The organism is Duganella sp. BJB476, from assembly GCF_003416895.1.
Taxonomy (GTDB): Bacteria; Pseudomonadota; Gammaproteobacteria; order Burkholderiales; family Burkholderiaceae_D; genus Rugamonas.
The window spans coordinates 1-226260 of the sequence record NZ_QVIO01000004.1 but is presented as its reverse complement, the minus strand read 5'-3'; the positions used below and the strand labels follow the sequence as shown (position 1 = coordinate 226260).

The following is a 226260-nucleotide window of genomic DNA, read 5'->3' as shown; positions in this document are numbered from 1 at the left end:
CAGCAGGCGGTCCGCGATCATATAGCCTTTTTGCAGTACGGAAACTACCGTATTGGCTTCCTGGTCGGCAGGCACCACGGCGACAGCCTGGTGCTTGTTCGGATCCAGCTTGTCGCCCTGGGCTGGCAGAATCTCCAGCAGGCGGTTTTTCTCGAAGGCCGACGACAGCTGCTTGAGCGTCATTTCCACGCCTTCCTTCAGCGATTCGATCGACGGCGTTTCAACTTTCAGGGCCATTTCCAGGCTGTCCTTGACCGGCACCATGGCCTCGGCGAAGCTTTCAACGGCAAACTTGTGGGCCTTGGCCACGTCTTCCTGGGCGCGGCGACGGATGTTTTCACCGTCGGCCTTGGCGCGCATGAAAGCGTCGTGCATCTCGGCCAGTTTCGCTTCGGTGGCCGACAGCTGCTCCTCCAGCGTAGGCTGGTCAGGAGTCGATGGCGGGGCCGACGCAGCGGCTGCTGCCGCCTCTGGATTAGGTACGGCTTGGTTTTCCTGATCTTGCATCTATAGACTCCTACTATCGTATTTGTTTGACATTACTTTTCTTACCGCACTGGCAGCAAATGGGGCGATAACCTATGTTTTCAAGGGTTATTCTGCCCGCTATTTCATCACCGCTGCCGCGCGCTGCCCCACAAGCGGCCTCATGTAACAGGCGTTACAAAACTTCGTCTGTGCAGGCTCTACTTTTTTGCACCGCAGCGGCTAAGATGTACTAATGACAACCGTCGCGGCAGTTTTTCCGGGAGCGCCTCACCATGAAGTTGCCACTGATTGCAGCATCCATCCTGGTGTACATCGTCTTGGCGACGGCATGGATCTGCTATGCCGACTTCCCCTTCAGCCGGCTATTTTAACAGGCTGGCACTCGTCACCCGCAAGTGCTGATTACGCTGTCTGAACGGAGTTGTGGCGAGATTGTCTCTTTTCAGTCAGCGGCGCCCAGTTTGAGGGCGGCGGCGCGGCCGATCTCCGCATCTTTCTTCACTTCATCATGCTGGGCCGCAACCATCTGCGTCGGCCAGCCGATCATGTGCTGTTCGGCAATTTCCGCCATGGCGGCGATCCAGGCCGGCGATTCGTTCAGGCAGGGGATGTAGTGGAATTCACGGCCGCCGGCCTGTTCGAAGTCGTGCCGCACTTCCATCGCGATTTCTTCCAGGGTTTCCAGGCAATCGCTGATGAAGCCGGGGCACAGCACGTCCACGCGCTTGACGCCGTCGCGCGCCAGCTGGGCGATGGTGGGCGCCGTGTAGGGTTGCAGCCACTCGGCCTTGCCGAAGCGCGACTGGAAGGTGACGACATATTGATCTGGCGTCAGTTTCAGCGCGGCGGCCAGCAGGCGCGCGGTCTTCAGGCATTCGCAGTGATAGGGGTCGCCCAGCATCAGCGTGCGCTTGGGCACGCCGTGGAAGCTCAGCACCAGCTTGTCCGGGCGGCCGTGGGCGTCCCAATGCGCCTGCACCGACTGGCGCAGCGCGCGGATATAGCCGTCATGGTCGTGGTAGTTGCGCACGAAACGCAGCTCGGGGATGTTGCGCACCGCGCCGTAGTGGCCGAACACGGCGTCGTAGATCGAGCCGGTGGTGGTGCCGGAATACTGCGGATAGGCGGGCAGCACGGCGATGCGTTCGACGCCGTCGGCCTTCAGCTTGGCCAGCACTTCGGGCAGCGACGGCGAGCCGTAGCGCATGGCCATGGCCACGGTCAGGTTCTGGTGGCCGCGTTCGCCCAGCGCGCCGCGCAGCAGCATGGCCTGGGCGGCGGTGTGCACCTTCAGCGGCGAGCCTTCGCGGGTCCAGATCGACGCGTACTTCTTCGCCGACTGGCCGGAACGGAACGGCAGGATGATCAGGTTGAGAATGAACCACCACACGGCGCGCGGAATCTCGACCACGCGCGGATCGGACAGGAATTCCTTCAGGTAGCGGCGCACCGCCGAGCGGGTCGGCGCGTCGGGCGTGCCCAGGTTGACCAGCACGATGGCGCTACGGCCAACCGTGCCGTGCTTGTAGGGAGGTTCTTTTAGGAAGGTCATGTAGGCCGATGGCAGCGTGTTTAGGACAGCTTGCCATTATAGTTAGCCTAGCGTAGCGATGGTTGGAAATCGGCGTCGGTCACCATGCCGAAGCCAAAGCCGTCCGCCAGCAGGCCGGCGATGATGGCGTCCAGGCTTTTCAAAGTGTTCGGATGAATTTCATGCATCAGGATGATGCCGCCGCGGCGCGCGCGGGCGGCGGCCAGCACGTGGCCGACGTAGTCGTTCATGAACTGGTGCGGCACGCCGCAGGAAATCGCTTCGCGCGCGTCGATGGCGCCGGTGCGGTCGTAGGCCCAGTCGCAGGAGTCGATGTGCCAGCCGACGATCTTGTAGCCATGCTCGCGCACCAGCTGGTTGGTCTCGCAGGTCGAATTGCCATACGGGTAGCGGAACAGCTTGGGGCCGTCCGTGCCGGTCAGGCTGTCGGTGCGCAGCACTTCGCCGGCCTGGCGGGCGACGTCGATGTCGTGGAAGTTGGGATGGCTCCACGAGTGATTGGCGACGACATCGTGGCCGGCCGCGCGCACCCTGTCCACCAGCTCGGGATACTGCTGCGCCTTCTCGCCGATCATGAAGAAGGTCGCGTGGACCTTGTACTTCTTCAGCACTTCCAGGATGTTGTCGGTGCCGGGCGCGGTGGGGCCGTCGTCGAAAGTCAGCGCGACGCGGTTCAGCGGCGGCGGCGTGGCGATGTCGGACTCATAGCGGCAGCTGCTCGCCAGCACCGCCGGCTCCACGGTCAAACGCTCGTTGAGGCGCTTTAAATGGTGGCGGCGTATCGCCGCCGATTCGTCTTGCGGCGCAGGCGCTGCGGCTGGCTGGACTTGTTCGGCGGCGAGCGCCCAGTGACTGGCCGCGAGCAGGCCGGCTACCATCAACATACGTATCATTCGATCATTCCGATTCAGGAGGCAAGCAGCTCGCGGGCGTGCTTGCGGGTGGTGGCGGTGATTTCGAGGCCGCCCAGCATGCGCGCTACTTCTTCCACGCGGGCTTTCGAATCCAGCACGTCGATGCGCGAGGCGGTCTTGCCGTTTTCCAGCGTGCCCTTGGCCACCTGGAAGTGCTGGCCGGCCTGGCTGGCCACCTGCGGCAAGTGCGTCACGCACAGCACCTGGCGCTCCTGGCCCAGGCGGCGCAACAGGCGGCCCACGACTTCGGCCACGCCGCCGCCGATGCCGCTGTCGACTTCATCGAAGATCAGCGTCGGCGTGGTGGTGGCGTTGGAGGTGATCACCGAGATCGCCAGCGAGATGCGCGCCAGTTCGCCGCCCGATGCCACCTTGGCCAGCGACCGTGGCGCCACGCCGGCATGGCCGGCCACCAGAAACTCGATCTGCTCCAGGCCATGCGCGCCAGGCTCACCGGCGTTGAGCGCGACTTCGAAACGGCCGCCCGTCATGTTCAGTTCCTGCATCGCCTGGGTGACCGCGTCGCTCAACTGGCGGGCCGCCTTGGCGCGCGTGCCGGACAGGCGCTGCGCCTGCTCCATGTACGCGGCCTTGAGTTTTTCTTCCTGTTTGCGCAAGCCTTCGATGTCGCTGGCGTCGGCGATCTGCGACAGGCGCCCGGCCAGCTTCGCGTGCTCCTCCGGCAGCTGCTCTTCGGTGACGCGGAACTTGCGCGCCGCCGAGTGGATCGCGTCCATCCGCGCCTCCACCTTGCGCAGCCGCTCCGGATCGAGGTCGACCCGGTCCAGGTAATCGTTGAGCGCATACACGGCTTCCTGCAGCTGGATGCGTGCCGGTTCGATCAGGTCGACGATGGCCTGCAAGCCGGTGTCGATGCCGGCCAGCTTGCCCAGCTTCTGGTTCAGCGACGACAGCTGCGACAGGATCGGATGCTCCTCCGCCTCCGAGATCACCGTCAGCGCTTCCTGCGCGCCCTCCAGCAGGCTGGCCGCGTGCGACAGGCGGCTCTGTTCATTGCTCACCTCCGCCCACTCGCCCGGCTTGACGGCCAGCTTTTCCAGCTCGTTGACCTGCCACTCCAGGCGCTCGCGCTCATACAACACGTTGGCGGCATTGGTCTCGAACTCCTCCAGCTGCTTGCCCAGCGCGCGCCAGGCGCGGTAGGCCAGCGTCACCGCCTTGACGTCGTTGCCGGCGCCGGCCTGGCTGTCGAGCAGCACGCGCTGCGCCTCGGTCTTCATCAGCGACTGGTGCGCGTGCTGGCCGTGGATATCGACCAGCATGTCGCCGATCTCGCGCAGCTGCGCCGCCGTCGCCGCGATGCCGTTGATGTAGGCCTTGCTGCGGCCGGCGTTGTCGATCACGCGGCGCAGCAGCGCGCCGCCCTCTTCCACCGCGAACTCGTTGGCGGCCAGCCAGTCGCGCGCCTGCTCGCTCAATGCGAAGTCCGCCGTGATGTCGGCCTTGGCCGCGCCTTCGCGCACCACGCTGGCGTCGCCGCGGCCGCCCAGCGCCAGCGTCAGCGCATCGATCAGGATCGATTTGCCGGCGCCGGTCTCGCCGGTGAAGACGGTGAAGCCTGCGGAGAATTCCAGTTCGATGGTGTCGACGATGACGAAATCGCGGATGGACAGAGTACGGAGCATGGAGGCCTGGTGAGGTTAATTGAGTTTGCCTTCAGCGGAAGGATGTTCATTCCAGTGCAGCTTTTCGCGCAGCGTGTTGTAGTAGCTCCAGCCCTCCGGGTGCAGGAAGGTGATCGAGTGCGGCGAACGCTGGATGATGATCTGGTCCTGCCCGGTCAGGCTGGCGAAGGTCTGCATGTCGAAGTTGACCGAGATGTCGCGCCCGCGCACGATCTCGATCACGATCTCGCTCGACTCGGGCAGCACGATCGGCCGGTTCGACAGCGCGTGCGGCGCGATCGGCACCAGCACGATGCCGCCCAGGCTCGGATGCAGCAGCGGCCCGCCGGCCGACAGCGCATACGCGGTGGAGCCGGTCGGGGTCGAGATGATCAAGCCGTCGGAACGCTGGTTGTACATGAAGTGGCCGTCGACGTCGACCCGCAGCTCGGCCATGCCGGCGCCGGCGCCGCGCGACACCACGACATCGTTGACGGCCAGGCCGACGTGGATGGTTTCGCCGTTGCGCACCACGCGCCCTTCGAGCAGCGTGCGGCGCTCGGCCTTGTAGCGGCCGGCCAGGATCTTGGGCAGCACGTCGAGCATGGCGTCGAGCGGGATGTCGGTCATGAAGCCCAGGCGGCCCTGGTTGATGCCGATCAGCGGCACGTCGAACGGCGCCAGCTGGCGCGCGATGCCCAGCATGGTGCCGTCGCCGCCCATGACGATGGCGGCGTCGCAGTGGGCGCCGATTTCGGTGGCGCTCATCACCCGCACGCCCGCCATCTCGAAGCCGAGATGGGCGGCGGTCTGCTCTTCAAACACCGCCGTGTAGCCGTCCTTTTGCAGGAAATCGACCACGCTGCGCACCGATTCGGCGATGCCGTCGGTGTTCTGGCGCACGACCAGTGCGATGGTTTGATAAACGGCGGGCGTGGCGGTCATAAAAATCTCGGCAAAAGGGTGAGGTCGGCGACACGCAGCAGGGTAACCCATAACGCCGGCTTCTGCCATCGCCCGCCCGCCTCACAACTGTACATTTAAACAGTATTTTGCGCAGTATAGTGTGCCGGCGGCCAGACTGCAAGGACCTCAGTGGCCGCCGACGCTCATGATCCCGCCCAGCATCGACAGCAGGATCGCCAGGCCGACCGCCATCGAATAGAAGGTCATCAGCGTGCCCCAGCGGAAGAACACGCCCCAGCGGCTGCCGCCGTACACGCGCCGCATGGCCCACGGCAGGTAGCCCAGCAGCCAGCACCACAGCACGAAGCCGACCAATCCGGACGGTATCAGCAGGATCACGCTGTAGATGAAGAAGGCGAAGGCGTTGGTGTGCAGCGCGAACAGCAGGTGCTCGCCGAAGCGCTTGCCCGAGCCCAGGTACAGCACCTTGAGGAACAGCGCGAACACCGGCATCAGGCAGAAGATCGCATACGGCGCGTAGTGGTAGAAGCCTTCCGTGAAGACCTTGCCCTTTTCGCCGCCCGGCAGGTGTTCGAACGCCTGCCATTTGTGCTTGAGCTTAGGCCAGCGGTTCAGGAAATCACCGTCCTTGTCCAACACGGTGAAGTTGAGATCATTCATGTCCTGGTCCTTGCCCTTGTCGCTCGCGGCTTCGCGTGCGGCGGCGGCGGATTCCTCCAGCTTGAAGTCTTTCTGCATGTCGTTGATCGCCGTTTCGGCGGCGGTCTTGCCGCGCTGTTCTTCCGGCGTCAGCGCCTTGAGCTTCTCGGCCGCCTTGGCCTGCGCATCGGCGACCTTGCCCACCGCGTCCGCCGTACCGGACGCCACCACCGTCTCCGGCTTGTCGTTGTCGCCCACGCCCGGATCGAAGCCGCCGGAGAATTTCATGATCGCGAAGAACAGCAAGCTCAGCGTCAGGTACAGGCGCAGCGGCTGCACGAAGCGCACGCGGCGGCCGCGGATGTATTCCAAGGTCAGCGCGCCGGGGCGGAACAGCAGGCGCATCACCGTGCCCCACAGCCGGCCCTCCAGCGCCACGTAATGGCCGACGAACTCGTGCAGGAACTCGCGCGTGCTGGCGTGGTGCAGGATGGCTTCCTGGCCACAGTTCGAGCAATAGTGGCCGCTGACCACCGCCTCGCAGTTGGGGCAGTTGGCCGACGGCGCGTGGGCGTCGTGTTCCGAGGTCACAGCAGTGCTCATGCAAACATCCTGATCGTAGAGGCGTGGAAAAAAGTGTACAAATGATAAACGACTTCAGCCGATACTTGTCAGGATTCAATGCGGCGACCGTGGCAAAAACACCTCGCCAAAACGGAATAGCGACAAAACGCATAGAATTCTGATTTACCCTCCCCCACGAAAGACCACGATGCGTATCCTGCACACCATGCTGCGAGTCGGCGACCTCCAGCGCTCGATCGATTTCTACACCAAGGTACTCGGCATGAAGCTGCTGCGCACCAGCGACAATCCCGAGTACCAGTACACGCTGGCCTTCCTCGGCTACGGTTCCAATCCGGAGCACGCCGAGCTGGAGCTGACCTACAATTACGGCCAGACCAGCTACGAGCTGGGCACCGCCTACGGCCACATCGCGATCTCGGCCGACGACATCGTCAGCGCCTGCAGCGCCGTCAAGGCCAACGGCGGCGCCGTCACGCGCGAGCCGGGTCCGGTCAAGGGCGGCTCGACGGTGATCGCCTTCGTCACCGACCCGGACGGCTACAAGATCGAATTGATCGAGCGCAGCTTCGACGGCCAGGGCGCCGGGCTTTAAGTTGTCGCGGCCGGCGTCTTGCCGCCGGCCGTATGCAGGAAGATGAAGACGCCGATGGCGCCGATCACGCCGATCAGCACCGACACCAGCGCCAGCACGGCCGGCTGCTGGTGATACAGTTGGGCGACCAGGTACACCATCCCCGCGTTGGCCAACAGCAGCAGCATGCCCAGCCACCACAAGGCGGACGAGATCTGCCGCGGATAGTCCAACCCCAGCATGCCCAACAACGGCAGCGCATGGACCGCCAGCATCAGTACGAATACTGCCCGCCAACGTGTCAGCAGGCGCGGCGCGGCCGCCTGCTCTTGCATCGACAGGGCCGGCGCGGGAGCGACGACTTGCCGCCGCTTGAAGTAGACCACGACAAAACCCAGGAACAGCACCGCGCTCAGCGCCAAGCCGCCGACCACGCTCACCATCATGGCGCGGTAGCCACAGGCGCCTTCGAACGTCGAGCCGAACCACGAACAAGGCATCGCGTCCAGCGCGGCATAGGCAATGGCGCCGGCGATGCAGACCGATGCTACCAGCGCCAGCAGCAAGGTCAGCAAAGTACCTGCGGTGCTGCGGATAGCGGGATGGTCGGTTTGCATGGCGGCGGCCTGTGTTTATTTAATAACAATTCGCCGGATGGTACAACGTTCAGGCATCGCCGTCCACGCGATACGGCTTGAGCAGATCGGCAGACGAAAAAAAACGCCGGTGCAGCCGGCGTTTTCGTGTGGGCCTCAGCGCAGCTTAGTGCGCCAGCAGGGCGTTGATCGGCGCCAGGTCGTCTTCCTTCAGCGAACCGGCGGCCGACTTCAGGCGCAGGCCGTTCATGATGGTGTCGTAACGGGCCTTGGCCAAATCCTTCTGGGTCGAGTACAGCAGCTTCTGGGCGTTCAGCACGTCGATGTTGATACGCACGCCGACCTGGTAGCCCAGCTTGTTCGAATCGAGCGACGACTTGCTCGACACTTCGGCCGCTTCCAGCGCCTTGACCTGCGCCAGGCCGCTGTTCATGCCCAGGTAGGCCGAACGCGCGTTCTGCGAGGCGGCGCGCTTGGTCGCTTCCAGGTCGTTGCGGGCCTTGTCTTCCAGCGCGATGGTTTCGCGTACCTTGCTGGTGACGGCGAAGCCGCTGAAGATCGGCACGTTCCAGCTGACGCCGATGGCGTTGTTGTTGATGCGCTGGAGGCCGGTGGTGGTCTGGTGCGTGGTGCTGGCGATCAGGTTGGCGGTCGGCATGTGGTTGGCGCGGTTGCGCTCGATTTCACGCTTGGCGATTTCCACGTTCAGCTTGGCGGCCACCACGGCGTAGTTCTGGCCCTCGGCCGAGCTGACCCACGGTTCCACCGCCGCCGGCGACGGCGCGCTGATCGTCACGCCGGTGCGCAGCGGCGCCAGTTCGCCCGGGGTCTGGCCGATGATCACCTGCAGCGCGGTGCGCTTGTTGTCCAGGTCGTTGATGGCGGCAAACTCCTGCGCCACCACCAGGTCATACGCCGCTTGCGCTTCGTGGGTGTCGGTGATGGTCTGGGTGCCGACTTCGAAGTTGCGCTTGGCCGAGGCCAGCTGTTCGGTGGTCGCCACTTTCTGCGCCTGGGTCGAGGTCAGGTTGTCCTGCGCCGTCAAGACGTCGAAATACGCCTGCGCCACGCGGGTGATCAGGTCTTGCTGGGCCTGGGCGAAGGTGGCTTCGGCGGTGGCCTGCGCCAGCTTGCTCTGCTGGTAAGTCTGCCAGTTGCCCCAGTTGAACAGCGGCTGGCTCAGTTGCACGGTGTAAGAGTTGCTGTGGTTGTCGACGTCGGTCTTCGGCAGATAGCTGTCGCCGAGGAATCCGGCCGAATCGCCGCTGTTGCGCACGTTGCTGCCGCTGGCCGAAATGCTCGGCAGCAGGCCGGAGCGCCCCTGGGTAATCCGTTCCTGACCGGCGGTCAGCGACGAGCGGGCGCTGGCGTACGTGGCGTCATTGGCCAGCGCTTGCTGATATACCTGGATCAGGTCGGCCGCCTGTGCGTTGAGCGTCAAGAAGGCGCTGGTGATCAGCACGGCGATAAGGGGTCTCTGCATTGCATTCTCCGTTGGAGTCGTCAAAAAAGTTGATCAAATCAAAAACACACTACCTTAGCGCCGCGCTCGGTTTAACTGCGCGGCACTTAATACTTGGCCATCGTGCTGTCGACTTGCAGCGCCCAGGCGTGGATGCCGCCGGTCAGGTTGACCATCTTGCCGAAGCCGTTACGCTCCAGGAAGGCGGCCACCTGCATGCTGCGCGCGCCGTGATGGCAGATGCAGACGATCGCCGCATCCTCATCCAGGTCGTCTATGCGCGCCGGTATGGTATTCATCGGGATCTGCACCGAACCGTCGATACGGCAGGTGTCGAATTCCCAGTTTTCCCGCACGTCCAGCAACATCGGGCTGGGCCGTGCATCGTCCGCCAGCCAATCGGCCAGTTCCAGAGCGGTGATCTGCTGCATGCTGGTCCGCCCGGCTTAAAACTTGAACTGCGACGGCTGCGTGGCCGAGGCCAGCGCTTTGACGTCGGTTTCAAACAGCGTGCGGGTGTCGTAGCCGGCTTCGCCGGTACGGGTGATCAGCTGCGCCTTCATCGCCGGCGACTGGCCGATGATGGCCGCCAGACGGCCGCCCACTTTCAATTGTTGCAACAGCGCTGGCGGCAGTTCCGGCAGCGAGCCGGTCACGACGATCACGTCGAACGGCGCGCCGTTGCTCCAGCCCTGGGCGCCATTGCCCAGTTCCACGGTCACATTGGTGACGCCGTTGTCGGCCAAATTCTGTTCCGCCAGCGCTTTCAGCTCCGCCGACACTTCCACCGCCGTCACATGACGGCCCTTGTGCGCCAGCAGCGCCGCCAGGTAGCCGGAGCCGACGCCGATTTCCAGCACGCTCTCATGCTTCTTGACGTTGACGTCTTGCAGCAGACGGGCTTCCACCTTCGGGTTCAGCATGGAAACGCCGCCCGGCAGCGGGATTTCGGTGTCCGCAAACGCCAGCGCCTTGTGCGCGGCCGGCACGAAATTCTCGCGTTTCACCACCATCAGCAGATCCAGCACACTCGTGTCGAGGACGTCCCAAGGGCGGATTTGCTGTTCGATCATGTTGAAGCGGGCTTGTTCGATATTCATCTTATGACTCTGGTCGGATTAAATAATCCGTCATTTTATCGTTGAACTGGCATCGAGGCACATATTAACGATATGACGGCGGGTTCGCGGGAAATTGCGACAGTCTGCAGTTTAAGGGGGTTGAACCTACCAAAATGGCAAGTTGGGCGCAAATCGCGGGCTGGGCGGCTCACGGCTGCGGCGCTTCCAGGCCGCGCAGGGTGACGTCGATCAGCGTCGCCATGAAGGCTTGCGGGTCGATCGCCGGCATCTCGCAGGTCGGCATGAAGGAGTGGGTCCACATCATCAGCATCAGCACCGGCGCCACCAGCACCGGCGTCATCACGGCCGGGTCGACCGGGCGGAACTCGCCGCGCGCGATGCCGCGCACCAGCACGCTGGCGATCAGGCCGTTGCCACGGGCCACCACGTCCTCATTGTAGAACTGCGCCAGCTCGGGGAAGTTGTTGCCTTCGGCAAGCATCAGCTTGGTGATGCCGGCCAGGTGGGTGGCGCAGATCTGGTTCCACCATTTCATCAGGATGACGCGCAGCAGCTCGGCGCTGGGGCCGTCGAACAAGGCCGCTTCCTGCTCGGCCTCGCCGATGGCGTGCACGATGTTTTCGCGCACCACGGCCTTGAACAGTTCTTCCTTGTTGGCGAAATACAGGTACAGCGTGCCCTTGGACACGCCGGCGCGCTTGGCCACGTCTTCCAGGCGCGTGCCGGCATAGCCGCGCTCGACGAACTGGTCCAGCGCCGCCGCCAGCAATTCCTGCGGCCGCGCATCCTTGCGCCGCTCCCAGCGTGGCTTCGTATCTTGAGGGGCTTGCATGGGTGTACTCGATTTTAACTTACTTATAAGTCATTAATATAAGCGCAAGGGCTGGTGGCGTCAAGCGATGACCCGATACGCGGCGGCTTGCCGGCAGTCTCTTGGGAAGCGCCAATAGCGAGCCCGTCGCCGGCGCTTGGCTAGAACCATTTTTTTTGCAGCGCCGCGAACGTGCCGTTTGCCTTGATGACTTCAAGGCCCTTGCGAAAACGCTCGACCAGCAGATCGTCGGTCTTCGGCCCGAACGCCATATAGCTGCCGCTGCTGCCCAATTCGGTCAACTGCAGCGCCCGAACCAATATCTGGGACGGGTCGCTCCCTGCGCGCCGCACAATATCCGTGGCCACCATGTCGCTCATCGCCCACAGGTCGACGCGTCCCAGCCTCAGCTTCTCGTAGTTGGTTTTTGGCTGGGCATTGCCGTGCAATTGGCGGCCCTTGACGAAGCCCTTCGACTCCAGATATTGCTCGCGCACGTCGCCGTTGATGGTGGCGATGTTGTAGCGCAGCGCGTCGCCAAGATTGTCGAGCTTGAGATTGCGTTCGCGCAGGGCGAACAAATAGGAGCCGTCCGGCGGCGAGATCACGCCCACCCACTTGAACAGATGTTCGCGCTCGGGCGTCCGCATGATCGAGAAGATCAGCACGTTTTCCCCATGCAAAGCCGTCGCGTAGGCGCGCGCCCAAGGCATGAGCTGGATATCGGCCCGCACATCGATTTCCTTGAGAACGGCTTCGACGACCTCGGTGCTAAAACCGGTGATCTTGCCGTTTTCCCAAAAATTGACGGGCCGGTTTTCCTCCGTGACGCAGGTGACCGTGGTGGCCGCGTGCATGGTGGTCGCCAAACTTATCAACCCCACCCACAGCAGCAAGCGAAGCGTCTTCATTCCCAGGGTAATCCTCTGGCATGGCGTCAAGAAATGTTCACCTGAGGCCATTATACGCACGTTTGCCCCGCTTTTTTTAGCCGGGGCGGCGCCTGTTTCACGTGTCCTCGCGGACACGTGAAGGTAGCGGATCAGGCCAGGCGCGCCGCCAGTTCGGCCACGCGCTTGCCCAACAGGCGGGCGGTTTCCAGGTCGCCGCTGCGTGGCGCTTCGTCCGGCGAGGCGTCGGACGGCGAGACCGCCAGCGCGCCGCCGAAGCCGGCGGTCCAGTTGACGTCGGCCGGGCCGTGTTCCTTTTTATTCGACGGCATCACGCCGGTACCGACCCAGATCTGGCTGTGCTGCATGGCCAGCGTCCAGAAATACTGGATCGTCGAGAACTTGTCGCCGTTGACCGAAGCCGAGTTGGTGAAGCCGGCGGCCACCTTGTTCTTCCAGTTCTGGCCAAACCACGAGGCGGACGACTTGTCGGCGAACTTCTTGAACTGCCAGGCCGGGCCGCCCATGTAAGTCGGGCTGCCGTAGATGATGGCGTCGGCCTTGCCGATGGCGGCCAACGCATCCTCGGACAGGTCGCCGTTCTGGTCGATGCGGAACACCTGCACTTCCGCGCCGGCGACGCCGGCCGCGCCTTCCTGTACGGCCTCGGCCTGTTTGACGGTGTGGCCGTAGCCGCTGAAATAGACGATCGCGATAGAGGTCATAATCTTCCTAAAGAAAGTTAAACAACGGATGCTGGCAGCGCTGGATACGCTACCCGGATAATGAATCGCATCGCCGGCAATTGCAACAAGCGGGCTTAGCGGCGCCCCTTGAGTTCCTGCACTGTCCAGCCCTCGTCGCGCGCGCGCAGGAAGGCCAGCATCGAATCGACCGTGACGGCGTTGATGCGGTCGGAGAAACGCAGCGCGTTCGGGTGGTCGTCGAACGCGATATTGGCCTTGAACACGCGGCCGCCCAGCCGCGTCAACGGACCGATATGCATCTCGGTTGGCGTGTAGCCGGCCATCTTCAGCCACGACTGCGCCTGCTCGCGCGTGCGGATGCGGAAGTCGCTGGCCTCGGCCGAGGCCAGCACCTCCAGCACCCACTGGTTGGAGTTCTGGTACTTGGTCGAGAACGGATACGCAACCATGCTGTAGTGGCTGCCGTGGAAGCCATGCAGCGCCGCCGGATCGCGCAAGGCCTCGCCCAGTTTGGCGGCCAGCTTAGGCGGCGGCACGATCATCAACGCGTCCAGCGTGTACGGGTTCTCAAGGAAGAAATTCGCCAGGCCGTCGACCCACAACGCGGAATCGGCCGTGCCGCACTCGTTGAGCAATTCGTACACGCGCCACGGCTGCCCGGGCGCACTGCGGAACGCCAGGCCGGCATGGCTGTACTTCAAGCCATACTTGGACAGGTCCTGGCCCTGGCGCGCGATCAGCGCCACGTCGCTGCCGGTCGCGTCCAGCGCCGCCTGCAAGGCCTGGCCGGTGGCCAGCGCATCGGTCAACGAAACCTGCGTCACAGGATGCTCTTCGCAGGAACGGCCGGCATGCGCCGGCGCGGCGGCCAACATGGCGATCACGCCCGCCGCCCCCAGCAGCGCCCGCGCCCGCGCGCTCATTGCGGCGGCAGGCGTTTTTGCGACAACAGCGCCTCGCCCAATGCGTTAGGAATAAAGGCCACGACCTTGCCCGATGCGACCAGCAGGGTGCCGGTGGTTTCCGACACCACCTGCACCGTGGTGCCCACCGACAGGCCGATCGCGTCGACCGTCTTGCCGGCCAGCTTGACCGACAGCTTGGCCGCCGAGCCGACCGACGTCAGCACCACCTCGACTCCGCCCGCCACGCTCTGCGCAATGCCGCTGACGACATACGCGCCGCCAGCGACCACCGCGACCGAACCGGCGGCCGGACCGGAATCGCCATGGCCCGACGCGGCCACGCTGACCACCGGCGCGGCCAGGATGGACATGGTGCCGACCGAGATTTTCTCGGAAGGCGTGAAGTTGGATATGCCGTTCTGCGCCAGCGCGGCTGCGGCGCTCAGCGCCAGCGCGGCGCCGGCGATGGTGTTACGAAGTACTGCATGTGCTGTCAATGCTATCTCCCGTTAAGTTTTTGGCATCCTGAGCATAACATTAACATATGACCAATATTTATACGAATCGCCAAGCGGCGGCGAGTGGGCTACACTGTCGATCCCCCCTTTCTGCGTCCGCTTCCATGCCCGAGAAGAACCTGCCCGAACTGATCACCCTGAAGCGCCTGATCGACGAAGGCGGACGGCATCTGGAAGTCGGCACCTCCTGCACGGTGGCGATGGACGGCCGCCAGTTCCCGGTCTACACCATCGCACTGGGCAACCCCAGCCCGGACGTGCCGGCGCTTGGCTTCTTCGGCGGCATCCACGGGCTGGAACGCATCGGCACCCAGGTCATCCTGTCGTTCATGGAAAGCCTGCTGGCGCGGCTGCGCTGGGACAGCACCCTGCACCAGCAGCTCGAATCGATGCGGCTGGTGTTCATGCCGCTGGTGAACCCGGGCGGCATGTGGCAAGCCACGCGCTGCAATCCGCAGGGCGTGGACCTGATGCGCAACGCGCCGCTGAGCGCGGTCGACAAAGTGCCGTTCATGCTCGGCGGCCAGCGCTACAGCCATCACCTGCCCTGGTACCGCGGTAAGGCCGGCGCGCCGATGGAGGCGGAAAGCCAGGCCGTGTGCGAGCTGGTCGAGCGCGAACTGCTATCGCGCCAGTTCAGCATGGCGCTCGATTGCCATTCCGGCTTTGGCCTGCGCGACCGCATCTGGTTCCCGCACGCGCACACCACGGCGCCGATTCCGCACCTGGCCGACATCGGCGCGCTGGAGCAGCTGTTCAGCCAGAGCTACCCGAACCACAATTACGTGTTCGAACCGCAGAGCCGCCAGTACCGCACCCACGGCGACCTGTGGGACTACCTGTACCTGAACGGCACCAGCTACAGCGAGCGCGTGTTCCTGCCGCTGACGCTGGAGATGGGTTCATGGCTGTGGGTGAAGAAAAATCCACGCCAGATCTTCGACCGCATCGCCATCTTTAACCCGACCGCCAAGCACCGCTTGCAGCGCGTGCTGCGGCGCCACCTGATCTGGTTCGACTTCCTGATGCGCGCGGCCAACAGCCACGGGCGCTGGATGCCGGAAGGGATGGCGCGCAAGGTCCAGCACCGGCGCGCGCTAGCGCAGTGGTACGACGCATGAGCAGCTGGGTGCTGCTGCGCGGCCTGATGCGCGAACAGCGCCACTGGGGCGGCTTCCCCGGCCAGCTGGCCGCCGCGCTGCCGGATGCCGCCATCGTTACGCCCGACCTGCCCGGCAACGGCGAACGCCACGCCATGCGCAGCGTCACGCAGGTAGCGCAGATGGTGGACTACTGCCGCCGCGACCTGCAAGCGCGCGGCATCGACCCGCCCTACTCGCTGCTGGCGCTGTCGCTGGGCGGCATGGCGGCGGTGGAGTGGTCCAGCCGCTATCCCGGCGAAGTGGCGCGCTGCGTGCTGATCAACACCAGCATGCGGCCGTACAGCCGCTTCCACCAGCGGCTGCGCTGGCAGAACTATCCGTCCATCGTCGAGCTGATGCTGCGCGGCGGCGTCGAACGCCAGGAGCGCCTGATCCTGCGCCTGACCAGCCGCACCGGCGACGCCGCCGGGCGCGAACAGCTGCTGCAACGCTGGCTGGGCTACCAGCGCGAGTTTCCCGTCACGCGCGCCAACGCGCTGCGCCAGCTGTGGTCCGCCGCCCGCTTCCGCGCGCCGGCCACGCGCCCGGCGGTGCCGCTGCTGATATTGGCCGGCGCCGGCGACCAGCTGGTCGACCACCGTTGCTCGCTGCGGCTGGCGCAGGCATGGGACGCGCCGCTGCTGGTCCACCCCGGCGCCGGCCACGACCTGCCGCTGGACGACGGCCCGTGGGTGGCGGCCCAGATCGCAAAATGGCTGGACCAAGAAAAAGGGGCGTAAAATAACGCCCCTATGAAGATTTCCTCGCCAACCCTGGACTGTCGTCCCAACTGCGGCGCCTGCTGCACGGCGCCCTCGATTACCAGCCCCATCCCCGGCATGCCCAACGGCAAACCGGCGGGCGTGCGCTGCGTCCAGCTGGCCGACGACAACCGCTGCAAGATCTTCGGCCGTCCCGAACGGCCGGCCTTCTGCGGCGGCCTGCAACCGTCGGCCGAGATGTGCGGCGCCAACCGCGAATCGGCCATGCTGTGGCTGGCCGACCTGGAACGCGCCACAGCACCCGCTTAAGGCTTGCGCTTTTAAGGCTTCACATAGCTGTAGGTCAGCGAATACGCGCCGCCGGTGCCGCTGGTGGCCACCGCATAATAGTAGCCCGCAGCGGCGTTGTAGGAGATCGACGGGCTGGCCGCCGCACCTGTTCCGGTAGCCACTTGCGCCCACCCGTTCGCACCGTACTGGTACAGATAGAGCTGGTAGTTGGTGCCCACCTTGCCGGTCAACTGCAAGCTGATGTTTCCGGCCGCCGCCTGCATCCAGCCCGGGTTCACATTGGGCACGTTGACGCTGCCGCCGGCCGGGATGGTGCCGGTCTGCGTCACGCCAGCGCCGCCACTGTACTGCGCGAACACCTTGTGCGCCACGCCCTCGTTGACCGCATGCCACGGATAGCCCAGCATGCGCATGCGCGAGTTTTCAGTCGGACGGTATTTGCCGCTGGTGCAGTACTGCGCGCCCTGGAACACGCCCACGGTGCCGTTCGGATAAACGCCGGCAGTGGTCGGCACCGGCGTGCTGGCCGAAATCAGGCTGCGCCACTTGACGCTGCGGGTGCCGTTCATCGTCACATCGGGCTCGCCCGGTTCGCCAGCCAGGCTGCAGGTGCCGTAGTCGTATTCGTCGGCCAGCGAGAAGGCGGTGTGGCCGATCTCGTGCAGCGCGATCTCGATCGACTGGGGCGCCATCGACAGCGTGGCCACCTCGCCGCCGGAACCGCCGTAGCGCGTGGAATTGGCGACCACGATGATCACGTCGCGTTCATCCGGCGCCAGCACCGAGCCGACGATATCGTGCACCTTGTCGGTGTCCACGCACAGCAAGCGGTCGATGTTGTAGCAGTTGAAGGCGGCGTCCATCGCGGTGTCGCGATAGATGCCCTTGTCCGGTTCATCCACGCCGGACTGGTTGCTGGCCACGTCCACCCGCCGCACATTCATGTTGGCGCGGTTGGCGGCAAACAGCGGGTCGGCCAGGAAGCCGTCGATGACTTTTTGCGCATCCGCGTGCCACTTGTCCATTTCGGCGGCGGTGTAGCCGTCGCCGATGAACACGTAGTCCATGCGCGCGGCGGCCGGTCCGGTGCTGAGGATGGTGGTCGCGGTGGCGGCCGGGGCCAGCGCGGCGGCGCGCGCGGCGCGCGCTGTGCGCGAGGTGCCGGCCAGCTTGGCCAGGGTGGCGCGGTCGAAGCGCGCCAGCGGCGCGACGGCGGCGACGGCGGCGCTCATGCCCTTGCCGCTGCTGGCCTGCACCGGCAATACCTCGACGCTGGCGGTGGCGCCGTCGAACGGCAGCGACACTTCAAACGAGCCGTTCGCCTGGCGCACGGTTTCGGCGATGTCGATGGCGCCGGTGCTGGGGTTGAACGCTTCGACGTGGCGCTGCTGGGCGGCGGCCACGGTCACTTCATGCAGGATGACGCCCTGCGCATCGCGCGCGACCACGCGCCATTGCGCGCCCGGCGCCTGGTTGCGCACGTCCGGCGTCAGGGCGAAGGTGCCGATTTCCGCGTGGCGGGCGCTGAATACCGGGCCGCTGCGGCCATCGGCGTAGCTCAGGCGCAGCGAGATATTGTCGGCGCTGGCGGCGCCGGCGGCCAGCAGCGCTGCCAGCGCCGCCGTGATGCGTAGGTAGGTCATGGTGTCTCCGTATTTTTTTAAGTGGAGCACCGATTGTCACGCCGTCGCCGGCGGCGCAGATGTGCAATGCAGCGCAACTTGCACAAACCTGCTGCCATCGTCGCCGGCTGTTGCGCCGCCGCTGCGCCTCATCAGCGCAACATCACCAACTGCGCCAGCATGCGCATCAATTCCGCCGAAAACTTGGGCGCCGGGCATGGGACGGCCGGTTTGCATACGCACGGCGGGGTGACGGTCTGGGTCTGGAACATGGCAACCTCCTGTTGAATGTGGCGCCGATATCGATAATTCCTTACTCATGGAGTTTTATCAGCGTATGAGGTATATTTTCCTCGCTGGTGCGCCTGTGATCAAACGAGTAATTTTCGATCGATGAATAAGAAAAACTTAGCCTAAACCCGACATGAACAAACCGCTGCGCTCCCTTTCCGGCCTGATCGACTTCGACTGCGCCGCCCGCTGGGGCAGCTTCAAGCTGGCCGCCCAGGAGCTGCACAAGACGCCGGCGGCGATCAGCCTCCAGGTCAAGCAGCTGGAAGCGGCGGTCGGCTTCGAGCTGTTCACGCGCCATCCACGCCACATCGCGCTGACCGACAAGGGGCAGGAACTGGCGGCGGCCGTGGCCCGCACGCTGGGTGAGCTGCGCGCCAAGGTCGTGGCGCTGCAGGACGGCGACGATGAAAAGATACTGCGCATCTCAACCACCCATTCGCTGGCGATCAAGTGGCTGGTGCCGCGCATCCACCGCTTCACCAAGCTATACCCGGAGCTGGACATCCGCATCGATTCCAGCGACCGCCTGGCCGACCTGGAAGACGGCAGCACCGACGCCGCGCTGCGCTTCCATCCGATCGAAGACGGCGATCCCGAACTGCTGTTCCGCGAACGGCTGGTGGCGGTCTACAGCCCGTCATTGCTGGCGCCCGGCCAGGAGGCGCTGACGCTGGCCGACCTGCAGCGCTTCCCGCTGCTGCATGAACACAGCAACGAAGAATGGATACAACTGCTGCGGCAGAACAGCGCGCTGAAAGGCACATACGATTTCTCCCGCAGCTACAGCAACTTCGCCGTGCTGGCGCAGGCGGCGCTGGCGGGACAGGGCATCAGCCTCGTTTCATACGCGATCGCCTACGAAGACCTCTGCAGCGGCGCCTTGAAGCGGATCGCCTGCTTCAGTGCCCCGTACCAGCGCGGCTACCGGCTGGTGGTCAGCCGCGGCAAGGAGGGCATGACCAAGATCGCGCGCCTGCGCGCCTGGCTGAAGGACGAGATCGACGAGATGCAACGCTCGCTGGATTGACGGCGAGGCCCGATTGATCTACCTTGAACGAACCTCGACCGGCGCGCTTATGAATTCATCCGTCAGATTCCTCGTCCTTTTCCTGCTTGCGGCGTCGGCATCGGCCGCGCAGGAGCTGCGCTATGTGCAGAAGAGCGAAGAGCGCCCCTCCCCCGACAAACGTGAACTGAGCCGCTTCCAGGAGGCGCTGGGCACCGCGCTGGCGCGGCAGATGGGCCGGCCGGTGCGCTTCCTCTCGCTGCCGCGCAAACGCATGATGGGCGCGCTGGAAAGCGGCGAAGGCGACATCCTGTGTGGCTATGTGCCGGCCTGGGTCAAGGGCGACGTGTACTGGAGCCGGCCCTTCATCCCCACCTCGGAAGTGCTGGTGTCGTCGAGCCGGGTGCCGGCGCCGCGCACGCTGGACGAGTTGAAAGGCAAGCGCATAGGCACGGTGCTGGGCTTCCGCTACCCGGAAGTCGAACAGCGCCTGGGCGCGGATTTCGTCCGCGACGACGCGCCCTCCTCCGACCTCACGCTACTCAAGTGGCAGGCCGGCCGCTACGACTATTTTCTGGCCGCCCGCAACATGATCGACAGCCAGGCGGCCAAAGGCGCGCTGCCGGCCGGCTACCATCTGCTGGTGGTCAACGAGTATCAGTCGATGTGCGCGGTGGCCAAGCAGGGCAACGCCGGCATCGACGAGGTCAACGCCGCCATCGACGCCATCGAGAAAAGTGGCGAACTGGCGCGCCTGCTGCGCCTGCGCTAGACGGCGCTGGACAACGCTAACGCACCAGGCACGGACGCTTGGCGTCGAAGCTCCAGCCGGGTATCAGGAACTGCATCGCCACCGCGTCGTTGCGCGCGCCCAGGCCCATGTTGAGGTAGCGCTGGTGCGCCGCTTCCACTTCCGCCATGTCCAGCTCCACACCCAGGCCCGCGCTGGCCGGCACGTCGACCATGCCGCCCTTGATTTGCAGCGGCGCCTTGGTCAGGCGCTGGCCGTCCTGCCAGATCCAGTGGGTGTCGATGGCGGTGATCTTGCCCGGCGCGGCGGCGGCGACGTGCGTGAACATCGCCAGCGAAACGTCGAAGTGGTTGTTCGAATGCGAGCCCCAGGTCAGGCCCCACTCATGGCACAGCTGCGCCACGCGCACCGAACCCTGCATGGTCCAGAAGTGCGGATCGGCCAGCGGGATATCCACCGATTGCAGCTGGATCGCGTGACCCAGCTCGCGCCAGTCGGTGGCGATCATGTTGGTGGCGGTCGGCAAGCCGGTGGCGCGGCGGAACTCCGCCATCACCTCGCGGCCCGAGTAGCCGTTCTCCGCGCCGCAAGGGTCTTCGGCGTAGGCCAGCACGTGGCCCTGGTCGCGGCACAGGCGGATCGCGTCCTTCAGCAGCCAGCCGCCGTTCGGATCGAGCGTGACGCGCGCATCGGGGAAGCGTTCGGCCAGCGCGGTGACGGCTTCGATTTCCTCCTCGCCGCGCAGCACGCCGCCCTTCAGCTTGAAGTCCTTGAAACCGTAGCGCTCATAGGCCGCTTCCGCCAGCGCGACCACGGCTTGCGCATCCATCGCCGGTTCATGGCGCAGGCGCGACCAGCGGTCGGCCGCACCGGGATCGCTGGCATAGGGCAGATCGGTGCGGGTGCGGTCGCCGATGAAGAACAGGTAGCCCAGCATCGGCACCTGCGCGCGCTGCTGGCCGTCGCCCAGCAGCGCGGCCAGCGGCACGTCGAGGTGCTGGCCCAGCAAATCCAGCAGCGCGCACTCGATAGCGGTAACAGCGTGGATCGCGATGCGCAGGTCGAAGGTCTGCAAGCCGCGGCCGCCGCTGTCGCGGTCCGCGAAGGCGGCGCGGGCCTGGTTGAGCACCGCGTTGTAGTGGCCCACCGGCTGGCCGACGATCAGCTCCCGCGCATCTTCCAGCGTGGCGCGTATCGCTTCACCGCCCGGCACTTCGCCCACGCCCTGGTTGCCGGCGCTGTCGGTCAGGATCAGCAGGTTGCGGGTGAAGTAAGGCGCATGTGCGCCGCTCAGGTTGAGCAGCATGCTGTCCTGCCCCGCAACCGGGATCACGCGCATGGCGGTGACGACGGGCGTGGTGCTACGTTGACGTGGGTTGTTCATGTGTCGATGTCTTCTGGTTATTTGGGTGGAAGCAGTTTGAGCGCGCCCTCAAGACGGCTATCGTCGGAGGCGCTGCCGACCATCAGTTTGAAGTCGCCGGCTTCGGCGCCCCAAACCAGCTGGCTGTTGAAGAACGACAGCAGCTCGCGATCGATGGTGAAGCTCACGCGGCGCTGCTCGCCCACCTGCAGATGGATCTTCTGGAAGCCTTTCAGCTCCTTCACCGGCCGCACCACCGAGGCGACCATGTCGCGCAGGTAGAGCTGCACGATCTCGGTGCCCTCGGCCTTGCCGGTGTTGGCCAGGTCGAACGACAGCGTGACCTGCTGCGATGGCGACATCTCCTTGCCGCTGATGGTCAGGCCGGAGTATTTGAAATCGGTGTAGCTCAGGCCATGCCCGAAGGCATAGCGCGGCGTGTTGACGGAATCGATGTAGGCCGACTTGTAGACCACGTTCTTCTCGTCGGTGACGGGACGGCCGGTGTTGTACTGCGCGTACGACAGCGGAATCTGGCCGACGCTGCGCGGGAAGGTGATCGGCAGCTTGGCGGACGGGTTGTAATCGCCGAAAAGCACGTTGGCAACCGCGTTGCCGCCTTCGCTGCCGGGGAACCATGCATAGACGATGGCGTCCGCCTGCTCGGCAATGGTGTTGAACACCAGCGGACGGCCGGCCAGCATCACCACCACGATCGGTTTGCCGGTCGCCTTCAGCGCGGCGAACAGCTGTTCCTGATGACCGGGCAGCGTGATGTCGGTGCGGGACTTGGCTTCGCCGCTCAAGTCCCAGGTCTCGCCGACGGCCAGCACGACGACGTCCGCCTTCGAGGCCGTGGCGACGGCTTCGGCAAAGCCCTCGGTGCCGCTGCAGTGGTTATCGCAGGCCGGCGCGTAGCTGACCTCCGCCTTACCGGCGTGGCTGCGGATGCCTTCAAGGATGCTGACCACGGGCGCGCGGTCGCCCTCCACCACCCAGCCGCCTTCCAGATCACGCCGCGCATCGGCCAACGGTCCGATGACGGCGATCTTCTGTGCGGCGCGCGAGAGTGGCAGCGGTTTGGCGCCGGCAGCGCCGTTCTTCAGTAGCACCAGCGATTTCTGCGCCACGTCCAGCGCGGCGGCGCGGTGCGACGGATCGGCCAGCACGGCCTTCTCCCGAGAGGCGACCGAGTAGCGGTACGGATCGTCGAACAGGCCCAGCTCGAATTTCTTGTACAGGATGCGACGCACGGCATCGTCCAGCGTCTTCATGTTCACCTTGCCGGACTTGACTGCGTCCTCAAGGTGCTTGATGTGGGCGTAGCTCTCCATGTCCATGTCGCTGCCGGCGTTGATGGCTTTGACGGAGGCGTCGGCCAGGTCGCTGGCATAACCGTGCGGCACCATCTCGCGCACCGAGCCCCAGTCGCTGACGACGAAACCCTTGAAGTTCCAGCTGTTTTTCAGGATGTCGCGTTGCAGGAAAACGTTGGCGGTTGCCGGTATGCCGTTCAGCGTGTTGAAGGAGTTCATGAACGTCGCCGCGCCCGCGTCCAGCGCCGCCTTGAACGGCGGCAGGTAGACTTCGAACAGCTGCTGGTTGCTCATGTCGACCGCGTTGTAGTCGCGGCCCGCCACCGCCGCGCCGTATGCCGCGAAGTGCTTGGCGGTGGCCATCACGGAATCGGTTGCGCCCAGCTGCTTGCCCTGGAAGCCGTGCACGCGTGCGCGCGCGATGGCCGAACCGAGGAAGGCGTCTTCACCCGCGCCCTCCATCACGCGGCCCCAGCGCGGATCGCGCGCCACGTCCACCATCGGCGCGAAGGTCCAGTGGATGCCGGCGGCGGCGGCTTCACGCGCGGCGATGTGAGCCGACTGTTCGATCGCCTCCATGTCCCACGACGCCGATTCGCCCAGCGGCACGGGGAACACTGTACGGTAGCCGTGGATCACGTCCTGGCCGAACAGCAGCGGAATATGCAGCCGCGATTGCAGCGCCAGCGCCTGGATCGCGCGCGTGTCGGCCACGCCTTTCACGTTGAGCATGGAGCCGACTTTGCCAAGGCGGATATCGGCCAGCGTGGCGGCGTAGTCGCTGCTGGTCGGGCCGGTGACCAGGCGGCCGGAGATCTGGTGCAGCTGCCCGACCTTCTCGGCCACCGTCATCTGTTTCATCAGCGCGGCGACCTTGCTTTCGATCTGCGCGTCCTGCGCGTGGGCCAACAACGGCAGCAAGGCCGCGGCCAGGGCAAGCGTGGTTTTTTTCATGGTCATTTGTACTGCTGCTGTTTCTGGTCGTAGTAAGCCTTCATCGTGTAGAAGGCCAGCTTTTTCTTGCCGGTTTCGGAGACCAGGCCCTTGCGGTTCCAGAAGTCCTGATAGTACGGGTGCGGCCGGCGCGGCGAGCGGAAGTCCGTCAGCACCCACGGCGTCATGCCCCGCAGGCCGGGAATCGCATCGAGCAGCTTGAACTGGTTCTTGTACAGCAGGTCCTGATACTCCTCGCTCCAGCGGGTGTCGTCGTCGGCGTGCAGGCCGCCCAGCGCGTCGGCGCCGAATTCGGTAATGATCACCGGCTTGTTGTAATTGACCTTGAACGAGAACTTCAGCATCTCCTTGTTGTCGGACCAGTACCAGCCGGCGTATTCGTTGAAGCTGGCGAGATCGATCTTGTCGGCTAGCGGATCTTCCACCGTCACCTCGTTGCCCTTGCGGTGCACTTCCAGCGCGGCGGCGACCAGGCGGGTATGGTCCAGCGAGCGCACGGTGTCGGCCAGCTTGCCCATGAAGACGTTGCGCGCATCGCTGACCGGCGTCTCGTTCCCGATCGACCAGATGATGACGCTGGCGCGATTGCGGTCACGCGTGACCAGGTCGGTCAGCTGCTGACTGGCGTTGGCGTAAACTTCCGGCTTCTCCCACGAGATGGTCCAGTACACTGGTACCTCGGCCCAGACCAGGATGCCCATCTCGTCGGCCAGCTTGATCATCTCCTCGCTGTGCGGGTAGTGCGCCAGGCGGACGTAGTTGCAGTTCATCTCCTTGGCCCATTGCAGCATCATGCGCATGTCGCCTTCGCCGCGCAGGCGGCCCGGTATCAATGGGTTCTCGTCGTGCAGCGAGATCCCGCGCAGGAACACCGACTTCCCATTCAACAGCAGGTCCTGGCCGCGCGTTTCGATAGTGCGGAAGCCGATGCGGTCATTCAGCTGGTCGGTCGCGCCGGCGATGGTGACGGTGTAAAGCTTGGGATCTTCCGGCGACCAGTAGCGCATCCTGCTCTTCGCCAGCGGGATGCTGACCGCTGCGCGGCCGTCTGCGCCGGTGTGCACGGTGGTTTTGACGCCCGCCTCGGGGATGGTGATCGTCACATCCTGTGAGCGCTGGGCGCCGGTCATCTGCACATAGCCTTCGATGCGACCCATGTCGCCCTTGGCCAGCTGGATCTGGTAGTCGGCGATGTAGGTGTCCGGCGTTTCGGCCAGTAGCACGTCGCGGGTGATGCCGCCGTAGTTCCACCAGTCGGTGTTCAGTGTCGGGATGTCGTCCTGGTGGCGGGTGTTGTCGGCCTTGACGATCACCGTGTTCTGGCCCTTCAGCAGGCGGCCCGTCACTTCGAACTGGAACGGCGTGAAGCCGCCTTTATGGCTTCCGACCTTCTTGCCGTTCAGGTAGACGTGCGCTTCGTAATTGACCGCGCCGAAGTAGAGGAAGTAGTGCTTACCATCCTTGGGGGCGGCCTGGAACTGCTGGCGCATCCAGACCGTGCCCTCGTAGTTTTCCAGCTTGGCGTTCTGCGAGTTCCAGTCGCCGGGAATAGCCAGTGTTGGCGAGCCGTCGAAGCTGTATTCAACCGACTCGGTTTTGTCCTTGGGCTTGCGGTCGTCGTAGAAGCCGCCGGAGCCTGTGGCGGATTGGTCGAACGGCTGGTGACGGTAGTTGTAGTAGCCCGCTTCGTAGGGATCGACGATGTAGTTCCAGCGGCCGTCCAGCAGCAGGTGGGTGCGTCCGTAGATGTTTTGCAGCGTGGGCGGCTGCTTCGTCACTGCCGACGGAGCGACGCGGGCGCCGGCGGCCGGCACCACCATCGCCTGGCCAGGGGCCTGGTCGTCCTGCGCCCATGCCGCCGCAATCGCCGACAGGCAGCCCGCTACCACCAACAGCTTCAATACACTACGCATCCAGGTCTCCAAGTTTTTTAACTACTGAATTTGCCTTCGTAGGCAGGTGGTGTCGCGTCGATATGCAGGGTGAGACGCACCGGCAGTTTGTACAGCACTGGAGCGAGGTGCGCGCGTGCGGCGGCCAGCACGGCGTCGCCGACTGCTGTCACCAGTTCTTCGCTGCGGCCCGGCGTGATGCGCATGTTCATGTAGACGAAGGCGCGCCCCTGTTCGCCGTCCGCCACTGCGTACTGCGCGGCCGGATAGGCCAGCACGCGGGTTCCCAGCAGCGGGAACACCAGCGTTCCGCCGGAGTCCTTCAACGTCACCAGCGTGTGCGACAGCGTCTTGCACAACTCGCCGATGTCGGCGAGCGCGTCGAGATTGGCGGTGTATTCGATTTTTAAGTGCGGCATGATGTCCTTAGTGGTATTTGATGGTCCACTTGATCGTCAGCGGTTCCTTCATCGTCAGCTTGCCGGTGCTGCAGGTGACGAGCGTCTTCATCGCCCCATACGGCGCCATGTAATCCTTGCTGCCGTTGGTCGGCGCGACCTGGCATTGCTGCAGGCCGGAGACGCTGTACTCGTCCACATCCCCCTTGGCGAAGGTGACGGTGCTGCCTTCAATAGCCGGCTGCTCCGAGAAGGATGCGAATTCCAGCGTGATCTTCTCCACTTCCTGCGTACCCACCGGCGTGTAGACGTCGTTGCGGGTCAGCTGTCCGTGTTCCAGCGTGTAGGTGGTTTGCAGCTTGATGCGGCCGTCCTTGACCGGGCTTTTCTTGCCCAGCCGGTCCAGCTCATCCTGGCGATAGCTGACGGTGTAGCGCTGGCCGGCCTGACTGGTCTTGATGTCCTTGATCCAGGCGGTTCCGATCAACTGCGCGCCATCGGCCATGGTGAACTTGGGCAGCAGCTGCGGATGCGCACTGCCGCTGTCGGCGATGCCGGAGACGATGCCCGGCGCGAACGGCAGCGGGTAGTACGGGCTGTTGTCATGCTGGCTGATGCCGCCGTTGATGATGTTCAGGCTGACGACGTGCTTGCCGTCGCGGAAAACGGTCAGCGCGCGGTCGTACTCGCCCTGCGCGAAAGTGGTGGTGCTGAACTGCGGACGGTTCTTGTCCAACCACGCCTGCAGGTCGGCCTTGGGCGGCGCATCCTTCATGCCGGCCTTGTTCCAGGTGTCGTTGGTGTAGATCAGCTGGTGCAGCAGCGAGAAGTTCTCGCCCAGGATGCGGTGCTTGCCGCGATAGGTGTCGGTGCGGCGGCCCTTGCCCCACATGTCCAGCGAGTGCATGGACGGGTCGTACCAGAAGTCCATGTAGCGGGCGGCGACGCGCGACGAGAAGGCATATGCGTACTGCTTCTCTTCCGCCGTCAGCACGTCCAGGTAGGCGGACACGGACAGGATCTCGACCAGCGCCGTCTCGCCATACGGCCCGAGGCTGCGGCCGAAACTGAAGCCGTCACCGGCGGCGTTGCTGACGTTGAGCGCGATGTCGGCCGCCTTGCGCAGCAGGCCTTTCAGCTCCGGGGTCGGCTCCATGCCGGTTTCCAGGAAGCGCTCGCAGATTTCCGCGATCAGCAAGATGCTGTAGCGGTCGAAGCGCCCTTCGCCATCGGTCTCGTCGGAGAAGCCGAACTTGCCCGAGTACTTTTTGTAATGGGTGAGCATTTTGTCGAGCAGGATCTTGCTGCCGCTGTCGTCCTCCCAACCCATGAGCATGCGCAGGCGCGCGATGCTGAACGCCACGCCGTAGTAATTGGTCGGCAGGTTGATCAAGTCATACTGCGGCACGGTGACAAAGGTGCGCCAGTCCAGCTGCTTGCGCAGCTTCTCCAGCGTGGCCGGGCTGACCGCCTGCTCCAGCAAGCCCGCTTCCTTCAGCTTGACCAGCGTGCCGATGTAGTAATAGATGCCCCAGGTGTGGTTGTCCATGCCGACCGTCATATCGGCGATGTCGCGATAGTCGCGCAGCTTCTGCGGCAGCGCCGGATCGTCCTTGGCGCTGTTCAGCAGTACATGGCCCAGGCCCGCCGCCACTTTACCCGGCAAGAATTTGTCGCCAGCCTTGAACGGCGCGTAGCCGTCGATGACGATGGCTTCCTTTTCCGCCACCAGCTTCTTGAAAAAATAGTCCAGCTGCTGGTAAGCGTTGTCCTGCACGATGCGGTTCATCGGCACGGTCGCCTGCGGTGGCACATAGTTGGCGGCGGTTTGCGCAGCTGCGCCGCCGGTGGCCAGCATGGCGGCCAGCGCGAGCGCGGAAAGACGGAATCGGGTCGAAATCATGGGGTGGCAGACTCTTCTTGGAAAACGTTTAACCGATGTTATGTGATTTTTCCGGGGACGTAAAGCGTCATGTGAAAAAAACGCTCTTAAACGCGGTTGGCGGTGGAGCCGCGCAGTATCAGCTGCGGCTCGATCAAGTTGAAGGTGGCGGCAGGTTTGCCTTCGATCTGGCCTATCAGCTGCTCCATCGCAGCGGCGCCCAATCGCTCGCTTTGCAGGTCGACGGTGGTCAGCGGCGGCGAGGTGTAGGCGCCGAACTGGATGTTGTCGAAGCCGGCCACCGAGATGTCCTCCGGCAGGCGGAAGCCCAGCGTCTGCGCGGCTTTCATGAAGCCCAGCGCCATCAGGTCGTTGTAGCAGATCAGCGCATCCGGATGGTCGGCGCCAAGCATGATGGCCGAGCACACGCGCGCGCCTTCCTGCGCCGACGGCGCGCCGGCGTCATGCAGCTCCAGTGGCAGGCCGTGCGTGGAGAGGCATTCGCGGATGCTGGCCAGACGTTCCTCATCGCGCCTCGACTTGGAGAAGCCCAGGTAGGCGATTTTGCGGTGCCCTTGCGCCACCAGGTGCCGCGCCAGCATGCAGGCGCCGCGACGGTCGTCGCCCGCCACCCACGGAATATCGTGCTGCGCCAGATGGCCGAAGAACACCATCGGCTTCCCCAGCTCCATCATCCAGCCCATGTCCGATTCCGCTATGCGCGAAATGACGAACATACCGTCCACGCGGCGGCTCAGCGCCTCCAGCAAGGGACGTTCGCGATCCGGGTTTTCGTCGGTATCGACCAGCAGCAGCGTGTAGCCATGCTCCTGCGCCACGCGATTCGCGCCCTTGACCACGCTGGCGAAGTGCGGATTGGCCAGGTCCAGCAACGACAGGCCGATACTCTTGGTGCGGCCGGTGATCATCGACGCCGCCAGCGGATTGGAACGGTAGCCCAGGTCGGCGATAACCTGTGTGATGGTCGCTTCCACGCCCGCCGAAAAACGCTGCGCGCCGTTGACGAACTTGGACACGGTGGCGGTCGAAACACCGGCTGCTGCGGCCACATCGCGGATGGTGGGTATCGGTTTTTTCATCAATCCAGTCAATCGATTTCTATTTTAATGGGCCATCCGCTTCGATCTTAGCACGGCAAATCCGCCACACACCATGCTCCTGCTGACACGAAAGCGATTGACCCCGAAAAAATATTCGCTATACTTGCGATTAAACGTTTAACTACAAAACCTAAAATGACCACTACTTCTAGCGCAAAACCATTCAAACGTATCCTCCTGACCGGCGCCGGCGGCGGCCTGGGCACCATCCTGCGCGAGCGCGCCAAGGCCTGGGCCGACGTGGTGCGCCTGAACGACGTCAAGGACCTGGGCCCGGCAGGCGAAGGCGAGGAGATCGTCATCGGCGACCTGGGCGACCGTGACGGCGTGCTGAAAATGATGGAAGGCGTGGACGCCGTGCTGCACTTCGGCGGCATCTCGGTCGAAGACAAGTTCGAACCCATCATGAACGCCAACATCCTCGGCCTGCACCACCTGTACGAGGCGGTGCACAAGTGCGGCGTCAAGCGCGTGATCTACGCCAGTTCCAGCCACGTGGTGGGCTTCTACGAAACCACGCAACTGATCGACGCCAGCATGCCGCTGCGTCCCGACGGTTTCTACGGCGTGTCGAAGGCCTTTGGCGAAGCGCTGTCACGCTACTACTACGACCGCTTCGGCACGGAGACCGTCTGCCTGCGCATCGGCTCCTCCTTCCCGGAACCGAAGAACAGCCGCATGATGGTCACCTACCTGGCCTACGACGACCTGGTGGAGCTGATCCGCTGCTCGCTGTTCACGCCGCGCGTCGGCCACACGATCACCTTTGGCACCTCGGACAATCCGACCAAGTGGTGGGACAACAAGCACGCCTCGCACCTGGGCTATGTGCCCAAGCACAGCTCCGGCCAGTTCGCCGGCAACTTCCCCGACAGCGCGGCCTACCCGGCCGCCGGCGATGCGCCGACCATCTACCAGGGAGGCCCGTTCGTCACCGCAGGACCCATGTACAAATAAAACTCAACGAGACGCCTACATGAAACCAACGTATCTGCACGCCGCCGTGCTGGCCGCCTTTGTGGCCGCACTGCCCGCAACACCAGTCTTCGCCGGCGAAGCGCCACCCACCGAAACGGCCGCGCCATCGGCCGCCATCAATCCGAAAGCGGTGTTGAACGCGATGGAGCGCGTGGCCGACTGGCAGCTGGCCAACCCCAGCAAGCACCGCACCGACGACTGGACGCAGGCGGTGGGCGATACCGGTTTCATGGCCCTGGTGGGCATCTCTGGCGACCGCAAATACCGCGACGCCATGCTCGCCATCGGCGACAAGAACCAATGGAAGCTGGGTCCCAACCACTACCACGCGGACGACCACATCATCGGCCAGACCTACGCCGAGCTGTATCTGCAATTGCGCGATCCGAAGATGATCGCCGCCATGCGCGCCAGCTTCGACGACATCCTCGCCAACCGCCGCAGCGGCACGCTGGACTTCACCGTTCCGGGCAACCAGGAGCGCTGGTCGTGGTGCGACGCGCTGTTCATGGGTCCTCCAACCTGGCTGCGCCTGTGGGCCGTCACCGGCGACCAGCGCTACCTGGACTTCGCCGTCAGCGAATGGTGGGCCACGTCGGACTACCTGTACGACAAGGAAGCGCACCTCTACTTCCGCGACAGCAAATACTTCGACAAGCGCGAAGCCAATGGCCAGAAGGTCTACTGGGGACGCGGCAACGGCTGGGTGATGGGTGGCCTGGTGCGCATGCTGCAGTACCTGCCGGCCAGGCACCCTGCCCGTCCGCGCTTCGAGCAGCAGTACAAGGAGATGTCGGCCAAGCTGCTAACGCTGCAGCAGCCGGACGGCCTATGGCGTGCCAGCCTGCTGGACCCGGCCAGCTATCCGCTGAAGGAATCGAGCGGCTCGGCGCTGTATGCCTATGCCTTCGCCTGGGGCGTCAACCAGGGCCTGCTGGATGCCAAGACCTACAAGCCCGCCGTGCAGAAGGTATGGAGCGCGCTGGTGGCCAACGTGCAGGCCGACGGCAAGCTGACCCACGTGCAGCCGATCGGCCAGGATCCCAAATCGTTCGACAACGACGCCACCGAAGTCTATGGCGTCGGCGGCTTCCTGCTCGCTGGCAGCGAGGTGTATCGCATGGCGGTGCTGGACAAGGCCAGGCTGCAGACGGTCAGCGTGGCCAATGGCACCGACGGCCTGCGCGGCGACGAACTGGTGGAAGTCACTCCAGGCGTCAAGACGCCGGTGGTGATGGATGCGTCCACCTCGGCGATCCTCAACTCCCAGGTGATAGGCAAACAGCTGCTGTTCTCCGTGAACGTGCCGGCCGGCGATACGCGCCGCTATCTGGTGCTGCCGGCAGAACGCCTGGCCGCCACGCCACCGGCCGACGTGAAGACGCATGCGCGCTTCGTGCCGGAACGGCTGGACGACTTCGCGTGGGAAAGCGACCGCACCGTGCACCGCGTCTACGGACCGGCCATCATCAAGGATCCGAAGGAACACCTGATCAGCAGCGGCGTGGACGTGTGGGCCAAGCGGGTGCGCTACCCGGTGGTGGACAAGTGGTACAAGACCGGCGCCTATCACAAGGATGTCGGCGAAGGCCTGGACTACTACCACGTGGGCCAGAACCGCGGCTGCGGCGGCACCACCATCTACGCCGATAACGCGCTGCATAACTCCTCCAACTACCAGGGCTGGAAAGTGCTGGCTGACGGTCCGCTGCGCTCCGTGTTCGAACTCAGTTTCGGTCAGTGGGACGCGGGCAATGGCCGCATGGTCTCCGAAGTAAAGCGTTTCTCCATCGACGCCGGCTCCAACATGACCCGCGTCGAAAGCCGCTACAACGCCGACGGCAAAGGCCCGCTGACAGTGGGCGTGGGCATCGTGCAGCGCGACGGCCAGGGAGAATACGTGACCGACGCCGCCGGCGGCTGGGCCAGTTACTGGGAACCGCAACACGGCGACGACGGCATCATCGGCTGCGGCGTGATCCTGCCGGCCGGCGCCAGCGGCTACGCCATCACCGACGGCCAGCAGCTGACGCTGGGCGCCGCGCAGGCGGGCAAGCCCTTCGTCTACTACTTCGGCGCGGGCTGGAACAAGAGCGGCGATTTCGCCGATGGCGCGGCATGGCAGGCCTACGTGCGCAACTACGCACAGAAACTGAAGGCGCCACTGAAGGTTAGTACCAAGTAAGCGCACCACCGCCGGCAGTCCATGAGATTGCCGGCGTATTTTTTGACCATAAGTGGAAGCGATTCCACAAAGCAATTAATAAACTGGAGACTTCATGAAACCTGCCATTCCTGCGCTGCGGCCCATCACGGCTGCAGTCGCGCTCGCCCTACCCCTGCTCGGCCTCGGCGCCGCCTCCGCCCAGCAGGCCACCCCGGCCGACAGCGGCAAGCTTGAATCGGTGGTCGTCACCGCCAACAAGCGCGCCCAGAACCTGCAAGACGTGCCGGCCTCGATCACCGTGCTGGGCGACGCCGTGCTGCAACGCTCCAACGTGCGCGACCTGGAAGACATCCCCTCGCTATCGCCGGCGCTGACGCTGTCCTACGGCAGCCAGCCGGGCAACTTCAGCATCAATATGCGCGGCATCGGCACCTTCTCGCTGGGCATCGGCGTCGAGGCCGACGTCTCGGTCATCGTCGACGATATCCCGCAGGGCATGCAGGCCGGCGCCTTCAAGGACCTGGCCGACGTCTACCGCATCGAGGTGCTGAAGGGGCCGCAGTCCACTCTGTTCGGCAAGAGCTCGATCGCCGGCGCGTTGAACATCACCACCAAGCCGATCGGCGGCCCGATCAAGACCACCGTCAGCACCTACCTGACCGACGACCATGAATGGCGGGCCGGCTTCAGCGTCGGCGGCGCCGTGTCGGACACGCTGCGCATGCGCCTGGCCGCCAGCAAGACCAGCTACCAGGGCACGCTCAACGACCTGTCCACCGGCGGCCACCTGAACGGCAGCAAGGGCGACAACCTCAGCGGAAAACTGGAATGGACCCCGACCGACCAGCTGACCGTCACCCTGACGCCGCACTACAACCGCACCGAGAAGTTCTGCTGCTCCAACGCCTACAGCTATATGTCGCCGGGCGGCATCTACCGCAACGCGCCGCAGCTGCCGGCCTCGCTGGTATTGAACGGCATCACCATCGGCCCCGGCAACCGCGACGTGCGCAACGATTACCCGACCGGCGGCAAGTTCCACGACGCCGGCACCGGCGTCAAGCTGGACTGGGCGTTCGATCCGAACGGTCCGCTGGCCGGCCACACGCTGAGCTCGATCTCGTCCTACAGCCGCTACCACATGGACGACTACCAGGACAACGACAACACCGACATCGACATCCTGCCCTTCCTGCTGCTGCCGAACGGCCAGCCGACCGGCATGCACGGCGGCCTGTTCCAGTACGGCTCGTTCGACGTCCACTCGACCACGCAGGAGTTGCGCCTGACCTCGCCGGACAAGGGCGCGGTGCGCTACGTCGCCGGCCTGTGGTACGGCAAGAACTGGCTGAACCGCGAGCTGACCAAGGCGCCGCTGATCCAGGCCTACGGCACCTCCTACGGCGCCGACGCCTGGAACATCAGCAAGGCCATCTACGGCCAGGGTTCGTGGGACTTCGTGCCGAACACCAGCCTGATCCTCGGCGGCCGCTACAACGACGAAGACACCGGCTACAACTTCCGCCGCTACACGGTGCCGCCGCAAGTGCACGCGCTGACCGAGTACTATCACAAGGAAGACAACGACAAGAGCTTCACCGGCAAGCTGGGCCTGGAACACCGCCTCAACAAGGACAGCATGGTCTACGCCATGGCCTCGACCGGCCACAAGGGCGTGGCCTACGACCTGACGTCCGGCTTCACGGCCGCCACCGCCAAGCTGCCGGCCGTCAAGCCGGAAACCGCGAAGAGTTATGAGATCGGCCTCAAGCAAAGCCTGCTCGACAACCGCGCGATGTTCAGCATGGCGCTGTTCCGCACCAACTTCTCGAACTTCCAGCAATCGTCGAGCTTTTTCGACGCCGACGGCACCTATCGCACCGGCTTGAACAGCATCGGCGGCCTGCGCACGCAGGGCGTGGAAGCGGAAGGCAGCATCCGCGTCACGCGCGAGCTGCAGCTGAACGGCAGCTTCGCCTACACCGAGGCCACCATCCAGTCCTTCGAGAACGGCCCGTGCTACAACGTGCTCAACGCCACCGGCACCGGCACCGTGATCGGACCTGGCTGCGTGGTCAGCCCGAAGTACAACAACAGCAATGTGCAGGACCTGGCCGGCAAGACGCTGCCGAACGCGCCCAAGATCAAGGTCAACCTGGGCGGCCAGTATGACCTGGTGCTGCCGTCGCAGAGCTTCAACGGCTTCGTCGCGGCCACCACGCGCTACCAGAGCCGCACGCAGTTCTCGCTGAACCAGGATCCGATGACGGTGCAGGGCGCCTACAGCATCACCAACCTGAGCTTCGGCGTGAAGGACAAGCAGGACCGCTACAAGTTCACCTTCCTGGTCAACAACCTGTTCGACAAGCGCTATGCGGCCGGCCTGAACAACGGCTACGCCAACAGCAACTGGAGCAGCAAGGCGCCCAATACGCCGCTGGTGGTCAACACCACCGAGTGGCTGCCGCCGCGCGACTTCCAGCGCTACTTCGGCGCCCGCCTCGACATGACGTTCTAAAGCTTGCATCTCCTCGCGACCCCGCCATCAGGTCGCTCTTTCGCCCTCCGTCCTCGCGGCCGGAGGGCTTTTTTTATTCCGCCTTGACCACCAGGCGCTTGATGGCGCGGTTCTTTCCGTAGGTGGCCGACACCAGCAGCGCCTTGCCGCAGCGGGTGCGGTACAGGTAGGTGCGCTCTTCGCCGTCGACCGTGCGTTGCAGCAGCTCCAGCGCCGGCGTGGCCTGGGCCGGGCAGGCGCGCAGCAGCGACGCTCCGTCACCGGCAGGCGCGGCCGCCGGATCGACCGCCATGTTCGCCACGGCGGCGGCCACCTGCTGCGTCACCTCCGGCTCCACGTCCTCGATCGGCTTGGGCGCTTGCGCCATCGCGCAGCCGGACGCCAGCGCGACCGGCAAGAGCAGGGAAAACAGCCTGTGCATAAGCTACCTTTCGTTGATGATTTGGGGCCCATCTTAGCGCCGCGCGCGGGCCGCCGCTATGTCTCATTTTTAACAGAATCCGGAAAACTGTCTAAAAACGCCCGATTTTACAAATGGCAAAAAGGCGTGGCTATACTCGTTTGGCACCCACAAGGCTCGCATACCGAATAAACCAATACCTATAGGAGTTCATGCAGCATGCGCCACTTCGCCCGTCCCCTGATTGCATCCCTGATCGTCCTGGCCTACGCGGGTTCCGCGCACGCCGGCAGCTACTCCGTTGACAACCTGACGCTGTTCTCCAGCACCACCGCCACCACGGCCGAAGACGCGCTGCGCCAGAACGCGGCCCAGTTCGGCCTGCCTGCGTCGCTGAACAACCTGGGACTGGTGAAGGTGCAGGAATCGCTCACCGGCAAGCACTACCACTATCAGCAAATGCTGCGCGGCCTGCCAGTGGACCGGGCCGAGATCATCGTCTCCATCAGCAAGAGCGGCCAGCTGCAAAAGATCTTCAACGAAACCCGCTACATCTCCGACAAGGTGGACGCCAACGCCGTCAACCAGCTGTACAACCAGGCCCAGATCACCGACGACCAGGCGCTGGACAAGGCCTGGACCAATATGAAGGTGCAGCACCCGCTGGTGGCCACCCCGTCCTCCGAACTGGTGTGGGTCACCACCAAGGATGGCGTGCAACTGGCGCGCAAGGTGCGCATCGAAGCGCAGATGCCGACCGGCGGCTTCGTGCAGTTCCTGAACGCGCACAGCGGCGCCGTCATCGGCTCCTATTCCACTTCGCTGCCGCGCCGCGGCAAGCGCACGCTGGACGCCCGCGCCGAACTGGCCGGCCCGGTGCTGGACCGCCACGCCGCCACCAAGGCGATCAGCGACAGCCAGGATGCGCATGGCCGCAAGTTGCAAGGCGGCACAGTGGCCGCCGCCACGCCGTCCGGCATCAACGGTTCCGGCTACGCCTTCGACCCCGATCCACGCACGGTGCTCAACACCGACGCGCTGACCGACACCTCGCCCGCCTCCGCCTTCGACGCCGCCTACTCGACCAAGACCCTGCGCGACCTGACGGTGACCGGCGGCGTCTACAAGCTGAGCGGCCCGTTCGTCAACATCAAGGACATCGAAGCACCGAACACTGCGCCCAGCACCACCAGCAACGGCGTGTGGACGGCCAAGCGCGGCAACGACGCCTTCGACGACAGCAACGTCTACTTCCACCTGGACCAGAGCCAGCGCTACATCCAGTCGCTGGGCTTCACCGGCACCAAGTCCATCATCAACCGTCCGCTGGACGTCGACACTAACGGCGTCAACGGCGACGACAATTCGCACTACAGCGGCGGCGCCGCCGGTTCGGACTACCTGGCCTTCGGCCACGGCTGCGTGAACGACAGCGAAGACGCCGACGTGATCCTGCACGAATACGGTCACGGCATCCAGGCCAACATCAACAGCAGCTGGAGCGGCGGCGACACCGGCGCCATGGGCGAAGGCTTCGGCGACTACTGGGCCGCGTCCTACTCCTACAGCACGCCGAACGGCAAGATCTACCACCCGGAATGGGCCTTCAGCTGGGACGGCCACGGCGCCTGCTGGGACGGCCGCATGCTGAACCGCACCGACGCCAAGTACAACGCCAGCAAGACCTACGCCGCGCACCAGTCGGTGACCGAGGGCGGCGTCAGCTTCCAGTCGGATGAGCTGTGGTCGGCGCCGCTGTACCAGTCGATGGTGGCGCTGATCGCCGCCGGCAAGCCGCGCGCCAATATCGACCAGATCATCCTGGAGGCGCACTTCGGCCTGGGCAGCAACGTCAAGATGCCGGCCATGGCCACCGCCATCGTCAACGCGGCCAAGACGCTGTTCCCGTCGGACCTGACCTATGCCAACACCTTCCAGGCCAAGTTCGAGGCGCAGAACATCCTGTCGTCGGTGGTCAGCGGCCCGACCATCAGCGAAGTGGAGAGCAATAACACCACCGCCACCGCGCAAGCCATCGGCACCGCCGGCACCACCGTCAACGGCACCATAAGCGCCTCGTCGGACGTCGATTACTACAAGATCGTGCTGCCGTCGGGCAAAACGCTGGCCCTGACCCTGGCCCCGAACGCCAGCTCGGACTACGACCTGGAGCTGTACAACAGCGCCGGCACCAAGGTGGCGTCCAGCACCAATGGCACCGGAGCGACCGACAGCCTGAGCTACGGCACCGCCGGCACGCTGTACGCCAAGGTGATCTACTACGGCGGCGGCACCGGCGCCACCAGCGGCAAGTACACGCTCAAGGCCAGCTGGTAAGCAGCCAGCGGTCGAAATATCTTCCTTTCAACGCCCCGTTCCGGGGCGTTTTTTCGTCTGGCCGCCGAAAACCGCATTACGCTTGAGTGAGATTCAGAATCGGAGGCGGCGAACATGGTAAGCTTCGACCCCGGCGCTGTGACAGAGCCTCCCTTCCCACCAACTAATTATTGACCTCATGGATATCGTTCTCGCACTCAAAGCCCTGATCATGGGCCTGGTTGAAGGTTTCACGGAATTCCTGCCGATCTCGTCGACCGGCCATCTGATTCTGGCGGAACACCTGCTGGGCTTCCACGGCCTGGAAGAAAAAATGAAAGTGTTCGAGATCGTCATCCAGGCGGGCGCCATCTTCGCCGTCTGCTGGGAGTACCGCGCGCGCATCGCCGCCGTGCTGACCGGCCTGGGCGACCCGAAACAGCAGCGCTTCGCGCTCAACGTGCTGATCGCCTTCATGCCGGCCGCCGTGCTGGGCGTGCTGTTCAACAAGGCCATCAAGGCCAAGCTGTTCGCGCCGGTGCCGGTGGCGCTGGCCTTCATCGTCGGCGGCTTCGTCATCCTGTGGGTGGAAAAGCGCGAGAAAGCCAATCCGGCCATGTCCCGCATTAATTCGGTGGACGACATCACGCCGGTGGACGCGCTCAAGATCGGCATCGCCCAGGCGTTCGCGCTGATCCCCGGCACCAGCCGCTCCGGCGCCACCATCATGGGCAGCATGATCTTCGGCCTGTCGCGCAAGGTGGCGACCGAGTTCTCGTTCTTCCTGGCGATCCCCACGCTGCTGGGCGCCACCGTGTATTCGCTGTACAAGGAACGCGCGCTGCTGTCGGCCTCCGACCTGCCGCTGTTCTCGATCGGCACCGTGGCGGCCTTCGTCTCGGCCTTCCTGTGCGTGCGCTGGCTGCTGCGTTATATCAGCTCGCACACCTTCACCGCGTTCGCGTGGTATCGCATCGCCTTCGGCCTGATGGTGCTGGTCACCGGTTACACCGGCGTCATCGTCTGGGCCGATTAAACCTTAGTCGTAGTTTTGTTGTCGGAATCGAGTAGTAGAAATGGATCATCAGGAAAATAACGAGCGCGCCCTTCAGCTGCTGCAAACCGTGTTCGGCTACCCGGCCTTCCGCGGCCAGCAGGCGGAGATCGTCGGCCATGTCAGCGGTGGCGGCGACGCGCTGGTCCTGATGCCCACCGGCGGCGGCAAGTCGCTGTGCTATCAGATTCCCGCGCTGGTGCGCGACGGCGTCGGTGTGGTCATCTCGCCGCTGATCGCGCTGATGCAGGACCAGGTGGACGCGCTGGCCGAAGTGGGCGTGCGCGCCGCTTTCCTCAACTCCACCCAGACCTACGAGGAAGCCAACCGCATCGAGCGGCTGGTGCGCACCGGCGAGATCGACCTGGTCTACGTGGCGCCCGAGCGCCTGATGACGGAGCGCTGCCTGAACCTGTTCCAGGCGTCGAAGATCGCGCTGTTCGCCATCGACGAGGCGCACTGCGTATCGCAATGGGGGCACGACTTCCGGCCCGAGTACATCAAGCTGTCGGTGCTGCACGAGCAGTTCCCCAACGTGCCGCGCATCGCGCTCACCGCCACCGCCGACCAGCAGACCCGCGCCGAAATCGTCCACCGCCTGCAACTGGGCGACGCGATGCAGTTCGTGTCCTCGTTCGACCGCCCCAACATCCGCTACCAGATCGTCGAGAAAGCCAACGGCCGCAAGCAGCTGTTGGACTTCATCACCACCGAGCATGGCGGCGACTGCGGCATCGTCTACTGCCTGTCGCGCAAGAAGGTCGAGGAGACCGCCGAATTCCTGAACGAGAACGGCGTGCGGGCCATGGCCTACCACGCCGGCATGGAGCACGCCAAGCGCGCGGCCAACCAGGCCAAGTTCCTGCGCGAAGAGAACATCGTCATGTGCGCCACCATCGCCTTCGGCATGGGCATCGACAAACCCAACGTGCGCTTCGTCTGCCACCTGGACCTGCCCAAGAGTATCGAAGGCTACTACCAGGAGACCGGCCGCGCCGGCCGTGACGGCGAGCCGTCCAGCGCCTGGATGGCCTACGGCCTGCAGGACGTGGTGCTGCAGCGCCGGATGATCGACGAATCGGAGGCCGACGAAACCTTCAAGCGCGTGCTGGGCACCAAGCTCGATGCCATGCTGGGCCTGTGCGAAACGCTGAGCTGCCGGCGCGTGCGCCTGCTCGACTATTTCGGCGAGCAGTCCGGCCCTTGCGGCAACTGCGACACTTGCCTGATACCGCCGGTGTCCTTCGACGGCACGGTGCCGGTGCAGAAGCTGTTGTCGGCGGTGTACCGCGTCGACCAGCGCTTCGCGGCCGGACATGTGATCGAAGTGCTACGCGGCGTCGAGACGGACCGCATCAAGACCTGGCATCACGATTCGCTGTCGGTGTTCGGCATCGGCGCCGACCGCAGCGAACAGGAATGGCGCGCCATCCTGCGCCAGGTGATCGCGCTGGGACTGGTGACGGTCGACCATGAACAATACAGTTCGCTCAAGCTGACCGACGCCGCGCGTCCGGTGCTCAAGGGCGACCAGAAGGTGCAGCTGCGCCAGTACCAGAAGCCGGTCAAGCAGAAGAGCGCCGGCCGCGCGTCCAAGGGTTATGTGGAAAGCGACCTGTCGCCGCGCGAGCAGGCCATCTTCGACAAGCTGCGCTGGTGGCGGGTGGAGACGGCGCGCGCGCACGACGTGGCGGCCTACATCATCTTCAACGACGCCACGCTGCGCGAGATCGCCAAGGCGCGTCCTACCACGCTGTCCGACCTGCGCGGCATCTCCGGCGTCGGCGAGAAGAAGCTGGCGTCGTATGGCGACGAGATCGTCGCCATGATCAGCGAGATGGACTAGGCGACGCGCGACTGGGGTAGGCACTTGCGCAAACTGTCCCAGATTCTTGTTCTTTTCTCTTGAGTTGTGAGGCTGGTCCAGAGCAGGAAGGTTGGCGCGGGAATCTCGAGCTCGATAAACTCTATCGGCTCGGTGATGCTCCAGGCGGAAGCCGACTGGCCGGCACATTCGGGACAATAAGGCGGCAGTCCCATCTCGAACGGTTCACCGTCGATATCCGGATCGCAGGCGACCACCCCAAAGATCGCTTGTAAAACCTCGGCTTGCTTTACTTCGTCCAGCCCTCTTGCCTGAACATTTGCTTTTAATTCGCTGGCGACCTCGGAATAGGCGATGCAATGTACAGCATCCAGATAGCGTAACGCGGGAGAGTTCTTCTTCCTGAGCAAAAATTCGCCGTAGGCATGAGGACTTACTTGCGGAGCTTTGAAGGAAATTCCACAGGACTCACATCGGTATTCAAAGAGTACAAGTTTCATTTTTCCACCGGAGTAACAATCTGAGGCTTTAATATCTGATTGTAGTCTTGCAGTATAGCGTGGTTACTTTTTCCGGCAGCTCTCTCTGAACGAAAATGAATGACGTTATATCCATCCCTGCGTGCGGCTGCCCCTATCGATTGAGTGACCGAGCTAATAGCGCCTCCAACATAATCATATTTCGCGGCCACATCAGGTTCCGTTAAGTCCAGCACTCTCATGGCACTCTGAGTCATCGAGAACCGGATCACGTGCGTTGCCTGGATGCCGTAGTGCTTCATTTCGGACAGCGCTGTCTCGGCGTCCTCCGAAACATAAAAGGCTTTTCCAAACCGGCTGTTGGGATTCATGTACTTAGGATCAATGCCGTTGAGGATGCTGCTGACTTGACTCTTGTCGTTGAGCGTTGCATAGAAAGCGCTTGTGGTACGAATATCAGGATTCGTCATCTCCAGCTCCTGCCGGATTTTTCATTCGCAACTACACGGTTACCCAAACTATCGCTTGAGAAGAAGACGCTGGTTTTGATTGGTCACAGGGCTTGTGTGAGCTAATATCATGCCGAACCAGAAGGATATCGACATGCACGCACCGACCATATTTAATCGATCGCTCGGCCAACTGGCCGGAATCATCAAAAAACTAGAAGCGAACCCCAAAATACTTGGCGCTCGGCTGCATGCGGAGATGCTGCCGTTTGCCTCGCAGGTGCGGGCCACGGCTAATTTTGCGTTGCGGGGATGTTGTCCGCTAGCGGGTTTGCCGCCGGTGAGTTTCGATGGCGTTGAGTTGTCCTTTGCCGCGCTGGCGAAGCAGATCGATGACACCATCGCCTACATCGCCGCTATCCCGCTGCAGCAGTTCGAAGGCCCGGCCGACCGCATGTGCCGTGACCGCGCCGGTTTTGCCGACATCGAACTGCCGGCCAATGAATATCTGAACCTGTACATCCTGCCCAACTTCTACTTCCACTTCAGCATGGCCTACGCGATCGCGCGCAGCCACGGGGCGGACATCGGCAAGCAGGACTTCGACGGCTACCACCTGTACGCGCCGGGCTTCTCGTTCGAAAAGCCTACGACGTAACGATGCTGCGGTAACGGCTGGGCGGCGCGCCGACGCTGTCGCGGAAGCGGTGGCTGAAGTGGCTCAGGTCAGCATAGCCGCAGGCGTCGGCGATCTGCTGCAAGGGTTGGTCGGTGGTCTTCAACAGCTGGCGCGCATGTTCCACGCGGCGCGCCGCGATCCACGCCGACGGCGGCATGCCGAACGAGATCCTGAACATCCGCGCCAGATGGTACTCCGACATGCACGCCAACTGCGCCAGCATGCCCAGCGAGATATTCTGCCCCAGGTTCGCTTCGATGTAATCCGCCAGCCGGCGCCGCACCACCGGAGCCAAGCCACCGCGCACGCGCTGCTGATGCTGTGGCATCGATTGCGACAGCAGCAGGTGGCTCAAGGTCTCGTGCGCGACCTCGTTGGCGCGCAGTTGACCATCCGCACCTTCCCACGACATATCCGCCAGGTCCGCGCACAGGCGGCCGATGCGTTCATCTTCAAAGTAGGTGCGGTCGGCCAGCGTGACCTCGCGCGGCTCGCGGTCCAGCTCCACCACCGCGCGCCGCGTGAAATGCTCGGGCAGGAAGTAGACGTGCAGGAAGCGCAACGGCCCGCGCACCGTCCAGCTGGACTCGTGCCAGTCCGGCAGCGTGCATAGACGCTCCGGCGCGCCGTACAGGCCGGGCAGCTCGTCGCGCTCGGTGCGGTAGCCGCCGCCCATGTAGTAGGACAGCGTATGGTGGCCCGGCTTGTTGTAGCTGGTCTCGGCCACCTCGGTGTCGCGGCGCCAGATGGCCACCGCCAGCTCGTCGCCCAGCCAGGCGAAGCGCTCCAGCACCGCATCCGTTTCGGACATGGTGCGGAACACCGCATGCGAAATCAGCCCGTCCGGCGCGCGGGCGGGGGTGGCATCGGTGGCGTTGGAAGGGCGGGCTGGCACGGCGCGAACATTCAGTAAGAGTTGACTTAAAGTCTAGCACGGAGCGCGCCCACCCCGCTGGCGGCCGGCCGATTTGCGCAATTTCAGACAAGCGCCGCCCACGCGCACCCGGCATGCTGGCAGCATGAATATCTTCCTCTACCTGCTCACCGTCCTGATCTGGGGTACCACCTGGATCGCCATCACCTTCCAGCTGGGCGTCGTGCCGGCGCCGGTATCGATCGCCTATCGATTCTGGCTGGCCGCCGCCGTGCTGATGGGATTTTTGCTCGTCACCCGCAAGCCGTGGTGGCCGCCACGCCAGGCCTGGCGCTACCTGATCGCCCAGGGCCTGGCGCTGTTTTGCCTGAACTTCCTGTGCTTCTACTACGCCAGCCAGTGGATCACCAGCGGCCTGGAAGCCGTGGTGTTCTCCACCGCGCCGATCTGGAACGCCATCAACGGCCGCATCTTCCTCGGCCGGCCGATACGCCGCCAGGTGATGATGGGCGCCCTGCTCGGCCTGACCGGCATCGTGCTGCTGCTTTCGCCGCAGATGGCCGGCCACTGGAACGACAGCAAGGTGATGATGGGCCTCGCGCTGACCTTGGGCGGCACGCTGTGCTTCTCCTGCGGGAACCTGCTGTCGAGCCGCATGCAGTCGCTGGGCCTGACGCCGTGGCTGACCAACACCTGGGCCATGCTGATCGGCTCCACCACGCTGGGCGTGGCGGCGCTGGCGCTGGGCATGCCGTTCGCGCTGGAGCCGAGCACGCGCTACGTCGGCGCCCTGCTGTACCTGGCGATTCCCGGCTCGGTGATCGGCTTCACCGCCTACCTGTTGCTAGTCGGCCGCATAGGGCCGGACCGCGCGGCCTATTCCACGGTATTATTCCCCATCGTGGCACTGACCATTTCAACGATCTATGAAGGCTACCACTGGACGCCGACGGCCCTGGCCGGACTGGCGCTGGTACTGGCGGGGAATTTGCTGGCGTTCCTGCCGCTGGCCTCGCGCACCAAAGCGATGGGAGCCGCATAAAACAGGGAAACGCATGAACCGATACGTCGCTGCACTGACATTGGCATTAGCGGCGTCCGCACAAGGCGCCGAAGCGCCGGCGGACACCATCTACCGCAACGGCTACATCTACACCGTCGACGCGAAGGACAGCGTGCAGCAGGCGTTGGCCGTACGCGCCGGCCGCATCGTCTACGTCGGCGACAACGCCGGCGCCAAGCCGCTGACCGGCAAGAAAACCAAAGTCATCGACCTGCACGGCCGCATGCTGATGCCCGGCCTGATCGACGGCCATATGCACCCGCAATCGGGCGGCAGCCGCCTGCTCAACTGCAGCCTCGATTACGCCGCGCTGACGGTAGCCCAGTTCCAGTCGCGCATCCAGGCCTGCCTGGACAAGGACAAGAAATCCGACGCCGGCCGCTGGCTGGTGGTGGTCAACTGGTTCCAGCAAGGGATGCTGCCGGACGGCGTGGAAACCACCGCCGCCACGCTCGACGCGCTGAAGACCGAACGCCCCGTCATCGTGCGCTCGTCCTTCGGCCACTCGGCACTGCTCAATTCAAAAGCCCTGCAACTGGCCGGCATCAAGCGCGACACGCCCGATCCCGCCGGCGGCAAGATCACCCGCGACGCCAAGGGCGACGCCACCGGCCTGCTGGAAGACGCCGCGCAGGACATGGCGATGAACCTGCTGCCGCAGCTGACCGTGGCCGAGAACCTGGCCGCGTCCAAAGCCGCACTGGCGGCGATGCGCAAGCAGGGCATCACCAGCTTCCTCGACGCCTACACCGATCCCGAAACCATGACCGCTTTCGCCGACCTGCACCAGCAGGGCAAGCTGACGGCGCGCGCGCACTTCGCGGTGCTGATCGACCTGGATAAAGGCGCCACGCCGCAAAGCGCGGTGGCCGAACTGCTCAAGCAGCAGAAGCAGTTCGACCAGGGGCCGACCGTCGTCGCGCCATCGATGCAGGTGCGCCACGCCAAATTGTTCATGGACGGCGTGATCTCCGCCCCGGCCTTCACCGGCGCCATGCTGGAACCCTACCTGGTCAACAAGGGCACGGCGGACAAGCCAGACTGGCAGCCCGGCGCCAGCACCGGCCCGGCCAGCTACTTCTCGCCAGAAGCGTTGAAGACCACACTGACGGAACTGGCCAACGCCCACATCGATCCGCACATCCACGTCGATGGCGACCGCGCCGTGCGCGAATCGCTGGACGCCATCGAATACCTGCGCTCCACGCCGGCCGGCAAGGACGTCCGCCCCGCGCTGGCGCACGACGAAATCGTCGCCCCGGCCGACTACCCGCGCTTCGCCAAACTGGACGTGACGCCGGTGCTGTCCTTCCAGTGGGGGAAACCGGCGCCCGACACTGTGGGCGCGTTGAAGGACTACATGGGTCCACAGCGCTACGCCATCGTCGAACCGCAGGCGCTGCTGCTGAACGCCGGCGCGCGCATCGCCTATGGCAGCGACTGGCCGGTCGATCCGCTCGACGAATGGTTCGCGCTGAAGGTCGGCGTAACCCGCACCGCAGCACCCGACGCCGGCAAGGAATACGCCGGCACGCTGGGGCCGCAGCCCGGCATGCCGCGCGCCGCCGTGCTGCGCGCCATCACGCTCAACGCCGCCTACACACTGCGCCAGGAAGCGCTGACCGGATCGCTGGAGCCGGGCAAGCTGGCCGACATGATCGTCTTGGACCGGAATTTCTTCACCATTCCGGCCGAGGACATCGCCAATATCAAGGTGCTGCAAACTATGGTGGGCGGCAAAATTGTGTATCAGGCCCAGGGCATGCGTTAAGATGTCGGCCTTTAGATAAACAGGCATAAACAGGCCCGCCATGGAACTCGTCATCTCCCTGCTGATCATTGCCGTCACCGGCCTGGTGGTCTACGCGATCATCAAGACCAATCCGGCCAAGCCGATGCCGCTTCCGGCGCGTCCCGCCACGCCCTACGAACCGAAGCTGCCGGAAGGCGCTCCGGCGCTGCACTGGTCCGACGACGGCCGCTTCCTGGTCGAAGTGGTCAACGAATCGCGCTACCAGGCCACGCTCAAGGCACTGGCCGGCGACCATGGCGACCAAGCCGCCGCAACGCCCTACCTGGCCACGCTGGTGCCGGACGACGTCAATCCCTACGAAAGCGCCGCCGTCGCGGTCTTCCTCAACGGCCGCATGACGGGCTACCTGTCGCCCAAGGCATCCGTGACCTTCCGCGCGCTGCTGAAGCACAAGGAAATCGAAGGCCAGGTCACCAGCTGCGAGGCGCAGGTGCGCGGCGGTGGCGTGTGGCAGAGCGGCCATCTGGCCTATGTCGTGGTATTGGACATGGAGCAGCTGGAGAAGTGATGAAGGTGTTTGCCCTGTCCCTGCTGATGGCGGGCGCCGCATCGGCCCAGCCGCTTGCGCTTCACTACGCGCAAAGCCCGCCACTGCAATATGCCGACACGCGCGGCGTGCTGACGGGCCACGCCGCCACACCTGCCATCACCGCGCTCACCGCGGCCGGTATCCCGTTTGTCGTGCACCAGACGCCGGCCAAGCAGCAGCTGGTGCTGATGCAGGCGGCCGAGCAGGAACCCGCCTGCATGCTGGGCTGGTTGCAAACGCCGGAGCGCGAACGCATCGGAAAATTCTCTGAAGTGGTGTATGAGGACAAGCGCCCGTTCGCGCTGACCTGGAGCGGCAATCCCGCCATGCACAACGAGGAAGCGCTGAAGGATACGCTGAGCGACAAGCAGCTGCGCGTGGTGGTGAAAAAAGGCACATCCTACGGCACCACGATCGACCGCGGACTGCTGCGCTACAAGACGCCGACCATCCCGAGCAGCGCGGACAGCCAGCAACTGCTGGACATGCTGCGCCGGCACAGCATCGATTACTTCTTCATCACGGAGGAGGAATTGGAGGAAGCGATCAAGGCTTCGGGTTATCCGGCCTCGCACTACAAGCGCATCTACTTCTCCGACCTGTACAAAGGCTACGAGCGTCGCCTGTGGTGCAGCAAGTCGGTGCCGGACGAGACGTTCAAACGCTTGAACGCCACCATCGTCCGGCTGCGCAAATAATTACTTCTTGGTGAAGACCAGGTCCCACACGCCGTGGCCCAGTTTCAGGCCGCGGTTTTCAAACTTGGTCAGCGGACGATAGGCCGGCTGCGGCGCATAGCCGTCGGCGGTGTTCTGCAGGCCCTCTTCCGCGCCCAGCACTTCCAGCATCTGCACCGCGTAGTCTTCCCAGTCGGTGGCGCAATGCAGGTAGCCGCCCACGGCCAGCTTCTGCACCAGCAGTTTGACGAACGGCGACTGGATCAGGCGGCGCTTGTTGTGGCGCGCCTTGTGCCACGGGTCCGGGAAGTAGATATGCACGCCGTGCAGCGAGCCGTCCGGGATCATCTGGTTCAGCACTTCCACCGCATCGTGCTGGATCGCCTTCAGGTTGGTCAGGCCCTGTTCCTCGATCAGCTTGAGCAGGCTGCCCACGCCCGGCGTATGCACTTCCACGCCGATGAAGTCCTTCTCCGGCATCACGCCGGCGATGTGTGCCGTGGTGCCGCCCATGCCGAAGCCGATCTCCAGCACCACCGGCGCCTTGCGGCCGAAGGCCTGCTCATAGTCGAGCGGCGTCTTGGCGTATTCGATCATGTACTTCGGGCTCAACTCCTCCAGCGCGCGCGCCTGTGCGGTCGACAGGCGGCCTGCACGCGTGACGAAGCTGCGGATGCGGTGTTCGGTCGGGTCGTAGAGCATCGGCCGCGCTGGGCCGTCTTTAGGGGTATCGGAAGACATGTGATGAAGTGAGTCGATGAATTATGAGGCAGCATTATATCAGTCACCCCGCAGCCGCCCCTGATCATCCCCAGCGCCCCGCTTCAGCAAAAGATTGACACCCCGTTTGACTTGAGGTCTAATCGAGTCAGGAGGCGTGAAATCGTTTTCAAACGTCAAAATGCCCTGTTTCGCACCCTGTTAATCCACAAAAACGACTACCCATGACCGATTTCACTCAATTTCCTCCCTCATTCATCTGGGGCGTCGCCACCAGCGCCTTCCAGATTGAAGGCGGCGCGGCCGCCGACGGCAAAGGCCCGTCGATCTGGGACACCTTCAGCCACACGCCCGGCAAAGTCATCGACGGCAGCAACGGCGACGTCGCCTGCGACCACTACCACCGCTACCCGGAAGATGTGGCCATCATGTCCGGCATGGGGGTGGACGCCTACCGCTTCTCGATGGCCTGGTCGCGCGTGCAGCCAACGGGCAAAGGCGCCTGGAACGAAGCCGGCTTCGCCTTCTACGACCGCCTGCTGTCCGAGCTGGAAGCGAAGGGCATCGACGCCCATGTCACCCTCTACCACTGGGACCTGCCGCAAGGCCTGCAGGACGACGGCGGCTGGCTCAATCGCGACACAGCCTACCGCTTTGCCGACTATGCCGGCGAAGTGGCGCGTCGCTTTGGCTCGCGCTTGAAAACGATTGCAACACACAACGAGCCGTGGTGCACGGCCAACCTGGGCTACGGCAACGCGCAGTTCGCGCCGGGCGTGGCGGACCTGAAACAATCGATCCAGGTATCGCACCACCTGCTGCTGTCGCACGGGCTGGCGATGCAGGCCATGCGCGCCGTCGGCAGCCCGGCGCAGCTGGGCATCGTGCTCAATCAGTGGACCGCCGACGCGGCCACCGACAGCGCGGCCGACAAGGCGCTGGCGGAATTCGAATACGCCCGCTCGGTGCAGTGGTTCATGGATCCCATCTTCAAGGGCAAGTACCCGGAACTGGCGCTGCAAGGCCACGGCGACAACGCCCCGGAGATCCACGAGAACGACTTCAAGGACATCCAGCACAAGATCGACTTCCTCGGCGTGAACTACTACTTCCGCGCCTACTGCTCGTCCGAGACGCCGCCGCGCCAGCCGGAAGCGAAGCTGGGCACCACCGACATGGGCTGGGAGATCTTCCCCGACGGCCTGACCGAGCTGCTGCTGAAACTGAAAGCGGAATACGACCTGCCACCGATCTACATCACCGAGAACGGCATGGCCAACCCGGACGTGATCGTCGACGGCGAGATCCCGGACGAGGCGCGCATCGATTTCGTGCTGCGTCACCTGAAGGCGCTGAACGACGCGCGTCTGCAAGGCGTGGACATCCAGGGCTACTTCCTTTGGAGCCTGCTCGATAACTTCGAATGGAACTCGGGCTATGCGAAGCGCTTCGGCATCGTCCACGTCGACTATGCAACGCAGAAGCGAACGTTGAAGCACAGCGCGCACTGGTACCGCGAGTACCTGCTGAAACAAAGGCCGCAGCGCACCGCGCACGCGGCCTAGAGCAAGCGTTTTATCCCCGCCGGCGCAGATGCCGGCGTTTTCCTTTCTACAGGCCACAGAGCCTGATGCTTTACACTCCAACGAGAATAACGAGGACGACATCATGCAAACCGCACCATCCGCTGTGCCACCGCAGGAACAGCAAGCACCGCAGGCTTCCGCCACCGCCAGCCAACCGCCATCGCTATTGCGCGCCATGTTCGCGCGCGGCACGCCGATGCTGTGGGTCCCCAGCGGCTATTTCGCGATGGCGCTGACCTACATGATGCTCACCAGCGTCACCTCCATCATGTTCAAGAACCTGGGCATGGACAACGGCCAGGCCGCGCAGTACGCCAGCTACCTGATCCTGGCCTACACCATCAAGCCGCTGTTCGCGCCCTTCGTTGAAATGTACCGCACCAAGAAGTTCTTCGTGCTGTGCGCGCAGCTGATCATCGGCCTGGGTTTCGCCGGCGTGGCGCTGGCGATGTCGCTGCCGGATTACATGGTGGTGATGGTGTTCATGTTCGGCGTGCTGTCGCTGGTCGGCGCAACGCAGGACATCGCGTCCGACGGCGTGTACGTCACCTCGCTGGACGCCAAGACGCAGTCGCTGTTCTGCGGCATCCAGAGCCTGAGCTGGAACATCGGTCCCATCGTCGCCTCGGGTGGCATGGTGTATTTGAGCGGCTGGCTGCACACGCACTACTTCCATCATCAGGCCGGCGTGTTTGGGCCGGAGTGGATCGAATCGTGGCGCATCATCTTCTTCATCGTCGCGGCCATCACCATCGTCGCGGCACTGTGGCATATGCGCGTGATGCCGGACGGCGCCAAGGCGGAGAACGCGCCGAAGTCGGTAGCCGAAGCGGCCTTTATCCTCAAGGATTCCTTCGTCACCTTCTTCCAGAAGCGCGACGTGTGGCTGATGGTGTCGTTTGCGTTCCTGTTCCGGCTCAGTATCGGGCTGCTGGAAAAGATCGGCCCCTTCTTCATGGTCGATCCGGTGGCGCAAGGCGGGTTGGGATTGTCGAACGAGATGCTGGGACTGATCTACGGCACGTATGGCCTGATCGCGGTGCTACTAGGTTCCCTGCTGGGCGGGATCTTCGTCGCGCGGCGCGGGCTGCCGGCGACCTTGTTTGTGCTGTGCTGCGCGGTCAACATCCCCAACGTCACCTTTCTCTTGATGAGCATCTACCAGCCGCACGACCTGCTGATCATCAGCGCCGGCGTGGCGATCGAGAAGTTCTTCTTTGGTTTCGGTTCGGTGGGCTTCATGATCTACCTGATGCAGCAGCTGGCGCCCGGCAAATACACCACCACCCACTACGCTTTCGGCACGGGCCTGATGGGTTTGTGCATGATGGTCACCGGTATCGTCAGCGGCCACTTGCAGCAAGCCTTAGGTTATGTGCACTACTTCTGGCTGGTGATGGCGGCCACGATCCCATCGTTCATCGTCACCTGGTACGCACCGTTCCATCATAAAGACTAAACCAGCAAGGCAGCAAACAAAAGGGCCGGCGCCAAACAAGCGCCGGCCCTTTTTGTCGTCATTCCCGCGCAGGCGGGAGCGACGCGCGGGGTGAACGCATAAAAAAACCCCTCGACCTTTTCAGGAAGAGGGGTTGGAAGACCACTACAACAACACTGGGACTACATGAAAAACTCTTTGCTTAGAACGACTTGCCGACGTTGATGCCGAAGGTGCGCGGCGGCAGGTACTGCGCTTGCCACGGGCCGTTGGCGTTCATCGCGCTGGTCTTGATCTTCGCGTCTTCCGCATTGCGGATGTAAGCGTCGAAGTACCACTTCGAATCGGCATCGAAACGCAGGCCAAGATCGGTGCGGGTGTAAGCCTTCTGCTTGTCCGGATCACCCAGATTGAACACGCTCAGCCAGCTGGCCGTTTCGTAGTGCGCGCTGATGCGCGGGATCAGCGTGCCGTTGGCCAGCGCGAAGCTGTGCTGGTACATCATCTGCGCACTGAACTTCGGCGAGTGCGGCATGGTGTTGCCGGTGACGTCCAGGCATGGATTGGTGATGCCAGGCGCCGTGCAAGCCGGCAGCACATAGTCGTTACTGCCGCCGACCAGATGCTTCAGCGTGGCGTTGGTGTATGCGGCGGTGAACTGCACGCGGTCTTCACGCGTGATCTTGGCCGCGATTTCCGTCTCGATACCCCATACCTTGGCGCCTTCCGCATTGCTGGTCGCCAGGCCGCGGGTGCCGTCCGCATACGTCACCGGTGCGCTGAACTGGAAGCCCTTGAACTTCTCGTAGTACGCCGAATTGTTCATCCGTACCGAGCCGCCCAGGAAGGTGCTCTTCGAACCGACTTCGTAGTTGGTCAGCGTCTCCGAACCATATGGCACGCCGCCATCCTGCAAACCGCCCGACTTGTAGCCGGTCGATACGCTGGCGTAGACCATGTTGTTCTTGTCGATCTCGTAGCTCACGCGTACCAGGCCGGTCAGCTTGTGGTCGTTGAACACACCATCATTATGCTGATAGGTCGTGAAGCCGGTGCCGCCGCCCAGTGGATTCATCGAAGGGCTCACCGGAATCTGCGGCGCATCCGAATTGCTCCAGCCGTTGTTGGTGCCGCCGATGTTCTTGCGTTCGTCCGAGGTGTAGCGCAGGCCGCCGGTTACGTGCAAGGCGTCGCTAGGATTCCAGGTGGTCTGGCCGAAGACGGACTTCGATTCCACGGTTTCCTTGGGCTGGATGAAGGAACCCTGCCAGCCCACGGTGCCCTGCTGGGTGCCGTTCATGATCGGGATGTCGAAGCGGATGCCGTTGTCCTCATTGGCGTAGTACAGGCCAAGCAACCAGTCCACGTCACGCTTGCCGGTCGACTGGATTTCCAGTTCGTGGCTGTAGTTCTTGTACTTGGACCAGACGGTGTTGTTGGCCTGGTAGCTGCCGTTGCTGGTGAAGCTGGTCGGGATGTTGGCGCCGCCATCCTGGTCGAAGGTCGAGGAGCCGTTGAAGCGCGAGTAGCCAGCGATGTAGGCCAGGCTGATGTCCTTGTTGATTTCGTAGTCGACGCGGCTGCGCACCGAGTGCGAATCGCGGTTGACGCTAGGCGCCGTATCGATCAACGCCGACCAGAAGTCCTGGCCCGCGCGCGGAGTCTGCATCAGGTTCATGCTCGGCGTGCCGCGGTCCATGTAGTGCTCATACGCGACGTTCCACTTCAGGCCAGGCATCGGCTGCCACAGGAAGCTCAGGCGCGCCGCGCTCTGGTCCTGTGCGCTGTACTTCTGGCCGTTGTTGACGAACAGGTTGGTGTTGATCGGTTGGAAGGCGATCGGGTTGCCCGGATGCGCGGTGTTCCATGCGGCGATCACCGGATCGGCCGCCGCGTGCTGCGAGGCGATCGACAGGTTCGGCGCGGTCTGGTAGCTGACGTAGCCGTTGTGCTGCTCGTGCACCACCGCCACGCGCATCGCCATCGTGTCGTTGATCGGGATGTTGACCGCGCCGCGCGCGCCCAGGCGGGCGTAGTTGCCGTAGCCCGCTTCGAAGTTGCCGGCGCTGCTGCCGATTTCAGGTTTCACCGTCTGCATGTTGACCGCGCCGACCGTGGAGTTACGGCCCCACAGCGTGCCTTGCGGGCCGCGCAGCACTTCGATCGCTTCCAGGTCGAACAGCAGCGCGGTCGCGCCTTCCGGACGCGGCGAGTAGATGCCGTCGACGAAGCTGGCCACTTCAGGATCGGCGTATTCGGTCTTGGCGCTGTCGTTGCCGATGCCGCGCAAGGTCATGGTGATCACGCCGTGGTCGCCCTGGCCGGTGGCGGCGAAGCCAGGCACCAGGTTGACCACGTCCTGCAAGGTCTGCACGTGGTTATCGTCCAGCACCGCGGCGTTCAGCGCGGTCACCGCGACCGGGGTCTTTTGCAGCGAAGTGGAACGCTTGGTCGCGGTGACATACACCTCGGTGATGGTCGAGGAGCTTTTATCGGCGGCGGCGGTGGCGGCGGCGGTGGACTGCTCGGCGGCCGGCGCGTCGGCCGGGGTGGCCGCATAGGCGGCGACGCTGGTGCCGGCCATCAGGGCGAGGATGGCCAACTGGATCGGGGACGGCAAGCGCTTCCCGGACTGCGGTACGTGGACGTTCATAAGTCTCCTTTTGCGTAGCGATCGCCGAGGGGGTTGGGCGGTGCCACATTTATCATCGTAGAAATCGATTTCATGTTGTTTGAAAACGTTTTCAAATTAACTGAAAACGATTTCGTTATTTGTGAAATCGATTTCATGGTACATAATTCAAATCACGGATGTCAATTTAAAAATTGTAGCGGCGTTGTTTCCCTGACATGCCAGACGGCGTTTCACGGGGCGGCACACTCTACGGACGGAGACAAAAAAATATGAAAACGATGCCAGCACCAGTCAAAAACGTCCTGATCGTCGGCGGCGGCACCGCCGGCTGGCTGACGGCAGCCTTCCTGGCCCGCACTTTGGGCGCCGGTGCAGACGAAGACAGCGTGCGCATCACGCTGGTGGAATCGAAGGAGATCGGCATCATCGGCGTCGGCGAAGGCACCTTCCCGTCGATCCGCGGCACGCTGGCCGCCATCGGCATCGACGAAGCGCGCTTCATCCGCGAGTGCCACGCCACTTTCAAGCAGGGCATCAAGTTCACCGACTGGGTGCGCCCGCCCGGCGCGCCGGGCAACGACCACTACTTCCATCCTTTCAGCCTGCCCAGCCAGCGGCCCGGCGGCCCGGAACTGCTGCCCTACTGGCTGCAAGGCGCGGCCGCGCCGGGCACGGGCTTCGCCGCCGCCGCCACCATGCAGAAGCGGGTGGCCGACGCAGCGCACGGCCCCAAGCGCTTTAACGACGCCGACTTCATGGGACCGTTGAACTACGCCTACCATTTCGACGCCGGCAAATTCGCCACTCTGCTCAGCACCCACGCGCAATCGCTGGGCGTGCACCACGTGCAGGCGACGGTGGACCGGGTGGAACTGGACGAACACGGTGCGATCGGCGCGGTGCACACCAGGGAGGCCGGCGTGCTGACGGCCGACCTGTACATCGACTGCACCGGCTTCCGCGCGGCGTTGATCGGCGACGCGCTGGGCACGCCCTTCCGCAACATCAACGACACGCTGTTCGTCGACCGCGCACTGGCGATGCAGGTGCCCTACGAGACGGCGGACACGCCCATCCCTTCATACACCATCGCCACCGCGCACGAGGCGGGATGGACCTGGGACATCGGCCTGCACCAGCGGCGCGGCATCGGCTACGTCTACTCCAGCCGCCACACCGAAGACACGCGCGCGGAGGAAGTGCTGCGCCAGTACATCGGCCCGGCCAGCGACGGCCTCAATCCGCGCCAGCTCAAGCTCAATGTGGGCTACCGCGAGCAGCACTGGGTGAAGAACTGCGTGGCGGTCGGCTTGTCGGGCGGCTTCCTGGAGCCGCTGGAATCGTCCGGCATCGGCCTGATCGAAACGGCGGCCTACCTGGTCAGCTACCTGTTCCCGCACAACGGCGACCTGGCGCCGGTGGCCAAGGTGTACAACGAGATGATGAAGGCGCGCTACGAGCGCATCGTCGATTTCGTCAAGCTGCACTACTGCCTCACGCAGCGCAGGGACAACGCCTTCTGGACCGACAACACCGACCCGGCCAGCATTCCGGAATCGCTGCGCGACAAGCTGTCCATGTGGAGCCGCCGCGCGCCGCACCGCATGGACTTCGTGGTGGACCTGGAGATGTATCCGCCGTCCAGCTGGCAGTATGTGCTGTACGGGATGGAGTATCCGACCGCGCAATACGCCAACGCCAGAACGCTGCCGCGCTTCGACGAGGCACGCAAGGAGTTCCAGATGATCGAGCAGATGTCGCACCGCGCGCTGGCCGACCTGCCCACGCACCGCGCGCTGATCGATCACTTCCTCCAGCGTGGCGAGCGCAAGATCGCCTGACCGGTATTTTGTAGTCAAAACGCGCCGAGCGTACGGGCGCTAACATACGCGCGCCGGTCCGCACCGCATGATGGTCTCCGCCACATCACTCAACACCACAGGAGAGACCATGCATACCCAACCATTACATGCCGGCGCAATGGCCAGCCACGAACTCGGAGACGGCTACGCCTCCGGGGTTTCGTGGGGCGCCGTATTCGCCGGCGCGGCCGCGGCGGCCGCGCTGTCCTTCATCCTGCTGATACTCGGCATGGGCCTCGGCCTGTCGTCGGTATCGCCCTACCAGTACAACGCCACGCCGCTGGGCGGAGCCGCCATCGCATGGATCGCCTTCGTGCAGCTGGCGGCGGCCGGCATCGGCGGCTACATGGCGGGACGGCTGCGCGTCAAATGGGCCAGCGTCCACGGCGATGAAGTGCACTTTCGCGACACCGCGCACGGCCTGCTGGCATGGGCGGTGGCGACGCTGATCACCGTGGCGGTGCTGGGCGGCGGCGTGCGCGCGGTGCTCAGCGGCGCCATCGACTCGGGCGCCGCCGTCGCCAACGCCGCCGCGCCAGCCCTGGCGCGCGGCAGCGGCAGCGGCAACACCTACTTCGCCGACATGCTGCTGCGCTCACCCAACGGCGACGCCGCGACCGATGCCCAGCGCAACGAGATCAACCGCATCCTGATCACCGATCTCGCGGCCGGCAAAATCAACGCCGACGACCGCAGTTATCTCGCACAGCTGATCGCCAAGCGCGCCGGCCTGGCGCCGGCCGATGCCGAACAGCGCGTGGACCTGGTCTACGCGCAGGCGACGCAGGCCGCCAACGACGCCAAGGCCAAAACGATGGCCGCCGCCGAGGAGGCGCGCAAGAGCGCCGCCCATTCCGCCTTGTGGATGTTCGTTGCCCTGCTGCTGGGCGCCTTCGTCGCCAGCCTGTTTGCCACGCTGGGCGGCCGCAACCGCGATCACGCCCGCGTCATCGTGCACGCCCCCATCTAACCGGAGAATATGATGCGCTCGATACTACTGCTGTTACTCGGCATTCCCCTTCCCATCGTCATCCTGATCGCGCTGTTCGTTCGTTAATACCCGTCGACGTCGATCACGGCCTGGGCGAAGGCTTGCGGCGCTTCCTGCGGCAGGTTGTGGCCCACGCCCTTGATGACGCGGTGCGTGCGCTTGCCGGAGAAGCGGGCGGCATAACCCTGGCCGTCGGTGGCCGGCGCCACGCCGTCGCTGTCGCCGTCGAGCGTGATGGTCGGCACGGCGATCACCGGAGCGGCGGCCAGCTGCCGTTCCAGCGCGTCGTACTTCGGATCGCCCTGCTCCACGCTCAGGCGCCAGCGGTAGTTGTGGATCACGATGGCGATGTAGTCCGGGTTGTCGAACGACGCCGCGCTGCGCTCAAAGGTGGCCTGGTCGAAGCGCCACTGCGGCGAGTTGGCCTGCCATATCAGCCTGGCGAACTCGCGGCGGTTGGCCTGGTAGCCCGCCTTGCCACGCTCGGTGGCGAAGTAGAACTGATACCACCAGCCGTGTTCCACCTGCGGCGACAAGGGCAGCTTGTTGCGCTCGCGGTTGTTGATCAGGTAGCCGTTCACCGACACCATCGCCTTGCAGCGCTGCGGCCACAAGGCCGCGATGATGTTGGCCGTGCGCGCGCCCCAGTCGTAGCCAGCCAGGATCGCCTGGTCGATCTTCAGCGCATCCATCAGCGCGATGATGTCCAGCGCCACCGCCGCCTGCTGGCCGTTGCGGAACGTGGCGTCCGACAGGAAGCGCGTGCTGCCGTGGCCGCGCAGATGCGGCACGATCACGCGGTAGCCCTGCGCCGCCAGCAGCGGCGCCACCTCGGCGAAACTGTGTATATCGTATGGCCAGCCGTGCAGCAGCAGCACCGGCTTGCCGTCGGCCGGACCGGCTTCGTAGTAGCCCACGTCGAGCTCGCCGGCGCGGATTTGCCTGATCGGCGCCAGCGGCTGCGGTCCCTCGGCGGCGTGTGCGATCGCGGCGAACGGCAGCTCGACGGCGGCCAGGCCGACCGCGGCCAGCGCGCCGGTCAACAGGTTGCGGCGCTGGGTATTCATGCTGCCAGCGCCAGTTCGACGTTGATATTGCCGCGCGTGAGCTTGGAGTACGGGCAGGTCTGGTGCGCCGCGTCGACCAGCGCCTGGGCCACTTCACGGTCCAGGCCAGGCAGGCTGATAGTCAGGCGCGCTTGCAACAGGTAGGCGCCGCCGGCCGTGCCCAGGTCGACCTCGGCATCCACCGCCAGGTCCGGCGGCAGCTGCACTTTCATCGCCCGCGCCGCATGCCCCATGGCGCCGATGAAGCAGGCCGACCAGCCGGCCGCGAACAGCTGTTCCGGATTGGTGCCCTGGCCGCTGCCGCCGGGCGGCGACAGCTTGAGGTCGAGGCGGCCATCGCTGCTGCGGGTGCTGCCGTCGCGGCCGCCGGTGGTGTGGGTCTTGCCGGTGTACAGCACTTGTTCGATCTTGGTCATGGCGGATTTCCTTAAAGTTGGTGGCTGGCTTATTTGTATCGCATCCGATGTAATCGGATAAGACGAATAATATCGCAACCAAAATCAAAGTCAAGCAGTTCCGATCAAATCGCATCCGATGTATAATTTGCTGCATCCAGACCAAGAAGGAAACGCCATGACCGCCCCCGCCCCAACCGAAGCCCGCAAGCTGGCCGACTTCCTGTGCTTTTCGATCTACTCCGCCAACCTGGCGTTCGGCCGCGCCTACCGCCCCATCCTGGACGAGCTGGGCCTGACCTATACGCAGTACATCGCGATCATCGCGCTGTGGGAGCAGGATGGCCAGACCGTGACCAGCCTGGGCGAGAAGCTGTTCCTGGAATCGAACACGCTGACGCCTATCCTGAAGAAGCTGGAAGTGATGGGGTACCTGCGCCGCGCGCGCGATCCGGGCGACGAACGCCAGGTGCTGGTCAGCCTGACCGACGCCGGCCGCGCGCTGCGCCAACGGGGACTGGCGATGAACCTGGTGGAGGCCTGCGGCCTGGCGCCGGATGAATTCTCGAGGGTGCAGCAAGCCGTCGCCACCCTGCGCGACAGCCTGATCAAAGCGAGCGCCGGACGGCCTGCGCGTCCCTGAAACGGCTATTCCACCGATGGCAAGGCAATGGAGTGGACTAGGGGACGGGTGGGATCGTAGAAAACCGTGACGGCGCCAGCGCAGCCTATTGTCCGGCGTAGCGCTCGATCAAGACTTGGTAACGCACATCCGACTTCAGCACGTCGAATTCGCGCGTGTCATTAAGCTGTGCAATATCGCGGAATCCGTGTTTGAAAGCGTCGTTCAGGGAACGCACTGCGCCGTCGAGGTCCCCCTGCTTCACCAGGCTGCGCGCTTGAGCGTAGTCCTGGGAGTATCCAGGCTCATTTGCCCCGGCCGCTGCCGGTTGTTCTACTGCGCTCGGCCGGAGCAGCGCGGGCGGCGCCGAAATAACAGTTGGGGTCGCTTCAGGAGGAGCCGCTTTGGCGTGCGCGGAAGTGGCCGTGGCGATCGCCAGTCCTTTCACCCGCTGGTAGTAGATCCGCCCCATTATCGGCAGTTCCAAATACATGCGGTCGGGTTCAACGAAATAAAACGTCATCCCGATCAGGGAATCGGTATCCAGGGTCACCTGGTTGCCGTGTTGCGTAATGCTGGCGATCGGTATGCTGAATTCGTCCCCCACCGCCACCTTGGTCGGCGTGATTTCAAACTCCGGGCCCAGCGGCAATTTGAGACTCATCACCTCCACCCGCTCAGCCCGCCATTTCCCGATAATGCCGCTGCCGTCCTCCTTGGCGCAGCCTGCCAGCACAAGGCCAAGCACAATCAGCAGCGCCCTGCGCGCAACGAGGAAGCACGTCATGTTAGCGGGGCGCCGTGTCGTACTGCTTGATCAGCGCGGCAAAGCGCGGGGTTTTGCGCAGCTCGTCAAGATCGCGATCCTTTTCCAGCATGTCGAAGTGCTTGAATCCGGCCATGAAACTTGCCTCGAATTCCTTGAGCGCATCGTCGGTGCGCCCTTGCCGGAGGCGCAGGATCGCCGTGTTGTAGTAGACCAGCGGCTCTTTCGGTCCACGCTCGCGCGCCTGCGCCAGGACCTTGCCGGCCTCATCGAACTTGCCCTGCGCCATATTCGCGATCGCCAGCTTGAGCAACTCATTGACCGCCGCGCGGCTGCTGGCGGCCGCAGCCTGTTCCGCATCACCTGATGCCAGCTGGGCCTCGCCCTGTTGGCGCAGCGCCTTGGTTTCCGCATCGGATGGCGCGATGCCCGCAGCAGGCTGCGCAGGCGCAGGCGCGGGTGCGGGAGCCGCGGCCGGGGCGACGGCGACGGCCGCGGCCGGGGACGTGGCCGCTACCGTCACGGCCTTGCCGCGCACGGAATAGAAATAACCGCCCCCCGCCAACAGCACCAGCGCGGCGGCGCCTATCATGATCGGCAGGCCTTTCTTGCCGCCGGTAGCGCCCGTCGACGCCGTCGACTGTGGCTCCATTGGGGTGGCGCAATTGGGGCACTTCAGGTCCTCGCCCGGGGAACGCTCGAAAATTTCGCCCGAGTTGGCCTTGTCGCAATCGCCCAGAGTAGGACATTTATACTTCGCCATAGCTTAACCTTTTTATTTGATGTGTTTTGTCTGGTGGCAGCGCCGCCCTGGCGGCGCGTCCATATCAATCCTGGCCGGCGGGGATGCCGATAATGACCTTCAGCGGCGCCTGCATGGCGCGCAGCTGCTGGTAGCCGGGATCCTGGTCGTCTTCGCCCGCCTCCTGGTAGCGTGCCATCGCCAGTTGCCGGTATGCCGACAGCAATTCATTTTTCTTGTCGATGTGCTGATAGTCGGCGTCGATGCGTTTGCTCACTTCGCGTTCGATCGCGCCCTGCAGCTCCGCGGGATGATCCGCGCCGAGCACCTCTTCCCAGTTGCGGCCATTCATCACTTTGGAGGTCGGCATACCGTCCACCAGATAGACGAACACCCATTCCGGCAGCCCGGAGACCTTGTTGGCGCGTTCCTTGACCATACCCAGCAGGCGCGCGACCAGCAACATCGGCTTGCGCCGTCCCTGCAGCGCCAGATCCGCAGCCGACTTGGCATACAGCGCCGGCAGCTTGCGGCCGTCGCCTTCGCTGTGCAGCAGGAAGGATTCGTTATGGTCCTTCAGCAGCCCGTCATAGTGCTTCTTCAGTTCGGCCAGCGACTCGACGAAACGCGCCGGCATCAGCGAAGTGATCTTCATGATCACAATCTGGTTCGGCAGGCTGCCAGCAGCCACCTGGGTATCGGAGGTCGGATGCTTCTGGTCGTCAAACAGCCGCGCCAGGCCGGTGCGGAACTCGTTCTGGTTGGCGCATTCGGGAACGAACACGCCCACTGTCTGGGTCGTGCCCTGCGAGCCGCCCAGATTATTGGCGACCGTGCGGTCGACCTCGGTCTTGTTAAACCTGAGCATGCTGCCCGCTTCGTCATACAGTTCGCTGACAAAGGCGCGCAAGCCGTTGGGGTTGGCATCGTATTTCTTTTGCAGGCGTTCGACGATATTCACATGCAGCACTGGCTGCAGATTGGCCGAAATTTCGGCATGCGCCAGTTCGACGATCTGGGCCGACTCCTGCGACAGGCGGCCGATGATGCTGCCCAGCGACAGGCTCTGCAGCAATTGGTCGAACGAATCCACGTCGGTGCCACCCAGCTCGATGATCGACTGGCGCACCCGCTGGGTGCGCGTGCGCTGGCTAGTCTCGTCCACCACCACCGCCTTCATGATGGCGGCGATCGCGTCCTGGTCGAATACGCGCTTCTGGTACGCCGCGTCGTGCGCGCCCAGGCGGGCGTCGCGCTCCTGGCCGAAACGCTTGGTGGCCTCGGCCAGGTTCTGGTGCAGTTCATCGATGCGGCCGCGCATGGCGGTCAACTGCTCCTTGACGAACGGCACCAGCTGCGACGCAAATTTGAGCCCCTCCAGATTGGTGCGCGCGATATACAAGTCCTGGTACAAGGTAGCGATATCGGAAAACAAGGCGCTGCGCTTGTCGGTCAGGTGCTTGCCGAAAAAGCCGACGTCGTTGAAACGATCGGTCTGCTCCTTGGCCCGCTGCTGGATGTCCTGCAAGGTGGCCGGCATCTTGGCGATCTTGTCCAGGTAGAGGCTTTGATGCTCGTCCAGCAGCGCCAGCAAGGCATCGGTCAGTTGACGCAGCTGCAGCAGAGATGCGCTGCCGGTCTTCCAGCGGCTGAAGAATTCCTTCTCCACCTGGCGCCCGATATGGCGCGCCATCTCAACCCGCGCATTGCCCTTGACTTCGTAGAATTTGCGGACCCCGCCCAGCATGCGGTAGGTGTCGTCGAAGACCTTGCTCAACTTGGTATTAAGGGTATCGATCCAGGTGGTTTGCTCGATACCGGCGTCGGCCTTAATTTCCGGTACCAGCCGGCTGACGATCTGCTTCCAGTATTCAGGCACCAGCTTCCAGGCCGGATTTTTGGCGTCATCCTCCAGGATGCCGGTCTCCAGCATCAGATGCGCGTCGGTCAACAACAGTCCTTGCGCGTTTTCAGCTTTGCGCGCTTCCACGCCCCAATCCTTCTCCAGCGCTTCGTCAGCGTAGCCTTCGCCTTGGCGGAAGTTGTTGAACATCAGCTGGCGCGCAGCCTGCTCGGCGAATCCGTAGGCCAGGTATTCCTTGATTTCCTGCTCCGGCACCACCACGCGCTTGATCCCAAATGACATGAACAGCTTGGCGCGCGCCTTGCCGATGTCGTCATCGCTTTCGAAATTCTTGATGTCGTTCTCGCCCTTTTCGGCGCGCCCCAGGCCTTCCCATTCCTTGTTCAGGGTTTTCTGGTAAATGAACTCGGCAACAATCTTCGGCACTTCCGACTCGATGTCGAACTGGATGCCGTTCTCGTTGACGTTGTCGACCAGATAGCAGCCGTTGAAGTACACGTCGTGCTCGAGGCGCGAGCCGTCCAGCAAATTGGTCGGCTGGTACTGGCCGACAGCCAGGGCATTGAGCTCGGACAGCGCGGCATAACCGTTGGCGTAGTAATTCGAAAAGCCGGCGACATCCTTGACCCGTTTCGAATTCTTCTCGGGCAGCAGTGCATAGATCAGGATGCGATAACGGTCCTGGTCGGGATACTTGTGGCGGATCTGCGCGACCGCATCCACCACCGAGCCGCTGCCGGTGCCGCCGGCCAGGCCGCAAACCACGTGGATGACCGCCCCCATTTTGCCCGGGCCGGCTTCCAGCTCGCGCATGCGCCCTTCCAGCGCCTTGACGAAGCTGGGCGCGTTCTGGGCAAAGACCACGCGCCCCAGCTTGCGGCGCTGTGCGGCGCCTGCGGTGCTGGCTTTGACAAAATCAAAAATATTGCGCGGCTCTATCCATTGCTTCAGCCCCGGAAACGAGTCCGGGTCGTCCAGCACCGGGCGCACGGCGCTGGCCGTGTTGATCAGGTACTCGCTGCGGTTCAGGTCGACCTCTTTGCCGAGCACCTTCCACTCCTCCTTCTTGTCCAACTCGTCGTGCGAGGTGTCGATGTACAGATAACCGAAGTGCGCAGCCGAATGGTCCTGGCTATCCTTGTTGCGTTCGATAGTCTTGCGGATGTGGCGAATGATCTTGCCGCCGGACCCGCCGAGGCCGATGATGAGGTGATTGTTGGACATGGGTGACAGATCTTATTGGTGGTTGAGCTTGAGTTTCAGGTACAGGTTCTTGTCGGTCTTGGCGGCGGTTTTTTTGACGACATAGGTGGCCACCTGCCCGCCGGACGCGGGCGCAGGGTCATCGCTGAAGACGATGCTCTTGGACGCATAGGCCGGAGCCGCTGCCGCACATGCTGGCGCCGCGTCGTCCTTGAACGCGATGCCCTTGGCGGCATAGGTGTCGCCATCGCCCATGGCCAGGCGCGTGTCGCCGGCGCGCGGCACGGCGCCGGCCAGCGCTGCCGGTGCGTCACAACGGTGGCCTTCGGCCGCGCCGCTCACCCCCGCGACCAGATCCGGTTCGGCGCTGCGCAACTTCTCATGCACATTGCCGGCCATCGGATTGGGGGACAGAAACACCAGCAACTGCTCCACGCCCGGCTTGGCGTCGAATTCGAACGCCCCCTTGGACGGCAGGAACACCGTGCCCATCGCATTGACATAGTTGTCCTGGCCGTTGACCGGGAAGATCTGGGTCAGGTTGCCCTCGGGGTCTTGATTCATCACATAGACGTAGGTCGGCCGGTTGACCTTGACGCCCAGCTGAAAGCGGTCGCCGCTGCGGAAGTTACGGCTGGCCAGCACGTCCTCGGTGCTGCCATCGGCCCGCTTGAGGCGGATGAAATAGCTGGCGCCGATCTGCTTGGGCGCGATGTTTTTCTTGGCCGCGAGTTTCGGCTCGGCCGCCGGCGCTGCCGGCTTGGCCGCAGTCGACGCGGCGACGACCCCGCCCTCCTCGCCGAAAAACAGCGATTTGGCGTTGTACGTCTGTTGGCCGCAGGCGGCGCCGGACATGATCAGCAGTGACAGGAGGGACAAGGTTTGTTTCATGGGCTTCTCGATGATGAAATGTGGGCCAGATGTATCAAAGCCGGTTGCGCTCTGCCGAGCGGGTGGAAAATTGCCGGGGCACTTGGGTCCGGGCACCGCCGGTTACTTCCTGCGCCTTACGGTTGGTGAAATCACGGGCTGCCGCAAAAGCCGGTTCGACTTGTCCGGCGTAGACATCGAGATAGGCAAAGAAGGCCTGGGTAAAGTACGACCCGCGCAAGGTGCGCCGCTGGTCGGGCAACAGGAATTCGCCGACCTGGATCGGCGGTCCCAGCGATTGCTCGCCTTCGCTGGTTGCGGTGATGATGGTGTAGGCACGTTCGCCGTCGATGGCGTCGCTCGCGGCCGCGCTGGCCTGAGGCTGGGTGCGCTTCGCCGCCTGGGTACGCGCCGGGGCATCGTCGCTGAAACGGATCGCCTTCGAGGTGTAGGCCTTGCCAGTCCAGGCCGCCATTGAAATACCGGCGCGCTCGGCCGCGCCGCCATTGGCTTGCGCGATATAGCCGCCGCTCTCGTCGGGTAGCCCCTTGAGCATCTCGCCGCTATAGCAAGTGTCGATCAGGATACGGGTATTGCGGGTCGGCTTCTTGGCCAGCTTTTGCAGCAAGGTGTCGGGCACTGCGGTCCGGTACAGATTCAGTTCGTAATCGGTCCTGTTGTTGATGGCCGCATCACCGGAATCCCAGGCGATGATGGACATCTTGCGTTCATCGTTGCCGTTCGCCGAGGGCAGCGGCTGCTCCCCATGACTGGAAACATAGATGAACAGGCTGTCGGTCGGCCGCAGATCGGCCTCGATGTTGCGCAACGCCGCTTCGATGCTGGCCTTGGTCGCCTGGCGCCCCAACAAGCTGGTCACGGTATATCCGGCCTGCGCGGCCGCGCGCTGGACCACTGCGGCATCGTCCTCTCCCTGGATTGGGAGCCAATGGCGACTGTCACGGAAAGTATTGATCCCGATGATCAAGGCTACCCGATGCTCCGGGCGCGGCGCGCTGCGCTGGGCCTGCGCAATCCGCGCCAACTGCTCGCCCGCCTCCAGCTCCCAGCGCTTGCGGCGAATATTGTCGGGATAAAAAGGCGAGGTCGATTTCAGGCCGACGATCGATTGGACGATGACGAAGGCTCGGTCGACTTCGTCTTCGGTCTGGTAACTGCCGGCCAGCTGGACCCGGCCCACACTGTCGCGCCCGACACGGGCATCGACCAGCCCCTCCTGACGCAACTTGAGCGCTATCTTGTCCAGCAAAAGCTGCGGCACATTGTACGAGTAGTAGGTGTTTTCAAAACCGTGCATCTGGCTCGCAGCACAACCGGTGAGCAGCAGCAACAGCAATATCAGGAGCGACTTATAGGTGCGTTCAATCATCGTCAGGCCTTACAGTAGGCGTTGGAGCAATGGACGGCCGCCCCGCATGGCGGCCTGCTGGATGCAGCGCTCAGATTACCGTCACGCTCTTCGACATGGTGACGGGCGTCTTGCCGCCCGCAGCGGCGCTAATTTCCACCCTGTACACGGTGCCCGGCTTGGAGTCAGGCGCAATCGGCAGCACCATCGATTCTTTGCTGCGCCCCACTTCCACGGTCCGCGATTCCGACGCTGCTACCGGGAACTGAACCAATTGTTCCGTCCCGTCTGCGACGACGAACAGCTTGCGCGAGAACACCACCGCGGTTTCGGCACCGTCCGGTGTCATCAGGTCATAGACCGTATCGATGGTGACGCGCTCACCCGGCTTGGTCTGGCTTGGCATTGCCATGTCGCGCAGCCGCAATGTGACGCCATCCTTGGCCGCGTAGCGGTTTTCCTTGACCACCTGGGTATAGGTCTTGCTTGGATCACGCACCAATTTTGACTCGGTAACCCAACTCGGGTTGAGCTTGTTGCAGGTATCGATCGCGGTGTAATACGCGGTCGCGAAACCGATGGCGCCGCCGCCAAGCGCCCCGGCCAACGCGGCCTTGCCGGCCTTGTCTTTGTTACCGGAGAATAAAGCACCACCCAAGCCCGCCAACGCGCCGACTGCAGCGCCCTTGGCGGTCAATTTAATCTGTTCGTTCTTGGTGCAGGCGTCCAAGTCTGCGTAGGCAGATTGTTGAGCAAAGGCCTGACCTGCGCAGGCTTGCAACACGGCTGCAATGGCCATGGCGTATTTGGCGACGCGGAATGTATCCATTCTTCTTCCCTATGTTTTGAATATTGTTATTTGATTATCAAAAATTGCTTGCCACTATTGCTGATCGCCGAGCCGGGGGCCACACTTACTATCAGTAAACAACCAATAGTGTCTGTTAAGTATCGCACATATTTCCACATGGAAAACTATCCGATTATCACTAGTGATGTAATTTTGTCCTGAACGAATAAAATTTGTGCAAGGAAGTAGGCGTTCGCCCAAGACACATGACCCTTTAGACAACGCAAATTACATCCACGCCATATTAGTTGCCATACAGACATATTGGCTTTGCAATTTGCGACAACTGATACCCATTTGACGACAACTCCGGAGAATGGAGACGACTACGCCGCAACGCCACTATCTGCGGCGGGGCCGGATTGTGATGCTGGCAAAGTGATTTTTGCGGAAATCGGACTTGTTTGCGGAAAAAAAATAGCGCCGGAGGCCGGCGCTAAGTCTTTGATTTGACTGGAGCGGGTGAAGGGAATCGAACCCTCGTCGTAAGCTTGGGAAGCTTCTGCTCTACCATTGAGCTACACCCGCATGCCACGCATTCTACGCGGGATTCGACAATGTTGACAACGTTGCCGCATGGCCGCTGGAGTTACTTGGCGGCGCGGCGGCGTGCGGCGAAACCGACCAGGCCCAAGCCTGCCAGCAGCATGCCATAAGTTTCCGGCTCCGGCACTGGTGTCACGTATTGCGTGAACTTGACCGACTGGTTATTCGTCAGCGCGTTGACATGCAACTGGAAGTTGCTGAAGTCGTTCAGGGTTGTGTTGGTGAAGGTCCACGTGGCAGATTCGCCATCGGTAAATCGGCCGTTGTTGTTGTTGCCAGGCTGGAACTTCACCGCAGTGGCGCTCAGGCCGTGATTCGCCAGCCCAATGGTGCTGCCGTCAAGCGGACTAAAGCTGACTGGCGCGGCATGCTTCGTATTGGAAAATTCCAGATCGAAGACGAAGGGGCTAGTCCCGTTAAGCGAATTGTTCCAGTCGGCCTTCAGGGTCCATACCGTATCGGCGCCCACTTGGTCGATTTTCAGGTGAGCCATGTCCTGGCTGGCGAAACCGGCGGTGAGGCTATGGCCCAGAACGATGGTTTCAGTGGCGCCGAAGGCGGCAGGTGCCGAACCAATTGCAGCGGCAAATGCACAGGCGGCGATTGCGATTTTAGAGAATTTCAAGATAGTCCTCTTTTGGTAGTGATTGCGCTGCAATGGGGCTTGAAGCCTAGCATCAACCCAGTGATGCAAATGTACCATAATGATTGCGCTATAGGAATTTACTTTTTAAAAAAATAATTTACTTGCCTCGAAAGAAATTTTTTGTTGTAAAAAAGTATGATGCTGTTTTGTTGGACGGCAGACAAAAATCATATCGCCTGGGAAATAGTTGACACCTGAATCTGTTAGGATGCTAGCCACCCTCGACCAACCCATGCACAGGATCACCCATGCGCAGCACACCTCCAGCGGCCGGCCGCGAAACCGTCCTTGAAGACGGCAAGCCCATCGTCACCACCACCGACCTCCAGGGCCGCCTGACCTACGCCAACTCCACCTTCATCCAGGCCAGCGGCTACGCCGACGAGGCCTTGCACGGCCGCCCGCAGACCTCGCTCTACCATGCCGACATGCCGCCCGAAGTGGACGCCGACATGTGGCGCACCGTGCTGTCGGGCCAACCGTGGCGCGGCCTGGTCAAGTACCGCTGCCAGGACGGCGGCCACTTCTGGTGCATCGCCAACGCCACGCCGGTGATTGAAAAGGGCAAGACCACCGGCTTCATGTCGGTATGTACCAAACCCAAGCGCGAACAGATCCAGGACGCCGAACAGCTCTACCGCACCGTCAAGGGTGGCAATCCGGACGGCATCCGCATCGTGCGCGGCGCCGCCGCCGCGCGCGGCTGGCGCCGCTGGACCCAGGCGCTGCGCGACATCACGCTGGCGCAGCGCCTGGCCCTGTGCTTCGGCAGCATGGCCGTGCTCGGGTTGACGATCGCCAGCCACGCTCTGTGGCCCTATGCCGAGAGCGCCCTGCACTGGCAGGCGCTGCTGATGGTGGCGCTGGCCCTGTACAGCTGGCGCAACCTGCACCTGGCGGTGGTCGCGCCGATCAAGGCCAGCATCGAAGCCGCCCGCATCCTGGCCGGCGGCGACCTGACCACCCGCATGGCGGTCGACCGCCATGACGAGCTGGGCCAGCTGCAAGCGTTCGTGCGCCAGCTGAACCTGAACCTGGCGTCCATCCTGGTCGACATCCGCAGCAACTTCACGCTGACCCGCAGCACCACCACCCAGGTGCGCGCGGCCAATGCCGACCTGTCGGCGCGCACCGAGGCGCAGGCGGCCAACCTGGAGCAGACCTCGGCGCACATGGGCCAGATCACCGGCACCGTCAGCCAGACCGCCGACAACGTCAACACCGCCAGCGGCGTGGCGAGCGAAGCGACCGCGCTGGCCGAACGCACCGGCGTGGCGGTCACGCAAGTGGTGGCCGCGATGAACGACATCCGCGCCTCGTCGAGCCAGATCGTCGACATCATCAGCCTGATCGACGGCATCGCCTTCCAGACCAACATCCTGTCGCTCAACGCGGCGGTGGAGGCGGCGCGCGCCGGCGAGAGCGGCCGCGGCTTCGCGGTGGTGGCTGGCGAGGTGCGCAACCTGGCCCAGCGCAGCGCCGCCGCCGCCAAGGAGATCAAGACCCTGATCGACGCCTCGGCCGGCAAGATCGCGGTCGGCGCCGGCATGGCCAGCGCCGCAGGAGAGGATATGGACGCGGTGATCGCCGCCATCGGCCGGGTAGCCGCCATCATGGGCGACATCAGCGGTTCCACGCGCGAGCAGAGCAGCGGCGTCAACCAGGTCAAGGACGCCATCATGCAGCTGGACGAGGTCACCCGCCAGAACGCATTGATGGTCGAGGAAGCCTCAGCCGCCACCGGCGTGCTGGACCTGCAGGCGCAGGCCGTGGCCAAGGCCTTGGAAGTGTTCAAGCTGCCGCCGCAGGGCAAGCCGGGCAAGGCCTCCGGCAACCTGGCGCTGATCGCTTCCCACCACGCGCAGCCGGAGCGCGCAGCGCCCCGGCAGGCGCGCCGTGCTTAGTTCAACAGGTTGAAATCGGCCCGGTAGTAATTGCCTTCCGGGCCGTTGCCGGCCAATTGCAGATAGACGGTCTGCTTGCCGATGTCGGCATGCTCGATTTCATACACGCCGCTGGCCAGCGACTGGCTGGCGGCCACCGCGAAGGTCAGCGAAAACTGGTCGCCGCGCGCGGCCGGGAAGCTGCGCTTGACGCTCAATAGCGTCATCCCGATCCCCCTGCCGCCCGGATACACATTGAAGCGCTCCTGCACCAGCGCCAGGTAGGCCGCGCTGCCGGCCGCCGCGACCTGGGAGACGCCGATGCCGGCCAGCGGCGCCGTCTTGGCCTTGACCAGTTCGGCCGCGCCGCACAGGCCGCCGCTACCCAGCATGCCGCCGGTGGCTATTACAAATGTTCGCCGTTCCATAGTCGTTCCTTCACGATGATTAGCCGCGCGGCGGGAAGATCCCCTGCAACGCAATAATGAAATTCAGCTCCAGGTAGGGCTGCACATTGTTGTGCGCCTGGCCGCCACCGGTCGATGCGGCAAGCACGGCGGCGCCCATCGGTTGCAGCGGCGCGGGGCCGATATACGGCGGCGACGGCGAAATCGACACCGCCAGCGTATTGCCGTTCGGGTTGGTCGTGGTGGCAGGCAGGCCGGACGCCATCACGTTATGCGCGTGGGCCGGCGTCTGCGCGGCGGTCACGGTGACGCTGGCCGCGCCGCCCGCTTCCCCTTGCAAGCGCTCGCTCAAGCCGGCGCCCTGGCCGGCGCCGATCGGCGCGCGCTGGCGCAGATTGGGCAGCGCGAAGGTGGACGTGCCGTTGCCGCCGTATTGCGTGCCCAACAGCGAGAACAGGGCGGTATTCTGCGAAATCGGCAACAGCTGGCCATCGCAGGTGGCCCAGCCAGTTGGCGCGAAATTGCCGGCAAAGAGGCGGATTTCCGCGACGAATTGATCAGCCATGGTGTCTCCTTAACCTTGAGATGGATAAACGCCGAACAACGAAATGATGAACTGGATCGCCAGGTAGGGCGCCATGTTCTCGTGCGGCTGGCTGCCGCCACCGAAGCCGATGCTGTCGGCGCCCATCGACAGGTTGGGACCCTGGGTGCCGTACAGCTTGGGTTTGGGCGAAGGCGCCGCCGGCACCCAGCTGGAGCCGTCCGTGATATTGACCGCGCTGGCGGCCGACGGCGGCACGGCCGCGCTGGCGTTGATCCGGTGGTTGTGCGACGGGATCTGGGCGGTGGTCAGCGTCACCTGCTCCAGGCCGCCCTTTTCGCCGAGCACGTAAGTCGTCGGGCTCAGCGTGCCCACATGGACCGGCACCCGCCCGCTCAGGTCGGGCAGGCCGAAGGTTTCCTGGCCGTCGCCGCCATAGGTGGTGCCGATCAGGTTATACAGCGTCTCATATTCCGAGATGGGCAGCAGCGCGCCGTTGCAGGTCGCCCATCCCACCGGGGGAAAGTTCCCCGCAAACATACGAATTTCACCGACATATGGCATAGACATAAATGGTCTCCTGGAGCGGGTTGCGCGATTAATTGCGCGAAGGGAAAATGCCGACCAGCGCGATGCCGAACAAGCTGGTCGCATAGGGCTGGCGGTTTTCATGGGCCTGGCCGCCCCCCACATTCGTCACGCTGGTCGGCGCCAGCGCCGCGCTGCCGTCGTAGCCATGGTAGACATTGACGCCGCCGGCCGGCACCGAACACAGGTAATTGCCGCTGGGGCTGGTGGAACGCAGCACGGAGGGATCGGTTTGGTTGACCGCCCGCAGCGCGTGTCCATGCTGTGGCAGCTCCGCCGCCGTCAGCGTGTGCGAGGCTTCGCCGCCCTGGGCGCCCGGCGCGGGATTGTGCATCGGCATGCGGCCGCGCAGGTCGGGCAGCGCGAAGTTGCTCACGCCGTTGCCGCCGTAGGTAGTGCCCAGCACGGCGAACAGCGCCTGGTTTTGATTGATCGACAGCAGCTGTCCGTCACAACGCGCCCAGCCCTTGGGCATGTAGTTGAAGCTGAACATACGGATTTCGGCTAAATATGGTGCAGACATGGTCGCTCCTGTAGGCAAGAGATGTCGCGCCGGCACTGCCGGGCGGCGGAGGGGAAAGACGCCGTCGGACGACGGCGTGCAGGCCGGTGGGCCGTGTCAGTCAGGTCGGCGGCGCTTGGCGCGGCCGGCCAGCAGCAGCCCGCCCAAGCCTAGCGACAGCATCAGCGCGGAGGACGGCTCCGGCACGGCGCTCAGCACCAGCGAGACGTTGTCGATCGCCGTGACGTCGTAGAAGTTACGATTGGAGAACTGCAACAGGGTCGATGCCTTGTTGGTGCTCAGGTTGCTGACGACGTAATGGGTCCACTCGCTGCTGGTGTTGGTCTGATGCCAGACGACGACGCCGTTGAACAGCACCTCGGAGTCGTTGATTGCCGGGAGAGCGCCGAACGAGGTATCGGCGCGCTGCAGATCGAATTCCAGCGTGTATCGATAACCGGGGGCGGTGGCGACCTGCTGGCCCAGCAGGCCGGCGCTGGCGTAGTTGCCGTCGCTGAACACATGGTTGAACTCATTGGTCAGCGGGATGTAGGAATAGTCGTAGCCGACATACTGCAGCAAGGGGTCGCCGCCCTGCGTCCAGGCCGCCAGCGTGGCGGCGGAGAAATCGCCATCGGTGATCAGGTTGGCGGCAAAGGCGGACGGGGCGGCGAACGCCGCAGCGCACAGCAAGGCAGAAAATAAGTTACGCATGGCTAACCTTCAAGACGATTGGAGGATTTGGCGAGCAACAATGCGGTTATTTTACTGTAAAAATTTCAACAAATTATCATTATGATAGCTATTTTTAAAAATATTGTATAAATGTTGTTTTTATAAAAGTAGCAAGATGCAAGTTTATTGACAATCACTTTTCAGCGCTGCAGCCAGCCTATGCTGCCGGCGCCGACGTTGTGGATGTACAGCCGCCCGGCCACCTCGGTCGCGCCGGTGGTCACCGGCGAAGCGCCGCCCGGATCCTGCAGGTCGGCGACGATGCGGCCGTCCTCGGTGAACGCCAGCACATGGCCGTAGGGCTTGGGCTCGGGCCACAGCGCGCGCGGCAGGCGCAGCATCAGCTTGCGCAGATAGGGCTTGTCGGCCATCTTGTCGAGATCATTGCGCGGGCCGGACCGGCCCAGCCAGATGCGGCCGCCGGCGCCGCGCACCAGGTTGTCCGGATAGCCGGGCAGGTTATCGAGCAGCACCTGCGCCTGCGGCGACGCCACCCGCACATCCACTCCGGCGGCGTCGACGGCGATTTTCCATACCCGGTACTTGCCGCTCTCGCTCACATACAGCCAGCGCTGGTCGCCGCTCAGCAGCACGCCGTTGGAAAAACTCAGGCCGCCGGCCACCACGCGCGTGGCCTTGCGGGCGGGATCGTATTCCAGCACGCGCCCGGTCGACGATTGTTCCAGCACGTCCAGCATGGCCGCTTCCATGGTGTCGCGCTGGACCGGGCCGAAGCGCTGCGAGGCGTCGCTGAAGTAGATCTTGCCGTTGGCCGCGACCGCCACGCCGTCGGCAAAGCGGATCGCCTCGCCGCCGACCTGGTCCGCCAGCACGCTGACGCTGCGGTCCGGCGCCACCGACAGCAAGCCCTTGACGGCGTCGGCCACGATCAGGTTGCCGGCGCCGTCGAAGTCCAGTCCCAGCGGCCGGCCGCCGGTGTCGGCATAGGTTTCCAGCGCGCCGCCGTCGGCGTTCATGCGCAGGATCTTGCCGCTGAAGACGCCGGTGTAGAGCTTGCCGTCGCGGCCGGCCAACACATGCTCGGGCCCCACTTCGCCGCCCAGCGCAATCTGCCGCAAACCGGCCAGGCGCTGGTTGACCGCATGGATGCCCGTGTAGCCGGGCGGGGTGGGCGCGGTCCAGCTGACCGGCACGATGGGCACCGGCCACAGGCCGAGATAGGCGGCGACGATCAATGCGGCAAACATGGACACCTTGGCGATTTTTTTCATAGTGCACCCAGTCTACGCAATCTTGATGCAGAATGGCAAAGCCTGTTTCAGCCAACCAGAGGATGTCCATGAAACCAGTTGTTGTCTTGAGTATCGCGCTGGCCGTCGCCGCGCCGCTCGCCCACGCCCAGAGCGCGGCCGCCGCCGATCCGATCGCCACCCTGGTCGGCCAGCTCGACCTGGAAAAATACAAGGCCACCATCAAGAGCCTGACGCGCTTCGGCGACCGCCGCCAGGGCACCGAGCGCAACCGCCAGGCGCTGGACTGGATCGAGGCCCAGCTCAAGTCCTACGGCTGCAGCAACACCGAACGCCTGCAATACCAGTACACCCAGCCGGCGCCGGACGCGCCCGCGGCCAAGCGCGCGCCGGGCATCCCCAGCGGCGGCGCCGGCGGTCCCGCCGGCCAGGGCGGCAGCACGCTGTTCGGCAACCGCGCGGCGATCGGCGTCAACACCGATCCACTGCGCCAGCCCGATGCAACACTGCGCGCGCTGAACGCCGAGCAGACGCCGGTCGGCACCTCGCAGCGCGAGAATGTCTATTGCACCAAGGTCGGCAGCACGCATCCGGAGGAAATGTACATCGTCAGCGCCCACATGGACGGCATGGGTTTCGGCGAGGCCGCCAACGACGACGGCTCCGGCACCGCGCTGGTGATGGAACTGGCGCGCATCTTCAGCGCGCCCGGCGTGCAGACCGAGCGCTCGATCCGCTTCGCGCTGTGGAACAACGAGGAGACCGGCTTGAACGGCGCCACCGCCTACGCCATGCAGCGCAAGGAGTTGCAGGGCATCGAATCGCCCAAGGGCTCGGGCAAATATCCCGAGCCGAAATGGCTGGGCATGATCCAGCACGACATGATGTTGTGGGACCACGGCATGCCGATCGCGAAACTGGATGCGGCCGGCAAGCCGGTGCTGGACGCCAAGGGCCAGCCGGTGTATGTGTCGCCGCCGGAGCAGCGGCGCGAGGCCGACGTCAACATCGAATACCAGTCGGTGTCGCGGCAGGCCGAAGGTTCGGCCAGGCTGGCCTGGGCCTTCCGCGCCGCCAACGACAAATACGCCAGCAACTATCCGGCCGCCGTCGGCTTCCACATGACCAACACCGACTCGACGCCGTTCATGGATCTGGTGCCCTCGATCTCGCTGCGCGAGAACGAGCGCGGCCAGCAGATCGGCGCCGGCTGGAATCCCAACTGGCACCAGCCCACCGACGTCTACGCCGCCTACTCCGACAAGGACTTCCTGCTGGGCCTGAACGCGGCGCAGACCACGCTGGCCGGCGTGGCCCAGCTGGCCGGCGCCAGCATCAGGAAGTAAGGCTGACCGCAGCACCCGCCAGCGCCGGCTGCGCGGCGATCGCCTGCAACACGATGTCGTGCAGGCGTTGGGCCGGCGCGCTCAGCTCGTCCGCACCGCGATGCAGGCGCAGGCCGATCACCGGCAGCGGCGGCAGGCCGGGCTGCTCCAGCGCGCGCAAGGCCGGCGGCAGGCCGACCTGGGTGCGCACCGTCACGCCCAGCCCGGCCGCCACCGCCGCCCACACGCCGCCCAAGCTGGGGCTGCTGAAGGCGATGCGCCATGGGATGCCGGCCCGGTCCAGCGCATGGATCGCGGCCGAGCGCATCATGCAGGGCGCGTCCATCATCACCAGCGGCAGCGGCTCGCCGTGCCCGCTCCAGGCCGGCCAGTCGCCTACGCCGGCCGCGCCTATCCAGCGCATCGGCAAGCGCGCCAGTTCCGGCGTGCGCCCCGCCGCCGGCGACGCCTGCGCCGGATCGCTCCAGGCCAGCGCCAGCTCCAGCCGCCCGGCCGCCATCTGCGCCATCAGGTCGGCATTGCGCGCCACGCAGGCTTCGATGCGCAGCTTCGGATGGACGCGGGCGAAGCGGCCCAGCACTTCAGTCAGGATGTGCTCGCCGAAATCCTCCTGCATGCCGAGCCGTACGCTGCCGGCCAGCTCGGCGCCGCGCACGGCGGTGGCCGCCTCGTCGTTCAGCTCCAGCAGCCGGCGCGCGTAGCCCAGCAGCGACTCGCCGGCCGAGGTGGTCACCATGCCGCGCCCTTCCTTGCGCAACACCGGCATGCCCAGCTGCTGCTCCAGCTTCTTCAGCTGCGCGCTGACGGCCGAGGTGGAGCGCCCCAGCCGGTCGGCCGCCTTGGCGAAGCTGCCCAGGTCGACGCCGGTGACGAAGGTGCGCAGCACATCGAGGTCAAAAGTAATTCTTCGCATAACCATCCCGATTTATCGAACTATTCATCAAAATATTCCTGATTTTCAGGATCAAAATAGCCCTGTATCGTGAAGCTGTCAATCACCCCACCGGAGCCCATCATGCCCATGAGTCGCATTTCTCTGCTGAAAGGAAAATCGCCCGAATACCTGGCCGCGTTGTCGCACAGCCTGCATCGCGCCATGGTCGAGGCCTTCAACGTGCCGGAAAAAGACCGTTTCCAGCTCATCCAGCAACACGAACCGTATGAACTGGTCTTCGACCGCGACTACGAAAGCCCGTCCGGCCCGCGCTCCGACGACTTCGTGCTGATCAACATCACCACCGGCAAGCCGCGCAGCACCGAGATGAAGCAGGCGTTTTACCGCCGCCTGGTCGAACTGCTGGCCGAGGCGCCGGGCCTGCGGCCGCAGGATGTGATGGTGGTGCTGTCGAGCTCGCAGGGCGACGACTGGTCGTTCAGCGGCGGCGCCCCGGCCGCCAGCCTGTGGAGGCCGGCATGATCGCGATGCAATACAGCTTCAGCCTGCCGGCCGACTACGACATGGCCATCGTGCGCGAGCGCATCGGCAGCAAGGGGCCGCTGCTGGACCAGCTGCCGCACCTGGCCTTCAAGGCCTATCTGTACGCCGAGCGCGGCGAGTCGCAGGAAAACCTGTACGCGCCCTTCTACCTGTGGCACAGCGAGGAGGGCATGCACGATTTCCTCAACGGTCCCGGTTTCGCCGGCGTGGCGCAGGCCTTCGGCTGGCCGTCGGTGCGCACCTGGACGCCGTGGCACGCCAGCGTCGGCGAGGCCGTACGGCAGGCGCGCCACGCCACCCACAGCGTCGAGGCGATCGCGCCCCACAGCGACCTGGCGCAGCTGCGCCTGCGGGAAGAACAGCACGCGCGCCACGCCCTCGAGTGCGGCGCGCTGGCGGTGGTGATCGGCTTCGAGCCGGGCGACTGGAGCATCGTGCGCCTGTGCCTGTGGCGCGGCGAGCCGGCGCTGCCGCCGCTGCCGCATGAGCAGCGCTACCGGGTCGGCCACGTGTCGGCGCCGGGACTAGCGCAGCAGCAGTAGCAGCGCGCCGCGCGGCTGGGCGTTGGCCTGGGCCAGCATCGAGGCGCCGGCCTGGCGCAGGATGCTGGCGCGGGTCAGTTGCGCCGTCTCGCTGGCGTAGTCGGTGTCGCGGATGCGCGAGCGCGCCGCCGCCAGGTTGTTGGCGCCGTTTTCGGCATTGCTGGCCGCCGCCGACAGCCGGTTGCTGGCCGCCCCCAGCTGGGCGCGGATGCCGGTCACCTCGTCAATCTTGCCGTCGTAATACTCCAGCGCCGCGGACGCACCGCTGGCGGTGGTCAGGTCCTGCACCGGCTCGCCGCCGCTATACACATCCTGCACCACCGCCTCCGGCGGCCCCACCACCACCGAGGCCTGCCTGCCCGCGCTCAGCCCCGCCGCCGCCGGATTGGCGCCGGCGATGGCCATCGAGTGCGCGCCGGGCCGCACCGCCTCCGTCACGGTGACCGTGCCCTTGTTCGCCCCCAGGGTCAAGCCCAGCGAGGCGGCGCTGCCGGGGTTGGATTCGGCGATGACGATATCGCGCCCGTCGGCGGTGCTCAGCGTCAGCGTGCCGCCGGCGGCGCTGGCCGTCACGCCGCTGGCGCCGGATACCGCGCTGATGGCGCCGGCGGCGTTGGCCGCGCGGATCGCGGCGGTGCCACCGGCGATGGCGCCGATGTTGACGCCGTTGATGGAAAAGCTGCCCCCCGCCAACGCGCCGGCGGCGCCCACGCCGCCGGACAAGCTGGTGGCGGCGCTGGCCGTCACATTGCGCACATTGGCGGCATTGATGGCGGCCGCCACCGCAAAGGCGCTGCCGGCGCCCTGCCCCGGCTGCGCGCCGGCCGCCGAGGCGCCCACCGCCACGCCATTGATGAGCAGGTCGCCATTGCCGATCGCCCCCAGCACCGCCGTGCCGACCGCCGTGGCCTGCTGCGGCGCGACGTTGACATTGGCCTTGTTGTTCCCGATCGGCACCAGCGCGGCCGGGATGGACAGCGCCAGCGTCTGGTTCGCCTCGGCGCCGACCTGCAACTGCTGCGAGAACGTCCCGTCCAGCAAGCCCAGGTTGTTAAAACGGGCGCCGGCGACGATGTCCACATTGGACGCGACCAGCGCGTTCACCTCGCCCTGGATGGCGGCGCGGTCGGTCTTGCTGTTGGTGTCGTTGGCGGCCTGCACCGCCAGCTCGCGCATGCGCTGGAAATTTTCCAGCAACTGGCCGGCCGCGCCATCGGCCACCTGGATCAGGGAAATGCCGTCGTTGATGTTTTGCCGCGCCTGGTGCAAGCCATTGATGCTGGCGCTCATGCGCTCGCTGATGGCCAGGCCGGCGGCATCGTCGCGCGCCGAATTGATGCGCTGGCCACTGGAGAGTTTTTGCAGGCGCACAGCCATATCCTCGCCCGCCTGCGCATAGCTGCGCTGGGCGTTCAGTGCGGATAGGTTGGTGTTGATCTGCATGCCGTCTGCTCTCGGTGCCGCCACGGAATGACGGTTGTCGATTATCTAACGGCAACATACGGCAGGACTTGAGCAGTCCCGCCCGAAAGACTTACTTCTTCTCGAATGGCGTTGCGATGCCGCGCATATCGCGGTCGTAATCGGCGCCGTTGGTGGATCCCAGCGTCTGTCCAGTTCGCTTCGAAGGGATGCGGGAGCCGGTCGGAGCAACCGCATAGGCCGGCTTGCTGTCGGCGGCGGGCGCGGCGTCAGCGAGAACGGCCGGCTGCTCCACGGTGGCGCAGGCGGTCAGCCCCATAAAGCCCAAAAGCATTGCGGCGGTCAGGAATTTTTGCATAAGACACCCTATGTTGTAGTTGGTTTTTAGATATTATCTATAAAACAAGCAAAGTGTCTACCGCTGTTACAGTTTCCCCCTAGCCAGGCAACAGCTCAAGGCGTTCCCTGGCCTGCGCCAGCTGGCCGCTGTCCATGCGGGCGGCGGCATTTTTCAGGTAGCGGCCGGCAGCCGCGTAACCGCCGCGCTCGGCCATCGCCAGCCATATCCAGGCCTGCGCGATATCGGCGCGCACGCCCTGGCCGACCATGAACATCAGCCCCAGGTTGAACTGCGCGCGCGCATGACCCTGGCCGGCGGCCTTCAGATACCAGTGGTGCGCCTGCGCATAATCCTGCGCCAGGCCCTGGCCGTTGTCGAAGCGCAGGCCCAGCGTGAACTGCGCCAGCGCGTGCCCCTGCCCGGCCGCCTTGGCGTACCAGCCGTTGGCCTGGGCGCAATCGGGCTGCGGACCGTCGTCCTTGTCGAACAGCAGGCCCAGGTTGTACTGGGCCGCCGCGTAATCCTGCTCGGCGGCGCGGCGATACCAGGCCATGGCCTTGCGGTCGTCGCGCGGCACGCCGCGTCCGGTTTCGTAGCGCAGGCCGAGGTCGAACTGCGCCCGCAGATGGCCCTGGTCGGCGGCCTTGCGGTACCAGAAGATCGCCTCCTGGTGATCCTGCACCACGCCGTGGCCGGCGTCGTACAGCATGCCCAGGTGGTATTGCGCGCCGGGGAAGCCCTGCTCGGCCGCCTTGCGGTACCAGAACTGCGCCTGCTCGTAATCCTGCGCCACGCCCTGGCCGTGATCGTAGCGCAGGCCGAGATTGTTCTGCGCCGCCGCGTGGCCCTGCTCGGCCGCCTTGCGATACCAGTCCAGCGCCTTCTGCTCGTCGCGCGGCACGCCCTGGCCGTTGTCGTAGATCAGGCCCAGGTTGAACTGCGAGCTGGCGTGATCCTGCTCGGCCGCGCGGCGATACCACAGGATGGCCTTCTGGCTGTCCTGGGCGATGCCGTCGCCCTTGTCGAAGCGCAGCGCCAGGTTGAACTGCGCCGGCGCATAGCCCTGGTCGGCCGCCTTGCGGTACCAGGACATCGCCTGGCCCACGTCCTGCGGCACGCCCTGGCCGTTGTCGTAGCGCAGGCCGAGGTTGAACTGCGCGCGCGGATAGCCCTGCTCGGCCGCCTTGCGATACCAGGCGATGGCCTGCTTGAAGTCCTGCGGCACGCCCTTGCCGGTGTCGTACATCATGCCGAGATTGTTTTGCGCGCCGGCGTCGCCCTGGTCGGCCGCCTTGCTGAACCAGTGCATGGCCTTGTTGGTGTCGGCGTCCAGGCCCTGGCCCTTGGCGTACAGCCAGCCCAGGTTGTACTGCGCGGCGGCGTAGCCCTGCTCCGCCGCCAGCTGGTACCACGCGGCCGCTTCCTGGTAATTCTGTTCGACGCCCTGGCCCTTCTGGTACATCACGCCCAGGTTGTACTGCGCGTGTTCCAGGCCCGAGTGGGCGGCCTGGCGATACCAGACCACCGCCAGCTCGTAGCTCTGCGCCACGCCCTGGCCGTTGAAGTACATGAAGCCCAGGCTGTGCTGGGCATTGGCCACGCCACGCTCGGCCAGTCCCTTGACGCGCAAGAACTCGGCGGTATAAGTGCTGCCGCTATTTGCGTCGGCTTCGTTGGGACCGTATTTCGTCATGCTGTTTTTCTATGCTGCGTCAGGCCTGGATCGCGACCATTGCCGGTTGGGTGTCTAGGTTGGGAACCACGTGCAGCACGTGCGCCGAGGGCATCGCCGTCAAGCGGCCCTGGTCCTGCAGCACGTCCATGAAGCTAGCCAGTGAAATCGGCCGGTGGTACAGATAGCCCTGCATCGTGGTGCAGCCGTTCGCTTGCAGGTAGCGCGCCTGCACCTCGGTCTCCACGCCCTCGGCCACCAGGTGCAGGCCGAGGCCGCGCGCGATGGAGATGATCGCCAAAATCACCGGGTAGTGGCCGTTCTCGTCGTGGATCTCCTTGACGAAGGACTGGTCGATCTTGATCGTGTGGATCGGGAAGCGGTGCAGGTACGACAGCGACGAATAGCCGGTGCCGAAATCGTCGATCGCCACCGACACGCCCAGCTGGCACAATTTATTCAGCTGCTCGATCGCGTACTGCGGATTGCGGATGCAGATGTTCTCGGTGATCTCGACTTCGATCTGCGCCGGCGAAATGCCGTAGCGCGTCAGCGCGCCGCGCATCTTCTCGAAGAAGTCGCCGCGGTCCAGGTATTGCGGCGACAGGTTCAGCGACAGGCGGATCGCCTCGCCGCCGGCCGCGTTCCATTGCAGCAGGTCGCGGCACAGCGCGCCCAGCATCCAGTCGGAGATCGGCAGCATCAGGCCATTCTCTTCGGCGAACGGCAGGAACTCGCCGGCCGACAGCAGCCCGCGCTGCGGATGGTTCCAGCGCATCAGGCCTTCGGCGCCGATGATGCGGCCGGTGGCCACGTCGACCTGCGGCTGGTAGTACATTTCCAGCTCGTTCAGCTCCAGCGCCTTGCGCAGGCTCTGCTCCAGCGCGATCTTCTGGTGCGATACGTCCAGCATCGAGTTGTGATAGAAGCTGTGGCCGTTCTTGCCCAGCGCCTTGACCTGGTACATGGCGATGTCGGCGTGGCGCAGCAGCTCGTCGATGGTCTCGCCGTCGCCCGGATAAATCGCGATGCCGATCGAGGCCGAGATGTGCACCTCGTGGCCATCGAGGTCGAAGGGCTTGTGCAGGCTTTCGAGGAATTTGTCGGCGATGGCCTTGGCGTCCTGGCGGTCGCGCAGCTCCGGCAGCACGATGGTGAACTCGTCGCCGCCCTGGCGCGCCAGCGTGTCGCCGCGGCGCAGGCAATCCTTGAGGCGCGTGGCCACCTGCTGCAGCAGCTCGTCGCCCTTGACGTGGCCCAGCGTGTCGTTGACCAGCTTGAAGCGGTCGAGGTCGACGAACATCACGGCCAGCTCGGTCAACTTGCGCTTGGCCTGGATCACGGCCAGGCCCAGACGGTCCTTGAACAGCATGCGGTTCGGCAGGTCGGTCAGGATGTCGTGGTAGGCCTGGTAGGAGATCACTTCCTCGGCGCGCTTGCGGTCGGTGATGTCGCGGGCCACGCCGTAGGTGCCGAAGAACTCGTGCTTCTTCACCTCGTGGTCGGGGATGTGCATGCCGATCGCGTTGAGCGAAATCGTCATCAGCGTATTGTTGAAGGTGCGCTCGATGCCGCTGCCAGCGTTGCACTTCAGGCGCAGCTCGACGTTGCGCGAGGCGCGTTCGTCGACGCGGCGCTCGTTGAAGGCGTAGCGCGCGCGCTCCTGGTCTTCGTCGTGCACCAGCACCGAGTAGTGGCGGCCGATCAGCTCTTCGCGGGTGAAGCCCAGCAGCTGCTGCACACGGTCGTTGACGAAGGTGAACTTGCCCTCGTGGTTCAGGGTGTAGATGATGTCCGGCGAGCTGTCCACCAGGTAGCGGTACATCTTCTCGGAGTTTTCCAGCTTGGAGGCGATGCGCTCGTTGTCGATGGCCAGGCGGCGCTTTTGCAGCGCGTTCTCCACCGTCTTGAGCAGCTCCTCGCGGCTGTAAGGCTTGCGCAGGTAGTCGTAGGCGCCGCGCTTGAGCGCGCCGATGGCCGCCTCGATGCCGACATCGCCGCTCATGACGATGACGTCGCCGTCGATCTCCTTGGCGTTGATGAAGTCCATGATCTCGTGGCCGCTCATGTCCGGCAGGCGCAGGTCGAGCAGGATCAGGTCGAATTTGAGCTTGGTCAGCTGGGCCAGCGCCTCGCTGCCGCAGGTCGCCGTGACCAGATGGTAGTCGCGGTCACGCAGCAGTTCGTACAGGGATGACAGCAAACGCGGCTCGTCGTCTACGAGCAGGATGCGCGGGCAGTTATCGGTGGAGAGGGCGACGGGGGCGTGGTCGTCCGCGGTGACAGCGGTTAGGCTGGCTGGGTTCAGGTTCATCATGGCCTTAAACTGAATCCATCGCCCGCGTTTGCACGCCGGCGACTTGACTGGTGCTGCCACGGGCGGGCAGCAGGATTTCGAAGGTGGTACCCGCTTTACCGGACCGGCAGGTGATCAGGCCCTGCATTTTCTTCACCAGGCTGTGGACGATGGACAGTCCCAGGCCGTGGTGTGCGCCTTCCTTGGTGCTGCGCACTGCGGAGAACAGATTGGCCAGCACCTCGGCCGACAGCCCCGGACCGGTGTCGCTGACCACCAGTTCCAGGTAAAGCTTGCGTTCGCGGTTGACGTGACCGCGGTTCGAGATTTCGATCTTGCCGCCGTCGGCCAGGGCTTCGACGGCGTTCTTGATCAGGTTGACCAGGATCTGCTTGAGCAGGTCGGCGTCGCCGTCGATTTCGGCCGGCTCCTCCTGCATGCGCACCACGATCTGCACCGAGGCCGGCACGAAGTCGGTGGCGCGGAACAGGCGCAGCACGTCGTCCACCACGCGGCCGACATCGGTCACGCGCGAGCTCTCGGTCGGCTGCAAATCGGCCAGGCCGTTGATCAGTTGTCCGACGCGGTCGATTTCCTCGTTCAGGATGGACATCTCGCCCACCACCGGCTCGCGCTTGGCCAGCTTGCCGTCCAGGACCGACAGATAGTTCTTGATGATCGACAGCGGGTTGTTCACCTCGTGTACCACGCGGCGCGAGGCTTCACGGTATTCTTCGGCCACGTGGGCGATCTGGCGCCTGGTGTGACCGCGCTCGCTGATCGCCGTTTCCAGCGCGGCGGCGGCCTGGGTGCCGAACGATTGCAGGAAGCGCTCGCGCTTCTGGAAGCTGGCCATCTGCCACGCCGGCGCGCCGCCGATCAACACACCCAGGCAGCGCTGGTTGGCCACCAGCGGCAGGCAGACCATGCCCTCGCTGCCGAGGATGCGGAACAGCTGTTCCTCGGCCACGCTCAGGGCCTGCGAATCGCGGCTGACGAAGGTCAGCTTGCGTTCCGTCGCCGCCTCGGCCACCACGCCGCCTTTGTTCAGCGGGATGACGAATTCGGCCAGCCGCTGCTGCTGCTCGCCGGTGGCGGTGCCGTGCAGCGCGTGGCCGGTCGGATTCTCCAGCAGCACCACGGCGTTTTCAAAATCGAACAGGATGCGCGCCGAGCGCGTCATCGCATCCAGCAGGCCGGCTTCGCCCTGCTGGCGCGCGAAGGTCTGGCCCATCTCGGACACCAGCACCATATTGCGCACTTCCTCGGACAGCCGCTGCTGCACCGGATCGACCATCGGCGCCGCATAGGCGGTCGGCGTTGGAATATCGTCGGCGCCGGCCAGGTCGATGCCCAGGTAGGCGGCGGACTTCTCCACCTGACGGGCGGCGCTGCTGACGATCTGCTCCAGTTTTTCGGCATCCAGGCCGCACAGGTGGCCGGCTTCCTCGATGGCCTGGTTATGGTCTTCGTGGAAGCACAGCAGGTGCGCCAGGCGCACCACGCGGATCAGCGGATGGGCCGACTCCAGACGCGAGATCGGTTCGTGGTGATACAGCACGCTGTCGGCCAGGAAGGAATCGAGGTGCCAGCGTTCGATCAGCCAGGCGCCCGCTTCCGAGTGGGTGATTTGCAGCGTGCGCTGTTCGACGGCGCACAGGTCCTCGTCGTCGCGCGCCATGAAGTTGAACGCGTATTCCTTCGGTGCGGTGGCCAGCAGCGCCAGGCGGCCGACGTTATGCAGCAGGCCGGCCAGATAGGCTTCCTCGACGTGCGGGTACTCCATCTGCTTGGCGATGTCGCGGGCGATGACGGCGGTGGTCAGGGAACCTTTCCAGAAGCCGCGCAGGTCGGTGCTGCTCGAATGCGGGAAGCTGTTAAAGGTCTGGAACACGGATTCGCTGATGACCAGCGTCTTGATCATGTCGGTGCCCAGCGACACCAGCGACTGCTCCAGGCCGACCACGCGCGCATTGCGGTGGTACGCCGAGCTGTTGGCGACGGTGAGGATCTTGCTGGTCATCGCCGCATCCTTGGCGATCAGGGCGGCCAGCTCCGGCATGCCGGCGTCGTCGGCCTGCAAGTGCTCAATCAACTTAATGAGTATCTGCGGCATTGCCGGCAGACGGGCAATCAGCAGGCGATTGCGAATATCATGGTCAGGTTGATGCATCGTATCAAGCGGGTTCTGGGCCGGGTTTGTGCAAAAATCGTGGGCAAAAAACTTCTACCAAAAAGTTATACTAACATAAAGTCTTGTAGTAACTTAACAGCAAGTAAGATTTCTTTCTAAACTAACTCAATTTCCTGCCGTAAATAATTATTGGCCCGGATGGCGTAGAAGCATGCTCCGGTAATAGCGCGACGTCAACCACAAAACGAGAGCAGAGGTACTAAATGCCATCTGTCCTGCGGCTAACCAGAGCACCGAGTGTGATAGGAAGGGTGCAATCACCCCCGCCACCAGCGCGCCCAGCAGGGTGGTAGCGAAAGATTGGCAGGATGCCACCGTTCCGCGGATGTGCGGGAACAAGTCCAATGCCAGCAAGGTCGCCGCCGGCGCGACCACCGACATGCCGAAGGTATAAAAGAACATCGGCGCCACCGACCACGGCAGCGCCGGCGGCAGCAACAGGTGGTAGCAAACGTTAAATATCGACGCCGCCATCAGGAAACAAAAGCCTATGCCTATCTGTCGCGAAAATGTCATCTTTCCGGCAATTCGGTTGGCCGCCAGCGCGCCGAGGAAAATCCCGCTCACCGATGGAATGAACAGCCAGCCGAATTGCGAGGCGCCCAGCCCCAGGTGCTGCGGCAGGAATACCGGCGCCGACGAGATGTACAGGAACAGGCCGGCGAAATTGAAGGCCACCACGCCGGACTTCATGTGGAACAGCGGCGAGCGCATGATTTCGCTGTAGTTACGCAGCAGGAAGTGCGGATTGAAGGGATGGCGCTTTTCGCGCGGCAGGGTTTCCGGCAGGCGGCGGTAGCAGTAGATGAACAGCAGCACGCTGTAGGCCAGCAGCGCCAGGAAGATCGCCCGCCAGTCGAACAGCGTGACCACCCAGCCGCCCAGTATCGGCGCGATGGCCGGCGCGATCGAGAAGATCATCGTCACCATCGACAGCAGCCGCGCGGCGGCGGCATCCTCGTACAGGTCGCGGATGATGGCCCGCCCCACCACCACGCCGGCGCCGGACGACATGCCCTGCAAAATGCGGAACACCCACAGGTAGTGCACATTGTGCGCGGCGGCGCAGCCCAGCGTGCCGATGGCGAACGTCACCAGCGACACCAGAACCACGTTGCGGCGGCCGAAGGCGTCCGACAGCGCGCCATGCCACAGCACCATGCAGGCGAAGGACAACATGTAGAAGGTCAGGCTTTGCTGGACTTCGATCGGCGTGGCATTAAGCGTGGCCTGGATATTCGGGAAGGCCGGCAGGTAGGCGTCAATGGAGAAAGGCCCCAGCATCGACAGCGCCGCCAGCGTGGCGGCCAGCGCGCCGGCGCCAAGGACTTTCATGTGCGACGGCGGCGGTTCCGGCACCTCCGCGACAGGATCTGGGGGAAGATAGTCTGGAGGTGTCGGGAACATGTGGCGTAGTTTTTAGACTTCTTTAGGTTTGGCGGCTTCGCGGCGGTTGAAACCCGCCACCATATCGAAGCGGAACAGACGGCATTCCAGCGCGCCGTTGAAGAAAGGCGTCTTGCGCGACTCCTTCAACCGCAGCAGCTTGGGCAGGCCCAGGTCGGCCGTGAACAGGAACACCGTCCAGCCGGCGAAGCGCTGCTTCAACGTGGTCGACAAGGCCGAGTAGAAACTGGTGGCCAGTTCGTCTTCCGGCATGGTGCTGTCGCCGCGCACGCCGATACGCTCGCCGTACGGAGGGTTGGTCAGCAGGATGCCCGGCTGCTCGGTCGGCGCCTTCACTTCCTGCGCCTCGATCTGCTTGAGCGGCACGTCGAACATGATGCCGGCGCACTTCAGGTTATGACGGGTCATCTCCACCATGTCGCCCGAGATGTCGGAGCCGAAGATGGTCGGCGATGCCGGCAGCGGATTGGCCTTGATCGAATTCTTCATCTCGTTCCACGGCGCCGGATCGAAGTCGTTGAAGGCTTCGAAGGCAAAGCGGCGGCGCGCGCCCGGCGGGATGCCTTGCACCATCTGCGCCGCTTCGCACAGGATGGTGCCGGAGCCGCACATCGGGTCGAACAGCGGCATGCCAGGCTTCCAGCCCGACACGCGCAGCAGGCCGGCGGCCAGGTTCTCGCGCAGCGGCGCGTCGCCGGTTTCTTCACGCCAGCCGCGCTTGAACAGCGCTTCGCCGGAGGTGTCGAGGTAGATGATGAACTGGCGCGCGTCGAGGAAGCCGACGATGCGCATGTCCGGTTCCTTGGTGTTGACCGAAGGACGCTTGTCGAACTGGTCGCGGAAGCGGTCGCAGATCGCGTCCTTGATTTTCAGCGTGGTGAACTCCAGGCTTTTCAGCGGGGACTTCACGGCGGTGACGTCGACGCGGATGGTGTGGTCGTAGGTGAACCAGTCTTCCCACTGCTGCGCCAGCACCAGGTCGTAGATGTCGTTTTCGTTCTGGTAGCCGGTGACGGCCATGCGCATCAGCACGCGCGAGGCGATGCGCGAGTGCAGGTTGATGCGGTAGGAATCGAGCAGGTCGCCGGAGCAGTGCACGCCGCCCGGTACCTGGTTGTGCACCTTCATGGTGGTGCTCAGCAGGGCGATCTCGCCCAGTTCTTCGGCCAACGCCGCTTCCATGCCGCGTGGGCATGGGCAAAAATAGGATGCCATAGGTGTACCTTTTGTCCGTTAAAAAAACTACTTACTTCTGCATTGCTCTTTCCAGGAAGTCCAGGCGGTCCTGGCCCCAGAAACTTTCACCATCCAACACATACCACGGCGAGCCGAATACGCTGGCTGCGGTTGCGTCTTCCGTATTGCGGTCGTACTCGGCCTGCACGCTGGCCGTCTCCGCCGACTTGATCAGCGCCTTGCCATCGAGGCCAAGGCTGCCGGTGATCTGCGCCAGCGTCTCTTCGTCGCCGATATTCTTGTCCTCCGCCCACAGCCCGCGCATGACGGCGAACGCCAGTTCCAGCGACACGTCGACGCCGTGCGTCAGGCGCGCGGCGATCACCATGCGGTTGGCCAGCTCCGGCGACACCGGGAAAAACTTCGGCTGCGCGTTCAGTGGAATGCCGAGGAACTCCGACCAGCGCGTCAGCTCGACCAGGCGGTAGGCCTGGCGCTGCGGCGCGCGCTTGGCCAGCGGCACGCCGCCGGACACGCCGAACACCTTGCCCAGATCGACCGGACGCACTTCCACCTGCACGCCGTGCTGGCGCGCCATGGCAACAAAGCGCTCATGGCCGAGATACGTCCACGGCGAATGGGCGGCGAAAAAATACTGGCAAACTTTACTCATGACGCTCCGATCAGAAGGGTTTGACTACAACCAGCAGCACTATCGCCAGCACCATAAACACCGGCATTTCATTGAAGACGCGATACCACTTGTGGCTGCGGGTGTTCACGCCCTTCTCGAACTTTTTCAGGATGCCGCCGCACGCGTGGTGGTAGCCGATCACCAGCACCACGAACAACAGCTTGGCGTGCAGCCAGTGCGGCAAATCCGCGCCGTACTGCATCCACGCCAGCGTCACACCGAACACCACCGCGAACACCGACAACCACATCGAAAACCGATACAGCTTGCGCGCCATGACCAGCAGGCGCGCGGTCGTGGCCTTGTCGGTTTCCATCGCCAGGTTGACGAAGATGCGCGGCAGGTAGAACACGCCCGACATCCAGGCAATCACGAAGAAAATGTGCAGTGCTTTAATCCAGAGCATACGTCCCCTTATTGACGAGTTTCGCCGTGACCGAACACGACGTACTTCAGCGAAGTCAAACCTTCCAGCCCCACCGGGCCGCGCGCGTGCAGCTTGTCGTTGGAGATGCCGATCTCCGCGCCCAGGCCGTATTCGAAACCGTCGGCAAAGCGCGTCGAGGCGTTGATCATCACCGACGCCGAATCGACTTCGCGCAGGAAGCGCATCGCGTCCGTATGGTCTTCGGTGACGATGGCTTCCGTGTGCTTGGACGAGTAATGGTTGATGTGCTCCATCGCCTCGTCGATGCCGGCGACGATCTTCACCGACAGGATCGCGGCCAGGTATTCGGTCGACCAGTCTTCCTCGACGGCGGCCACCAGGTGCGGGTAGCCCGCCGCTGCCAGGATCGCCATCGCTTCCGGATCGGCGCGCAGCTCGACCTGCTTGGTCGCGTACAGCTTGGCCAGTTCCGGCAGCACCGCCGGCGCGATCGCGCGCGCCACCAGCAGCGTTTCCATGGTGTTGCAGGTGCCGTAGCGGTGGCACTTGGCGTTGAACGCAATGTCCAGCGCCTTCTTCATGTCGGCCTTGGCGTCGATGTAGACGTGGCAGATGCCGTCCAGGTGCTTAATCATCGGCACCGTCGCCTCTTCGATCAGGCGCGCGATCAGGCCCTTGCCGCCGCGCGGCACGATCACGTCCACGTACTGCGGCATGGTGATCAGCGCGCCGACGGCGGCGCGGTCGGTGGTGTCGACCACTTGCACGCCGTCCTCCGGCAGGCCGGCGCCCAGCAGGCCTTCCTTGACCAGTTTGGCCAGCGCGCGATTGCAGTGGATCGCTTCCGAGCCGCCGCGCAGGATGGTGGCGTTGCCGCTCTTGATGCACAGGCCGGCCGCGTCCACCGTCACGTTGGGACGGGATTCGTAGATGATGCCGATCACGCCCAGCGGCACGCGCATCTGGCCGACCTGGATGCCGGTCGGACGGAATTTCAGGCCCGAGATTTCGCCGATCGGATCGGGCAGCGCGACGATCTGGCGCAGGCCTTCCACCATCGTCGCGATGGCCTTGTCGGACAGCGCCAGGCGGTCCAGCATGGCCGGCGCCAGGCCGTTGGCGGCCGCCGCGTCCATGTCGAGCTGATTGGCGGCGCGCAGCAGGTCGGCGTCGCGTTCGATCGCGTCGGCGATCAGCGTCAGCGCGCGGTTGCGGGTCGCGCTGTCGGCACGGGCCATGGCGCGCGATGCCTTGCGCGCCTGCTGGCCCAGTTGTTCCATGTAGTGCTTGATATCCATAGCTAGCTTTCCTAACCGCGTGCGACTTTCAGCGCTAACTGCAGCATCGAATCCCACGCGTCGCCGGCGTGCGCTTTGGCGCGCAAGCCCTTGATCATCTTGTCGACCTGCGCCGCGTCCCGCATCGCCGCTTCCAGTACCGGCAGCGAGATGCGGCGCAGCGCCGGCTCCATCATGCGTTCCTTCGGTCCCCAGATACGATACTCCTTGAGCAGCGCACCCAGCGGACGGCCCTGCGCCATGCCCGACTTCAGCTTGAGCAGCGTGCGGATTTCCTCCGACACGGCCCACAGCACCAGCGGCAGCGCTTCGCCCTCGCCCTTCAAGCCTTCCAGCATGCGCACCAGACGCGCCGGATCACCCGACAGCATCGCTTCACTGAGCTTGAACACGTCGTAACGCGCCACGTTCAGCACCGCATCGTGCACCTGCTCGTAGGTCAGCTTGCCCGGCTCGTGCAGCAAGGCCAACTTCTGTATCTCCTGATGGGCCGCAAGCAGATTGCCTTCAACGCGATCGGCGATGAAATCGATGCTCTGTCTATCCGCGCTTTGCCCTTGTGCGGCAAGGCGCTGGCCTATCCAATTGGGTAACTGCGCCCGTTCAATCTGGGCGATGTCGATATACACCGCCGCCTGCTGCAGACTGGCGACCCAGGCCGCCTTCTGCGTCTGCCAATCCAGCTTGGGCAGGGTGATCAGGGTCAGGTTGTCCGGACTCAGGTCTTTCACATAATTCTGCAGCGCCGCGCCGCCATCCTTGCCGGGTTTGCCGGTCGGGATGCGCAGCTCGATCAGCTTCTTGTCACCGAACAGCGACAGCGCCTGGTTGGACGCCAGCAGCTCGCCCCACTTGAAGCTGCGCTCCACGGTCAGCACGTCGCGCTCGGAATAGCCTTGCGCGCGCGCCGCCTTGCGGATCTTGTCGGCGGCTTCCAGCGCCAGCAGATGCTCGTCGCTGGTGATCACGTACAGCTGGGACAGCGACTTCGTCAAATGGCCGTCCAGCGCTTCTAACCGCAGTTGCATCGCGCGTCCTTACTGGCCGGAGGCCGGCGGCGGCAGCGACACCTGCGGCGGCTTGATGGCCGCGATGCGGCGCATCATCTGCTGCACCAGGTCGGTCTGCATGTCCTTGTACAGCAGCGCTTCTTCCTGTTCCTTCGCCAGCAACTGGGTTTCATTGAAGTCGATGGGACGGGTCAGCAGGATCTGCGTGCGTCCCAGCAGCTCCTTGCCCTGCTTGTCCAGCACGCGGAACACGATGTTGTACGACAGCAGATACTGGCTCACGCGGCCATTGCGGTTCAGCGTCAGGATGGTCTTGGTGCGGGTCTTTTCGGGGTCGGACAGCACCTCGATCACGCCGTCGGCATCCTTGGCCGCGCTGACCACGGTGGTGCCGCCGTTGGCGCGGATGTTGCGCTTCAAATCGATCGCCAGCGGCGACGCTTCCGGCAGTCCGACGTACATCGACGGGAACGGCAGCGTGTAGTGGCCGCCGTCGCCGCGCAGATGGAAGCCGCAGGCCGACACGGTCAGCGCCACGGCCAGCACGGCGGCGCCCAGGCGGCCGCGCCGGAACAACTCGGAAGTAGTAAGCATGTGCTATCCAGTTAAACCACGATGTTGATCAATTTGCCCGGCACCACGATGATCTTCTTCGGCGTGCCTTCGATGAACTTCTGCACCGCTTCGTTGGCCAATGCCGCCGCTTCGATGCTCGCCTTGTCGGCGGTCTTGGCCACGACCACGCTGCCGCGCAGCTTGCCGTTCACCTGGATCATCATTTCGATCTCGGACTGCTCCAGCGCAGCAGGGTCCACTTGCGGCCACTGCACGTTGAGGATGTCGCCGTGCGCCTTGGCGTAGCCCAGTTCTTCCCACAGCACGTGGGTGACGTGCGGGGCGACTGGGTTCAGCAGGCGCAGGAAGATCGCGTAGCCTTCGGCGACCGACGCGGCATCCGCGTCCTTGGCCGATTCCAGCGTGTTGAGCATCTTCATGCAGGCCGATACAACGGTGTTGTACTGGATGCGCTTGATGTCGTAGTCGGCCTGCTGCAATACCTTGTGCAGTTCGCGGCGCAGCGCTTTGCCGGCATCCGTGGTGGCGACCGCGGTCAGCGGCGCGCCGGCGGCGGCGATGGCCTCGCGCTGTGCGTAGCCGAACGCCCACACGCGGCGCAGGAAGCGGTTGGCGCCTTCGACGCCGCTGCCCGACCATTCCAGCGTCTGTTCTGGAGGCGATGCGAACATCGTGAACAGGCGCGCGGTGTCGGCGCCGTATTGGTCGATCTGCGCGGCAGGGTCGATGCCGTTGTTCTTCGACTTCGACATCTTCTCGGTGCCGCCGATGTTGACCGGATTGCCGTCGGCCTTCGAGGTCGCGCCTTGCGGGCGGCCCTTGTCGTCCAGCGTCAGGTCGACGTCGGCCGGGTTGAACCAGGTCTTCTTGCCGGCTGCGTCTTCGCGGTAGTAGGTCTCGTTGAGCACCATGCCTTGCGTGAGCAGGTTGACGAACGGCTCGTCGAACTTGACCAGGCCGAAGTCGCGCATGATCTTGGTCCAGAAGCGCGCGTACAGCAGGTGCATGACGGCGTGTTCGATGCCGCCGATGTACTGGTCCATCGGCATCCAGTAGTCATTGCGTTCGTCGACCATGGCCTTGTCGGCGCCCGGCGAGGTATAGCGCATGTAGTACCACGACGAATCGACGAAGGTGTCCATCGTATCGGTTTCGCGGCGCGCAGGCTTGCCGCACTGCGGGCAGTCGCACTTGAGGAAGGCTTCGTATTTGTTCAGCGGATTGCCGGTACCATCGGGTACGCAGTCTTCCGGCAGCACCACCGGCAGGTCTTTTTCCGGCACCGGCACCACGCCGCAATCGCCGCAGTGGATCATCGGGATCGGCGTGCCCCAGTAGCGCTGGCGCGAGATGCCCCAGTCGCGCAGGCGGAAGGTGATCTTCTTCTCGCCCAGGCCTTTGGCGGCCATGTCGGCGGCCACGGTTTCGACGGCTTCCGCGTAGCGCAGGCCGTCGTACTTGCCGGAGTTGGTGACGATGGAGATGTCCTTGTCGCCGTACCATTCCTGCCAGGCTTCGGTCGAGAACTCTTTACCCTCGGCGGCGATGACCTGCTTGATCGGGAGGTTGTATTTTTTGGCGAAGGCGAAATCGCGTTCGTCGTGCGCAGGCACGCCCATGACGGCGCCGTCGCCGTAGGTGATCAGCACGTAGTTGCCGACCCAGACTTCGACCTGCTCGCCGGTCAGCGGATGGGTGACGAACAAGCCGGTCGGCATGCCCTTCTTCTCCATCGTCGCCATGTCGGCTTCGATCACGGAGCCCAGCTTGCACTCGGCGTTGAAGGCGGCCAGTTCGGGATTGGTCTGCGCGGCGTGGATGGCCAGCGGATGCTCGGCGGCCACGGCGCAGAAGGTCACGCCCATCACGGTGTCCGGACGGGTGGTAAAGACGTACATCTTGCCGTCCTGGATCAGGGAGCCGTCGGCGCCCTTGATCTGGTGCGGGAAGGCGAAGCGCACGCCGGTCGATTTGCCGATCCAGTTGGTCTGCATGGTGCGCACGCGCTCAGGCCAGCCTGGCAGCTTGTCGTCGACGTAAGCCAGCAGCTCGTCGGCGTAGTCGGTGATGCGGGCGTAGTACATCGGGATTTCGCGCTTTTCGATCAGCGCGCCGGAACGCCAGCCGCGGCCGTCGACCACCTGTTCGTTGGCCAGCACGGTCTGGTCGATCGGATCCCAGTTCACGGTGCCGGTCTTCTTGTAGATGATGCCTTTTTCCAGCATCTTCAGGAACATCCACTGGTTCCACTTGTAGTATTCCGGCTTGCACGCGGTCATTTCGCGCGACCAGTCGATCGCCAGGCCCATGGACTCCATCTGCTCGCGCATGTGGGCGATGTTGGAGTAGGTCCACTGCGCCGGCGGCACGTTGTTGGCCATCGCCGCGTTTTCCGCAGGCATGCCGAACGCATCCCAACCCATCGGCATGAGGACGTTGTAGCCGTTCATGCGCAGGTAGCGGTACATCACATCATTGATCGTATAGTTGCGGACGTGGCCCATGTGCAGCTTGCCCGATGGGTAAGGCAGCATCGAACAGGCGTAATACTTCCCTTTCGGGAAACGCGGGTCGTGCTCGACGGCTTTGTAGGCGTCGATGGCTTTCCAGTGGGATTGAGCGGCTTTTTCTACGTCAGCGGGACTATATTTATCTTGCATGATGGTGTGCGGCCAATAAGTGAATATGAACCGGACATTATAACCCAGGGGGTCAAGTCTGACATTCGGACACGGCCTCTGCTGCACTGCGGAAGAGACCGTGTCCGAATGTCAGACTTGACCCCCGGGGTATACTGGACGGATGTACTATCGCGAATATCCTCCCCATCCGGCGCTGGCCGCGCATGTCGAGTGCATGTGGGCCGCCTGCGCGCCGGGCGGCGCCCATACGCACCGGGTGCTGCCGGATAATTGCGTCGATATTCTGTGGCAGGACGGTGGATGGCCCGGCTTCGCGGTCGGCATGATGAGCAGCGCCATCCTGGTGGCCAGCGGCGGGCCGCTGCGGACGGTGGCGGTGCGCTTCAAGCCCGGCGCGGCCGGCGCCTTCCTGGCCGCGCCGCTGCACGCGCTGACCGACCAGCGGGCCGATATCGACCAGCTGTGGGGCCGCAGCGATGCCGAACGGCTGGCCGATGCGCTGTGGACCTGCGAGCTGTCCGACCGCGAGCGGATCGCCCTGATCGAACATCAGCTGTTGCTGCGGCTGCGCGCGACCGGCAAGCCGGGCGATCCGGGCGATTTGCTGATCCGCCGCGCCCTGGCCGCGCTGGACGCCAGCGGCGGCGCCCTGCGCATCGAGGATCTGGCGGCGCAGCTGGGCGTATCGCGCCAGCACATGGCGGCGCTGTTCCGTGCGCGGGTCGGGCTGTCGCCCAAGCTGTATGCGCGCATCTGCCGCTTCCGCCGGGCCACGGCCGCGCTCAAGACAGCGCCGGCGCCGGACTGGGCGCAACTGGCGCTGGAATGCGGCTATTTCGACCAGTCGCACCTGATCCACGATTTCCAGGAATTCGCCGGCAGCGCGCCGGAGCGCTTCCTGCTGGCTGCCTAGCTTCCATTTTTACAATCGCCGGCGACAGCATTGTGCCAAGATGATGTTTTCAACATCTCAGTGGAGACAAGCATGATCAAGGGATTACGCACCGTGGCCTACCCGGTCACCGACCTGGCGGCCGCCAAGGCCTGGTACAGCAAGGTATTCGACACCGCCCCCTACTTCGACCAGCCGTTCTACGTCGGCTTCAACATCGGCGGCTTCGAGCTGGGCCTGATCCCGGACGGCAAGCCGGGCCAGACCGGCAGCATGGTCTACTGGGGCGTGGACGATATCGCCGCCGAAGTCGAGCGCATCGTCGCCCTGGGCGCCACCGTGCAGGGCGCCATCCAGGACGTCGGCGAGAACATCAAGACGGTCGAACTGGCCGATCCGTTCGGTAATTTGCTTTGCCTGATCGACAACCCGCACTTCGACTTGAAAGCGGTGCGCTAGCGGTTGTGGCAGAATACGCGGCTTAAAAAATGAAAGAGGTAGTCCCATGTCCCGTCGCAACGCCAACCTGATCAAGTCGCCCGAGCAAATCGTCCTGGCGCGCGTCGCCGCCCAGCTGGCGGCCGACGTGCTGACCATGATCGCGCCGCACGTCAAGGCGGGCGTCAGCACGGCCTACCTCGACCAGCTGTGCAACGACTACATCGTCAACGTGCAGCAGGTGACGCCGGCCAACGTCGGCTACGGCGGCTTCCCGGCCACCGTGTGCAGCTCGGTCAACCACGTGGTCTGCCACGGCATTCCGGCGGAAGACCACATCCTCAAGGATGGCGACATCATCAACATCGACGTCGCCGTCATCAAGGATGGCTGGCATGGCGACACCAGCCGCATGTACTACGTCGGCGAGCCGTCGAAGTCGGCGCGCAAGCTGGTCGAGACCACCTATTCGGCGATGTGGGCCGGCATCCGCGCCGTCAAGCCGCGCGCCACGCTGGGCGACGTCGGCTTCGCGATCCAGACCATCGCCGAGAAGGCCGGCTACAGCGTGGTGCTGGATTACTGCGGCCACGGCATCGGCATGGTCTACCATGAGGAACCGCAAGTGGCGCACTATGGCCGTCCAGGCCAGGGCGTGGTGCTCAAGCCGGGCATGCTGTTCACGATCGAACCGATGATCAATGCCGGCAAGGCGGCGACCAAGGAATTGAACGACGGCTGGACCGTCGAGACGCGCGACAAATCGCTGTCGGCGCAATGGGAGCACATGGTGCTGGTAACCGAGACCGGCTACGAGGTGCTGACCTTGGCCCCAGGCGAGACCGGCGCCAAGGCGCTGATCCCGAACGCCGTGCCAGCCGGTACTGCCGCTAGCGCAGCGTAAGTTTCAGGGCCGGCTTTTCGCCGTAGTCTTCGTAGCGCTCGTTGATACCGGCCACGCAGTACGTCACTTCTTCCAGGATATCCGGCACGGCGGCCTTCATGGCCTCCGCGCCCGTGATGACGATTTCCAGCACTTCGTTCGGCTTCAGGCGGAACTTGCTCATGCCGTCTTCGTCGCGCAGATAGCTCAGGCAATCGACCCAGGCGTCCATGGTGTTGCCGTAGCCGTCGGGGAAGCCCAGCGCGGCCTTGCAGGCGGCGTGGAAGGCGTCAAAGTCGGTGATCGCCGCGCCGTTCAGTTCTGCGGTTGCCATTATTTTTTCTCTTTCTTGGGGTCGGTGACGAAGCCCAATTTCGTTAATCCATTCGACTGCGCGGCCGCCATTACTTGCGCCACCACTTCGTAGCGGGTGTCCTTGTCGGCGCGCAGTTGCAGTTCCGGCTGAGGCTCCAGCTTGGCCGCTTCGACCAGGCGCGCTTCCAGCACGCTCTGCTCGACCGGGTCGTTATTCCAGAATATTTTGCCGGTGCCGTCGATCGACAGCGTGACCGTCGCGGCCTGCTGCGGGCTGGCTTGCGCCTGCGCCTTCGGCAGGTCCAGCTTGACGGCGTGGGTGAACATCGGCGCGCTGAGGATGAAGATCACCAGCAGCACCAGCATCACGTCCACCATCGGCGTGACGTTGATGTCGGCCATCGGCCCCGGATTGCGGTGGTGGTTGAATGCGCCAAAGCTCATGCTCGCTCCTTTTAAAGCGGGGGGTCAGGTCTGACATTCGGACACGGCCTCTGCCGTAGCAATGCCTACGGCAGAGGCCGTGTCCGAATGTCAGACCTGACCCCCTCCGTTATTTTGCACGCTCGCCCGTGGTCAGGTAGGCGTGCAGGTCGTGCGCGAAGGCGTCCAGCTCGGCCAGGGTCAGCCGGTTGACGCGGTTGAATCCGTTATACGCCAATACGGCGGGGATGGCCACCGTCAGGCCGATGGCGGTCATGATCAGCGCCTCGCCCACCGGGCCGGCTACTTTGTCGATCTGCACCGTGCCGCTGGCCGACACATTGGCCAGCGCGTGATAAATACCCCACACGGTGCCCAGCAGGCCGACGAACGGCGCCGTGGCGCCGATCGATGCCAGCAGGGTCAGGCCGCCTTCGAGGCGGTTGGTGGAATTCTGGATCGCCACCCGCAGCACGCGGGTGACCTGGGCCGCATGGCCCATCTCGCCGCCCAGCGAAGCGCGGCCGGCGGCCTTCAGCTGCGCGGCGCCTTGCTGCGCCAGCGGCAGGAATACCTGTTCGGGATCGGCCAGGGTCAGCGCGGCGACGCCGTCCTGCATCGACGGCGCCTCCCAGAACGCCTGCACCGCCGGCGCGCTGCGGCGGATGCGCCACGCGGCGTAGCTCTTGGCCAGGATGAAGAACCAGCTCACCAGCGACATCGCCAGCAACACCAGCGCCACGATGTGGCTGATGGTGTCGCCCTGCTCCCAGTAGCTGGCCAGGGTGAAGTGGTTGGGCGTCATCAGTTCAGCGCCAGCACGTCGTTCATGTCGTACAGGCCGGTGGCCTTGTCGGCCAGGAAGCGGCAGGCGCGCAGCGAGCCGTGCGCGTAGGTCACGCGGCTGCTGGACTTGTGGCTGATCTCGATGCGCTCGCCGGTGCCGGCGAACAGCACGGTGTGGTCGCCGACGATGTCGCCGCCACGGATGGTGGCAAAGCCGATCGACGACGGATCGCGTTCGCCGGTCACGCCTTCGCGCGCGTAGACGGCGCAATCCTTCAAATCGCGGCCCAGCGCGTCGGCCAGCACTTCGCCCATCTTCAGCGCGGTGCCGGACGGGGCGTCGACCTTGTGGCGGTGGTGGGCTTCGATCACTTCGATGTCGTAGCCGACCGCCAGCGCCTTGGCCGCCTGTTGCAGCAGCTTGAGCGTGACGTTGACGCCAACGCTGAAGTTGGGCGAGAACACGATGGCGGTCTTCTTGGCCGCCTCGGCGATCGCCGCCTTGCCCGCTTCGTCGAAGCCGGTGGTGCCGATGATCATCTTGATGCCGTGCTCGGCACAATAGGCCAGGTGCTCCAGCGTGCCTTCGGGACGGGTGAAGTCGATCAGGAACCGGGCGCCGGCCAGGCCCTTGGCCAGCTCGGACTCGACCGGCACGCCGGCCGGCTTGCCGAGGAAGGCGGCGGCGTCGCTGCCGACGTTGGCCGAGCCCGCGCGGTCGAGCGCGCCGGACAGGGTGGCGTCGGGGGCGTCGAGCACCGCTTCGATCAGGATGCGGCCCATGCGGCCGCCGGCGCCGGCGATGGCGATGTTCAGGTCTGTCATGCTTCGGTCCTCGTGCTTATTTCTTGTCGTTGTTCACCGTGACGCCGACCGGCGAGGCGGCGGCGTTGTCGCTGCCGGCCGGAATCGGCGAGGTATTGCCCACCGGGCGCGCGTCCGGAATGCTCAGGTCCTTCTTGACCTTGGGCGCCGGGCCGGCGATGCGGGCGATGTATTCTTTTTCGGTCGGCAGGTTGCCGCCTTCCCAGCGCGCCACCTTGCCGTCCTTGTCGAAGAACACGATCACGCGGCTGGTGGTGATTTCGCCGTTGCCCTTGGCCATGCGGAAGGCGTAGTCCCAGCGGTCGGCGTGGAACGGGTCGGCCAGCAGCGCGGTGCCGAAGATGAAGCGGACTTGCTCGCGCGTCATGCCGGTCTTCAGCTGCGACAGCATCTCTTCGGAGACGAAGTTGCCCTGCTGGATGTCCGGGCGATACGGCGAGAAGAACCACATGAACTTCTGCAGCTTGGTGATGGTGGTGGTTTGCGCGCCTTTGTTGGCGTCCAGCGTCGTGCCGGTTTCCTTCACGTCGGTCGATTTCTCGCCCAGCGTGGTGTTGGACGCGCAGCCGCCCACGGCCAGCGCGACGCAAACAGCGCCGGCGAGCAGAGGCGCGCGGCGGGTGAAACGGTGCAACAAAGACTGCGATAAAGCCTGGGTGACGCGCATGGTTGTCCTCAATCTGATCGAGCGGAAGTGCCGAAAAACGCTATATCATAAAGCACAAGGTGCGAGATGGGGCTGCGCGGGCACTCGGAGAGTGAGCATTATCCAGCAAATCCGGAACTATGTCCTTGTTTTATAAAGATTAATTGTAAAACATTGCAAATGTAAATTTCACGCCGGAGGGGCGCGTAGCGGCGCCGAAGGTGCGGTGGCTGCCGGAGTGCGTTAAACTGTGGCCTAGCTATCGCCAACCACTAAAAGAGTCGACACCATGAGCAACAATCCTACCGACCTGAAGGCCAGCGGCCTGAAAGCCACGCTGCCCCGCCTCAAAATCCTGGACATCTTCCAGAACAGCGAAGTGCGCCACCTGACCGCCGAGGATGTCTACAAGATCCTGCTGTCCGACAATATGGACGTGGGCCTGGCGACCGTGTACCGCGTGCTGACCCAGTTCGAGCAGGCCGGCCTGCTGAACCGCAACCACTTCGAGACGGGCAAGGCAATCTTTGAATTAAACGAAGGTTCGCACCACGATCACCTGGTGTGCCTCGATTGCGGCCGGGTGGAAGAATTCTTCGACGAGGAAATCGAATCGCGCCAGCAGATCGTGGCCAAGGAACGCGGCTTCAAGATCGCCGAGCACGCGCTGGCGATCTACGGCAACTGCACCAAGACCGCCTGCCCGCACCGCGCCTGACCCCCGCTTAATTGTGGCTGAGCGCGTTCGATAACAGCTTGGCCGTGATGTCGACGATCGGTATCACCCGCTCATACGCCATGCGGGTCGGGCCGATCACTCCCAGCGTGCCGACGATCTTGCCGTTGGCCATGTAGGGCGCGGTGACCACGCTCATCTCGTCCATCGGCACCAGGCTCGATTCGCCGCCGATGTAGATCTGCACGCCGCTGGCCTTGCTCGAGACGTCGAGCAGCTGCATCAATCCCGTCTTCTGCTCGAACATGTCGAACATCTGCCGCAGCGAGGTCATGTTCGACGACAGGTCGCTCACCGACAGCAGGTTGCGCTCGCCAGAGATGACCATGTCATCCGAGTTGTCGGCCATCGCTTCGCTGCCCGCCTCCACCGCCGCCTGCATCAGCCGGCCCATGTCGTCGCGCAGCTGGCGCACTTCGTTTTGCAGGCGCATGTGCACTTCGTCAAAGGCCAGGCCGCCGTAGTTCTGGTTGATGTAGTTGGCCGACTGGATCAGCTGCGCCGGGCTGTAGTCGACATCGGTCAGCAGCAGCCGGTTCTGCACGTCGCCGGTGGGGCCGACGATCACCAGCAGGATGCGCTTCTCGCCCAGCCGCAAAAATTCAATCTGCTGAAACACCGATTCGCGCCGCGGGCTGAGCACCACGCCGGCGAACTGCGACAGCGACGACAGCATCTGCGCCGCGTTGGAAATCATCTTCTGCGGCTGCGGCGCCTGCAGCCGCATGCGGCCTTCGACCGATTGCTCGTCCAGGTGCTGCACCGTCAGCAGGGTGTCGACAAAGATGCGGTAGCCGCGCGGGGTCGGCACCCGGCCGGCCGAGGTGTGGGGACTGGCGACGTAGCCCAGCTCCTCCAGGTCGGCCATGATGTTGCGGATGGTCGCCGGCGACAGGTCCAGCCCGGAGATCTTGGACAGGGCGCGCGAGCCCACCGGCTGGCCGTCCGCGATGTAGCGTTCGACGAGGGCCTTGAGCAGGGTTTGTGCGCGTGGTTCGAGTTGCATGTTCATTCACTGATGGTATTTCTGCTTATTATGCACGCTCTGCGCCGGACGGGGGCCGCGGCGTGGCGTCAATGCTGCATTTGTCCGCGCACCCATGCCAGAAGTGCATCGAAACTGCCGCAAATGGCGTCCGGCGCCACGCCGGCCTCCAGATGCGCCGTGCTGCCGTCCCGGTTCATCCACACCGCGCGCAGGCCCGCGCCCTGCGCGCCCTGCACGTCCAGCCGCAAATCGTCGCCGACGTAGACCGCGTCCTGCGGCGCCACGCCCATCGCTGCGCAGGCGGCCAGGAAGATCGCCGGGTCGGGCTTGGCGCGGCCGAAGCGCGCCGAGGCCAGCACGGTCTCGAAATGGTGGTGCAGGCCGATGACTTCCAGATCGGCGTTGCCGTTGGTGATCACGCCCAACCGCAGCAGCGCCTGCAGCTCGGCCAGCGCCGGCAGCACGTCGGCGTACGGCGTGACGGCGTTGCGCCGCAGGTGGAAGTGCTGCATGGCGCCGTCGATGTGGGCGGCGTCGGCGCCGGCCTCGGCGAAGGCCTGCTCCAGCGCCACGCGGCGCAGCTGGTACAGGTCGACCACCAGCTCCGGCCGCTGCTCCAGCAAGGCCATGCGGCGCGTGCGCAGCTCGGCGATCGAGTAGCGCTGCGCCACCTCGGGCGCGTGCTCGGCCAGCCAGGCGTGCCAGCTGGTTTCCGCCGCCGCGATCACCGGGCCGATCGGCCACAGGGTGTCGTCAAGGTCGAACAGCAGGGCGTGCGGGCGGCGTGGGCTCATGGCGGGCAGACAGAAATGTGGAATCTGCGTATTGTCGCACCGATCGCGGGATGGCGACGGCATGGTAAATTACCGGATTCCCCTGCTGGAGCCGCCGTGCCTTTGACTACGTTCGTGACGATTTGCCGCCGCTGGGCGCCGCCCCTGCTGTGCGCCGCGCTGGCCGCTTGCGCCACCGTCGGCCAGGCGCCGGCCTTTTCCTCCTTCGTGGTGCTGGGAGAGCACGGCGCGGCCGTGGCGCGCGTGCTGATCGACGCCCCCGCCTGCCCGGACATCGTCATCGACCAGCGCCCGCAGGCGATGGCCGTGCGCGCGCCGGCCGCCACCCTGGCGCTGCGCAGCACGCCGTCGGCCGCGGCCGATTCCAAACCGGCCGCCTTCCCGCTGCTGACCTGCGAGGCGCCGCTGCCGGCCAGCGCCAGCCAGGCGAGCGTGCTGGGCCGGGCGCTGCCGCTGCCGGCCGCGGCGCCGCAACGCATCGTCGTCATCGGCGACACCGGCTGCCGCCTGCAAAAGAACAGCCACAGCTACCAGGCCTGCAACGACGGCGCCGCCTATCCGTTCGCCGCCATCGCCGCCGCCGCCGCCGCGTGGCGCCCCGAGCTGGTGATCCACGTGGGCGACTACCACTACCGCGAAAACGCTTGCCCGGACGGCAACGCCGGCTGCGCCGGCAGCCCCTGGGGCTACGGCTGGGACGCCTGGAACGCCGATTTCTTCGCGCCCGGCGCGGCGCTGTTGCAGGCGGCGCCGTGGATCATGGCGCGCGGCAACCACGAAAACTGCCTGCGCGGCGGCCAGGGCTACTGGCGCCTGCTCGACCCGCGCCCGCTGCTGGCCGGGCGCGACTGCAACCTCGCCGCCGACGACGCCGACGGCAACTACAGCGATCCCTACGCCGTGCCGATCGGCCAGGACACCCAGCTGCTGGTGCTCGACACCGCCAACACCACCTGGAAGGGCCTCAAGCCGGGCGACCCGGGCTACGACAAGTACCGCGACCTGTACCGCAAGCTGGACGCGCTGGCGCAACAGGCGCCGCGCAACCTCGGCATCGCCCACCATCCGCTGCTGGGCATGGGCGCCGACCGCAAGGCCGACGGCGCCCTCGTGCTGCTGCCAGGCGACGCCGGCCTGCAGCAAGCCTTCGGCTCGCTCAACGCGCAGCTGCTGCCGGCCGCCATCCAGGCCATGCTGTCCGGCCATGTGCACCTGTGGGAGCAGGTCAGCTTCGCCAGCGACCATCCGAGCCAGTTCATTTCCGGCTTTTCCGGCACCGCCGAGGACACCGTGCCGCTGCCGGAACGCTTGCCGGACGGCGTGACGCCGGCGCCGGGCGCGCGGGTCGAGCAGTTCAGTTCCTGGGTCGACGGCTTCGGCTTCATGAGCATGGAGCGGCTGGGCGCCGACCAGTGGCTGGTGCAGGTGCACGACCAGCAAGGCCGGGTGCGCAACAGCTGCCGGCTCGACGGCAAGCGTTCGCGCTGCGAGCTGGCGCAGGTCAAATAGGCGGCGCTGCGGCCGCAAGTGTCACAAGCTGTTACATCGCTTAGCGGCCCGGCCTTACCAAATGCACTAAAATACGGGCCATTCCGTGTAAGATGCTGCACCCGAGTATTGCCGGGCCCTATTCGTTTTGGAGAGAGATTTTTATGAAAAGTTTGTATCTGCGTTCGGGCCTGGCCCTGGTGTGCGTCGCCTTGCTGAACGCCTGCGGCGGCGGCAATGGCAACCTGGCCCTGTCCGGCACCATCACCAACCTGACCAAGCCCGACCTGGTCCTGGTCAACAACAAGACCGGCGAAAAACTGCCCATCCCCGCCAATACCACCAGCTTTGTGTTCACCAAGCTGGCGGCGGTCGATGAGGAATTCGATATCGAAATTTCCACGCCCCCTACCGGCGGCAGCTGCAAACCGGTCGGCACCAGCAACGTCGGCAAGGCCAACGCCTATACCTCGTACCAGATCGGCTTCGCCTGCCAGGCCAACCCGTGGACGCTGGGCGGCACCGTGACCGGCCTCACCAGCAAGGGCCTGATCCTGGCCAATGGTGCCGACACCGTCAGCGTGCTGCCGCCGGCCACCGCCGGCGCGCCGGTCAGCTTCACCTTCGGCACCATGGTCGGCGACGGTACGCCCTACGGCGTGACCGTGCTGTCGCAGCCGAAAGATCCGGCCCAGGTCTGCACGCTGAGCAACAACGTCGGCACCATGCCCGGCGCGAACTTCAGCGGCGTGACCGTCACCTGCAAGTAATTCCGGCGCCGGTCCGCATGGCGATGGCCGGCCGATCCGCCTCTTTTTGGAGTAATTGATGAAATTTTCGACTTTGAGCGCCGTAGCGGCGCTGATGCTGGCCGCCGCGCTGTCCGCCTGCGGCGGCAAGGCCCAATTCGCCGTGCAAGGCACGATCACCGGCCTGAACAACCCTGGCCTGGTGCTGGCCAACGGCGCCGACCAGCTGCCGGTGGCGGCCGCCGCCACCAGCTTCGTGATGCCCAAGCAAATCCCCTACGGCACCGACTACAACGTCACCGTGCTGGCCAATCCGGCGCACCAGACCTGCCAGCCGGTGAACGGTTCCGGCTCGGCCGGCCACACGGTGGCGATCGCCGTGAACATCAGCTGCACCCAGAACACCTATCCGCTGGGCGGCCCGTTCATCGGCCTGTTCAACATCTCCGAGGCGGTCGCCGCCACCGGCACCGCCGCCGCAGTGGCCGCCGTGCCGCGCGTCGTGGTGCTGCTGAACGGCTCCACCGGCGGCCAGGTTTCGGTCTCCAGCCTCGACGCCAAGGATACCGCGCTGGGCAAAGGCGAGTTCGTATTTACTTCGCCAGTGGCGGACGGTTCGGCCTATGGCGTGACCATCCTGTCGCAGCCGGCCGACATCAATTGCACGCTGGCCAACAACGTCGGCGTGATCAACGGCATCGCCGTCAGCAACATGACGCTGAGCTGCACGCCGAAGTAATCAGGAGGGGGAGCGCCGCGCGGAATGCGCGGCGCGGGGGCGGCAGAGTTATACGTTATCGTGATGTTCGATATTCGAAAAATAAACTTGCGTTATATGCCGCGCCGCAGCATACTTCATTTGTCTCCTCCACTTCTTGCAAAGGAATTGGATTTAGCCCGCTTTCACCAGCGGGCTTTTTTTTGCCCGCCGCCTTTACTGCGGCTTGAGCAGGTTGGCCAGCGCCACGTACTGCGCCAGGCCCACGGTTTCCGGACGCATGGTCGGGTCGATGCCGGCTTCGACGATCTGCGCTTCGGTGAACATGCCGGCCAGGCAGTTGCGGATCACCTTGCGGCGCTGCGAGAACGCCTTCAACACCACCGCCTCCAGGGTCGGGCCGTCGCACGCCAGCGGGTTGGCGACCGGGATCATGCGCACGATCGCCGACTCCACCTTCGGCGGCGGATCGAACGCTTCCGGCGGCACCACGAACAGCAGCGACATGTCGTAGCGCCATTGCAGCATCACCGACAGGCGGCCGTAGGTCTTGCTGCCCGGCTCGGCCACCATGCGCTCCACCACTTCCTTCTGCAGCATGAAATGCTGGTCCTGCACCTGCGGCGCGAACGTCGCCAGGTGGAACAGCAGCGGGCTGGAGATGTTGTACGGCAGGTTGCCGACGATGCGCAGCTTCTGCCCGGCCGGCACCGGGATGCTGGCGTAGTCGAACTTGAGCGCGTCGCCGGCGTGGATGGTCAGCTTGGCCGGGTTGTAGGTCTTTTCCAGCCGCGCCACCAGGTCGCGGTCGAGCTCGACGACGTGCATCATCTTCAGCGTGCGCATCAGCTGCTCGGTCATCGCGCCCAGGCCGGGCCCGATCTCGACCATCGCGTCGTCCGGTTCCGGGGCGATCGCCTCGGTGATGCTGGAGAGGACGTATTTATCGTGTAAAAAGTTTTGGCCGAAGCGTTTGCGGGCGACGTGTTTCATGGTTGTTCTTATTTGAGAGGTGAGGAGGAGGCGGCCATGGCCAGCGCGCTGTCGATGGCCGCGGCCATGCTGCCGCAGTCGGCCAGGCCCAGGCCCTGGGCCGCCAGGTCGAGCGCGGTGCCGTGGTCGACCGAGGTGCGGATCAGCGGCAGGCCCAGCGTGATGTTGACGCCCTGGCCGAAGGTGGCGTATTTGAGCACCGGCAAGCCCTGGTCGTGGTACATGGCCAGCACACAGTCGGCGTCTTGCAGGTATTTGGGTTGGAACAGCGTGTCGGCCGGATACGGGCCACGCGCATCGATGCCGCGCGCCTGCGCCGCCGCGATGGCCGGCGCGATGACGTCGATCTCTTCGCGCCCCAGGTAGCCGCCCTCGCCCGCGTGCGGGTTCAGGCCGCACACCAGGATGCGCGGGGCGGCGATGCCGAACTTGCTGCGCAAGTCATGGGCTATGATGTCGAGCACGCGCGCCAGGCCGTCCCGGGTCAGCGCGGCGGCGACGTCCTTCAGCGGCAGGTGGGTGGTGGCCAGCGCCACCCGCAGCGGCGGCGGCAGCGGCTGGCCGGCCGGCGCCGGCGGCTGGCCGGCCAGCATCATCACCACCTGCGCGGTGCCGGTCTGGTCGGCGAAGTATTCGGTGTGGCCGGAGAACGGCACGCCGGCGTCGTTGATGGTGCTCTTTTGCAGCGGCGCGGTGACCACCGCCGCGAACCAGCCGGCCCGCACGCCTTCGATGGCGGCGTCCAGCGTGGCCAGCACGCTGCGGCCGTTTTCCTTGTCCAGCTTGCCGGGCACGACGTGCGCCGCCAGCGGCACGTCGATCACGCTGATGCGGCCGGGGCCGAACTGCGGCAGGCCGCCGTTGCGCACCGCCTGCAAGGACAGCGCCGACAATTGAATCGCGGGATCGATATAGCTGGCCGTCATCGCCAGGAAGGCGGCGTCGCCCAGCAGCACGCAATTGACCTCGTGGCGGCGCGCCCAGGCGGCGCGGATGGCAATCTCCGGGCCGATGCCGGCCGGCTCGCCGACGGTGACGGCGATCGCGGGGCGCAGCGCGCTGCGCCCGGTGTGCAAAGTGGCGCTCACGCGTGCTCCCCTTGGTGGCTTACTTGTTGGCGGCGGCGCCGTCGTCGGTGCGGAACTCGACGTAGGCGCGGTCGCGCACTTCGCGCTGCCAGCTCTCCGCCGCTTCCTCGACCTTGCGCTCGCGGATGGCCTGGCGCGCGGTGTTGCGCTCGCGCTCTTTCGAGACGTCGTCGCTCTTACGCTCCAGCACTTCGATCAGGTGGATGCCGAAGCTGGTTTCCACCGGCTGGCTCACTTCGCCGATCTTCAGGTTGTTCATCGCCGCCTCGAACTCCGGCACGATGTCGCCCGGGTACAGCCAGCCCAGGTCGCCGCCCTTGGAGGCCGAGCCGTCGTTCGACACCAGCCGCGCCAGGTCCTCGAACTTGGCGGCGTTGTTGTCCAGGCGTTCCTTCAGTTCGGCCAGCTTGCGCTTGGCGTCGGCCGCGCTCATGGTCGGCGTCACCTTGATCAGGATGTGGCGGGCGTGGGTCTGCTGCACCGCGGCCACGGCTTGCGCCTCGGCCAGGCTGCGGCGGTCGACCGCCTTCAGGATGTGGAACGCGCCCACGCTCTTGATGATCGGCGTGACCTGGCCAGGCTTGAGCTTGGTCAGCGCCTCGGCGAACACCGGCGGCAGGCGCTCGGGCTGGCGCCAGCCGACCACGCCGCCCTGCAGGGCGTCGCTGGCGTCGGAATAGGTGGCGGCCATCTTGGCGAAGTCGGCGCCGGTGCGCAGCTGGCGCATCACTTCCTCGGCGCGCGCGCGGCGCTGGGCGATCACTTCGGCGGTGGCGTTGTCGGGGATGCGCACCATGATCTGCGAGATGTTGATCTCGAACTGCTCGGCGGCGGCGGCCTTCTCGGCGGCCAGGAAGCTGTCCACCTCGGCGTCCGAGATCTGCACCTTGGCGTCGACCTCGTGCTCGCGCAGGCGCTGCATGATGATTTCTTCGCGGATGTCCTCGCGGAAGGCGGCGTATGGCGTGCCGTCCTTTTCCATCTGGTTGCGCAAGTCCTGCACGCTGAGCTTTTGCGCTTCGGCGATGCGGCCGATGGCGCGGTCGAGCTGCTGGTCGTCGACCCGCACGCCCATCTCCTTGGCCATCTGCAGCTGGGCGCGCTCGACGATCATGCGCTCGAGCAGCTGGCGGCGCAGGTCGGCCGCGTCCGGCATCTGCACGTTCTGCGCCTTCATGCGGGCGGTGACGCTCTTGATGCGGTTGCTCAGCTCGCGCTGGGTGATGACGTCGTCGTTGACCACCACCACGATCGAGTCGATCGCCACATTGCCCGACTCGCCGGGCGGCAGGAAGCCCTTGCCGTCGGCCGCCTTGGCGCTGGCGGCCGCGGCCGGCGTGGTGTTCAGCGCCGGCGCGGCGGCCGGGGCGCTCGCCACCGGGGCGGCGGCCGGGGCCGGCTTCTTCGAGAACAGGCTGCAACCGCCCAGGGCGGCCGTGCACAACAGGACTGCGAGGATTTTCATTTCGAACTTCATCTTAAGAACGCTCATGAGTCAGGTGTAAAAGTATCAAAAAGCGTCCGTTGCCTGGTAGTGCGGCGGCGGACGCCGGGGTGGCTTGCTTTAGCGGCCGTAGCCTTCGTTCAAACGCTGATAACCGGGTATGCTGTTCTTCATCGCCTCCAGCGGGCTGCCCACGCCCAGGTGCGACAGGCCGTTCAACTCCAGCTGGAAGAAGATCGGCGTCGACGCCTTGGTCGAGGTGGTCACGAAGCGCTGCGCGCCCATGCGGAACACCCAGCAGTCGCCGTTGTATTCCAGCCCGACCAGGCTCTCCAGGATCTTCTTGTCCTGCATCGAGTAGCTGACCCGGCCGACGCCGTACCAGCGCTGGAAGATCGGCCACTGGCTCGACAGCTCGATGTTCTTGAAGCTGCCGCGCAGGTAGCGGTAGCCGGCGTTGAGCACCTTCTTCTGCCCCGGCGACCACTGCACGGTATAACTGCCCGACACCACCCGGCTCTCGCTGGGGCTGTACTGCACGGCGCTGTCGAAGCCCCAGGTTTCCGAGATGCGGCCGGTGGCGGCCAGCAGCATGTCCGAGCGCGAGTCGACCACCGGCGTGGTCGAGGCCAGCTGCACGCGCTGGTCGCGGAAGTAGAAGCGCTGGCCGAACGCCAGCCGCAGCGTCTCGGCGCCGGCCGAGTCGAGGAAGCGCGACACCAGCGCCGCCGTCAGCTGGTTGGCGTCGCCGATGCGGTCCGAGCCGACGAAGCGGTTTTCGCTGAAGATCTGGCTGAAGTTGAAGGTCGCGGCGTCGGTGTCGAAGGTCGGGAACTTGCTCTGGTCGCGGTACGGCGTGTTGACGTAGAACAGGCGCGGCTCCAGCGTCTGCGTCATGTCGCGCTGGCCGAGCTTGATGTCGCGCTCGAACACCAGGCCGGAGTCCAGCGAGAACGTCGGCACCACGCGCGACAGGTTTTCCGAGCCCTGGGTGCCGAACGAGTCCAGCTGGTAGCTGGCCAGGTTGAGCATGACCTTGGGCGTGATGAAGTAGCTGGGGCCGACGATCGGGTAGCTGACCTGCGGGATCGCCACCAGCCGCGTGCCGTTGATCAGGGTCGGGTGGTAGAAGCGGGTCAGCTCGCTGTCGACGGCCCAGTCGAAGCCGCCGGCCACGTCGTACTGGGCGGCGTGGAAGTTGATCGCCGGCAGCCGGTCGTACGGGCGCGACACGAACAGCGAGGGGTCGATCGTCGATTCCGGGTCTTGCAGCACCTGGTATTTCTGCACCCGCGCGGTCAGGGTCCAGAAGTCGCCGTGGTAGTCGGTGCGCAGCTCGCGCAGCAGCTGGCGCTCGGTCGAGCTCGACACGGTCTTGGAGAAATCGTTCGGATAGTTGTTGTCCGAGGCGGCGCGGATGCTCCAGCCGTAGGTCCAGTCCTTCGACAAGTCCTGCGCGTGGGTGGTCTTGATCGACCAACGGTCGGTCGAGCCGCCCGGCGTGGACGGCACGTACTGCTTGTCGTGCGGCAGGTATTCCACATAGGTTTCGCCCTGATACAGGCCGCCGTCGGTCTCGCCCAGGTAGCGCGCGTTGGCGCCCAGCTGGAAGCCGCGCCGCGGGATGATCTTCGGGTACACCGTCAAATCGCGGTTGGGCGCGATGTTGAAATAATACGGCACGGTCAGCTCGGCCGCGCCCTTGGAGCCGAAGCCCGGCATCGGCGACAGCCAGCCCGAGCGGCGCGCGCCCGACAGCGAGAACGACATCGCCGGCGTGCCCAGGATAGGCACGTCCTTGAAATACACGATGGTCTTGCCGGCGGTGCCGACGTCGCGGCCCGAGTCCAGGTTCAGCGTGTTCGAGCGCAGATACCAGTCCGGGGTCGGCCCCTGGCAGGTGCTGTAGGTGCCGTTGATCACCACCGCCTCGTCTTCATTGATGAAGTTGATGCGCTCGGCCTTGCCCTGGGCGTGGTTGGCCTCCAGCTGGTAGGTCGGGTTGAGCATATAGCCCTTGCCGCTGTCCATGTTCAGCTTGAGCTCGTCGCCGGTGAAATAGTCGCCGAAGCGCCAGATCTTGACATGGCCCTCGGCCTCGACCTCGTCCTCGACCTGGCGGTAGCAGGCGGTATCGGCCTTGACGCGGGTCTTGTCCTTGACCAGCTCGGCGTCCCGGCGCAGCGTGATTTCGCGCTCGGGGCGGCCGCTGATGTCCTCGGCCTGGATGGTGGTGACCGCGTTCTTGTCCTCCACGCGCGGCGCGCGCGCCTTCGGCGGCACGCCCTGGGCGTAGCTGGGCACTGCCGTGGCGGTGACGAGGGCAGTCAGGGCGTACGCCCAGCGTTGCGAGGAGGTGGGGGGGGCCGGTAGCCAGCGCATGCGACTCATGAAAAGAAGGGAGGAAACACCATAGCAGGCGATTTTTTGATTTGAATCCCTTATTATATGGGAATCTTCACCCAACACCGGTTTCCAGGGCTCGCTTAATGTCTTTATTACAGAATTTAACTTCCGATACATCTTCCGGCAATGCGCCAGACCTCCGTCTGGAACAGCTGACCGCCTGGCTGGCCACCTTGAACGTGGTCGACGTCGCCAGCGCGCGCCCGGCCTCGGCCGACGCCAGCTTCCGCCGCTATTTCCGCGTCGATGTATTGCCCGATCAACAAGCCGCGTTGGGCGCCACCCTGGTCGTCATGGACGCGCCGCCCGAGCGCGAAAACGTGCTGGCCTTTGTCAAGCTTGACGAAATGCTCACCCATGCCGGCGTCAGCGTGCCGCGCATCGTCGCCACCGACTACGAACGCGGCTTCCTCTTGATGTCCGACCTGGGCGTGACCACCTACCTGCAGGTGCTGGACCACGACAACGCCTCGACCATGTACGCCGAGGCGCTGGAGGCGCTGGTCAAGTTCCAGCTGACCAGCCAGCCCGGCGTGCTGCCCGAATACGACCGCGCCTTCATGCTGCGCGAAATGAACCTGTTCCCCGAGTGGTACATCGGCCAGCACCTGAAGGCCACCCTGACCGACAAGCAGGCCGCCGAGCTGCAAGCGGTGTTCGACGCCATCCTGGCCAACGTCACCGCCCAGCAGCAGGTGTATGTGCACCGCGACTTCCACTCGCGCAACCTGATGTGGATGGACGCCGGCAATCCGGGCGTGCTGGACTTCCAGGACGCGCTGTACGGCCCGATGACCTACGACCTGGCCTCGCTGCTGCGCGACGCCTACGTGCAGTGGGACGAGGAACTGGTGCTGGACTGGGCGATCCGCTACTGGCAGCACGCCAAGTCGCTCGGCCTGCCGGTCAGCCAGGACATCGACGCCTTCTACCAGGACTTCGAATACGCCGGCCTGCAGCGCCACCTGAAGATCCTCGGCCTGTTCTGCCGCCTGAACTACCGCGACGGCAAGGCCCAGTACCTGAACGACCTGCCGACCGTGATGGACTACGTGCGCAAGACCGCCAGCCGCTACAAGGACCTGCGGCCGCTGGTGCGCCTGCTCGACCAGCTGGAAGACAAGCAGCCGCAAGTCGGCTACACCTTCTGAGGCGGCGCGCATGAAAGCCATGATCTTCGCCGCCGGACGCGGCGAGCGGATGCGCCCACTGACCGACACCACGCCCAAGCCGCTGCTCAAAGTGCGCGGCCGGCCGCTGATCGTCTGGCACATCCTCAACCTGGTGCGGGCCGGCATCACCGAGATCGTCATCAACACCGCCCACCTGGGCGAGCAGATCGAGGCGGCGCTGGGCGACGGCAGCCAGTTCGGCGCCAAGCTGGTGTACTCGCACGAAAGCACCGCGCTGGAGACCGCCGGCGGCATCGCCACCGCGCGCCACCTGCTGGGCGAGGAGCCCTTCGTGGCAGTGTCGGGCGACATCTACATGCCCTACTTCGACTTCGAGCAGGTCAAGGACGTGTTGCACGACAAGGACATGTGGGGCAATCCCTACCCGGCCGACCAGCGCGACATCTGCTGGCTGTACCTGGTGCCGAATCCGGACTTCCACCCCGAGGGCGACTTCGGCCTGACGATGTACTCGCTGACCAACGAAGGCTCGCCGAAATGGACCTTCGGCAACGTCGGCGTCTACCGCCCTGAAATGTTCGACGGCATCGCGCCCGGCGAGTACGCCAAGCTGGGACCGCTGATCCGCGCCTACGCCGACAAGCAGCAGGTCGGCGGCGAAGTCTACGAGGGCGAATGGCACAACCTCGGCACCGTGCAGCAGCTCGACCTGCTCAACGCGCCGCTGGCTATGCGCCTGCCGGCCGCCAAGGGCGTGCAGTGATGCACAGCTACGCCGCCCGCCGCGCGCGCCTGCTGGCGCACATGCCGCCCGGCGCGGTGGCGGTGCTGCCGACCGCGCCCGAAGTCACGCGCAACAGCGACAGCGAATACCTGTACCGCCACGACAGCTACTTCTACTACCTGACCGGCTTCGCCGAGCCGGAGAGCGTACTGGTGCTGGTGGCCGCGCGCGGCGATGCGCCGGCGCGCGCCATCCTGTTCTGCCGGCAGAAGAACGTCGAACGCGAAATCTGGGATGGCTTCCGCCACGGCCCGGACGGCGCGCGCGCCGCCTTCGGCTTCGACGCCGCCCATCCCATCGAAGACCTCGACGGCGAAATCAGCAAGCTGCTGGCCGATGCGCCGGCCCTGTACTACGCGCTGGGCAGCGCCCTCGACGCGCAGGTCAAGCTGTGGCTGGCCAACGTGCGGCGCATGGCGCGCACCGGCGTCACCCCGCCGGCCAGCGCGGTCGACCTGCTGCCGCTGCTGGACGAAATGCGCCTGTTCAAGGACGCCGCCGAACAGGCCACCATGCTGCGCGCCGCCACCATCTCCTCGCACGCGCACGCGCGGGCGATGCGCGCGTCGCGGCCCGGCATGTACGAATACGAAATCGAAGCGGAGCTGCTGTACGAGTTCCGCCGCAACGGCGCGCAGGCGCCGGCCTACAACTCCATCGTCGCGGCGGGCGCCAACGCCTGCGTGCTGCACTACAGCGCAAACAACGCGCTAAGCCAAGATGGCGACCTGATACTGATCGACGCCGGCTGCGAGCTCGATGGCTACGCCTCCGACATCACCCGTACCTATCCGGTCAACGGCCGTTTCAGCGCGCCGCAAAAGCGCCTGTATGAACTGGTGCTGGCGGCGCAATCGGCGGCGCTGAAGGCGATCGCGCCCGGCCTGCCGTATTCCGGCGTGCACGAGGCGGCGGTACAGGTGCTGGCGCAGGGCATGCTCGATCTGGGGCTGCTGAACCAGAACGCCCACGGCGGCATCGCCGACATCATCGCCAACAAGAGCTATCTGCAGTTCTACATGCACGGCACCGGCCACTGGCTGGGCATGGACGTGCACGACGTCGGCCAGTACCGCGACACGGCGGCCGAAGGCAAGCCATCGCGCCCGCTGCAGGCGGACATGGTGCTGACGGTGGAGCCGGGCATCTACGTGCGGCCGGCCGAAGGCGTCCCTGAGGAATACTGGAACATCGGCATCCGCATCGAGGACGATGTGCTGGTCACGCAAAGCGGCTACACGATACTGAGCGCCGCTGCGCCGAAGACGGTCGCCGACATCGAACAACTGATGCAACAGCAATGACAGATACAACTTTTGAAGTCGCCATCTGCGGCGCGGGACCGGCCGGCATGGCGCTCGCCGCGCTGCTGGCCAAACGCGGCACGCCCGCGCAACGCATCGCCCTGATCGACGCCAAGACGCTGGAGCAAGCCAGCAAGGACCCGCGCTCGATCGCGCTGTCGTGGGGCAGCCGGCAGATACTCGAAGAAATCGGCGCATGGCCGGTGGCCGCCACCGCGATCCACCAGATCCACGTATCGCGCCGCGGCCAGTTCGGCCGCAGCCTGATCGACCGCGACGAACACAAACTGCCGGCGCTCGGCTACGTCCTGCGCTACGGCGATCTGGTGACGGCGCTGGGCGCGGTCTGCGAGCGTGCAGGCATCGCCACGCTGCGCCCCGCCCGCGTTGAAGCCATCGACGAAGGCGCCGACGCCGTCGCGCTGACCATCGCCGGCGCGGACTCCTCTTCCGCCAGCGCCGCCATCGTCGTGCAGGCCGAAGGCGGCTTGTTCAGCGATCAGGAAAGCAAGGCCCAGCACCGCGACTACCAGCAGACCGCGATCATCGCGCAGGTGCGCAGCAGCCGCCCGATCGCCCACCGCGCCTACGAACGTTTTACCGAACAAGGCCCGCTGGCCCTGCTGCCGCAAGGCGAAGACTATTCACTGGTCTGGTGCGTGCGCCCCGATACGGCGGCGCGCCTGCAGGCGCTGGACGACGCGGCCTTCCTCGCCGAACTGGGCGCCGCGTTTGGAGAGCGCGTTGGCAGCTTCACGCACGCCTCGCCGCGACTGGCCTTCCCTTTGGGCTTGAACGCCGATCCGCGCAGCAGCGCGCGCACGGTCGCCATCGGCAACGCGGCGCAAACACTGCACCCGGTGGCGGGACAAGGCCTGAACCTCGGCCTGCGCGACGTCGCCGTGCTGGCGCGCCTGCTGGCGCAAGGCGCGAATCCGACGATGCTGGCGCAATTCACCGAACTGCGCCGCCAGGACCGCGACACCACCGTGCGCCTGACCGACACCATGGCCCGCATCTTCGCCAACGACTCGCCGGCGCAAGCGCTGCTGGGCCTGTCGCTGGCCGCGATCGACATGGTCGGCCCCGCGCGCGGCGTGCTGGCCGAGCTGATGATGTACGGCCGCCGTTGACCTGAGCGCAGTTGACCTGAGAATACACGCAGGGGGTGTCTTCTCCGCCCCCTTGGAACAAGCACGCTATTTCCGCCCTCTCTTCTCCCTTCGTTTTCTCTATTTTCTTCTCTAATTTTCAGCGGACAAAAATCAGAAAAGAATTAAGAAAAATAGAAGAAAAGAGAGCGCGGAAATAGCGTGGTTTTTCAGAAGGAGCGCGCAGCGACACCCCATACAGGTACGCTGCGCCGATCTACGCTCAAGTCCGCGTGATCGAAGCGCCGCCATCGACCAGCGAAGCGGTGCCGGTGACAAAGGAAGAATCGTCCGAAGCCAGATACAGCACCGAGCGCGCCAGTTCCTCCGGCTGCGCCACGCGTTTGAGCGCATGCAGGTTGGTGACGAAGGCAGCCGATTCCGGCGTGTTATTCATATCGCGATACATCGCCGTATCGACCGCGCCCGGCAGCACCGAGTTCACGCGCACGCCCTGCGGACCATATTCCGAAGCCAGCGCCTGCGTCAAGCCGATCAAGCCCGCTTTGCTGGCCGCATAAGCCGCCACGCCGGGGAAGGCAAAGCTGTAGCCGACGAAGGTCGAAGTGAAGATCACCGAACCGCCGCCATGCTTGATCATTTCAGGAATTTGATGCTTGGCGCCGAGGAAGGCGCTGGTCAGGTTGGCGGCGATGGTCTCGCTCCAACCCTGCTCCGAGACACCGGTGGTGGCGCCCATTTCGCCCAGCGTGCCGGCGTTGTTGTAAGCGATGTCCAGCCGGCCAAACGCTTCAACAGCGGTGGCCACCAGTTGCGCATTGAACGATTCGGAAGTGACATCGCCAGCCAGCGCGATGGCCTGGCCGCCGTCGGCGACGATTTCCGCCACCAGCGACTCCAGCTCGGCCAGACGACGCGCCGCAACGACAACGCGTGCGCCTTCAGCGGCAAACAGTTTGGCGGTAGCGCGGCCGATGCCCGACGATGCGCCAGTAACGATAGCGACTTTGTTTTGTAAGCGGTTCATGGTGAGACTCCTTGAGGTGGGTTGATGTAGCCATCGTATGCTTCATCAACCCCACCATCAATCGGCCAAACACCAATGGACCGTTCACAAATTATGAATCAACCTTACTCCACGGCCTTGACCATGTCCTCGATGACCTTCTTCGCATCGCCGAACACCATCATCGTATTGGCTTGGTAGAACAGCTCATTGTCCAGGCCCGCATAGCCGGAAGCCATCGAACGCTTGTTGACGATGATGCTCTTGGCCTTGTACGCCTCCAGGATCGGCATGCCGGCGATCGGCGATTTCGGATCCTTGGCGGCCGGGTTGACCACGTCGTTGGCGCCCAGGATCAGCACCACGTCGGTCTGGCCGAATTCGCCGTTGATGTCCTCCATCTCGAACACCTGGTCGTACGGCACCTCGGCCTCCGCCAGCAGCACGTTCATGTGGCCCGGCATGCGGCCCGCCACCGGGTGGATCGCATACTTCACGGTCACGCCCTTGTGGGTCAGCTTCTCGACCAGCTCCTTCAGCGAGTGCTGCGCGCGCGCCACGGCCAGGCCGTAGCCCGGCACGATGATCACGCTCTCGGCGTTGGCCATGATGAACGAAGCATCGTCGGCCGAACCGGATTTGACCGGACGCTGTTCCTTCGAACCCGCCGCACCGGCTTCCACCGGCGCGCCGCCGAAGCCGCCCAGGATCACGTTGAAGAACGAACGGTTCATCGCCTTGCACATGATGTAGGACAGGATCGCGCCGGACGAACCGACCAGCGAACCGGCGATGATCAGCATCGAGTTATTCAGCGAGAAGCCGATACCTGCAGCGGCCCAACCCGAATACGAGTTCAGCATCGACACCACCACCGGCATGTCGGCGCCGCCGATCGGGATGATGATCAACACGCCCAGCACGAACGCGATCGCGGTCATGATCAGGAACGGCACCCAGGCCGGCTCGGTACCGCCGGCGAAGCAAAACGCCAGGCCCAGGCCCACCATGACGATGGCCAGGATCAGGTTCAGCATGTGCTGGCCGGCGAAGCTGACCGGCGCGCCCTGGAACAGGCGGAACTTGTATTTGCCCGACAGCTTGCCGAACGCGATCACCGAACCGGAGAACGTAATGGCGCCGACAAACGTTCCGATGAACAGCTCGATGCGGTTACCGAACGGCAGCGCCTCGCCCACGGCGGCGATGCCGAAAGCGTGCGGCTCCGACACCGCGGCCACCGCGATACACACGGCGGCCAAACCGATCAGCGAGTGCATCGCCGCCACCAGTTCCGGCATCTTGGTCATCTCGACCTTCTTGGCCAGCACCGCGCCGATGCCGCCGCCGACGATCACGCCCAGCGCCACCAGGCCCAGGCCCATGCCGCCGGAAGTGCCCGCCGCCGCTGCCGCCGTGGCTTCCGCCTTCAGCTTCAGGATCAGCGCAATGGTGGTCACGGCGGCAATCGCCATGCCCGACATGCCGAACGCATTACCGGTACGCGCCGTGGACGGCGACGACAAACCTTTCAACGCCTGGATAAAGCATACCGATGCGATGAGATACATCATCGTCACCAGGTTCATGGAGATGAAATTCATGCGTGCTCCTCCTTGATGGCCGCCACGACAGGCTTCGCCTTCGGCTCTTTTTTCTTGAACATCTCCAGCATGCGCTGCGTGACCAGGAATCCGCCGAACACATTGACGGCGGCCAGCGCCACCGCCACGGTGCCGGCGACCTGGCCGATCAGGCCCTCGGTCAGCGAGGCCGCCAGCATGGCGCCGACGATGATGATCGCCGAGACGGCGTTGGTGACCGCCATCAGCGGCGTATGCAGCGCCGGCGTAACGGTCCAGACCACGTGGTAGCCGACGTAGATGGCAAGCACGAAGATGATCAGATTGATGATGGTGTGACTGACTTCCATGTTTTTCCCCTTATTTTTCGTTACTTATTTTCGTAACAGCTCGCCGCCCGAGCACAGCAGCGTGGCCTTGATGATTTCGTCTTCGCGGTCGATCACCAGCTTGTCTTCCTTGTCGATGATCAGCTTGAGGAAGTCCAGCACGTTGCGCGCGTACAGCGCCGACGCGTCGGCCGCCACCAAGGTCGCCAGATCCGGCTCGCCGACGATGTGCACGCCGTGCTTGACCACGGTTTTATTCAGCTCCGACAGCGGGCAGTTGCCGCCCTGCGACACGGCCAGGTCGACGATCACCGAACCCGGTTTCATCGCCTTCACCGTCTCTTCGGAGATCAGCACCGGCGCCGCGCGGCCCGGGATCAGCGCGGTGGTGATGATGATGTCGGCCAGCTTGGCGCGTTCATGCACCAGCTCCGCCTGACGACGCATCCAGTCGGCCGGCATCGAGCGCGCATAGCCGCCCACGCCCTTGGCGATTTCCCTCTCCTCGTCGGTCAGGAACGGCACGTCGATGAACTTGGCGCCCAGCGACTCCACCTGCTCCTTGACGGGAGGCCGCACGTCGGACGCCTCGATCACCGCGCCCAGCCGCTTGGCGGTGGCGATCGCCTGCAGACCGGCCACGCCCACGCCCATGATCAACACCCGCGCCGCCTTGACGGTGCCGGCCGCGGTCATCAGCATCGGCATGAAGCGCTGATACGTGTTGGCCGCCACCATCACCGCCTTGTAGCCGGCGATGTTGGCCTGCGACGACAGCACGTCCATCGACTGCGCGCGCGTGATGCGCGGCACCGCCTCCAGTGCGAACGCCTGCAGGCCGGCCGTCGCCATCGCCGCGTTGTTGTCGGCGTCGAAAGGATTCAACATGCCGATCACCACCGTGCCGGCGGCGATCAGCCCCCGCTCCTCCGCATTCGGGGCACGCACCTTTAAAACCACGTCCGCAGCAAAGGCTTCCGCCGCGCTGCCGATCTGCGCACCGGCGGCCGCGTAGGCCTCGTCGGTGACCGATGCCGATACGCCGGCGCCGGACTGCACGATCACTTGATGCTTGGCTGCGAGCTTCTTGACTGTCTCAGGCGTTGCCGCAACCCGGGTTTCTCCCGGCCGCGTCTCGGCCGGTATGCCTACTCTCATGGTGCCTCCAAAGGATTAATAAACTGACTAGAATCTAACACGGATTGCCGGGACAGCATTGCCCCTCGATGGCCCCAGCATACTTAATAACTAATGATCAATAAATAGCGGTTTTATCACATCATTTATTACTATTTATCATGAATTGCCGCCAAAACACTGAATCTTGCGCAAAGCAGCCAGTCAAACACGGATTAACACAACAAACCTTGCGATTTTTCAATACGAACCCATCTTTACGCGACGGCGGGCTCAAACCAAATGCCAGGAACAGGATAAAATGTCGGCTCTTTCAAGGATGACTCATGCCGCGTATCTGGAAACCCTCTGTTACTGTTGCCGCCATCGTCGAAAAAGATGGCAAATTCTTGCTGATCGAAGAAGAGACCAGCGACGGCATCCGCATTAACCAGCCGGCCGGTCACCTCGACCCGCACGAATCGCTGGAGCAGGCCGTGATCCGCGAAACGCTGGAGGAAACCGCCTACGACTTCACGCCGACCGCGCTGGTGGGCATGTACATGTCGCGCTACACCTCCAACCGCACCGGCGAGGAAGTGACGTATCTGCGCTTCACCTTCTGCGGCGTGCCGGGCGCCAAACATGACCGTCCGCTGGACGAAGGCATCCTGCGCACCATGTGGCTGACGCGCGACGAACTGGCCGCCTGCGCCGACCGTCACCGCAGCCCGACGGTGCTGCAATGCGTGGACGAATACCTGGCCGGGCGCCGCGCCCCGCTGGAACTGATACAAACCCACACCTCGGTGTACAAGGAAGCGGTGAGCACCGCGAATGGATAAGGCAGGAAAGTAAGATGAGCAAGAAAAAAGTCGTGATCGGGATGTCGGGCGGGGTCGATTCCTCGGTCGCGGCGTGGATGCTCAAGGAACAAGGCTACGACGTGGTCGGCCTGTTCATGAAGAACTGGGAAGACGACGACGATTCCGAATACTGCTCGACGCGCCAGGACTGGATCGACGCCGCCAGCGTGGCCGACGTCATCGGCGTCGACATCGAGGCGGTCAACTTCGCCTCCGAATACAAGGACCGCGTGTTCGCCGACTTCCTGCGCGAATACCAGGCCGGCCGCACGCCCAACCCGGACGTGCTGTGCAACGCCGAAATCAAGTTCAAGGCCTTCCTCGACCACGCCATGCACCTGGGCGCCGACCTGATCGCCACCGGCCACTACGCGCGCGTGCGCCAGAACGGCGACCGCCACGAGCTGCTCAAGGCCGTCGACCACACCAAGGACCAGAGCTACTTCCTGCACCGCCTGAACCAGGCGCAGTTGTCCAAGACCCTGTTCCCGCTGGGCGAAATCCCGAAAACCGAAGTGCGCAAGATCGCCGAGAAACTGGCGCTGCCCAACGCCGCCAAGAAGGATTCGACCGGCATCTGCTTCATCGGCGAGCGGCCGTTCCGCGAATTCCTCAACCGCTACCTGTCGTACAAGCCGGGCCCGATGAAGACGCCGGACGGCAAGGTGGTGGGCGAGCACGTGGGCCTGAGCTTCTACACGCTGGGCCAGCGCAAGGGCATCGGCGTCGGCGGCATGAAGGCGTACAAGAACCCGGACGGCAGCAGCGACGCCTGGTACGTGGCGCGCAAGGACGTGGCCGAGAACACGCTGTACATCGTCCAGGGCCACGACCATCCATGGCTGCTGTCGTCGAGCCTGAGCGCCGACCAGGCCAGCTGGGTCGCCGGCGAGGCGCCGACGGCGCGCGCGATGTCCGCCAAGACCCGCTACCGCCAGGCCGACGTGGCGTGCGAGATCGCCCCGCAAGGCGATTCCGATTTCGCGTTGAAATTCATGGACGCCCAATGGGCGGTGACGCCGGGCCAGTCGGCCGTGCTGTACGACGGCGACGTCTGCCTCGGCGGCGGCATCATCGCCGGCTCGACCTTCGCAGCCTGATTACTCGGCGGCGGCTTCCCCGCCGCCGTCCAGCCCTTCCTGACCTTCCGGCGCGCCGGCATCCTTGGCCAGCGCCGCGCGCTGGCGCTTGACCATGGCGATCACGGTATTGCGGATGGTATTGAGCACGGTGTCGGCCTTGAACGGCTTGACGATGAAGCCGTTCACGCCCATCGCGTGCGCGGCCTGGATGGTGGCGGCGTCGAATTCGCTCGAGACCATGAAGATCAGCGTCTTCGGCCAGCCGGTCTTGATCTCGCGCACCACCTCTTCGCCGTTCTCGATCTGCTCGCGGGCGATGCAGACGATATGGGGATTGTGCTTGATCAGCAGCGCCAGGCCGCTGGCGCAGGTATGGGTCTGGCCCACCACGTCATAGCCGCCATCGAGCAGGACCGTGTTGAGCAGGCCGCGCGCGACGGCGCTGGTGTCGATAATGACCGCTTTTAACATCTTGCAAACCTTGTCTTAGTGGGCGTGCGCTCAGGTCTTATCCCAGGCCAGCATATTCCAGGTCACGCCGACCCGCACGTCCGTTTTTAATTGCACCAATTGTCTCGAAAGATACAGCATTTCGCGTTCTTTTCGTAGAGTTTCGCCCAGCGTATCCTTCAGAATGCCGGCCCCGGCCATGATCCCGTCCAGAGTGCCGTATGTACGCAACAGTCGGGCCGCCTTCTTGACGCCGACCTTGGACACGCCGGGGATGGAATCGGTGGCGTCGCCCATCAGCGCCAGCAGGTCCGGCAGCTGCTCCGGCGGCACGCCCCATTTCCGCTCGACCCAGGCGTGGTCGTGCCATTCACCCTTGAAGTGGTCCCACACGCGGGCGCCCTGGGCGATCAGGCCGTGCAAGTCCTTGTCGGTGCTGGCCACGGTGGCCTCGCCGCGGTCGTCGGCCAGCCAACGCAGCACCACGGTGCCGATCACGTCGTCGGCCTCCACCTCAGGCAGCGACACCACGTGCAGGCCGACGCCGCGCAGCTTGTCGTAAAAGCCGGGCAGCGCCTCGCGCAGCGCCGACGGCATCGGCGCGCGGGCCTCGCGGTAGCCGTCGTACAGCTCGTGGCGCCAGGTGCGGCCGCCGAAGTCGAAGGCCGGCAGCACGTGGGTCGGCTCGTGCTCGTGCAGCAGTTTGCGGAACGAGGACAGCGCGTGGCGCAGCGCGATCTCGGCCTTTTCAGGACTATCGGGTTCGGGGCTGGCTTCGTAGACGCGGCGCACAATATTGAGGCCGTCGATGGCAAGGAGTCTACCCATGTTCAACATCTTCCGGGCTTGTTCAATCCATCATTTTACCCGACCGCGCCGCCGCACCGAGCCTTACTTCAGCAGCTCGTACGGGCCGCCGCGCTCCAGCGCGCGCTGGAAGGCCGGTCGGCTGTGGATACGTTTGAGGAAGGCCATCAGGTTGGGACGGCGCTCGTCCAGCCCGCCGCGCGCGGCGGCCGCCTCCAGCGGAAAACTCATCTGGATATCGGCCGCGCTGAACTCGGCGCCGGCGAACCACGGCGTCTTGCTCAGCTCAGCCTCCAGGTAGTCCAGGTGCGCCTCGATCTGCGGCTGGATATAGCCCGCCTTGACCTTTTGCGCGATGCCGCGCGCGATCGGCTTGACGAAGAACGGCGCCGGGCTGGTCTCGACCCGGTCGAAGATCAGCTTCATCAGCAACGGCGCCATCGCCGAGCCTTCGGCGTAGTGCAGGAAGTAGGTCCAGCGGCGGCGCTCGGCCGTGCCGGCCGGCGGCGCCAGCCTGCCCTGGCCGTAGGTCTCGACCAGGTACTCGACGATCGCCCCCGACTCCGCCACCACGACGTCGCCGTCGCTGATCACCGGCGACTTGCCCAGCGGGTGGATCGCCCGCAGCTCCGGCGGCGCCAGCATGGTCTTCTTGTCGCGCTGGTAGCGCACGATCTCGTACTCCAGCCCCAGCTCCTCGAGCAGCCAGAGCACGCGCTGCGAGCGCGAATTGTTCAGATGGTGGACGACGATCATGGTGGGCTTCCCAAAAAAAGAACGGCCGTGCGCCGCAATCCCGCTAGCTTAGCATTGTTGGCCGGCTTGCGCCCTCACCCCGCCAGAGACTGATGGATTCCCATAAGAAACAGCAGTACACTGCCCCCATCAGCCGCCCACCGGAGCCCCCATGAAACTGTTTTCCCCGCGCTACCTCGTCTTCAACGCCGCCATCGTCACCTTGGCCGCCTCGCTGGCCCTGGGCGCGCCGTGGTGGATCCCGCTGCTGGCCGCCGCGCTGGTGGTGGTCGGCGTCACCGACCTGCTGCAAACCAAGCGCGCGTTGCGCCGCAACTACCCGATCCTGGCGCACTTCCGCTTCTTCTTCGAATCGATACGCCCCGAGATCCGCCAGTACTTCCTGGAAGACGACACCGTGGCCGAACCGTTCTCGCGCAACCAGCGCAGCATCGTCTACCAGCGCGCCAAGATGGACACCGACAAACGCCCCTTCGGCACCCAGCTCGACGTCTACGCCCCCGGCTACGAATGGATCAACCACTCGATCAGCCCCGCGCCCGAGCAGCACCACGACTTCCGCATCGAAATCGGCAACCATCCGGACTGCCCGCGCGCCCAGCCCTACTCGGCCAGCGTGTTCAACATCTCGGCGATGAGCTTTGGCGCGCTGTCGGCCAACGCCATCCTGGCGCTGAACGGCGGCGCCAAGGCCGGCGGCTTCATGCACGACACCGGCGAAGGCAGCATCAGCCCCTACCACCGCCAGAACGGCGGCGACCTGGTGTGGGAGATCGGCTCCGGCTACTTCGGCTGCCGCAACGCCGACGGCACGTTCTCGGAAGCGAACTTCGTCGCCAACGCCACCACGCCGCAGGTCAAGATGATCGAGCTGAAGATGTCGCAGGGCGCCAAGCCGGGCCACGGCGGCGTGCTGCCCGGCGCCAAGGTCACCATTGAAATCGCCACCACCCGCGGCGTGCCCATGGGCCAGGACTGCATCTCGCCGTCCAGGCACTCGGCCTTCGGCACGCCGCTGGAGATGCTGGCCTTCATCGACCGCCTGCGCACCCTGTCCGGCGGCAAGCCGACCGGCTTCAAGCTGGCCATCGGCCACCCGTGGGAATTCTTCGGCATCGTCAAGGCCATGCTGGCCACCGGCATCACGCCCGACTTCATCGTGGTCGACGGCGGCGAGGGCGGCACCGGCGCCGCGCCGGTCGAGTTCACCGACCACGTCGGCACGCCGCTGCAGGAAGCGCTGCTGCTGGTGCACAACACGCTGGTGGGCGCCAACCTGCGCGACAAGATCAAGATCGGCGCCTCGGGCAAGATCATCACCGCCTTCGACATCGCCCGCATCCTGGCGCTGGGCGCGGACTGGTGCAACTCGGCGCGCGGCTTCATGTTCGCGCTGGGCTGCATCCAGTCGCAGAGCTGCCACACCGACCGCTGCCCGACCGGCGTCGCCACCCAGGACCAAAACCGCCAGCGCGCGCTGGTGGTGCCGGACAAGACCCGGCGCGTGGCCAACTTCCATGAGAACACTTTGAAGGCGCTGGCCCAGCTGATCGCCGCCGCCGGCCTGACGCACCCGTCGCAACTGAAGGCGCACCACCTGGTGCGGCGCATCTCGACCAACCAGGTCAAGCTGGCGTCGGCGCTGCTGCCCTACCTGGAGCCGGGCGAGCTGCTCGACCCCAGCCAGCTGTCGCGCCTGCCGCCGGTGTTCGGCCTGTACTGGCCGATGGCGCAGGCCGAATCGTTCAACCCACTGTGATGAGCAATATGTCCCGCTACACCGTCATCCACGCCACGCCGTCCGTCGCCACCTACCAGGCCTTGCGCATCGGCGCCGGCCTGAGTCCCAAGTCCAGCGAAGCGGCCACGCGCGGCCTGCCGGCCACTTTATTCGCCGTACAGGTGCTGTGCGACGGCGAGCCGGTCGGCATGGGCCGCGTGATCGGCGATGGCGGCTGTTTTTATCAGGTAGTGGATATCGGCGTGCTGAAAGCGCACCAGGGGCAGGGACTGGGCAAGGCCATCGTGAAAGAGATCAAGGCCTACCTAGACCGCGAGGTACCGCCGGGCGGCTACGTCAGCCTGATCGCCGACGGCAAGGCCAACGAGCTGTATGCGCAATACGGTTTCGCCCCGACCGCGCCGGCCTCGATAGGCATGGCCTACGTGGCCTGATCAGCGCTGCACTGGCGGCAGGCGGAATCGTTCAATCCGCTTTACTAATCGGGATAGGGCAGATAGCCACGGCGGATCGCCCACTCCCGCAATACAGCGTTTATACCCAGCTCCCACCCCTCGCCGGTGCGCTTGAAGACGTCAATCAGATCCACGTCATAGTCGATGCTGATCTTCACTTTAGGCGCATCCGCAGGCGGCAACAGCCGCAAGCGCCACGGACGAAATTGCGCCAGCTGTTCTTCTGTCATCGGCAGGGCGTCGGGGTCGGATAAGGCGGCGGTGGTAATTGCAGCATCCTCCTCCGGCGTCGAAAGAATAATTTTACTTTTGTCCAACATACAGTATCTCCTCGCCGCTGTTCGCCTTGCGCAAACTAATAATTCGACGCTCGCGGCCGCGATCAACGAAGGTCACGTGAAATAAACGATAACCGATCAACCCTATCGCGCACTCCCTGACTTCCGAGTAATGATAGCGCTGATCTATCCAGATCACCGCGTTATCCCAGTCAAACGCCGACGCCGCAGACAGCGATATGCCGTGCTTGCGCTGGTTGAGCTTGTCTTTCTTGGGATCGAAGGTGATCACCATGCTTCATCTTATCCGCAAAGATTGAGAAATCAATCGCTATGCGGACAAGATTAAACAGGCTGTGGCCGGCACGTTTGCGCCGGCGCAGAGGAGCGGGAATCAGCGCTGCACGTGCAGCATGATGACGCGCTTGAGCGGTGCGGAGGTGGGTGCGTCGGGCGATGGCGACGGCGTGGTTTCGCAGGAACCGCAGCTGGAGCAGCCGTCGCCGCAGCTCGATTTCGTGTTAAACAGTTTAGCCAGTTTATTCTGGTCGAAGCCGCGCCGCGCCAGCACATAGACGATCTGCCTGCGCAAGGCCGCCGGCAAATACTTGGTGCAGAAATGCGCCAACGCCGCCACCACGATCAACGCCACGATCACTTGCTGCCACATGCTCAGCCTCCGATGAAGAACAGGGAAATACGGTAAGTCAGGAACGACGCCGTGTACGCCAGCGCGAACATATAGCCGGCCATCATCAGCGGATAGCGGATGCTGTTGGTCTCGCGCCGCACCACGCTCAGCGTCGACATGCACTGCGGCGCAAACACGTACCACGCCAGCAGCGACAAGGCGGTCGGCAGGGTCCACGAGCTGGCGATGATAGGCGTCAGCGACTGCGCCAGTTCCTCGCCGCTCTGCGACAACGCATACACCGTGCCCAGCGCCCCCACCGCCACCTCGCGCGCGGCCAGGCCGGGCACCAGCGCGATGCAGATCTGCCAGTTGAAGCCGATCGGCGCGAACACATATTCCAGCCCGCGTCCCAGGATGCCGGCCATGCTGTAATAGATGGCCGGATGCGTCGCCCCCTCAGGCGCGCCGGGGAAGGAGCTCAGGAACCACAGCAGCACCATCAAGGTCAGGATGATGGTACCCACGCGCGACAGGAAGATCTTGCAGCGCTCCCACAGGCCCAGCGCCAGGTTCTGCAAATGCGGCCAGTGATACGCCGGCAGCTCCAGCATCAACGGATGCTTGTGGTTAGAACCCATCGAGCGCTTCATGACGTAAGCCACCGCCATCGCCGAAGCGATGCCCGCGAAGTACAGCACAAACAGCACTAGCCCCTGAAGACTCATGAAGCCATACACCTCGCGCTCCGGAATGAAGGCCGCGATGATCAGCGCATACACCGGCAGCCGCGCCGAACACGTCATCAGCGGCGCGATCATGATCGTCACCAGCCGGTCGCGCGGGTTCTGGATGGTGCGCGCCGCCATCACGCCCGGAATCGCGCACGCAAAGCTGGACAGCAGCGGAATGAAGGCGCGCCCCGACAAGCCGACGCCGCCCATCAGGCGGTCCAGCAGGAAGGCCGCGCGCGGCAGGTAGCCGCAGTCCTCCAGGATCAGGATGAAGAAGAACAGAATCAGGATCTGCGGCAGGAACACCAGCACGCTGCCGGCCCCGCCCAGGATGCCCTCGACCAGCAGGCTGCGCAGCAAACCATCGGCCATCGCCCCCTTCAGCATGGTGCCCACGCTGTCGACGCCACCCTTGATCATATCCATCGGCACATTGGCCCAGCTGAATACCGCCTGGAACACCAGGAACATCAGCACCGCCAGGATCACCGGGCCGAGCACCGGATGCAGCACCACGTTGTCGATCTTCTCGGTCAGGTTGCCGGTGTCGTGGGCGTCGCTGCTGACCAGCGCCAGAATGCGGCGCACCTCGCGCTGCGTCTCCTCCACGCCGACCGCGTCGATCGCCGACAGCGGCTGCGGCTTGACCGCCTGCAGCGGCAGCATCGCGTCCAGCGCGCGCAGCAGCGACTTCTCGCCGCCGGCCTGCACCGCCACGGTTTCCACCACCGGCATGCCCAGCTCCTGCGCCAGGCGCTCGGCGTCGATGACGATGCCGCGCTTCTTGGCCACGTCGACCATGTTCAGCGCCAAAATCATCGGCAGGCCGAGTCGTTTAATCTCCAGCACCAGGCGCAGGTTCAGGCGCAGGTTGGTGGCGTTGACCACGCACACCACCACGTCCGGCGACTGCTCGCCCGCGCGCAGGCCGGCCACCACGTCGCGCGTGATCGCCTCGTCCGGCGTATGGGCCGACAAACTATAAGCACCCGGCAAGTCCAGCACGCGGAAGCCGTTGCCGCCCGGGGACTGGAACGAGCCTTCCTTGCGCTCGATGGTCACGCCGGCGTAGTTCGCTACCTTCTGGCGCGCGCCGGTCAGGCGGTTGAACAATGCGGTCTTGCCGCAATTTGGATTGCCCAGCAACGCCACCATCGGCGTCGTCGTGAGTATAGGCGCTACCGGCGCCGCGATATCTGCTGCACCCATGGTTTATTCCGGTTGTATCGAGATCAGCGCCGCTTCGAAGCGGCGCAGTGCGAACGTCGAGTTGCCGACCTTGATCGCCAGCGGCTCGCCACCCGGCATGCCGCGCTTGAGCATGCGGATTTTTTCGCCCGGCACGAAGCCCAGCTCCATCAGCCGGCGCGCCAGCGTGGCGCCATCATGGGCGTCGTGGGCGTCGTCGCCGGGGGCGATGTGCACCACGGTGGCGCTGGCGCCAACCGTCAGGGCATCAAGAGTGATCAGGGGAGCTGCGTGCGTCATAGCGAAGTCCGTTCAAATCGCCGCCCGGCCAGTGCCGCTGCGGCTTGCCGGCGAACTGCAAGATCGCGTTCTTGCCGGAAATAAGATACTAGCATTATAAACGGTAATGCGAATTACTTCTATTTGCGCTTGCATCTCGCTCAAAGTTGAGGCAGTATACGATTAATGATAATGATTCGCATTAATTGACCAACAGGCAATCATGTCAGTTCATTCTTTTTGTAATGCCTAGCAAGGGGTATCGATGATTGTATGTGTCTGCAACAACATATCTGATCGTGAAATCCGTCAAGCCGTGGAATTGGGATTGACGTCGATGGAAGAATTGCGCCGCGACTTGGGCGTGGCGACGTGCTGCGGCCAGTGCTTTTCCTGCGCCGAAGAAATCCTGAGCGAGCACTTGGCCGCCACCGCCGAGATCCAGGAAACCGTACTGAAGCGCCCAGTCTTCAGCAATTAAGCTCAGCTATTAAGATCGCTCCGATGAACACCATGACCTATGGCCGCACGGCGAACACGCCGGCGGACGACGCCGGCCTGGCCGCGCAGCTGAAAACGCAATGGCAGACCCGCGGCCGCAAGTTCGCGCCGCTGGCCGCCATCGTCATGGTGCATGTCTTCGGGTTTTATATGTTCCAGTCGGGCATGTTGAGCCACGTCCCGCAGGCGATCCTGCCGCAGGTAGTCAACGTCGCCTTCATCGCCGCGCCGGAACCGCTCAAGCCGGCCCCGCCGCCGCTCAAGACCGTGCCGGTCGTGCATCAGGCTCCAGCCTTCATTCCGCCGATCCCGCTGGTGAACGTGGTCCAGACCGAGCCGACCATCACCGTCGCGCCGCCGCAGCCGCGCACCAGCGAACCGGTCGCCGTCGCCGCGCCGCCCGCGCCACCGGCGCCGGCCCATGTGGCCACGCCGGCCGCGCCGAAAACCGTGTCCGGCGTCGAATACATCCGCGCGCCGCAGGCGGTCTATCCGAACATCTCGCGCCGCATGGGCGAGAGCGGCACCGTCATCCTGCGCGTGCTGATCGGCGAAAAAGGCCAGGCCGAACAAGTGTTCATCCACAAATCGTCCGGCTCCAGCAACCTCGACGAAGCCGGCCGCCAGGCCGTGCTGCGCGCCCTGTACAAGCCCAACATGGAAGACGGTAAGCCGGTTCCCGTGTACGCGCTGGTGCCGGTCAACTTCCAGCTGGGCTGATCGCTCAGACGTCCAGCCTGCCCTCGACCGTGTCGTCGAGGGGTTTGCCGATCACGGCGCCGATCAGCATCCTGACGCTGGCCACCGCCCTGCCGTGCCTGGTGTCCCAATAGTAGCCATAGGTCGGCGCGAACTTGATCAGCGTGATGCGCGGATCGTCCTCGCCGCCGGCGAACCAGGTCTTCATCGTAAAACTCCACAACTCCTTCAGCTTGACCGGGTCGCGCAGCACCGTGGCGATGCCCTCCAGGTGCATGAACTCCGCCCGCCCCGACGCCTGGAAATACAGCGTGGCCGACGGCTCGGCCGCCAGCTCCAGGTTCTTCAGGCTGTCGCTGGCGCTGACGAACCACAGATTGCCCAGCGCATCGACCTGCAAGGCCGTCATCGGCCGCGCGTCGCCCGGGCCACCGGCCGCGTCGCTGGTGCAAAAGAAGCAGCCCGGCGTGCTGTCGACAAAGTCGCGGATTTTCTTGACGGCGTCCTCGCCGATCAAATCCTGGTGATGATTCTCATTGCTCGAGTCCATGGCGGCGCACTCCGGTAGGGGAAAGAATCGATACTACCCCTGGCGGTTTCAGCCCTCTGTGGCTTGCCTCACACATCGGCCCACATGCGCAGCAGGTTGTGATAGTGGCCGGTCAGGTCCACCGTGATCTCGTTGTCCCCATGCGCGGCGCGCAGCTTCTGGATGTTCTGGTCTAGCTCGAACAGCATGCCGCGTTTGGCGTCGTCGCGCACCATGCTCTGCACCCACAGGAACGAGCTGACCCGCTCGCCGCGCGTGACCGGCGCCACCTGGTGCACGCTGCTCGATGGATAAACGATCAAGTCCCCCGCCGCCAGCTTGACCTCGTGCGTGCCGTAGGCATCGCTGACGATCAACTCGCCGCCGTCATACTCCTCCGGCTCGCTGAGGAACAGGGTCGACGACACGTCGGCCCGCATCGCGTTGGCCGTACCGGCCCGCATGCGGATGGCGCCATCGACATGCAAACCGTAATGCTCGCCGCTGGCGTAGCTGTTGAAGTAAGGCGGCAGTATGCGCAGCGGCAGCACCGCCGCGAAGAACAGCGGATGGCCGGCCAGCGCCTGCGTGATGAAGGCGCCCAGCTCCTGCGCCAGCGGCGACAGCTCCGGCAGCTGGCGGTTGCGCTTGACCTGCGCGCTCTGCGCCCCGGCGGTGCCGCGGCCGTCGACCCAGTCGGCCTGCGCCAACCGTTGGCGGAACTCCTGCACCTGCGCCTTGGTCAGCACGGCGGGGATATGCAGCATCATGGGACATCCTTTCGTAACGGCGATATGGGAATGTTAATTGTTTTCATTTGCGCCAACAATCTCACTCCGGGGATATTGCTACACTTTCGCACAGCTTACTGTGGGAAGCGTCCGGTTCGTGGCAAAATGTCAGTATTCCATCACCACTTAAGAAAGCCTCCCATGAAGGGCGACCCAGATGTCATCAAACTGCTGAATGCTCAGCTGACCAACGAACTTACCGCCATCAACCAGTACTTCCTGCACTCGCGCATGTACCGTCACTGGGGTTTCGAAAAGATCGCGAAGAAGGAATATGAAGAATCGATCGGCGAAATGAAGCACGCCGACAAACTGATCGACCGCATCCTGATGCTGGACGGCCTGCCCAACCTGCAAGCCATGCACAAGATCATGATCGGCGAGAACACCGAAGAGATGATCGGCTGCGACCTGAAGCTGGAAAAAGGCGCGCAGGTCACCGTCAAGCAAGGCATCGCCGCCGCAGAGAAGGCCGCCGACTACGTGTCGCGCGACCTGCTGCTGATGATTTTGGAAGACACCGAAGAACACATCGACTGGCTGGAAACGCAGCTGGACCTGATCGGCAAGGTCGGCATCCAGAACTACCTGCAAAGCCAGATGAGCGAAGACTAAGCTGGACTAGCTTCCTCTGCAAGCCGCGGGTTCGCCTGCGGCTTTTTTATTTTCACCGCCAGCACGGCCAGCGCGCCGCACAGCATCAGGCCACCGGCCAGCCGGATCACGTTCTCCGGATTCCCGCCCAGCAGGCTGCGGTAATACAGCGGCAGCGTGAATATCTGGATGATCATCGGGATCACGATGAACATATTGAAGATGCCCATGTAGACGCCGGTGCGCTCCGGCGGTATGCAGCCCGCCAGCATCACATACGGATTGCCCATGATGCTGGCCCACGCCAGCCCGATGCCCACCATCGGCACGAACAGCAGCGCCGGCGTATGGATCATCGGTATCGCCAGCATGCCGACGCCGGCCAGCGCCAGGCAGACGCTGTGCGTGATCTTCGGCCCATGGCGCCGCGTGAACGGCACCAGCGCCAGCGCGCCCACGAACGCGATGAAGTTGTAGAACGCCCCCACCTGCCCTGATAACAGGCCGGCATCGCGGAAGCCCTGCGAAGCCTGGTCGGTGGTGCCGTAGATGGTGGTCGACAGCGACAGCATGATGTACTGCCAATAGCAGAACATCGCATACCACTGGAACAGCTTGACCCAGGCCAGCTGCTTCATCGTCGGCGGCATCTCGCGGATCGCGCTGGCGACGTCGCCCAAGGTGTGCCGCCAGCCGGCCGGCCGCGCGCGGATCTGCGCCAGCTCTTCGCTGCTCAATGGGTATTCGGGCGTGGTCTTCAAGGTCCACAGCACGGAGGTGATCGAGAACACCGCACCGATCAAAAAGGCGACGATGACGATGTGCGGAATATGGCTGCCGTTGACGGCGTCCTTGTTCATGCCCAGCCAGACCAGCAGCGACGGCGTCAGGTAGGCCAGCGTTTGCCCCAGGCCGGTAAAGGCGCTCTGCGTCAGGAAGCCGACCGAATGCTGCTGCGGATCGAGCTTGTCGCTGACGAAGGCGCGGTACGGCTCCATCGTCACGTTGTTGGCCGCGTCCAGTATCCACAGCAGGCTGGCCGCCATCCACAGCGTGGGGCTGAACGGCATCGCCAGCAGGCCAAGGCTGCACAGGATGGCGCCGATCAGGAAGTACGGCGTGCGCCGTCCCCAGCGCGTGACCGTGCGGTCGCTCATGGCGCCGATCAGCGGCTGCACCAGCAGGCCGGTCATCGGCCCGGCCAGCCACAGGTAAGGCAGGCTGGCCTCGTCCGCGCCCAGGTATTTGTAGATCGGGCTCATGCTGCTCTGCTGAAGACCGAAACTGAACTGGATGCCGAAGAAGCCGATGTTCATGTTCACGATCTGCCAGAACGACAGCCGCGGCTTCATGCGACGGCTCCGGGCATGACGGCGTCGCCGCGCCAGGCCGCGATCCACGGCTGGTAGAACGCGATATCGTCCGGCACCGCGCCGGAGATGCCGCAGATGGCGCCGGCAAAGGCGTTGGCGCGCGCCAGCGTGAGGCTGATCGGCCAGCCCCGCGCTTGTCCGAACAGGAACACGGCGGAGAAGGCGTCGCCCGCGCCCACAGTGTCGACGATGCGCACCGGCGCATGGCAATCCTGGTTGGCGATGACTCCACCGTCGGCGCCGAAGTACAGCGCGCCGCGCTCGCCCAGTGTGACGATCAGGCCTTGCAGCGAGAAGATGCGCATCAGCGCCTGGCAGGCGTCCACCATCTCGGCGCTGTCGATGGCCTTGGTGCCTGGCTTGGTGTGAGTGTACCAGCTGAACAAATCCTTCAGCTCATCCTCGTTGACCTTGACGATGTCCGCCAGGCGCAGCGATTCGTAAGCGCAGCGCTCCGTCACCTGGCCATCGCGCACATTCAGGTCCAGATAGCGCTGGACGTTGAACGCGCGGGATGCTTCGAGCATCGCCCTCAACGCCGTGCGCGAACGCTCGTGCCGCTGCGCCATGGTGCCGAAGTAGATCGTGTCTGGCGTGGCCTGCGCCAGAGCCGCCAGCGCCGGCCCGGTCTCCACGTAATCGTAGGCCTGGTCCGGCAGGATGATGAAGCGGTGACCGTCCGCATTGCGCTCGACCACCACGCGGCCGGTGGCCTCCTGCGGATCGATTTGCAGGCCCGCCTCGCTCATGTCGAAGCGTTCGAATTCGTTGCGCACCAGCGCACCGTTCTTGTCGGCGCCGATACGGGTGACCATCAGCGTCGCCACGCCGAACGCCGCCAGATTGCGCGCGACGTTGAACGGCGCACCGCCGACAACCTGCTCGGTGATGAAATCGTCGACCAGCGCTTCGCCGAATACGGCAATGGTTTGTTGGGTCATGCTTGTCTCCACGCCCTGCTTGGGCGATTCTATATTATTCGCGTTCCAGCCAGTGCGTTGCATACGGTTCCAGCACCAGCGTGCCGCCCGTCGCCTGCTCCGCCACACAATCGCGCCATTCGCCTTGCAGCGCATAGCTTTGCGGCTGACCGGAGAAATTCATCAGCGTCAGGAAGCGATCGCCGCGCGCCAGCGCCAGCATGCCGTCCGGCGCATCGGCCAGCAGCGCGCGGGGCGCATTGGCCGCCAGCGCATCATGCCGGCTTCGTATGCGCACCAGCTTCGCCAGCGCCTGATGCATCGTTCCCGGCACGGTGGACACATCGTAGCGATGCTTCCAGCGCTGCTGGTCGAACACCGGCCGTTGCAACCAGCGGCTGTCCATCGCATGCTGCGGGCGATCTTGATAACTGTAGTCGTTCTCCATCGCCAGCTCGTCGCCCATGTACAGCACCGGCAGCGCGCCAAAGCTCAGGGCTAGGCCGTGCAGCAGCAGCATGCGACGCAGCGCAAGCGCGCGTTCCTCGTCGGTGCGGGCAGCCTGCAAGCCGGCCAGTGACGCGGCCATGCCGTTGCTGCCATGCGCCGCGTTCGGATCGGTGCTCTGGAAGGCGGCGCCGATGGCGTAGCTGCCCTCCGCGCCGCTGAAGAAGCGCGCCACGCGTGCCAGCCGCACAGCGCCGCCGTCGCCGGCATTGCCGCTGCCGCCGCTACCGTCGGCCGAGGCCTCCGCGCGCAGCACGTTCCAGCCGATATCGTCATGGCAGCGCACGTAGCTGAGCCACGTCGCGGCGGCCGGCAGCGCTGGCGTGTTGCGGATCACTTCCCGTAGTACGCCGGTGTCCTGCTCCGCCAGTGCTACCCAGCCGGCCGCCATCAAGCTGCTGTGATAGGCGATGTGGCATTCGGGCGCTTCCGCGCTGCCCAGGTAGGCCGGCAGCTCGCGCGTCGGCACGATGGCTTCAGCCTTCAACAGCACGCCCGGCGCGACGATATCGACGATCGCCCGCAAGGCTTGCAGCAGCTGGTGCGCTTCCGGCTGGTTCATGCTGTTGGTGCCCTCGCGCTTCCACAGGAAGGCGGTCGAATCGAGGCGGAACACTTCGATACCGCGATTGGCCAGGCGCAGCAAGGCGGCGGCCATCGACGCGAACACCGCCGGGTTGGCGTAGTTCAGGTCCCACTGATACGGGTAGAACGTAGTCCACGCCCAACCATCCAGCGCCTCGATAAAACTGAAATTGCCCGGCGCGACCTGCGGGAACACCTGGCCCAGCGTGCGCTCGTAACGGTCCGGCATGTCGCGGTCTGAGAACACATGGAACATCGCCCGCGCACCGGCGTCGCCTGCCTTGGCGGCGCGCGCCCAGGCATGATCGTCGGCCACGTGGTTCAGGATGAAGTCCGAGCACAGGCTGATGCCGGCCGCGCGCAGCTGCGTGGTCAACGCATCCAGGTCGGCATTGCTGCCCAGCGCAGGGTCGACCTCGTCGAAACTGGAGACGGCGAAACCGCCGTCGTTCTCGCCCGCGCGCGGACGCAGGAACGGCAGCAGATGCAGATAGCTGATGTCCAGCTCCCGCAGATACGGGATGCGCGCCGCCACGCCGTTCAAATCGCCACCGAAGTTCTGCACGTAGGCGCAGTAGCCCAGCATGCGCTGATTGAGGAACCAATCCGGCTGCGCCACGCGCTGTGCATCAAGCGCCCGCAGCTCTGCCGGCCGTGCCGCGTACAACGCGCCCAGCGATTCCATCAACTCGCCCAGCCACGCATCGAAATCGGCACGCTCGCCATACAGGCCCGCCAGCAGCCGGCGCAGCACCGGTTCCGCTGCCGCCAGCCGCTGCGCAGCCAGCGGCCGCAGCTCATCGGAAAGGACCGCCAGCAGGCGGTCCGACATTACTTTAGAAGGCATAGGACAGAATGACTTTCGCGGCACGGCCGGAGATGGAGCGGGCGGCATGGCCGTCGCCTTCGACTTCGGTGTAGCCGATCTTGTTGAGCAGATTGTTCACGCTCAGCGACAAGGTAGCCTTCTCCGTCACGTGATAATTAACGAAGGCATTCACCACCTGGTACGCCGGCAGTACGATGGTGTGCGCGTCATCGCCCCACGACTTGCCGGTGCCGATCAAGCTGGCGCCGACGGTGGCCTGGCCGAAGGTGTAGGTCGGCGCGATCTGGTACACCACCTTGGCCTGGCGGCGCGGCGTGTTGCCGATTACCGCCACGTCGCCAGGCGCGGTGCCGGTGATCTTGGCGTCGGTGTAGGTCATGCCGCCGGTAACGCGGAAGTCGTTCAGCGCGTAGGCGCCTTCCAACTCCACACCCTTGGCGTCGTACTTGTTGGAAGTGCTGCGCTGCGTGGTCGCCTCGTAGTTGCTCTCATCGGTCTTGGCCTGGAACAGCGTCACGAAGGTGCTGACGCCACCGCTGCGCCACTTCACGCCGCCCTCGATCTGCTTGACGGTGTTGATGTTGATCGGCGCGCTGCCGTCCAGTGGAGTGCCGAACAGGATGCGGTCCGCATTGAAGGCCACGCCGTCGCTGACACGGGCAAACGCCGCCAGATTGCCGGTGATGCGGTAGTTGCCGCCGACCGAGTACGAATTGTGGTTGATTTTGTAGTCCACCAACTGCTGCGTCGCCGGATCGTAGCGCAACGCGCCGCCGCTCATGGTGGCGATGTTGGCCGTGCCGCTGGCGCGCTGGCGGTCCTGGCGCACGCTGGCGTCGAAGTTCAGCGGACCGGTTTCATAGCCCACGTTCAGGTAGGGCGACGTCAGTTTGTATTCCATGTCGACCGCGCGCGAGCAGCAGCCGCCGAAGGCCGGACCGACCAGGCCTGGCGTGGCGCTGGCGGTTTGCAGCAAGGCCGGCTTGTCGCCGCTGGCCTGCATCAGGTACTCGTTGAAGTTCCAGGTCAGCGCCAGCTTTTGCGTCGACAGGTACAGGCCGGCGGTGGTGGTCAGCTTGGAGCCGTCGGCCAGCTTGAAGGTCTTGGCCAGCTTGGTGTCGTTGAGCGTATTGCCCGCATCGTCGATCGAGGTGTTGAACACCACAGCGGAGAAAGCGCGGCCGTTGTAGGCCTTGCCCTTGTTCGGTCCCGTCGCGTACACATAGCTGCCGACCGTGCCGTTATTCCCCGCGAAGACGCCGGTGAAGCGCCCGCTGTTGCTGGCGGTGCGGAACTTGTCGCTCAGGTTCCAGCCGTCGCCCAGGTCGAACGAGCCTTCCAGGCCGACCGTATCGCTCTTCACTTTCAGGCCGTCGTTGACGTTGGTCGACACCGGCGTATTGTTCTTGCCCAGCGTGACATCGCGCATCCAGTACGGCGAGTAGAACGTCACCTTGCGCGGATCGATGCCCGGAATTTCCTGGATCTGCTGGTTCACCACCTGCACCGGCACCGGCAGCACGGTCGGCGATTTGTCGTCGACGTGTTTGAACGACAAGCGGATAAAGCCGTTGTCCAGATCATGCGTGATGTTGCCGCGAATCTGGCCGCCGTCCTCGGTGCTCATGCCGGTGTTGCGCACGCCTTCACCGGTGCGGTAGTTCCCGCCGATGAAGAAGCGCGTCTTGTCCGACAACGGCGCGCCGTAGTCGAAGTCCAGCCGCGTCTCGTCGTAGCCCAGGCCATGGCTGATGCCGATATGGCCGCCCTTTTCCTCGCCGGTCTTGGTGATGAAGTTGATGATGCCACCCGGCGCATTGGTCGCCAGCGTGGAAGCCGAACCGCCGCGCACCACTTCCAGGTGGTCCAGCGTGCCGTCGATCTTGACGAAGCTGTCCGGCGTGATGAAGTTGAAGTCGCCCGATTGCAGCACCGGCAGGCCGTCTTCCTGGATCTGCACATAGCGCGCGCCGCCGGCCGAGATTGGCACGCCGCGCACGGTGATGTTGGCGTTGCCCTCGCCGCCCGACGATTCCGAACGCACGCCCGGCACCGAGCGCAGCACTTCGGCGGCGCTCAGCGGCGCACCGTTCTTGATGGTCTCGCCTTCCAGGGTACTGATCGACACGCTCGATTTCATTTTGGTGGAACCGCCGGAGGTGCCGGTGACGACCACGCGCTCCATGTTCAGGCCATCGGCGGCGGGGGCGGCTTCCTGCGCCGAAGCGCCGCCCATGTGCAGGACAGCCGTTGCAACAGCGGCAGCGATGCCGCCCAGTTTGAATGTGCGTTGTTCCATTGTCGTCTCCAGATATTGTCGTTTTAATCTGCCGCTTAATTGAGCAGGTACGCCATTATTCATCGGATTTCGATTTAATGCAATCGATTGCATAACGCTGCAAAAATATATTTACCTGCCTTACTATGAAGCTTATGCAAACGGTTGCATAAATCAGACAGAGCTGTTGCGAACGATCAATTGGGTAGGAATTTGCAGCGAAAGCGCCGGGCGGCCGTCGACCAGCTCCAGCAGCTGAGACACCAACGCCCGGCCGGCCTCGCGGATAGGTTGCTGCACGGTGGTCAGCGGCGGATGGAAGTAGCCGGCCAGCTCGATATCGTCGTAGCCGACCACGGCGACCTGCGCCGGCACCTCGTAGCCGTGCTGGCGCAGCGTGTTAATCGAGGTCATGGCCATCAGGTCGCTGCCGGCGAACACGGCGTCGAACGGCACACCACGGCGCAGCAGTTCCCGCACCGCGTCCCTGCCGCCCTCGGGCAGGAAGGACACCGACACCTGCAAGGCCGGATCGACCCGCATGCCAGCCTTCTCCAGCGCGCGGCACATGCCTTCGTAACGCTGGCCCACTTCGGGCAGGTTGATATCGCCGAAGAACGCGATGTGCCGGCGGCCCTGCGCGATCAGGTGCGCGCCGGCCAGCTCGCCGCCGCTCACATTGTCGCCGCCGACGGTGCAGTACAGCTGCTGCGGCAATTGCGCGCCCCACACCACGATCGGCACATGGCGCGCGGCCAGCTGGTTCAGTTGTTCATGGTGGCGCCACTGGCCGATCAGAATGATGCCGATCACGCGGCCGGTGTCGAACGGCGCGGCGGCCGCGTCCAGTTCCTCGGCATCCACCCGCGAGACCAGCATGTCGAAACCCAGCTCGGTCAGCGCGTCGGCCAGGCTGCCCAGCATCGACAGGAAGAACGGGTCGGACAGGTGCTGGCGCGTGGCCGAGTCGTAGGGGATCACCACGCCAACGGTGCGGTTCTGCTTCATGCGCAGATTCTGCGCGCCGATGTTGATGGTGTACTTGAGCGAGCGGGCCAGCTCCATGATGCGCACCCGCGTCTCCTCGCTGACCAGTTTGCTGCCGGCCAGCGCGCGCGACACCGTCGAGGTCGACACGCCGGCCAGCCGCGCGATGTCGGCCATCTGCAGGCGCCGCTGCTGGGCGGAGCTGTCCCCGTCTTGCGGCGTGGTCTTGGGCATGGCTTACTGCGGCACGGTGTCTTTGAACGACTGGCGCTCGGACAGCTTGTCGTACAGGCGCGCCAGGTTGGGGTAGTCGTCGCGCCAGGCGATGTCCGGGAAGCGGAACGACAGCCAGCCCAGCGTGCAGCCGACGGCCACGTCGGCCAGCGTGTAGTGGTTGCCGGCGCAGTAAGGCTGCTCGCCAAGCTTTGCCGACAGCGACGCCAGGCCCAGCTGAACCTTGCGCATCTGGCGCGCCATCCATGCCTCGCTTTGCAGCTCGGGCGGTCGTTGCAGGCGTTCCAGGCGCACGATGATGGCGGCGTCCAGCATGCCATCGGCCAGGGCTTCCCAGCTTTTGATGTCGGCGCGCTCGCGGCCGTTGGACGGCAGCAGCTTGCACACCGGCGTCAGCGTATCGAGGTACTCGACCATGACGCGCGAATCAATCATGACCTCACCGTCTTCCATGACCAAGCTGGGCACTTTACCCAGGGGATTCAGCTTGTCGATGGTGGTATCCGCGGCCCACACATCTTCCAATTCAAACTGGTAGTCAAGCTTCTTTTCCGCCAGGACAACACGAACTTTGCGTACATAAGGACTGGCGAGGGAACCGATGAGTTTCATAGAGGCTTAGAGTGAAAGAGCAGGCCCCAGTATAACATCGGAGGGTCCAGGCCCGGCCAATGGTAAAATCTACCTTTGCGCCATTTTAACCCTGCCTCCTTCCCATCATGACCACTACTCCTTACTCCACGCTGTCGGCGCTGTCGCCGCTGGACGGCCGCTACGCCGGTAAAACCGACCTGCTGCGTCCTATCCTGTCCGAATCGGGCTTCATGCACCACCGCGTCAAAGTAGAAATCTCCTGGCTGCAAGCGTTGTCGCTGGCCGGTTTCGCTGAAATCAAGCCGTTCTCGGCCGCGGGCACCGCCCTGCTGGACAAGATCGCCAGCGACTTCAGCGAGAAAGACGCCGCCCGCATCAAGGAAATCGAAGCCGTCACCAACCACGACGTCAAAGCCGTGGAGTACTGGCTCAAGGAGCAGGTCAAGGATGTGCCGGAACTGGTGGCCGCGTCGGAGTTCATCCACTTCGCCTGCACCTCGGAAGACATCAACAACACCTCGCACGGCATGATGCTGAAAGCGGCCCGCGACAGCGTCATGCTGCCGTCGCTGACCAAGGTCATCGCCCGCCTGAAGGAAATCGCCATCGACAACGCCGACGTGCCGATGCTGTCGCGCACCCACGGCCAGACCGCCAGCCCGACCACCCTGGGCAAGGAAATGGCCAACGTCGTGGCCCGCCTGCAGCGCGCCATCAAGCGCATCGAGCAGGTCGAGATCCTCGGCAAGATGAACGGCGCGGTCGGCAACTACAACGCCCACCTGTCGGCCTACCCGTCGTTTGACTGGGCCAACTTCTCCAAGGACGTGATCGAGCAGCGCCTGGGCCTGGTGTTCAACCCGTACACCATCCAGATCGAGCCGCACGACTACATGGCCGAACTGTTCGATGCCTTCGCCCGCGTCAACACCATCCTGCTGGACCTGAACCGCGACATCTGGAGCTACGTATCGCTGGGCTACTTCAAGCAGAAGACCAAGGCCGGTGAAATCGGTTCGTCGACCATGCCGCACAAGGTCAACCCGATCGACTTCGAGAACTCGGAAGGCAACCTGGGCCTGGCCAACGCCGTGCTCAAGCACTTGTCCGAAAAACTGCCGGTCTCGCGCATGCAGCGCGACCTGACCGATTCGACCGTGCTGCGCAACATCGGCGTCGGCCTGGGCTACACGCTGCTGGCCTACGACAGCTGCCTGCGCGGCCTGAACAAGCTGGAAGTGAACCACGCCCGCCTGGCGGCCGACCTGGACGCCAACTGGGAAGTGCTGGCCGAGCCGGTGCAGACCGTGATGCGCCGCTACGGCATCGAGAACCCGTACGAGCAGCTCAAAGAGCTGACCCGCGGCAAGGGCATCTCGAAAGACGCGCTGCGCGACTTCATCACCGGCCTGGCGATTCCGCAGGAAGCCAAGGACCTGCTGCTGGCCATGACCCCGGCCAACTACATCGGTATCGCGACGGATCTGGCTAAAGCCATCTAAGCAAACCCGCTAAACTGTTTTACACTAGCCCCCGCCGACTCTTTGTCCCGGGGGCTTTTTTACGTCTGCCCAGCAAGCCTTGCATTTCTTTGGTATATTAGTCCTAACACGTACTATTTTCTGGAGCTCACGCTTATGCAACGCTACACCAAAACGGCAATGCTGCTGCACTGGCTGACCGCCCTGCTGATCATCGCCGCCTTCTTCCTCGGCCTGACCATGGTGGACATCCACGGCATCACCCCGACCAAGCTCAAATACTATTCCTGGCACAAATGGCTGGGCGTGACGGTGCTGGGCGTGGCCGCCATCCGCCTGCTGTGGCGCTCGGCCAACCGCCCGCCGCCGCCGCTGGCCAGCATTCCGGCCTGGCAGCACAAGGTGGCCGACGGCATGCACTACCTGCTGTACTTCTTCATCTTCGCGGTGCCGATTTCCGGCTACCTGTATTCGTATGCGGCCGGCGTGCCGGTGGTGTACCTGGGCCTGTTCCAGCTGCCGGCCCTCATCGAGCCGAATGCCGAACTTAAGCCGATCTTAAAAACCGTTCATTATGTTCTGACCATGACGATGGCCGCCGCCGTAGTGGCCCACGCCCTCGCCGCACTCAAGCATCACTTTGTCGACCGCGACGCCACGCTGAAACGCATGCTGCCGTAATCCCCTCACATCACCGGAGCCAAACAATGAAAACCATGAAAAAACTCGCCCTCGTTACGCTGATGGGTGTTGCCCTGGCCGCCAGCGCCGCCGCCCTGAAGACCGATCCCGCCAAGTCGACCGTGTCCGCCGTGTTCAAGCAGATGAACGTGCCGGTCGAATCCAAGTTCAAGAAATACACCGTCGCCATCGACTACGATGCGGCCAAGCCGGACGCCTCCAAGGCCACCGTCGAAGTGGAAACCGCCAGCCTGGACGTGGGCGACGCCGACATGAACAAGGAAGTGGCGAAGAAGGAATGGTTCAACTCGGCCCAGTTCCCGAAAGCGACCTTTGTATCGTCGTCGATCAAGAGCGCTGGCGCCGGCAAGCTCACCGTCACCGGCAAGCTGACCATCAAGGGCAAGACCGCCGACATCACCTTCCCGCTGACGGTCAAGGCCGACGGCGGCAAGCAAGTGTTTGAAGGCGCGCTGCCGATCAAACGCCTGGCCTACAACATCGGCGAAGGCGAGTGGAAAGACACCGGCATGGTCGCCGATGAAGTGACCATCAAGTTCCACGTCGTCGCCCAATAATTTTCACCCCGGAGACCGTTAGATGAAATTGCAAATCCTGATCGCCACCCTGCTGGCCGCCTCGGCCACGTCCGCCATCGCCGCCACCTACAACATCGACCCGACGCACACCTATCCAAGCTTCGAGGCCGACCACATGGGCCTGTCGGTCTGGCGCGGCAAGTTCGACAAGACCAGCGGCACCGTGACCTTGGACCGCGCCGCCAAGACCGGCGCGTTGGACGTCGCCATCGCGGCCGACTCGATCGACTTCGGCATGGACAAGATGAACACCCACGCCAAGACGGCCGACATGTTCAACGTCGAGAAATTCCCGACCATCACCTACAAGAGCAAATCGTTCAAGTTCGAGGGTGACAAGCTGGTCGGCGTCGAAGGCGAGCTGACCCTGCTGGGTGTGACCAAGCCGGTGGCGCTGAAGGTGGACAAGTTCAACTGCATCATGCACCCGCGCTACAAGCGTGAAGTCTGCGGCGCCAACGCCGTGGCCGAATTCAAGCGCACCGATTTCGGCCTGAACTACGGCACCCCGGCCTTCGCGCCGGAAGTCAAACTGGCGATCCAGATCGAAGCCATCAAAGCCGACTAAACAAGTTAAGTTGCATAAACGCCGGGGTCAAGTCTGACATTCGGACACGAACTCTTCTGTAGCAGCTGCTACGGCAGAGCCCGTGTCCGAATGTCAGACTTGACCCCGGTTTTTCGTTATACTCCCGTCGTTGTTCCCTTTACCACCACTTCAACAACGACAAAAATGCATAAATCTCTGATCGCGCTCGCCATCCTGAGCACCGCCGCCCAAGCCGATGAAGGCATGTGGATGCCGCAACAGCTGCCACAAGTAGCCAAGCAACTGAAAGCCGCTGGCCTGAAACTGGATCCCGCCAACCTGACCAAACTGACCGAGTTTCCGATGGGCGCCATCGTCAGCCTGGGCGGTTGCTCGGCATCGTTCGTCTCGCCGCAAGGCCTGGTCGCCACCAACCACCACTGCGTCTACGGCAGCGTGGCGCACAACTCCACGCCGGAACGCGACCTGCTGGCCAATGGCTTCCTGGCCCATAACTTCGGCGAAGAACTGCCAGCCTCCCCAGGTAGCCGCATCTTCGTGACCAAGGCCGTCACCGACGTCAGCAAGCAAGTCGTCACTGCCGACGTCGCCAAACTGAGCGGCAAGAAGCGCAGCGACGCGATCGAGAAGAACCAGAAATCCATCCAGGCCGAGTGCGAAAAAGACGAAGGCCACCGCTGCACAGTGTCGTCCTACTACGGCGGCCTGGAGTACTACCTGATCAAGCAACTGGAAATCCGCGACGTGCGCCTGGTGCACGCGCCACCGGCCGGCGTCGGCAAGTTCGGCGGCGATACCGACAACTGGATGTGGCCACGCCACACCGGCGACTACGGCTTCTACCGCGCCTACGTCAGCAAGGACGGCAAGGCCGCCGACTTCAGCAAGGACAACGTCCCCTACATTCCGCAGCACTACCTGAAGCTGGCCAAGGAAGGCGTCAAGGAAGGCGACTTCATCATGGTTCTGGGCTACCCGGGCCGCACCAACCGCCACCGCCTGCCGTCGGAAGTGGCGTACACCTTCGACTGGAGCTACCCAAGCTTCGTCAAGACCTCGGCGGAAAACCTGGCGATCATCGCCGACACCACCAAGGACAACAAGGACACCGCGCTGAAATATGCATCGCAAGTGGCCAGCATCAACAACTACTACAAGAACCGCCAGGGCATGCTGGACTCCTACGCCGGCAGCGACATGCTCCAGCGCAAAACCGCCGAGCACGAAGCGCTGAAGACCTGGATCAACGCCAACCCAAGCCGCAAGGCCGAATACGCCGGCGACATCGAACTGGTGGAAAAGCTGATCGCCCAGCGCGACGCCGAAACCAAGCGCGACTACTTCCTGTCCTCGTCCAAGCCACGCCTGCTGAACACCGCGCGCACCTTGTACCGCCTGGCCAACGAAAACACCAAGCCTGACGCCGAGCGCAAGTCCGGCTTCCAGGTGCGCGACGTGCCACGCATCAAATCGTCGGTGGCCGCCCTGGTGCGCAACTACGATGAAAAAGTCGACAAGGCACTGGTGATCAACAGCCTGTCGAAATACGCGGCCCAGCCGGCAACCCAGCGCAACGCCGACTTCGACGCCGTGCTTGGCATCAAGGACGGCATGAGCAAGGCCGACCTGCAAGCCGTGCTGGACACGATATACGCCGGCAGCAAGCTGGGTGACGCCGCCGAGCGCACCAGCTGGATCGGCAAGACGCCGGAAGAATTCAAGGCCAGCAACGACGCCTTCATCAAGGCAGCCGTGGCCATGTACGAGCCGGACATGAAGGAAGAAGCGCAAGACGAAGAACTAGGCGGCAAGCTGCAACAAGCCTATGCCAACTACATGAAGGCCAAGATCGCCTTCATGCACAGCAAAGGCCAGGCGGTCTACCCTGACGCCAACAGCACCCTGCGCGTGACCTTCGGCCAGATCGCCGGCCGCGACCACGGCGCCGACGGCACCACCTGGAAGGCCTTCACCACCGTCGAAGGCGTGGCCGCCAAAGCCACCGGCGAAGGCGAGTTCAACGCACCGAAAGCCCAGCTGGCCGCGATCAAGGCCAAGGACTTCGGCAAGTACCTCGATCCGAAACTGAAATCGGTGCCGGTCGCCTACCTGGCCACGCTGGACATCACCGGCGGCAACTCCGGTTCGGCCGCGCTGAACGCCAAGGGCGAATGGATCGGCCTGGCCTTCGACGGCACGCTCGACTCCATCATCTCGGACTGGGACTTCAACAAGGCCAACACCCGCGACATCCAGGTCGACCTGCGCTACATCCTGTGGAACATGAAACACGTCGACCACGCCGACAACCTGCTGAAGGAAATGAAGGCCGAATAAGCCTTCCGCGCTTCACCAAGGAAACCACGCCCCGGCAACGCGGCGTGGTTTTTTTCATGGATCGGTTACATTAAGGTTTCCCACAACCGTGTTCAGGAGATGTCATGGCCGCGAAAAAAGTCGCCGTAGTGATCGGCAGTCTGCGCAAGGATTCGCTCAACCGCAAGTTCGCCCACGAGCTGATCGCGCTGGCGCCGCAGTCGTTGCAACTGGAGATCGTCGAGATCGGCGAACTGCCGCTGTACAACCAGGACCTGGAGGAAAACGGTGCCACCGCGCCGCAAGCCTGGACCCAGTTCCGCCAGCGCATGCAGGCGGCGCAAGCCGTGCTGTTCGTCACGCCGGAATACAACCGCTCGGTGCCGGCGCCGCTGAAGAACGCCATCGACGTCGGCTCGCGCCCTTACGGCAGCAGCATCTGGAGCGGCAAGCCGGCTGCCATCGTCAGCGTGTCGCCGGGCGCGACGGGCGGCTTCGGCTCCAACCACCACCTGCGCCAATCGATGGTGTTCCTCGACATGCCGCTGTTGCAGCAGCCGGAAGCCTACATCGGCGGCGCCGCCAAGCTGCTGGACGACAACGGCAAGTTGAACAACGACAGCACCAGGGAATTCCTGCAAAAATTCATGACCACCTTCGCCGCCTGGGTGGACACCAACGTCAAGCAGTGATCAACGCGTGATCAGCGTTTAAGCGCCTTGAAGGCGTGGCCGGCCTCGGTTAGCACGGCCGGCTTGGCTGCGACAGCGGTCGGCCGCGCCGCGCGTTGCAGCGCCAGCAGCAGCGGCGCGTGATGGTCCGGCAGCAGCGCCAGGTCGGCGCCCGGCAGGCGTTGCGCCAGCGCGCCAGCCTCGTCCTCCGCCAGGTGTTCGCAACTGACATACAGCCGGTAAGAGACCCAGCTATTACCCACCTCCAGCATGAATCCCGCCACGTTCGCCGTGCCGGGCTGGCCGGGCAGCGCCGTGACCCGCAGCCGTGTCTTGCCCTTGCGCAGATGCAGCGTATCCCAGGTCTGCATCGGATAAAACTGCGGTGCGTCGGCCGGCAACTGCGTCGATGCGGACACCGGCGCGGCGGACTCCGGCGCCGCCACGATCACCGGCAACTTGCCCAGCGTCGCCAACGGCGCCACCCCGCCATAGCGGCCGCTGCCGGCGGGAGTGACCAGCAGCAGGTCGGCCGCCGGCCACTGCCGCACCGCTTCCGCGCTGTAGGCATCCGCATCGGCGCCCGCCGTCAATATGCTCAGCCCCTGGAAATGGATCAGCGCCAGCCCCTTGCCGGCCAGCTGCACCCTGCCCGCCGCAGTGGGCGGCAACGGCGCAGCAGCACTTTCCAGCTCGATCACATAACGCGGCCCGATCTGCGCCAGCCCCACCCTGCAGCCCAGCGCCAGCAACGCCATCACGATCACCGCGCGCAATCCGTACCTGTTGCCCATCGCTCTCTCCCGGCCATGTCCGTGTTCTCCAGTAGAGCACCACCGCCGTAAAGTTTTCTTGAAGCAACGCAAAACCTGCGCCCGGCTAGGCCCGAGCCGCTCAAAAATCGGGCACGAATGATACAATTCCGCCCTCGGCAGCGTGTCGCAGTGCTTATCCAGCGCGACGCGCCCTCCCCTCAACTCCCTCTGAGATCCAGACTGCCATGCACCCAGAAATGCCTACGCCTTACGAAAAAGGCAATCAAAACCAGACCACCTTGTGGAGCGAATGCATCGCCTTCTACCAGGAGCTGGCGCAACGCTTCCCGCAAGTACTGCGTTTTGAACAGATCGGCACGTCCGACGGCGGCATCCCGGTGCATGCGGGCGTAGTCAGCGCGGACGGCGTGTTCGACCGCACGCAAATCAAGGCCGAAGGCCGCACCGTCTTCTTCAACAACAACGGCATCCACCCCGGTGAACCCGAAGGCGTGGACGCCTGCATGGCCATCGTGCGCGACCTGTGCTTCGATCCGGCCCGCCTCGCCACGCTGGGCAAGACCGTGCTGCTGTTCGTTCCGCTGTACAACGTCGACGGTGCGCTGAACCGCGCCAACACCTCGCGCGTCAACCAGGACGGTCCGGAGCAGTTCGGCTTCCGCGGCAACAGCCGCCACCTGGACCTGAACCGCGACTTCATCAAGTGCGACACGCTCAACGCGCAGCTGTTCAACCAGCTCGTCACCAGCTGGGACCCGGACGTGATGGTGGACACCCACACCTCCAACGGCGCCGACTATCCGTACACGATGACGCTGATCCACACCCAGGCGGACAAACTGGGCTACGGCCTCGGCCCCTTCCTGCGCGAGACCATGCTGCCGCACATCTACGCGCAGATGGAAGCGAAAGGCTGGCCGACCTGCCCTTACGTCAATCCGGTGCAGGACACCCCGGACGATGGCATCGCCGAATTCCTGGAAGTGCCGCGCTTCTCGACCGGCTTCGCAGCGCTGCACCACGTAATCGGCTTCATGCCGGAGACGCATATGCTCAAGCCCTTCAAGGACCGCTACGATTCGATGCGCGCGCTGCTGGACGTGACGATGGCCTTCACCGTCACGCACGGCGAGCAAATTCAAAAGCTGCGCGCCGACGCGCGCGAGCAAGCCGCCAGCGCCAAAGAGTGGACCGTCAGCTGGAAAATGGACGAAGCGAATCCATCGACCTTCCGCTTCAAAGGCTACGCCGCCAAGCGCAGCCCCAGCCTGCTGGGCAACTACACCCGCCTGTCCTACGACCGCAGCCAGCCGTGGGAAAAGGACATCGCCTACTACAACAGCTTCGTGCCGTCGGCCACCGTGCGTGCGCCGAAAGGCTATGTGATCCCGCAAGCATGGCGCGAAGTCATCGAGCGCCTGCAATGGAACGGCGTGGAAATGGCGCGCTTCGACGAAGCCTCCACCATCGAGGCGCAGTACTACCACATCGCCTCCGTCACCTCGCGCCCGAACGCCTACGAAGGCCATATGTACCACGACGTGGTGGAAGTGGAGGCGCGCACCGGCAGCTTCACCGTGCAGCCGGGCGACTACTTCATCCCGCTCAAGCAGGCCAACGCCCGCTACGCCGTCGAAACGCTGGAACCGCAAGGCCACGACTCCTTCTTCCGCTGGGGTTTCTTCAACAGCGTGCTGGAGAAAAAAGAAGCATTCTCCGACTACGTGTTCGAAGACCTGGCGATGGAAATGCTGGAGACCGAGCCTGAACTGAAAGCGAAATTCGAACAGTGGAAGGCCGCCAATCCGGCGCTGCTGTCGCAGCAGGACAAGGTACTGGGCTTCATCTTCGAACACGGCAAACGCCACGCAGAGCCGGAATGGCGCCGTTACCCGGTGCTGTCCGTCCTCTAAGTCCCCGCAAGCATCAACTAGCGTTACCCCATGCGCGCGGCGGCGATCCTGCGGCGCGCATGCAAGCTGCCCACAAGGCCATAGCCATGCATTACGCACTCAACCTGCGCACCTTTTTCTACAGCCATTACTTTTACCTGGGCCTGCGCTTTGCTGCGGGCCTGGTCGGCGTCACACTGATTACGCTGCAATTCGCCGGCATGGCCACCGCCATGACGGTCTGCGTCGGCGCGCTCTGCACCGCGCTGATGGACATGCCCAGCCCCCTGCGCCACAAGTTCAACGAGATGAGCGCCTCGGTGCTGCTGTGCAGCGCCGTCACGCTGTTGATCAGCTTATGCGCGCCGGTGCACTGGCTGCTGATGACGATGCTGGTGGCGGTCAGCTTCCTGGCCTGCATGATGGTCGTCTACGGCAAAAAGTCGATGCCGCTGCAACTGGCCACGCTGTTCATCATGACCATGTCGATGGAACACGACATGACGGCGCGCGAGTCCTTCATCCACACCGGCCTGTTCACGCTGGGCGCCGTGGCCTACCTGGCCTACGCGATGGGCATCTCGTGGATGCTGCGCCACCGCATCAAGCAGCAGGTGCTGGCCGAGGCGCTGTTCGAGCTGGCCGCCTACATCGACATCAAGGCCGACTTCTACGACACCCGCTACAACCTCACCGAACAATTCAACAAGCTGGTACGCCATCAAAGCCTGCTGGCCGACCGCCAGCAAGCCTCGCGCGACCTGATACTTCGCAGCCACCAGAACAGCAAGGACGCCATCGTCGTGCAGACCCACGTCTGCATGCTGGACCTGTATGAGCTGATCCTGTCGACCCACACCGACTACGCGCAACTGCGCGTGCACCTGGCCGATTCGCCGGTGCTGAAAACGCTGCACGACCTGGCCTACAAGGCGGCGCGCGATATCGAATCGGTGGCCTACGACGTCACCCGCAAGAAGGCTTCCTATCCGGAGATCAGCTACGAGCCGGAACTGGCCGCCATCGAGGCGGAGCTGGTGGCCTTGCAGCAGCGCGTGGACGAAGGCAAGCCGGCGCAGGAAGCACTGGCCGTGCTGCGCGCGCAGCGCAACAAGGTCCGCGCCATCATCAAGATGATCGGTGAGCTGCACCAGGCCAGCCAGAAGGTCTACGACACCACACCATTCTGGGTCGACGCCGACATGGGCCCCTTCCTGTCGCAGCAGAAGTACGAGCTGCGCATGATCCTGTCGCACCTGCGCTTCGATTCGCCGATCTTCCGCTTCTCGCTGCGGGTGGCGATGGCGATCTCGGTTGGCCTGGCGGTGGCCTCGTGGCTGCCGTATGCGGCGCACAGCTACTGGATCGTGCTGACCATCGTCATCATCCTCAAGCCCAGCTTCAGCATGACCAAGCAGCGCCGCAGCGACCGCATCGTCGGCACCATCATCGGCTGCGTGATCACGGCGCTGATCATCAAGTACCTGAACTATCCGGCGGCGATACTGGGTTTCCTGATCCTGTCGACGGTGGCCACGCCGACCTTCATCTATGTGCGCTATCGCTACGCCGCGATCGCGGTCAGCATCATGATCCTGCTGCAGATGCACCTGATCGCGCCGGGCAACCACGACCTGATCGTCGAGCGCCTGATCGACACCTTCATCGGCGCGGCGGTGGCGACGGCGTTCAGCTTCGTGCTGGCCAGCTGGGAATATCAAACCCTGCCACGCCTGATCCGCGAAGTGCTGGACGTGAACCTGCGCTACATGCAGGCCAGCTTCGATCTGCTGCAAGGCAAAGGCAAGGACGATTTCGCCTACCGCATCGAACGCAAGCGCCTGATGGACAGCCTGGCCGCGCTCAGCTCCGCGCTGGTGCGCATGCTCGACGAGCCGGCCCGCAAGCAGCGCGCGGTGGAGGACATCAACCTGTTCATCGTGCAGAACTACCTGCTGGTGGCGCACGTGGCGGCACTGCGCGCCATCTTGCGTCGCCACGTGAATGAGCTGCCGACCGCCCCCGTCAACGCCATGCTGCGCGAGAGCCACGAGCAGGTCGTGCGCACGCTGGCGCAGGCGCTGGCGCCGCAATCCGCTGCCGCCGCCGCTGCGCGGCCGGCCTCCACGACCGCGATCGCGATCGCGTCAGCAAACGCGCCTGCCATTGCGCCCGCCACTACGCCTGTCACTGCACCGGCCACCGCGTCAGCTACCGACCCAGCGTCCGCCGTGGACGGCGCTAGCGTGCCGGGGTCAGGCTGGCCGCTGGTGCAGCGTCGCATCCGCCTGCTGCAAGCGGACGCCGTCAAGATCATCGTCCACAGCGAAGCCATCGTCCGCGACGTCGCCTGATCTGCGCCCCGGCCTGCGCCGCCGGCGCAGGCCTGCTAAGATGGCAACATGACCGCCGCCAACGCCCCAGCTTCATTCAGCACCCGTGACCTGATCTCAGCTCTGTTCGTCGTCCTGATCTGGGGCACCAACTTCGTCGCGATGAAAGTCGGCCTGCGCGACCTGACGCCGTTCCAGATGGGCGCCGCCCGCTACATCTTCGCCGTGCTGCCGCTGATCCTGTTCGTGCGCCCGCCCAAGCTGCCGTTGAAATGGATCGTGGCCTATGGCCTGTGCCAGGGCGTCGGCCAATTCGGCTTGCTGTTCCTGTCGCTGAAGGTCGGCATGTCGGCCTCGCTGGCTTCCGTGATCCTGCAAACGCAGGTGTTCTTCACCGCCTTCTTCGGTTTCGCGCTGCTGCACGAACGCGCCAGCCGCGCGCTGCAAGCGGGCCTGCTGCTGGCCGCCGTGGGCCTGGTCTGCTTCGGCATGAACTATGTGCAGCCCGGCCACGCGGGCGCCACCACCGCCGGCGGCTTTGTCCTCTGCCTGGCCGCCGCCGCGATGTGGGCGGCGTCGAATATCGTCGTGCGCCGCGCGCAGCAGGCCACGCCGCAATTCGATGTGGTGGGTTTCATGGTCTGGTGCAGCCTGGTGCCGATCTTGCCGTTCATCGGCCTGTCGCTGGCCTTCGACGATCCGGCCACGCGCTGGAGCTGGACCAGCGCCCCGCTGTCCACCTGGATCTCGGCCGCCTACCTGGGCTGGATGGCGACCATCCTCGGCTACGCCATGTGGACCCGCTTATTGAAACGCCACCCGGTCAACCGCGTGGCGCCGTTCAGCCTCGGCGTGCCGGTGGTCGGCATCAGCGCCGGCATGCTTGTGCTGGGCGACGTCATCACCGGCTGGCAATGGGCCGGCATCGCGCTGATCGTCGCCTCGCTGATCTGCACCATGTTCGGCGGCCGATGGCTCGGCCAACGTGGCTAGTTAAGCGAAGCAGACGCGGTTGCGGCCCGTCTGCTTGGCGCGGTACAGCAGCGCATCGGCCTTTTGCAGCATCGCCTCGGCGGTGCCTGCGGCCAGGTCGGCATATACGCCCATGCTCATGGTGACCTTCAGATCCGGGTGCACCTCATGCCACGGGAAGCCCTCGATCATGTTGCGCAGCTTGTCGCACAAGGCCGCCGCCTGCGGCAGCTCGGTCTCCGGGAAGGCGATCACGAATTCCTCGCCGCCGTAACGCGCCACCAGGTCGCTCAATCGCATATGGCTGCGCAGGATCTCGCCCACCTGCCGCAGCACCGCGTCGCCGGTGGCGTGCGAAAACTGGTCGTTGATACGCTTGAAGAAATCGATATCCCCTATCACCACGCTCAATGGCCGCTTGTGGCGCACTGCATGGCTGAACAGCGTGGTCGCCTGCTCGTCGAAATGGCGGCGGTTGTGCAGCTTGGTCAGGGCGTCGCGCACGCTCAGTTCGCGCATCTGCTCGGCCTGCGCCAGGATGGTCTGGTGCGACTCCTTCAGCTCCTCGTGCGAGCGCGCCAATTGCTCGCTCATGTCGTTGAAGGCACTGGCCAGCGCGGCCACTTCGTCCTTGCCCTCCACCGGCACCCGTTGCAGCAGCGAGCCGCTATGCATGGCGCGCACGGCGCTGGTCAGGTGACTGAGCTTGCGGCTCAGGCCTCGGCTCAGCAGAACGCCCAGCACCAGCGCCAAAGCCGCCGCGCCGGTCACGCCGGCCAGCAGCGCTTCGCGCATCGCATCGATATATTGCTGCTCCTGTTTGCTGGGCGTGAACACCCCCTCCGGCGAAACATAGGCAACCACGCGGTCCCCCACCTTGACCGCATGCGCATCCTTGCGGGCCGATTCGGGCAGCACTTCGCCGGGCCGGTACGCGCCGGCCCCCAGCAGCACGCGGAACTGCTCGTCCGCCACGATGAAGTGAAACGGCGGCTCGCCGTTGGCGCGCGGCGGTGGCGGACGTCCGCCGCCTGGCCGCTGCGGCTCCTCGCCCGGCGGCGGCTCCGGACGCTCTTCACCATCCTGCTCGGGTGGCGGCGGAGGACGGTTGCGCTGCGCATCCTGACGGCTGTGCATAAAGCTGTCGAAAGGCTCGGCGGCGGTGGCGGCTTGCCAGCTGCCGTACTTTTGCAGGTAGCTGCTCATCCCCTCGTAAAAATGGTTGGCGGCACTCTGGCGGCGGATGATGTCGACCTTCTTGGTCATGCCCACGTAGGCCAGGCCGCCCACCATCGCCACCGCCGCCAGCCCGGTCAGTAGCAAAGCAAGCATGAATTTCGTGCGCAGGGACATCAGAGCTCCGTCAAATTATTGCCAGTTGGACAGTAATCATACCTGATGGCGGTCGGCTCGTAAAAAATCCAGAGCGAAAAAAGTTACTGCTCAGAACGCTTCCGTCATAGGGGAAATTGGCAGTTATATGGTTTTCTTATGGCGAGTATCATAAATCAAAATTTTATTTATTACTGAAAGACGCGCATACTGCACTGCAACAAACGAACATTTAAGGAGCTTCTGATGAGCGCAACGAACAACCTGATTTACATCGACCTGACCACGACTCGCTATGCAAGCAATGTTGCCGCCGCAGCCCGCCAGCTGTTAGCCGCACTGTTCGCCGTCAAGCCACGTCCAGCCGTCGTGGCGGATGAGGATGTTTCGCAACGCCAGATGGAAGCCTCCGCGTCCTGGCTGAACCGCCTGGCCAATGACTGCGAACGTCATTCCCCTAACCTGTCTGCCGAACTGCGCTACATGGCGTCGCGCGGCTAATCGAACCGAATTCAAATTACTGGAGATCACCATGCTGACCATCATCGAAAACCTGCCTGCCGCCATCGCCCTGTCCGGCCTCGTATTGCGTCTCTACCTGGGCGCCAAGCCAGGCAAAGAAGAAGCATAAGCAAGCCGACGTAAAAAAGCCCCGGTCACGCGCAAGCGGCCGGGGCTTTTTTACGTCCAAGCGTTTTACTTGGCGTGATTCAGTCGCGAATTGCGCATGCCGTACAGGAAGTACGTCAGGATCGCCGCGCTCATCCAGATGATGAAGATGGTGTAGGTCGTCATCGACAGGCCGAACATCAGGTACAGGCAAGCCATGATGCTCAAGCCCGGCACCACGTACGGGCCGAACGGCACGCGGAAGCCCTTGGTGCCCTTGCCGTTTTCCTTCTTGCGCATCACCGGCACCGCCAGCGATACCACGATGAAGGCCGTCAGCGTGCCCATGCTGACCATATCCCACAGGAAGGTCGCATCGACGAACCCGGCCACCAGGCCGACCACCACGCAGACGATCAGCGTGTTGTGCACCGGCGAAGCGGTGCGCGGGTTGACCTTGCGGAACGATGGCGAGATCAGGCCGTCCTTCGAGATCGCGTACAGGATGCGGGTCTGGCCGTAGATCGTCACCAGCGTCACGCTGAACACCGAAATCACGGCGCCCGCCGCCAGCACCAGCGCCGGCCAGGTCTTGCCCGTCACGTTTTGCAGGATCACGGCCAAGCCTGCTTCCTGTCCGGCGAACTTGTAGGCAGGTTGCGCGCCCATGGCGGCCACGGCCACCAGCAGGTAGAACAGGGTCACGATGCCCAGCGCCGCCAGGATACCGATCGGCACGTTGCGTTTAGGATCGCGCACTTCCTCGCCGGCGGTGGCCACGGTGTCCAGTCCGATGAAGGAGAAGAACACCGTCGCCGCCGCGGCCGTCACGCCGGTCATGCCGGTGATGTGCACGCCGTTGTCCGGGCTGAAGAATGGATGGAAATTGTTTATATCAAAGCCGGCGAAGGCGATCACCACGAAGAACACCAGGATCGCCAGCTTGATCATCACCATGATGGCGTTGGTGGTGGCCGATTCCTTGGTGCCGCGTATCAGCAGCAGGCAGCACAGGCAGACCAGCATCACGGGCGGCAAGTTGATATGCCCGGCGTGGAACTCGATGCCCTTGGGCCCGGAGACGATCATCGGCGAGCGCAGCACTTCGGGGATATGCCAGCCGAAGGCGTTGTTCAGGAAGTTGTTCAGGTAATCGGACCAGCCGATCGCCGTCGCGCTGGCCGCCAATCCATATTCGAGCAGCAGGCAGGCCGCCATGATGAAGGCCAGGAACTCGCCGACCGTGGCGTAGGCAAACGAATACGACGAGCCGGACGCCGGAATGCGGAACGACAGTTCGGCGTAGCACAGCGCGGTCAGGCCGGCGGTGATGGCGGCGAACAGGAAGGACAGGATCACGGAGGGTCCGGCTTTCGGCACGGCCTCCACCATTGTGAAGAAGATACCGGTGCCGATCGTGGCGCCGACACCAATCATTGTCAGGGGAAACAAGCCTATGGAGCGGTGCAGGCCGTTGCTATTGGTATGAGCAGTTTCTACTGTGTTATCGACCGGCTTGGTACGGGTCAGTTTCTGGACCAGCGTTTGGTTCACAGGCAATCCTTGTGGGAGATATGTACGGGCAAAAAAACTAAGCGATTATAGGGCCTTCCGGCCTGTCGCATTACAGTAATTTTGTGTTAGAAAAACAACTCAGACCCCAAGCGGGGCAAGGGCTCCGTTACAGTTGCTTACTTTTGATACAGCGGGATGTATAGATTGGAAATTGTTGTCAAGCTACTCTAGGCTCAAGTGTTACATCAAGCCAAGAAGGAGCCCATCATGCCAATTCAAAAGATCCCTACCGTATCCCGGCGTTTCCATCCTGCCGTCGCGGGCGCCGCCGTTGTTTTTCTGGGTCTGGCGGGCACGCTGACGGCCTGGCTGATGCGCGGCTAACTAAGCGAACGGCCCGAGATAATCGCGCTTACCGACCGGGACACCCTGGTTGCGCAGGATGTCGTGGGCGGTGACGATGTGGAAGTAGAAGTTCGGCAACGCGAACGTCAGCAGGTAATCGTCCCCCTGGAACTCCGGCTGGAACGAACCAAAATTAAGTTTGATCGCGCGCGCCTCGCTGCCCGCGAAATCGCTTTCTGCGACGCTCTCCAGGTAAGTGATGGTATCTACGATCCGTTGCTGTAATTGCGCGAACGAGGTTTCGTTGTCTTCAAACTTGGGCGCGGGCACGCCGCTCAAGCGCTCCACCGACAATTTCGACGTATCGCTGGCGCGCTGCACTTGCGCCGACAGCGGCAACATATCGTCCGCCAGCCGCGCGGAAATCATCGCATCCGGCACCGAGCCATGCTGTTCAACATGGGCCTCGGCCTTCGCCAGCAAATCCGACAACACCTTCAAGCCACGCACAAACACGGGCACCGAAACCTGATGCATCGATAACGACATCGCGAACTCCAGAGATGAGATAGAGAACTGCGAGTGTAGCGCAATCGGTGCCAATAAAGAGTCACCTGATGCGTGTCATGCCTGGCACCTTGGAGCTTTTTCTGTCGAAAGTCATCGTGCCGGTACAGCCGGCGTGCATCGCTACGCCTGAAATCAAGCAATCAACAAAATCTGCACTGGAGCTATTGCACAACTGAAGCGCGTGCAGAAAGACCGCCAGATTCTCCAACTTAAACGCAGGCATGCTTCCCAGCTTCGCGAGCACAGTGATTACCTGGTCTTTGCGAAGCTGAAATACATATTGAAGAACCCAGACCAGTTCCGCAACAACGATAAAGCTGACAAAACCCTGTTCGTCTGCTGAAAACGAATCCACCAGTGCTGTTGCTCGCTTTGATTGGAGTTCGTCATCGCGCATGAAAAACCGGACGAGAACATTTGTGTCAACGCCTACCATTTCCGGGCCATCATCGCGCGTTTTATGCCTAGCTCAATCATTTCCTCGACGGAGCAATCGACGTCGGGGCGAGGCAAGATTCCCTTCAGGGCACTAGGCGACAAATTAGTCGCGACGAGGCTGACGTGGCCTTCCATGATGGGAACAAACTCTACACGACCACCATTTTCCAGCCCAAGCGCCACACGTATCGATTCCGGAATAATCACGCTTCCATCTGGGGAAACATATGCAGTAGCCATGATCTGTCCCTCCAACTAACAGGACTTTAACTCTAGGCTACTGCGGATAAAAATCAAGTCGGACTTCGCTTGGCTTGCGCAACAACAAACTGCCCCGCTGCCATGAGGCTGGCAATCAGGCTAACTGGTCGACGTTGTTGCCGATCTTGCTGGCGTCGGTGGTTTTGTCGGGATGGGCGATGCTGTAGACAAGTTGCTCCTGTGCGGAGACCGTGCCGTCCTTGTTGGTGTCGGCTGCTTCGTAGGTCTTGGTCGAGCTGCTTGCGCTGCTCACGCCACCTGCGCCGCCGCTACCGCCGCCACCCGCGCCGCGCGCACCGCCGGCATGCTGGCCGCCTTGCGCGCCACCCGCTTCACCGCTGGGACGCGGTGGCGCAAAGGTGCCACTCTTGATCGCGGTTTCCAGATCGGATTGGGTGATCGAGCCGTTCTTCTGCGTATCGATCGCGTCGAACTGCTTGGTGGCGTCGTCTGCCGACACGCCCTTCTTTTCCAGGCCAGATACGAATTCGTCTTTATTGACTTTGCCGTCCTTGTCGGTATCCAGGTCGGTGAATACCTTGGCCGCAAAGCGCGCCGCCCCCTTCGCAGGATCGAAGGAGGTGGCTTGGGTGCTGGCGCTTGAAACGCCGCTGATTGCTGTCGTCATGATGATTACTCCGTTGTTAGGACACTGTTGTTCCTATTAACGAACTAATCCATGTAACTATGACCCCGCAGAGTGTAAAGCGACGTAAAGATCAAGCGACCCGCACCACCATCAAACCGGCGCGCAGGCCGATGCGGACATCGGGATTGGGAAACACCACCAGCTCCTCTGGATACTGGACGGTGTAGATGGTATCGCCATCGCGGGCGATTTCCTCGCCCTGCTTGAGCGCCGTGAAGTTGTGCGTCTCTTTGCCGAACGCCATCTGGAACTTGTCGCTCAACTTGATGATCTGGCGCGCGGTGTTGAACACGTGCGGCTGCTGTTTGGCCTCACGCTTGGCCGCGCCGCGCAGCAGGTCGTCCAGCGCCAGCGAGGCGTCGGCAAACTGCGACAGATCGTTCTGCCCCAGCGTGCCGATGCGCCCCAGCTCCACCGTGGTGCCGGCCGCCGCGTGATGCTCGGCCGAGTAGTAACTGTACGTCCCGACCGAAGCCGGGTTCATGATGACTGCGCCGATACCGGCCAATCCTAACCACTCGATCAACTCGCGGCGCGGCTGGTCGGCGATCAGTTCCGGCACGATGGCAAAAGTCGGATACACCGACGGCCGTATCGCCGTATGCAGATCCAGATGCCAGCGCACCGGCCCCGCGCCGTCGAAGAAGGCCGTGGTCGCGGCGATCATCACATCGGCGCGCGCCGCTTCGGCGGTGCCTTCCAGCGTACCGCGCTCCTTGCGGAACATGCGGTTCAAGTCTGCATCGATGAAGCGCTTGCCGGCCCTGATCGCACCGATATTGCCAACGCAAAGCATCAGGTTGACCGCCAAAGCGGACGCCTGCTGCGACAAGGCGTCCAGCAGATACGCCACCACCTCGATCGGTCCGGTCTCGTCACCGTGCACACCGACCGAAATCAGCACGCTCGGACGTTCGCCCCCGGCCTTGATAGTCAGGATACCGTCGGCCGGCTGCGTCACCGCAAACCCGGCCGCCGAAAAGCGCTGCGCGACAACGCTGAAATCCGCCTCAGCCAACGCGCGCACTGATTCCGGCAAAACCTTGGGCGAATCGCTCATCTACTTACACCGCCAGCATCGTGTTACCGGCGTTGGTCGCCTCGGACAAAGCCCAAACGTCCAGCATCGCCTGTTCCAGATCGGTCGCCGCTGCGTAGCCGGACAAGCCCAGCGTGTTCGCCACGACTTCCACCGCTTCCGCCGCCGTATGGCCGCCGGTCGCATGCTGCAGCACTTGCGACAACAAGCGTTGCTGCGTGCGGCGCAGCGCATTCTGCGCGTAGCTGCGCAGCTGTTCTTGCGAGCGGCTGGTGGCCGGCAGTTTCAGGCCGCGTTCCAGCGTATCGATGCCGACCTGCGCGCGCAACGCCAGGCCAACTTGCAGGAACGCCGGCAGATCCATGCCTTCCGGACGCGATACCGACAGCGCCGCGAACACAAACGCCGCCACCGCATCGATCGCCTCGACAGCCTTCCAGGCTTGCACGAATTCGGCGCGCAGGCCGGACGTGATGTCCGCATCGGACTGGCCGTCGGCTGGCGTCAACTGCGCCAGCGTCTCAGGCTTGGCGAACAGCTTGGTCAACTCGGCGACACCGGCGCGCAGCTGGTCGGCAGGCACCGTCAGCACGCCTTCGATGACGGACTTCTGCAGCACACGGGTACGGCCATCAACCTTGATCGACACGGCGCGCGGCACCTTCAGCGCATCCGCATCCAGCGTCGTGAAGATCGGCGCCAGGTTCAGCGCGGACCATGCCTGACCCCAGGCCAGGATCACATCCGATTCGTCCACGCCATGCTCGCCAGCCAGTTGACGCAGCATCAGCGGGCCGCAACGGTTGACCGATTCATTGGCCAGCACGGTCGCCAGGATGGCATTGGCCAGCGGGTGCGCCAGCGCAGGACGGGTTGCCACCAGCAGATCAGGGAAGTACGGCTTCAGCACCGACTCGGCCCAGCTCAGGTCCGTCAGCGGCAGCGCCGACAGGATGCGCTTGTAGCGGTTCTTCACGTTGGCGATCACCACCGCCAATTCCGGCGTGGTCAGGCAACGGCCGTCGGCCTTGCGGCGCGCCAGTTCAGCCACGGACGGCAGCTGCTCCAGCTCACGCGACAGCGCGCCCTCTTCTTCCAGCGACGCGATCAGCGCGGCGTAGCCATCCTGCACGGCGGCGTCGGTCTGTGCCTGTGCTTCGCGTACCAGCAGCTGCGTTTGCAGCGTGTTGTCGCGCAGGACCAGGCGCTCGATGTCGGCGGTCATTTCGTTCAGCACGCGGTTGCGGTCTGCTTCGCTCAGCTGGCCGGCGTTCATTTCCACGTCCAGCCACATCTTCGCGTTCACTTCATGGTCGGAGCAATCCACGCCGGCCGAGTTGTCGATCGCATCGGTGAAGATGCGGCCGCCCGCCAGCGCGAACTCGATACGGCCGGCCTGGGTCGCGCCCAGGTTGCCGCCTTCGGAGACGACCTTGCAGCGCAGCTGGTTGCCATCCACGCGGATGTTGTCGTTGGCGCGGTCCTTCACCTGGGCGTGCGATTCGGTCGACGCCTTGATGTAGGTGCCGATACCGCCGTTGTAGAACAGGTCCACAGGCGCCAGCAGGATGCGATGCATCAGTTCTTCCGGCGGCAGCGAGGTTTCTTCGATGTCCAGCGCGGCGCGGATCTGCGGCGACAGCTCGATGCTGCGGGCGCTACGCGGGTACACGCCGCCGCCGGCCGAGATCAGTTCCTTGTTGTAGTCGTCCCACGAAGAGCGCGGCAGCGCGAACATGCGCTCACGTTCGACGAAGGATTTTTCCATGTCCGGCGTCGGATCGAGGAAGATGTGACGGTGATCGAAGGCCGCCACGATTTTCAGTTTGCGCGACAGCAGCGCGCCGTTGCCGAACACGTCGCCGGACATGTCGCCCACGCCGACCATCGTCACTTGCGTGGCGTGGATGTCGTGGTCCATTTCGTAGAAGTGACGCTTGACGGCTTCGAACGCGCCCTTGGCGGTGATGCCCATCTTCTTGTGATCGTAGCCGTTCGAGCCGCCCGATGCGAACGCGTCGCCCAGCCAGAAACCGCGCTGCACGGCGATGCCGTTGGCGATGTCGGAGAAGGTCGCGGTGCCCTTGTCGGCAGCCACCACCAGGTACGGGTCGTTTTCGTCGTAGCAGATGGTATCGGCCGGCGAAACGATCTTGCCCAGCACGCGGTTGTCGGTCATTTCCAGCAGGCTGGCGATGAACAGGCGATACACTGCTTCGCCTTCGGCCGCGATGGTTTCACGCACGGCGTCTTTCGGCATCTGCTTGCAGACGAAGCCGCCCTTGGCGCCGGCCGGCACGATGACGGCGTTCTTCACCATCTGTGCTTTCACCAGGCCGAGGACTTCGGTACGGTAGTCTTCCATGCGGTCCGACCAGCGCAGGCCACCACGGGCAACCGGGCCGCCGCGCAGGTGCACGCCTTCGAAGCGGCGCGAGAACACGAAGATCTCGCGGAACGGACGCGGTTCCGGCACCAGCGCCAGGCTGCTGGTGTCGAACTTGAAGATGATCTTGTCGCCCTTCTGGTTATTCTGGAAGTAGTTGGTGCGCAGCGTGGCGACCATCAGGTCGGTCATCGCGCCCAGCACTTCTTCGCTGTCGGCGTGGTTGATCGCCGGCAGGCGGCTCTTGATGCCGGCCAGCGCATCCAGTGCGGCGGCGCGGGTGGCGGCGTCCAGCGCTGGGTTGAAGCGCTGCAGGAAGGCGTCCACCAGCTGCTTGACCACCACCGGCTGCTTGCGCAGCGACTCGGCGATGTAACGCACCGAGAAACGGCTGCCGGTCTGACGCCAGTAGCTCATGTAGGCGCGCACCAGTTGTACCTGGCGCACGCTCAAGCCGCCTTCGATGACCAGGCCATTCAGGCGGCCGTCTTCGGCTTCGTTGTTGAACAATGCGGCGAACAGTTCCTGCGCGACCGGCACGATGTCGGCCTTGGCCAGGTTGGCGGCGCTGGCGGCGTCCACCGACAGGCTGGTGACGAAGTGGCGCTGGCCGTCCACGCGCAGCGAGTGCGCCTGCTCACGGTCGATCGCCACGCCGGCGTTATGCAGCGCGGGCAGGATGGTCGACAGCGACGGTACGCGGTCGACGGAATACAGGCGGATGGTGGTCGCATCGGCCACAGTTTCCACACGCACGTCCACGCGCGATGGATCGGTGTTGCGCAGGATGGTGCCCAGATCGTGGAAGGCTGCTTCCGGTGCGGTGCTGGCGACGTAGTCGATCGGCAGCGCGGCGCACATCTTGCGCAGGCTGGCGCGCAGCGGCACGTCCGGCACGGCGTCGGCCAGCGCGGAGAACTGGTCATGCCAGCCATCCAGCACCGACAACAGCGGCTGCTGGATATCGGTTTCCAGGTCCAGCGGATAGCGCGCGGCGTGGGCGATCAGGTAGACGCGGGCCAGCGGGCCGTCGGCCACCAGCGTCTGCGAGCTGACGTACTGGGCGCCGGAGCTGGCTTGCAGCGCCTTGGCCAGCGACGAAGCGACGCTTGCGCTGTAACGCTCGCGCGGCAGGTAGACCAGCACGTTCAGGTGGCGTGCGTACACGTCGCGGCGGGCGAATACCTTGGTGCGCGGCTGCTTGTACAGCGAGACGACGGCGCCGCATACTTCGGCCAGCCATTCAGGCTCGCCTTCCAGCGCTTCGGTGCGCGGCAGCGATTCCAGAATCTCGATGAATTTCTCGGCGCGGAAACCTTCCTGGCGCACGCCGGCGATGCTCAGCACCTTGGCCACGCGGCCACGCGCGAACGGCAGGCGGTTCAGCGGCGTCGCGGTGGCGGCGCGGGTGAACAGGCCGACGAAGCAATACTCGCCCAGGATCGCGCCTTGCGCATCGGTGTGGCGGATGCCGATGAAGTCCAGCTGCTGGTCGCGGTGCAGCGTGCCCTCAACGTCGGCCTTGACAATGGACAGCGTGTGGGCGCGCTTCGACAGCGTGTCGAAGTCACCAGGGATATTGGCCAGGCAGGTGCCGTAGACCGGATGCGACGTATCTTGCAGCACGCCGATGCGGCTAGGGATGTCACGTTCCAGTTCGCGCACGCCCGGCTTGACCTGGTAGTAGGCGTAGCCGAACGGCTCGAAGCCTTCGGTCTTGGCCCATTCCAGGAAGGCGGCGACTTCCTTGCCTTCTTCGCCGTGCGTTGCGGCTTCGGCGCCGATGCGGCTGAAGTGTTCCTGCATCGCGGCTTTGTCGCGGCGCACCACGGCGGCGTCACGCGACACCATTTCCAGGCGCTCGACCAGCATGCCGATTTCCGCTTCCGGCAGATCTTCGGACAGCAGGCACAGGACGTAGGATTCGAGTTTGTCGCCGGCCTGGCCGACAGCGGTAACTACGCCGTCCGCGCTGCGCGCAACCGGCAGCACCGAGTTCAATACACCGTTGACACCCACGCGCAGCTTGCGCATCGCCATGACCATGGAATCGACCAGGTAAGGCACGTCGTCGTTCAGCACCAGCAGCGCGGTGGCCATGCCGCCGCGGCCATCCGCGTAGCGCAGCTTGGCGATCTGTGCGCCGGAGCCGGTGCGCTTGGAAGCTTGAGTGAAACCATCCCACAGGACCGGCGCCAGGCTATCGGGCACGGTGCCGGCCAGGTCTTCGTCGTCCAGGGAACCTAGCCAGGCGCTGATCAGCGCGGCGACTTGAGTGCTGTCGCTGGCTGGCTTGCTGGCGTTGACCAATTCCAGCGTTTGTTTACGCAGGTCTTGTGGCATTTGTTTCATCGTTGCTTCTCCAATACGTTATGTGTATTTTATGTTGCAGGCGCCGCGCCGGCTTGTGGCTGCGCGGCAGTGGTTGAGCGCTATTAGACACCAAATCCCCATATGGGGGCGAGATGGTGTTTTACAAATCATACAGTCCGGGCAAGCCCAGAATCCGGCTCAAGTCTTCCAGCGCGGCGTGCACTTCGATCGCCAGCGCCGGATCGGCCAGGTCGGACGGTTCCAGCCGGTCGCGGTAGTGCTTCTCCACCCACGCCACCAGCGTGTGGTACAGCGCCTCGGTCATCACCACGCCTTGATGCATCGCAGCCGCTTCGGCATCGGTCAGCGCCACGCGCAGGCGCAGGCATGCAGGACCGCCGCCATTGCGCATCGATTGGCGCAGGTCGAAGTGAATCAGTTCGTCGACCGCGTTGCCGCTGGCGACCAGGCCTTGCAGGTAGGCCGCCACGGCGGCGTTTTCCTCGCACTCCTGCGGAATCACCAGCGCCATCTTGCCGTTGTCCTTGCTCAGCAGCTGGCTGTTGAACAGATAGCTGTGCACCGCGTCGGCCACCGACACCTTGGCGGTATCGACGCGGATCGCGTTCAGTTCCGCGCCCACGCCGCCCATCGCGCGGCGCAGCTGTTCCAGCGCGCCCGCTTCGTCGGCAAACGCCTGCTCGTGGTAGAACAGCACATTGCCGTTGCCGACCGCGATCACGTCGTTGTGGAACACGCCCTGGTCGATCACGTCCGGATTCTGCTGGATGTAGACGGTGCGCTCGGCCGACAGTCCGTGCAGACGGGCTACCGCTTGCGATGCTTCCAGCGTCTGGCGGGCCGGGTATTTTTTCGGTGCGGTGGCCGAGGCGTCGAACTCGGTGCGGCCGTAGACGAACATCTCGACGGCGGCGCTGCCGTGGTCCTTGCACAAACGCGTGTGATTGGCCGCGCCTTCGTCGCCGAATGCCGGCGTGCCTGGCAGCGCGTCATGCACGGCGAAGTGCTTCTCATCCTTGAAGATGGCGCGCAGCGAGCGCGCCGACTGCATGTGCTCGAAGGCGCGGTGCAGCTTGTTATTCAGGTTGGCGGCGGTGAAATGCGTGCGGCCGTCGGCGCTGTCGGCCGACGGGCTGACCGTGGCCGCGTTGGCGGTCCACATCGGCGAAGCCGAGTAGGCGCACGCCAGGATCACCGGCGACTCCTTGGCGGCCTTGGCCAGCACTTCGGCATCGCTGCCGGTGAAACCGATGCTGCGCAGCAGGCGGAAATTCGGACGGTCCTGCGGCGGCAGCAGCGCCTGGCCGAAACCGCGCGCGGCCAGCGCGCGCATCTTGGCCAGGCCTTGCAGCGCCGCCAACTTCGGATTCGAAGCGCTCTTGACGTTGCTGAACGAGGCCACATTGCCGAACGACAGACCTGCGTAGTTGTGCGATGGGCCTACCAGGCCGTCGAAGTTGAATTCGCGTGCGCGCATTTCAGTTCCTTAGAAGTGCATGCCCGGCGACAGTTTCGCAGGCATTTCAAGTACATTGTTTTCGATCGAAGCGACCGGATAGGCGCAGTAATCGGCCGCGTAGTAGGCGCTCGGACGATGGTTGCCCGATTTGCCCACGCCACCGAACGGCGCGCTGCTGGCGGCGCCGGTGGTCGGACGGTTCCAGTTGACGATGCCGGCGCGTGCGCGCACCTGGAAGATCTTCCACAGGTTTTCGTCGTTCGAGATCAGCGCCGATGCCAGACCAAATTCGGTGGCGTTGGCGGCTTTGATCGCGCTGTCGAAGTCCGCCACGCGGATCACCTGCAGCAGAGGGCCGAACCACTCTTCGTCCGGGATGCCTTTGGCGTCGGTGACATCGACGATGCCGGCGCTGACGAAGCCGGTGTTGTCGACCAGTTGGCGCATCGTCAGCAGGCTCTTGCCGCCCTTGGCAACCATGTCGGCCTGCGCCTGCACCAGGCGCTTGGCGATGGCCACCGAAACAACAGGGCCCATGAACGGCGCGGGTTCCGCGGCGGAGGCGCCGATGGTCAGGCGGCTGGCCACGTCGACCAGGCGCGCGATGATCGCGTCGCCCTCGGCGCCCTGCTTGACGATCAGGCGGCGCGCGCAGGTGCAGCGCTGGCCGGCCGAGATGAAGGCTGACGAAATCGCCATGAACACGGCGGCGTCGATATCCTTGACGTCCCACACCACCAGCGGATTGTTACCGCCCATTTCCAGCGCCAGCATCTTGCCCGGCTGGCCGCCGAACTGCTTGTGCAGCGCGGTGCCGGTCTGGCAGCTGCCGGTGAACAGCACGCCGTCCAGCAGCGCGTTCTGGCCCAGCGCGACGCCCGCATCGCGGCCGCCGTTGACCAGGTTGATGACGCCCTTTGGTACGCCGGCCTTTTCCCACAGCTGCACGGTCTTGACGGCGGTACGCGGCGCGTATTCGCTAGGCTTGAAGACAACGGTGTTACCGGCGATCAGCGCCGGCACGATATGGCCGTTCGGCAGATGGCCCGGGAAGTTGTAAGGACCGAACACGCCGAACACGCCGTGCGGACGATGGCGCAGCACGGCCTCGCCGTCGGCGACCTTGTTCTGGATTTCGCCGGTGCGCGCGCCGTAGGCCTGCACCGAGATGTCGATCTTGTTGGCCATGGTGGTCACTTCGGTGCGGGCTTCCCACATCGGCTTGCCCACTTCCTCGGCGATCAGCAGCGCCAGCTCTTCCGCGTCCTGTTTCAGCAGATCGCGGAAACGGGTACAGACGGCGATGCGTTCGGCCAGCGGCGTCAAGGCCCAGGCTTCGAACGCGTCGCGCGCGGCGGCGGCGGCGTGGCCCACGTCCTGCGCGGTCGATTCGTTGCTGGCCCAGGTCTGCTTGCCGTTCGATGGATCGATCGTCACCAGTTCGGCGCCGCTGCCGGCGAGCCACTCGCCGTTGATGAAGTTACTCAATACTTTATTCAAAGCGTTAGACATGTGGGTTCTTCCTCAAATTAAGGGTCAGCGTGCGCACCGTGTCGCCGGTATGGCAGTGCAGGAGTTGTTGTTCGGCTTCCGGCAGCGCGATGGCGCCGTTGACCGGCACCGATTGCGACAGGATCATGCGGAAATCCTTGAGCGTGGTGTTCGACACCAGCATCGGTTCGGCGGCTGCGGACTCCGGCGCGCAGGCCGAATCCCAGTCCGTCGTCAGGCCGATTTCGGCCAGCGTGCTTTCGCGCATGGCGCGCAGTTCCGACACGCGTGCCTGGAGTACCGGGCCGGCGTCGAAGATGTCGACATAGCCTTCGAAGTACAGGCCTTCCTGCTCCAGCAGGCGGCGCGCCGGCGCGGTCGACATGTGGACCTTGCCGATCACTTCCTGCGCGTCTTCCGGCAGGTAGGCCACGTACAGCGGCTGGCGCGGCATCAGTTCGGCGATGAAGGACTTCTTGCCGACGGCGGTCAGGTCGTCGACGTGGTCGAAGTCCATCTTGAAGAAGTGGCGGCCCAGGCCTTCGTAGAACGGCGAACGGCCACTCTCCTCCTGGTAGCCGCGCATCTCGGCGATCAGCTTTTCGGTGAACAGGTGGGGGAACTGAGCGATGAACAGGAAACGGCTCTTCGACAGCAGCTTGCCGTTGTTACCGGTGCGGTAGTCCGGCGCCAGGAACAGCGAGCACAGTTCGGTGCTGCCGGTCAGGTCGTTCGACAGGTACAGCGTGTCCATGCGGGTGAACACATCCAGCTCGCGGCTGGAGTGCACCAGCGTGCCGATGCGGTAGTTGTAGAACGGCTCCGTCAGGCCGACCGCGCCCTTGATCGCGCACACGCCGGCGATACGGCCGTTGTCGGTGTCCTCCATGACGAACATGTAGTCGCGCTTTTCGGGCGGGATGGTTTCGGCGAACGAGGCGACGGCGATCGCCAGGCGGTCGCCCATCATCTTCATGTCCGGCTTGAGGGTGGTCATGCCGCTGCCGACCTGCGTGGCCATCACGTACAGGGCGTCGAGGTCGTTGGCTGTGATTGCGCGTACTACTAGCATAATTGGTCCACTCTTAGATTCTGACGCAGATGACGGTATCGCCTTCGGCGATCTGGAGCGCTTCCAGCACGTCGGCCGTCAGCGCCACATTGACTTGCGATTCCAGCGCCGCGCAATGCGTGATCACGGCGCGGAAGTTGTGTTCGGAGCCGGAAGATACGGCGTAGCGCAGCTGCGGTTCGCGGCCACGGTCCGGCGATTCGGCGGCGGTGGTCACGCGGCGTTGCAACGCGCCGTTGAAGGTGCGCAGCGAATTCTTGTGCGCCTGCAGGATCGGGCCGCCGTCGAAGATGTCGATGTAGTCGTCGGCCTCGAAGCCTTCGGCCGTCAGCAGGTTGAACGCCAACTCGCCCGACGGATGGATCTGGCCCATGGCCGCCTGCGCGTCGCCCGGCAGCAGCGGCACATAGACCGGATAGTGCGGCATCAGTTCGACGATCAGCGTGCGGTTACGCGCGCCGCCGATGACGCGTTCGGCGTCGAGGAAGTCCATCTTGAAGAATTTGCGGCCCAGCGCATCCCAGAACGGCGAACCGCCATCGGCATCGGTCACGCCGGCCAGCGGCACGAAGAAGCGCTCGGCGAAGCGGTGCGGCGCCAGCACGGCGAACATCAGGCGCGCGCGCGACAGCAGGGCCGCTTCCGGCGTGCCGTGTTCGCGTTCACCGACGTAAAAGCTCGACAGCTGCGAATAGCCGGTCAGCTCGGAGCACAGCGTCAGCGCGTGCACGCTGTGGCTGATGTTCAGGTCGCGCGAGACCTGCTGGATCACGTCGTTACGGAAGGAGAAATAGGTGCCGTTGGAGCCGGCGGCGGCGAAGATCGCGGCGGTGCCGACGATGGTTTTATCGGCCGGAGATTCCAGCACCAGCAGGTAGGATTCTTCGCTGGGGATGTCGACGTGCGCGGCAAACGAGGCGATCGAACGCTCGATCATGTCGGCGATCTTCTCGCGCGTTTTCGGCAAGGTGTGCACACCCGGCATGGTCACTGCGGCCAGCGCTTCGAGGGCAGCAATATCCGCAAGTTCTACCGGACGGACTACATACATGGGAACTCCTCAGATTAACGCACAAGCCCGGAGCACAAAGCACCGGGCTGAAATGAAAGACGGCGGAACCAGGTCCGCCGCCGTAGGTGCTATTTAAGCAGCCTTGATCATGCCGTCCAGCGACAGGCGCAGGATGCGGTCGGCTTCGGCGATCTGCGCGTCGGTGACGATCAGCGCTGGGGCCAGACGCAGCACGTCCATGCCGGCGATCAGCACCATCAGGCCGTTCGCTTCAGCGGCGCGCTGGATGTCCTTCGAGCGACCTTTCCAGGCATCGGTCACGACCAGGCCTTGCAGCAGGCCGGCGCCACGCACCAGCGTGAACACCTGCGAGTAATCGGCCACCAGCTTCTCCATCGTCACGCGCAGCTTGGCGCTGGCTTCCTTGACGCGGGCCAGGAAGGCCGGCTGGTTGATCGTGTCCAGCACGGTCAGCGCCACGGTCGCGGCCAGCGGATTGCCGCCGTACGTGGTGCCGTGGGTGCCCACGCCCAGCGTCTTGGCCAGTTCGTCGGTGGTCAGCATGGCGCCGATCGGATAGCCGTTGCCCAGCGCCTTGGCCGAGGTCAGGATGTCCGGGGTGATGCCGTAGCTCATGTAGTGGAACAGCTCGCCGGTACGGCCCATGCCGCACTGCACTTCGTCGAAGATCAGCAGGGCGCCGGTCTTGGTGCACAGGTCGCGCAGCTCTTGCAGGAAGGCCTGGTCGCCTGGGACCACGCCGCCTTCGCCTTGCAGCGGCTCGACGATCACTGCGCAAACGTCGTCGCCGATGGCGGCGCGTGCGGATTCGATGTCGTTATAGGTCACGTGGTCGATCGCTGGCGGCAGCGGCTCGAAGCCTTCGGTGTACTTGGACTGGCCGCCGACGGACACGGTGAACAGCGTGCGGCCGTGGAACGACTGGTAGCACGACACGATGCGCGACTTGTGCGCGCCGAACTTGGTGTGGGCGTACTTGCGGGCCAGCTTCAGCGCGGCTTCGTTGGCTTCGGCGCCGGAGTTGCAGAAGAAGGCGCGGTCGGCGAAGGTCGCTTCGGTCAGCGCGGTGGCCAGGCGCAGCACCGGCTCGTTGGTGTAGCCATTGCCCAGGTGCCACAGGGTGTTGGCCTGGCGGGTCAGCGCCTCGACCAGGATCGGGTTGCAATGGCCCAGCGAAGCGACGGCGATGCCGGAGGTGAAGTCCAGATAGTGCTTGCCATTCTGGTCCCACAGGTCCAGACCAGCGCCTCGGACCGGTACCATCGCTGCTGGTGCATAGGTTGGCACCAGAACTTCATCAAAGGTCTGACGAGTTACAGGACGGGTGGTGACGGTCGTATCGAGCTTGGCGTTCATGGCATTCCCTATTAATGTTGGGTAAGGCGCGGCACAGCACCGCGTGGACCCATTATAAAAAGCGGCATGCTAAAACTCTTTTCAAATGGCGACAAGGATTTTCACTTTTGGCCGCAAAGTAAGCTTGTCAGAACGACTAGCCTATACAGGTGGCATGAGCTTGCGCTGGCGCTCTTCCCGAGGGGTATTGCCGAATAGCGCGCCGAAGGCGGTCGAGAAGTGCGAGCCGGACGAGAATCCGCACATCAGCCCCACCTGCACGATGGAATGATTGGTTTCCAACAGCAACTGTCGGGCGCGTTGCAGACGCAACTCCAGGTAGTAGCGCGATGGCAGGCTGCCCAGGTATTGCTTGAACAGCCGCTCCAGCTGGCGGCGCGACAGGCCGACCAGGTTGGCGATGTCGTCGGTGGACAGCGGTTCCTCGATATTGGTTTCCATCAGCGTCACCGCTTCCGACAGGCGCGGCTGCAAGGCGCCGAAGCGCGCCTGCAGGGCGACCCGCTGGCGCTCCTCGTGGCTGCGCACGCGCTCGATGCACAGGCTTTCCTTGATGCCGGCCTGCACGGTGGCGCCGAACAAGTGCTCAATCAAGGTCAGCGAGAAGTCGATGCTGGCGGCGCCGCCGCAGCAGCTCAGGTGGCGGCCGTCCAGCTCGAACAGATGGGGCGTCAGGATGGCGCGTTCGGAAATGCCCTCGGTGTCGGCGTACAGCGCCCACGGCAGCGCGATGCGCACGCCCGCCATCAGGCCGGCGGCGGCCAGCCACAGCACGCCCGCGCCGACGCCGCCCCAGTATTCGGCCGAGCGGCAGCGCTCGATGACGGCGCGGCTCAACTCCGGCGCCAGCGGCGACTGCCCCTCGTCGGCCACCAACAAGGCGATGTGCCAGCCCGGCTGCGCCAGCACCACTTGCGCCGGGGTCATGGTTTCCAGATGCAGCACGTCGCGGCCCAGCGCGGCGGCGGCCAGGCGCAGCGGCTGCACCAGGCCGGCCCAGGTGATCGCGTCGGCCTCGCCCGCGTTCACCAGCAGCATGCGCAACGGCCGCTCTTGCGTGACGCGGGATAAATTATCGAAAGACATGGGACACCTACTCCGGAGCCAGCACGGCGGCAGGCCGCTCGGTGCTCCACTGGCTGACGATCATGCCGGAGATCAGCAACGCCGCGCCCAGCAAGCCGTTCCAGGCCAGCGTCTCGCCCAGCCAGAAATACGCGAAGATCGCCGCGCAGCCCGGCTCGAAGGCGTAGATCACGGCCGCCTCGTTGGCGCTGCTATGGCTCTGGCCCCATGTTTGCAGCGAAATAATCGCCGCCGTGGCGACCACGCCCAGGTAGACCAGGTTCAGGCCGTACATCTGCAAGCCCTTCCAGATGTAGCTCACGTAGTCCGGCAAGTCCTGGCTGCGCTCGGCAAAGCCCAGCGGCACTTCGCGGATCAGCAGCCACACAGCGGCGCATACAGCCACCGTCAGGATTTGCGAGGCGGTCAACACCATCAGCTTCTCGACCTTGCGGGTGGTGGTTTCCATCAACTTGACGTAGATGCCGAAAAACAGCGCGCACAGCAGCGCCAGCGTATCGCCGCGGCCCCAGGTGAAGCTACCCTCCCAGCACAGCGCGAACAGGCCGGCCAGCGCCAGCACCAGCGCGACGACGATGCGGCGCTCCAGGCGCGCGCCCATCAGCACGCCCAGCAGCGGCGGCACCAGCACGTTCAGGCCGGTGACGAAGGCGTTGCGGTTGGAGCTGGTCAGCGCCAGCCCCTCGATCTGGAATACATAGCACAGGAACAACACGCCGCCGGCGATGATGCCCCAGCGGATATCGTTCCACTTGGCGCGCCACATAAATGGCAGCAACAGCAGGCCGGCCAGCGCGAAGCGGCACAGCACGATCCAGCTGGCCGACAGGTAGCCGGTCATGTCCTTCATCGCGGGGAAAGTCGTGCCCCATACCAGGGTCACGATCAGCAAAGCGGCAATGCCGCGCAAGTGTTGAGGCATGGTTTTTTTATTATGAATGTGCGTCCTCCATTATAGTCCCGGGCAAGATTGCCGGTGCGAACCGGCTATAATCACGGTCTATGGGTGAACGATTTTTGAAAAGCATCCGGCTGCTGGCCGATTGCTTACAGAGCTACGAACGGCTCTCTGGCCAGTACGTGCGCCAGAGCGGCTTGACGCACGCCCAGTTCGATATCATCGCCACGCTGGGCAATACGCCCGGCATGTCCTATAAAGAATTGGGCGACAAGACGCTGATCACCAAGGGGACGCTGACCGGCGTGATCGAGCGATTGGAACAAAAAGGGTTGGTGGAGCGTCAGCGCAACGACTGCGACAAACGTTCCTTCTTTGTCCGGCTGACGGCGGAGGGCGAGCAGGTGTTCTGCACGGTCTTCCCCGCGGTCGTCAAGGAAAGCGGGAAAGTGTTCGCGCACTACAGCGAAGACGATTTCGCCGCCCTTGAAAAAACCCTGAGCGATCTTAAAACTGTAATCATGGCCGGCCATACCGAATGCCCGTCCACCTGCGACTCAACCAAGGAAATCATTTGAAAACGACTCTGCTCGAAGGCAAAAAGCCTGCCAAATTCGACAAACACATCATCGGCAACCTGCTGCTGAACCAGTCCACCCCTGACGAAGTCCGCCAGGAAAAGCTGATCATCGGCGTGCGCAACGAAGACGGCGAGATCTACCGCCTGATCGGCGCGACCAAGCACAACAGCTTCATGAACGCCATCGAAGAGCTGTTCGACCTGGGCCTGACCGACGAACTGCAAGACACCGACGCCACCCAGGACGGCTGCGACGCCATCTTCAGCGAGCAATAATCCCGCTGAAGGCGGTCTGTTGTGCCGCGGAAAAGTATTTTCAGAAGAAGTGCCACACGGCAATATTCCGAGTATAATTTTTTGCAATGGACAGACTCGACGCCTTCAAGACTATTGCTGCTCAGGCGAGCCGGGGGGAGCTCTCGTTCCCGGCCAACGTCAACGCCTCGCTGCGCTTGCAGCAGGCGCTGAGCGATCCCGATTGCCATACCGAGGCGGCGGCAAAACTCATACAGGCAGACCCGTTGCTGGCGGCGCGCAGCGTCGCCATCGCCAACTCAGTGGCCTACAACCGATCCGGTACTGAAATCTCCAGCGTGCGCGCGGCCGTGCAGCGGCTCGGCGTACGCACCCTGCAATCGCTGGTGGCGGCGCTGATCGTGCGCCAGATCGGCAGCCAGGTCACCGATCCCGGCCTGCAAGCCAAAATCAATCAACTGTGGGAACACACGGCGCACGTCGCGGCCCTGTCGCAGGTGATCGCGCGCCGGGTCACGCACGTCGATCCGGATACGGCGCTGTTTGCCGGCATCATGCACGAGGTGGCGGGCTTCTACATGCTGTCCTGCGCCGGCGACTTCCCGGAAGTGATGGACGGCGAACCGGAAGATTGGGTCGAGCACGGCGAGGTGGAAATCGGCCGCGGCGTGCTGACCAAGCTGGGCGTACCGGAAGGCGTCTACAAAGCGATCGAATCGATGTGGGTGGGTTTGCGCGCGTTGCCGCCGGAAACCCTGGGCGATACGCTGCTGCTGGCCAATGATTTGTCGCCGGTGCACTCGCCGCTCTACCAGCGCCCGGGCGCGACCACGCTGCAAGGCGCGCGCACCATCGACTTCGTGGTCGGCGAAGGCACGCTGCACGCCATCATGAGCGAATCGGCGCTGGAAGTGCAGTCGCTGTACGCGGTGCTGATGCTCTGAACAAAAAAAAGCCCGCTGGGGAGCGGGCAAAGTCCAAAACTAGGGATCTCCTCCAGAGGAGACAAGTTCAGAATACGCTCCCCGCCCCGTCTGCTCTGTGCGCCAGTTCACATATGGGCACAAGTTTCCATCACCACACCGGTTCCGATTGTTTCCACGCGTCCAGCTGCTGAATGCGGCCGAACCACGCCATCATCTTCGGATATTGAGTGACCGGCAACTTAGCTTGCTCGGTGTACATCAGCGGCGCGGCCAGCGCGAAATCTGCCAGGCTCAGCTTATCGCCGACCACCCATTCGCGCCCCGCCAGATGCTGCTCCAGCACCGCGGCGAATTGCGCCACCTGCCGCGCGCCCTTGTCCAGCTCTGCCTGGTCGGGACCGCCGCCGCCGGTAATGCCCTTCCAGATGTTTTCCCAGACGATGATGCCCAGCGCCGGCGAAAAATGCTGGCAGGCCCACAGCATCCAGCGGTTGATGTCGGCCCGCACGACGATGTTGTCCGGGTACAGCGTCTGGCCATGGGTGCGGTCGGCCAGGTATTGCATGATGGCGCAGGACTCCCACAGGATGAAGTCGCTATCCTGCAGCACCGGCACCTTGCTGTTGGGATTGAGTACTTCCAGCCGGCGGCGGTCCTCCTGGCTCATCAGGTTTACTTCGGTCACTTCCAACGGCGTACCCATGTGCAGGGCGGCCAGCATGACGCGGCGCGAGTTGGAAGAAGCGGGGTGGTGGTATAAGCGCATGTGAAGTCTCCGTTGGGTGGGTTGAGGACTTCATCGTACGACCGGCCCGCGACAGTTTTTGTCAGGAGTCTTCGCGCAGGTTATGTTGCTGGCGCCAGGTCTTCAGCAAGTCGCTGCGGCGGGCCGGATAGCGCACGCCCAGCGACTCCACCTCCGCGATGCGGTCGATGCGGAAATGGCGAAAGGCCATGCGCAGCTCGCACCACGCGGCCAGCAAGCGCTTACCCTCCATGAAGGCCAGCGCGAACGGCCACACCACCCGCTCCGACGGCTTGCCGTGTTCGTCCTGGTAGGCCATGCGCAGGCGGTGCTGGTAGCGGATCGCCTCGCGCACCGGGCGCACGTGGACGTCGCTGGCGCTGTCCTGGTCCTGGCCCAGCGGCACCCACAGGCTGGTCTCGGCCATGTCATCGCGCAGGTCTTTGGGCGAAGCGGCGGCGATTTTTGCCAGCGCATTGTTGGCGGCGGCCGCCAGCGCCTCGTCGCCCTGTCTTCGCACCCAGCGCGCGCCCAGCACCAGCGCCTCCAGCTCGTCGGCGCCGAACATCAGCGGCGGCAGGAAGAAACCGGCCTTGAGCATGTACCCGACCCCGGCCTCGCCCTCCAGCGGCGCGCCCAGGCCGGACAACGTCTGGATGTCGCGGTAGATGGTGCGTTCGGATACGCCCAGCTGCTCGGCCAAACGGGCGGCGGTGACGGGACGGCGGTAGCCGCGCATCGCATCCATCAACAGGAAAAGTCGGCCGGTACGGCTCATTGTCGCTCTCTCGCTAGTCGGTCGGCGGGACGTCCGCCTGCCCGACTAATCGAGGTCGAGCAGGAAGTTGCGCTGCGGCGCGTCCAGCGTGGTGTTGTCGGTGGCTGTTTCATCCTTCAGCGCGACACCGGACAGCTGCCGCTGGCGCGATTCGGATAGCAGGTAATGAAGCTTGAAGGCTGCATCATTGTAGGTCAAACCCGCCGGACGCACATTCGAGATGCAATTGCGGGCGGCGTCGGTCAGGCCGGTCTTCGGCGCCCAGGTCAGGTACAGGCCCATGCTGTCCGGCGAGCTGAGGCCGGGGCGTTCGCCGACCAGCACCACCACCGCGCGCGCGCCCAGCAACTCGCCCACCTCGTCGCCCACCGCCACCCGGCCCTGGCGCACAATGGACAGCGGCGCCAGCGACCAGGATTCTGCGGCCAGCCGCGCCATCAGCACTTTCAGGAAGGGCAAGGCGTTCTGCTCGATGGCCAGCGCCGACAGGCCGTCGGCGATGACGAAGGCCAGGTCGTAGCCGGCCGCGTCACGCGGGCGCGCCAGCAGCGCCTGGCGCGAATCGTCATCCAGCCGCCGGCCCAGGTCGGGACGTTGCAGGTAAATGTCGCGACTGGCGGCGGCGCTGTGCAGCGGCAGGCAGGGCAAGCCGCTGGAGGCCTGCAAGGCATCGCCCAGCGCGGCGTGGTCCAGTGCCAGGTGCACGGCGTCGCGCGCGCGTGCATGCGCGAGCTGAAATTCCAGTTGCGGCGCAGTCGGCTGGCTGACGCCGCTGCGCCCCAGCGCGATGCGGGCCGCCGTGAAGCGCCGCAGCGACTGCCACGGATTGCTCGTCACCACGCCATCGTCACCAGCGGGGCTGGCTGGAAGCAGGTGCTCGTCGTCGTTCATACGGGTTCCCATTATTTCAAGCTAGCCAGCGCGCGCTGGAAGGAAGCCGGCAGCGCTTTGCCCAGTGTAACGTAATCGTCGCGGGTGAAGATTTCCATCTCCTTCAGCCAGGCTTCGAATTCCGGCGCCGGCTTCAGGCCCAGCACGCGGCGCGCGTACAGCGCATCGTGGAAGGACGTGGTCTGGTAGTTGAGCATGATGTCGTCCGAGCCGGGAATGCCCATGACGAAGGTGCAGCCGGCCGTGCCCAGCAAGGTCAGCAGGATGTCCATGTCGTTCTGGTCGGCCTCGGCGTGGTTGGTGTAGCAGACGTCGCAGCCCATCGGCAGGCCCAGCAGCTTGGCGCAGAAGTGATCCTCCAATCCAGCGCGCACGATCTGCTTGCCGTCGTACAGGTACTCGGGGCCGATGAAGCCGACCACCGAATTGACCAGCAGCGGCTGGAACTTGCGCGCCACCGCGTAAGCGCGCGTTTCGCAAGTCTGCTGGTCGACGCCGTGATGGGCATTGGCCGACAGCGCGCTGCCCTGCCCGGTCTCGAAGTACATGACGTTGTTGCCCACAGTGCCTCGTTGCAGCGACAGCGCCGCCTGCTGCGCCTCCGCCAGCAAGGCCAGGTTGATGCCGAAGCTGGCGTTGGCCGCCTCGGTGCCGGCGATCGACTGGAACACCAGGTCGATCGGCGCGCCGCGTTCGATGGCGGCGATGGTATTGGTCACGTGGGTCAGCACGCACGATTGCGTGGGGATGCCGTAGCGGTCGATGATCTCGTCGAGCATGGTGACGATCTTGATCACCTGCGGCACGTTGTCGGTGGCGGGGTTGATGCCGATCACCGCATCGCCACTGCCGTACAGCAGGCCGTCCAGCACGCTGGCGGCGATGCCGGTGGCGTCGTCGGTCGGATGGTTGGGTTGCAAACGCGTCGACATGCATCCCGCCAGCCCGATGGTGTTGCGGAAACGGGTGACGACGCGGCATTTCTTCGCCACCAGGATCAGGTCCTGGATGCGCATGATCTTGGAAACGGCCGCCGCCATCTCCGGCGTGATGCCGGGTGCGACGGTGGCCAGCACGGCTTCATCGGCGGCGTCGCCCAGCAGCCAGTTGCGGAAGTCGCCCACGGTCAGGTGGGCGATGCGGGCGAAAGCGATGCGGTCGTGATCGTCGATGATCAGCCGCGTCACCTCGTCCTGTTCATACGGCACCACCATCTGGTTCAGGAACAGCGACAGCGGCAGCTCGGCCAGCGCCATCTGCGCCGCCACCCGTTCCTCGGCGCTGGCCGCCGCCAGCCCCGCCAGGTAGTCGCCGGAACGCGCCGGCGTCGCCTTCGCCATCAAGTCCTTCAGGTCGCGGAACTGATATGTCCTGCTGCCTACCGTATGTGCAAAGCTGCTCATTGCCGTCTCCCGATGCTACAGGTGGTCTAGAAGTTGCGCGAGGCGGTTACGACCAGGCGCTTCTGTGCCACGTTCTTGCCGCTGCCGTCGGCGTTGAAGAAGGTCCACAAGGGCGTGCCGTTCTTGCTGGCGTCGCCGCTGTTGTAGGTCCCCGCCGCCGTGAACGCCCAAACGTCGATCGTCTTGGTCACGCCCGCCTTGATGTCGAAGAAATTAAAATCGCTCATGTTGCGCACTTGCTGGCGGCCCGCATGCAGGTTCAGCACCAGGCCCGGCATCAGTTCGGGATTCCAGTTCACTTCGGCGTAGGCGGTGCCGCGCGTATTGGCTAGCTTGCCGCTGTCCGGCTGCACCGCGAAGCCGAACCAGTACTCGCTCAGCGCCACCCAGGCGTAGGCGTTGAAGGCGCCGATATTCACGCCCAGCTTGGCCTCCTGCGTATGGTACTTGATGTCCTTGCCGCCCGCCGCATAGTGCGCGCCGGGATACCAGTAGGTGACCAGGCCGGCGTCGATATTATTACCCTCGCTCAGCGGATAGCGATAGCCGCCGTAGACGTCGATCTCCGAACCGCTGCCGTTGTTATAGGCCGCGTGCGAAACACCCGAACCGAACAGGCCGAGATAGAAGCCGCTGACATGGGTGAAATCCAGCGTGGCTTGCGCTGTCGGCTTGGCCTGCGTCTGCGAGATGCCGCGGAAAATATAGTCGGACACCAGCGTCACGTTGCCGGTGTTGGTCCAGTCGGGCGCAGGCGCAGCCGGTGCGGCATCGGCAGCCAGTGCGCTGCCTGCCGCGCAAGCCAGGCATCCGGCCGTGGCCAGCAGGGAGAGGAGGTATTTGGACATGGATAGTGCTCCGTTGTTGTGGGTTAGACAGCGTCGAACGCCGCGTGCTGCTGACGATTGCCCTTGGTGGCCAGGAAGAAGCCATAGCCGGCGGCCATGAAGCCGACGAACACGCCAAAGATCAGCAGGTTGTAATAGATCATCGTCACCAGGCAGACCAGCGCGCCAGCCAGCGCAATCGCCGGGAACAGCGGATAGAACGGTGCGCGGAAAGGACGCGCCATGTGCGGCTCCGTGCGGCGCAGCTTGAACAGGCTGAGCATGCTGAGGATGTACATGGTGATGGCGCCGAAGACCGACATGGTGACGATGTTGGCGGTCAGGGTCTGGCCGCCGATCTTGATCAGCTCGTCGCTATAGATGGCAGCGATGCCGATCACGCCGCCCGCAAGGATGGCGCGGTGCGGCGTCTTGAAGCGTGGGTGGATCTTGGCGAAGTAATGCGGCAAGTAAGCCTCGCGGGCCAAGGCAAAGATCTGGCGCGAATAACCGAGGATGATGCCGTGGAAGGAAGCGATCAATCCGAACAAGCCCAGCCACACCAGCATGTGCAGCCAGTTGCTGTGCTCGCCAACGATGATCTTCATTGCCTGCGGCAGCGGATCGTTGATGTTGGCCAGCTTGGTCCAGTCGCCAGCGCCGCCGGCGAACACCATCACGCCGATCGCCAGCAGCACCAGCGTAATGATGCCGGCGATGTAGGCGATGGGGATCGAACGTTTCGGGTCCTTGGCTTCCTCGGCCGCCATGGCCACGCCCTCAATCGCCAGGAAGAACCAGATCGCAAACGGAATCGCCGCGAACATGCCGGGGATCGACGCGATGCTGAAGCTGTCCTGGCCCGACCAGCCGCCCTTGACGAAGTTCGCCACCGAGAAGCCCGGCGACACCACGCCCATAAACACCAGCAATTCAAAGATGGCCAGCAGCGTCATCAGCAACTCGAAGGTCGCCGCCACCTGCACGCCGACGATGTTCAAGGTCATGAACACGACGTAGGCGCCGACCGCCGCCGTCTTCGGATCGACGGTGGGAAACTGCACATTCAGATACGCGCCGATCGCCAGCGCAATCGCCGGCGGGGCGAACACGAACTCGATCAGGGTGGCCGCGCCGGCCAGGTAGCCGCCGGTCGGGCCGAAGGCGCGCTTGCTGTAGGCGAACGGGCCGCCCGCATGCGGGATCGAGGTGGTCAGCTCGGTAAAGCTGAAGATAAACGTGGTGTACATCGCCGCGATGAACAGCGCCGTGATGGTAAAGCCCAGCGTCCCCGCCGAGGCCCAGCCGTAGCTCCAGCCGAAGTACTCGCCCGAGATCACCAGGCCTACCGCGATGCCCCACAACTGGAAGGTGCCTAGCGACTGTTGCAGCGCCGGTTGCCCGGCCGCCTGTTTTGCATTCATGTGATTCTCCCTAAGGTAAAGCGCGTCTGGTATGGAAGTTGCAGCAGAATCGAGTATAGGAGCCAGCCAAATGCCAGCGTTATCGAAAATCGGCAAACTTGCGAAGGGCTAGCCTCCACGGGAAGAAATAACAACAGCCGGAGAAAAATAATATGCACCAGACTGCGACAGAGTTGTTACACAGTGCGCCAGATTTGCGCACTGTGATGGCGCACGACGCCGACGAATTGGCCAGCAAGCTCACCAACTGGCAACAAAGCTACGACCAGATCAGCGCCGGCCTGTTCCACGGCGCGCTGACTGAGCTGCGCCTGCCGCAGCTGCAAGTATTCCGGGAAAGCCTGAGCCAGTCGGTACGCCAATCCTGCCGCGTGTGGCCGGACGCCATCTGGTTCGGCCTGCCCGACCACGGCGCCAGCACCCGCATCAACGGCCGCCAGACGGCAGCCGACTGGATCATGGTGCAGCCAGGCAACGTTGAATTCGAATTGGTAACGCCGAGCGCCTACAGCATCTTCGGCATCGTCGCTAGCCGCGAGCTGCTGGTCGAGACGGCGCGGCGCTATGGTTGCCAGATCGACTGGCAGCGGGTGCAGTCGGCCGAGTTGTTGCAAGTGGACGCGCAAGCCCAGGCCAAATGCCTGCGCATCCTGTCGCAGCTGCTGCCGGCCGAGGGAGAGAGTGCGGCGGAAGGCGCGGCGCAGTGGCAGGAACTGGTGCTGTCCACCCTGCTCGACATGCTGGACCACAGCTGCGTGGAGCCGGCGCTGGCGGCCAGCCTGCAACGGCGCCGCCACGTGGTCTCGCTGGCGCGCGAGTACATCATGGCGCACCGCAGCGAATCGATTACCGTGCCGGAGCTGTGCGAACGGGTGCATGTGAGCCGCCGCACGTTGCAATACTGCTTCGAGGATGTGCTGGGCATGAGCCCCATGCTGTACCTGCGCATGGTGCGTCTGAATGGCGTGCGTCGGCAGCTGCAGGACGGCGGCGCCATCGGCGACGTGGCCGGCTCCTGGGGGCTGAGTAACTTCAGCCAGTTTTCCAGCGACTACCGCAAGCTGTTCGGCCACTGCCCGTCGGCGTCGCTGCGGTCGCGGTCAACACCGCACTCGCTCAGATAAGGCCCAGAGTGCCGGCCAGCGCGCCGGCCGCGATCAGCATCACCGGATTGATTTTGGTCCGCAGCAGTATCAACGCCGCCAACACCGTCAGCACATCGGCATGCCAGCTGACGTTGGAGATGCGGGTGAACAGCCAGGCCGTGGCGGCCAGGAAGCCTATCGATATCGGCGCGAAGGCATCTCCCAGCGCTTGCGTCAACCTCCCGCCTGCGTGACGTGCCTGCAAGCGGATCGCGGCCAGTGTCAGCAGCGTCGAGGGGCCCAGCACCGCCAGCGTGGTGAAGATGGCGCCCGCCCAGCCGGCGATCAACCAGCCCACCAGCGAGACGAACAACAGGTTGGGACCGGGCGCCGCCTGCGCTATCGCATACGCGGCCGAAAACTGTTCGTTGTTCAGCCACTGCTTGCCCTCGACGACGTAGTGCCCGACCTGCGGCCCTAGCAGCACCACGCCGCCACCGACCGCCATCAACGACATCATCGCTATGTGCAGCGATAGTTCAACTACCGGAGATTGCTCGTTCATTTTTTCTCTCCCACCAGATAAGTCGCGCCGGTGCCCAATGGCGCCAGTACGCAGAACACCAGCGCCAGCTGCCATTGCAGCAGACCCAGTCCAATGAAGGCCAGCGCCAGCAAGGCCACCTGCAAATGCGTGCGGCGCTCGCGCCAGTCGGCCTTGGCGAACATGGCCTTCGCCATCTTCACAGCGGTGGCCAGGATCAGCCCCGCCGCCACCGCCGCCATGCCGCGTATCGCGTGGCGGAACACCTCGATCTCGCCGTAGCGCTGGTACACCACACCCAATGCGATGACCACCAGGAACGGACCGACAACCATGCCGGCCAGTGCCGTCAGCGCGCCGCCGGTGCCGGCGTAGCGGTTGCCGACCCTCAACGCGACGTTGCAGATCGTCGGGCCGGGCAGCATCTGGCTGGTGGCGAGATACTGCGCGAACTCCTCGGCCGTGAGCCACTTGTGTTGCTCCACCAGGGCGCGGTAGGCGAACGGCATCACGCCGCCAAAGCCCATCAACGCCAGCTTGGAGAACACCAGGAAAATTGTTGATAGCGGCATGATCTTCTCCTTCGGTTTCAATGGAGCGAATTTTCCGCCTTCATCAAATATAAGTACAATGAATTTATTTAGACCATTCATTCATTTTTCTGATGAAAATAGACATACTCGGCGTGCAGGCTTTTGTCGCGATTGCGGACTTTGGCGGATTTCAAAAAGCGGCGGAGACGCTGCACGTCACGCAGACCGCCGTCACGCAACGGCTGCGCAACCTGGAGGACTTCCTGGGTGTGATGCTGGTCGAACGCACCACGCGCTCGATCGCGCTGACCAGCATTGGCAAGGACTTCCTGCCGCAGGCACGGCGCCTGCTGCTAGAGCTGTCGTCCACGCTGAACGAGATCCGCGAGACCGGCAAGGCGCAGCGCGGCGACGTAGCGATCGCCTGCGTGCCGACGGTGGGCATACAGTATCTGCCACAGATCATCCAGGAGTACTCAGCGCGCTTCCCCGACAACCGCATCAAGATTCTCGACCACGCCTCCTCGCGCGTGGCGGAGGCGGTGCAGCGCAGGGAAGCGGAGTTCGGCATCGGACTGGGGGGCGGCATGCATCCCGACCTGGTGTCGGTACCGCTGATGGAGGATCACTTCGTGCTGGTGTGCCGCGACGATCATCCGCTGGCCAAGCGGCGCTCGCTGACGTGGACGCAGATCCAGCCATACCCGCTGATCTTCTCGGGTGACGTCAACGGCAACCGTGCGCTGCTGGACAGCTATTTGGGCAGCAAGAGCGCGGAGCTGAACCTGCACTTCCAGTACGACGTGCAGCGCAGCGCGACGGCGGTGGGCCTGGTGGCCTCGGGCATTGCCGCCGCCATCGTGCCCAACCTGGCGATCATCAAGGGCAGCTATCCGCGCCTGCGCGCCATCAAACTGAAGGAGCCGACCATCTCGCGCCAGCTGGTGCTCATCACCCGCAAGGCCGGCCATCTGTCGCCGGCCGCGCAAGCGCTGTACGACATGATTAAAACGGGGCGCTGATTCCGTATTCTCGGAACTTGGCCGACATCGTGCGGCGCTCCTGCTCCTCCGCCGCGCGCTGCGCCGGTTCGGTGCTACTGATCTCGGCCGGCATGCGGCCGGCGGCGGTTTCGAACTGGCCGCGCGCTTCCTCGCGGCGGCCCAGCGCTTCGTAGGCCAGCCCGCGCTGGAAGTAGGCCGGCGCGTAGTTGGGCTGCGACTGCAATCCCAGCGACAGCGCCTGCAACGCTTCGTCGTAGCGCTTCAGGGCATGCAGCGTCAGGCCAAGGTGGTACTGCACCATCATCGATGGCTTGTTGAACAATACGCGGTTCAACTCCTCGGCCTTGCGCACGATGCGCAGGCTCTCGCCGTACTTGCCGTCCTTGCGCGTCTGCGCGGCGTAGTTGATGTAGCGGTAGAAGGTGCGTAGCTGGCGTTTCTTGACCACCTCGCGCAGGTCGGACAGATAGCGGCTGGTATCGTCGCCGGCATGACCGGCGCAGTCCTCGTAGGCGTCCGCGCCGCGCTTGCCCCAACTGGTGTACACGCGCCGTTCGCCGATGCGGTTCAACAGGCCGGCCATGGTCGCGTAGTCGCCGGCCTGGCAGGCGAAGTAGGCGTAGGCGTTCAGGTTCCACGGATCGGGGTAGCGGTCCACCAGCGCATCGAAGCTGGTCTTCATTTCGCTCCAGTCGGCGAGGCTGTTGTCGAACAGCTTGTCGTCATAGGACATCTGACTCATGTACCAGTAGACGCGGGCGTACATCGCATCGGAATCGGCGGTTCGCACAGCCTTGGCGCTGCGGGCGATTTCGTCGACCGCGTCCGGCGCGCTGGCCCACATCTCGGTCGAGAAGAAGGCGGCGGTGAAATAGGTCTCGTGATAGTTCGGGAACTCCTTACGTGCGTCGGCCACGGTGTTCATCACGCCGAGGAAGCTGTAATGGTCGGTGTACGGCAGCACTTGCAGCAGGGCCTTGTAGAACTCCGGATCGCGCTCCTTCAGCATCGGCTTTTCAAGCGTGTTGATGATACTCATCGCTTCGCGCGTGGAGGCCAGCATGCGTTCGATATCTTCCTTTGGAACGTCCTTGTAGCTCGCCGTGCCACGGAAGGTGGTGCCGCGCCCGAGCAGCACGTAGACGTGATAGATACGAGCCGCGTTCGATTTGGGGAACTGCTTTTCCCACGCCTTCGCTTCATTCTCCATGCGCGTCCAGTAGGCCAGATCGCGTGTGCCGTGCGGACGCCAGCGCAGCTGGTTGTAGAAAATCGCCAGCTTCCAGACGCCGCTGCCGGTGCGCTGCATCGGATCCAGCAAGCGCTTGCGCAATGCTTCCAGGCTCTTGTAGTCGCCCTTGCTGAGATAACCCTGCACTTCGGCGATCAGCGCGTTGCGGGCAACCAGTTCGGCGCTCTCCTGGACAGCGCTGGCCGGCTTGGCCGCGGCGACCGGCGCAGGCTCCACCGCGCCCTCCAAGGCAAGCGCCAAAGCCTGCTGCAAGCGCCCCGCTTCCGGCGCCGCAGGACGCGACTTGTCGAGTCGCTCCTTCCACTCGTCGCCGCCGATAGGACGCTGCAAGGATACGCCGTCCACGTACACGCTGACGTAGCCGAAGTAATTGAGCAGCAGCGGCTTGCCGGGGCCGAAGTAATCCTTCTCTGCCACCAGTCCTTCGCCCTTCGGCGGCCACGGGTCGGACATATGCAGCACGTCGCGGATCGCCGCCTGCACGCGCACGGGATCGAGCTTCTTGCAGGGATCGTTCAAGCGCTTGGGATGGAAGCTGCATAGCTGCGCGGTATTGCGCGTCTTGATGAACCACTGGGCGATGGAGTCGCCGGCGTGGCCGTCGGGCTGCTCGATCAGCATCGACGCTTCGATCGGCTCGCCCGCGTATTCCGCCAGCTTTTGATGGATGGGCCGTTGCGGATGCTGCTGCGGCCAGATGCGCATGAACTCATTGTCCGCGATCGGATGGTCGCGCAGCGCGGACGTGTAGCTCAGGTCCCACGGCAGTTCGGCGCCATGCGCGGCGCAGCAGACCAGTAAGCTGGCTAAAAATCTGTACGACATAAAAAAAATCCCCCAAGGCTAAAAGCGCTGGGGGATTCTACTATCAAAACGATAACGTTGTTTTACACTACAGCGCCATCAGTTTCGTCTTTTTCCTTGATCGGCTTGATCAGATCTTCACGCTTCACGCCCAGCCACATGGCCACTGCGGCAGCCACGAACACCGACGAGTAAATACCGAAGCAGATACCGATGGTCAGCGCGATGGCGAAGTAGTGCAGCGTAGGACCGCCCAGGAACAGCATCGACAGCACCATCATCTGCGTGCAGCCGTGGGTGATGATGGTACGCGAGATGGTCGAGGTGATCGCGTTGTCGATCACTTCGTGCACCGACGACTTGCGCTGCTTGCGGAAGTTTTCGCGGATACGGTCGAAGATAACCACCGACTCGTTGACCGAGTAACCCAGCACCGCCAGCACCGCCGCCAGTACCGTCAGCGAGAACTCCCAGTGGAAGAAGGCGAAGAAACCGAGAATGATGACCACGTCGTGCAGGTTGGCGATGATCGCCGCCACCGCGAATTTCCATTCGAAGCGCACGGCCAGGTAGATCATCACGCCGATGATCACCATCACCAGTGCGTTCAAGCCGTTCTGCGCCAGCTCGTCGCCGACCTGCGGGCCGACGAATTCGACTTTTTGCAGCGACACCGTTTCGGCGCCGGCAGCATCGGTGCAAGCGGATTTGACCACGTGCTCGCCCTTGGCGGTCACGGTGTCGATCTGCTTGGTGGCGCCCTGCTCGGCCGCGCACAGCGTGTTGAACACCAGCTGCGACGCATCCTTGGAGGTGACGTTCTTCACCACCGGCAGGCGCAGCATGACGTCATGCGCGGTGCCGAAGCCGGTCACTTCCGGCTGCTCGTAGCCGATCTTCTCCAGCGAATGACGGATCTGCTCCAGCTTTGCAGGCTGCTGGTATTTCAGTTCCATCACGGTGCCGCCGGTGAACTCCACCGAGAAGTTCAGCGGACGGGTGATCAGGAAGAACACGGCCGCGACGAAGGTCAACGCCGAAATGGCGTTGAACACCAGCGCGTGGCGCATGAACGGTATGTCTTTTTTGATGCGGAAAAATTCCATGTGAACCCCTGAGTTATTTCAGACCCGGTACCCAAACGGTACCGATGGCGAGCGATTGCAGCTTCTTCTTGCGGCCGTACCAGAGGTTGACCACACCGCGCGAGATGAACACGGCGGAGAACATCGAGGTCAAGATACCCAGGCAGTGCACCACGGCGAAGCCGCGGATCGGACCGGAACCGAACACCCACAGTGCGATACCGACGATCAGCGTGGTCACGTTGGAGTCGATGATGGTGGCCCATGCGCGGTCGAAGCCGGCGGCGATCGCAGCCTGCGGCGTGGCGCCGGATCGCAGCTCTTCGCGGATACGTTCGTTAATCAGCACGTTGGCGTCAATCGCCATACCCAGCGCCAGCGCGATCGCGGCGATACCAGGCAGGGTCAGGGTCGCCTGCATCAGCGACAGCAACGCCAGCAGCAGCAACAGGTTGCAGGCCAGCGCCAGCACGCTGAAGAAGCCGAACATCATGTAGTAGGCCATCATGAAGATGGCGATGGCGGCGAAGCCGTACATCGTCGAGTGCAGACCTTTGTTGATGTTCTCGGCGCCCAGTTGCGGGCCGATGGTGCGCTCTTCGATCACGTCCATTGGTGCGGACAGCGCGCCAGAGCGCAGCAGCAGCGCCAGCTCGGCAGAGTTCTCCGCGTTGCCCATGCCGGTGATCTGGAAGCTGCTGCCGAATTCACTCTGGATGGTGGCGACCGACAGCACTTCCGGCTTGCCCTTCTCGAACAGCACGATGGCCATGCGCTTGCCCACGTTGTCGCGGGTCAGGTCGCGCATCTTGCGGCCGCCGTCGCCGTTCAGCGTGATGCTGACGGCAGGCTGCTGGTTCTGGTCGTAGGTGGCGGTGGCGCTGGAGATGGAGTCGCCGGTAATGACGATGTCCTTGCTCAGCACGACCGGCACGTTGCGGCCGACGGTGAACAACTCGGAGTTGAATGGAATCGCCGACGTCATCTCGGTGCCAGGAGTGATCGAGTTATCGGTCATGCGCACTTCCAGCGTCGCGGTGCGGCCGATCACGGCGCGCGCGCGCGCCACGTCCTGCACGCCAGGCAGCTGGACTACGATGCGGTCAGGACCTTGCTGCTGGATGATAGGTTCGGCCACGCCCAGTTCATTCACGCGCTTGGACAGCGTGGAGATGTTCTGCTTGACGCCGTCGTCGATGGTTTGCTTGAGCGCGACCGGCTTCAGCGAGACGGTGGTTTTCAGCGCATCGCCTTCGCCGGAATCGACCAGCAGCAGGTCGGTCATCTGGCCTTGCAGTACGTCCTTGGCCTTCTGGCGGGTGGCGTCGTCGCGGAATTTGATTTCGATGGTGTCGCCCACGCGGTCGATGCCGGCGTGACGCACGTTCTTGTCACGCAGCGAGGTACGGGCCAGGGCCTGGATGCCTTGCACGCGCTTGGCCAATACCGCCTTGGTATCGACCTGCATCAGGAAGTGCACACCACCGCGCAAGTCGAGGCCGAGGTACATCGGCAGCGCATGCAGGGCTTGCATCCATTTCGGCGTGTCTTTTTGCAGGTTCAGTGCGACCAGGTAGGTCGGATCGGCCGGATCGGCGTTCAGGCCCTTTTCCAGCACCGACTTGGCGCGGAACTGGGTGTCCGGATCGGCGAAGCGGGCGCGCACGGAAGCGTAGGTGCCGGTGCCGTCGAAGGCGATGCCGTTGTAGGCGATGCCGGCGCCCTTGAGCACCTCTTCCACCTTGGCGCCCATGTCGGACGACATCTTGACGGTCGATTTGCCGCTCGTGACCTGGACCGCAGGCGATTCGCCGTAGTAGTTAGGCGCGGTGTACAGCGCGCCCAGCAGAATGGCGACTACGATCAGTATGTATTTCCAGAGAGGATAGCGATTCATATTGTTCAACGTTCAGTGTTAGGCGTCGGATGCAATAAGGCCCGCGTAGCGCGGGCCGGGACTGATTACAGCGCCTTCAGCGTGCCCTTAGGCAGCAGCATGGTGACGGAATTCTTCTGCACCGTCATTTCGGCGCCGCTGGAGATTTCCAGGGTGATGTACAGGTCGGTCACCTTGACGACCTTGCCCAGCACGCCGCCGGCGGTGACGACTTCGTCGCCCTTGGCCAGTGCTTCCATCATGGCCTTCTGTTCTTTCGCGCGCTTCTGCTGAGGACGGATCATCAGGAAGTACATCGCAACAAACATCAGGATCAGCGGCAGGAAGCTGGTGAGGTTACCGCCCAGGCCGAGTGCGTCGAGTGGGGAAGCCGATTGGGCGTAAGCGTTGGAAATGAACACAGGTGACTCCGATAATAGTTTGAAAAAATAGCGCTGTATTCTAGCACTGGCCGGAAGGCGCTAGGTCTTCCGGCTATGTGGGTGACATAAATCTTTTTACAAGACTTACAACACTTTTAGTTAATTCAGATGCCGCGACCGCGATCGGCATGGAATTGCAGGGTCCAGGCGTGGAAACGGTCCTCATCCAGGGCCTCGCGCATCTGGCGCATGATGTCCAGGTAGTAGTGCAGGTTGTGGATGGTGTTCAGGCGCGCGCCGAGGATTTCCTGGGTGCGGTTCAGGTGATGCAGATAGGCGCGCGAGAAGTTGCGGCAAGCATAGCAGGAGCAGGTGCTGTCCAGCGGTTCCTTGTCTTCCTTGTAACGGGCGTTCTTGATTTTCACGTCGCCGAAACGGGTGAAGATCCAGCCGTTGCGGGCGTTACGGGTCGGCATCACGCAGTCGAACATGTCGACGCCGTTGGAAACGCCATTGACCAGGTCTTCCGGCGTGCCGACGCCCATCAGGTAGTGCGGCTTGTTGGCTGGCATTTTCGGGCCGACGTGGGCCAGGATACGCATCATGTCTTCTTTCGGCTCGCCGACCGACAGGCCGCCGATGGCCAGGCCCGGGAAGTCGATCTCTTCCAGCTTGGCCAGCGATTCGTCGCGCAGGTTCTCGAACATGCCGCCCTGGACGATGCCGAACAGTGCGTTCGGGTTCTCGCCACGGTGAAATTCGTCTTTTGATCGTTGCGCCCAACGCAATGACATTCGCATCGACTTTGCCGCCTCCTCAAGAGTGGCCGGGCGGTTGTCGATTTCATAAGGGGTGCATTCGTCGAACTGCATGACGATGTCGGAGTTCAGCACGCGCTGGATCTGCATCGACACTTCCGGCGACAGGAACAGCTTGTCGCCGTTGATCGGCGAGTTGAAGTGGACGCCCTCTTCGGTGATCTTGCGCATCGCGCCCAGCGAAAACACCTGGAAACCGCCGGAATCGGTCAGGATCGGCTTGTCCCAGCCCATGAAGTCGTGCAGGCCGCCGAACTTGGCCATGACGTCATTGCCCGGGCGCAGCCACAGATGGAAGGTGTTGCCCAGGATGATCTGGGCGTCGATTTCCTTCAGCTCCAGCGGCGACATCGCCTTGACCGAGCCGTAGGTGCCGACCGGCATGAAAATCGGGGTCTGGACCACGCCGTGGTTCAGTTTGACTTCGCCGCGGCGGGCCTTGGTCAGGCCGCTGCTGTCGGTCTTGTGTAGTTTAAATTCCAGCATATTGTTCCTTATTTTGCTCGTGCTTGCGTCGTCAGCAGCATGGCGTCGCCATAGCTGAAGAAACGGTATTCGTTGGCGATCGCGTGGGCGTAGGCCTTGCGGATCTCTTCAAAACCGGCGAAGGCCGACACCAGCATCAGCAGGGTCGACTTCGGCAGGTGGAAATTGGTGATCAGGCGGGTGACCGTCTTGAACTGGTAGCCGGGCGTGATGAACAGCGCGGTATCGGCGCTGCCCGCTTCCAGCTGGCCGCTCTGCGAGGCCGACTCCAGCGCGCGCAGACTGGTGGTGCCGACCGCCACCACATCGCGGCCGGCGGCGCGGGTGGCGCGCACGGCATCGACGGTTTCCTGTGGCATGGTGTACCACTCGGTGTGCATCTTGTGCTCGGCCAGCACCTCGGCGCGCACCGGCTGGAAGGTGCCGGCGCCCACGTGCAGCGTGACGTAGGCGAAGTTGACGCCCTTGGCCTTCAGCTCGGCCAGCAGCTTCTCGTCGAAGTGCAGGCCGGCGGTCGGCGCGGCCACCGCGCCCGGCACTTTGTTGAACACGGTCTGATAGCGGGTTTCGTCGAACGAGTCGGCATCGTGCTCGATGTACGGCGGCAGCGGCAGGCGACCGTGCGCTTCGATCAGGTCGAACACGTCGGCGTCGAAATGCAGGGTGAAGAACTCGCCGGCGCGCTCGCCGACGGTGACGTCGAAGGCATCGGCTAGGCGGATCTTGACGCCGGGGCCGGGCGACTTGGACGCGCGCACCTGGGCCAGCACGGTGCGGTTGTCCAGCACGCGTTCGACCAGCGCCTCGATCTTGCCGCCGCTCTCCTTGACGCCGAAGAAGCGCGCCTTCAGCACGCGGGTATCGTTCATCACCAGCAGGTCGCCGGCCTGCAGCTGGCCGACGATATCGGCGAACTGACGGTCGATGATCTGCTCACCGTCCAGGTGCAACAGGCGGGAGGCGCTGCGGTCTGGCAGCGGGAATTGCGCAATACGCTCTTGCGGCAAGTTAAAATCGAAATCGGAAAGCGAGTACATTTGCGGACTTCTGGAAACTGTTGAAGAAAATTCGGATAGGCCCGAAGGCGGTGCAAGTCGTACAATACCGGCGTTGCTTTGCTGCGGCCAACCCTCTATTTTACGCTAGTGCCCGAAAAACGCTCCAATATGCCTGTTTCAACCTCCAAAACCGTCAAGAAGACAGTCAGCCCGGAAGCCAAGCTGGCCAAGCTGGGCCTGCACACCGATATGGACCTGGTGCTGCACCTGCCCATGCGCTACGAGGACGAAACCCAGGTCATCACCATCGAAGAGGCCCGTCTGCACGGCGGCGAGACCTCACAGGTCGAGGGTTTGGTGGTCAAAAATGAAATCAGCTACAAGCCGCGCAAGCAGCTGCTGGTGCATATCGCCGACGAGACGGGCGATTTGCAGCTGCGCTTCATGAACTTCTACGGCAGCCAGGTCAAGCAGCTGGCCGAGGGCACGCGGGTGCGCGCGCGCGGCGAACTGAAACACGGCTTCTTCGGCGCCGAGATGGTGCATCCGGCCTACAAGGTGGTCAACGAAGGCGCGCCGCTGCCGACTTCCCTGACGCCGGTGTATCCATCGGGCGAAGGCCTGTCGCAGCCGATACTGCGGCGCGCCATCGGCGATGCGATGAAGCGGGTCGCCTGGACCGATACGCTGCCGGAGCAGCTGCGCGCGCAGATGCAGCTGTCCGACTTCGAGCCTTCGGTGAAGCTGCTGCACTATCCGCCGCAGCAGGTGGACGAACACGCGCTGCTCGACCGTTCGCATCCGGCGTGGACCCGCATGAAATTCGACGAACTGCTGGCGCAGCAGCTGTCGCTCAAGCGCGCGCAGCGTGCGCGCCGCTCCAAGGGCGCGGCGGCGCTGACCGTCATCGGTGCACTGTCCGAAAGCTTCCAGGCCGCGCTGCCGTTCAAGCTGACCGGCGCGCAGCAGCGCGTGCTGAACGAAATCCGCGCCGACCTGCGCCATCCGTATCCGATGCAGCGGCTGTTGCAGGGCGACGTGGGTAGCGGCAAGACCGTGGTGTCGGCGCTGGCGGCCGCGCAAGCGATCGACAGCGGCTACCAGGCCGCGCTGATGGCGCCGACCGAAATCCTCGCCGACCAGCACTTCCGCAAGATCGCCGCGTGGATGGAGCCGTTGGGCGTCAAGGTCGCGTGGTTGACGGGCAGTTTGAAGAAAAAGGAAAAGCTAGCCGCGTATGCGCTGATTGAATCCGGCGAGGCGCAGCTGGTGATCGGCACGCACGCGCTGATCCAGGAGGCGGTGAACTTCGCCAACCTGGGACTGGTGATCGTCGACGAGCAGCACCGCTTCGGCGTGGGCCAGCGCCTGACCTTGCGCAACAAGGGCGTCGAGGGCGCGGTCCCGCACCAACTGATGATGTCGGCCACGCCGATTCCGCGCACGCTGGCGATGACCTATTACGCCGACCTGGAAGTATCGGTGATCGACGAACTGCCGCCGGGCCGCAGCCCGATCGTCACGCGTGCCATCGACCAGAACCGGCGCGATGAAGTGATCGAGCGAGTACATGCGGCCGCGCTGGAAGGTCGTCAGATCTACTGGGTCTGCCCGCTGATTGAAGAATCGGAAGCTCTGCAACTGCAAACCGCGACCGACACGCACGCGCTGCTGGCGGAAGCACTGCCGGACCTGAACGTTGGGCTGGTACACGGCCGCCTCAAGCCGGCCGAGAAGCAGTCCGTCATGGACGCCTTCAGCGCCAACGAGATGCAGGTGCTGGTCGCCACCACAGTGATCGAAGTGGGCGTGGACGTGCCGAATGCATCGTTGATGGTGATCGAGCATGCGGAGCGTTTCGGCCTGTCGCAGCTGCACCAGCTGCGTGGGCGAGTGGGACGGGGCTCGGCGGCGTCGGTGTGCCTGCTGCTGTATCAAAGCCCGCTGGGAGGCGTCGCCAAGCAGCGCCTGATGACGATGCGCGAAACCACCGATGGCTTCGAGATCGCCCGCCGCGACCTGGAGATCCGGGGCCCCGGCGAATTCCTCGGCGCCCGCCAGTCCGGCCAGGCGATGCTGCGCTTCGCCGACCTGGAGACGGACGGCTGGCTAGTCGACCAGGCGCGTGACGTCGCCCACGATCTGCTGCACGCCAACACCCCCGAAAAAGCCGCCACTGTCGAAGCCCACCTGGCCCGCTGGCTAGGCGGCCGCGAAGAGTTCCTCAAAGTCTAATTGGGGTCAAGTCTGACATTCGGACACGGACTCGGCCGTAACGACCGCTACGGTAGAGGCCGTGTCCGAATGTCAGACTTGACCCCAGTGTTAAAAGCAGAGGTAGAAGCGGTTGGCCAGGTCCAGCAGGAAGTCTGGCGTCAGATAAGCCATGAACACCAGCGCCAGCACCAAGACGCCGGCCGCGCGCAGTAGCCAGGTTTTCATCGCTAGGCCGCCTTCAAGGCGCCGCGCTCAATGGCGCGCTCGTTGATCGGCAGGTTGACCAGGCCGGCCATGATGCTCAATCCAATCGCGATACCCCAGACGATGTCGTAGCTGCCCAGCTTCGCAAACAGGTAGCCGCCCAGCCATACGCCAATGAAGCTGCCCACCTGGTGCGAGAAGAACACCACACCCGCCAGCATCGACATGTGCTTGACGCCGAAGATGCCGGCGATGATGCCGTTCGTCAGCGGCACCGTCGACAGCCAGATAAATCCTATCGCAGCAGCGAACACGTACACCGAGTACGGCGTCAATGGCGCCAGCAGGAACAGGCCGATGACGACGGCGCGCGTGAAGTAAATCGACGACAGCAGGTAGCGCTTGGGGAAACGGCCACCCAGCTTGCCCGCGTAGTACGAACCAAAAATATTGAACAAGCCAATCAGCGCCAGCGCCATCACCGCCACGCCTGGACTGGCGATGCCTTTGTCCTTCAAATACGCCGGCATGTGCACGCCGATGAACACCAGCTGGAAGCCACAAACAAAATAACCCGCAACCAGCAACAGGAAGGAGCGATTGCCTACCGCCTCGCTCATCGCCTCGCGCACGCTTTGCTGCGGGCCGCTGCCATGCGCCACCGCCGGCTCGCGCAGGTAGAAGGCCATCGGTATCATCAACGCCACCACCAGCCCGGCCAGCAGGTAGAAGGCGTTCTGCCACCCCACGGCGGAAATCAGCTGCTGCTCCACCGGCATCATCAAAAACTGGCCGAAGGAACTGGCCGCTCCGGAGATGCCGAACGCCCAGGAACGCTTCTCCACCGGCGCCACGCGTCCGATGATGCCGCTGACCGCGCCGAACGCGGTACACGCCAGCGCCAGGCCAATGAACACGCCCGAGCCGATCACAAATAACGTGGGATCCTTCACCAGTGCCATCCACACCAGCCCCGCCATGTAGCTGGCCGCACCCACCAGCACCACGCGCATGGTGCCGAAACGGTCCGCCGCCATGCCGGCGAACGGGCCGAACGCGCCCCACAGCAGGTTCTGCAAGGCCAGCGCCAGCGAATAGGTTTCACGCGTCCAGCCGTTGGCTTGCGAGATGGGCTGCATCCAGAAGCCGAAGCCGTGGCGCACGCCCATCGCCAGCGTCAGGACGACGCCACTAGCCAGCAGGACGGTTTTCAGGGAGGGAGCACGGGAGGCGACGAACATGATAGGGACCTGATTGTGGAAACGATATCTGTCGATTCTAACCAGTTCCCACCGCCCGCGCTTGAAGGCCTTAGTTGTCGAAGGTGTATTTCAGGCCGATCTGCGCGCGGATATCGTCCAGCGTGCCCATGATGGACAGCGTTTCCTCGTGCGGCATCACCGGACTTTCGATCAGGCCGGCGCGGATGCAACGCCCTACTTCCTGCGCCTCGTGGGTATAGCCATTGCCGCTGCGCGGCAGGTTGACGGTGCGCTCGCTGCGCGAGGCGCCATCCACCAGCGTGACGGTGATGGTCTCGGTGTTGTGGAAGCGGTCGTGCAGGCGCACGAAGCCCTTGGTGCCGGAGATCGTCAACTCGGTCGGCGTGCGCGAACGCAGGCTGCATGCGCACGACGACACGCCGCCGTCCTTGTGCTTCAGCGTGAACGCGGTCTGCACGTCGACGCCGGTGGCGCCCATCTCCGCCTGCGCCTTCACACCCGTAACAGGGCCGAGGAAGAACGACGCCATCGAGAGAGGATAGATGCCCAGGTCCAGCAATGCGCCGCCGCCCAGCTCCGGCGCGAACAGGCGATGCTCCGGTCCCACATCCGCGGTAAAGCCGAAATCCGCGCTGACGTTGGCCGGCACGCCGATCTCGCCGCTGTCGACGATGCGCTTGGCCTCCACCACGGCCGGCATGAAGCGCGTCCACATCGCCTCCATGACGAACAGCTTTTTCTGGCGTGCCAGGTTGATGATGTCCTCGGCCTGGCGACGGTTCATGGTGAACGACTTCTCCACCAGCACGCCCTTGCCGCCGTGGAGGCACATCAGCGCGTTCTCGTGGTGCATGGGGTGCGGCGTGCCGATGTAGATGACGTCGACCTCGGGGTCGTCGGCAAGCGCCTGGTAGCTGCCGTGGAAGCGCTCCGCGACATATTCGACACCGAACGTGGTAGCGCTATCTACACTGCGCGAAGCAACGGCGGCCAGCTTGGCGCCGGGCGTGTCCTGCAAGGCGATGGCGAAAGCCTTGGCGATCTTGCCGGTGCCGAGTATCCCCCAGCGAATTACCTGCGTCATGGCGTGCTCTTTCTGCCGCGTCGGCGGCGAAGTCGGTTAAAAAATCTATTTTACCGCTGGTGCGCGTTTGGGGCGGAACACCGTTGCGTCGTTGTAGAAAGCGTCGTCCTGGTCCGGCCACCAACCCGGCACGCCCAGCGCCTGCATCGGCGTGAAGTCGGCGGTGCTGAGGGCATGTTCGGCCAGATCCTGCGCCACCCTGGCGTCGATCCAATGGCGGCGGGCGTCGTGGTCCATGGCGAAGAAATCGTCGCCGGCCACCACCACGCGGGTGTGCGCGGTGATCGCCTTGCGCGGCGCGACCAGCTTCTCCATCAGCGCGTGGCCGAACAGCCATACCTGCGCGTCCGGCCCGAAGCTGGCGCGCTGCTCGATGAAGGCGGCGCGCCATTGATGGTCGCGCAGCGCGGCCGTCAGCGCATGGCCGGCGGAGCTGTCGCGCACCACCAGCAAGGCTGCGTTCTCGTCGAAGATGGTGGCGCCATCACGCGCGGGACCGCGCGATTTTCCGACGCCATCGCGCTCGATCTGCGCCGCCTGCAAGGCGTTCAGCTGCACTTTGATGCGCGGGAAGCTAAGCCACACAAGGCCGTTGAAGAAGTCGTGCAGATTGTCGCGCGTGGGCACGCCGCCGGTGGCGCCGATGAAGGCTTCGTAGGCTGTTCCGTCAGGCAGCGACTCCTGCGGAACGAAGGAGATAGGCAGGTCCAAATGATTGCGCAAGCCTAGTGCTGCGGCTTGCGCGTTGAACGTGTCCATGAAGGGCACGTCCGCTGAAAGCTGGCCGGCCGCTGTGAGGACCGAGTCGTACCAGGGACGCGACCAGTCTATCGCTTGCAGCACTGCTTATACCATTTTCCAGTTGATGGTTTCGCCGGCGTTGAGCGGCACCACCAGTTGGTCCGCCAGCGGCAGGGTTTCCGGCAACGTCCACTGCTCGCGCTTGAGGGTGATGGTGTCGGTGTTACGCGGCAGGTTGTAGAAGGCCGGGCCGTTGAAGCTGGCGAAGGCTTCCAGCTTGTCCAGCGCGCCGGCGCGTTCGAAGGCTTCGGTGTACAGCTCCATCGCGTGCAGCGCGGTGTAGCAGCCGGCGCAGCCGCAGGCGGCTTCCTTGGCGCCCTGCGCGTGCGGCGCGGAGTCGGTGCCGAGGAAGAAGCGCTCATCGCCGCTGGTGGCGGCGGTGACCAGCGCCAGGCGGTGTTCTTCGCGCTTCAGCACCGGCAGGCAGTAGTAGTGAGGACGGATGCCGCCCTTGAAGATGTCGTTGCGGTTGTACAGCAGGTGATGCGCGGTGATGGTCGCGGCGATCGGACCTTCGGCTTCCGCCACGTACTGCGCAGCGTGCTTGGTGGTGATGTGCTCGAAGACGATGTTCAGCGCCGGGAAGTCGCGGCGCAGCGGGCGCATCACGCGCTCGATGAAGACGGCTTCGCGGTCGAACAGGTCGATGTCCTGGTCGGTGACTTCGCCGTGGACCAGGAAGGGCATGCCCACTTCCTGCATCATCTCCAGCGTTTTGTAGCAGTTGGACAGGTCGGTCACGCCGGCGTCGGAATTGGTGGTGGCACCGGCCGGATACAGCTTGACCGCGTGGACGATGCCGCTTTCCTGCGCGCGCAGGATCTCGTCCGGCGGCGTGTTGTTGGTCAGGTAGAGCGTCATCAGCGGCTCGAACTTCATGCCAGCCGGCAGGGCCGCCATGATGCGGTTGCGATAGGCCTCGGCGGCGGCAGTGGTGGTCACCGGCGGTTTCAGGTTGGGCATCACGATGGCGCGGCCGAACTGGCGCGCGCTATGCGGCAGCACGCTGGCTAGGGTGGCGCCGTCGCGCAGGTGCAAATGCCAGTCGTCGGGACGGGCGATGGTGATGCTGTCTGGGGTGTGTTCGAGGTCGGACATGGCGGCGGGCTTTCAGGCTATCAATGGCGAATACCGCCATTTTACCCTCTTGCGCCGCTCGCTTGACAGTACGTACGTTAAGGCGTACGTTTTGATCACGCAACAAGGGAGCAGTCATGGATACCATTTCAGCCAGCGACGCGCGCGCGCGGCTCTATAACCTGATCGACGAAACCGCAGCCAGCCACATGCCAATCACGATCACCGGCAAGCGCAACGACGCCGTGCTTATCTCCGCCGATGACTGGCGTGCAATACAGGAAACGCTGTATCTACTGTCCGTGCCGGGAATGCGCGAGTCCATCCTTGCCGCCCGCGCCGAACCACTTGACGGCAGCGATAAGGAATTGATCTGGTGAGCTGGCAACTGGTGTACTCCCACCAGGCTCAGAAAGATGCAAAGAAAGTTGCTGCAGCAGGAATGAAGCGGCAAGTGCAGACGCTTCTCGACTTACTGGCCAAAGATCCTTTCGCGCGCCCGCCGCCTTTTGAAAAACTTGTCGGCGACCTGGCGGGCGCCTACTCGCGCAGGATCAACATACATCACCGTCTCGTCTATGAGGTTTTCCCGGATCAGCATGTTGTTCGCATCCTGCGCATGTGGACGCACTACGCATAGCGCGGCCGGATTCCTTAGAAGCGAACCACCGTCTTCCCTGCGCCATGGCCGGTTTTATTGCGCTCGATAGCCGCTGCCGCCTGCTCCGTTGTGACGACCTCCGATACCACCACGGTCAACTCGCCGCTCACCACCTGCGCCGCAATCCGCGCCAGCAGCGCGCCGTCGGGATGCATCGCGTGCCAGCTGCCGCGACGGCCGTCCGGCACGCGCTGGGCGATGTCCGGCGCGGCGACGCTGACGATGCGGCCCTGCGGCGACAGCACTTGCCATGAACGGTCCAGCGTTTCGCCGCCCACCAGATCGAACACCAGGTCGACATTCTTCGCCACGTCGTTGAAGCGCGTGGTTTTGTAGTCGATCACTTCATCGGCGCCAAGGCTGCGCAGCAGATCGGCATTGCGGCCTTGTGCGGTGACCAGTACGCGGACGCCGGCCTGCTTCGCGAACTGCACGGCGTAGCTGCCGACGCCACCGGCGGCGCCATGGATCAGCACCGTCTCACCACGCTGGAGCTGGCCGGTTTCAAACAGTGCCTGCCATGCCGTCATCGCGGCGACGGGAATCGCAGCAGCGGTGGCGTCGTCCATGGCCACCGGTGTCGCCGCCAGCTTGGACACGGCAACCGCCACATGGCCTGCATAGGCGCCCAAGCCACCCAGCGCGCCGAATACACGGTCGCCTGTCGCATAGCCCTCCACGCCCGCGCCGACCGCGGCGACTTCGCCAGCCAGTTCTAGACCCAGCGTAGCGGGCAGCGGCAACTGGAACACATCCTTGACCAGGCCATCGCGAATCTTCCAATCGAGACCGTTGACGCCTGCTGCAGCAACCCTCACCAGCACTTCGCCCGCACCTGGCTGCGGCGCCGGCACGTCATCCCACTGCATCACTTCCTCCCCGCCATAGGCATGGATGCGCAGCGCGCGGTTTGCAGAGGCATCGGCCAGCGCCGGGTAGTCGATATAGCCTTGCGCGCCCGGCGCATAGAACAGAGCCGGATTCGGCGTATTGAGCGGCGCCTGCAACGCGAAGCGGCGCGGCAGGTCTGGGTTGGCCAGGAAGGCGCTGCCATAGGCCACCGCATCCGCCTCGCCGGCCGCGATGCGCTGCTCGCCGGACTCGCTAGTCTGGCCGCCGCCAAGGATGTAGGCGCCGTTGAACAGCGGCCGCAGCGCGGCGTGATAGTCATATTCCGCCTTGAACTTGGCCACATGCAGATAGGCCAGGTTCAGCGGCGCAAGCTGGCGCACCAGGTAGGCGTAGGTCTCCACCGGCGCATCATCCTTGATGTCGTTGAAGCCCATCTCCGGCGAGATCTTGATGCCGACACGGTCGCTGCCCGCTTCCGCAACCATCGCATCGAGCACCTCCAGGATGAAGCGAGCGCGATTGGCAATCGAGCCGCCATACTGGTCGCTGCGCCGGTTGCTGCCCGACGACAGGAACTGCTCCGGCAGGTAGCCCGATGCCGCATGCAGTTCAACGCCATCGAAGCCCGCCTCCAGCGCGCGCCGCGTCGCCAGGCGGTATTCCTCCACGACGGCGGCCACTTCCGAGGTCTCCAGTGCACGCGGCGTGACGAAATCCGCCATGCCGTAGGCCGTGAAAGACTGCCCCGCAGGCTTGATAGCGGAAGGCGCCACCGGCAGCGCGCCGCCAGGCAGCATGCTCGGATGCGAGATGCGGCCGGTATGCATCAGCTGCATGAAGATGCGGCCACCTTCGGCATGCACCGCCTCCGTCACCTTCTTCCATGCGGCCACCTGTTCGTCGCTGTATATGCCAGGCGTGCGCACATAACCCTTGCCCATCGCGCTGGGGAAGACGCCTTCGGTGACGATCAAGCCTGCCGTGGCCCGCTGACGGTAATAGGTGACGGCCAGCTCGGATTGCACGCCGTTCGCATCGTCGGCGCGCGAACGGGTCATGGGCGCCATGATCATGCGGTTGCGCAGGGTGTAACGGCCGATTTGCACTGCTGTCGATAAGGTGTTCATGGAGAGCCTCGCTAAGTGAGTGAATGTGCAGCCATCATCCATTGATTCACGCCTGGGATAAATAGCTTAAAATGAAATCACTGATCCACTGATGGAGCAATCGAAATGTCACTCTTATCGAGCATGGAATTGTTCGTGGCGGTAGCCAACGCCAGAGGGTTCAGGCGCGCAGCCGAGACGCTGGACATGCCCAACTCCACGCTGTCGCGCCGCATCTCGGAACTGGAAAAAGAAATCGGTGTGCGCCTGTTCCACCGCTCCACCCGCAAGGTCGAGCTGACCGAGGCCGGCCAGGCTTACTTCCGCCGCTGTGAGAGCATCGTCGCCGAAGCCCGCATCGCGCACGAATCGCTGCAGGAACTGGCCGAACGCCCCAGTGGCACGCTACGGGTATCGATGCCGGTGGACCTGGCGATCTCCTACCTGGCGCCGTCGCTGAAGGCCTTCGGTGAACAATACCCGCAGATCGATTTTGAAATGGACCTGACGCCGCGCCGCGTCGACCTGGTGACCGACGGCTTCGATTGCGCGATCCGCATGGGCACACCGCCGCCGACGCCGTCGACGCTGATCGCCAGGCAGGTCGGCCTGCTGCCGCGCTATCTGTACGCGTCGCCGGCATATCTACGTGGCGCGCCGCCGCTGAAACATCCCGACGACCTGGTGAACCACCAGTGCATGATCCAGTTCCCCGGCGGAGGCAAGGCGCAGTGGACGCTGTCCTCTCGCAAAAAGACGGCAACCGTCGACGTCAGCGGCCGCTACACCGCCAACAACGTCAGCATGTGCAAGAAGATGGCAACGCTGGGCATGGGCATAGCGATTTCCGCCGGCCCGGAGGCGTTGGAGGAACTGGAGCGCGGCCAGTTGCAACGCGTGCTGCCGGAGTGGGACTTCGCGCCGATACCCGTGTATGCGATCATCGAATCGCGCCTGATCCCGTCGCGGGTAAGGCTGTTCATCGATTTCGTGCAGGCCAGCTTGAGGGGATACTCCACGCCCCTGTAGACGCGGAGCCCGTCCTTACTGGGCCGCGACCCAGGCCTTGGTCTCGGCCAGCATCTTGTCGAGTCGCGCGCGATCGTAAACGTGGCCGCGGCTGACCACCGTGCGTATCTTGCGGGTGGCGGCGATGTCTTGCAGTGGATTCGCGTCCAGCACCAGCAGATCGGCGGACTTGCCGGCTTCCAGGCTGCCGTAGCGGTCCAGGTGGCCGAGGAAGCGCGGACCGTTGATCACGGCCGTCTGCAAGGCCTGTACCGGCGTCAGGCCGTACTGCACGTACAGGCCGATTTCGTCATGCAGCGCCTGGCCTGGATAATCGTAGGAATTCAAAAAGCCCGCATCCGTGCCGGCGATGATGCTGACGCCCTCCTGCGCCAGCAACGGCAGCAGCGATGCCGACTTCTCGAACGTCGCCTTGCGCAGCGCGATCGCCTCGGCGTTGTCCTGCGCGGCGCGCTGCACGCGCCAGTCGTAGGTGGCGCGCAGGCCTTTGCCGATGTACTGCAAGGCCGGATCGTGCGAGTGATCGTCACGGTCCAGGTAGGCCACCACGCGCGATACCGACAGCGTCGGCACCACGGCGGTGCCCTTCAAGGCCATATAACGGAACGATGCGCGCGCGGTCGGCTCGTCGTAGGTGGCGAGGCTCTGCTTCATCGCTTCCTTGCCGGTCAGCGTGCCGGCCGCCACTTGCGCGGTCAACTCGGCCTCCTTCGGCGTCGAGGAGCGCAGCAGGTAGGACTGATGCTCCACCGTGCCCAGGCCGGCGTCGAACATCTGCGCCAGCGTCAGTTGCACCGGCACGTGGCCGGAGGTGCGCATGCCGCGCTCCTTGGCCTGGCGCAGCGCTTCCAGGTAGATCTCCGGCTTCAGCGTGTTCTCGGTGATCTTCACGAAGTCCACTTTCTGCGCCTGCAGGCCGTCCAGCGCCTTGCTCACCTCTTCCGGCGTGCCGACTTCGATGGTGCCCTTCCACAGCGGCTTGTAGCCTTCCAGCTTGGCGCCGGAGGTGAAGATGGTCGGCCCTTCCAGCTGGCCGGCCTTGATCTGGTCGCGCCAGGCCAGCACGGTGTCCGGCAGGTCGCCGGAGCAATCGCGCACGGCGGTGATGCCGTTGGCCAGGTACAGCGCCAGCAGATGCTTGTTCTCTTCGATCAGCGCGGGACCGCCACCGAAGTGCACATGGGTGTCCCACAGGCCCGGCATCAGGTACTTGCCCGGCAGACGGATGGTCCGCTTGGCGGCGTAGCCGGACAGCTGGCGGTCGTCGACCACGGCAACGATAGTGTCGCCCTTCAGCAGCACGGACTTGCCCTTGACGGCCTTGCCGCCCGCTACATCGATCAGCGTGGCTTTGGTCAGCACCAGATCGACGGCGATTTTGTCAGCGGCATGCGCGCTGGCGAGAAGGCCAAGCGCCAGCATGGCGCCTGCTATTTTCTTCATGGATGGCATGCTGTGTCCCCGTTTATACAATGCAGTGGCGAGGATACTACCAGAGCCTAGCGCACGATGGCGACACGCTTTTGCAGCAGCCTTGCCACCCATGAAAGCAGGCAGCACAACGCAAAGTAAACCAGTGCCACAAAAGTGTACATTTCTACAAGCCGGCCATCGCGCTGCGCCACCTTGCTGGCCGCGCCGACAAAATCCGGCACCGACAGCACATACACCAGCGACACATCCTGGAACAGCACGATGGTCTGCGTCAGCAGCACCGGCAGCATGTTGCGGAACGCCTGCGGCAGCACGATGCGAGCCATCACCTGCCAGTACTTCAGTCCCAGCGCCTGCGCCGCCAGCACCTGCCCGCGCGGGATCGCCTGTATGCCACCACGCATGATCTCGCAGTAGTACGCCGCCTGGAACAAGGTGAAGGTAATCAGCGCCGACCAGAACGTGCCGACCTTGACCGGCTCCGCCGCGCCGATCACCCACGCGGCGACGTACGGCACCAGGAAATAGAACCAGAAAATCACCAGCACCAGCGGCACCGCGCGTATCAGGTTGACGTAGGCTGCGGTCACCAGCGCCAGCGGCTTGAAGCTGGACATGCGGCCCAGCGCCAGCACGGTACCCAGCGCCACGCCGCCCATCATCGACAGCACCGTCAGCTCCAGCGTGAACGCCATGCCGACCTGGAACAGGTAGACCCACGAGCGGCCGATGACGTCGAAGTCGAACTGCGCGAACATTAGCGGGCTCCCAACGTGCCGGGCAGCGCCAGCCGCCGCTCCAGCACCCGCATGGCGGCGATCACCACCAAGTTGGCCAGGACGTAGATCAGCGTGGCGGCCGAAAACGCCTCGAACACCTGAAACGAAAACTCCTGGATCGCGCGCGCGCTGGCGGTCAGCTCCATCAGGCCGATGGTCAGCGCGACGGAACTGTTTTTGATGATGTTGAGGAATTCGCTGGTCAACGGTGGCAGGATGATGCGCACCGCCAGCGGCAGCAGCACGAAGCGATAGGTCTGCGGCAGGTCCAGGCCCAGCGCCAGCGCCGCCAGGCGCTGCCCGCCCGCCAGCGCCTGGATGCCGGCCGTGACCTGCACCGCCACCCGCGCCGAAGTGAAGAAGCCGAGGCACACCACGGCCGTGGCGAAGGGCGCGTTCGGCAGCGCCTTCAACCAGTCGCCGGCCGCCTGCGGCAGCAGCTCGGGCGCGACGAAGAACCACAGGAACATCTGCACCAGCAGCGGCACGTTGCGGAACACTTCAACATAGGCGGTGCCGAGCAGCGGCAGCACGCGACCCGGCAGCGTGCGCAGCGCGCCGACCGCGAAGCCCAGCACCAGCGCCATCACCCAGCCGGCCAGCGAGGTCGCCAGCGTCCAGGCCAGGCCGGACATCAGCGTGTCCCAATAGGTATGGACGCCATCCGGCGACAGCTCGCCGAAAATGCGCCAGTTCCAGTGGTAGTTCATCGCGCGCCGTAAGCGGAGGGATCAGGCGAATCGGTGGGCTTGGCGATGACGGCCTTGAGCTGCTCCGGCATCGGGAAATTGAGGTTAATTCCCTTGGGCGGGATGGGACTCTGGAACCACTTCTGGTAAAGCTTGGGGAACTCCGCCGACTGGTAGGCCTGCACCAGCGCCGCATCCACCACGGCCTTGAAGGCCGGATCGTCGCGCCGCATCATGATCCCGTAAGGCTCGACCGACAAGGCCTCCTTGCCGATCACGTACTCGCCCGGATTGCGCGCGCTGGCCACCTGGCCGGCCAGCAGGATATCGTCATTGGCCTCGGCCGCCGCGCGGCCGGTCTCCATCATCAGGAACGATTCCGGATGATCCTTGCCGACCACGATGTTCATGCCTAGTTGCTTCTCGGCGTTCAGCATGGTCATCTGCTTGAGGGTGGTGGTGCCGGCGGTGGCCACCAGGGTCTTGCCCTTCATGTCGGCCAGGCTGTTGATGTTCGACGATTTCTTCGACAGCAGCCGGCTGCCGATCACGAACATGGTCGGCGCGAACGCCACCTGCTTCTGGCGTTCCGCGTTGTTGGTGGTGGAGCCGCATTCGAGGTCGATGGTGCCGTTGGCCATCAGCGGAATGCGGTTGGCGGAGGTGACCGGATTCATCGCCACCTTGACCGGCATGCCGAGATGCCTCTGCACCGCGACGACGATCTTCATGCACAGGTCGACCGAATAACCCTGGTACTGCTGCTTGTCGTCGAGGTAGGAGAAGGGAATCGAGCCGTCGCGCACGCCGAGCGTGATGGCTCCGGTGCGCTTGATCTTGGCCAGCGTGCCGCCGGCTTCCTGCGCTGTGGCCTGGCCGCCGAGACAGGCCAGGGTCAGAAGTATGAGTACCCGCGTGAATGACATGATTCCTCCCTAAGCAGAAAAAATGCACCGAGCGTCAAACTTGCCAGTTAGTGGATGATCCTCGCGAGGAAATCGCGCGCGCGCTCGGAACGCGGCGCACCGAAGAACTCATCCTTGCTGCAGTCTTCCAGGATGCGGCCCTTGTCCATGAAGACCACGCGGTTCGCCACCTTTTTGGCGAAGCCCATTTCATGCGTCACCACCATCATGGTCATGCCCTCTTGCGCCAGGCCGACCATCACATCCAGCACTTCGTTGATCATCTCCGGATCCAGCGCCGAAGTGGGCTCGTCGAACAGCATCGCGATCGGGTCCATCGCCAGCGCGCGGGCGATCGCCACGCGCTGCTGCTGGCCGCCGGACAGCTGGTTCGGATACTTGTCCTGCTGTGCCAGCAGGCCGACCCGGTCCAGGTACTGCAGGCCGCGCGCGTTGGCCTCGTCCTCGCTGCGGCCCAGCACCTTGACCTGGCCCAGGGTCAGGTTCTGGCGCACCGACAGATGCGGGAACAATTCAAAATTCTGGAACACCATGCCGATGCGGGCCCGCAGCTTGGGCAGGTCCGTGCCCTTGGCGCCGACCGAGACGCCGTCGACCAGGATCTCGCCCTGCTGGAACGGCTCCAGACCGTTGACGGTCTTGATCAGCGTCGACTTGCCCGAGCCGGACGGCCCGCATATCACCATCACATCGCCCTTGGCAACGCTGGTGTTGCAATCGGCCAATACCTGGAATTGGCCGTACCATTTATTCAGATTTTTTATCGCGATCATATATACTGCGGAACTTGCTTAATGTTTCATCAGCTTACAAGGCTAACATTGGCAGGATCATACCCCCACATAGAGGGGAAATGACATTATTTTGTATTAGATTGTGCTACCGCAGACTACCCTGCGTCGGCCTGCGTCCGAAGAGACACTACCACGGGAATTCAGAACATGCAGAAAAAAAGCCGATTGACCACCTACATCCTCGTCGCACTGGCGCTGGGTATCTTTGCCGGCTACCTGGCGAACCTCAACCTGGCCAAGCCGGTCGAGTATGCGGACTATATGTCGCTGATCACCACGCTGTTCCTGCGCCTGATCAAGATGATCATCGCGCCGCTGGTGTTCTCCACGCTGGTGTGCGGCATCGCCAAGATGGGCGACGCCTCGGAAGTGGGCCGCATCGGCATCAAGACGCTGGGCTGGTTCTTCATCGCCTCGGTGATGTCGCTGAGCCTGGGCCTGGTGCTGGTGAACATGTTCCGCCCCGGCGACGCGCTGCTCGGCCACATGGCCGCCACCACTGCCAAGGTCGACATCGTCACCACCGGCCTGACGCTGAAGGAATTCGTCACCCACCTGGTGCCGGCCTCCATCGTCGAAGGCATGAGCAAGAACGAGATCCTGCAGATCGTGATCTTCTCGCTGTTCTTCGGTTCGGCCGCAGCTGCCGTCGGCGAAAAGGCCAACGTCATGGTCACCGCGCTGGACGGCGTGGCGCACGTGATGCTGAAGGTCACCGGCTACGTGATGCAGTTCGCGCCGATCGCCGTGTTTGCGGCGGTGTCGGGCGTGATCGCCAAGAGCGGCCTGGGCGTGCTGCAGACCTACGGCGTATTCATGGCCGAGTTCTACTTCGGCATCGCGCTGCTGTGGGTGCTGCTGATCTTCATCGGTTTCCTGTTCCTCAAGGGCCGCATCTTCTCGCTGCTGAAGGAACTGCGCAGCCCCGTGCTGCTGGCCTTCTCCACCGCGTCGAGCGAAGCGGCTTATCCGAAGACGCTGGAAGGCCTGGAGCGCTTCGGTGTACGCAACCGTATTGCCGCCTTCGTGCTGCCGATCGGCTATTCGTTCAACCTGGACGGCTCGATGATGTACTGCACCTTCGCCACCGTGTTCATCGCCCAGGCTTACGGCATCGAGATGTCGCTGGGCCAACAGATGACCATGATGATGGTGCTGATGCTGACCTCCAAGGGCATGGCCGGCGTGCCGCGCGCCTCGCTGGTGGTGATCGCCGCGACGCTGGGCCAGTTCAACATTCCGGAAGCGGGCATGCTGCTGTTGCTGGGTATCGACCACTTCCTGGACATGGCGCGCTCCGCCACCAACGTCATCGGCAACGGTGTCGCCACGGCGGTCGTCGCCAAGTGGGAAGGTGAACTGGTCGACCCGCTCAAGACCGGGGAACTGGCGGATGCACCGCTGCCGTAAGCGGCGCCACCAAACAGAAGGCCACCTCGCGGTGGCCTTTTTTTTCGCCTTGCGCGGAATCATTGCCCGGCTTGGTGAGTTTCGCAATTGCGTGTCCGCGTCACTCGGGGCACCATTTAGCGCGACGATACCTACACGCGGGGACAACATGAAATCAACACGGCGCACAGCGCTGAAAACGCTGCTGTCGGGCGCCGCACTGGCGCCACTGGCGGCCAACACCCAACCCACCTGGGGACGCGGCATCGAAGGCCAGCGCAAGGCGGACCTGGGCAACGGCACCTACCTCAATCCCATCCTGTCCGGCGACCATCCCGATCCCACCATCCTCAAGGACGGTGACGACTACTACATGACGTTTTCGTCCTTCCTGTCCTACCCCGGCATCATCCTCTGGCACTCGCGCGACCTGGTGAACTGGGAGCCGATCGGCCCGGCGCTGACCAAGCCGATCGGCAGCGTCTGGGCCATGGACCTCGTCAAGCACAACGGCCGCTACTTCATCTACATCCCCGCCACCCCGAACGGCAAAGGCAGCATCCTCGTCATCTGGGCCGACAACATCAGGGGCCCGTGGAGCGATCCGATCGACCTGCACATCGACGCCATCGATCCCGGTCACGCGGTCGGCGAGGACGGCAAGCGCTACCTGTTCGTCAACGGCGTACGCCGCATCGGCCTGACCGACGATGGCCTGGCGACTGTCGGCACGCTCGAAAAAGTCTACGAACCATGGCGCTATCCATCCGACTGGGTGGTGGAGATGTTCGCGCCCGAAGGACCGAAGCTGTTGCGCCGCAACGGCTGGTACTACCTGGTGCTGGCGGTCGGTGGCACCTCCGGCCCGCCGACCAGCCACATGGTGATCGCCGCGCGCTCGCGTTCCATCCATGGGCCGTGGGAGAACTGCCCGCAGAATCCGCTGGTGCGCACCAAAAGCGCCGAAGAGAAGTGGTGGTCACGCGGCCACGCCACGCTGGTCGAAGGCCCGGCCGGCGACTGGTGGATGGTCTACCACGGCTACGAGAACGGCTACCGCACCCTCGGCCGCCAGGCGCTGCTCGAACCGATCGAATGGACAGCGGACGGCTGGTTCAAACCCAAGGGCGGCGACCTGTCGTCGCCGCTGCCGATGCCGAAGAAAGGCACAGCCGTTCCAGCAGGCTTCGCCAAATCGGACGACTTCACGAAGAACAAATTCGGCGTGCAGTGGTGCTTCTTCAATCCGGGACCGGATGAGATGAAGCGCGTGCGCTTTGAACAGGGCTCGGTAAGCATCGCGGGCAAAGGCACATCGCCGGCCGACTGCTCGCCGCTGTCCTGCATCGTCGGCGATCACGCTTATGAAGCCAGCGTCACGCTGGAGATCAGCGGCGCAGGCCATGGCGGCCTGCTACTGCACTACAACGAGCGTATGTTTGTCGGCATCGGCTTCAGCGCCACGCACATGCTGACCTATCAATACGCCAGCGAACAGAGTTGGATGCGCGAAGCCGTGAAGGCCTCCACGGTGCGCATCCGCGTCAGGAACGACCGGCACATCGTGACCTTCTTCTACGCGCTGGACGACGGCAAATGGATACAGCACCCGTGGCAAATGGAGACCTCCGGCATGCACCACAACGTCTTTGGCGGCTTCCTTAGTTTGCAACCGGCGGTGTACAGCGCCGGCGAAGGCGCTGTACACATGCGGGACTTCCAGTACCGCGCGCTGGCTTAGTTCTGGCCGGCGTAGACCTTCACCAGGTCGTACAGGAAGGTGCGGCCTTCCATCAGCGACTGCACGCCGATGTATTCGTTCAGGCCGTGGATGTTGCCCAAGTCCGGCGTCAGGAAGATACCGCTGATGCCGTAGGTCGGAATGCCGGCCGCGTTCAGGAACTGGCCGTCGGTGGCGCCCGATTGCAGGATGGGCAGCACCGGCACGCCGGGCCACATCTTCGCGGTCAGCTTCTCAACCGGCTCCATGATGGCGCGCGTCAGTTCCGGCGGCGCCGAATTCTCACCACGGATTTCCAGCGTTTCCACCTTCACCGCCGGATCGTTGATCGCCTTGACCAGCGCTTCGCGCACCGTCTCCTGCGTCACGCCGGGGAAGATGCGGCAGTTGATGTTGGCGCGTGCGCGCTGCGGCAGCGCGTTGGTGGCATGGCCGGCGTCCAGCATGGTCGCCACGCAGGTGGTGTGCAGCATCGCGCCCCAGCTGGTGTCGCGACCGGAGACCAGCGCCACCGCCTTGGCATCCTTCGGATTCTTCACCACCGCCAGCATCGCCGCCGCCAGGTCCTTGTGGCCTTCTGCCGCCTGGATCTTCGACATGCCGGTCAGGTAGCCACGACTGCCGTCGGCCAACTGGATCGGGAAGGTGTAGCCTTCGATCTTCTTCAACGCGCCGGCCAGGTGGTAGATCGCATTGTCCTTTTGCGGACGCGAGCTGTGGCCGCCGCGATTGGTCACTTCCAGGCGATAGTTCTGCGACACCTTCTCGCCCGCCTGCACCGTCATCGACACGCGCTTGCCGGCCGCATCGAATTCGCCGCCCGCGCCTTCATTGATGGCGAAACCGGCGTCGATCAGTTCGCGACGGTTCTTGGTCAGCCACTCGGCGCCGTTGAAGGCGCCGCCGGTTTCCTCGCCGCAGGTCAGCGCCATCTTCAGCGTGTGGCGCGGCACGTAGCCTTCGTTCTTGAAGCGCACCAGCGTATCGGCCCAGATGGCAGCCTGCGCCTTGTCGTCCAGCGCGCCGCGTGCGTAGAACTTGCCGTCTTCCTCGATCAGCGTGAACGGATCGCGCACCCAGTCTTCACGCTTGGCTTCGACCACGTCGATGTGCGCCAGCAGCAGGATGGCTTTCGCCTTCGGATCGCTGCCCGGCAGGACGGCCACCAGCCCGCCCTCCTTCGGATGCGCCGGGTCGGCGAACAGGTTTAGCTGGGAGTCAGCAAAACCCGCCGTCTTCAATCGGGCGGCGATGCGCTCGGCAGCCAGCGTGCAGCTGCCCGCAGATAGCGTGGTATTGGTTTCGACCAGTTCCTTGTACAGGGCACGGAACTGCGGTTCCGTAGGGTCGGCATACGCATTCTGAACACAAGCCATCAAGACAGTTACTGCACCCAGCGCAAAACGAGACTTCATAGTCGCTTCCTTAGTTAGACTGCATCCACGACGTCGTCGGGGGACGACGCCAATTCTTCATCGGCCTTGGCCTGCTGCCGTTGCCACATCTGCGCGTACAAGCCGTCCGCCGCCAGCAGCGACTGGTGCGTGCCGCGTTCGACGATGCGGCCGTGGTCCAGCACCAGGATCTGCTGCGCGTCCGCCACCGTGGACAGGCGGTGCGCGATCACCATCGTCGTGCGGCTCTTGGCGATTTCCTTCAACTGCGCCTGGATCGCCTGCTCGGCCTTGGAGTCCAGCGCGGACGTGGCTTCGTCGAAGATCAGGATGGCGGGGTTCTTCAACAGCGTGCGGGCGATCGCCACGCGCTGCTTCTCGCCGCCGGAGAGTTTGAGGCCTCGCTCGCCGACCATCGTCGCGTAGCCGTCCGGCAGGCTGTCGATAAAGTCGTGGATGGACGCCGCGCGCGCCGCCGACACGATCTGCTCTTTCGTCGCGCCGGGCTGGCCGTAGGCGATGTTGTATTCGATGGTGTCGTTGAACAGCACCGTATCCTGCGGCACGATGCCGATCGCGTGGCGCAGCGTGTCCTGCGTGACCGAGCGCAGGTCCTGGCCGTCGATGGTGATGCCGCCGGCGTTGACTTCGTAGAAGCGGAACAGCAGTCGCGACAAGGTCGACTTGCCCGAACCGCTGTGGCCCACCACCGCCGTCGTTGTCCCCGGTGCGATGGTGAAGTCCACATCGAACAGGATCTGGCGCTTGGATTCGTAGCTGAAGTCCACATGGTTGAAGCGCACCTGCGCGCCATGCGTGACCAGCGGCTGCGCGTCCGGCGAGTCGGCCACTTCGCGGTTCTGGTCCAGCAGCGAGAACAGCTTCTCCATGTCGGCCAGGCTTTGCTTGATCTCGCGGTAGATCACGCCGAGGAAGTTGAGCGGTATGTACAGCTGGATCATGAAGGAGTTCACCAGCACCAGGTCGCCCAGCGTCATCTTGCCGTCGATGACGCCCTGCGTGGCGCGCCACAGGATCAGCGTGACAGCGGTGGCGATGATCAGCGACTGCCCGGTGTTCAGCAGCGACAAGGAGGTCTGCGATTTGACAGCGGCCGCTTCGTAGCGCTGCAGGCCTTCGTCGTAGCGCTTCGCTTCGTAGTCCTCGTTGCCGAAGTATTTGACGGTCTCGTAGTTGATCAGCGAATCGATGGCCTTGGTGTTGGCCTTCGAATCCAGCTCGTTCATGGTGCGGCGGAAGTGCGTGCGCCAGTCGGTGACGAAGATGGTGAAGGAGATGTAGGTCACCAGCGCGACGAAGGTGATCACCGAGAACCAGATGTCGTAGTGCGTGACGAGGTAGCCCAGCACCAGCGTGATCTCCACCAGCGTCGGCAGGATGTTGAACAGCGTGTAGGAGATCAGTGAACCGACGGCGCGGGTGCCGCGTTCGATATCGCGCGTCATGCCGCCGGTCTGGCGGTTCAGGTGGAAGCGCAGCGACAGCGCGTGCAGATGGCGGAACACCTGCAACGCGATGGTGCGCACGGCGCGCTGCGTGACGCGCGCGAACAGGAACTCGCGCAGCTCGGTGAACAAGGTGGTCGACACGCGCAGCACGCCGTAGGCCACGAGCGCACCGAGCGGCAGCACCAACAGCGCCTGCGGATGCGATGGCGAGATGCTCAGGCTGTCGATCAGGCGCTTCATCACGACCGGCACGCCGACGTTGGCCAGCTTGGCGCCGATCAGGCAGCCCAGCGCCAGCAGCACGCGCCATTTGTAGACCCACAGGTAAGGGAAGAGTGTTTTCAGCGTCGCCATGTCGCTGCGCGGGGCGGCGGCGTTGCTGGCGTTGGCTGGCGGGGTGTTCGGGGAGTACGTAGTACGTCGCATGGCGGATGTCGGCTTTTTATGGTTCAATCCCGGTAATTGTAGCCCTTCAAGAGAATTCACGATGACCTCCCCCGAAAATCCCACCTCCATCAAAGCCGAAACCGTCAACCGCGGCCTGCCCGCCGGGAAAATGCCGGAATTGCGCATGATGCCGGCGCCGTCCGATGCCAACGTCTACGGCGACGTGTTCGGCGGCTGGATCATGGCCCAGGTCGACATCGCCGGCTCGCTGCCGGCCACCCGCCGCGCCAATGGCCGCGTGGCGACCATCTCGGTGAACTCCTTCGTGTTCAAGAACCCGGTGTTCGTGGGCGACCTGCTGTCGTTTTATGCTGATATTGTCAAGGTTGGCAATACATCCATTACCGTCAACGTCGAGGTGTACGCCGAGCGCAATCGCCTGCAGGCCTGCACCGTCAAGGTCACCGAGGCCACGCTGACCTACGTCGCCACCGACTCGGATCGCAAGCCGCGCAAGGTGCCGCCGATCGAAACGCTGATCCGTTCCTGATCCGGCGCGGCATGCAGCAGCCTCCGCCTGTTGCCACGCGCCCGATGAATTTTTCCGTAGAGCCATAGTATCGCCACAAGCGAGAACACAACTGGTAAAGTTGGGCTTCGTCATGAACACGGCGAAGACCTCGTCGCGGCCGTCGCATTCGAATACACGCCCTCGTCCGCGATGCACCCGGACCAGCCTTACACCGCATCTGACGCAGCATGCTGAGCCTACACACCAACGCCGCCTCGCTGTCCGCGCAAAACGCCCTGTTCCACACGGAACGCAGGGCGGCGACCGCCATGACACGACTGGGCACTGGCTACCGCGTCAACTCGGCGCAGGACGACGCGGCCGGCCTGCAGATCGCCACCCGGCTGGTTGCGCAGACCCATGGCATGGCGGCAGCGCGGGGCAATATCCAGAAAGACATTTCCATCTTGCAGACGGCAGACGCCGCACTCGCCGAGAGCACCGATATCCTGATCCGCATGAAGGACCTGGCGACCCAGGCAGCCGACGCTTCGGCCACGACCACCGACCGCGATGCGATGCAGGCCGAATACACCGCGCTGAGTCATGAATTGAGCAATATTTCCAGTGCGACCACCTTCGGCGGCAGCAAGTTGCTGCAAGGCGACACGGTGGCGGAGCGGGCTGGCGTGGTCGCCGCGACCGCCAGCGCGGTCGCCAACGCCGCCAACGCCGCCGCCGCGCACGCCGCCGCCGTGGCCGCCTACAATGCCGCCGTCGCCGCCGACGCCGCCGGATCGACGCCGGCCACGCAGGTGACGCTCGCCGCCGCTTTGGGCGCGGCCACGGCGGCGGCGGCGAGCTCCGGCGTCGCCGCCGTCGCCGCCACCGACGCCCAGGACTATGCCGCCGCCGTGGCGCTGGTGGTGGCCGTCAATGGCATGTTTTCAAACGCGGTCAAGTTCCAGATAGGCGCCTCCGCCAACGAGGTGATGGAATTTAACCTGACCCCGTTGCTGAGCAATATGCATACCGCCCTGCACGCGGCCTCGACCACCTACGACACCTTCGGCATTCAGGTCAAGGGCCGGGGTACCGACCTCGTCCTCTCATCGGCGGCCGCCAGCGCCATCGACCAACTGCAACTGGCGCTGAACGCGGTCGCCGCCGTGCGCTCCAGCCTGGGCTCCGCCGCCAACCGCCTGAACCATTCGGACAGCAATCAGGCCAATATGAGCGCCAATACGGTCCAGGCGACCGGCCGCATCATGGACACCGATTTCGCGGAGGAAAGCGCCGAAATACTGTCCAGTCAAATGCTGATGAAGGCAGACAGCGTGGTGCTGCGGGACAGCCATAGCATCTCGACGATGCTGATGTCGCTGCTGAAATAAGGCGCTGCAGCTTAGCGCTTGAATAGGAGCCGACACGGCCTATACTGGCTAGACCATCACCGTATGGAGGCGCTACATGTTGAAAGTAACAGAAAGTGATATTGCGCAAGAGCTGGATAGCTATTTGCACCGGGCTCTGACGCAGACCATCATCGTAGAAAAGCCCGACCACGACCCCGTGGTCATGCTGTCACTGGCCGAGTTTGAAAGGCTGCAGGACGTCGACGACCAGCACTGGGCCGATTGCGCCCGCAAGGCCAATGTCGAAGGGTATGTCGATCACGATCATGAGGTGCGGCAGCGGCTGGCCGCGGCCATGAAGGAAAAGCGGCTCGCTTGCATCAAGAAAGGGGCGCGTTCAGAGCACCACTAGATAAAAAAATCGCCTGTCTCAGCAGGCGATTTTTTCTTTTACGCTGCGACTTTTTCGTCGCGCAGTTGACGGCGCAAAATCTTGCCGACGTTGGTCTTCGGCAGCTCATCACGGAACTCGATGTACTTCGGCTTCTTGTACGCGGTCAGTTCGTGCTTGCAGAAGTCCAGCAGCTGCTCGGCGGTCAGGTTCGGGTCCTTGCGCACCACGAACAGCTTGACGGCTTCGCCCGAGTTCTTGTCCGGCACGCCGATGCACGCCACTTCCAGCACGCCCGGATGCGACGCCACCACGCCTTCCACTTCGTTCGGATACACGTTGAAGCCGGACACGATGATCATGTCCTTCTTGCGGTCGACGATGCGGGTGAAGCCCTGCTCGTTCATGATGCCGACGTCGCCGGTCTTGAAGAAGCCGTCGGCCGTCATCGACTTGGCGGTTTCGTCCGGACGGTTCCAGTAGCCGGCCATCACCTGCGGGCCGCGGATGGCGATCTCGCCGGTCGAGCCCAGCGGCAGCGCGTTGCCGTCGTCGTCCAAAATGCAGACGTCGGTCGACGGAATCGGCAGGCCGATGGTGCCGGTGAATTCCTTGATGTCGACGCGGTTGGCGGTGGCCACCGGCGAGGTTTCCGACATGCCGTAGCCTTCGATGATCGGCGTGCCGGTCAGCTTCAACCAGCGGTCGGCCACGGCCTGTTGCACGGCCATGCCGCCGCCGTTGCAGATCGAGTAGGACGAGAAGTCCAGCTTGGCGAACTCGGCGTTGTTGAGCAGCGCGTTGTACAGCGTGTTCACCGCAGGGAACACCGCCACGCGGTACTTGGCCAGCTCCTTGACGAAGCCGGGGATGTCGCGCGGATTCGGCACCAGCAGGTTCAGGCCGCCCATGCGCATGCCCATGAAGGAGCTGATGGTCAGCGAGTAGATGTGGTACAGCGGCAGCGCGCACACAAACACCAGCTGCTCGGCCTGCGGCTTGAATTGCAGCCACGCTTCGTTCTGCAGCACGTTGGCGATGATGTTACGGTGCAGCAGCACGGCGCCCTTGGACACACCCGTGGTGCCGCCGGTGTATTGCAGGAAGGCGATGTCGTCATGCCCCTGCTTGACCGGATTGAGCGTCAGGCGCGAACCCTCGGCCAGCACCTGCTTGAACGAGACGGCGTTCGGCAGCGAGAACGACGGCACCATCTTCTTGACGTTGCGGACCACGAAGTTGACCAGAGTCCCTTTCAGCGCGCCCAGCATGTCGCCCATGGTGGCGACGATCACGTGCTTGACCTGGGTGTGCGCGACCACCTGCTCCACCGTGGTGGCGAAGTTTTCCAGCACGATGATCGCTTCCGAACCGGAGTCCACCAGCTGGTGCTGCAACTCGCGCGGCGTGTACAGCGGGTTGACGTTGACCACCGTGTAGCCGGCGCGCAGGATGGCCGCCATCGCCACCGGATATTGCAGCACGTTCGGCAGCATGATCGCCACGCGCGCGCCCGGCTTCAGGCCCTTGCTTTGCAGCCAGGCGCCCATTTGCAGCGACAGCTTGTCGAGCTCGCCGTAGGTCAGGAACTTGTCCATGCACACGTAGGCGTTGCGGTCGGCATACTTGCGGAACGATTCTTCCAGCAGGTGCGTCACCGAGCGGTACTGCGTGCTGTCGATTTCAGCGGGCACGCCTTCGGGATAGGACTTCAGCCAAATTTTTTCCATGTCTTACGCAGCTTTCTTGTTCTGGCCGGGTGGTTCATCGCGCAGCATGCGCCGCAGGATTTTCCCGACGTTGGTTTTGGGCAGCTCCTCGCGGAACTCGATATATTTTGGCTTTTTATAGCCGGTAAATTGTTCTTTGCAATAGGCCATCAACTGCTCGACCGTCAGGTTCGGATCCTTGCGCACCACGAACACCTTGACCGCTTCGCCCGAGTGCTCGTCCGGCACGCCGATGCACGCGCACTCCAGCACGCCTGGATGGAGTGCAATCACGCCCTCCAGCTCGTTCGGATAGACGTTGAAGCCGGACACCAGGATCATGTCCTTCTTGCGGTCGACGATCTTCACGAAGCCGTTCTCGTCCATCACGCCGACGTCGCCGGATTTGAAATAGCCGTCGGCCGTCATGACCTTGGCGGTTTCGTCCGGACGGTTCCAGTAGCCGGCCATCACCTGCGGGCCGCGGATCGCGATCTCGCCCGGCTGGCCCAGCGCCACTTCATTGCCGTCGTCATCGAGGATAGCGATGTCGGTCGACGGTACCGGCAAACCGATGGTGCCGGTGAAGGCCGAGCTGTCGGCGCGGTTGCAGGTAGCCACCGGCGACGTCTCGGACAAGCCATAGCCTTCGATGATGGACACGCCCGTCACCTTCAGCCATTTATCGTTGACGGCCTGCTGCACCGCCATGCCGCCGCCGTTGCAGATCTTCAGCGCCGAGAAGTCCAGGTTGCCGAACGACGGATGGTTCAACAGCGCGTTGTACAGCGTGTTCACCGCCGGCAGCATGTTGAACTTGTACTTGCTCAGCTCCTTGATGAAGCCGCCGATGTCGCGCGGATTCGGAATCAGGATGTTCAGCGCGCCGACGCGCGTGCCCCACATCGCGCAGCAGGTCAGCGCGAAGATGTGGTACAGCGGCAGCGCGCAGACGATGGTGATCTGCTCGCTCACATTGCCCAGCGCCGGCTTGGACCAGGCCTCGTTCTGCAGCAGGTTGGCCACCAGGTTGCGGTGCGTCAGCGTGGCGCCCTTGGAGACGCCGGTGGTGCCGCCCGTGTATTGCAGGAAGGCCGGATCGCCAGGCTCCAGCGACACCGGCGTCAGCTTCATGCGGCCGCCCTGCGACAGCGCGTCCTTGAAGCGCACCGCGTTCGGCAGCGAGAACGGCGGCACCATCTTCTTGACGCTGCGCACCACGAAGTTGACCAGCGCGCCCTTGAGGCCGCCGAGCATCTCGCCCATGCTGGCCACCACAATGTGCTTGACCTGCGTGCGGCCCAGCACCTGCTCCAGCGTGGTCGCAAAATTTTCCAGGATCAGGATGGCTTCGCTGCCCGAGTCGTTGAGCTGGTGCTCCAGTTCACGCGGCGTGTACAGCGGGTTGATGTTGACCACGGTGTAGCCGGCGCGCAGGATGGCGGCGATGGCGATCGGATACTGCAACACGTTCGGCATCATGACGGCGACGCGCGCCCCCTTCTTCATGCCGCGGCTTTGCAGCCAGGCGCCCAGGCGCTTGGAGTACGCATCGACTTCGGCATAGGTGAGGAATTTGTCCATGCAGACGTAGGCGTTGCGATCTGCGAACTTGTGGAAGGATTCTTCCATCAATTGCACCAGCGAGCGGTATTGGCTCGTGTCGATCTCCGTCAGCATGCCGGGCGGGTACGACTTCAACCAGATTTTTTCCATCCTGTGCCTCGTGTCTCGAATTATCGTTGTAAGGTCCGGCGCACAGTGCCGGTTCAGGGTCGGGGGATTCGTCTAATGCGAACTTCCGGAGCCTACTTATGACGATGCTATCGGGCAGCAAGCTCAGACGCAAGCGCATTTAACCATATTTGAACGCGGCTTCTAACGGCTTTTTATGTTGCACCGCAACATCAATGCATGCCTTCCGACGCGGTGTCCGGCTCCTTGGCGCTCTCCGCGTTGAGCATTACCGGGCGACCCAGTTGCTGCAGCTGCTGCTGACGTTGAACAAGATCAAGAGAAGCTAATTTTTGCACTGCACCATAAAATCGCACGAACGTTCGTTCCTGCTTTAACAAGGAACGGAAGGCGGGCAGATAATCGTGGTAAGTTCCCACAGCGCTGAGGTGGGCGTTGGTCAGCGGCTCGGCAAACCAGCGGTCGTAGCCGGCGTAGCCGCCCCAGCTGTCCTTCAACTTCTGGTACTCGGTTTTCAGGTGGGCGAAGATGCGCGCCTTCTCGGCCCGCTTGTGGCGGGTGCTGGTTTTGCCGGCGTAGGTGTCGGCCAGCATCTTGCGGTGGCGCACCAGCAGCTCGAGGAAGTCCTGGCGGCGCGCGTTGTAGCGGGTATAGGCCTCGCGCATCGGATCGGTGCCGTACAGTTCCAGCCAGCGCGCCACGCCGGCCTCCTCCACCGCCGTCGCGAAGCCTTCGTTGAACTGCGAATCGCCCTGCACATACACCACCTGGTGCGCCAGCTCGTGGAACACCATGCGCGCCAGCTCGGCGTCGGAATAGTTGATGAAGGTCGACAGCAGCGGATCGCTGAACCAGCCCAGCGTGGAATACGCCGGCACGCCGCCGACCTGCACGTCATCGTTCTCCTTGCGCAGCTCGTCGGCGTAGGCCATCGCGTCTTCCTTGCTGTAGTAGCCGCGATAGCTGACGCAACCGGCGATCGGGAAACACCACTGGATCGGACGCAACGACAGCTCCGGCGTCGCCACCACATTCCACAGCACGAAGGGGCGCGTCAGGGCGGCGTAGTTTTTATAACTGGCGTTGTCGGGCAAGCCCAGTTCCTTGACGGCGAAGCGGCGTATCAACAACGCTTTTTCCAGGCGGGCCTTGAGTTGGGGGTCGGTGGACGGATCGCCCAGCCAGTCTTCAATCGGACGGGCGTCCGACCACAGCGCATACTGGCCTTGGGCGGCTTGCATGTAGTACTTGAGTTGAGCGCAACCAGCCAGCAGAATTGTTGCGCAGCCCGCCGCCACCCAGTATCTGGCGCGGACGATTCGGCGGGCTAAGTTGCGCATACATTACCTTCAAGCAGCGACTCTTTCGACTTGTACCAGTGTATCGTAAAAAGTTGGTGCGCGGCCCATATCAGTCAACTGTTGGCTGGTAACCTCATTGGCGTTTTTACCATCCCTGCCTAGCTTTTTCCACCACACTGACAAGCCTACAACGAGGCCCGCACGCGCCTTGTCCGTGACGCGCGCCTTGGCGATGAAGGTGCCGCGGTCATTGAAGATGCGCACCATGTCGCCGTCGGCGATGCCGCGCGCCGCGCTGTCGGCAGGATGGATGTCCAGGTGCGGCTCGCCCTCCGCCGAACGCAGGCTTTTGACGTTGACGAAAGTGGAGTTGAGGAAGTTGCGCGCCGGCGGAGAAATCATCGCCAGCGGATATCGTTTAGCCAGTTCCGGATTGCTGGCCACCGATTCATACGGCGGCAGATACGTCGGCAGCGGATCGAGTCCGTCGGCCGCCATCGCGGCGGAATAAAACTCGCACTTGCCGGACGGCGTGGGGAAGCCGCCGTGCGCGAATGGCGCGTCGGGCACGTTGAGTTTCTGCCAGCCTTTTTGCTTCAGCGATTCCCAATCGAAGTTGACGGCACGGACGTCCTGCGCGTCGAAGGCCATGGCCGCCAGCTGGTCGTCGCTGTCCTGGAAGCACGGATCGTCGAAGCCCATGCGCGCCGCCAGCAGCCGGAAGATTTCGGTGTTGGCCTTGGCCTCGCCCATCGGCGCGATGGCGGCGTTGTTGGCCATCATGTACAGGTGGCCGTAGGAAGTGTGCGCGTCGATGTGCTCCAGCTGCGTGGTGGCCGGCAGCACGATGTCGGCGTAGTCCACGGTGTCGGTCTGGAAGTGTTCCAGCACCACGGTGAACAAATCCTCGCGCGCGAAGCCGGCCATGACCTTGGCCGAATCCGGCGCGATCGCCAGCGGGTTGGCGTTGTAGACGATCACCGCCTCCACTTCCGGCCCGAACTCCGGCGACGTCGCGCGCAGCAGGTCGTCGCCGATGGTGGTCATGTTGATGGTGCGCGGCTGCTGCTTCAGCAAGTCCGGGCGTTGCAGCGCGGCCTTGTTGGTCGGGAACGAACCGCCGGACGACAACTGGATGCCGCCGGCCGGATGGCGCCATGCGCCCACCAGCGCCGGCAGGCAAGCCATGTTACGCACCGACATCCCGCCGCCACGCACGCGCTGCACGCCGTAGTTGGTGCGGATCGCCACCGGCTCGCCAGCGCGCGCCATGCCGCCGTACAGCCGCGCCAGCTCGACCACTTCGGCCACGCTGATGCCGCAGGTGTCGGCGGTGCGTTCCGGCGTCCATTCGGCCGCGCGTTGTTTCAGTTGCTCGTAGCCCAGCGTGTGCTGCGCGATGTAGTCATGGTCGAGCAGGTCCTCGGCGATCAGCACATGCATCAGGCCCAGCGCCAGCGCGGCGTCGGTGCCGGGCAGCAGCGCGATGTGCTGGTGGCACTTCTCCGCCGTCAGCGAGCGGTAGGGATCGATGGCGATCAGCTTGGCGCCGTTGCGCTTGGCTTCCTGCGCGCGGGTCCAGAAGTGCAGGTTGGAGGCGATCGGATTGCCGCCCCAGATCAGGATCAGCTTGGCGTTCTGGAACTGCTCCATGTCGATGCCGATCGAGCCGCCGATGGTGTACTTGTAGCCGGTAAAGCCGGCCGTGGCGCAGATGGTGCGGTCCAGCAGCGAGGCGCCGATCCGGTTGAAGAACCTTGAAGACATCGACTCGCCCTGCACCAGCCCCATCGTGCCGCAGTAGCTGTACGGCAGGATCGCCTCCGGCGCGCGCCCGGCGATCGGCTTGAGCCTGGCCGCGATGGTGTCCAGCGCCTCGTCCCAGCTGATGCGCTCGAACTTGCCCTCGCCCTTTTTGCCGACGCGGCGCAGCGGATGCAGCAGGCGGTCCTCATGGTAGGTGCGCTCGGTGTAGCGCGCCACCTTGGTGCACAGCACGCCGGCCGTGGTCGGATGGTCGGGGTCGCCCTTGACGGCGGTGGCCACGCCGTCCTCCACCGTCACCAGCAGCGCGCAGGTGTCGGGGCAGTCGTGCGGGCAGGTCGCGCGGACTTGTGTGGTTGTCATGTCAAACGCCTAAAAAACGTGGATGCAAAGCAGTATGGTAATCGATACGGCGACGATACTCCCCACTCTGGATTTGTTTGCACGACAAGGGCTACAATGGCTGTTCTCGATGCCCAAAAGGCAAGCGAACCCGATCTTGGAGAAGCAGATGAAACTAGTTGACCCCATCATTGCATTTCAATCTGAAATACAGCAAATCCGGCGTGACCTGCACGCCCATCCCGAGCTGTGCTACGAAGAAAAACGCACCTCCGACGTCGTCGCAGACAAGCTGAGCGAATGGGGCATCCCCGTGATACGCGGCCTGGGCCTGACCGGCGTGGTAGGCATCATCAAGCACGGCAGCTCCAAGCGCGCCATCGGCCTGCGCGCCGACATGGACGCGCTGCCGATGCAGGAAGTGAACACCTTCGCCCACGCCTCGCGCCACCCCGGCAAGATGCACGCCTGCGGCCACGACGGCCACACCGCCATGCTGCTGGGCGCGGCCAAGCACCTGGCCGAGCACCGCAATTTCGATGGAACGGTTTACCTCATTTTCCAGCCGGCCGAGGAAGGCGGCGCCGGCGCGCGCCGCATGATCGAGGACGGCCTGTTCGATCAATGCCCGATGGACGCGATCTACGGCATGCACAACTGGCCGGGCGCGCCGGTCGGCACGATGAGCGTGGTCGAGGGACCGATGATGGCCTCCAGTAATGAGTTCTACGTCACCGTCAAAGGCAAGGGCGCGCATGCGGCCCAGCCGCACAAGGGCATCGATCCGGTGATGGTGGCGGTGCAGATCGCGCAGAGCTGGCAGACCATCATCAGCCGCCAGAAGAGCCCGCTGGACACGGCGGTGCTGTCGATCACGCAGATCCACGCCGGCAGCGCCACCAATGTGATCCCCGATGAAGCGGAGCTGGTCGGCACGGTGCGCACCTTCACCCAGCCGGTGCTGGACATGATCGAGCAGCGCATGGGCGAGATCGCCCAGCACACGGCGGCCGCGTTCGGCGCCGAGGTGGACTTCAAGTTCCGCCGCAACTATCCGCCGCTGGTCAACCATCCGGCCGAGACGAAGTTCGCGGTGGAGGTGATGAAGTCGGTGGTGGGCGCGGACAAGGTCGACGACCAGGTCGAGCCGACCATGGGCGCGGAAGACTTCGCGTTCTTCCTGCAAGCCAAGCCGGGCTGCTACGTCTTCATCGGCAACGGCGAAGGCGACCACCGCGACGGCGGCCACGGCCTCGGCCCGTGCGTACTGCACAACGGCAGCTACGACTTCAACGACAACCTGCTGCCGATCGGCGCCAGCTTCTGGGTGCGCCTGGCCGAGAAGAGCCTGCCGCTCGCTTAAGCCAGCTTGTCCGGGGCAGTGCCGACGCGTTGTCCGGGATTCAGGGCTTCCAGTCCCAGCAGGGCCGCCGAATGATCGGCCTGCGGAACCGTCTCCACCAGCGTTTGATAGCGCTCGGTCACCAGCTGCGTCACCGGCAGGGTGATGCCCGCCGCTTCCGCCGCCGCCAGGATGTTGCGCTGGTCTTTCAGCTGCGTCTTCACCTGGCCGCCGGCGACAAAATTCCTATCCAGCATGCGCTGGCCGTGCACGTCGAGGATTTTGCTCTCGGCGAAACCGCCGCGTATCGCCGCCCGCATCGCCGCCGGATCGGCGCCGGCCGCCTGCGCCAGCAGCATGGCCTCGGCCACGATGTTGATGGTGGCGCCGACGATCAGCTGGTTGCACAGCTTGGCCACCTGGCCGCTGCCGGCCGGGCCCACCAAGGTAGGTCGGCCCATGGCCGCCAGCACCGGCTCCAGCTCGGCGAAATCTTGCGCGCTGCCGCCCGCCATGATGGCCAGCGTACCGGCCGCCGCACCGCCCACGCCGCCGGACACCGGCGCGTCGACAAAGCGCCGGCCTTGCTCAGCCAGCAGCGCGTGGAACTCCTGCGCTTCCGATTGGCGGGTCGAGCTCATGTCCACCCACAAGGCGCGCGGCGCCAGCGCCGGCAAGGCTTCCTGCATCACGGCGCCGACGATGGGACCGGCCTCCAGCATGGAGATGACGATGTCCGCATCGCGCACCGCATCGGCCAGCGCCGCCACCGCATGCGCGCCGGCATCGGCCAGCGCAGCGGCCTTGGCAAAGGTGCGGTTCCAGACCGTCACCGCATGGCCGGCCGCCAGCAGGCGCCGCACCATCGGGTCTCCCATCAAGCCAATACCGAGAAGGGCAATTCGCGTAGACAATTCCAACTCCTGAGATGATCAAAATAACAGCCCGGCCGGAATTATTCCACGAACCCCGGTACAATCAAGCCAGCCGTATAAATATGAGATATGGCATTTACATTGCAAGGATACTATGTTCGCGAAACAAATGATTGCAGCAGCAGTAGCACTGATCGCCGCACAGGGCGCATTTGCCGATGACAAACTGATCGATTCCGTGGCCATCGATTATGGCAACGCCGCCAAGGTACAAATGGTGCGCTTCAGCGCCGCCAAGGATTGGAGCGCGCGCTGGTTCCAATCGAACGGCACGCACCTGAGCGGCTACTGGGAAGCCAGCGCCGGTCTGTGGAAAGAAAGCCAGTACCAGAATATTTCGGGCAACACCGCCCACCTGTGGGATGTAGGCTTCACGCCGGTGTTCCGCTTCGAGAACGACAACAAGAAGGGCATCTACTACGAAGGCGGCATCGGCGTGCACCGCTTGTCCAAGCTGTACGATAACGATACATACCGTTTATCGACGCACTTCCAGTTCGGCGACCACATCGGCATCGGCTACGTGTTCGACAACAACTGGGAAATCGGCGGCAAGATCCAGCACTTCTCGAACGGCGGCTACAAGAAGCCCAACACCGGCGTCAACTACGTCGAAGTCAAAGCGGCATACCACTTCTGACCGATAGTCCAAGGCCCCTCGGGGCCTTTTCTTTTAGACGTTCGATTCGGCGACGATCTTCCAGCTTTTGCCTTCCTTGGCCCAGTACTGTTTCTTGCGCACCGCGTGACGGTATTTGCCGACCACGATCTGCTGCGTGAAATTGCTGACGATGACTTCTTCCTGGCTAGGCTGGCGGAAGTAGCTCGGCTCGCTCACGGTCACGCTGATCTTCTTGGCGCCGGGCAGGAAGCGGTTCTTGTCCAGCCAGGCATTCACATCCTCGTCGGCCGCCGACTTGAAGCGCGGCGAATACAGCGCGCGCAAACCGGCGTCGTCGCGGTTCTCGACATCGCGACGCCAGGCTTCCACCAACGCGCTGGCCACCCGCAGATCGCGCTCCATTTGTTCCTTGCTGACGAACTCGACCTGGTCACCGATCAGGATCGGCGTCTTGCCGATTTCTACCGTGCGGGTCAGCGTGTTCAGGTCGTCGTTGCTGACCACCACGCAGCCATCGGTCGACAGCGGCGGACGGCTGAAGGTTTCCGGCGGTGTGCCGTGCACCCAGATGCCGGAGCCGCTGCGGCCCTGCGCCTTGTCCCAGTCGTTCGGATAATCGAGCGGCAACGCGCCCTTGCCGTACATGTCAGGCAGCTTCACGCCCGGCAAGTGGCCGATGATGTAGTACACACCGACCGGCGTGCGCATATCGCCTTCCTTCAGCTTGTTGATGCCCAGCTTGCCCTGGCTGACGTAGAAGTCGGACAGCAGGCGGATCTGGTCGTTGCGGTTCTCGTACAGGTAGAGGCGCGAATGCTTGGCGTCGACGATCAGCGCATGCTTCTGGTCCTTGCGCATCTGCATCAGCGCGCGCGGCAGCAGCGCCGCCGACGGCCTGCCAGGCTCAGCCTGCATGCGCACGGCCGCTTCGCGCCGCAGGTCGGCCAGCTTGGATGCTTCTCCCACCGGCACGGCCGCACCCAGCACGCTCACTTCGCGGGTGTGCATCAGCAGGATGTCGCCGCGGACCAGGTGACCCAGGCGGAAATTGGGATAGGCGACCACCAGCGCATCGGCCTTCTGCTGGGCGACACGCAGATTGTGCTGGGACAGTTCTTTGTAGATATCGGACAGCAGCTCTTCCGGATTGGCTTTACGGACGACCGGCGCCCGCGCCGGCTTTTTTGCGGCGTAACTGACCGTCCCTCCCACCACGCTGAGGAGGAGGACGCAAAGCAACCCACTGGCGCGCCAGTGTTGCGAAAATCTAAAGTGTGACATCAGCTACCCGAGGCTTCCTGCTTAATCTGCCATTTTCCACCATTTTTGACCAGCACGAGCGTCTTCCGGCTTCTGGCGGTCAGGCGATCCGATTCGTAGGTCTGGCGGAAGGTCACTTTGGCCGTATTGCCGTTCACAACCACTTCCGGTCCGCCCACTTCAACGTGGATGCGGCCCTTGCCTTCAATGCGGGCGCGGCGCTCATCGGCCCAGGCCTTGCGGGACAAACCTTTAGGCGGTTCGAACTCCTGGCTGTAATAGCCGAGGTAGGAATCGACATTCTGCGTGGTCCAGGCCTTGGCCCAGCCGTGGACCTGGGCCAGCACCGCGTCGCGCTCGGACGTATCCGGCTTGGCGGCTTTTTCCGGTTCAGGCTTGGCAGGTTTTGGTGGCTCCACTTTGGCCGGCTTGACCGGCTCGGCCTGGGCGACCACCACCGGCGCGGGTTTGACTGGCGCTGGCACTGGAGCAGGCGCCGGCTTCGGCGGTTCAACCTTGGCCAGCACCGGTGCAGGCGCAGGTGCAGCTGGCTTGACTGGAACCGGCGTCGGCACAGGTGCAGGCGCAACCGGCTTGGCAGCAACCGGCGCAGGCACCGGTACAGGCGCTGGCGCTGGCGCTGCGGCCACTTTGACTGCTGGCGCCGGAGTCGGTGCGGGCGGCGTCACCGACAAAGCCGGTATGCGTTGCAAGGTAGTCGACTTGCCGGTATCGGCAGGAATCTGCGAGATCAGCGGCGGCGCGGCATTCGCTGCGGCGCGTGGTGCAGCCACCTGGGCCACTTGCTGAGGCGCTGGGGCAGGCGTTGGCACGGCGATCTCTGGCGCACCGAACTTGGCGCCGGTGCTGCTGGAGAAGTTCCGCAACAGCGTCAGCTTGGACTTGGCCGGCGGAGCATTGTTCGAACCGAGCGCCAGCGCCTTGTCGTACGCCTGGCTGGCCATCTTGCCGTAGACGTCGCCCAGGTTTTCATACGCCGTCATATAGCTCGGATTGGTACGGATCGCTTTTTCCAGCGACACGCGTGCCTTGTCGTACTGGCCGTTGGCCGCGTACAGCACGGCCAGGTTGTTATACGGTTCCGGCAGGTCTTTGTAATCTTCGGTGAGTTTGGTGAACACCGCGATCGCCTCATCCGACTTGTTTTGCTCAGTCAGCAGCACGCCCTTCATGAAGCGCATTTGCGGATCGGATGGGTGCTTGTTCAGGTATTCGTTGGTCTTGTTCAGTGCCTCGACAAACTTGCCGGCCTTGGCCAGTTTGGTGACGTCGGCCATCTCATCGGCACGCGCCGGCGCGAGCGCGAAGAGGGTTACCACGATGCCGGCGGACGCCAGGGCACGGTACAGCATAGTTGGAGCTGTCTTATTTTTCATTGAGGTATGAAGCAAGCACGAAAGCACACATGGTACACCTTTCGTTTCCCTAGATCAAAATCTAGCTTGTATCTTATATGCCTCTTTTGTCACAAAAAATAGTACCCGGAAATGCGAAAAACCCCACCAAGATCACTCGGTGGGGTTCTTCTATATAACTAGCCTGACGATAACCTACTTTCACACTGGTTGCAGCACTATCATCGGCGCAGAGTTGTTTCACGGTCCTGTTCGGGATGGGAAGGGGTGGTACCAACTTGCTATGGTCATCAGGCATTGACTTGTACTAGCGTCGCTTAACTTCAGCGCCGCCAAGAATCTGGAGGAAGTATTATAAACGATTTATATCGTTTATGTAGTAAATATTTTAGGTAATGAAGTTGTATCAACGAACGTTCCAACGTACTTCTTATTCACCATAACCTGCTAAGGTTATAGGGACAAGCCGTACGGGCAATTAGTATCAGTTAGCTTAATGCATTACTGCACTTCCACACCTGACCTATCAACGTCCTGGTCTCGAACGACCCTTCAAAGA

The 226260-nt window shown here is 63.9% G+C and carries 207 protein-coding genes, 1 tRNA gene and 2 rRNA genes (1 of these 210 only partly in view); 70 read left to right on the top strand and 140 right to left on the bottom strand.

The window, feature by feature from the left end:
• The 6 genes from grpE to D0T21_RS17540 all read right to left on the bottom strand — a co-directional run.
• On the bottom strand, positions 1-507 hold the 5' portion of the coding sequence (gene grpE / locus D0T21_RS17565; protein ID WP_116992077.1) for a nucleotide exchange factor GrpE. 36 nt of this gene lie to the left of the window's left edge; 507 of the gene's 543 nt are visible here — the first part of the coding sequence; the start codon lies at positions 505-507; the stop codon falls past the left edge of the window.
• A gap of 424 nt (positions 508-931) precedes the next feature.
• Positions 932-2041: a ferrochelatase gene (gene hemH / locus D0T21_RS17560; RefSeq protein ID WP_116992076.1), complete on the bottom strand. Its 1110-nt coding sequence runs from the start codon at positions 2039-2041 to the stop codon at positions 932-934.
• A 47-nt stretch (positions 2042-2088) separates the two neighbouring features.
• Positions 2089-2934, bottom strand: coding sequence for a polysaccharide deacetylase family protein (locus D0T21_RS17555; RefSeq protein WP_116992075.1), 846 nt, complete (start codon positions 2932-2934; stop codon positions 2089-2091).
• A gap of 14 nt (positions 2935-2948) precedes the next feature.
• Positions 2949-4601, bottom strand: coding sequence for a DNA repair protein RecN (gene recN / locus D0T21_RS17550; protein WP_116992074.1), 1653 nt, complete (start codon positions 4599-4601; stop codon positions 2949-2951).
• Between the two features lie 15 nt (positions 4602-4616).
• On the bottom strand, positions 4617-5525 hold the full coding sequence (locus tag D0T21_RS17545; RefSeq protein ID WP_116992073.1) for an NAD kinase: 909 nt from the start codon (positions 5523-5525) through the stop codon (positions 4617-4619).
• A gap of 147 nt (positions 5526-5672) precedes the next feature.
• Positions 5673-6749: a DUF3667 domain-containing protein gene (locus D0T21_RS17540; protein WP_116992072.1), complete on the bottom strand. Its 1077-nt coding sequence runs from the start codon at positions 6747-6749 to the stop codon at positions 5673-5675.
• A 169-nt stretch (positions 6750-6918) separates the two neighbouring features.
• On the opposite strand from D0T21_RS17540, the gene gloA reads away from it, so the two are divergent.
• Complete coding sequence (gene gloA / locus D0T21_RS17535) at positions 6919-7326, top strand: lactoylglutathione lyase (protein ID WP_116992071.1); 408 nt, start codon at positions 6919-6921, stop codon at positions 7324-7326.
• On the opposite strand, the gene D0T21_RS17530 is transcribed toward gloA, so the two are convergent.
• The 9 genes from D0T21_RS17530 to D0T21_RS17490 form a co-directional block, all read right to left on the bottom strand.
• Entirely contained in the window at positions 7323-7922 is a 600-nt protein-coding gene (locus D0T21_RS17530) for a hypothetical protein (RefSeq protein WP_116992070.1), read from the bottom strand. The two genes, gloA and D0T21_RS17530, sit on opposite strands and share 4 nt — an antisense overlap.
• Positions 7923-8067: 145 nt before the next feature.
• Positions 8068-9384, bottom strand: a complete 1317-nt coding sequence (locus D0T21_RS17525; protein WP_116992069.1) for a TolC family outer membrane protein — start codon at positions 9382-9384, stop codon at positions 8068-8070.
• Between the two features lie 86 nt (positions 9385-9470).
• Positions 9471-9794 carry a rhodanese-like domain-containing protein gene (locus tag D0T21_RS17520; protein WP_116992068.1) on the bottom strand — a complete coding sequence of 108 codons (324 nt, stop codon included), beginning with the start codon at positions 9792-9794 and terminating at the stop codon, positions 9471-9473.
• 15 nt (positions 9795-9809) lie between these two features.
• Positions 9810-10463 carry a protein-L-isoaspartate O-methyltransferase gene (locus tag D0T21_RS17515; RefSeq protein ID WP_116992067.1) on the bottom strand — a complete coding sequence of 218 codons (654 nt, stop codon included), beginning with the start codon at positions 10461-10463 and terminating at the stop codon, positions 9810-9812.
• Positions 10464-10632: 169 nt separating this feature from the next.
• Positions 10633-11277 (bottom strand): TetR/AcrR family transcriptional regulator, encoded by a 645-nt coding sequence (locus tag D0T21_RS17510; RefSeq protein ID WP_116992066.1) that lies wholly within the window; start codon positions 11275-11277, stop codon positions 10633-10635.
• A gap of 140 nt (positions 11278-11417) precedes the next feature.
• On the bottom strand, positions 11418-12113 hold the full coding sequence (locus D0T21_RS17505; RefSeq protein WP_158568019.1) for an ABC transporter substrate-binding protein: 696 nt from the start codon (positions 12111-12113) through the stop codon (positions 11418-11420).
• A 185-nt stretch (positions 12114-12298) separates the two neighbouring features.
• Complete coding sequence (locus D0T21_RS17500) at positions 12299-12871, bottom strand: flavodoxin family protein (RefSeq protein WP_116992064.1); 573 nt, start codon at positions 12869-12871, stop codon at positions 12299-12301.
• Between the two features lie 95 nt (positions 12872-12966).
• Positions 12967-13776: a DUF2145 domain-containing protein gene (locus D0T21_RS17495; protein WP_116994447.1), complete on the bottom strand. Its 810-nt coding sequence runs from the start codon at positions 13774-13776 to the stop codon at positions 12967-12969.
• The gene (locus D0T21_RS17490) at positions 13773-14255 is read right to left on the bottom strand and encodes a hypothetical protein (protein WP_116992062.1); all 483 of its coding nucleotides are present in this window, start codon (positions 14253-14255) and stop codon (positions 13773-13775) included. The genes D0T21_RS17495 and D0T21_RS17490 overlap by 4 nt, the downstream gene beginning before the upstream one ends.
• 125 nt (positions 14256-14380) lie before the next feature.
• On the opposite strand from D0T21_RS17490, the gene D0T21_RS17485 reads away from it, so the two are divergent.
• The 3 genes from D0T21_RS17485 to D0T21_RS17475 are packed head-to-tail and all read left to right on the top strand — an operon-like array spanning position 14381 to position 16449.
• Positions 14381-15397 carry a M14 family zinc carboxypeptidase gene (locus D0T21_RS17485; RefSeq protein WP_116992061.1) on the top strand — a complete coding sequence of 339 codons (1017 nt, stop codon included), beginning with the start codon at positions 14381-14383 and terminating at the stop codon, positions 15395-15397.
• Positions 15394-16158, top strand: coding sequence for an alpha/beta fold hydrolase (locus D0T21_RS17480; RefSeq protein WP_116992060.1), 765 nt, complete (start codon positions 15394-15396; stop codon positions 16156-16158). Before D0T21_RS17485 ends, D0T21_RS17480 begins: the two co-directional genes overlap by 4 nt.
• A 12-nt stretch (positions 16159-16170) precedes the next feature.
• The gene (locus D0T21_RS17475) at positions 16171-16449 is read left to right on the top strand and encodes a YkgJ family cysteine cluster protein (protein ID WP_116992059.1); all 279 of its coding nucleotides are present in this window, start codon (positions 16171-16173) and stop codon (positions 16447-16449) included.
• 11 nt (positions 16450-16460) lie between these two features.
• Here the strand turns inward: D0T21_RS17475 and D0T21_RS17470 are convergent, their stop codons facing one another.
• Complete coding sequence (locus D0T21_RS17470; RefSeq protein ID WP_116994446.1) at positions 16461-18074, bottom strand: M64 family metallopeptidase; 1614 nt, start codon at positions 18072-18074, stop codon at positions 16461-16463.
• Positions 18075-18477: 403 nt separating this feature from the next.
• On the opposite strand from D0T21_RS17470, the gene D0T21_RS17465 reads away from it, so the two are divergent.
• Both D0T21_RS17465 and D0T21_RS17460 read left to right on the top strand, forming a co-directional pair.
• Complete coding sequence (locus tag D0T21_RS17465) at positions 18478-19374, top strand: LysR substrate-binding domain-containing protein (protein WP_116992057.1); 897 nt, start codon at positions 18478-18480, stop codon at positions 19372-19374.
• Positions 19375-19423: 49 nt separating this feature from the next.
• Positions 19424-20125: an ABC transporter substrate-binding protein gene (locus tag D0T21_RS17460; protein ID WP_116992056.1), complete on the top strand. Its 702-nt coding sequence runs from the start codon at positions 19424-19426 to the stop codon at positions 20123-20125.
• A 16-nt stretch (positions 20126-20141) separates the two neighbouring features.
• Here the strand turns inward: D0T21_RS17460 and gudD are convergent, their stop codons facing one another.
• From gudD to D0T21_RS17430, 6 genes are all read right to left on the bottom strand, one after another.
• Positions 20142-21488, bottom strand: coding sequence for a glucarate dehydratase (gene gudD / locus D0T21_RS17455; protein ID WP_116992055.1), 1347 nt, complete (start codon positions 21486-21488; stop codon positions 20142-20144).
• 17 nt (positions 21489-21505) lie between these two features.
• A complete protein-coding gene (locus D0T21_RS17450) occupies positions 21506-23743 on the bottom strand; it encodes a glycoside hydrolase family 3 N-terminal domain-containing protein (RefSeq protein WP_116992054.1) in 2238 nt (745 codons plus the stop codon).
• The gene (locus D0T21_RS17445) at positions 23740-25650 is read right to left on the bottom strand and encodes a glycoside hydrolase family 2 protein (protein ID WP_116992053.1); all 1911 of its coding nucleotides are present in this window, start codon (positions 25648-25650) and stop codon (positions 23740-23742) included. Before D0T21_RS17445 ends, D0T21_RS17450 begins: the two co-directional genes overlap by 4 nt.
• A 17-nt stretch (positions 25651-25667) precedes the next feature.
• Positions 25668-26048, bottom strand: a complete 381-nt coding sequence (locus D0T21_RS17440; protein ID WP_116992052.1) for a 5-carboxymethyl-2-hydroxymuconate Delta-isomerase — start codon at positions 26046-26048, stop codon at positions 25668-25670.
• A gap of 7 nt (positions 26049-26055) precedes the next feature.
• Entirely contained in the window at positions 26056-27930 is a 1875-nt protein-coding gene (locus D0T21_RS17435; RefSeq protein ID WP_116992051.1) for a hypothetical protein, read from the bottom strand.
• A gap of 86 nt (positions 27931-28016) precedes the next feature.
• Positions 28017-29009 carry a LacI family DNA-binding transcriptional regulator gene (locus D0T21_RS17430; RefSeq protein WP_116992050.1) on the bottom strand — a complete coding sequence of 331 codons (993 nt, stop codon included), beginning with the start codon at positions 29007-29009 and terminating at the stop codon, positions 28017-28019.
• A 156-nt stretch (positions 29010-29165) separates the two neighbouring features.
• Here D0T21_RS17430 and D0T21_RS17425 point away from each other — a divergent pair, with 156 nt between their 5' ends.
• The 3 genes from D0T21_RS17425 (at position 29166) to D0T21_RS17415 (ending at position 34693) form a co-directional block, all read left to right on the top strand.
• Entirely contained in the window at positions 29166-29987 is an 822-nt protein-coding gene (locus D0T21_RS17425; RefSeq protein ID WP_116994445.1) for an NAD(P)-dependent oxidoreductase, read from the top strand.
• Positions 29988-30006: 19 nt separating this feature from the next.
• Positions 30007-32193, top strand: coding sequence for a glycoside hydrolase family 88 protein (locus tag D0T21_RS17420; protein WP_158568018.1), 2187 nt, complete (start codon positions 30007-30009; stop codon positions 32191-32193).
• 94 nt (positions 32194-32287) lie between these two features.
• Positions 32288-34693 carry a TonB-dependent receptor gene (locus tag D0T21_RS17415; RefSeq protein WP_116992047.1) on the top strand — a complete coding sequence of 802 codons (2406 nt, stop codon included), beginning with the start codon at positions 32288-32290 and terminating at the stop codon, positions 34691-34693.
• A gap of 73 nt (positions 34694-34766) precedes the next feature.
• Here D0T21_RS17415 and D0T21_RS17410 read toward each other — a convergent pair whose 3' ends face one another.
• Entirely contained in the window at positions 34767-35114 is a 348-nt protein-coding gene (locus D0T21_RS17410; RefSeq protein ID WP_116992046.1) for a hypothetical protein, read from the bottom strand.
• A 198-nt stretch (positions 35115-35312) separates the two neighbouring features.
• On the opposite strand from D0T21_RS17410, the gene D0T21_RS17405 reads away from it, so the two are divergent.
• The 3 genes from D0T21_RS17405 to recQ all read left to right on the top strand — a co-directional run bounded on the left by D0T21_RS17405 (position 35313) and on the right by recQ (position 40309).
• Positions 35313-37430: a M36 family metallopeptidase gene (locus tag D0T21_RS17405; protein WP_116992045.1), complete on the top strand. Its 2118-nt coding sequence runs from the start codon at positions 35313-35315 to the stop codon at positions 37428-37430.
• Positions 37431-37608: 178 nt separating this feature from the next.
• Positions 37609-38445 carry an undecaprenyl-diphosphate phosphatase gene (locus D0T21_RS17400; protein ID WP_116992044.1) on the top strand — a complete coding sequence of 279 codons (837 nt, stop codon included), beginning with the start codon at positions 37609-37611 and terminating at the stop codon, positions 38443-38445.
• Between the two features lie 40 nt (positions 38446-38485).
• On the top strand, positions 38486-40309 hold the full coding sequence (gene recQ / locus D0T21_RS17395) for a DNA helicase RecQ (RefSeq protein ID WP_116992043.1): 1824 nt from the start codon (positions 38486-38488) through the stop codon (positions 40307-40309).
• Here recQ and D0T21_RS17390 read toward each other — a convergent pair.
• Positions 40306-40788, bottom strand: coding sequence for a hypothetical protein (locus D0T21_RS17390; protein ID WP_116994444.1), 483 nt, complete (start codon positions 40786-40788; stop codon positions 40306-40308). The two genes, recQ and D0T21_RS17390, sit on opposite strands and share 4 nt — an antisense overlap.
• The gene (locus D0T21_RS17385; RefSeq protein WP_116992041.1) at positions 40785-41237 is read right to left on the bottom strand and encodes an RES family NAD+ phosphorylase; all 453 of its coding nucleotides are present in this window, start codon (positions 41235-41237) and stop codon (positions 40785-40787) included. The genes D0T21_RS17390 and D0T21_RS17385 overlap by 4 nt, the downstream gene beginning before the upstream one ends.
• 109 nt (positions 41238-41346) lie before the next feature.
• Here D0T21_RS17385 and D0T21_RS17380 point away from each other — a divergent pair, with 109 nt between their 5' ends.
• Positions 41347-41874 carry a DUF1993 domain-containing protein gene (locus D0T21_RS17380; RefSeq protein WP_229211531.1) on the top strand — a complete coding sequence of 176 codons (528 nt, stop codon included), beginning with the start codon at positions 41347-41349 and terminating at the stop codon, positions 41872-41874.
• Here D0T21_RS17380 and D0T21_RS17375 read toward each other — a convergent pair.
• Positions 41864-42790 (bottom strand): helix-turn-helix domain-containing protein, encoded by a 927-nt coding sequence (locus D0T21_RS17375; RefSeq protein ID WP_116992040.1) that lies wholly within the window; start codon positions 42788-42790, stop codon positions 41864-41866. The genes D0T21_RS17380 and D0T21_RS17375 overlap by 11 nt on opposite strands.
• A 124-nt stretch (positions 42791-42914) precedes the next feature.
• On the opposite strand from D0T21_RS17375, the gene D0T21_RS17370 reads away from it, so the two are divergent.
• From D0T21_RS17370 to D0T21_RS17355, 4 genes are read left to right on the top strand one after another with little or no spacing between them, the layout of a single operon-like run.
• Complete coding sequence (locus tag D0T21_RS17370) at positions 42915-43811, top strand: DMT family transporter (RefSeq protein WP_116994443.1); 897 nt, start codon at positions 42915-42917, stop codon at positions 43809-43811.
• 13 nt (positions 43812-43824) lie between these two features.
• Positions 43825-45603 (top strand): amidohydrolase, encoded by a 1779-nt coding sequence (locus tag D0T21_RS17365; protein WP_116992038.1) that lies wholly within the window; start codon positions 43825-43827, stop codon positions 45601-45603.
• Positions 45604-45643: 40 nt separating this feature from the next.
• On the top strand, positions 45644-46153 hold the full coding sequence (locus tag D0T21_RS17360; protein ID WP_116992037.1) for a hypothetical protein: 510 nt from the start codon (positions 45644-45646) through the stop codon (positions 46151-46153).
• On the top strand, positions 46153-46872 hold the full coding sequence (locus D0T21_RS17355; protein ID WP_116992036.1) for a transporter substrate-binding domain-containing protein: 720 nt from the start codon (positions 46153-46155) through the stop codon (positions 46870-46872). The genes D0T21_RS17360 and D0T21_RS17355 overlap by 1 nt, the downstream gene beginning before the upstream one ends.
• On the opposite strand, the gene trmB is transcribed toward D0T21_RS17355, so the two are convergent.
• On the bottom strand, positions 46873-47553 hold the full coding sequence (gene trmB, locus D0T21_RS17350; protein ID WP_116992035.1) for a tRNA (guanosine(46)-N7)-methyltransferase TrmB: 681 nt from the start codon (positions 47551-47553) through the stop codon (positions 46873-46875).
• 242 nt (positions 47554-47795) lie between these two features.
• Between trmB and D0T21_RS17345 the strand changes: the two genes are divergently transcribed.
• Both D0T21_RS17345 and D0T21_RS17340 read left to right on the top strand, forming a co-directional pair.
• Positions 47796-49136 carry a GH1 family beta-glucosidase gene (locus D0T21_RS17345; RefSeq protein WP_116992034.1) on the top strand — a complete coding sequence of 447 codons (1341 nt, stop codon included), beginning with the start codon at positions 47796-47798 and terminating at the stop codon, positions 49134-49136.
• 103 nt (positions 49137-49239) lie between these two features.
• Entirely contained in the window at positions 49240-50616 is a 1377-nt protein-coding gene (locus tag D0T21_RS17340) for an MFS transporter (protein WP_229211530.1), read from the top strand.
• Positions 50617-50797: 181 nt separating this feature from the next.
• On the opposite strand, the gene D0T21_RS17335 is transcribed toward D0T21_RS17340, so the two are convergent.
• Entirely contained in the window at positions 50798-53248 is a 2451-nt protein-coding gene (locus tag D0T21_RS17335; RefSeq protein WP_116992033.1) for a TonB-dependent receptor, read from the bottom strand.
• 251 nt (positions 53249-53499) lie between these two features.
• On the opposite strand from D0T21_RS17335, the gene D0T21_RS17330 reads away from it, so the two are divergent.
• Both D0T21_RS17330 and D0T21_RS17325 read left to right on the top strand, forming a co-directional pair.
• The gene (locus tag D0T21_RS17330; RefSeq protein ID WP_116992032.1) at positions 53500-55071 is read left to right on the top strand and encodes a tryptophan halogenase family protein; all 1572 of its coding nucleotides are present in this window, start codon (positions 53500-53502) and stop codon (positions 55069-55071) included.
• 109 nt (positions 55072-55180) lie between these two features.
• Complete coding sequence (locus D0T21_RS17325; RefSeq protein ID WP_199538547.1) at positions 55181-56062, top strand: hypothetical protein; 882 nt, start codon at positions 55181-55183, stop codon at positions 56060-56062.
• A gap of 83 nt (positions 56063-56145) precedes the next feature.
• Here the strand turns inward: D0T21_RS17325 and D0T21_RS17320 are convergent, their stop codons facing one another.
• The gene (locus D0T21_RS17320; RefSeq protein ID WP_116992030.1) at positions 56146-57150 is read right to left on the bottom strand and encodes an alpha/beta fold hydrolase; all 1005 of its coding nucleotides are present in this window, start codon (positions 57148-57150) and stop codon (positions 56146-56148) included.
• Positions 57147-57566 (bottom strand): organic hydroperoxide resistance protein, encoded by a 420-nt coding sequence (locus tag D0T21_RS17315; RefSeq protein WP_116992029.1) that lies wholly within the window; start codon positions 57564-57566, stop codon positions 57147-57149. Before D0T21_RS17315 ends, D0T21_RS17320 begins: the two co-directional genes overlap by 4 nt.
• Positions 57567-57723: 157 nt before the next feature.
• Between D0T21_RS17315 and D0T21_RS17310 the strand changes: the two genes are divergently transcribed.
• A complete protein-coding gene (locus tag D0T21_RS17310; RefSeq protein WP_116992028.1) occupies positions 57724-58188 on the top strand; it encodes a MarR family winged helix-turn-helix transcriptional regulator in 465 nt (154 codons plus the stop codon).
• An 85-nt stretch (positions 58189-58273) separates the two neighbouring features.
• Here the strand turns inward: D0T21_RS17310 and D0T21_RS17305 are convergent, their stop codons facing one another.
• From D0T21_RS17305 to D0T21_RS17270, 8 genes are all read right to left on the bottom strand, one after another.
• Positions 58274-58954: a hypothetical protein gene (locus D0T21_RS17305; protein WP_116992027.1), complete on the bottom strand. Its 681-nt coding sequence runs from the start codon at positions 58952-58954 to the stop codon at positions 58274-58276.
• 1 nt (position 58955) lies between these two features.
• A complete protein-coding gene (locus D0T21_RS17300; protein ID WP_116992026.1) occupies positions 58956-59696 on the bottom strand; it encodes a tetratricopeptide repeat protein in 741 nt (246 codons plus the stop codon).
• A gap of 64 nt (positions 59697-59760) precedes the next feature.
• Entirely contained in the window at positions 59761-62763 is a 3003-nt protein-coding gene (locus D0T21_RS17295; RefSeq protein WP_116992025.1) for a tubulin-like doman-containing protein, read from the bottom strand.
• A gap of 12 nt (positions 62764-62775) precedes the next feature.
• The gene (locus tag D0T21_RS17290) at positions 62776-63633 is read right to left on the bottom strand and encodes a DUF4384 domain-containing protein (RefSeq protein WP_116992024.1); all 858 of its coding nucleotides are present in this window, start codon (positions 63631-63633) and stop codon (positions 62776-62778) included.
• 34 nt (positions 63634-63667) lie between these two features.
• Positions 63668-65002 (bottom strand): caspase family protein, encoded by a 1335-nt coding sequence (locus D0T21_RS17285; RefSeq protein ID WP_116992023.1) that lies wholly within the window; start codon positions 65000-65002, stop codon positions 63668-63670.
• A 70-nt stretch (positions 65003-65072) separates the two neighbouring features.
• A complete protein-coding gene (locus D0T21_RS17280; RefSeq protein WP_116992022.1) occupies positions 65073-65810 on the bottom strand; it encodes a hypothetical protein in 738 nt (245 codons plus the stop codon).
• Between the two features lie 475 nt (positions 65811-66285).
• Positions 66286-66359: transfer RNA gene (locus D0T21_RS17275), tRNA-Gly, on the bottom strand.
• Between the two features lie 61 nt (positions 66360-66420).
• Positions 66421-67002, bottom strand: coding sequence for an FxDxF family PEP-CTERM protein (locus D0T21_RS17270; protein WP_158568017.1), 582 nt, complete (start codon positions 67000-67002; stop codon positions 66421-66423).
• Between the two features lie 269 nt (positions 67003-67271).
• Between D0T21_RS17270 and D0T21_RS17265 the strand changes: the two genes are divergently transcribed.
• The gene (locus D0T21_RS17265) at positions 67272-68927 is read left to right on the top strand and encodes a methyl-accepting chemotaxis protein (protein WP_116992020.1); all 1656 of its coding nucleotides are present in this window, start codon (positions 67272-67274) and stop codon (positions 68925-68927) included.
• Here the strand turns inward: D0T21_RS17265 and D0T21_RS17260 are convergent.
• The 6 genes from D0T21_RS17260 to D0T21_RS17235 form a co-directional block, all read right to left on the bottom strand.
• Positions 68924-69334, bottom strand: coding sequence for a hypothetical protein (locus D0T21_RS17260; RefSeq protein ID WP_116992019.1), 411 nt, complete (start codon positions 69332-69334; stop codon positions 68924-68926). The two genes, D0T21_RS17265 and D0T21_RS17260, sit on opposite strands and share 4 nt — an antisense overlap.
• Before the next feature lie 19 nt (positions 69335-69353).
• The gene (locus D0T21_RS17255) at positions 69354-69878 is read right to left on the bottom strand and encodes a phage tail protein (RefSeq protein WP_116992018.1); all 525 of its coding nucleotides are present in this window, start codon (positions 69876-69878) and stop codon (positions 69354-69356) included.
• 9 nt (positions 69879-69887) lie between these two features.
• Positions 69888-70427: a phage tail protein gene (locus D0T21_RS17250; protein ID WP_116992017.1), complete on the bottom strand. Its 540-nt coding sequence runs from the start codon at positions 70425-70427 to the stop codon at positions 69888-69890.
• 28 nt (positions 70428-70455) lie between these two features.
• On the bottom strand, positions 70456-70968 hold the full coding sequence (locus D0T21_RS17245) for a phage tail protein (RefSeq protein ID WP_116992016.1): 513 nt from the start codon (positions 70966-70968) through the stop codon (positions 70456-70458).
• Between the two features lie 96 nt (positions 70969-71064).
• Positions 71065-71661 (bottom strand): PEP-CTERM sorting domain-containing protein, encoded by a 597-nt coding sequence (locus D0T21_RS17240; protein ID WP_199538546.1) that lies wholly within the window; start codon positions 71659-71661, stop codon positions 71065-71067.
• A 161-nt stretch (positions 71662-71822) separates the two neighbouring features.
• Entirely contained in the window at positions 71823-72914 is a 1092-nt protein-coding gene (locus D0T21_RS17235) for an SMP-30/gluconolactonase/LRE family protein (RefSeq protein ID WP_229211529.1), read from the bottom strand.
• A 68-nt stretch (positions 72915-72982) separates the two neighbouring features.
• Here D0T21_RS17235 and D0T21_RS17230 point away from each other — a divergent pair, with 68 nt between their 5' ends.
• Positions 72983-74239: a M28 family peptidase gene (locus tag D0T21_RS17230; protein WP_116992204.1), complete on the top strand. Its 1257-nt coding sequence runs from the start codon at positions 72983-72985 to the stop codon at positions 74237-74239.
• Here the strand turns inward: D0T21_RS17230 and D0T21_RS17225 are convergent.
• Positions 74229-75152: a LysR substrate-binding domain-containing protein gene (locus tag D0T21_RS17225; RefSeq protein WP_116992014.1), complete on the bottom strand. Its 924-nt coding sequence runs from the start codon at positions 75150-75152 to the stop codon at positions 74229-74231. The genes D0T21_RS17230 and D0T21_RS17225 overlap by 11 nt on opposite strands.
• 102 nt (positions 75153-75254) lie before the next feature.
• Between D0T21_RS17225 and D0T21_RS17220 the strand changes: the two genes are divergently transcribed.
• A complete protein-coding gene (locus tag D0T21_RS17220) occupies positions 75255-75656 on the top strand; it encodes a tautomerase family protein (RefSeq protein WP_116992013.1) in 402 nt (133 codons plus the stop codon).
• Positions 75653-76219 (top strand): DUF4865 family protein, encoded by a 567-nt coding sequence (locus D0T21_RS17215; protein ID WP_116992012.1) that lies wholly within the window; start codon positions 75653-75655, stop codon positions 76217-76219. Before D0T21_RS17220 ends, D0T21_RS17215 begins: the two co-directional genes overlap by 4 nt.
• Here the strand turns inward: D0T21_RS17215 and D0T21_RS17210 are convergent.
• From D0T21_RS17210 to leuS, 13 genes are all read right to left on the bottom strand, one after another.
• Positions 76202-77662, bottom strand: coding sequence for a flagellin (locus D0T21_RS17210; protein WP_116992011.1), 1461 nt, complete (start codon positions 77660-77662; stop codon positions 76202-76204). The genes D0T21_RS17215 and D0T21_RS17210 overlap by 18 nt on opposite strands.
• Positions 77663-77753: 91 nt before the next feature.
• Complete coding sequence (locus D0T21_RS17205; RefSeq protein ID WP_116992010.1) at positions 77754-77999, bottom strand: hypothetical protein; 246 nt, start codon at positions 77997-77999, stop codon at positions 77754-77756.
• Between the two features lie 79 nt (positions 78000-78078).
• Positions 78079-79674, bottom strand: a complete 1596-nt coding sequence (locus tag D0T21_RS17200; protein WP_116992009.1) for an SEL1-like repeat protein — start codon at positions 79672-79674, stop codon at positions 78079-78081.
• Positions 79675-79693: 19 nt separating this feature from the next.
• Positions 79694-81967 carry a bifunctional diguanylate cyclase/phosphodiesterase gene (locus tag D0T21_RS17195; RefSeq protein ID WP_116992203.1) on the bottom strand — a complete coding sequence of 758 codons (2274 nt, stop codon included), beginning with the start codon at positions 81965-81967 and terminating at the stop codon, positions 79694-79696.
• Positions 81968-81974: 7 nt separating this feature from the next.
• A complete protein-coding gene (locus tag D0T21_RS17190; RefSeq protein WP_116992008.1) occupies positions 81975-84065 on the bottom strand; it encodes an HDOD domain-containing protein in 2091 nt (696 codons plus the stop codon).
• A 204-nt stretch (positions 84066-84269) separates the two neighbouring features.
• Positions 84270-85550 (bottom strand): multidrug effflux MFS transporter, encoded by a 1281-nt coding sequence (locus D0T21_RS17185; protein ID WP_199538545.1) that lies wholly within the window; start codon positions 85548-85550, stop codon positions 84270-84272.
• Between the two features lie 12 nt (positions 85551-85562).
• Complete coding sequence (locus D0T21_RS17180) at positions 85563-86765, bottom strand: class I SAM-dependent RNA methyltransferase (RefSeq protein WP_373886687.1); 1203 nt, start codon at positions 86763-86765, stop codon at positions 85563-85565.
• Between the two features lie 31 nt (positions 86766-86796).
• Positions 86797-87399, bottom strand: coding sequence for a 2-hydroxychromene-2-carboxylate isomerase (locus D0T21_RS17175; RefSeq protein WP_116992005.1), 603 nt, complete (start codon positions 87397-87399; stop codon positions 86797-86799).
• A gap of 10 nt (positions 87400-87409) precedes the next feature.
• Entirely contained in the window at positions 87410-87826 is a 417-nt protein-coding gene (locus D0T21_RS17170; RefSeq protein ID WP_116992004.1) for a CopD family protein, read from the bottom strand.
• A gap of 8 nt (positions 87827-87834) precedes the next feature.
• A complete protein-coding gene (locus D0T21_RS17165) occupies positions 87835-89106 on the bottom strand; it encodes a glutamate-5-semialdehyde dehydrogenase (protein WP_116992003.1) in 1272 nt (423 codons plus the stop codon).
• 11 nt (positions 89107-89117) lie between these two features.
• Positions 89118-90134, bottom strand: a complete 1017-nt coding sequence (gene holA, locus D0T21_RS17160) for a DNA polymerase III subunit delta (RefSeq protein WP_116992002.1) — start codon at positions 90132-90134, stop codon at positions 89118-89120.
• 9 nt (positions 90135-90143) lie between these two features.
• A complete protein-coding gene (lptE, locus tag D0T21_RS17155) occupies positions 90144-90710 on the bottom strand; it encodes an LPS assembly lipoprotein LptE (RefSeq protein ID WP_116992001.1) in 567 nt (188 codons plus the stop codon).
• 11 nt (positions 90711-90721) lie between these two features.
• Complete coding sequence (leuS, locus tag D0T21_RS17150; protein WP_116992000.1) at positions 90722-93352, bottom strand: leucine--tRNA ligase; 2631 nt, start codon at positions 93350-93352, stop codon at positions 90722-90724.
• 142 nt (positions 93353-93494) lie between these two features.
• Here leuS and D0T21_RS17145 point away from each other — a divergent pair, with 142 nt between their 5' ends.
• From D0T21_RS17145 to map, 3 genes are all read left to right on the top strand, one after another.
• Positions 93495-94247 (top strand): helix-turn-helix transcriptional regulator, encoded by a 753-nt coding sequence (locus tag D0T21_RS17145; RefSeq protein ID WP_116991999.1) that lies wholly within the window; start codon positions 93495-93497, stop codon positions 94245-94247.
• 72 nt (positions 94248-94319) lie between these two features.
• Positions 94320-94685, top strand: a complete 366-nt coding sequence (locus D0T21_RS17140) for a VOC family protein (RefSeq protein WP_116991998.1) — start codon at positions 94320-94322, stop codon at positions 94683-94685.
• 46 nt (positions 94686-94731) lie between these two features.
• Positions 94732-95568, top strand: a complete 837-nt coding sequence (gene map, locus D0T21_RS17135; protein ID WP_116991997.1) for a type I methionyl aminopeptidase — start codon at positions 94732-94734, stop codon at positions 95566-95568.
• On the opposite strand, the gene D0T21_RS17130 is transcribed toward map, so the two are convergent.
• From D0T21_RS17130 to D0T21_RS17110, 5 genes are all read right to left on the bottom strand, one after another.
• Positions 95555-95881, bottom strand: a complete 327-nt coding sequence (locus D0T21_RS17130) for a barstar family protein (protein ID WP_116991996.1) — start codon at positions 95879-95881, stop codon at positions 95555-95557. The two genes, map and D0T21_RS17130, sit on opposite strands and share 14 nt — an antisense overlap.
• Positions 95881-96306, bottom strand: coding sequence for a biopolymer transporter ExbD (locus D0T21_RS17125; protein ID WP_116991995.1), 426 nt, complete (start codon positions 96304-96306; stop codon positions 95881-95883). The genes D0T21_RS17130 and D0T21_RS17125 overlap by 1 nt, the downstream gene beginning before the upstream one ends.
• Before the next feature lie 109 nt (positions 96307-96415).
• Positions 96416-97090, bottom strand: a complete 675-nt coding sequence (locus D0T21_RS17120) for a MotA/TolQ/ExbB proton channel family protein (RefSeq protein ID WP_116991994.1) — start codon at positions 97088-97090, stop codon at positions 96416-96418.
• Positions 97090-97896, bottom strand: a complete 807-nt coding sequence (gene dapB / locus D0T21_RS17115) for a 4-hydroxy-tetrahydrodipicolinate reductase (RefSeq protein ID WP_116991993.1) — start codon at positions 97894-97896, stop codon at positions 97090-97092. The genes D0T21_RS17120 and dapB overlap by 1 nt, the downstream gene beginning before the upstream one ends.
• Before the next feature lie 16 nt (positions 97897-97912).
• Complete coding sequence (locus D0T21_RS17110) at positions 97913-98563, bottom strand: outer membrane protein assembly factor BamE (protein ID WP_116991992.1); 651 nt, start codon at positions 98561-98563, stop codon at positions 97913-97915.
• A gap of 268 nt (positions 98564-98831) precedes the next feature.
• On the opposite strand from D0T21_RS17110, the gene fur reads away from it, so the two are divergent.
• Entirely contained in the window at positions 98832-99260 is a 429-nt protein-coding gene (fur, locus tag D0T21_RS17105; RefSeq protein WP_116991991.1) for a ferric iron uptake transcriptional regulator, read from the top strand.
• A 7-nt stretch (positions 99261-99267) separates the two neighbouring features.
• Here fur and hrcA read toward each other — a convergent pair whose 3' ends face one another.
• Positions 99268-100284 (bottom strand): heat-inducible transcriptional repressor HrcA, encoded by a 1017-nt coding sequence (hrcA, locus tag D0T21_RS17100; RefSeq protein WP_199538544.1) that lies wholly within the window; start codon positions 100282-100284, stop codon positions 99268-99270.
• A 68-nt stretch (positions 100285-100352) separates the two neighbouring features.
• Entirely contained in the window at positions 100353-101060 is a 708-nt protein-coding gene (locus tag D0T21_RS17095; RefSeq protein WP_116991989.1) for an HAD family hydrolase, read from the bottom strand.
• Positions 101061-101156: 96 nt separating this feature from the next.
• On the opposite strand from D0T21_RS17095, the gene D0T21_RS17090 reads away from it, so the two are divergent.
• The 3 genes from D0T21_RS17090 (at position 101157) to D0T21_RS17080 (ending at position 104036) form a co-directional block, all read left to right on the top strand.
• Positions 101157-102569: a metallophosphoesterase gene (locus D0T21_RS17090; protein WP_229211528.1), complete on the top strand. Its 1413-nt coding sequence runs from the start codon at positions 101157-101159 to the stop codon at positions 102567-102569.
• A 143-nt stretch (positions 102570-102712) separates the two neighbouring features.
• Positions 102713-103318: a hypothetical protein gene (locus D0T21_RS17085; protein ID WP_116994442.1), complete on the top strand. Its 606-nt coding sequence runs from the start codon at positions 102713-102715 to the stop codon at positions 103316-103318.
• A 58-nt stretch (positions 103319-103376) separates the two neighbouring features.
• Complete coding sequence (locus tag D0T21_RS17080; RefSeq protein WP_116991986.1) at positions 103377-104036, top strand: hypothetical protein; 660 nt, start codon at positions 103377-103379, stop codon at positions 104034-104036.
• 195 nt (positions 104037-104231) lie between these two features.
• Here D0T21_RS17080 and rsmA read toward each other — a convergent pair whose 3' ends face one another.
• The 4 genes from rsmA to D0T21_RS17060 form a co-directional block, all read right to left on the bottom strand.
• Positions 104232-105008 carry a 16S rRNA (adenine(1518)-N(6)/adenine(1519)-N(6))-dimethyltransferase RsmA gene (gene rsmA, locus D0T21_RS17075; RefSeq protein ID WP_116991985.1) on the bottom strand — a complete coding sequence of 259 codons (777 nt, stop codon included), beginning with the start codon at positions 105006-105008 and terminating at the stop codon, positions 104232-104234.
• Positions 105009-105016: 8 nt separating this feature from the next.
• Complete coding sequence (gene pdxA / locus D0T21_RS17070) at positions 105017-106096, bottom strand: 4-hydroxythreonine-4-phosphate dehydrogenase PdxA (RefSeq protein ID WP_229211527.1); 1080 nt, start codon at positions 106094-106096, stop codon at positions 105017-105019.
• Positions 106097-106115: 19 nt separating this feature from the next.
• Positions 106116-107561, bottom strand: a complete 1446-nt coding sequence (locus D0T21_RS17065; RefSeq protein ID WP_229211526.1) for a peptidylprolyl isomerase — start codon at positions 107559-107561, stop codon at positions 106116-106118.
• Between the two features lie 99 nt (positions 107562-107660).
• Positions 107661-109922 carry an LPS-assembly protein LptD gene (locus tag D0T21_RS17060; protein WP_116991983.1) on the bottom strand — a complete coding sequence of 754 codons (2262 nt, stop codon included), beginning with the start codon at positions 109920-109922 and terminating at the stop codon, positions 107661-107663.
• A 107-nt stretch (positions 109923-110029) separates the two neighbouring features.
• Here D0T21_RS17060 and D0T21_RS17055 point away from each other — a divergent pair, with 107 nt between their 5' ends.
• The 4 genes from D0T21_RS17055 to D0T21_RS17040 are packed head-to-tail and all read left to right on the top strand — an operon-like array spanning position 110030 to position 114300.
• Entirely contained in the window at positions 110030-111097 is a 1068-nt protein-coding gene (locus D0T21_RS17055; RefSeq protein WP_116991982.1) for an aminoglycoside phosphotransferase family protein, read from the top strand.
• Between the two features lie 10 nt (positions 111098-111107).
• Positions 111108-111842 (top strand): N-acetylmuramate alpha-1-phosphate uridylyltransferase MurU, encoded by a 735-nt coding sequence (gene murU / locus D0T21_RS17050; protein ID WP_116991981.1) that lies wholly within the window; start codon positions 111108-111110, stop codon positions 111840-111842.
• Entirely contained in the window at positions 111842-113167 is a 1326-nt protein-coding gene (locus tag D0T21_RS17045; RefSeq protein WP_116991980.1) for an aminopeptidase P N-terminal domain-containing protein, read from the top strand. The genes murU and D0T21_RS17045 overlap by 1 nt, the downstream gene beginning before the upstream one ends.
• The gene (locus D0T21_RS17040) at positions 113164-114300 is read left to right on the top strand and encodes a UbiH/UbiF/VisC/COQ6 family ubiquinone biosynthesis hydroxylase (protein WP_116991979.1); all 1137 of its coding nucleotides are present in this window, start codon (positions 113164-113166) and stop codon (positions 114298-114300) included. Before D0T21_RS17045 ends, D0T21_RS17040 begins: the two co-directional genes overlap by 4 nt.
• 241 nt (positions 114301-114541) lie before the next feature.
• Here the strand turns inward: D0T21_RS17040 and D0T21_RS17035 are convergent, their stop codons facing one another.
• From D0T21_RS17035 to D0T21_RS17020, 4 genes are all read right to left on the bottom strand, one after another.
• Positions 114542-115306: an SDR family oxidoreductase gene (locus D0T21_RS17035; RefSeq protein WP_116994441.1), complete on the bottom strand. Its 765-nt coding sequence runs from the start codon at positions 115304-115306 to the stop codon at positions 114542-114544.
• Positions 115307-115410: 104 nt separating this feature from the next.
• Positions 115411-116889: an NAD(P)(+) transhydrogenase (Re/Si-specific) subunit beta gene (locus tag D0T21_RS17030; protein ID WP_116991977.1), complete on the bottom strand. Its 1479-nt coding sequence runs from the start codon at positions 116887-116889 to the stop codon at positions 115411-115413.
• Positions 116886-117218 carry an NAD(P) transhydrogenase subunit alpha gene (locus D0T21_RS17025; RefSeq protein ID WP_116991976.1) on the bottom strand — a complete coding sequence of 111 codons (333 nt, stop codon included), beginning with the start codon at positions 117216-117218 and terminating at the stop codon, positions 116886-116888. The genes D0T21_RS17030 and D0T21_RS17025 overlap by 4 nt, the downstream gene beginning before the upstream one ends.
• Positions 117219-117242: 24 nt before the next feature.
• Positions 117243-118355, bottom strand: coding sequence for a Re/Si-specific NAD(P)(+) transhydrogenase subunit alpha (locus D0T21_RS17020; protein WP_116991975.1), 1113 nt, complete (start codon positions 118353-118355; stop codon positions 117243-117245).
• A 305-nt stretch (positions 118356-118660) separates the two neighbouring features.
• On the opposite strand from D0T21_RS17020, the gene D0T21_RS32495 reads away from it, so the two are divergent.
• Both D0T21_RS32495 and mnmA read left to right on the top strand, forming a co-directional pair.
• Positions 118661-119158 (top strand): NUDIX hydrolase, encoded by a 498-nt coding sequence (locus tag D0T21_RS32495; protein WP_116991974.1) that lies wholly within the window; start codon positions 118661-118663, stop codon positions 119156-119158.
• 14 nt (positions 119159-119172) lie between these two features.
• A complete protein-coding gene (gene mnmA / locus D0T21_RS17010) occupies positions 119173-120279 on the top strand; it encodes a tRNA 2-thiouridine(34) synthase MnmA (protein WP_229211525.1) in 1107 nt (368 codons plus the stop codon).
• On the opposite strand, the gene D0T21_RS17005 is transcribed toward mnmA, so the two are convergent.
• The 3 genes from D0T21_RS17005 to D0T21_RS16995 form a co-directional block, all read right to left on the bottom strand.
• Positions 120280-120732, bottom strand: coding sequence for a response regulator (locus D0T21_RS17005; RefSeq protein WP_116991972.1), 453 nt, complete (start codon positions 120730-120732; stop codon positions 120280-120282). It abuts the gene before it with no gap.
• A gap of 30 nt (positions 120733-120762) precedes the next feature.
• Positions 120763-121539 (bottom strand): 5'-3' exonuclease H3TH domain-containing protein, encoded by a 777-nt coding sequence (locus D0T21_RS17000; RefSeq protein ID WP_116992201.1) that lies wholly within the window; start codon positions 121537-121539, stop codon positions 120763-120765.
• A 63-nt stretch (positions 121540-121602) separates the two neighbouring features.
• Positions 121603-122274 (bottom strand): glutathione S-transferase, encoded by a 672-nt coding sequence (locus D0T21_RS16995; protein WP_116991971.1) that lies wholly within the window; start codon positions 122272-122274, stop codon positions 121603-121605.
• A gap of 151 nt (positions 122275-122425) precedes the next feature.
• Between D0T21_RS16995 and D0T21_RS16990 the strand changes: the two genes are divergently transcribed.
• A complete protein-coding gene (locus D0T21_RS16990) occupies positions 122426-124033 on the top strand; it encodes an FMN-binding glutamate synthase family protein (protein ID WP_116991970.1) in 1608 nt (535 codons plus the stop codon).
• An 8-nt stretch (positions 124034-124041) separates the two neighbouring features.
• Entirely contained in the window at positions 124042-124449 is a 408-nt protein-coding gene (locus tag D0T21_RS16985) for a GNAT family N-acetyltransferase (protein WP_116992200.1), read from the top strand.
• A 44-nt stretch (positions 124450-124493) separates the two neighbouring features.
• Here the strand turns inward: D0T21_RS16985 and D0T21_RS16980 are convergent, their stop codons facing one another.
• The 5 genes from D0T21_RS16980 to D0T21_RS16960 form a co-directional block, all read right to left on the bottom strand.
• Complete coding sequence (locus tag D0T21_RS16980; RefSeq protein ID WP_116991969.1) at positions 124494-124790, bottom strand: BrnA antitoxin family protein; 297 nt, start codon at positions 124788-124790, stop codon at positions 124494-124496.
• Complete coding sequence (locus tag D0T21_RS16975) at positions 124774-125043, bottom strand: BrnT family toxin (protein ID WP_116991968.1); 270 nt, start codon at positions 125041-125043, stop codon at positions 124774-124776. Before D0T21_RS16975 ends, D0T21_RS16980 begins: the two co-directional genes overlap by 17 nt.
• A gap of 99 nt (positions 125044-125142) precedes the next feature.
• Entirely contained in the window at positions 125143-125418 is a 276-nt protein-coding gene (locus D0T21_RS16970; protein WP_116991967.1) for a DUF6587 family protein, read from the bottom strand.
• Between the two features lie 2 nt (positions 125419-125420).
• Positions 125421-127322, bottom strand: a complete 1902-nt coding sequence (locus tag D0T21_RS16965) for a ferrous iron transporter B (RefSeq protein WP_116991966.1) — start codon at positions 127320-127322, stop codon at positions 125421-125423.
• Positions 127323-127325: 3 nt separating this feature from the next.
• A complete protein-coding gene (locus D0T21_RS16960) occupies positions 127326-127601 on the bottom strand; it encodes a FeoA family protein (protein ID WP_116991965.1) in 276 nt (91 codons plus the stop codon).
• 244 nt (positions 127602-127845) lie between these two features.
• On the opposite strand from D0T21_RS16960, the gene D0T21_RS16955 reads away from it, so the two are divergent.
• Together D0T21_RS16955 and D0T21_RS16950 are read left to right on the top strand one after the other, a co-directional pair.
• Positions 127846-128061, top strand: coding sequence for a bacterioferritin-associated ferredoxin (locus D0T21_RS16955; protein ID WP_116991964.1), 216 nt, complete (start codon positions 127846-127848; stop codon positions 128059-128061).
• A gap of 23 nt (positions 128062-128084) precedes the next feature.
• The gene (locus tag D0T21_RS16950) at positions 128085-128801 is read left to right on the top strand and encodes an energy transducer TonB (protein WP_116991963.1); all 717 of its coding nucleotides are present in this window, start codon (positions 128085-128087) and stop codon (positions 128799-128801) included.
• A 4-nt stretch (positions 128802-128805) separates the two neighbouring features.
• Here D0T21_RS16950 and D0T21_RS16945 read toward each other — a convergent pair whose 3' ends face one another.
• Both D0T21_RS16945 and D0T21_RS16940 read right to left on the bottom strand, forming a co-directional pair.
• Complete coding sequence (locus D0T21_RS16945; RefSeq protein WP_116991962.1) at positions 128806-129330, bottom strand: pyridoxamine 5'-phosphate oxidase family protein; 525 nt, start codon at positions 129328-129330, stop codon at positions 128806-128808.
• A gap of 68 nt (positions 129331-129398) precedes the next feature.
• A complete protein-coding gene (locus D0T21_RS16940; RefSeq protein WP_116991961.1) occupies positions 129399-130079 on the bottom strand; it encodes a Fe2+-dependent dioxygenase in 681 nt (226 codons plus the stop codon).
• Positions 130080-130241: 162 nt separating this feature from the next.
• Here D0T21_RS16940 and bfr point away from each other — a divergent pair, with 162 nt between their 5' ends.
• Positions 130242-130715 (top strand): bacterioferritin, encoded by a 474-nt coding sequence (gene bfr / locus D0T21_RS16935; RefSeq protein WP_116991960.1) that lies wholly within the window; start codon positions 130242-130244, stop codon positions 130713-130715.
• Here the strand turns inward: bfr and D0T21_RS16930 are convergent.
• From D0T21_RS16930 to D0T21_RS16905, 6 genes are all read right to left on the bottom strand, one after another.
• Positions 130712-132046 carry an MFS transporter gene (locus D0T21_RS16930; protein WP_116991959.1) on the bottom strand — a complete coding sequence of 445 codons (1335 nt, stop codon included), beginning with the start codon at positions 132044-132046 and terminating at the stop codon, positions 130712-130714. The two genes, bfr and D0T21_RS16930, sit on opposite strands and share 4 nt — an antisense overlap.
• Positions 132043-133008, bottom strand: coding sequence for a PfkB family carbohydrate kinase (locus D0T21_RS16925; RefSeq protein ID WP_116991958.1), 966 nt, complete (start codon positions 133006-133008; stop codon positions 132043-132045). Before D0T21_RS16925 ends, D0T21_RS16930 begins: the two co-directional genes overlap by 4 nt.
• A 34-nt stretch (positions 133009-133042) precedes the next feature.
• A complete protein-coding gene (locus D0T21_RS16920) occupies positions 133043-134926 on the bottom strand; it encodes an alpha-amylase family glycosyl hydrolase (protein ID WP_116991957.1) in 1884 nt (627 codons plus the stop codon).
• A complete protein-coding gene (locus tag D0T21_RS16915) occupies positions 134916-137207 on the bottom strand; it encodes a TonB-dependent siderophore receptor (protein WP_116991956.1) in 2292 nt (763 codons plus the stop codon). Before D0T21_RS16915 ends, D0T21_RS16920 begins: the two co-directional genes overlap by 11 nt.
• Before the next feature lie 153 nt (positions 137208-137360).
• Positions 137361-138407 (bottom strand): LacI family DNA-binding transcriptional regulator, encoded by a 1047-nt coding sequence (locus D0T21_RS16910; RefSeq protein WP_116991955.1) that lies wholly within the window; start codon positions 138405-138407, stop codon positions 137361-137363.
• A 3-nt stretch (positions 138408-138410) separates the two neighbouring features.
• Positions 138411-139019 carry a glutathione S-transferase N-terminal domain-containing protein gene (locus D0T21_RS16905; RefSeq protein ID WP_116991954.1) on the bottom strand — a complete coding sequence of 203 codons (609 nt, stop codon included), beginning with the start codon at positions 139017-139019 and terminating at the stop codon, positions 138411-138413.
• Positions 139020-139126: 107 nt separating this feature from the next.
• Here D0T21_RS16905 and purB point away from each other — a divergent pair, with 107 nt between their 5' ends.
• From purB to D0T21_RS16875, 6 genes are all read left to right on the top strand, one after another.
• A complete protein-coding gene (purB, locus tag D0T21_RS16900) occupies positions 139127-140503 on the top strand; it encodes an adenylosuccinate lyase (RefSeq protein ID WP_070272303.1) in 1377 nt (458 codons plus the stop codon).
• 135 nt (positions 140504-140638) lie between these two features.
• Positions 140639-141163: a cytochrome b gene (locus D0T21_RS16895; RefSeq protein WP_116991953.1), complete on the top strand. Its 525-nt coding sequence runs from the start codon at positions 140639-140641 to the stop codon at positions 141161-141163.
• Between the two features lie 26 nt (positions 141164-141189).
• Positions 141190-141741, top strand: a complete 552-nt coding sequence (locus tag D0T21_RS16890; RefSeq protein WP_116991952.1) for a YceI family protein — start codon at positions 141190-141192, stop codon at positions 141739-141741.
• A gap of 22 nt (positions 141742-141763) precedes the next feature.
• A complete protein-coding gene (locus tag D0T21_RS16885) occupies positions 141764-142330 on the top strand; it encodes a YceI family protein (protein WP_116991951.1) in 567 nt (188 codons plus the stop codon).
• A 165-nt stretch (positions 142331-142495) separates the two neighbouring features.
• Positions 142496-144649, top strand: a complete 2154-nt coding sequence (locus D0T21_RS16880; protein ID WP_116991950.1) for a S46 family peptidase — start codon at positions 142496-142498, stop codon at positions 144647-144649.
• A 104-nt stretch (positions 144650-144753) separates the two neighbouring features.
• Positions 144754-145320 carry an NADPH-dependent FMN reductase gene (locus D0T21_RS16875; protein ID WP_116991949.1) on the top strand — a complete coding sequence of 189 codons (567 nt, stop codon included), beginning with the start codon at positions 144754-144756 and terminating at the stop codon, positions 145318-145320.
• An 11-nt stretch (positions 145321-145331) separates the two neighbouring features.
• On the opposite strand, the gene D0T21_RS16870 is transcribed toward D0T21_RS16875, so the two are convergent.
• Entirely contained in the window at positions 145332-146093 is a 762-nt protein-coding gene (locus D0T21_RS16870; RefSeq protein WP_116991948.1) for a hypothetical protein, read from the bottom strand.
• Between the two features lie 206 nt (positions 146094-146299).
• Here D0T21_RS16870 and D0T21_RS16865 point away from each other — a divergent pair, with 206 nt between their 5' ends.
• The 3 genes from D0T21_RS16865 to D0T21_RS16855 all read left to right on the top strand — a co-directional run bounded on the left by D0T21_RS16865 (position 146300) and on the right by D0T21_RS16855 (position 151293).
• Positions 146300-147988, top strand: coding sequence for a M14 family zinc carboxypeptidase (locus tag D0T21_RS16865; RefSeq protein ID WP_116991947.1), 1689 nt, complete (start codon positions 146300-146302; stop codon positions 147986-147988).
• Positions 147989-148074: 86 nt separating this feature from the next.
• A complete protein-coding gene (locus tag D0T21_RS16860; protein WP_116992199.1) occupies positions 148075-150321 on the top strand; it encodes an FUSC family membrane protein in 2247 nt (748 codons plus the stop codon).
• A gap of 48 nt (positions 150322-150369) precedes the next feature.
• Positions 150370-151293 (top strand): EamA family transporter, encoded by a 924-nt coding sequence (locus D0T21_RS16855; RefSeq protein WP_116991946.1) that lies wholly within the window; start codon positions 150370-150372, stop codon positions 151291-151293.
• Here the strand turns inward: D0T21_RS16855 and D0T21_RS16850 are convergent, their stop codons facing one another.
• Positions 151294-152625, bottom strand: a complete 1332-nt coding sequence (locus D0T21_RS16850; protein WP_116991945.1) for a diguanylate cyclase — start codon at positions 152623-152625, stop codon at positions 151294-151296.
• A gap of 225 nt (positions 152626-152850) precedes the next feature.
• Between D0T21_RS16850 and D0T21_RS16845 the strand changes: the two genes are divergently transcribed.
• Positions 152851-153105 carry a hypothetical protein gene (locus tag D0T21_RS16845; RefSeq protein WP_116991944.1) on the top strand — a complete coding sequence of 85 codons (255 nt, stop codon included), beginning with the start codon at positions 152851-152853 and terminating at the stop codon, positions 153103-153105.
• Between the two features lie 195 nt (positions 153106-153300).
• Here the strand turns inward: D0T21_RS16845 and D0T21_RS16840 are convergent, their stop codons facing one another.
• The 14 genes from D0T21_RS16840 to D0T21_RS16780 form a co-directional block, all read right to left on the bottom strand.
• Positions 153301-154767, bottom strand: a complete 1467-nt coding sequence (locus tag D0T21_RS16840; RefSeq protein WP_116991943.1) for an APC family permease — start codon at positions 154765-154767, stop codon at positions 153301-153303.
• A 345-nt stretch (positions 154768-155112) separates the two neighbouring features.
• A complete protein-coding gene (locus tag D0T21_RS16835) occupies positions 155113-155622 on the bottom strand; it encodes a DUF1993 family protein (RefSeq protein ID WP_116991942.1) in 510 nt (169 codons plus the stop codon).
• Positions 155623-155683: 61 nt separating this feature from the next.
• Entirely contained in the window at positions 155684-156079 is a 396-nt protein-coding gene (locus tag D0T21_RS16830) for a PIN domain-containing protein (RefSeq protein ID WP_116991941.1), read from the bottom strand.
• Positions 156073-156321, bottom strand: coding sequence for an AbrB/MazE/SpoVT family DNA-binding domain-containing protein (locus tag D0T21_RS31740; protein WP_147328124.1), 249 nt, complete (start codon positions 156319-156321; stop codon positions 156073-156075). Before D0T21_RS31740 ends, D0T21_RS16830 begins: the two co-directional genes overlap by 7 nt.
• Before the next feature lie 115 nt (positions 156322-156436).
• Positions 156437-156970 carry an EF-hand domain-containing protein gene (locus D0T21_RS16825; RefSeq protein ID WP_116991940.1) on the bottom strand — a complete coding sequence of 178 codons (534 nt, stop codon included), beginning with the start codon at positions 156968-156970 and terminating at the stop codon, positions 156437-156439.
• Between the two features lie 91 nt (positions 156971-157061).
• Positions 157062-158051: a succinylglutamate desuccinylase gene (locus D0T21_RS16820; RefSeq protein WP_116991939.1), complete on the bottom strand. Its 990-nt coding sequence runs from the start codon at positions 158049-158051 to the stop codon at positions 157062-157064.
• A 4-nt stretch (positions 158052-158055) separates the two neighbouring features.
• A complete protein-coding gene (locus D0T21_RS16815; protein WP_116991938.1) occupies positions 158056-162768 on the bottom strand; it encodes an NAD-glutamate dehydrogenase domain-containing protein in 4713 nt (1570 codons plus the stop codon).
• 121 nt (positions 162769-162889) lie between these two features.
• Positions 162890-164227, bottom strand: a complete 1338-nt coding sequence (gene astB, locus D0T21_RS16810; protein WP_116991937.1) for an N-succinylarginine dihydrolase — start codon at positions 164225-164227, stop codon at positions 162890-162892.
• 9 nt (positions 164228-164236) lie between these two features.
• A complete protein-coding gene (astD, locus tag D0T21_RS16805; protein ID WP_116991936.1) occupies positions 164237-165721 on the bottom strand; it encodes a succinylglutamate-semialdehyde dehydrogenase in 1485 nt (494 codons plus the stop codon).
• A complete protein-coding gene (gene astA / locus D0T21_RS16800) occupies positions 165714-166772 on the bottom strand; it encodes an arginine N-succinyltransferase (RefSeq protein ID WP_116991935.1) in 1059 nt (352 codons plus the stop codon). The genes astD and astA overlap by 8 nt, the downstream gene beginning before the upstream one ends.
• A gap of 13 nt (positions 166773-166785) precedes the next feature.
• Positions 166786-167823 carry an arginine N-succinyltransferase gene (locus D0T21_RS16795; protein WP_116991934.1) on the bottom strand — a complete coding sequence of 346 codons (1038 nt, stop codon included), beginning with the start codon at positions 167821-167823 and terminating at the stop codon, positions 166786-166788.
• A 93-nt stretch (positions 167824-167916) separates the two neighbouring features.
• On the bottom strand, positions 167917-169161 hold the full coding sequence (astC, locus tag D0T21_RS16790) for an acetylornithine/succinylornithine family transaminase (RefSeq protein WP_116991933.1): 1245 nt from the start codon (positions 169159-169161) through the stop codon (positions 167917-167919).
• Between the two features lie 141 nt (positions 169162-169302).
• Positions 169303-170247, bottom strand: coding sequence for a GlxA family transcriptional regulator (locus D0T21_RS16785; RefSeq protein ID WP_116991932.1), 945 nt, complete (start codon positions 170245-170247; stop codon positions 169303-169305).
• A 7-nt stretch (positions 170248-170254) separates the two neighbouring features.
• On the bottom strand, positions 170255-171169 hold the full coding sequence (locus tag D0T21_RS16780) for a DMT family transporter (protein WP_116991931.1): 915 nt from the start codon (positions 171167-171169) through the stop codon (positions 170255-170257).
• A gap of 80 nt (positions 171170-171249) precedes the next feature.
• Here D0T21_RS16780 and D0T21_RS16775 point away from each other — a divergent pair, with 80 nt between their 5' ends.
• The 3 genes from D0T21_RS16775 to D0T21_RS16765 all read left to right on the top strand — a co-directional run bounded on the left by D0T21_RS16775 (position 171250) and on the right by D0T21_RS16765 (position 172924).
• Entirely contained in the window at positions 171250-171723 is a 474-nt protein-coding gene (locus D0T21_RS16775; RefSeq protein WP_116991930.1) for a MarR family winged helix-turn-helix transcriptional regulator, read from the top strand.
• Positions 171720-172001, top strand: coding sequence for a hypothetical protein (locus D0T21_RS16770; RefSeq protein ID WP_020700711.1), 282 nt, complete (start codon positions 171720-171722; stop codon positions 171999-172001). The genes D0T21_RS16775 and D0T21_RS16770 overlap by 4 nt, the downstream gene beginning before the upstream one ends.
• Positions 172002-172087: 86 nt before the next feature.
• Complete coding sequence (locus D0T21_RS16765) at positions 172088-172924, top strand: HDOD domain-containing protein (protein ID WP_116991929.1); 837 nt, start codon at positions 172088-172090, stop codon at positions 172922-172924.
• A gap of 130 nt (positions 172925-173054) precedes the next feature.
• Here the strand turns inward: D0T21_RS16765 and D0T21_RS16760 are convergent, their stop codons facing one another.
• The 6 genes from D0T21_RS16760 to eat form a co-directional block, all read right to left on the bottom strand.
• Positions 173055-173672 carry a glutathione S-transferase family protein gene (locus tag D0T21_RS16760; protein ID WP_116991928.1) on the bottom strand — a complete coding sequence of 206 codons (618 nt, stop codon included), beginning with the start codon at positions 173670-173672 and terminating at the stop codon, positions 173055-173057.
• 61 nt (positions 173673-173733) lie between these two features.
• Entirely contained in the window at positions 173734-174429 is a 696-nt protein-coding gene (locus tag D0T21_RS16755) for a YafY family protein (RefSeq protein ID WP_199538543.1), read from the bottom strand.
• Between the two features lie 45 nt (positions 174430-174474).
• A complete protein-coding gene (gene eutC, locus D0T21_RS16750; protein ID WP_116991926.1) occupies positions 174475-175320 on the bottom strand; it encodes an ethanolamine ammonia-lyase subunit EutC in 846 nt (281 codons plus the stop codon).
• A gap of 11 nt (positions 175321-175331) precedes the next feature.
• A complete protein-coding gene (locus D0T21_RS16745; protein WP_116991925.1) occupies positions 175332-176723 on the bottom strand; it encodes an ethanolamine ammonia-lyase subunit EutB in 1392 nt (463 codons plus the stop codon).
• Between the two features lie 26 nt (positions 176724-176749).
• Positions 176750-177571: a TorF family putative porin gene (locus D0T21_RS16740; RefSeq protein ID WP_116991924.1), complete on the bottom strand. Its 822-nt coding sequence runs from the start codon at positions 177569-177571 to the stop codon at positions 176750-176752.
• Positions 177572-177594: 23 nt separating this feature from the next.
• A complete protein-coding gene (eat, locus tag D0T21_RS16735; protein ID WP_116991923.1) occupies positions 177595-178974 on the bottom strand; it encodes an ethanolamine permease in 1380 nt (459 codons plus the stop codon).
• A gap of 206 nt (positions 178975-179180) precedes the next feature.
• On the opposite strand from eat, the gene D0T21_RS16730 reads away from it, so the two are divergent.
• Positions 179181-180098 carry a helix-turn-helix domain-containing protein gene (locus D0T21_RS16730; RefSeq protein ID WP_229211524.1) on the top strand — a complete coding sequence of 306 codons (918 nt, stop codon included), beginning with the start codon at positions 179181-179183 and terminating at the stop codon, positions 180096-180098.
• Here the strand turns inward: D0T21_RS16730 and D0T21_RS16725 are convergent.
• Both D0T21_RS16725 and D0T21_RS16720 read right to left on the bottom strand, forming a co-directional pair.
• The gene (locus D0T21_RS16725) at positions 180091-180624 is read right to left on the bottom strand and encodes a chromate transporter (RefSeq protein WP_116991921.1); all 534 of its coding nucleotides are present in this window, start codon (positions 180622-180624) and stop codon (positions 180091-180093) included. The two genes, D0T21_RS16730 and D0T21_RS16725, sit on opposite strands and share 8 nt — an antisense overlap.
• Complete coding sequence (locus tag D0T21_RS16720; RefSeq protein ID WP_116992198.1) at positions 180621-181175, bottom strand: chromate transporter; 555 nt, start codon at positions 181173-181175, stop codon at positions 180621-180623. The genes D0T21_RS16725 and D0T21_RS16720 overlap by 4 nt, the downstream gene beginning before the upstream one ends.
• A gap of 92 nt (positions 181176-181267) precedes the next feature.
• Here D0T21_RS16720 and D0T21_RS16715 point away from each other — a divergent pair, with 92 nt between their 5' ends.
• Positions 181268-182158: a LysR family transcriptional regulator gene (locus D0T21_RS16715; protein ID WP_116991920.1), complete on the top strand. Its 891-nt coding sequence runs from the start codon at positions 181268-181270 to the stop codon at positions 182156-182158.
• Here the strand turns inward: D0T21_RS16715 and D0T21_RS16710 are convergent.
• From D0T21_RS16710 to queA, 6 genes are all read right to left on the bottom strand, one after another.
• Entirely contained in the window at positions 182142-184217 is a 2076-nt protein-coding gene (locus tag D0T21_RS16710; protein ID WP_116991919.1) for a tetratricopeptide repeat protein, read from the bottom strand. The genes D0T21_RS16715 and D0T21_RS16710 overlap by 17 nt on opposite strands.
• A 62-nt stretch (positions 184218-184279) precedes the next feature.
• Entirely contained in the window at positions 184280-185302 is a 1023-nt protein-coding gene (secF, locus tag D0T21_RS16705) for a protein translocase subunit SecF (protein ID WP_116991918.1), read from the bottom strand.
• Positions 185303-185315: 13 nt separating this feature from the next.
• A complete protein-coding gene (secD, locus tag D0T21_RS16700) occupies positions 185316-187178 on the bottom strand; it encodes a protein translocase subunit SecD (RefSeq protein WP_116994440.1) in 1863 nt (620 codons plus the stop codon).
• A gap of 65 nt (positions 187179-187243) precedes the next feature.
• The gene (gene yajC / locus D0T21_RS16695; RefSeq protein ID WP_116991916.1) at positions 187244-187579 is read right to left on the bottom strand and encodes a preprotein translocase subunit YajC; all 336 of its coding nucleotides are present in this window, start codon (positions 187577-187579) and stop codon (positions 187244-187246) included.
• 125 nt (positions 187580-187704) lie between these two features.
• On the bottom strand, positions 187705-188844 hold the full coding sequence (gene tgt / locus D0T21_RS16690) for a tRNA guanosine(34) transglycosylase Tgt (protein ID WP_116991915.1): 1140 nt from the start codon (positions 188842-188844) through the stop codon (positions 187705-187707).
• 8 nt (positions 188845-188852) lie between these two features.
• The gene (gene queA / locus D0T21_RS16685) at positions 188853-189881 is read right to left on the bottom strand and encodes a tRNA preQ1(34) S-adenosylmethionine ribosyltransferase-isomerase QueA (protein ID WP_116991914.1); all 1029 of its coding nucleotides are present in this window, start codon (positions 189879-189881) and stop codon (positions 188853-188855) included.
• Positions 189882-190010: 129 nt separating this feature from the next.
• Here queA and recG point away from each other — a divergent pair, with 129 nt between their 5' ends.
• The gene (gene recG / locus D0T21_RS16680) at positions 190011-192077 is read left to right on the top strand and encodes an ATP-dependent DNA helicase RecG (RefSeq protein WP_116991913.1); all 2067 of its coding nucleotides are present in this window, start codon (positions 190011-190013) and stop codon (positions 192075-192077) included.
• A gap of 209 nt (positions 192078-192286) precedes the next feature.
• Here the strand turns inward: recG and D0T21_RS16675 are convergent, their stop codons facing one another.
• The 4 genes from D0T21_RS16675 to pyrC form a co-directional block, all read right to left on the bottom strand.
• Positions 192287-193504 carry an MFS transporter gene (locus D0T21_RS16675; protein WP_116991912.1) on the bottom strand — a complete coding sequence of 406 codons (1218 nt, stop codon included), beginning with the start codon at positions 193502-193504 and terminating at the stop codon, positions 192287-192289.
• A gap of 70 nt (positions 193505-193574) precedes the next feature.
• Positions 193575-194570, bottom strand: a complete 996-nt coding sequence (locus D0T21_RS16670; protein ID WP_116994439.1) for a Gfo/Idh/MocA family protein — start codon at positions 194568-194570, stop codon at positions 193575-193577.
• Between the two features lie 45 nt (positions 194571-194615).
• Positions 194616-195413 carry a DUF3025 domain-containing protein gene (locus D0T21_RS16665; protein WP_116991910.1) on the bottom strand — a complete coding sequence of 266 codons (798 nt, stop codon included), beginning with the start codon at positions 195411-195413 and terminating at the stop codon, positions 194616-194618.
• 3 nt (positions 195414-195416) lie between these two features.
• Entirely contained in the window at positions 195417-196469 is a 1053-nt protein-coding gene (gene pyrC / locus D0T21_RS16660) for a dihydroorotase (protein ID WP_116991909.1), read from the bottom strand.
• Between the two features lie 116 nt (positions 196470-196585).
• Here pyrC and D0T21_RS16655 point away from each other — a divergent pair, with 116 nt between their 5' ends.
• Both D0T21_RS16655 and D0T21_RS16650 read left to right on the top strand, forming a co-directional pair.
• On the top strand, positions 196586-196828 hold the full coding sequence (locus D0T21_RS16655) for a type II toxin-antitoxin system Phd/YefM family antitoxin (RefSeq protein WP_116991908.1): 243 nt from the start codon (positions 196586-196588) through the stop codon (positions 196826-196828).
• On the top strand, positions 196825-197088 hold the full coding sequence (locus D0T21_RS16650) for a Txe/YoeB family addiction module toxin (RefSeq protein ID WP_116991907.1): 264 nt from the start codon (positions 196825-196827) through the stop codon (positions 197086-197088). The genes D0T21_RS16655 and D0T21_RS16650 overlap by 4 nt, the downstream gene beginning before the upstream one ends.
• Positions 197089-197102: 14 nt before the next feature.
• Here D0T21_RS16650 and D0T21_RS32820 read toward each other — a convergent pair whose 3' ends face one another.
• A complete protein-coding gene (locus D0T21_RS32820) occupies positions 197103-199088 on the bottom strand; it encodes a zinc-binding dehydrogenase (protein ID WP_116991906.1) in 1986 nt (661 codons plus the stop codon).
• Between the two features lie 105 nt (positions 199089-199193).
• Here D0T21_RS32820 and D0T21_RS16640 point away from each other — a divergent pair, with 105 nt between their 5' ends.
• Positions 199194-200096: a LysR family transcriptional regulator gene (locus D0T21_RS16640; protein ID WP_116991905.1), complete on the top strand. Its 903-nt coding sequence runs from the start codon at positions 199194-199196 to the stop codon at positions 200094-200096.
• Positions 200097-200111: 15 nt separating this feature from the next.
• Here D0T21_RS16640 and D0T21_RS16635 read toward each other — a convergent pair whose 3' ends face one another.
• From D0T21_RS16635 to D0T21_RS16615, 5 genes are read right to left on the bottom strand one after another with little or no spacing between them, the layout of a single operon-like run.
• Complete coding sequence (locus D0T21_RS16635) at positions 200112-201539, bottom strand: amidohydrolase family protein (RefSeq protein WP_229211523.1); 1428 nt, start codon at positions 201537-201539, stop codon at positions 200112-200114.
• Between the two features lie 56 nt (positions 201540-201595).
• Complete coding sequence (locus tag D0T21_RS16630; protein WP_116991903.1) at positions 201596-202288, bottom strand: amino acid ABC transporter permease; 693 nt, start codon at positions 202286-202288, stop codon at positions 201596-201598.
• Positions 202288-203019 carry an amino acid ABC transporter permease gene (locus D0T21_RS16625; protein WP_116991902.1) on the bottom strand — a complete coding sequence of 244 codons (732 nt, stop codon included), beginning with the start codon at positions 203017-203019 and terminating at the stop codon, positions 202288-202290. Before D0T21_RS16625 ends, D0T21_RS16630 begins: the two co-directional genes overlap by 1 nt.
• On the bottom strand, positions 203016-203924 hold the full coding sequence (locus D0T21_RS16620) for an amino acid ABC transporter substrate-binding protein (RefSeq protein WP_116991901.1): 909 nt from the start codon (positions 203922-203924) through the stop codon (positions 203016-203018). The genes D0T21_RS16625 and D0T21_RS16620 overlap by 4 nt, the downstream gene beginning before the upstream one ends.
• A gap of 47 nt (positions 203925-203971) precedes the next feature.
• Positions 203972-204697 carry an amino acid ABC transporter ATP-binding protein gene (locus D0T21_RS16615; RefSeq protein WP_116991900.1) on the bottom strand — a complete coding sequence of 242 codons (726 nt, stop codon included), beginning with the start codon at positions 204695-204697 and terminating at the stop codon, positions 203972-203974.
• A 168-nt stretch (positions 204698-204865) separates the two neighbouring features.
• Between D0T21_RS16615 and D0T21_RS16610 the strand changes: the two genes are divergently transcribed.
• Together D0T21_RS16610 and D0T21_RS16605 are read left to right on the top strand one after the other, a co-directional pair.
• Positions 204866-206128 (top strand): dicarboxylate/amino acid:cation symporter, encoded by a 1263-nt coding sequence (locus tag D0T21_RS16610; RefSeq protein ID WP_116991899.1) that lies wholly within the window; start codon positions 204866-204868, stop codon positions 206126-206128.
• A gap of 148 nt (positions 206129-206276) precedes the next feature.
• Positions 206277-207848 carry a family 43 glycosylhydrolase gene (locus D0T21_RS16605; RefSeq protein WP_116991898.1) on the top strand — a complete coding sequence of 524 codons (1572 nt, stop codon included), beginning with the start codon at positions 206277-206279 and terminating at the stop codon, positions 207846-207848.
• On the opposite strand, the gene D0T21_RS16600 is transcribed toward D0T21_RS16605, so the two are convergent.
• The gene (locus D0T21_RS16600; protein ID WP_116991897.1) at positions 207845-209263 is read right to left on the bottom strand and encodes a M20/M25/M40 family metallo-hydrolase; all 1419 of its coding nucleotides are present in this window, start codon (positions 209261-209263) and stop codon (positions 207845-207847) included. The genes D0T21_RS16605 and D0T21_RS16600 overlap by 4 nt on opposite strands.
• Before the next feature lie 14 nt (positions 209264-209277).
• On the bottom strand, positions 209278-211137 hold the full coding sequence (locus D0T21_RS16595) for an ABC transporter ATP-binding protein/permease (protein ID WP_116991896.1): 1860 nt from the start codon (positions 211135-211137) through the stop codon (positions 209278-209280).
• 61 nt (positions 211138-211198) lie between these two features.
• On the opposite strand from D0T21_RS16595, the gene D0T21_RS16590 reads away from it, so the two are divergent.
• The 3 genes from D0T21_RS16590 to D0T21_RS16580 all read left to right on the top strand — a co-directional run bounded on the left by D0T21_RS16590 (position 211199) and on the right by D0T21_RS16580 (position 213376).
• Positions 211199-211648, top strand: a complete 450-nt coding sequence (locus D0T21_RS16590) for an acyl-CoA thioesterase (RefSeq protein ID WP_116991895.1) — start codon at positions 211199-211201, stop codon at positions 211646-211648.
• Between the two features lie 209 nt (positions 211649-211857).
• On the top strand, positions 211858-213003 hold the full coding sequence (locus D0T21_RS16585) for a flagellin (RefSeq protein ID WP_116991894.1): 1146 nt from the start codon (positions 211858-211860) through the stop codon (positions 213001-213003).
• Between the two features lie 76 nt (positions 213004-213079).
• Positions 213080-213376 (top strand): hypothetical protein, encoded by a 297-nt coding sequence (locus D0T21_RS16580; RefSeq protein WP_116991893.1) that lies wholly within the window; start codon positions 213080-213082, stop codon positions 213374-213376.
• Positions 213377-213414: 38 nt separating this feature from the next.
• On the opposite strand, the gene D0T21_RS16575 is transcribed toward D0T21_RS16580, so the two are convergent.
• From D0T21_RS16575 to D0T21_RS16560, 4 genes are all read right to left on the bottom strand, one after another.
• On the bottom strand, positions 213415-215085 hold the full coding sequence (locus D0T21_RS16575) for a long-chain fatty acid--CoA ligase (protein ID WP_116991892.1): 1671 nt from the start codon (positions 215083-215085) through the stop codon (positions 213415-213417).
• A 3-nt stretch (positions 215086-215088) separates the two neighbouring features.
• Positions 215089-216780, bottom strand: coding sequence for a long-chain-fatty-acid--CoA ligase (locus D0T21_RS16570; RefSeq protein WP_116991891.1), 1692 nt, complete (start codon positions 216778-216780; stop codon positions 215089-215091).
• Between the two features lie 191 nt (positions 216781-216971).
• Entirely contained in the window at positions 216972-218099 is a 1128-nt protein-coding gene (locus tag D0T21_RS16565) for an aminopeptidase (RefSeq protein ID WP_116991890.1), read from the bottom strand.
• Between the two features lie 9 nt (positions 218100-218108).
• The gene (locus D0T21_RS16560; RefSeq protein WP_116991889.1) at positions 218109-220187 is read right to left on the bottom strand and encodes a molybdopterin-dependent oxidoreductase; all 2079 of its coding nucleotides are present in this window, start codon (positions 220185-220187) and stop codon (positions 218109-218111) included.
• A gap of 148 nt (positions 220188-220335) precedes the next feature.
• Here D0T21_RS16560 and D0T21_RS16555 point away from each other — a divergent pair, with 148 nt between their 5' ends.
• Positions 220336-221529: a M20 aminoacylase family protein gene (locus D0T21_RS16555; RefSeq protein WP_116991888.1), complete on the top strand. Its 1194-nt coding sequence runs from the start codon at positions 220336-220338 to the stop codon at positions 221527-221529.
• Here the strand turns inward: D0T21_RS16555 and D0T21_RS16550 are convergent.
• Complete coding sequence (locus tag D0T21_RS16550) at positions 221526-222422, bottom strand: NAD(P)-dependent oxidoreductase (protein WP_301546344.1); 897 nt, start codon at positions 222420-222422, stop codon at positions 221526-221528. The genes D0T21_RS16555 and D0T21_RS16550 overlap by 4 nt on opposite strands.
• 115 nt (positions 222423-222537) lie before the next feature.
• Between D0T21_RS16550 and D0T21_RS16545 the strand changes: the two genes are divergently transcribed.
• On the top strand, positions 222538-223083 hold the full coding sequence (locus D0T21_RS16545) for an acyloxyacyl hydrolase (RefSeq protein ID WP_116991886.1): 546 nt from the start codon (positions 222538-222540) through the stop codon (positions 223081-223083).
• A 33-nt stretch (positions 223084-223116) separates the two neighbouring features.
• Here D0T21_RS16545 and D0T21_RS16540 read toward each other — a convergent pair whose 3' ends face one another.
• The 4 genes from D0T21_RS16540 to D0T21_RS16525 all read right to left on the bottom strand — a co-directional run.
• On the bottom strand, positions 223117-224304 hold the full coding sequence (locus tag D0T21_RS16540) for a murein L,D-transpeptidase family protein (protein ID WP_229211522.1): 1188 nt from the start codon (positions 224302-224304) through the stop codon (positions 223117-223119).
• Between the two features lie 41 nt (positions 224305-224345).
• Complete coding sequence (locus tag D0T21_RS16535; protein WP_116991884.1) at positions 224346-225698, bottom strand: tetratricopeptide repeat protein; 1353 nt, start codon at positions 225696-225698, stop codon at positions 224346-224348.
• 185 nt (positions 225699-225883) lie between these two features.
• Positions 225884-225996: ribosomal RNA gene (gene rrf / locus D0T21_RS16530) — 5S ribosomal RNA — on the bottom strand.
• Between the two features lie 162 nt (positions 225997-226158).
• Positions 226159-226260: ribosomal RNA gene (locus D0T21_RS16525) — 23S ribosomal RNA — on the bottom strand; the annotation flags it as partial.

What these genes read in the sequence shown, in the direction of transcription:
- hemH (WP_116992076.1), bottom strand. Translation starts at nt 2,041, where the DNA reads ATGACCTTCCTAAAAGAACCTCCCTACAAGCACGGCACGGTTGGCCGT.
- D0T21_RS17555 (WP_116992075.1), bottom strand. Translation starts at nt 2,934, where the DNA reads ATGATACGTATGTTGATGGTAGCCGGCCTGCTCGCGGCCAGTCACTGG.
- recN (WP_116992074.1), bottom strand. Translation starts at nt 4,601, where the DNA reads ATGCTCCGTACTCTGTCCATCCGCGATTTCGTCATCGTCGACACCATC.
- D0T21_RS17545 (WP_116992073.1), bottom strand. Translation starts at nt 5,525, where the DNA reads ATGACCGCCACGCCCGCCGTTTATCAAACCATCGCACTGGTCGTGCGC.
- D0T21_RS17540 (WP_116992072.1), bottom strand. Translation starts at nt 6,749, where the DNA reads ATGAGCACTGCTGTGACCTCGGAACACGACGCCCACGCGCCGTCGGCC.
- gloA (WP_116992071.1), top strand. Translation starts at nt 6,919, where the DNA reads ATGCGTATCCTGCACACCATGCTGCGAGTCGGCGACCTCCAGCGCTCG.
- D0T21_RS17530 (WP_116992070.1), bottom strand. Translation starts at nt 7,922, where the DNA reads ATGCAAACCGACCATCCCGCTATCCGCAGCACCGCAGGTACTTTGCTG.
- D0T21_RS17525 (WP_116992069.1), bottom strand. Translation starts at nt 9,384, where the DNA reads ATGCAGAGACCCCTTATCGCCGTGCTGATCACCAGCGCCTTCTTGACG.
- D0T21_RS17520 (WP_116992068.1), bottom strand. Translation starts at nt 9,794, where the DNA reads ATGCAGCAGATCACCGCTCTGGAACTGGCCGATTGGCTGGCGGACGAT.
- D0T21_RS17515 (WP_116992067.1), bottom strand. Translation starts at nt 10,463, where the DNA reads ATGAATATCGAACAAGCCCGCTTCAACATGATCGAACAGCAAATCCGC.
- D0T21_RS17510 (WP_116992066.1), bottom strand. Translation starts at nt 11,277, where the DNA reads ATGCAAGCCCCTCAAGATACGAAGCCACGCTGGGAGCGGCGCAAGGAT.
- D0T21_RS17505 (WP_158568019.1), bottom strand. Translation starts at nt 12,113, where the DNA reads ATGCACGCGGCCACCACGGTCACCTGCGTCACGGAGGAAAACCGGCCC.
- D0T21_RS17500 (WP_116992064.1), bottom strand. Translation starts at nt 12,871, where the DNA reads ATGACCTCTATCGCGATCGTCTATTTCAGCGGCTACGGCCACACCGTC.
- D0T21_RS17495 (WP_116994447.1), bottom strand. Translation starts at nt 13,776, where the DNA reads ATGAGCGCGCGGGCGCGGGCGCTGCTGGGGGCGGCGGGCGTGATCGCC.
- D0T21_RS17485 (WP_116992061.1), top strand. Translation starts at nt 14,381, where the DNA reads ATGCCCGAGAAGAACCTGCCCGAACTGATCACCCTGAAGCGCCTGATC.
- D0T21_RS17480 (WP_116992060.1), top strand. Translation starts at nt 15,394, where the DNA reads ATGAGCAGCTGGGTGCTGCTGCGCGGCCTGATGCGCGAACAGCGCCAC.
- D0T21_RS17475 (WP_116992059.1), top strand. Translation starts at nt 16,171, where the DNA reads ATGAAGATTTCCTCGCCAACCCTGGACTGTCGTCCCAACTGCGGCGCC.
- D0T21_RS17470 (WP_116994446.1), bottom strand. Translation starts at nt 18,074, where the DNA reads ATGACCTACCTACGCATCACGGCGGCGCTGGCAGCGCTGCTGGCCGCC.
- D0T21_RS17465 (WP_116992057.1), top strand. Translation starts at nt 18,478, where the DNA reads ATGAACAAACCGCTGCGCTCCCTTTCCGGCCTGATCGACTTCGACTGC.
- D0T21_RS17460 (WP_116992056.1), top strand. Translation starts at nt 19,424, where the DNA reads ATGAATTCATCCGTCAGATTCCTCGTCCTTTTCCTGCTTGCGGCGTCG.
- gudD (WP_116992055.1), bottom strand. Translation starts at nt 21,488, where the DNA reads ATGAACAACCCACGTCAACGTAGCACCACGCCCGTCGTCACCGCCATG.
- D0T21_RS17450 (WP_116992054.1), bottom strand. Translation starts at nt 23,743, where the DNA reads ATGACCATGAAAAAAACCACGCTTGCCCTGGCCGCGGCCTTGCTGCCG.
- D0T21_RS17445 (WP_116992053.1), bottom strand. Translation starts at nt 25,650, where the DNA reads ATGCGTAGTGTATTGAAGCTGTTGGTGGTAGCGGGCTGCCTGTCGGCG.
- D0T21_RS17440 (WP_116992052.1), bottom strand. Translation starts at nt 26,048, where the DNA reads ATGCCGCACTTAAAAATCGAATACACCGCCAATCTCGACGCGCTCGCC.
- D0T21_RS17435 (WP_116992051.1), bottom strand. Translation starts at nt 27,930, where the DNA reads ATGATTTCGACCCGATTCCGTCTTTCCGCGCTCGCGCTGGCCGCCATG.
- D0T21_RS17430 (WP_116992050.1), bottom strand. Translation starts at nt 29,009, where the DNA reads ATGAAAAAACCGATACCCACCATCCGCGATGTGGCCGCAGCAGCCGGT.
- D0T21_RS17425 (WP_116994445.1), top strand. Translation starts at nt 29,166, where the DNA reads ATGACCACTACTTCTAGCGCAAAACCATTCAAACGTATCCTCCTGACC.
- D0T21_RS17420 (WP_158568018.1), top strand. Translation starts at nt 30,007, where the DNA reads ATGAAACCAACGTATCTGCACGCCGCCGTGCTGGCCGCCTTTGTGGCC.
- D0T21_RS17415 (WP_116992047.1), top strand. Translation starts at nt 32,288, where the DNA reads ATGAAACCTGCCATTCCTGCGCTGCGGCCCATCACGGCTGCAGTCGCG.
- D0T21_RS17410 (WP_116992046.1), bottom strand. Translation starts at nt 35,114, where the DNA reads ATGCACAGGCTGTTTTCCCTGCTCTTGCCGGTCGCGCTGGCGTCCGGC.
- D0T21_RS17405 (WP_116992045.1), top strand. Translation starts at nt 35,313, where the DNA reads ATGCGCCACTTCGCCCGTCCCCTGATTGCATCCCTGATCGTCCTGGCC.
- D0T21_RS17400 (WP_116992044.1), top strand. Translation starts at nt 37,609, where the DNA reads ATGGATATCGTTCTCGCACTCAAAGCCCTGATCATGGGCCTGGTTGAA.
- recQ (WP_116992043.1), top strand. Translation starts at nt 38,486, where the DNA reads ATGGATCATCAGGAAAATAACGAGCGCGCCCTTCAGCTGCTGCAAACC.
- D0T21_RS17390 (WP_116994444.1), bottom strand. Translation starts at nt 40,788, where the DNA reads ATGAAACTTGTACTCTTTGAATACCGATGTGAGTCCTGTGGAATTTCC.
- D0T21_RS17385 (WP_116992041.1), bottom strand. Translation starts at nt 41,237, where the DNA reads ATGACGAATCCTGATATTCGTACCACAAGCGCTTTCTATGCAACGCTC.
- D0T21_RS17380 (WP_229211531.1), top strand. Translation starts at nt 41,347, where the DNA reads ATGCCGAACCAGAAGGATATCGACATGCACGCACCGACCATATTTAAT.
- D0T21_RS17370 (WP_116994443.1), top strand. Translation starts at nt 42,915, where the DNA reads ATGAATATCTTCCTCTACCTGCTCACCGTCCTGATCTGGGGTACCACC.
- D0T21_RS17365 (WP_116992038.1), top strand. Translation starts at nt 43,825, where the DNA reads ATGAACCGATACGTCGCTGCACTGACATTGGCATTAGCGGCGTCCGCA.
- D0T21_RS17360 (WP_116992037.1), top strand. Translation starts at nt 45,644, where the DNA reads ATGGAACTCGTCATCTCCCTGCTGATCATTGCCGTCACCGGCCTGGTG.
- D0T21_RS17355 (WP_116992036.1), top strand. Translation starts at nt 46,153, where the DNA reads ATGAAGGTGTTTGCCCTGTCCCTGCTGATGGCGGGCGCCGCATCGGCC.
- trmB (WP_116992035.1), bottom strand. Translation starts at nt 47,553, where the DNA reads ATGCTCTACGACCCGACCGAACACCGCATCCGCAGCTTCGTCACGCGT.
- D0T21_RS17345 (WP_116992034.1), top strand. Translation starts at nt 47,796, where the DNA reads ATGACCGATTTCACTCAATTTCCTCCCTCATTCATCTGGGGCGTCGCC.
- D0T21_RS17340 (WP_229211530.1), top strand. Translation starts at nt 49,240, where the DNA reads ATGCAAACCGCACCATCCGCTGTGCCACCGCAGGAACAGCAAGCACCG.
- D0T21_RS17335 (WP_116992033.1), bottom strand. Translation starts at nt 53,248, where the DNA reads ATGAACGTCCACGTACCGCAGTCCGGGAAGCGCTTGCCGTCCCCGATC.
- D0T21_RS17330 (WP_116992032.1), top strand. Translation starts at nt 53,500, where the DNA reads ATGAAAACGATGCCAGCACCAGTCAAAAACGTCCTGATCGTCGGCGGC.
- D0T21_RS17325 (WP_199538547.1), top strand. Translation starts at nt 55,181, where the DNA reads ATGCATACCCAACCATTACATGCCGGCGCAATGGCCAGCCACGAACTC.
- D0T21_RS17320 (WP_116992030.1), bottom strand. Translation starts at nt 57,150, where the DNA reads ATGAATACCCAGCGCCGCAACCTGTTGACCGGCGCGCTGGCCGCGGTC.
- D0T21_RS17315 (WP_116992029.1), bottom strand. Translation starts at nt 57,566, where the DNA reads ATGACCAAGATCGAACAAGTGCTGTACACCGGCAAGACCCACACCACC.
- D0T21_RS17310 (WP_116992028.1), top strand. Translation starts at nt 57,724, where the DNA reads ATGACCGCCCCCGCCCCAACCGAAGCCCGCAAGCTGGCCGACTTCCTG.
- D0T21_RS17305 (WP_116992027.1), bottom strand. Translation starts at nt 58,954, where the DNA reads ATGACGTGCTTCCTCGTTGCGCGCAGGGCGCTGCTGATTGTGCTTGGC.
- D0T21_RS17300 (WP_116992026.1), bottom strand. Translation starts at nt 59,696, where the DNA reads ATGGCGAAGTATAAATGTCCTACTCTGGGCGATTGCGACAAGGCCAAC.
- D0T21_RS17295 (WP_116992025.1), bottom strand. Translation starts at nt 62,763, where the DNA reads ATGTCCAACAATCACCTCATCATCGGCCTCGGCGGGTCCGGCGGCAAG.
- D0T21_RS17290 (WP_116992024.1), bottom strand. Translation starts at nt 63,633, where the DNA reads ATGAAACAAACCTTGTCCCTCCTGTCACTGCTGATCATGTCCGGCGCC.
- D0T21_RS17285 (WP_116992023.1), bottom strand. Translation starts at nt 65,002, where the DNA reads ATGATTGAACGCACCTATAAGTCGCTCCTGATATTGCTGTTGCTGCTG.
- D0T21_RS17280 (WP_116992022.1), bottom strand. Translation starts at nt 65,810, where the DNA reads ATGGATACATTCCGCGTCGCCAAATACGCCATGGCCATTGCAGCCGTG.
- D0T21_RS17265 (WP_116992020.1), top strand. Translation starts at nt 67,272, where the DNA reads ATGCGCAGCACACCTCCAGCGGCCGGCCGCGAAACCGTCCTTGAAGAC.
- D0T21_RS17260 (WP_116992019.1), bottom strand. Translation starts at nt 69,334, where the DNA reads ATGGAACGGCGAACATTTGTAATAGCCACCGGCGGCATGCTGGGTAGC.
- D0T21_RS17255 (WP_116992018.1), bottom strand. Translation starts at nt 69,878, where the DNA reads ATGGCTGATCAATTCGTCGCGGAAATCCGCCTCTTTGCCGGCAATTTC.
- D0T21_RS17250 (WP_116992017.1), bottom strand. Translation starts at nt 70,427, where the DNA reads ATGTCTATGCCATATGTCGGTGAAATTCGTATGTTTGCGGGGAACTTT.
- D0T21_RS17245 (WP_116992016.1), bottom strand. Translation starts at nt 70,968, where the DNA reads ATGTCTGCACCATATTTAGCCGAAATCCGTATGTTCAGCTTCAACTAC.
- D0T21_RS17240 (WP_199538546.1), bottom strand. Translation starts at nt 71,661, where the DNA reads ATGCGTAACTTATTTTCTGCCTTGCTGTGCGCTGCGGCGTTCGCCGCC.
- D0T21_RS17235 (WP_229211529.1), bottom strand. Translation starts at nt 72,914, where the DNA reads ATGAAAAAAATCGCCAAGGTGTCCATGTTTGCCGCATTGATCGTCGCC.
- D0T21_RS17230 (WP_116992204.1), top strand. Translation starts at nt 72,983, where the DNA reads ATGAAACCAGTTGTTGTCTTGAGTATCGCGCTGGCCGTCGCCGCGCCG.
- D0T21_RS17225 (WP_116992014.1), bottom strand. Translation starts at nt 75,152, where the DNA reads ATGCGAAGAATTACTTTTGACCTCGATGTGCTGCGCACCTTCGTCACC.
- D0T21_RS17220 (WP_116992013.1), top strand. Translation starts at nt 75,255, where the DNA reads ATGCCCATGAGTCGCATTTCTCTGCTGAAAGGAAAATCGCCCGAATAC.
- D0T21_RS17215 (WP_116992012.1), top strand. Translation starts at nt 75,653, where the DNA reads ATGATCGCGATGCAATACAGCTTCAGCCTGCCGGCCGACTACGACATG.
- D0T21_RS17210 (WP_116992011.1), bottom strand. Translation starts at nt 77,662, where the DNA reads ATGCAGATCAACACCAACCTATCCGCACTGAACGCCCAGCGCAGCTAT.
- D0T21_RS17205 (WP_116992010.1), bottom strand. Translation starts at nt 77,999, where the DNA reads ATGCAAAAATTCCTGACCGCCGCAATGCTTTTGGGCTTTATGGGGCTG.
- D0T21_RS17200 (WP_116992009.1), bottom strand. Translation starts at nt 79,674, where the DNA reads ATGACGAAATACGGTCCCAACGAAGCCGACGCAAATAGCGGCAGCACT.
- D0T21_RS17195 (WP_116992203.1), bottom strand. Translation starts at nt 81,967, where the DNA reads ATGAACCTGAACCCAGCCAGCCTAACCGCTGTCACCGCGGACGACCAC.
- D0T21_RS17190 (WP_116992008.1), bottom strand. Translation starts at nt 84,065, where the DNA reads ATGCCGCAGATACTCATTAAGTTGATTGAGCACTTGCAGGCCGACGAC.
- D0T21_RS17185 (WP_199538545.1), bottom strand. Translation starts at nt 85,550, where the DNA reads ATGTTCCCGACACCTCCAGACTATCTTCCCCCAGATCCTGTCGCGGAG.
- D0T21_RS17180 (WP_373886687.1), bottom strand. Translation starts at nt 86,765, where the DNA reads ATGGCATCCTATTTTTGCCCATGCCCACGCGGCATGGAAGCGGCGTTG.
- D0T21_RS17175 (WP_116992005.1), bottom strand. Translation starts at nt 87,399, where the DNA reads ATGAGTAAAGTTTGCCAGTATTTTTTCGCCGCCCATTCGCCGTGGACG.
- D0T21_RS17170 (WP_116992004.1), bottom strand. Translation starts at nt 87,826, where the DNA reads ATGCTCTGGATTAAAGCACTGCACATTTTCTTCGTGATTGCCTGGATG.
- D0T21_RS17165 (WP_116992003.1), bottom strand. Translation starts at nt 89,106, where the DNA reads ATGGATATCAAGCACTACATGGAACAACTGGGCCAGCAGGCGCGCAAG.
- holA (WP_116992002.1), bottom strand. Translation starts at nt 90,134, where the DNA reads ATGCAACTGCGGTTAGAAGCGCTGGACGGCCATTTGACGAAGTCGCTG.
- lptE (WP_116992001.1), bottom strand. Translation starts at nt 90,710, where the DNA reads ATGCTTACTACTTCCGAGTTGTTCCGGCGCGGCCGCCTGGGCGCCGCC.
- leuS (WP_116992000.1), bottom strand. Translation starts at nt 93,352, where the DNA reads ATGCAAGATAAATATAGTCCCGCTGACGTAGAAAAAGCCGCTCAATCC.
- D0T21_RS17145 (WP_116991999.1), top strand. Translation starts at nt 93,495, where the DNA reads ATGTACTATCGCGAATATCCTCCCCATCCGGCGCTGGCCGCGCATGTC.
- D0T21_RS17140 (WP_116991998.1), top strand. Translation starts at nt 94,320, where the DNA reads ATGATCAAGGGATTACGCACCGTGGCCTACCCGGTCACCGACCTGGCG.
- map (WP_116991997.1), top strand. Translation starts at nt 94,732, where the DNA reads ATGTCCCGTCGCAACGCCAACCTGATCAAGTCGCCCGAGCAAATCGTC.
- D0T21_RS17130 (WP_116991996.1), bottom strand. Translation starts at nt 95,881, where the DNA reads ATGGCAACCGCAGAACTGAACGGCGCGGCGATCACCGACTTTGACGCC.
- D0T21_RS17125 (WP_116991995.1), bottom strand. Translation starts at nt 96,306, where the DNA reads ATGAGCTTTGGCGCATTCAACCACCACCGCAATCCGGGGCCGATGGCC.
- D0T21_RS17120 (WP_116991994.1), bottom strand. Translation starts at nt 97,090, where the DNA reads ATGACGCCCAACCACTTCACCCTGGCCAGCTACTGGGAGCAGGGCGAC.
- dapB (WP_116991993.1), bottom strand. Translation starts at nt 97,896, where the DNA reads ATGACAGACCTGAACATCGCCATCGCCGGCGCCGGCGGCCGCATGGGC.
- D0T21_RS17110 (WP_116991992.1), bottom strand. Translation starts at nt 98,563, where the DNA reads ATGCGCGTCACCCAGGCTTTATCGCAGTCTTTGTTGCACCGTTTCACC.
- fur (WP_116991991.1), top strand. Translation starts at nt 98,832, where the DNA reads ATGAGCAACAATCCTACCGACCTGAAGGCCAGCGGCCTGAAAGCCACG.
- hrcA (WP_199538544.1), bottom strand. Translation starts at nt 100,284, where the DNA reads ATGCAACTCGAACCACGCGCACAAACCCTGCTCAAGGCCCTCGTCGAA.
- D0T21_RS17095 (WP_116991989.1), bottom strand. Translation starts at nt 101,060, where the DNA reads ATGAGCCCACGCCGCCCGCACGCCCTGCTGTTCGACCTTGACGACACC.
- D0T21_RS17085 (WP_116994442.1), top strand. Translation starts at nt 102,713, where the DNA reads ATGAAAAGTTTGTATCTGCGTTCGGGCCTGGCCCTGGTGTGCGTCGCC.
- D0T21_RS17080 (WP_116991986.1), top strand. Translation starts at nt 103,377, where the DNA reads ATGAAATTTTCGACTTTGAGCGCCGTAGCGGCGCTGATGCTGGCCGCC.
- rsmA (WP_116991985.1), bottom strand. Translation starts at nt 105,008, where the DNA reads ATGAAACACGTCGCCCGCAAACGCTTCGGCCAAAACTTTTTACACGAT.
- D0T21_RS17065 (WP_229211526.1), bottom strand. Translation starts at nt 107,561, where the DNA reads ATGAAAATCCTCGCAGTCCTGTTGTGCACGGCCGCCCTGGGCGGTTGC.
- D0T21_RS17060 (WP_116991983.1), bottom strand. Translation starts at nt 109,922, where the DNA reads ATGCGCTGGCTACCGGCCCCCCCCACCTCCTCGCAACGCTGGGCGTAC.
- D0T21_RS17055 (WP_116991982.1), top strand. Translation starts at nt 110,030, where the DNA reads ATGTCTTTATTACAGAATTTAACTTCCGATACATCTTCCGGCAATGCG.
- murU (WP_116991981.1), top strand. Translation starts at nt 111,108, where the DNA reads ATGAAAGCCATGATCTTCGCCGCCGGACGCGGCGAGCGGATGCGCCCA.
- D0T21_RS17045 (WP_116991980.1), top strand. Translation starts at nt 111,842, where the DNA reads ATGCACAGCTACGCCGCCCGCCGCGCGCGCCTGCTGGCGCACATGCCG.
- D0T21_RS17040 (WP_116991979.1), top strand. Translation starts at nt 113,164, where the DNA reads ATGACAGATACAACTTTTGAAGTCGCCATCTGCGGCGCGGGACCGGCC.
- D0T21_RS17035 (WP_116994441.1), bottom strand. Translation starts at nt 115,306, where the DNA reads ATGAACCGCTTACAAAACAAAGTCGCTATCGTTACTGGCGCATCGTCG.
- D0T21_RS17030 (WP_116991977.1), bottom strand. Translation starts at nt 116,889, where the DNA reads ATGAATTTCATCTCCATGAACCTGGTGACGATGATGTATCTCATCGCA.
- D0T21_RS17025 (WP_116991976.1), bottom strand. Translation starts at nt 117,218, where the DNA reads ATGGAAGTCAGTCACACCATCATCAATCTGATCATCTTCGTGCTTGCC.
- D0T21_RS17020 (WP_116991975.1), bottom strand. Translation starts at nt 118,355, where the DNA reads ATGAGAGTAGGCATACCGGCCGAGACGCGGCCGGGAGAAACCCGGGTT.
- D0T21_RS32495 (WP_116991974.1), top strand. Translation starts at nt 118,661, where the DNA reads ATGCCGCGTATCTGGAAACCCTCTGTTACTGTTGCCGCCATCGTCGAA.
- mnmA (WP_229211525.1), top strand. Translation starts at nt 119,173, where the DNA reads ATGAGCAAGAAAAAAGTCGTGATCGGGATGTCGGGCGGGGTCGATTCC.
- D0T21_RS17005 (WP_116991972.1), bottom strand. Translation starts at nt 120,732, where the DNA reads ATGTTAAAAGCGGTCATTATCGACACCAGCGCCGTCGCGCGCGGCCTG.
- D0T21_RS17000 (WP_116992201.1), bottom strand. Translation starts at nt 121,539, where the DNA reads ATGGGTAGACTCCTTGCCATCGACGGCCTCAATATTGTGCGCCGCGTC.
- D0T21_RS16995 (WP_116991971.1), bottom strand. Translation starts at nt 122,274, where the DNA reads ATGATCGTCGTCCACCATCTGAACAATTCGCGCTCGCAGCGCGTGCTC.
- D0T21_RS16990 (WP_116991970.1), top strand. Translation starts at nt 122,426, where the DNA reads ATGAAACTGTTTTCCCCGCGCTACCTCGTCTTCAACGCCGCCATCGTC.
- D0T21_RS16985 (WP_116992200.1), top strand. Translation starts at nt 124,042, where the DNA reads ATGTCCCGCTACACCGTCATCCACGCCACGCCGTCCGTCGCCACCTAC.
- D0T21_RS16980 (WP_116991969.1), bottom strand. Translation starts at nt 124,790, where the DNA reads ATGTTGGACAAAAGTAAAATTATTCTTTCGACGCCGGAGGAGGATGCT.
- D0T21_RS16975 (WP_116991968.1), bottom strand. Translation starts at nt 125,043, where the DNA reads ATGGTGATCACCTTCGATCCCAAGAAAGACAAGCTCAACCAGCGCAAG.
- D0T21_RS16970 (WP_116991967.1), bottom strand. Translation starts at nt 125,418, where the DNA reads ATGTGGCAGCAAGTGATCGTGGCGTTGATCGTGGTGGCGGCGTTGGCG.
- D0T21_RS16965 (WP_116991966.1), bottom strand. Translation starts at nt 127,322, where the DNA reads ATGGGTGCAGCAGATATCGCGGCGCCGGTAGCGCCTATACTCACGACG.
- D0T21_RS16960 (WP_116991965.1), bottom strand. Translation starts at nt 127,601, where the DNA reads ATGACGCACGCAGCTCCCCTGATCACTCTTGATGCCCTGACGGTTGGC.
- D0T21_RS16955 (WP_116991964.1), top strand. Translation starts at nt 127,846, where the DNA reads ATGATTGTATGTGTCTGCAACAACATATCTGATCGTGAAATCCGTCAA.
- D0T21_RS16950 (WP_116991963.1), top strand. Translation starts at nt 128,085, where the DNA reads ATGAACACCATGACCTATGGCCGCACGGCGAACACGCCGGCGGACGAC.
- D0T21_RS16945 (WP_116991962.1), bottom strand. Translation starts at nt 129,330, where the DNA reads ATGGACTCGAGCAATGAGAATCATCACCAGGATTTGATCGGCGAGGAC.
- D0T21_RS16940 (WP_116991961.1), bottom strand. Translation starts at nt 130,079, where the DNA reads ATGATGCTGCATATCCCCGCCGTGCTGACCAAGGCGCAGGTGCAGGAG.
- bfr (WP_116991960.1), top strand. Translation starts at nt 130,242, where the DNA reads ATGAAGGGCGACCCAGATGTCATCAAACTGCTGAATGCTCAGCTGACC.
- D0T21_RS16930 (WP_116991959.1), bottom strand. Translation starts at nt 132,046, where the DNA reads ATGAAGCCGCGGCTGTCGTTCTGGCAGATCGTGAACATGAACATCGGC.
- D0T21_RS16925 (WP_116991958.1), bottom strand. Translation starts at nt 133,008, where the DNA reads ATGACCCAACAAACCATTGCCGTATTCGGCGAAGCGCTGGTCGACGAT.
- D0T21_RS16920 (WP_116991957.1), bottom strand. Translation starts at nt 134,926, where the DNA reads ATGCCTTCTAAAGTAATGTCGGACCGCCTGCTGGCGGTCCTTTCCGAT.
- D0T21_RS16915 (WP_116991956.1), bottom strand. Translation starts at nt 137,207, where the DNA reads ATGGAACAACGCACATTCAAACTGGGCGGCATCGCTGCCGCTGTTGCA.
- D0T21_RS16910 (WP_116991955.1), bottom strand. Translation starts at nt 138,407, where the DNA reads ATGCCCAAGACCACGCCGCAAGACGGGGACAGCTCCGCCCAGCAGCGG.
- D0T21_RS16905 (WP_116991954.1), bottom strand. Translation starts at nt 139,019, where the DNA reads ATGAAACTCATCGGTTCCCTCGCCAGTCCTTATGTACGCAAAGTTCGT.
- purB (WP_070272303.1), top strand. Translation starts at nt 139,127, where the DNA reads ATGACCACTACTCCTTACTCCACGCTGTCGGCGCTGTCGCCGCTGGAC.
- D0T21_RS16895 (WP_116991953.1), top strand. Translation starts at nt 140,639, where the DNA reads ATGCAACGCTACACCAAAACGGCAATGCTGCTGCACTGGCTGACCGCC.
- D0T21_RS16890 (WP_116991952.1), top strand. Translation starts at nt 141,190, where the DNA reads ATGAAAACCATGAAAAAACTCGCCCTCGTTACGCTGATGGGTGTTGCC.
- D0T21_RS16885 (WP_116991951.1), top strand. Translation starts at nt 141,764, where the DNA reads ATGAAATTGCAAATCCTGATCGCCACCCTGCTGGCCGCCTCGGCCACG.
- D0T21_RS16880 (WP_116991950.1), top strand. Translation starts at nt 142,496, where the DNA reads ATGCATAAATCTCTGATCGCGCTCGCCATCCTGAGCACCGCCGCCCAA.
- D0T21_RS16875 (WP_116991949.1), top strand. Translation starts at nt 144,754, where the DNA reads ATGGCCGCGAAAAAAGTCGCCGTAGTGATCGGCAGTCTGCGCAAGGAT.
- D0T21_RS16870 (WP_116991948.1), bottom strand. Translation starts at nt 146,093, where the DNA reads ATGGGCAACAGGTACGGATTGCGCGCGGTGATCGTGATGGCGTTGCTG.
- D0T21_RS16865 (WP_116991947.1), top strand. Translation starts at nt 146,300, where the DNA reads ATGCACCCAGAAATGCCTACGCCTTACGAAAAAGGCAATCAAAACCAG.
- D0T21_RS16860 (WP_116992199.1), top strand. Translation starts at nt 148,075, where the DNA reads ATGCATTACGCACTCAACCTGCGCACCTTTTTCTACAGCCATTACTTT.
- D0T21_RS16855 (WP_116991946.1), top strand. Translation starts at nt 150,370, where the DNA reads ATGACCGCCGCCAACGCCCCAGCTTCATTCAGCACCCGTGACCTGATC.
- D0T21_RS16850 (WP_116991945.1), bottom strand. Translation starts at nt 152,625, where the DNA reads ATGTCCCTGCGCACGAAATTCATGCTTGCTTTGCTACTGACCGGGCTG.
- D0T21_RS16845 (WP_116991944.1), top strand. Translation starts at nt 152,851, where the DNA reads ATGAGCGCAACGAACAACCTGATTTACATCGACCTGACCACGACTCGC.
- D0T21_RS16835 (WP_116991942.1), bottom strand. Translation starts at nt 155,622, where the DNA reads ATGTCGTTATCGATGCATCAGGTTTCGGTGCCCGTGTTTGTGCGTGGC.
- D0T21_RS16830 (WP_116991941.1), bottom strand. Translation starts at nt 156,079, where the DNA reads ATGGTAGGCGTTGACACAAATGTTCTCGTCCGGTTTTTCATGCGCGAT.
- D0T21_RS31740 (WP_147328124.1), bottom strand. Translation starts at nt 156,321, where the DNA reads ATGGCTACTGCATATGTTTCCCCAGATGGAAGCGTGATTATTCCGGAA.
- D0T21_RS16825 (WP_116991940.1), bottom strand. Translation starts at nt 156,970, where the DNA reads ATGACGACAGCAATCAGCGGCGTTTCAAGCGCCAGCACCCAAGCCACC.
- D0T21_RS16820 (WP_116991939.1), bottom strand. Translation starts at nt 158,051, where the DNA reads ATGAGCGATTCGCCCAAGGTTTTGCCGGAATCAGTGCGCGCGTTGGCT.
- D0T21_RS16815 (WP_116991938.1), bottom strand. Translation starts at nt 162,768, where the DNA reads ATGAAACAAATGCCACAAGACCTGCGTAAACAAACGCTGGAATTGGTC.
- astB (WP_116991937.1), bottom strand. Translation starts at nt 164,227, where the DNA reads ATGCGCGCACGCGAATTCAACTTCGACGGCCTGGTAGGCCCATCGCAC.
- astD (WP_116991936.1), bottom strand. Translation starts at nt 165,721, where the DNA reads ATGTCTAACGCTTTGAATAAAGTATTGAGTAACTTCATCAACGGCGAG.
- astA (WP_116991935.1), bottom strand. Translation starts at nt 166,772, where the DNA reads ATGCTAGTAGTACGCGCAATCACAGCCAACGACCTCGACGCCCTGTAC.
- D0T21_RS16795 (WP_116991934.1), bottom strand. Translation starts at nt 167,823, where the DNA reads ATGTATGTAGTCCGTCCGGTAGAACTTGCGGATATTGCTGCCCTCGAA.
- astC (WP_116991933.1), bottom strand. Translation starts at nt 169,161, where the DNA reads ATGAACGCCAAGCTCGATACGACCGTCACCACCCGTCCTGTAACTCGT.
- D0T21_RS16785 (WP_116991932.1), bottom strand. Translation starts at nt 170,247, where the DNA reads ATGTCTTTCGATAATTTATCCCGCGTCACGCAAGAGCGGCCGTTGCGC.
- D0T21_RS16780 (WP_116991931.1), bottom strand. Translation starts at nt 171,169, where the DNA reads ATGCCTCAACACTTGCGCGGCATTGCCGCTTTGCTGATCGTGACCCTG.
- D0T21_RS16775 (WP_116991930.1), top strand. Translation starts at nt 171,250, where the DNA reads ATGGGTGAACGATTTTTGAAAAGCATCCGGCTGCTGGCCGATTGCTTA.
- D0T21_RS16765 (WP_116991929.1), top strand. Translation starts at nt 172,088, where the DNA reads ATGGACAGACTCGACGCCTTCAAGACTATTGCTGCTCAGGCGAGCCGG.
- D0T21_RS16760 (WP_116991928.1), bottom strand. Translation starts at nt 173,672, where the DNA reads ATGCGCTTATACCACCACCCCGCTTCTTCCAACTCGCGCCGCGTCATG.
- D0T21_RS16755 (WP_199538543.1), bottom strand. Translation starts at nt 174,429, where the DNA reads ATGAGCCGTACCGGCCGACTTTTCCTGTTGATGGATGCGATGCGCGGC.
- eutC (WP_116991926.1), bottom strand. Translation starts at nt 175,320, where the DNA reads ATGAACGACGACGAGCACCTGCTTCCAGCCAGCCCCGCTGGTGACGAT.
- D0T21_RS16745 (WP_116991925.1), bottom strand. Translation starts at nt 176,723, where the DNA reads ATGAGCAGCTTTGCACATACGGTAGGCAGCAGGACATATCAGTTCCGC.
- D0T21_RS16740 (WP_116991924.1), bottom strand. Translation starts at nt 177,571, where the DNA reads ATGTCCAAATACCTCCTCTCCCTGCTGGCCACGGCCGGATGCCTGGCT.
- eat (WP_116991923.1), bottom strand. Translation starts at nt 178,974, where the DNA reads ATGAATGCAAAACAGGCGGCCGGGCAACCGGCGCTGCAACAGTCGCTA.
- D0T21_RS16730 (WP_229211524.1), top strand. Translation starts at nt 179,181, where the DNA reads ATGGCGCACGACGCCGACGAATTGGCCAGCAAGCTCACCAACTGGCAA.
- D0T21_RS16725 (WP_116991921.1), bottom strand. Translation starts at nt 180,624, where the DNA reads ATGAACGAGCAATCTCCGGTAGTTGAACTATCGCTGCACATAGCGATG.
- D0T21_RS16720 (WP_116992198.1), bottom strand. Translation starts at nt 181,175, where the DNA reads ATGCCGCTATCAACAATTTTCCTGGTGTTCTCCAAGCTGGCGTTGATG.
- D0T21_RS16715 (WP_116991920.1), top strand. Translation starts at nt 181,268, where the DNA reads ATGAAAATAGACATACTCGGCGTGCAGGCTTTTGTCGCGATTGCGGAC.
- D0T21_RS16710 (WP_116991919.1), bottom strand. Translation starts at nt 184,217, where the DNA reads ATGTCGTACAGATTTTTAGCCAGCTTACTGGTCTGCTGCGCCGCGCAT.
- secF (WP_116991918.1), bottom strand. Translation starts at nt 185,302, where the DNA reads ATGGAATTTTTCCGCATCAAAAAAGACATACCGTTCATGCGCCACGCG.
- secD (WP_116994440.1), bottom strand. Translation starts at nt 187,178, where the DNA reads ATGAATCGCTATCCTCTCTGGAAATACATACTGATCGTAGTCGCCATT.
- tgt (WP_116991915.1), bottom strand. Translation starts at nt 188,844, where the DNA reads ATGCTGGAATTTAAACTACACAAGACCGACAGCAGCGGCCTGACCAAG.
- queA (WP_116991914.1), bottom strand. Translation starts at nt 189,881, where the DNA reads ATGTACTCGCTTTCCGATTTCGATTTTAACTTGCCGCAAGAGCGTATT.
- recG (WP_116991913.1), top strand. Translation starts at nt 190,011, where the DNA reads ATGCCTGTTTCAACCTCCAAAACCGTCAAGAAGACAGTCAGCCCGGAA.
- D0T21_RS16675 (WP_116991912.1), bottom strand. Translation starts at nt 193,504, where the DNA reads ATGTTCGTCGCCTCCCGTGCTCCCTCCCTGAAAACCGTCCTGCTGGCT.
- D0T21_RS16670 (WP_116994439.1), bottom strand. Translation starts at nt 194,570, where the DNA reads ATGACGCAGGTAATTCGCTGGGGGATACTCGGCACCGGCAAGATCGCC.
- pyrC (WP_116991909.1), bottom strand. Translation starts at nt 196,469, where the DNA reads ATGTCCGACCTCGAACACACCCCAGACAGCATCACCATCGCCCGTCCC.
- D0T21_RS16655 (WP_116991908.1), top strand. Translation starts at nt 196,586, where the DNA reads ATGGATACCATTTCAGCCAGCGACGCGCGCGCGCGGCTCTATAACCTG.
- D0T21_RS32820 (WP_116991906.1), bottom strand. Translation starts at nt 199,088, where the DNA reads ATGAACACCTTATCGACAGCAGTGCAAATCGGCCGTTACACCCTGCGC.
- D0T21_RS16640 (WP_116991905.1), top strand. Translation starts at nt 199,194, where the DNA reads ATGTCACTCTTATCGAGCATGGAATTGTTCGTGGCGGTAGCCAACGCC.
- D0T21_RS16635 (WP_229211523.1), bottom strand. Translation starts at nt 201,539, where the DNA reads ATGAAGAAAATAGCAGGCGCCATGCTGGCGCTTGGCCTTCTCGCCAGC.
- D0T21_RS16630 (WP_116991903.1), bottom strand. Translation starts at nt 202,288, where the DNA reads ATGTTCGCGCAGTTCGACTTCGACGTCATCGGCCGCTCGTGGGTCTAC.
- D0T21_RS16625 (WP_116991902.1), bottom strand. Translation starts at nt 203,019, where the DNA reads ATGAACTACCACTGGAACTGGCGCATTTTCGGCGAGCTGTCGCCGGAT.
- D0T21_RS16620 (WP_116991901.1), bottom strand. Translation starts at nt 203,924, where the DNA reads ATGTCATTCACGCGGGTACTCATACTTCTGACCCTGGCCTGTCTCGGC.
- D0T21_RS16615 (WP_116991900.1), bottom strand. Translation starts at nt 204,697, where the DNA reads ATGATCGCGATAAAAAATCTGAATAAATGGTACGGCCAATTCCAGGTA.
- D0T21_RS16610 (WP_116991899.1), top strand. Translation starts at nt 204,866, where the DNA reads ATGCAGAAAAAAAGCCGATTGACCACCTACATCCTCGTCGCACTGGCG.
- D0T21_RS16605 (WP_116991898.1), top strand. Translation starts at nt 206,277, where the DNA reads ATGAAATCAACACGGCGCACAGCGCTGAAAACGCTGCTGTCGGGCGCC.
- D0T21_RS16600 (WP_116991897.1), bottom strand. Translation starts at nt 209,263, where the DNA reads ATGAAGTCTCGTTTTGCGCTGGGTGCAGTAACTGTCTTGATGGCTTGT.
- D0T21_RS16595 (WP_116991896.1), bottom strand. Translation starts at nt 211,137, where the DNA reads ATGCGACGTACTACGTACTCCCCGAACACCCCGCCAGCCAACGCCAGC.
- D0T21_RS16590 (WP_116991895.1), top strand. Translation starts at nt 211,199, where the DNA reads ATGACCTCCCCCGAAAATCCCACCTCCATCAAAGCCGAAACCGTCAAC.
- D0T21_RS16585 (WP_116991894.1), top strand. Translation starts at nt 211,858, where the DNA reads ATGCTGAGCCTACACACCAACGCCGCCTCGCTGTCCGCGCAAAACGCC.
- D0T21_RS16580 (WP_116991893.1), top strand. Translation starts at nt 213,080, where the DNA reads ATGTTGAAAGTAACAGAAAGTGATATTGCGCAAGAGCTGGATAGCTAT.
- D0T21_RS16575 (WP_116991892.1), bottom strand. Translation starts at nt 215,085, where the DNA reads ATGGAAAAAATTTGGCTGAAGTCCTATCCCGAAGGCGTGCCCGCTGAA.
- D0T21_RS16570 (WP_116991891.1), bottom strand. Translation starts at nt 216,780, where the DNA reads ATGGAAAAAATCTGGTTGAAGTCGTACCCGCCCGGCATGCTGACGGAG.
- D0T21_RS16565 (WP_116991890.1), bottom strand. Translation starts at nt 218,099, where the DNA reads ATGCGCAACTTAGCCCGCCGAATCGTCCGCGCCAGATACTGGGTGGCG.
- D0T21_RS16560 (WP_116991889.1), bottom strand. Translation starts at nt 220,187, where the DNA reads ATGACAACCACACAAGTCCGCGCGACCTGCCCGCACGACTGCCCCGAC.
- D0T21_RS16555 (WP_116991888.1), top strand. Translation starts at nt 220,336, where the DNA reads ATGAAACTAGTTGACCCCATCATTGCATTTCAATCTGAAATACAGCAA.
- D0T21_RS16545 (WP_116991886.1), top strand. Translation starts at nt 222,538, where the DNA reads ATGTTCGCGAAACAAATGATTGCAGCAGCAGTAGCACTGATCGCCGCA.
- D0T21_RS16535 (WP_116991884.1), bottom strand. Translation starts at nt 225,698, where the DNA reads ATGCTGTACCGTGCCCTGGCGTCCGCCGGCATCGTGGTAACCCTCTTC.